At 46.2% G+C, this 230,686-nt stretch carries 200 protein-coding genes, 2 tRNA genes, 1 pseudogene and 2 riboswitches (1 of these 205 cut by a window edge); of the genes and pseudogenes, 82 read left to right on the top strand and 121 right to left on the bottom strand.

Annotated features, from left to right (window positions below):
- From pyk to tkt, 4 genes are all read right to left on the bottom strand, one after another.
- Positions 1-677: the 5' end (the start) of a pyruvate kinase gene (gene pyk / locus F8R13_RS10005; RefSeq protein WP_152834143.1), read on the bottom strand. It extends 766 nt beyond the left edge of the window; only the first 677 of its 1,443 coding nucleotides appear in the window; its start codon is at positions 675-677; its stop codon lies off the left edge, out of view.
- Between the two features lie 185 nt (positions 678-862).
- Positions 863-2,044, bottom strand: a complete 1,182-nt coding sequence (locus F8R13_RS10000) for a phosphoglycerate kinase (RefSeq protein ID WP_152834141.1) — start codon at positions 2,042-2,044, stop codon at positions 863-865.
- A 178-nt stretch (positions 2,045-2,222) separates the two neighbouring features.
- The gene (gene gap, locus F8R13_RS09995) at positions 2,223-3,224 is read right to left on the bottom strand and encodes a type I glyceraldehyde-3-phosphate dehydrogenase (protein ID WP_152834139.1); all 1,002 of its coding nucleotides are present in this window, start codon (positions 3,222-3,224) and stop codon (positions 2,223-2,225) included.
- Between the two features lie 65 nt (positions 3,225-3,289).
- The gene (gene tkt / locus F8R13_RS09990; protein ID WP_152834137.1) at positions 3,290-5,278 is read right to left on the bottom strand and encodes a transketolase; all 1,989 of its coding nucleotides are present in this window, start codon (positions 5,276-5,278) and stop codon (positions 3,290-3,292) included.
- A 356-nt stretch (positions 5,279-5,634) separates the two neighbouring features.
- On the opposite strand from tkt, the gene F8R13_RS09985 reads away from it, so the two are divergent.
- Positions 5,635-6,075 carry a rhodanese-like domain-containing protein gene (locus F8R13_RS09985; protein WP_152834135.1) on the top strand — a complete coding sequence of 147 codons (441 nt, stop codon included), beginning with the start codon at positions 5,635-5,637 and terminating at the stop codon, positions 6,073-6,075.
- 1 nt (position 6,076) lies between these two features.
- Here the strand turns inward: F8R13_RS09985 and F8R13_RS09980 are convergent, their stop codons facing one another.
- Both F8R13_RS09980 and F8R13_RS09975 read right to left on the bottom strand, forming a co-directional pair.
- On the bottom strand, positions 6,077-9,259 hold the full coding sequence (locus F8R13_RS09980) for an efflux RND transporter permease subunit (protein WP_152834134.1): 3,183 nt from the start codon (positions 9,257-9,259) through the stop codon (positions 6,077-6,079).
- A 1-nt stretch (position 9,260) separates the two neighbouring features.
- A complete protein-coding gene (locus F8R13_RS09975; protein ID WP_371414942.1) occupies positions 9,261-10,511 on the bottom strand; it encodes an efflux RND transporter periplasmic adaptor subunit in 1,251 nt (416 codons plus the stop codon).
- A gap of 250 nt (positions 10,512-10,761) precedes the next feature.
- Here F8R13_RS09975 and F8R13_RS09970 point away from each other — a divergent pair, with 250 nt between their 5' ends.
- Positions 10,762-11,340: a DUF3365 domain-containing protein gene (locus F8R13_RS09970; RefSeq protein ID WP_152834132.1), complete on the top strand. Its 579-nt coding sequence runs from the start codon at positions 10,762-10,764 to the stop codon at positions 11,338-11,340.
- A gap of 12 nt (positions 11,341-11,352) precedes the next feature.
- On the opposite strand, the gene F8R13_RS09965 is transcribed toward F8R13_RS09970, so the two are convergent.
- The 4 genes from F8R13_RS09965 to F8R13_RS09950 form a co-directional block, all read right to left on the bottom strand.
- Positions 11,353-12,339 carry a cation diffusion facilitator family transporter gene (locus F8R13_RS09965; RefSeq protein WP_152834130.1) on the bottom strand — a complete coding sequence of 329 codons (987 nt, stop codon included), beginning with the start codon at positions 12,337-12,339 and terminating at the stop codon, positions 11,353-11,355.
- A gap of 21 nt (positions 12,340-12,360) precedes the next feature.
- Positions 12,361-13,632, bottom strand: a complete 1,272-nt coding sequence (locus F8R13_RS09960; protein ID WP_152834128.1) for a multifunctional CCA addition/repair protein — start codon at positions 13,630-13,632, stop codon at positions 12,361-12,363.
- Between the two features lie 133 nt (positions 13,633-13,765).
- Entirely contained in the window at positions 13,766-13,960 is a 195-nt protein-coding gene (locus F8R13_RS09955) for a DUF2892 domain-containing protein (protein WP_152834126.1), read from the bottom strand.
- A gap of 200 nt (positions 13,961-14,160) precedes the next feature.
- Complete coding sequence (locus F8R13_RS09950) at positions 14,161-15,132, bottom strand: SDR family oxidoreductase (RefSeq protein ID WP_152834124.1); 972 nt, start codon at positions 15,130-15,132, stop codon at positions 14,161-14,163.
- Positions 15,133-15,406: 274 nt separating this feature from the next.
- Between F8R13_RS09950 and F8R13_RS09945 the strand changes: the two genes are divergently transcribed.
- Together F8R13_RS09945 and F8R13_RS09940 are read left to right on the top strand one after the other, a co-directional pair.
- Positions 15,407-15,700: a YcgL domain-containing protein gene (locus F8R13_RS09945; RefSeq protein ID WP_152834122.1), complete on the top strand. Its 294-nt coding sequence runs from the start codon at positions 15,407-15,409 to the stop codon at positions 15,698-15,700.
- Between the two features lie 174 nt (positions 15,701-15,874).
- The gene (locus tag F8R13_RS09940) at positions 15,875-16,486 is read left to right on the top strand and encodes a superoxide dismutase (protein ID WP_152834120.1); all 612 of its coding nucleotides are present in this window, start codon (positions 15,875-15,877) and stop codon (positions 16,484-16,486) included.
- Positions 16,487-16,574: 88 nt separating this feature from the next.
- Here the strand turns inward: F8R13_RS09940 and F8R13_RS09935 are convergent, their stop codons facing one another.
- Positions 16,575-17,153 carry a TetR/AcrR family transcriptional regulator gene (locus F8R13_RS09935; protein WP_152834118.1) on the bottom strand — a complete coding sequence of 193 codons (579 nt, stop codon included), beginning with the start codon at positions 17,151-17,153 and terminating at the stop codon, positions 16,575-16,577.
- Positions 17,154-17,769: 616 nt separating this feature from the next.
- Between F8R13_RS09935 and F8R13_RS09930 the strand changes: the two genes are divergently transcribed.
- The 6 genes from F8R13_RS09930 to F8R13_RS09905 all read left to right on the top strand — a co-directional run bounded on the left by F8R13_RS09930 (position 17,770) and on the right by F8R13_RS09905 (position 23,631).
- The gene (locus F8R13_RS09930; protein ID WP_152834116.1) at positions 17,770-19,542 is read left to right on the top strand and encodes a mechanosensitive ion channel family protein; all 1,773 of its coding nucleotides are present in this window, start codon (positions 17,770-17,772) and stop codon (positions 19,540-19,542) included.
- Positions 19,543-19,572: 30 nt separating this feature from the next.
- A complete protein-coding gene (locus F8R13_RS09925) occupies positions 19,573-20,130 on the top strand; it encodes a thioredoxin family protein (protein WP_152834114.1) in 558 nt (185 codons plus the stop codon).
- A gap of 24 nt (positions 20,131-20,154) precedes the next feature.
- Positions 20,155-20,724 carry an NlpC/P60 family protein gene (locus F8R13_RS09920; RefSeq protein ID WP_152834112.1) on the top strand — a complete coding sequence of 190 codons (570 nt, stop codon included), beginning with the start codon at positions 20,155-20,157 and terminating at the stop codon, positions 20,722-20,724.
- Positions 20,725-20,869: 145 nt separating this feature from the next.
- Positions 20,870-21,979: a 3'-5' exonuclease gene (locus F8R13_RS09915; protein ID WP_152834110.1), complete on the top strand. Its 1,110-nt coding sequence runs from the start codon at positions 20,870-20,872 to the stop codon at positions 21,977-21,979.
- A gap of 38 nt (positions 21,980-22,017) precedes the next feature.
- On the top strand, positions 22,018-22,461 hold the full coding sequence (gene hisI / locus F8R13_RS09910) for a phosphoribosyl-AMP cyclohydrolase (RefSeq protein WP_152834109.1): 444 nt from the start codon (positions 22,018-22,020) through the stop codon (positions 22,459-22,461).
- Between the two features lie 66 nt (positions 22,462-22,527).
- Positions 22,528-23,631 carry a GGDEF domain-containing protein gene (locus tag F8R13_RS09905; RefSeq protein ID WP_152834107.1) on the top strand — a complete coding sequence of 368 codons (1,104 nt, stop codon included), beginning with the start codon at positions 22,528-22,530 and terminating at the stop codon, positions 23,629-23,631.
- Here the strand turns inward: F8R13_RS09905 and truD are convergent.
- The 3 genes from truD to F8R13_RS09890 form a co-directional block, all read right to left on the bottom strand.
- Positions 23,617-24,657 carry a tRNA pseudouridine(13) synthase TruD gene (gene truD / locus F8R13_RS09900; RefSeq protein ID WP_253806424.1) on the bottom strand — a complete coding sequence of 347 codons (1,041 nt, stop codon included), beginning with the start codon at positions 24,655-24,657 and terminating at the stop codon, positions 23,617-23,619. The two genes, F8R13_RS09905 and truD, sit on opposite strands and share 15 nt — an antisense overlap.
- A gap of 63 nt (positions 24,658-24,720) precedes the next feature.
- Entirely contained in the window at positions 24,721-25,167 is a 447-nt protein-coding gene (locus F8R13_RS09895) for a hypothetical protein (RefSeq protein WP_152834105.1), read from the bottom strand.
- A 110-nt stretch (positions 25,168-25,277) separates the two neighbouring features.
- Entirely contained in the window at positions 25,278-26,180 is a 903-nt protein-coding gene (locus F8R13_RS09890; protein WP_253806423.1) for a Tim44 domain-containing protein, read from the bottom strand.
- A gap of 304 nt (positions 26,181-26,484) precedes the next feature.
- On the opposite strand from F8R13_RS09890, the gene F8R13_RS09885 reads away from it, so the two are divergent.
- Entirely contained in the window at positions 26,485-26,892 is a 408-nt protein-coding gene (locus tag F8R13_RS09885) for a hypothetical protein (protein WP_152834103.1), read from the top strand.
- Positions 26,893-27,188: 296 nt separating this feature from the next.
- Positions 27,189-28,145, top strand: coding sequence for a magnesium/cobalt transporter CorA (gene corA / locus F8R13_RS09880; RefSeq protein WP_152834101.1), 957 nt, complete (start codon positions 27,189-27,191; stop codon positions 28,143-28,145).
- A 4-nt stretch (positions 28,146-28,149) separates the two neighbouring features.
- Here the strand turns inward: corA and F8R13_RS09875 are convergent, their stop codons facing one another.
- Positions 28,150-28,731, bottom strand: coding sequence for a class I SAM-dependent methyltransferase (locus F8R13_RS09875; protein WP_371414941.1), 582 nt, complete (start codon positions 28,729-28,731; stop codon positions 28,150-28,152).
- A gap of 222 nt (positions 28,732-28,953) precedes the next feature.
- Here F8R13_RS09875 and rep point away from each other — a divergent pair, with 222 nt between their 5' ends.
- From rep to F8R13_RS09830, 9 genes are all read left to right on the top strand, one after another.
- A complete protein-coding gene (rep, locus tag F8R13_RS09870; protein WP_152834099.1) occupies positions 28,954-30,990 on the top strand; it encodes a DNA helicase Rep in 2,037 nt (678 codons plus the stop codon).
- A 25-nt stretch (positions 30,991-31,015) separates the two neighbouring features.
- The gene (locus F8R13_RS09865; RefSeq protein ID WP_152834097.1) at positions 31,016-32,215 is read left to right on the top strand and encodes an iron-containing alcohol dehydrogenase; all 1,200 of its coding nucleotides are present in this window, start codon (positions 31,016-31,018) and stop codon (positions 32,213-32,215) included.
- 171 nt (positions 32,216-32,386) lie between these two features.
- Positions 32,387-33,307 carry an OmpA family protein gene (locus F8R13_RS09860; RefSeq protein WP_152834095.1) on the top strand — a complete coding sequence of 307 codons (921 nt, stop codon included), beginning with the start codon at positions 32,387-32,389 and terminating at the stop codon, positions 33,305-33,307.
- A 25-nt stretch (positions 33,308-33,332) separates the two neighbouring features.
- Positions 33,333-33,998, top strand: coding sequence for a transglutaminase-like cysteine peptidase (locus F8R13_RS09855; protein WP_152834093.1), 666 nt, complete (start codon positions 33,333-33,335; stop codon positions 33,996-33,998).
- Positions 33,995-35,941 carry an EAL domain-containing protein gene (locus F8R13_RS09850; RefSeq protein ID WP_152834091.1) on the top strand — a complete coding sequence of 649 codons (1,947 nt, stop codon included), beginning with the start codon at positions 33,995-33,997 and terminating at the stop codon, positions 35,939-35,941. Before F8R13_RS09855 ends, F8R13_RS09850 begins: the two co-directional genes overlap by 4 nt.
- A gap of 29 nt (positions 35,942-35,970) precedes the next feature.
- Complete coding sequence (locus F8R13_RS09845; RefSeq protein WP_152834089.1) at positions 35,971-38,151, top strand: type I secretion system permease/ATPase; 2,181 nt, start codon at positions 35,971-35,973, stop codon at positions 38,149-38,151.
- Positions 38,148-39,488 carry an HlyD family type I secretion periplasmic adaptor subunit gene (locus tag F8R13_RS09840; RefSeq protein ID WP_253806422.1) on the top strand — a complete coding sequence of 447 codons (1,341 nt, stop codon included), beginning with the start codon at positions 38,148-38,150 and terminating at the stop codon, positions 39,486-39,488. The genes F8R13_RS09845 and F8R13_RS09840 overlap by 4 nt, the downstream gene beginning before the upstream one ends.
- 101 nt (positions 39,489-39,589) lie before the next feature.
- Positions 39,590-40,195 carry a response regulator transcription factor gene (locus tag F8R13_RS09835; RefSeq protein ID WP_152834087.1) on the top strand — a complete coding sequence of 202 codons (606 nt, stop codon included), beginning with the start codon at positions 39,590-39,592 and terminating at the stop codon, positions 40,193-40,195.
- A 9-nt stretch (positions 40,196-40,204) separates the two neighbouring features.
- Positions 40,205-41,548: a TolC family outer membrane protein gene (locus tag F8R13_RS09830; RefSeq protein WP_152834085.1), complete on the top strand. Its 1,344-nt coding sequence runs from the start codon at positions 40,205-40,207 to the stop codon at positions 41,546-41,548.
- A 111-nt stretch (positions 41,549-41,659) separates the two neighbouring features.
- Here the strand turns inward: F8R13_RS09830 and F8R13_RS09825 are convergent, their stop codons facing one another.
- The 3 genes from F8R13_RS09825 to F8R13_RS09815 are packed head-to-tail and all read right to left on the bottom strand — an operon-like array spanning position 41,660 to position 44,150.
- Positions 41,660-42,352 carry a sulfite exporter TauE/SafE family protein gene (locus tag F8R13_RS09825; protein ID WP_152834083.1) on the bottom strand — a complete coding sequence of 231 codons (693 nt, stop codon included), beginning with the start codon at positions 42,350-42,352 and terminating at the stop codon, positions 41,660-41,662.
- Between the two features lie 13 nt (positions 42,353-42,365).
- The gene (locus F8R13_RS09820; protein WP_371414940.1) at positions 42,366-43,898 is read right to left on the bottom strand and encodes a YifB family Mg chelatase-like AAA ATPase; all 1,533 of its coding nucleotides are present in this window, start codon (positions 43,896-43,898) and stop codon (positions 42,366-42,368) included.
- A 9-nt stretch (positions 43,899-43,907) separates the two neighbouring features.
- A complete protein-coding gene (locus tag F8R13_RS09815) occupies positions 43,908-44,150 on the bottom strand; it encodes an accessory factor UbiK family protein (protein WP_152834081.1) in 243 nt (80 codons plus the stop codon).
- A 210-nt stretch (positions 44,151-44,360) separates the two neighbouring features.
- Between F8R13_RS09815 and F8R13_RS09810 the strand changes: the two genes are divergently transcribed.
- Complete coding sequence (locus F8R13_RS09810) at positions 44,361-45,431, top strand: GGDEF domain-containing protein (RefSeq protein WP_152834079.1); 1,071 nt, start codon at positions 44,361-44,363, stop codon at positions 45,429-45,431.
- A gap of 45 nt (positions 45,432-45,476) precedes the next feature.
- On the opposite strand, the gene F8R13_RS09805 is transcribed toward F8R13_RS09810, so the two are convergent.
- Both F8R13_RS09805 and argS read right to left on the bottom strand, forming a co-directional pair.
- Positions 45,477-46,163, bottom strand: a complete 687-nt coding sequence (locus F8R13_RS09805; RefSeq protein WP_152834077.1) for an SPOR domain-containing protein — start codon at positions 46,161-46,163, stop codon at positions 45,477-45,479.
- A 10-nt stretch (positions 46,164-46,173) separates the two neighbouring features.
- Entirely contained in the window at positions 46,174-47,955 is a 1,782-nt protein-coding gene (gene argS / locus F8R13_RS09800) for an arginine--tRNA ligase (protein ID WP_152834075.1), read from the bottom strand.
- 258 nt (positions 47,956-48,213) lie between these two features.
- Between argS and F8R13_RS09795 the strand changes: the two genes are divergently transcribed.
- Positions 48,214-49,752: a sensor domain-containing diguanylate cyclase gene (locus tag F8R13_RS09795; protein ID WP_152834073.1), complete on the top strand. Its 1,539-nt coding sequence runs from the start codon at positions 48,214-48,216 to the stop codon at positions 49,750-49,752.
- 31 nt (positions 49,753-49,783) lie between these two features.
- Here F8R13_RS09795 and topA read toward each other — a convergent pair whose 3' ends face one another.
- Positions 49,784-52,264 carry a type I DNA topoisomerase gene (gene topA / locus F8R13_RS09790; protein ID WP_152834071.1) on the bottom strand — a complete coding sequence of 827 codons (2,481 nt, stop codon included), beginning with the start codon at positions 52,262-52,264 and terminating at the stop codon, positions 49,784-49,786.
- 212 nt (positions 52,265-52,476) lie between these two features.
- Here topA and F8R13_RS09785 point away from each other — a divergent pair, with 212 nt between their 5' ends.
- Positions 52,477-53,373 carry a response regulator gene (locus F8R13_RS09785; protein ID WP_172967753.1) on the top strand — a complete coding sequence of 299 codons (897 nt, stop codon included), beginning with the start codon at positions 52,477-52,479 and terminating at the stop codon, positions 53,371-53,373.
- A gap of 17 nt (positions 53,374-53,390) precedes the next feature.
- Here F8R13_RS09785 and dprA read toward each other — a convergent pair whose 3' ends face one another.
- The gene (gene dprA / locus F8R13_RS09780) at positions 53,391-54,509 is read right to left on the bottom strand and encodes a DNA-processing protein DprA (RefSeq protein ID WP_152834067.1); all 1,119 of its coding nucleotides are present in this window, start codon (positions 54,507-54,509) and stop codon (positions 53,391-53,393) included.
- A 109-nt stretch (positions 54,510-54,618) separates the two neighbouring features.
- Between dprA and def the strand changes: the two genes are divergently transcribed.
- The 10 genes from def (at position 54,619) to F8R13_RS09730 (ending at position 66,300) form a co-directional block, all read left to right on the top strand.
- On the top strand, positions 54,619-55,128 hold the full coding sequence (gene def, locus F8R13_RS09775; protein ID WP_152834065.1) for a peptide deformylase: 510 nt from the start codon (positions 54,619-54,621) through the stop codon (positions 55,126-55,128).
- A gap of 8 nt (positions 55,129-55,136) precedes the next feature.
- Positions 55,137-56,123 carry a methionyl-tRNA formyltransferase gene (gene fmt / locus F8R13_RS09770; RefSeq protein ID WP_152834063.1) on the top strand — a complete coding sequence of 329 codons (987 nt, stop codon included), beginning with the start codon at positions 55,137-55,139 and terminating at the stop codon, positions 56,121-56,123.
- Entirely contained in the window at positions 56,120-57,439 is a 1,320-nt protein-coding gene (gene rsmB / locus F8R13_RS09765; RefSeq protein WP_152834061.1) for a 16S rRNA (cytosine(967)-C(5))-methyltransferase RsmB, read from the top strand. Before fmt ends, rsmB begins: the two co-directional genes overlap by 4 nt.
- A 25-nt stretch (positions 57,440-57,464) precedes the next feature.
- Positions 57,465-58,130, top strand: coding sequence for a DUF4390 domain-containing protein (locus F8R13_RS09760; RefSeq protein WP_172967752.1), 666 nt, complete (start codon positions 57,465-57,467; stop codon positions 58,128-58,130).
- A gap of 2 nt (positions 58,131-58,132) precedes the next feature.
- The gene (locus tag F8R13_RS09755) at positions 58,133-60,310 is read left to right on the top strand and encodes an ATP-binding protein (RefSeq protein ID WP_152834057.1); all 2,178 of its coding nucleotides are present in this window, start codon (positions 58,133-58,135) and stop codon (positions 60,308-60,310) included.
- Between the two features lie 29 nt (positions 60,311-60,339).
- Positions 60,340-61,698 carry a sigma-54 dependent transcriptional regulator gene (locus tag F8R13_RS09750; RefSeq protein ID WP_152834055.1) on the top strand — a complete coding sequence of 453 codons (1,359 nt, stop codon included), beginning with the start codon at positions 60,340-60,342 and terminating at the stop codon, positions 61,696-61,698.
- Between the two features lie 21 nt (positions 61,699-61,719).
- Positions 61,720-63,120, top strand: a complete 1,401-nt coding sequence (gene trkA, locus F8R13_RS09745; RefSeq protein ID WP_152834053.1) for a Trk system potassium transporter TrkA — start codon at positions 61,720-61,722, stop codon at positions 63,118-63,120.
- A 61-nt stretch (positions 63,121-63,181) separates the two neighbouring features.
- Positions 63,182-64,633: a TrkH family potassium uptake protein gene (locus F8R13_RS09740; protein WP_152834051.1), complete on the top strand. Its 1,452-nt coding sequence runs from the start codon at positions 63,182-63,184 to the stop codon at positions 64,631-64,633.
- Positions 64,634-64,636: 3 nt separating this feature from the next.
- Positions 64,637-65,248, top strand: coding sequence for a bifunctional 2-polyprenyl-6-hydroxyphenol methylase/3-demethylubiquinol 3-O-methyltransferase UbiG (locus F8R13_RS09735; RefSeq protein WP_152834049.1), 612 nt, complete (start codon positions 64,637-64,639; stop codon positions 65,246-65,248).
- Between the two features lie 113 nt (positions 65,249-65,361).
- On the top strand, positions 65,362-66,300 hold the full coding sequence (locus F8R13_RS09730; protein ID WP_152834047.1) for a DMT family transporter: 939 nt from the start codon (positions 65,362-65,364) through the stop codon (positions 66,298-66,300).
- 6 nt (positions 66,301-66,306) lie between these two features.
- On the opposite strand, the gene F8R13_RS09725 is transcribed toward F8R13_RS09730, so the two are convergent.
- From F8R13_RS09725 to F8R13_RS09695, 7 genes are all read right to left on the bottom strand, one after another.
- Entirely contained in the window at positions 66,307-67,239 is a 933-nt protein-coding gene (locus tag F8R13_RS09725) for a lysophospholipid acyltransferase family protein (RefSeq protein WP_152834045.1), read from the bottom strand.
- A 2-nt stretch (positions 67,240-67,241) separates the two neighbouring features.
- The gene (locus tag F8R13_RS09720) at positions 67,242-68,126 is read right to left on the bottom strand and encodes an ATP-binding protein (RefSeq protein ID WP_152834043.1); all 885 of its coding nucleotides are present in this window, start codon (positions 68,124-68,126) and stop codon (positions 67,242-67,244) included.
- 109 nt (positions 68,127-68,235) lie between these two features.
- Positions 68,236-69,042 carry a heme ABC transporter ATP-binding protein gene (locus F8R13_RS09715; protein WP_152834040.1) on the bottom strand — a complete coding sequence of 269 codons (807 nt, stop codon included), beginning with the start codon at positions 69,040-69,042 and terminating at the stop codon, positions 68,236-68,238.
- Positions 69,043-69,054: 12 nt separating this feature from the next.
- Positions 69,055-70,086, bottom strand: coding sequence for an iron ABC transporter permease (locus F8R13_RS09710; protein WP_253806421.1), 1,032 nt, complete (start codon positions 70,084-70,086; stop codon positions 69,055-69,057).
- Entirely contained in the window at positions 70,083-70,982 is a 900-nt protein-coding gene (locus tag F8R13_RS09705) for a hemin ABC transporter substrate-binding protein (RefSeq protein ID WP_152834038.1), read from the bottom strand. The genes F8R13_RS09710 and F8R13_RS09705 overlap by 4 nt, the downstream gene beginning before the upstream one ends.
- Complete coding sequence (locus F8R13_RS09700; RefSeq protein ID WP_152834036.1) at positions 70,973-72,013, bottom strand: ChuX/HutX family heme-like substrate-binding protein; 1,041 nt, start codon at positions 72,011-72,013, stop codon at positions 70,973-70,975. The genes F8R13_RS09705 and F8R13_RS09700 overlap by 10 nt, the downstream gene beginning before the upstream one ends.
- A 93-nt stretch (positions 72,014-72,106) precedes the next feature.
- Positions 72,107-74,083, bottom strand: coding sequence for a TonB-dependent siderophore receptor (locus tag F8R13_RS09695; RefSeq protein WP_152834034.1), 1,977 nt, complete (start codon positions 74,081-74,083; stop codon positions 72,107-72,109).
- A 191-nt stretch (positions 74,084-74,274) separates the two neighbouring features.
- Here F8R13_RS09695 and F8R13_RS09690 point away from each other — a divergent pair, with 191 nt between their 5' ends.
- Together F8R13_RS09690 and F8R13_RS09685 are read left to right on the top strand one after the other, a co-directional pair.
- Positions 74,275-74,802 (top strand): HugZ family protein, encoded by a 528-nt coding sequence (locus F8R13_RS09690; RefSeq protein WP_216642625.1) that lies wholly within the window; start codon positions 74,275-74,277, stop codon positions 74,800-74,802.
- Between the two features lie 73 nt (positions 74,803-74,875).
- On the top strand, positions 74,876-75,382 hold the full coding sequence (locus F8R13_RS09685; RefSeq protein ID WP_152834032.1) for a ferritin: 507 nt from the start codon (positions 74,876-74,878) through the stop codon (positions 75,380-75,382).
- Between the two features lie 16 nt (positions 75,383-75,398).
- Here F8R13_RS09685 and F8R13_RS09680 read toward each other — a convergent pair whose 3' ends face one another.
- Positions 75,399-76,061 (bottom strand): MOSC domain-containing protein, encoded by a 663-nt coding sequence (locus tag F8R13_RS09680; protein ID WP_152834030.1) that lies wholly within the window; start codon positions 76,059-76,061, stop codon positions 75,399-75,401.
- Positions 76,062-76,189: 128 nt separating this feature from the next.
- Between F8R13_RS09680 and F8R13_RS09675 the strand changes: the two genes are divergently transcribed.
- Together F8R13_RS09675 and F8R13_RS09670 are read left to right on the top strand one after the other, a co-directional pair.
- A complete protein-coding gene (locus tag F8R13_RS09675) occupies positions 76,190-77,200 on the top strand; it encodes a DUF3616 domain-containing protein (protein WP_172967751.1) in 1,011 nt (336 codons plus the stop codon).
- 170 nt (positions 77,201-77,370) lie between these two features.
- Positions 77,371-78,018 (top strand): outer membrane beta-barrel protein, encoded by a 648-nt coding sequence (locus tag F8R13_RS09670; protein WP_152834026.1) that lies wholly within the window; start codon positions 77,371-77,373, stop codon positions 78,016-78,018.
- Between the two features lie 39 nt (positions 78,019-78,057).
- Here the strand turns inward: F8R13_RS09670 and F8R13_RS09665 are convergent, their stop codons facing one another.
- Both F8R13_RS09665 and trmA read right to left on the bottom strand, forming a co-directional pair.
- Complete coding sequence (locus tag F8R13_RS09665; RefSeq protein ID WP_152834024.1) at positions 78,058-78,825, bottom strand: sulfite exporter TauE/SafE family protein; 768 nt, start codon at positions 78,823-78,825, stop codon at positions 78,058-78,060.
- A gap of 30 nt (positions 78,826-78,855) precedes the next feature.
- The gene (gene trmA / locus F8R13_RS09660; RefSeq protein ID WP_152834023.1) at positions 78,856-79,947 is read right to left on the bottom strand and encodes a tRNA (uridine(54)-C5)-methyltransferase TrmA; all 1,092 of its coding nucleotides are present in this window, start codon (positions 79,945-79,947) and stop codon (positions 78,856-78,858) included.
- Positions 79,948-80,329: 382 nt separating this feature from the next.
- Between trmA and F8R13_RS09655 the strand changes: the two genes are divergently transcribed.
- Positions 80,330-81,475: a YqcI/YcgG family protein gene (locus F8R13_RS09655; protein ID WP_152834021.1), complete on the top strand. Its 1,146-nt coding sequence runs from the start codon at positions 80,330-80,332 to the stop codon at positions 81,473-81,475.
- 25 nt (positions 81,476-81,500) lie between these two features.
- Here the strand turns inward: F8R13_RS09655 and F8R13_RS09650 are convergent, their stop codons facing one another.
- Complete coding sequence (locus F8R13_RS09650) at positions 81,501-82,460, bottom strand: AEC family transporter (protein ID WP_152834019.1); 960 nt, start codon at positions 82,458-82,460, stop codon at positions 81,501-81,503.
- 235 nt (positions 82,461-82,695) lie between these two features.
- Here F8R13_RS09650 and metH point away from each other — a divergent pair, with 235 nt between their 5' ends.
- The 9 genes from metH (at position 82,696) to typA (ending at position 93,582) form a co-directional block, all read left to right on the top strand.
- Positions 82,696-86,406 carry a methionine synthase gene (metH, locus tag F8R13_RS09645; RefSeq protein ID WP_152834017.1) on the top strand — a complete coding sequence of 1,237 codons (3,711 nt, stop codon included), beginning with the start codon at positions 82,696-82,698 and terminating at the stop codon, positions 86,404-86,406.
- 30 nt (positions 86,407-86,436) lie between these two features.
- Positions 86,437-87,099, top strand: coding sequence for a DUF2971 domain-containing protein (locus F8R13_RS09640; RefSeq protein WP_152834015.1), 663 nt, complete (start codon positions 86,437-86,439; stop codon positions 87,097-87,099).
- Positions 87,053-87,373 carry a hypothetical protein gene (locus F8R13_RS09635; RefSeq protein ID WP_152834013.1) on the top strand — a complete coding sequence of 107 codons (321 nt, stop codon included), beginning with the start codon at positions 87,053-87,055 and terminating at the stop codon, positions 87,371-87,373. Before F8R13_RS09640 ends, F8R13_RS09635 begins: the two co-directional genes overlap by 47 nt.
- A 148-nt stretch (positions 87,374-87,521) precedes the next feature.
- Positions 87,522-88,034: a DsrE family protein gene (locus F8R13_RS09630; protein WP_152834011.1), complete on the top strand. Its 513-nt coding sequence runs from the start codon at positions 87,522-87,524 to the stop codon at positions 88,032-88,034.
- Between the two features lie 149 nt (positions 88,035-88,183).
- Entirely contained in the window at positions 88,184-89,626 is a 1,443-nt protein-coding gene (locus F8R13_RS09625; RefSeq protein ID WP_152834009.1) for a sensor domain-containing diguanylate cyclase, read from the top strand.
- 163 nt (positions 89,627-89,789) lie between these two features.
- Positions 89,790-90,371: a rhodanese-like domain-containing protein gene (locus tag F8R13_RS09620; protein ID WP_152834007.1), complete on the top strand. Its 582-nt coding sequence runs from the start codon at positions 89,790-89,792 to the stop codon at positions 90,369-90,371.
- A gap of 200 nt (positions 90,372-90,571) precedes the next feature.
- On the top strand, positions 90,572-91,060 hold the full coding sequence (locus F8R13_RS09615; RefSeq protein ID WP_152834005.1) for a YeeE/YedE family protein: 489 nt from the start codon (positions 90,572-90,574) through the stop codon (positions 91,058-91,060).
- Positions 91,061-91,069: 9 nt separating this feature from the next.
- The gene (locus F8R13_RS09610; RefSeq protein WP_152834003.1) at positions 91,070-91,624 is read left to right on the top strand and encodes a DUF6691 family protein; all 555 of its coding nucleotides are present in this window, start codon (positions 91,070-91,072) and stop codon (positions 91,622-91,624) included.
- A 134-nt stretch (positions 91,625-91,758) separates the two neighbouring features.
- Positions 91,759-93,582: a translational GTPase TypA gene (gene typA / locus F8R13_RS09605; protein WP_152834001.1), complete on the top strand. Its 1,824-nt coding sequence runs from the start codon at positions 91,759-91,761 to the stop codon at positions 93,580-93,582.
- A 58-nt stretch (positions 93,583-93,640) separates the two neighbouring features.
- Here the strand turns inward: typA and F8R13_RS09600 are convergent, their stop codons facing one another.
- The 5 genes from F8R13_RS09600 to F8R13_RS09580 all read right to left on the bottom strand — a co-directional run bounded on the left by F8R13_RS09600 (position 93,641) and on the right by F8R13_RS09580 (position 98,629).
- Positions 93,641-94,654 carry a c-type cytochrome gene (locus tag F8R13_RS09600; RefSeq protein ID WP_152833999.1) on the bottom strand — a complete coding sequence of 338 codons (1,014 nt, stop codon included), beginning with the start codon at positions 94,652-94,654 and terminating at the stop codon, positions 93,641-93,643.
- Positions 94,655-94,714: 60 nt separating this feature from the next.
- The gene (locus F8R13_RS09595) at positions 94,715-95,071 is read right to left on the bottom strand and encodes a hypothetical protein (RefSeq protein ID WP_152833997.1); all 357 of its coding nucleotides are present in this window, start codon (positions 95,069-95,071) and stop codon (positions 94,715-94,717) included.
- Positions 95,072-95,153: 82 nt separating this feature from the next.
- Positions 95,154-96,194 carry a putative zinc-binding metallopeptidase gene (locus F8R13_RS09590; protein ID WP_371414939.1) on the bottom strand — a complete coding sequence of 347 codons (1,041 nt, stop codon included), beginning with the start codon at positions 96,192-96,194 and terminating at the stop codon, positions 95,154-95,156.
- A 15-nt stretch (positions 96,195-96,209) separates the two neighbouring features.
- On the bottom strand, positions 96,210-97,178 hold the full coding sequence (locus F8R13_RS09585) for an alpha-E domain-containing protein (RefSeq protein WP_253806420.1): 969 nt from the start codon (positions 97,176-97,178) through the stop codon (positions 96,210-96,212).
- On the bottom strand, positions 97,178-98,629 hold the full coding sequence (locus F8R13_RS09580; RefSeq protein ID WP_152833993.1) for a circularly permuted type 2 ATP-grasp protein: 1,452 nt from the start codon (positions 98,627-98,629) through the stop codon (positions 97,178-97,180). Before F8R13_RS09580 ends, F8R13_RS09585 begins: the two co-directional genes overlap by 1 nt.
- A gap of 277 nt (positions 98,630-98,906) precedes the next feature.
- Here F8R13_RS09580 and F8R13_RS09575 point away from each other — a divergent pair, with 277 nt between their 5' ends.
- A complete protein-coding gene (locus F8R13_RS09575) occupies positions 98,907-99,512 on the top strand; it encodes a response regulator (RefSeq protein WP_152833991.1) in 606 nt (201 codons plus the stop codon).
- Positions 99,513-99,561: 49 nt separating this feature from the next.
- Here the strand turns inward: F8R13_RS09575 and F8R13_RS09570 are convergent.
- Both F8R13_RS09570 and F8R13_RS09565 read right to left on the bottom strand, forming a co-directional pair.
- Positions 99,562-99,645 (bottom strand) — tRNA-Leu (locus F8R13_RS09570).
- 4 nt (positions 99,646-99,649) lie between these two features.
- A tRNA-Phe gene (locus F8R13_RS09565) sits at positions 99,650-99,725 on the bottom strand.
- 394 nt (positions 99,726-100,119) lie between these two features.
- Here F8R13_RS09565 and F8R13_RS09560 point away from each other — a divergent pair.
- Together F8R13_RS09560 and F8R13_RS09555 are read left to right on the top strand one after the other, a co-directional pair.
- A complete protein-coding gene (locus tag F8R13_RS09560) occupies positions 100,120-101,964 on the top strand; it encodes a methyl-accepting chemotaxis protein (RefSeq protein WP_152833989.1) in 1,845 nt (614 codons plus the stop codon).
- Entirely contained in the window at positions 101,964-102,536 is a 573-nt protein-coding gene (locus F8R13_RS09555) for a chemotaxis protein CheW (protein WP_216642624.1), read from the top strand. Before F8R13_RS09560 ends, F8R13_RS09555 begins: the two co-directional genes overlap by 1 nt.
- A 216-nt stretch (positions 102,537-102,752) precedes the next feature.
- On the opposite strand, the gene F8R13_RS09550 is transcribed toward F8R13_RS09555, so the two are convergent.
- The 20 genes from F8R13_RS09550 to F8R13_RS09455 all read right to left on the bottom strand — a co-directional run bounded on the left by F8R13_RS09550 (position 102,753) and on the right by F8R13_RS09455 (position 120,787).
- The gene (locus F8R13_RS09550; protein WP_152833987.1) at positions 102,753-105,212 is read right to left on the bottom strand and encodes a YbcC family protein; all 2,460 of its coding nucleotides are present in this window, start codon (positions 105,210-105,212) and stop codon (positions 102,753-102,755) included.
- Positions 105,209-106,765: an NADH-quinone oxidoreductase subunit L gene (locus F8R13_RS09545; RefSeq protein WP_152833985.1), complete on the bottom strand. Its 1,557-nt coding sequence runs from the start codon at positions 106,763-106,765 to the stop codon at positions 105,209-105,211. The genes F8R13_RS09550 and F8R13_RS09545 overlap by 4 nt, the downstream gene beginning before the upstream one ends.
- Before the next feature lie 318 nt (positions 106,766-107,083).
- Positions 107,084-108,034: a LysR family transcriptional regulator gene (locus tag F8R13_RS09540; protein WP_152833984.1), complete on the bottom strand. Its 951-nt coding sequence runs from the start codon at positions 108,032-108,034 to the stop codon at positions 107,084-107,086.
- Positions 108,035-108,087: 53 nt separating this feature from the next.
- The gene (locus tag F8R13_RS09535; protein ID WP_029910933.1) at positions 108,088-108,711 is read right to left on the bottom strand and encodes a BMC domain-containing protein; all 624 of its coding nucleotides are present in this window, start codon (positions 108,709-108,711) and stop codon (positions 108,088-108,090) included.
- Positions 108,708-109,316, bottom strand: a complete 609-nt coding sequence (gene rdgB, locus F8R13_RS09530) for an RdgB/HAM1 family non-canonical purine NTP pyrophosphatase (protein WP_152833982.1) — start codon at positions 109,314-109,316, stop codon at positions 108,708-108,710. Before rdgB ends, F8R13_RS09535 begins: the two co-directional genes overlap by 4 nt.
- Before the next feature lie 4 nt (positions 109,317-109,320).
- Entirely contained in the window at positions 109,321-109,722 is a 402-nt protein-coding gene (locus F8R13_RS09525; protein WP_152833972.1) for a hypothetical protein, read from the bottom strand.
- A gap of 216 nt (positions 109,723-109,938) precedes the next feature.
- Complete coding sequence (locus tag F8R13_RS09520) at positions 109,939-110,223, bottom strand: hypothetical protein (RefSeq protein WP_152833969.1); 285 nt, start codon at positions 110,221-110,223, stop codon at positions 109,939-109,941.
- Positions 110,224-110,234: 11 nt separating this feature from the next.
- Positions 110,235-110,495: a 4a-hydroxytetrahydrobiopterin dehydratase gene (locus F8R13_RS09515; protein WP_152833967.1), complete on the bottom strand. Its 261-nt coding sequence runs from the start codon at positions 110,493-110,495 to the stop codon at positions 110,235-110,237.
- On the bottom strand, positions 110,492-111,040 hold the full coding sequence (locus F8R13_RS09510; protein WP_152833964.1) for a bacterioferritin: 549 nt from the start codon (positions 111,038-111,040) through the stop codon (positions 110,492-110,494). Before F8R13_RS09510 ends, F8R13_RS09515 begins: the two co-directional genes overlap by 4 nt.
- A 54-nt stretch (positions 111,041-111,094) precedes the next feature.
- Complete coding sequence (locus tag F8R13_RS09505) at positions 111,095-111,397, bottom strand: BMC domain-containing protein (protein ID WP_029910947.1); 303 nt, start codon at positions 111,395-111,397, stop codon at positions 111,095-111,097.
- 99 nt (positions 111,398-111,496) lie between these two features.
- Positions 111,497-111,790, bottom strand: a complete 294-nt coding sequence (locus F8R13_RS09500) for a BMC domain-containing protein (protein ID WP_029910948.1) — start codon at positions 111,788-111,790, stop codon at positions 111,497-111,499.
- Between the two features lie 30 nt (positions 111,791-111,820).
- Positions 111,821-112,108 (bottom strand): BMC domain-containing protein, encoded by a 288-nt coding sequence (locus tag F8R13_RS09495; RefSeq protein WP_152833962.1) that lies wholly within the window; start codon positions 112,106-112,108, stop codon positions 111,821-111,823.
- Positions 112,109-112,149: 41 nt separating this feature from the next.
- Positions 112,150-112,401 (bottom strand): carboxysome peptide B, encoded by a 252-nt coding sequence (locus F8R13_RS09490; RefSeq protein ID WP_152833960.1) that lies wholly within the window; start codon positions 112,399-112,401, stop codon positions 112,150-112,152.
- Complete coding sequence (locus F8R13_RS11735; protein ID WP_029910952.1) at positions 112,382-112,654, bottom strand: carboxysome peptide A; 273 nt, start codon at positions 112,652-112,654, stop codon at positions 112,382-112,384. Before F8R13_RS11735 ends, F8R13_RS09490 begins: the two co-directional genes overlap by 20 nt.
- Positions 112,655-112,668: 14 nt before the next feature.
- Positions 112,669-114,243 carry a carboxysome shell carbonic anhydrase gene (locus F8R13_RS09480; protein ID WP_152833956.1) on the bottom strand — a complete coding sequence of 525 codons (1,575 nt, stop codon included), beginning with the start codon at positions 114,241-114,243 and terminating at the stop codon, positions 112,669-112,671.
- A 19-nt stretch (positions 114,244-114,262) separates the two neighbouring features.
- Positions 114,263-116,233: a CsoS2 family carboxysome shell protein gene (locus F8R13_RS09475; RefSeq protein ID WP_152833954.1), complete on the bottom strand. Its 1,971-nt coding sequence runs from the start codon at positions 116,231-116,233 to the stop codon at positions 114,263-114,265.
- 62 nt (positions 116,234-116,295) lie between these two features.
- Positions 116,296-116,637: a ribulose bisphosphate carboxylase small subunit gene (locus F8R13_RS09470; protein ID WP_029910955.1), complete on the bottom strand. Its 342-nt coding sequence runs from the start codon at positions 116,635-116,637 to the stop codon at positions 116,296-116,298.
- Positions 116,638-116,683: 46 nt separating this feature from the next.
- A complete protein-coding gene (locus F8R13_RS09465; RefSeq protein ID WP_152833952.1) occupies positions 116,684-118,099 on the bottom strand; it encodes a form I ribulose bisphosphate carboxylase large subunit in 1,416 nt (471 codons plus the stop codon).
- Positions 118,100-118,544: 445 nt separating this feature from the next.
- The gene (rimI, locus tag F8R13_RS09460; protein WP_152833950.1) at positions 118,545-119,660 is read right to left on the bottom strand and encodes a ribosomal protein S18-alanine N-acetyltransferase; all 1,116 of its coding nucleotides are present in this window, start codon (positions 119,658-119,660) and stop codon (positions 118,545-118,547) included.
- Complete coding sequence (locus F8R13_RS09455) at positions 119,660-120,787, bottom strand: DUF2817 domain-containing protein (RefSeq protein WP_152833948.1); 1,128 nt, start codon at positions 120,785-120,787, stop codon at positions 119,660-119,662. The genes rimI and F8R13_RS09455 overlap by 1 nt, the downstream gene beginning before the upstream one ends.
- Positions 120,788-121,003: 216 nt before the next feature.
- Between F8R13_RS09455 and F8R13_RS09450 the strand changes: the two genes are divergently transcribed.
- Positions 121,004-122,470: a RimK family protein gene (locus tag F8R13_RS09450; protein ID WP_152833946.1), complete on the top strand. Its 1,467-nt coding sequence runs from the start codon at positions 121,004-121,006 to the stop codon at positions 122,468-122,470.
- Positions 122,471-122,558: 88 nt separating this feature from the next.
- On the opposite strand, the gene F8R13_RS09445 is transcribed toward F8R13_RS09450, so the two are convergent.
- Together F8R13_RS09445 and F8R13_RS09440 are read right to left on the bottom strand one after the other, a co-directional pair.
- On the bottom strand, positions 122,559-125,606 hold the full coding sequence (locus F8R13_RS09445) for an efflux RND transporter permease subunit (RefSeq protein ID WP_152833944.1): 3,048 nt from the start codon (positions 125,604-125,606) through the stop codon (positions 122,559-122,561).
- 2 nt (positions 125,607-125,608) lie between these two features.
- Positions 125,609-126,736 carry an efflux RND transporter periplasmic adaptor subunit gene (locus F8R13_RS09440; RefSeq protein WP_152833943.1) on the bottom strand — a complete coding sequence of 376 codons (1,128 nt, stop codon included), beginning with the start codon at positions 126,734-126,736 and terminating at the stop codon, positions 125,609-125,611.
- A gap of 281 nt (positions 126,737-127,017) precedes the next feature.
- On the opposite strand from F8R13_RS09440, the gene rimK reads away from it, so the two are divergent.
- Genes rimK through F8R13_RS09425 form a run of 3 tightly spaced genes read left to right on the top strand, consistent with a single transcriptional unit; the run spans position 127,018 to position 129,653 of the window.
- Complete coding sequence (gene rimK, locus F8R13_RS09435; RefSeq protein WP_152833942.1) at positions 127,018-127,923, top strand: 30S ribosomal protein S6--L-glutamate ligase; 906 nt, start codon at positions 127,018-127,020, stop codon at positions 127,921-127,923.
- Between the two features lie 37 nt (positions 127,924-127,960).
- Complete coding sequence (locus F8R13_RS09430; RefSeq protein ID WP_152833940.1) at positions 127,961-129,010, top strand: succinylglutamate desuccinylase/aspartoacylase family protein; 1,050 nt, start codon at positions 127,961-127,963, stop codon at positions 129,008-129,010.
- Between the two features lie 49 nt (positions 129,011-129,059).
- A complete protein-coding gene (locus F8R13_RS09425) occupies positions 129,060-129,653 on the top strand; it encodes a mechanosensitive ion channel domain-containing protein (protein ID WP_253806419.1) in 594 nt (197 codons plus the stop codon).
- Positions 129,654-129,697: 44 nt separating this feature from the next.
- Here the strand turns inward: F8R13_RS09425 and F8R13_RS09420 are convergent, their stop codons facing one another.
- The 11 genes from F8R13_RS09420 to ectA all read right to left on the bottom strand — a co-directional run bounded on the left by F8R13_RS09420 (position 129,698) and on the right by ectA (position 144,662).
- On the bottom strand, positions 129,698-132,337 hold the full coding sequence (locus F8R13_RS09420) for a plasma-membrane proton-efflux P-type ATPase (RefSeq protein WP_152833938.1): 2,640 nt from the start codon (positions 132,335-132,337) through the stop codon (positions 129,698-129,700).
- Positions 132,338-132,581: 244 nt separating this feature from the next.
- Complete coding sequence (locus tag F8R13_RS09415; RefSeq protein WP_172967750.1) at positions 132,582-135,134, bottom strand: methyl-accepting chemotaxis protein; 2,553 nt, start codon at positions 135,132-135,134, stop codon at positions 132,582-132,584.
- Between the two features lie 361 nt (positions 135,135-135,495).
- Positions 135,496-136,014 carry an efflux RND transporter periplasmic adaptor subunit gene (locus F8R13_RS09410; RefSeq protein ID WP_152833936.1) on the bottom strand — a complete coding sequence of 173 codons (519 nt, stop codon included), beginning with the start codon at positions 136,012-136,014 and terminating at the stop codon, positions 135,496-135,498.
- Positions 136,015-136,057: 43 nt separating this feature from the next.
- Entirely contained in the window at positions 136,058-137,458 is a 1,401-nt protein-coding gene (locus F8R13_RS09405) for a TolC family protein (RefSeq protein WP_253806418.1), read from the bottom strand.
- A 13-nt stretch (positions 137,459-137,471) separates the two neighbouring features.
- A complete protein-coding gene (locus F8R13_RS09400; RefSeq protein WP_152833934.1) occupies positions 137,472-138,014 on the bottom strand; it encodes a thioredoxin family protein in 543 nt (180 codons plus the stop codon).
- 281 nt (positions 138,015-138,295) lie between these two features.
- Positions 138,296-139,735: a sodium/proline symporter gene (locus tag F8R13_RS09395; protein WP_152833932.1), complete on the bottom strand. Its 1,440-nt coding sequence runs from the start codon at positions 139,733-139,735 to the stop codon at positions 138,296-138,298.
- A gap of 43 nt (positions 139,736-139,778) precedes the next feature.
- Complete coding sequence (locus F8R13_RS09390) at positions 139,779-140,885, bottom strand: tetratricopeptide repeat protein (RefSeq protein ID WP_253806417.1); 1,107 nt, start codon at positions 140,883-140,885, stop codon at positions 139,779-139,781.
- A complete protein-coding gene (locus tag F8R13_RS09385) occupies positions 140,873-142,351 on the bottom strand; it encodes an aspartate kinase (protein ID WP_152833930.1) in 1,479 nt (492 codons plus the stop codon). Before F8R13_RS09385 ends, F8R13_RS09390 begins: the two co-directional genes overlap by 13 nt.
- Before the next feature lie 9 nt (positions 142,352-142,360).
- Positions 142,361-142,756, bottom strand: a complete 396-nt coding sequence (locus F8R13_RS09380) for an ectoine synthase (protein ID WP_152833928.1) — start codon at positions 142,754-142,756, stop codon at positions 142,361-142,363.
- 37 nt (positions 142,757-142,793) lie between these two features.
- Positions 142,794-144,062, bottom strand: a complete 1,269-nt coding sequence (gene ectB, locus F8R13_RS09375; protein WP_152833926.1) for a diaminobutyrate--2-oxoglutarate transaminase — start codon at positions 144,060-144,062, stop codon at positions 142,794-142,796.
- A 42-nt stretch (positions 144,063-144,104) separates the two neighbouring features.
- Positions 144,105-144,662: a diaminobutyrate acetyltransferase gene (gene ectA / locus F8R13_RS09370; RefSeq protein ID WP_152833924.1), complete on the bottom strand. Its 558-nt coding sequence runs from the start codon at positions 144,660-144,662 to the stop codon at positions 144,105-144,107.
- A 786-nt stretch (positions 144,663-145,448) separates the two neighbouring features.
- Here ectA and F8R13_RS09365 point away from each other — a divergent pair.
- The 3 genes from F8R13_RS09365 to F8R13_RS09355 all read left to right on the top strand — a co-directional run bounded on the left by F8R13_RS09365 (position 145,449) and on the right by F8R13_RS09355 (position 149,035).
- Positions 145,449-146,186 carry a glutathione peroxidase gene (locus tag F8R13_RS09365; RefSeq protein WP_152833922.1) on the top strand — a complete coding sequence of 246 codons (738 nt, stop codon included), beginning with the start codon at positions 145,449-145,451 and terminating at the stop codon, positions 146,184-146,186.
- A gap of 382 nt (positions 146,187-146,568) precedes the next feature.
- Entirely contained in the window at positions 146,569-147,951 is a 1,383-nt protein-coding gene (gene gorA, locus F8R13_RS09360) for a glutathione-disulfide reductase (protein WP_152833920.1), read from the top strand.
- A 343-nt stretch (positions 147,952-148,294) separates the two neighbouring features.
- Positions 148,295-149,035 carry a hypothetical protein gene (locus tag F8R13_RS09355; protein ID WP_152833919.1) on the top strand — a complete coding sequence of 247 codons (741 nt, stop codon included), beginning with the start codon at positions 148,295-148,297 and terminating at the stop codon, positions 149,033-149,035.
- Here F8R13_RS09355 and pnuC read toward each other — a convergent pair.
- The 16 genes from pnuC to F8R13_RS09275 all read right to left on the bottom strand — a co-directional run bounded on the left by pnuC (position 149,022) and on the right by F8R13_RS09275 (position 166,963).
- Positions 149,022-149,645, bottom strand: a complete 624-nt coding sequence (gene pnuC, locus F8R13_RS09350; protein WP_152833918.1) for a nicotinamide riboside transporter PnuC — start codon at positions 149,643-149,645, stop codon at positions 149,022-149,024. The two genes, F8R13_RS09355 and pnuC, sit on opposite strands and share 14 nt — an antisense overlap.
- 6 nt (positions 149,646-149,651) lie before the next feature.
- The gene (locus F8R13_RS09345) at positions 149,652-149,924 is read right to left on the bottom strand and encodes a hypothetical protein (RefSeq protein ID WP_152833917.1); all 273 of its coding nucleotides are present in this window, start codon (positions 149,922-149,924) and stop codon (positions 149,652-149,654) included.
- Between the two features lie 13 nt (positions 149,925-149,937).
- Positions 149,938-152,043 carry a TonB-dependent receptor gene (locus tag F8R13_RS09340; protein ID WP_371414938.1) on the bottom strand — a complete coding sequence of 702 codons (2,106 nt, stop codon included), beginning with the start codon at positions 152,041-152,043 and terminating at the stop codon, positions 149,938-149,940.
- Positions 152,044-152,100: 57 nt separating this feature from the next.
- A riboswitch (TPP riboswitch) is annotated at positions 152,101-152,213 on the bottom strand.
- A 117-nt stretch (positions 152,214-152,330) separates the two neighbouring features.
- Positions 152,331-152,666 (bottom strand): hypothetical protein, encoded by a 336-nt coding sequence (locus F8R13_RS09335; protein ID WP_152833913.1) that lies wholly within the window; start codon positions 152,664-152,666, stop codon positions 152,331-152,333.
- Between the two features lie 14 nt (positions 152,667-152,680).
- Complete coding sequence (thiD, locus tag F8R13_RS09330; RefSeq protein WP_172967748.1) at positions 152,681-153,487, bottom strand: bifunctional hydroxymethylpyrimidine kinase/phosphomethylpyrimidine kinase; 807 nt, start codon at positions 153,485-153,487, stop codon at positions 152,681-152,683.
- A complete protein-coding gene (locus F8R13_RS09325) occupies positions 153,484-154,164 on the bottom strand; it encodes a thiamine phosphate synthase (protein WP_253806416.1) in 681 nt (226 codons plus the stop codon). Before F8R13_RS09325 ends, thiD begins: the two co-directional genes overlap by 4 nt.
- Positions 154,165-154,241: 77 nt before the next feature.
- Positions 154,242-155,039, bottom strand: coding sequence for a thiazole synthase (locus F8R13_RS09320; RefSeq protein WP_216642623.1), 798 nt, complete (start codon positions 155,037-155,039; stop codon positions 154,242-154,244).
- Between the two features lie 3 nt (positions 155,040-155,042).
- Positions 155,043-155,258, bottom strand: coding sequence for a sulfur carrier protein ThiS (gene thiS / locus F8R13_RS09315; RefSeq protein WP_152833909.1), 216 nt, complete (start codon positions 155,256-155,258; stop codon positions 155,043-155,045).
- Complete coding sequence (gene thiO, locus F8R13_RS09310) at positions 155,258-156,310, bottom strand: glycine oxidase ThiO (protein WP_216642622.1); 1,053 nt, start codon at positions 156,308-156,310, stop codon at positions 155,258-155,260. The genes thiS and thiO overlap by 1 nt, the downstream gene beginning before the upstream one ends.
- Before the next feature lie 150 nt (positions 156,311-156,460).
- Positions 156,461-158,362 (bottom strand): phosphomethylpyrimidine synthase ThiC, encoded by a 1,902-nt coding sequence (gene thiC / locus F8R13_RS09305; RefSeq protein ID WP_152833907.1) that lies wholly within the window; start codon positions 158,360-158,362, stop codon positions 156,461-156,463.
- A 199-nt stretch (positions 158,363-158,561) separates the two neighbouring features.
- Positions 158,562-158,681: riboswitch (TPP riboswitch) on the bottom strand.
- Positions 158,682-158,763: 82 nt separating this feature from the next.
- On the bottom strand, positions 158,764-160,968 hold the full coding sequence (locus F8R13_RS09300; protein WP_216642621.1) for an adenylate/guanylate cyclase domain-containing protein: 2,205 nt from the start codon (positions 160,966-160,968) through the stop codon (positions 158,764-158,766).
- Between the two features lie 30 nt (positions 160,969-160,998).
- Positions 160,999-162,372 (bottom strand): FecR domain-containing protein, encoded by a 1,374-nt coding sequence (locus F8R13_RS09295; protein ID WP_152833904.1) that lies wholly within the window; start codon positions 162,370-162,372, stop codon positions 160,999-161,001.
- Positions 162,373-162,381: 9 nt separating this feature from the next.
- On the bottom strand, positions 162,382-163,746 hold the full coding sequence (locus tag F8R13_RS09290) for a surface lipoprotein assembly modifier (RefSeq protein ID WP_172967747.1): 1,365 nt from the start codon (positions 163,744-163,746) through the stop codon (positions 162,382-162,384).
- Positions 163,747-163,780: 34 nt separating this feature from the next.
- Positions 163,781-165,055 carry a FecR domain-containing protein gene (locus F8R13_RS09285; RefSeq protein ID WP_152833899.1) on the bottom strand — a complete coding sequence of 425 codons (1,275 nt, stop codon included), beginning with the start codon at positions 165,053-165,055 and terminating at the stop codon, positions 163,781-163,783.
- 8 nt (positions 165,056-165,063) lie between these two features.
- Entirely contained in the window at positions 165,064-166,395 is a 1,332-nt protein-coding gene (locus F8R13_RS09280; protein ID WP_152833897.1) for a tetratricopeptide repeat protein, read from the bottom strand.
- Positions 166,396-166,582: 187 nt separating this feature from the next.
- On the bottom strand, positions 166,583-166,963 hold the full coding sequence (locus tag F8R13_RS09275; protein WP_253806415.1) for a PilZ domain-containing protein: 381 nt from the start codon (positions 166,961-166,963) through the stop codon (positions 166,583-166,585).
- A gap of 270 nt (positions 166,964-167,233) precedes the next feature.
- Here F8R13_RS09275 and F8R13_RS09270 point away from each other — a divergent pair, with 270 nt between their 5' ends.
- Both F8R13_RS09270 and F8R13_RS09265 read left to right on the top strand, forming a co-directional pair.
- Positions 167,234-167,773: a gamma carbonic anhydrase family protein gene (locus F8R13_RS09270; protein ID WP_152833895.1), complete on the top strand. Its 540-nt coding sequence runs from the start codon at positions 167,234-167,236 to the stop codon at positions 167,771-167,773.
- A gap of 47 nt (positions 167,774-167,820) precedes the next feature.
- On the top strand, positions 167,821-169,080 hold the full coding sequence (locus F8R13_RS09265; RefSeq protein ID WP_152833893.1) for a DUF4010 domain-containing protein: 1,260 nt from the start codon (positions 167,821-167,823) through the stop codon (positions 169,078-169,080).
- A gap of 82 nt (positions 169,081-169,162) precedes the next feature.
- Here F8R13_RS09265 and aroE read toward each other — a convergent pair whose 3' ends face one another.
- Both aroE and hemB read right to left on the bottom strand, forming a co-directional pair.
- On the bottom strand, positions 169,163-170,008 hold the full coding sequence (aroE, locus tag F8R13_RS09260) for a shikimate dehydrogenase (protein ID WP_152833891.1): 846 nt from the start codon (positions 170,006-170,008) through the stop codon (positions 169,163-169,165).
- Positions 170,009-170,017: 9 nt separating this feature from the next.
- Positions 170,018-171,016, bottom strand: a complete 999-nt coding sequence (gene hemB, locus F8R13_RS09255) for a porphobilinogen synthase (protein WP_152833889.1) — start codon at positions 171,014-171,016, stop codon at positions 170,018-170,020.
- A gap of 143 nt (positions 171,017-171,159) precedes the next feature.
- On the opposite strand from hemB, the gene F8R13_RS09250 reads away from it, so the two are divergent.
- From F8R13_RS09250 to moaC, 9 genes and pseudogenes are all read left to right on the top strand, one after another.
- Positions 171,160-171,606 carry a hypothetical protein gene (locus tag F8R13_RS09250; RefSeq protein ID WP_152833887.1) on the top strand — a complete coding sequence of 149 codons (447 nt, stop codon included), beginning with the start codon at positions 171,160-171,162 and terminating at the stop codon, positions 171,604-171,606.
- A 250-nt stretch (positions 171,607-171,856) separates the two neighbouring features.
- Positions 171,857-173,227, top strand: coding sequence for a sulfite dehydrogenase (gene soxC / locus F8R13_RS09245; protein ID WP_152833885.1), 1,371 nt, complete (start codon positions 171,857-171,859; stop codon positions 173,225-173,227).
- Positions 173,214-174,299, top strand: a complete 1,086-nt coding sequence (locus F8R13_RS09240) for a c-type cytochrome (protein WP_152833883.1) — start codon at positions 173,214-173,216, stop codon at positions 174,297-174,299. Before soxC ends, F8R13_RS09240 begins: the two co-directional genes overlap by 14 nt.
- A 187-nt stretch (positions 174,300-174,486) precedes the next feature.
- Entirely contained in the window at positions 174,487-175,482 is a 996-nt protein-coding gene (gene moaA, locus F8R13_RS09235; RefSeq protein WP_152833880.1) for a GTP 3',8-cyclase MoaA, read from the top strand.
- A 27-nt stretch (positions 175,483-175,509) separates the two neighbouring features.
- On the top strand, positions 175,510-175,761 hold the full coding sequence (moaD, locus tag F8R13_RS09230; protein ID WP_152833878.1) for a molybdopterin converting factor subunit 1: 252 nt from the start codon (positions 175,510-175,512) through the stop codon (positions 175,759-175,761).
- 3 nt (positions 175,762-175,764) lie between these two features.
- Complete coding sequence (gene moaE / locus F8R13_RS09225) at positions 175,765-176,256, top strand: molybdopterin synthase catalytic subunit MoaE (RefSeq protein WP_152833876.1); 492 nt, start codon at positions 175,765-175,767, stop codon at positions 176,254-176,256.
- A 65-nt stretch (positions 176,257-176,321) separates the two neighbouring features.
- On the top strand, positions 176,322-177,533 hold the full coding sequence (glp, locus tag F8R13_RS09220; RefSeq protein WP_253806414.1) for a gephyrin-like molybdotransferase Glp: 1,212 nt from the start codon (positions 176,322-176,324) through the stop codon (positions 177,531-177,533).
- Between the two features lie 553 nt (positions 177,534-178,086).
- Positions 178,087-180,156, top strand: a pseudogene (locus F8R13_RS09215) (methyl-accepting chemotaxis protein); the annotation flags it as partial.
- Between the two features lie 448 nt (positions 180,157-180,604).
- Positions 180,605-181,084 (top strand): cyclic pyranopterin monophosphate synthase MoaC, encoded by a 480-nt coding sequence (moaC, locus tag F8R13_RS09210; RefSeq protein WP_152833872.1) that lies wholly within the window; start codon positions 180,605-180,607, stop codon positions 181,082-181,084.
- Here moaC and F8R13_RS09205 read toward each other — a convergent pair.
- From F8R13_RS09205 to pip, 6 genes are all read right to left on the bottom strand, one after another.
- Positions 181,069-181,713, bottom strand: a complete 645-nt coding sequence (locus F8R13_RS09205; protein WP_152833870.1) for a hypothetical protein — start codon at positions 181,711-181,713, stop codon at positions 181,069-181,071. The two genes, moaC and F8R13_RS09205, sit on opposite strands and share 16 nt — an antisense overlap.
- Positions 181,710-182,345 carry a hypothetical protein gene (locus F8R13_RS09200; RefSeq protein ID WP_152833868.1) on the bottom strand — a complete coding sequence of 212 codons (636 nt, stop codon included), beginning with the start codon at positions 182,343-182,345 and terminating at the stop codon, positions 181,710-181,712. The genes F8R13_RS09205 and F8R13_RS09200 overlap by 4 nt, the downstream gene beginning before the upstream one ends.
- A gap of 10 nt (positions 182,346-182,355) precedes the next feature.
- Positions 182,356-182,697, bottom strand: a complete 342-nt coding sequence (locus F8R13_RS09195; protein WP_152833866.1) for an Hpt domain-containing protein — start codon at positions 182,695-182,697, stop codon at positions 182,356-182,358.
- A gap of 9 nt (positions 182,698-182,706) precedes the next feature.
- Positions 182,707-184,782, bottom strand: a complete 2,076-nt coding sequence (locus F8R13_RS09190; RefSeq protein WP_253806413.1) for an EAL domain-containing protein — start codon at positions 184,780-184,782, stop codon at positions 182,707-182,709.
- A 133-nt stretch (positions 184,783-184,915) separates the two neighbouring features.
- Positions 184,916-185,353, bottom strand: coding sequence for a D-aminoacyl-tRNA deacylase (dtd, locus tag F8R13_RS09185; RefSeq protein ID WP_371414937.1), 438 nt, complete (start codon positions 185,351-185,353; stop codon positions 184,916-184,918).
- A 16-nt stretch (positions 185,354-185,369) separates the two neighbouring features.
- Positions 185,370-186,326 carry a prolyl aminopeptidase gene (gene pip, locus F8R13_RS09180; protein WP_152833864.1) on the bottom strand — a complete coding sequence of 319 codons (957 nt, stop codon included), beginning with the start codon at positions 186,324-186,326 and terminating at the stop codon, positions 185,370-185,372.
- Between the two features lie 79 nt (positions 186,327-186,405).
- Here pip and F8R13_RS09175 point away from each other — a divergent pair, with 79 nt between their 5' ends.
- From F8R13_RS09175 to mtnN, 3 genes are read left to right on the top strand one after another with little or no spacing between them, the layout of a single operon-like run.
- Positions 186,406-187,263: a glucosaminidase domain-containing protein gene (locus F8R13_RS09175; RefSeq protein ID WP_152833862.1), complete on the top strand. Its 858-nt coding sequence runs from the start codon at positions 186,406-186,408 to the stop codon at positions 187,261-187,263.
- 12 nt (positions 187,264-187,275) lie between these two features.
- Positions 187,276-187,797 (top strand): S-ribosylhomocysteine lyase, encoded by a 522-nt coding sequence (gene luxS / locus F8R13_RS09170; RefSeq protein ID WP_152833860.1) that lies wholly within the window; start codon positions 187,276-187,278, stop codon positions 187,795-187,797.
- A gap of 24 nt (positions 187,798-187,821) precedes the next feature.
- Positions 187,822-188,517, top strand: a complete 696-nt coding sequence (gene mtnN / locus F8R13_RS09165) for a 5'-methylthioadenosine/S-adenosylhomocysteine nucleosidase (protein ID WP_152833858.1) — start codon at positions 187,822-187,824, stop codon at positions 188,515-188,517.
- Between the two features lie 48 nt (positions 188,518-188,565).
- Here mtnN and F8R13_RS09160 read toward each other — a convergent pair whose 3' ends face one another.
- From F8R13_RS09160 to F8R13_RS09145, 4 genes are all read right to left on the bottom strand, one after another.
- Positions 188,566-189,018, bottom strand: a complete 453-nt coding sequence (locus F8R13_RS09160) for a hypothetical protein (protein WP_253806412.1) — start codon at positions 189,016-189,018, stop codon at positions 188,566-188,568.
- 29 nt (positions 189,019-189,047) lie between these two features.
- Positions 189,048-190,259: an NAD(P)/FAD-dependent oxidoreductase gene (locus tag F8R13_RS09155; protein WP_371414936.1), complete on the bottom strand. Its 1,212-nt coding sequence runs from the start codon at positions 190,257-190,259 to the stop codon at positions 189,048-189,050.
- A 44-nt stretch (positions 190,260-190,303) separates the two neighbouring features.
- Positions 190,304-191,053 (bottom strand): molybdopterin-binding protein, encoded by a 750-nt coding sequence (locus tag F8R13_RS09150; protein ID WP_152833856.1) that lies wholly within the window; start codon positions 191,051-191,053, stop codon positions 190,304-190,306.
- A gap of 130 nt (positions 191,054-191,183) precedes the next feature.
- On the bottom strand, positions 191,184-191,960 hold the full coding sequence (locus F8R13_RS09145; RefSeq protein WP_152833854.1) for a 3',5'-cyclic-nucleotide phosphodiesterase: 777 nt from the start codon (positions 191,958-191,960) through the stop codon (positions 191,184-191,186).
- Between the two features lie 221 nt (positions 191,961-192,181).
- Between F8R13_RS09145 and F8R13_RS09140 the strand changes: the two genes are divergently transcribed.
- On the top strand, positions 192,182-193,753 hold the full coding sequence (locus tag F8R13_RS09140; protein ID WP_152833852.1) for an HD family phosphohydrolase: 1,572 nt from the start codon (positions 192,182-192,184) through the stop codon (positions 193,751-193,753).
- Positions 193,754-193,822: 69 nt separating this feature from the next.
- On the opposite strand, the gene F8R13_RS09135 is transcribed toward F8R13_RS09140, so the two are convergent.
- The 5 genes from F8R13_RS09135 to uvrD form a co-directional block, all read right to left on the bottom strand.
- On the bottom strand, positions 193,823-194,419 hold the full coding sequence (locus tag F8R13_RS09135; RefSeq protein WP_152833850.1) for a YfaZ family outer membrane protein: 597 nt from the start codon (positions 194,417-194,419) through the stop codon (positions 193,823-193,825).
- A complete protein-coding gene (locus tag F8R13_RS09130; protein ID WP_152833848.1) occupies positions 194,416-194,616 on the bottom strand; it encodes a hypothetical protein in 201 nt (66 codons plus the stop codon). Before F8R13_RS09130 ends, F8R13_RS09135 begins: the two co-directional genes overlap by 4 nt.
- A gap of 18 nt (positions 194,617-194,634) precedes the next feature.
- Positions 194,635-195,726, bottom strand: coding sequence for a hypothetical protein (locus tag F8R13_RS09125; RefSeq protein ID WP_216642620.1), 1,092 nt, complete (start codon positions 195,724-195,726; stop codon positions 194,635-194,637).
- Positions 195,727-195,816: 90 nt separating this feature from the next.
- On the bottom strand, positions 195,817-197,904 hold the full coding sequence (gene mnmC, locus F8R13_RS09120; RefSeq protein ID WP_152833844.1) for a bifunctional tRNA (5-methylaminomethyl-2-thiouridine)(34)-methyltransferase MnmD/FAD-dependent 5-carboxymethylaminomethyl-2-thiouridine(34) oxidoreductase MnmC: 2,088 nt from the start codon (positions 197,902-197,904) through the stop codon (positions 195,817-195,819).
- Between the two features lie 16 nt (positions 197,905-197,920).
- Complete coding sequence (gene uvrD / locus F8R13_RS09115; RefSeq protein ID WP_152833842.1) at positions 197,921-200,194, bottom strand: DNA helicase II; 2,274 nt, start codon at positions 200,192-200,194, stop codon at positions 197,921-197,923.
- Positions 200,195-200,547: 353 nt separating this feature from the next.
- Between uvrD and trxA the strand changes: the two genes are divergently transcribed.
- The 5 genes from trxA (at position 200,548) to hemE (ending at position 204,764) form a co-directional block, all read left to right on the top strand.
- Positions 200,548-200,874 (top strand): thioredoxin TrxA, encoded by a 327-nt coding sequence (gene trxA, locus F8R13_RS09110; protein WP_029911179.1) that lies wholly within the window; start codon positions 200,548-200,550, stop codon positions 200,872-200,874.
- A 92-nt stretch (positions 200,875-200,966) separates the two neighbouring features.
- A complete protein-coding gene (rho, locus tag F8R13_RS09105) occupies positions 200,967-202,226 on the top strand; it encodes a transcription termination factor Rho (RefSeq protein ID WP_029911182.1) in 1,260 nt (419 codons plus the stop codon).
- A 126-nt stretch (positions 202,227-202,352) separates the two neighbouring features.
- A complete protein-coding gene (locus F8R13_RS09100; protein ID WP_029911185.1) occupies positions 202,353-202,604 on the top strand; it encodes a type B 50S ribosomal protein L31 in 252 nt (83 codons plus the stop codon).
- A 170-nt stretch (positions 202,605-202,774) separates the two neighbouring features.
- A complete protein-coding gene (locus F8R13_RS09095; protein WP_253806411.1) occupies positions 202,775-203,608 on the top strand; it encodes a thermonuclease family protein in 834 nt (277 codons plus the stop codon).
- 91 nt (positions 203,609-203,699) lie between these two features.
- Positions 203,700-204,764 carry a uroporphyrinogen decarboxylase gene (hemE, locus tag F8R13_RS09090; RefSeq protein WP_152833840.1) on the top strand — a complete coding sequence of 355 codons (1,065 nt, stop codon included), beginning with the start codon at positions 203,700-203,702 and terminating at the stop codon, positions 204,762-204,764.
- A 65-nt stretch (positions 204,765-204,829) separates the two neighbouring features.
- On the opposite strand, the gene F8R13_RS09085 is transcribed toward hemE, so the two are convergent.
- The 3 genes from F8R13_RS09085 to mutY form a co-directional block, all read right to left on the bottom strand.
- Positions 204,830-206,035, bottom strand: coding sequence for an EAL and HDOD domain-containing protein (locus F8R13_RS09085; protein ID WP_152833838.1), 1,206 nt, complete (start codon positions 206,033-206,035; stop codon positions 204,830-204,832).
- 92 nt (positions 206,036-206,127) lie between these two features.
- Positions 206,128-206,400, bottom strand: coding sequence for an oxidative damage protection protein (locus F8R13_RS09080; RefSeq protein ID WP_152833836.1), 273 nt, complete (start codon positions 206,398-206,400; stop codon positions 206,128-206,130).
- Positions 206,366-207,460, bottom strand: a complete 1,095-nt coding sequence (gene mutY, locus F8R13_RS09075) for an A/G-specific adenine glycosylase (RefSeq protein WP_152833835.1) — start codon at positions 207,458-207,460, stop codon at positions 206,366-206,368. Before mutY ends, F8R13_RS09080 begins: the two co-directional genes overlap by 35 nt.
- A 110-nt stretch (positions 207,461-207,570) precedes the next feature.
- Here mutY and trmB point away from each other — a divergent pair, with 110 nt between their 5' ends.
- Complete coding sequence (gene trmB / locus F8R13_RS09070) at positions 207,571-208,314, top strand: tRNA (guanosine(46)-N7)-methyltransferase TrmB (protein ID WP_152833832.1); 744 nt, start codon at positions 207,571-207,573, stop codon at positions 208,312-208,314.
- A 73-nt stretch (positions 208,315-208,387) separates the two neighbouring features.
- Here trmB and F8R13_RS09065 read toward each other — a convergent pair whose 3' ends face one another.
- From F8R13_RS09065 to hemC, 8 genes are all read right to left on the bottom strand, one after another.
- Positions 208,388-210,691: an AsmA family protein gene (locus tag F8R13_RS09065; protein WP_152833830.1), complete on the bottom strand. Its 2,304-nt coding sequence runs from the start codon at positions 210,689-210,691 to the stop codon at positions 208,388-208,390.
- A gap of 55 nt (positions 210,692-210,746) precedes the next feature.
- Positions 210,747-211,898 carry a radical SAM family heme chaperone HemW gene (hemW, locus tag F8R13_RS09060; RefSeq protein ID WP_152833828.1) on the bottom strand — a complete coding sequence of 384 codons (1,152 nt, stop codon included), beginning with the start codon at positions 211,896-211,898 and terminating at the stop codon, positions 210,747-210,749.
- A gap of 166 nt (positions 211,899-212,064) precedes the next feature.
- Positions 212,065-212,274, bottom strand: coding sequence for a YjfB family protein (locus F8R13_RS09055; RefSeq protein ID WP_216642619.1), 210 nt, complete (start codon positions 212,272-212,274; stop codon positions 212,065-212,067).
- Between the two features lie 114 nt (positions 212,275-212,388).
- Positions 212,389-214,833: a fatty acid cis/trans isomerase gene (locus F8R13_RS09050; RefSeq protein ID WP_152833826.1), complete on the bottom strand. Its 2,445-nt coding sequence runs from the start codon at positions 214,831-214,833 to the stop codon at positions 212,389-212,391.
- Positions 214,823-216,004 carry a heme biosynthesis HemY N-terminal domain-containing protein gene (locus F8R13_RS09045; protein WP_152833824.1) on the bottom strand — a complete coding sequence of 394 codons (1,182 nt, stop codon included), beginning with the start codon at positions 216,002-216,004 and terminating at the stop codon, positions 214,823-214,825. The genes F8R13_RS09050 and F8R13_RS09045 overlap by 11 nt, the downstream gene beginning before the upstream one ends.
- 2 nt (positions 216,005-216,006) lie before the next feature.
- Complete coding sequence (locus F8R13_RS09040) at positions 216,007-217,344, bottom strand: hypothetical protein (protein ID WP_152833823.1); 1,338 nt, start codon at positions 217,342-217,344, stop codon at positions 216,007-216,009.
- Positions 217,345-217,471: 127 nt separating this feature from the next.
- Entirely contained in the window at positions 217,472-218,221 is a 750-nt protein-coding gene (locus F8R13_RS09035; RefSeq protein WP_152833821.1) for a uroporphyrinogen-III synthase, read from the bottom strand.
- Between the two features lie 61 nt (positions 218,222-218,282).
- Positions 218,283-219,221 (bottom strand): hydroxymethylbilane synthase, encoded by a 939-nt coding sequence (hemC, locus tag F8R13_RS09030; RefSeq protein WP_152833819.1) that lies wholly within the window; start codon positions 219,219-219,221, stop codon positions 218,283-218,285.
- A gap of 75 nt (positions 219,222-219,296) precedes the next feature.
- On the opposite strand from hemC, the gene F8R13_RS09025 reads away from it, so the two are divergent.
- Both F8R13_RS09025 and argH read left to right on the top strand, forming a co-directional pair.
- Positions 219,297-219,878 carry a thioredoxin fold domain-containing protein gene (locus tag F8R13_RS09025; RefSeq protein ID WP_253806410.1) on the top strand — a complete coding sequence of 194 codons (582 nt, stop codon included), beginning with the start codon at positions 219,297-219,299 and terminating at the stop codon, positions 219,876-219,878.
- A gap of 107 nt (positions 219,879-219,985) precedes the next feature.
- Positions 219,986-221,392: an argininosuccinate lyase gene (gene argH / locus F8R13_RS09020; RefSeq protein WP_152833817.1), complete on the top strand. Its 1,407-nt coding sequence runs from the start codon at positions 219,986-219,988 to the stop codon at positions 221,390-221,392.
- 39 nt (positions 221,393-221,431) lie between these two features.
- Here argH and F8R13_RS09015 read toward each other — a convergent pair whose 3' ends face one another.
- Positions 221,432-222,838, bottom strand: a complete 1,407-nt coding sequence (locus tag F8R13_RS09015) for a diguanylate cyclase (protein WP_152833815.1) — start codon at positions 222,836-222,838, stop codon at positions 221,432-221,434.
- A gap of 32 nt (positions 222,839-222,870) precedes the next feature.
- Entirely contained in the window at positions 222,871-223,389 is a 519-nt protein-coding gene (locus F8R13_RS09010) for an adenine phosphoribosyltransferase (protein WP_152833813.1), read from the bottom strand.
- Between the two features lie 144 nt (positions 223,390-223,533).
- On the opposite strand from F8R13_RS09010, the gene F8R13_RS09005 reads away from it, so the two are divergent.
- Entirely contained in the window at positions 223,534-223,986 is a 453-nt protein-coding gene (locus F8R13_RS09005) for a hypothetical protein (protein ID WP_152833811.1), read from the top strand.
- Here the strand turns inward: F8R13_RS09005 and F8R13_RS09000 are convergent.
- Positions 223,969-225,318, bottom strand: coding sequence for a Sel1-like repeat-containing protein kinase family protein (locus F8R13_RS09000; protein ID WP_152833809.1), 1,350 nt, complete (start codon positions 225,316-225,318; stop codon positions 223,969-223,971). The genes F8R13_RS09005 and F8R13_RS09000 overlap by 18 nt on opposite strands.
- A 57-nt stretch (positions 225,319-225,375) precedes the next feature.
- Positions 225,376-230,686, bottom strand: a 5,311-nt coding sequence (locus F8R13_RS08995; RefSeq protein WP_152833807.1) for an Ig-like domain-containing protein, incomplete at its 5' end; no start/stop codon positions are given.

Raw genomic sequence — 230,686 nt, 5'->3', positions numbered from 1 at the left:
CGCTCGATTTTTGAAACGATACTACAATGCAAACCAGCCTTTTCTGCCAAGCTTCTGCAATATTCAACATCGTCAGCAGAGCGTGGGAAAGACAACGCCAAGTAATCCGCCTGGATTTCGGCTGCCGTCAAAATATCTTCTTTGTCTTTATCTGTTAGCGCAGAAGCAGACAAACCTCCACCTAGCAAGTTAATACCTTTGTTATTGGAAAGTTTTCCACCAACAACAACAGTACAAAGCACACGCTCACCTTCAACCGCATCAACATCAAGTACAACGCGACCATCGTCTAGCAACAGGCGGTTACCTGGCTTAACATCGTAAGGCAGACTTTTATAAGTCAAACCAACTTCGTTTTTATTACCTTGATGTGGGTCTACATTATTATCCAATGCAAACTTAGCGCCCGGATCTAAAAAGATCGCGCCCTCAGCAAAACGTGCAATACGAATTTTCGGCCCTTGCAAATCGACAAGTACACCGACCTCTCTATCCAACTGAGCTGCCAACTCGCGAACTCTAGCTGCTCTTTCGACATGCTCCTGAGGGTTACCGTGTGACATGTTGATACGTACAACATCAACACCTGCTTTAATCATTTTTTCCAGTTCGCCTTCGCGATCTGTAGCAGGCCCTAAAGTTGCAACGATTTTAGTACGTCTTAATCCAGATGACATTTAATTTTTTTACCTCTTACTTTTGATCCATTTCTATTCAGAAAGCAAGATGACTCGAAAAATACACACCATCAAATCTGACCGAGGTTTATTTTCCGAGACACCCTCTCGCCTTTCTAAAATACCATGGATGCCTAAATGAATGAAAATGGCCAACCGAAAATTCAGCTGACCATACAAAAAAATTACTTCTTAGCTGCGTTTTCCAACATTTCAACAGCTGGTAGTTTTTTACCTTCCAAGAACTCAAGGAAAGCGCCACCACCAGTAGAGATGTAAGAAACTTTGTCAGCGATATCGTACTTATCAATCGCCGCCAAAGTATCCCCGCCACCAGCAATAGAGAAGGCTGAAGATTCTGCAATCGCCATAGAGATTGCTTTAGTCCCTTCACCAAACTGATCAAACTCGAATACACCTACTGGACCGTTCCAAACAACTGTTCCAGCATTTTTGATGATTGTCGCCAATTCTGCAGCAGAATCAGGACCGATGTCAAAAATCATATCATCATCAGCAACGTCCGCTACGTTCTTAGTTTCAGCAGCAGCTGACTCAGAGAATTCTTTACCACAAACAACATCAGATGCTAGAGGAATAGCCGCACCACGCGCTTCCATGATCTCGTTTAACTTTTTACAAGTAGGAATCAAGTCAGATTCTGACAAAGATTTACCAACGTTGTAACCAGCCGCTTCGATGAAAGTGTTAGCAATACCACCACCAACAACCAACTGATCTACTTTCTCAGATAGAGACTCAAGAACAGTCAATTTAGTAGAAACTTTAGAACCACCAACGATTGCAACCATTGGGCGTGCTGGGTTGTTCAATGCTTTACCAAGTGCATCCAACTCTGCCGCCAACAAAGGTCCAGCACAAGCTGTATCAGCAAATGCGCCCGCGCCATGAGTAGATGCTTGAGCACGGTGAGCTGTACCGAACGCGTCCATAACGTAAACATCGCAAAGTGCTGCATATTTTTTAGACAAAGTTTCGTCGTTTTTCTTTTCACCCACGTTGAAACGTACGTTTTCAAGTAGAACAACTTCACCTTCTGCCACATCAAAACCACCATCTAGATAGTCTTTGACCAAACGAACTTCTTTTCCCAATTTAGCTGAAAGATCCGCTGCAACCGGCGCCAAAGAGAACTCTTCAGCATATTCGCCTTCGCTAGGACGACCCAAGTGAGACATCAACATTACTTTTGCACCTGCTTCAGCAGCCATTTTAATCGTTGGTAGTGAAGCACGGATACGTGCATCAGAAGTTACTTTCCCATCCTTGACTGGCACGTTCAAATCTTCACGGATCAATACGCGCTTACCAGCTAGGTTTAGGTCAGACATCTTAATAACAGACATAGTGTGTCCTCTTTTTAATGTTTAAACATTACCTTCGGTCAAAAAGGCAATATTGGATTTTAATGATAAGTTTGAAATATTAAATTTACATTTCAGCACTCAAAAAATACTGAAATGAAAATTTAATAATAGAAAGGCGAGATAAAATTCTCGCCTTTCAGGAGTCTACAACTTTTGATTAGTTGCTTCCTACGTGCTCAACAACGCGCATCATGTTACAAGTGTAACCATACTCGTTGTCATACCAAGCAACGATTTTAACGAAAGTAGGATCTAGAGCGATACCTGCTTTTTCGTCGAAGATAGATGGGTGTGAATCACCACGGAAGTCAGTAGAAACGTTCGCTTCGTTAGTGTAACCCAATACACCAGCCAACTCGCCTTCTGAAGCTTTCTTCATTGCAGCACAGATGTCTTCGTAAGAAGCTTCTTTTTCCAACTCAACAGTCAAGTCAACAACAGAAACGTCAGAAGTCGGCACACGGAAAGCCATACCAGTTAGTTTACCGTTAAGTGCTGGCAATACTTTACCAACAGCCTTCGCAGCACCAGTTGAAGAAGGAATGATATTCTCAAGAATACCACGACCACCACGCCAGTCTTTAGAAGAAGGACCGTCAACAGTTTTTTGAGTTGCTGTCGCTGCATGAACAGTAGTCATCAAACCACGCTTGATACCGAAGTTATCGTTAAGAACTTTAGCAACTGGCGCCAAACCGTTAGTGGTACAAGAAGCGGCAGAAACGATTGCTTGACCAGCGTATTCGTTGTGGTTAACACCGTATACAAACATTGGCGTATGATCTTTAGAAGGTGCAGACTGAACAACTTTCTTCGCACCAGCGTCAAGGTGAGCTTGACAAGACTCTTCAGTCAAGAAGAAACCAGTACATTCGATAACTAAATCAGCACCAACTTCATCCCACTTAAGGTCAGCAGGGTTACGCTCAGCAGTGATACGGATAGTCTTACCATTAACAACAAGGTTACCGTCAACAACAGAAACATCACCGTCAAAACGACCGTGAACAGAATCGTACTTCAACATGTACGCCAAGTATTCTGGATCCAACAAGTCATTGATAGCAACCACTTCGATGTTTTTAAAATCTTTTGCTGCAGCACGGAAAGCCATACGACCGATACGACCAAAACCGTTAATACCTACTTTAATTGTCATTATTATTACTCCTAAATTATGCCGGCATCATCGCTGATACCGACCTGAGTTTCATTTAACTAAAATTATTTACCAAGAACCTTATTCGCAGTCGCAACAACGTTTTCAACTGTGAAGCCAAATTCTTTGAATAGATCACCAGCCGGTGCAGACTCACCGAAGCTCTTCATGCAAACGAACCCACCATCAAGGCCAACATACTTGTACCAAGAATCCGCTACACCTGCTTCGATCGCAACACGCTTAACACCAGGAATCAACACAGAATCCTTATAAGCTTGATCTTGCTCGTCGAATGCATCTGTACATGGCATTGAAACAACGCGAACGTTCGCGCTCATTGCTTCAGCCGCTTCAACCGCCAAACCAACTTCAGAACCAGTCGCAATAAAGATGATGTCTGGTGTACCTGCACAATCTTTCAGAACATAACCACCCTTCTCGATGTTCTTAACTTGCTCAGCAGTACGAGGCATTGGCGTCAAGTTTTGACGAGAGAATACCAACGCAGTTGGCGCGTTACCGCGCAACATAGCCAATTTCCAAGAAACCGCAGATTCAACTGCGTCACATCCACGCCAAGTTTGGAAATTAGGAATCACACGCATCGTTGCCAATTGCTCTACTGGCTGATGCGTAGGACCATCTTCACCCAAACCGATTGAGTCATGTGTGAAAACATAGATTGTACCGATCTTCATCAATGCAGACATACGCAACGCGTTACGCATGAACTCCATGAACATGAAGAAAGTACCACCATAAACTTTGAAACCACCATGAAGAACCATACCGTTCATCATGTGCGCCATACCGAATTCACGAACACCCCATGACAGGTAGTTACCATTCGCATTCGCATTGTTGACTTTAACCGTACCAGACCAGTTGGTTAGGTTAGAACCTGTCAAGTCAGCTGAACCACCGAACATTTCTGGTAGTAATGGACCCATTGCCTCGATTGCGTTTTGAGACGCTTTACGAGAAGCGATGTTTGGCATTTCTTCTTGAGTTTTAGCGATAAACTTATCCATCTCAACTTCAAAGTTTGCAGGCAAATCACCCGCCATACGACGTTCAAACTCAGCAGCTTCAGCTGGGTATTCAGCACGGTAAGCTTCAAACTTAGCATTCCAAGCCGCTTCATCAGCAGCACCTTGTGCTTTATGATCCCAACCCTCGTAAATCTCTTGTGGAATAACGAAAGGCTCGTATTCCCAACCAAGGTTTTCACGTGTTAGTTTGATTTCTTCGTCCCCAAGAGGCGCACCGTGACAGTCATGCGTACCACATAGATTTGGTGAACCGAAACCGATTGTTGTACGAGTACAAATCAATGTTGGCTTACCAGTTTCTGCTTTAGCCGCTTCGATTGCTGCATTAATAGCATCAGCATTGTGACCATCAACATCACGAATAACGTGCCAGTCGTAAGATTCAAAACGACCTGCAACATCACGCTCCATCCAGTCAGAAATGTGACCATCGATAGAAATATCATTGTCATCCCAGAAAGCAATCAACTTACCTAGACCAAGCGTACCTGCCATGGCAGCCGATTCGTGAGACAGACCTTCCATCAAACAGCCGTCACCCATGAATACATAAGTGTTGTGATCAACAATGGTGTGGCCTGGTTTGTTAAATTGCGCCGCCAAAGTGCGTTCTGCAATCGCCATACCTACAGCATTGGTAACCCCTTGCCCTAGAGGACCCGTTGTTGTTTCGATACCATCAGCATAACCGTACTCAGGGTGACCCGCTGTTTTAGCGTGCAACTGACGGAAGTTTTTCAAGTCTTCCATGCCCAAGTCGAAACCAGTCAAATGTAGCAATGAATAGATCAACATTGAACCATGACCGTTTGACAATACGAAACGGTCTCTATCCGCCCATTTTGCATTGGTTGGGTTAAATTTCATATGGCTATTCCACAGTACTTCGGCAATATCCGCCATACCCATTGGGGCACCAGGGTGACCTGATTTGGCTTTTTGTACTGCATCCATACTTAGTGCGCGGATAGCATTTGCAAGTTCTCTACGAGTTGGCATTGACAACTTCCCTCAAGTTAAAAAAATTCGGTATCAGCAGGTAATTGATTTGAGCCATTAAAATTTTACGTAAAATTTCGACTTATTCGTTTAATCCAAAACCGCTTTGTAAAAATTTGGACGGACATTTTCGCTCAAAACGCAAAAATCATCAAGTTTTCTTATTCATTGGTCAATCTAATTTAATTTATTGACATACCAACAAAAAACCCTGAATCCATCATTTATCAAGGCTACTTGACTCATGTCACATATATGTCACAAAAATATGAAGTTTTTTTATCATTTCCACGATTTACGACAGCCCCATTTTTTTGCTAGATTGGCGATGATTACTCACCCGACAGGAGAACACCATGAACGCATCCTTGAAATCATTTGTAGCGGAAGCGAAATCACATATCCGTGAAGCTGATTGCGAAGCGGCAAAAGACCTTATTAACCAAGGCTACAAACCCTTAGACGTCAGAGAAGCTGCTGAGTACTTGGATGGAACCATGCCAATGGCTTTGCACATTCCTCGCGGCATGCTTGAACCTATGTGCGACCCGGAATTTGCAGGACACAACCCCAAATTGGGCGATTTGAACCAGCCATGGTTGATTTTTTGCCAAAGCGGCGGAAGAGGAGCTTTAGCTGCCGACACCATGCAAAAGATGGGGTACACCGACGTAGTGAACCTTGCAGGCGGCTTTGGTGAATGGAAAGCATCCAACGGAGAAACTTTCTGCCCGCCTATTGAAAACGGCTTAATCCGATGCGACCATCCTTGGAATCCTGGCTATACCAACAACTAACCTACGCATCCTGAGGTTTTGAGCGGCTAGTTAGCCGCTCATAAACCTGCTCATACAGCGACAGCACGCTTGGAATCACCAATAAAATCAACAAAGTCGAGAACATCAAACCAAATGCAATTGCAGCCGCCATCGGTATCAAAAACTGCGCTTGCAACGAAGTTTCAAACAACAATGGGGTCAAACCGGCAATAGTCGTCAAAGAGGTCAAGAGTACCGCTCTGACACGCTGCACGGAAGCTTCTTCCAACGCTTGGTTGATTGCCATCCCTTCTTCCCGAAGCCGCTTATAGAAACTCACCAAGATAATTGAATCGTTCACCACAATTCCAGACAAACCGAAGAAACCGAACAGCGATAGGATGGTCATATCCAGCCCCATCCACCAGTGCCCCATAATTGCACCTACCAAACCAAACGGAATCGCCAACATGACCACCAACGGCCAACCATAAGAACCGAACACCCACGCCAACACAATGTAAATGGTGGTCAAGCCGATCAGCAGTCCGATTTTCATATCGCCAAGCGTTTCTTGCTGATTCGCATTCTGCCCTTCAAACGAGTAACTGAATCCATATTTCGCCGCCAGCTGGGGCATCGTATGTTGCTCCAACTGCGCCAAAATGCGGTTGGCGTTGTTACGCGTCTTATCAACTTCTCCGATCACATTGACCGCCAAGTGCCCATCGACATGACGCATCACATCAAACCCTTGTTGGCTCTTCCAATGAACTACTGACTTCAGTAGCACACGCTGACCATCCGGCGCCGTCACCATCATTGAATCCAGTGTTGCCAAACTTTTTTGCTCATCTCTTGGGTACTGAACTCTAACCTCAACCTCGTCTTCGCCTTGAGTAAAGATTTGTGACAAGCGCCCTGAGAAGGCATCTGAAAGCTGTTGCCCTAACCCAGTATAGGTAAACCCTAACGCCTTACCTTGCGGAGTCAACTCATAGACCAACTGGTCGCGACCATAAGGTAAATCATCTCGCACACCGCTCACACCAGGTATTTGATCCAATACCTGCTGAACTTCCAGCGATGCCTTTTTCAGTTGCTGCGGCGCTACGCCCCACATACGAACATCCAGATCACTACCCGGAGGCCCGGCTCTCGGTGCTTCTATCGACAAGACATCCAACCCAGGAACCGTTCCTGCATTTTTTTGCCACACCCTGATAAATTGCGCGTTTCGCGTTTTACGATGATCCGGTTCTGCCAACTCAACCGTCACACTACCAAAATTTGCCCCCTTCTCGGTGCTCGACTCGTTGTAATGAACAACAGCCACCTTAACGATCCCCGACTCTAACTCTTGCTCGGTTTTCAAAAGCGCACGGTAGACTTGATTCAAATAATTCGCCGTTACCTTGGCAGGTGTCCCTGCAACAAAACGAATATCTGCCGTTAATTTGGTCGATTCAGGAGATGGGAAAAATACAAAGGACATTCGCCCCCCAGCCAATAAACCTATGACAAAAATCATCATCGCCAGCGTGATGGAAATCGTAATCGCTCTATGACTTAACACCCAACGAATCACCATTCGGAACTGACGCTCTCGGAAATGATCAATAACCCGGTCAAGTCGATAGCGGATGCTACCCGGCTCCGCCGGCTTGACTTTCTTGAACGCGTGTTTCAAGTGCCCTGGCAAAACGGTAAAGCTTTCAAACAAAGAGGCGATAATAACCGCAATAATCACCAAAGGAATCGCAAACAGAATTTTCCCCATCTCAGCGCCAATCATCATCAACGGCACAAACGCGGCTATGGTAGTGATAGAAGATGCCGTCACAGGCGCAAGCATACGATGCGCACCGCCTTCTGCGGCTTGAAGGTCGGGCTCACCGGCTTCATGATGCGCCAATGCATCCTCACCAACCACAATGGCATCATCAACGATAATCCCCAGTGCCATAATCAGACCAAACAAGCTGACCATATTGATGCTGCCGCCAGCCAAATACATGATCATCAAAGTCGCCATGAAAGAAACCGGAATTCCCACCGCAACCCAAAATGCCACACGACCGTTCATGAATATATACAAAATCAGGATAACCAGCACCAAACCGCCGATACCATTGTTCACCAACAGCATGATCCGCTGATTAACCAACGACCAAGTTTCATCATAGACCTTGATTTTCACGCCTTTTGGCAAAGCTGGTTCAGTTTTCGCCAACCACTTTTGCATAATCTCGGAAGATTTCAAAGTGTCACCACTTTCCGAACGCATCAAACGTAATTCGATTGCCGGATGTCCGTCCACCATCAAATAAGGTGCATCTTTAACTGGACGCTTTTCTACATCCGCCAACTGCCCCAATGTGATTTTTTGCGTATCATTGGAAATCACCGTCATACGGTTAAACTGCGTTTCGGTGCGCCCCTGATGAATGGCGCGCAAATCACGAACACTGTCATCATCTCCCACCGAACCAGCCGGAATATCCTTACTCATCGAAGCAATTCGGCTACTCAGCTGATCCAACGTCAGTCCATACTGTTCCAACTTATCTTTAGAAACATTGATTGCCATTTCGTCTGTTGGCAATCCAACAAACTCGACCTTATCAATCCCCTTATCTAGCAACTGGCGTTCAAACTCTCTTGCTAGGTAACGCAACTCTTTCAAATTACTGTTATCACCAATCAGCAACAGCCTGGCGACTGGTTCATAACGAATAATGCGTTCAATAATCGGCTTTTCAGAATCCTGCGGCAGGTTTCGCAACTCGCTGACCTTTTGATTGATCTGATCGACCGCTTCGATCATATCAGTGCCTTCCTTAAACTTCAGCGTCACTACCGACACCCCTAAAGCCGAAGTTGAAGTCATCTCATCCAAATTGTCGATATTCCTCAACACCCGCTCTACCGGATCGGTAATGGAGCGTTCAACATCCTCTCCATTGGCACCTGGCCAAACCACTTTCACTTGGGCGTAATCAAGCTCGAAGTTAGGGAAAAACTGTACATTAAGCTTCAACAAAGCGACGATGCCCATCAAAATCATGATGAACATCAAAAGATTCGGCGCGACCTTGTGGCGCGCGAACATACCGATAAAACCGGTAGACTTGAACTTTTCGTGTTTAGGATGGTAGCCGGAAAAATCTTCTGGATGCTCGTCCGGCCTTTTTAGGTGCTCAAATTCCGATGATTGCGTCATGTTAATGCCCCATCACCGACACTCTGAGTCCGGTAATTGCATTCGGCAAATGAGTTATCGCAAGTTGATCGCCATTTGCAACATCGCCTTTCAGCAACACCCAAGTCTGCTGATTGACCTGAGTTTCGCCCAATACCTCAACCGTTCTACGTTCCAGCATGCCGTTTTTGACGATATAAATTCGATTCGAACCATAAAGCGCGGAGTAAGGCGCCGCAAACCCATTCGGAATCGCTTCACGTTGAAGGCTTACTTGCAACAAATCTCCGGGTCTGACACTGGCAAGACTGTCCGGCAAGGCAAAATACGCATCCAAACCGCTGGTCGAGGCCTCCCCCGCCAAGCGCTTCAAAGGCAATTTGTAGTGTTCACCATAAGCAACATACTCAGCATAGTATTGATTGCCCTGTTGCATTGCATGGTAAATCTTCTTCACTTCCGATACTGGAATTCTGGCTTTTAGCTCCAAACTATTCAGTCCATAGTAGCTGACCAGCGCCGCACCAACGCCAACTCTATCACCCGCTGACACCGACAACTTGGCAACACGGGCATCATAAGGTGCAATCACCACCCCGCGACTACGATTGATCTCCGCCTGCTTTAAATTGGCCTTCGCCTTCTCCAAGCGAGCTTTGAGCTGGGTGACTTTCAATTTATTTTCTTCTACCGACAAGTTTGCATTAACCACCGACAACTTTTGCTTCAACAAAGCTTCTTTGGTGATATCCAACGTGGATTGCGAGGCAAGATTCTTTTTAATCAATTCTTGATTACGCTGCACATCCGCTTCACGAATCGACAAAACTTTTTTCTCGTTGTCCAATTTTGCTTGATTCGACTTATAGGCGAGCGCCTGTAACTGTAGCTGCGCTTGAGTATCTTCAACGTCTGCTTTGGCGATTTGGTAAGGCAACTCGATATCAGCATCCGACAAGGCCACAAGAGTCTGACCTTTTTTCACTTCATCCCCATCTTTCACCCAAACCTGCTCGACCACACCGGCAACTGGAGAAGACGCCGTTACCAACGCATTCGACTCAACCGTTCCAAACAACGACTGAACCGGAACAACATCTCCCAAAGAAATGGTTTTGGCCTCAATCGGCCAGACTTTTTGCTTGATCTCGACAGTAGGCGGTTTGGGTTTAGTGCTAATCATGTAACCAACAATCAGAAACACAAATACCAGAATCAGAATCGCTATTATCCCGTTCTTCAAACTTGGATTTTCAATTTTCGGCAATCCCACAGCGCCTTCCTTCTTCTTCGAGTCACATTAACAAAACCACTAAAACCCGTTTTTAGCTATGCTGCATTATAACGGTTAATCCCCCAAAACCCAGAATTCAAACTTTGTTTTGGCTGAATTCCACGTTTTTCCATAGTGTTTCAAGGATTGAAAAATTAGAGTTAAACTATGCTAACTATAAATAATTTATTTTATAAATTAAATTAATTTATAGACAACTCATTTTCAGTCCCAAGCATAAGGAGTCAGCATGAAAACACAAACCTTCGTCAGTGCAACACTTATCTCTCTGAGTTTAGCAACCCCTCTTGTTGCCTACGCTCAGACAGACACGCAAAAACTTGACCAACAGAGCCGAGTACTTGCAAAAGAATTTCTCGGAAAGCTCAAGCCTGAATTGATGCACGCCATGAAAAATGGCGGCCCGGTTCACGCTTTATCTTTCTGTAAGACCAAAGCACCAGAAATTGCTGCAAACCTTTCCAAGTCTAGTGGATGGCACGTCAACCGCGTCAGCTTAAAGCCTCGTGGGGCATCAGCGACACCTGACAAATGGGAAGTGGCGGTTCTAAACGATTTTGAAGCGCAAAAAATGGCGGGCATTCCTGTCAAACAAATGGAATATAGCGAAGTCATCAAAGTGGATGGCAAACCGACCTACCGTTATATGAAACCCATTCCGACAGGAGCGGTTTGCTTAAGCTGCCACGGCACACACATTGCGCCAGCAGTTAAACAGAAACTTAATGAACTCTACCCTCATGATAAAGCCGTCGGCTTTAACAAAGGCGATATTCGCGGCGCATTCAGCTTCTCGAAAACCCTTTAATACAAACGGCAATCAGGTCTTAGTGCCTGATTGCTCTTCAGTATGCTCTTCCACTTGGCTTTCTAGTTCTGAAACAAAGTCTTCGCGATTTTCCATTTCCCACTGATGATGTTCCGGGTCGTCACGAATACTCACCGGCTCTTGGTGAATTAATACATCAGCATTTTCAAAAGCCTCAACCAATGACCGCGTGACTTCTTCGGTAATATGATGGGCATCCACCAAACTCAAGTGGTCATCCAACTCCAAATCCAATTGAATAAAAATCGTTGGTCCTGATCGGTAAGTTCTTAAGTCGTTAAACCCTTCTACATCTTCATGCGCCAGCACGATATCGCGTATTTGGTTACGAATATCTTCAGGAAGCTCGTGATCCAGCAACTGGTTGCCAGACTGTTTAGCCAGCACAAGCGCTTGCCAACCGATCCAAGCCCCAATCAATAGACCTAGTGTGGAATCAATCCAACCATAAACGGACAACAACAGACCTAACAAAACTGCCAGGTTGGCTATCCAGTCAGAAAAATAATGTAGTGCATCGGCCTCGATCGCCGTGGAATTGGTTTTACGAACCACGTACTTCTGGAACATCACCAGCAAAGTGGTCATCAATAACGACAACAACATTGCCCAAGCACCGAGCTGAGGATCCTGCACTTCGACCGGATCAATCAGGCGTTGCAAGGCATGAATCATCAAATAAAGCGCTGAACCGGCAATGAACACACTTTGCGCCAATGCCGCCAACGGTTCCGCCTTGCCATGACCAAATCGATGCTCATAATCCGCCGGCTCTTGCGCCAAACGCACTGCAAACAAAATCATCAGCGAAGCAACAATATCAACCGCCGAATCCAATAGCGATGCCAAAATCCCTACTGAGCCGGTTTCCAGCCAAGCAAATGCCTTAATCACCATCAAAAGGATAGCGACAGACACTGAAGCGTAGGTTGCAATTCTCACCAGCCTGTATTCTTTCCTCTGGTTATCCAACATCATGCCCCCCAACCTGGCAGATTTTCATACATTTGCAGCGCCGTCTGTTTTCGCCGCATAATGAGTCATGTAGGCTTCAATCAGTTCAATACGTTTTCGCTCGATGGCTTCTGCAATCTCTGCGCCCTGAACACCCGTCGCCAAAATGGCTTGATTATCGACTTGGCTACCCGCTTCAGCCAACGCCAACCAAAATGCTTTTTGCGGATAAGGCCTGTTTTCAAACCCCAAGCGTCCTCTCGCATCGGCTTCGCAAGCGGTCAAGAGTTCAGCCAACTCATCCGTTTGCTTGAATGCCTTGGTTAAGTTCAGCAATTTCAGACACGTTTGAGGCTTTAAATGTGGCTTGCCTTCAGAATCCAGCACCTTGTGGACAATGCCATGATACTCGGTGACCTTCAAGGCAAAGCTCAAGGTTTGCTTTGGCAAACGATAACGCTCCGACATCGCTTTCACCAAAGGCAGTCCCGCTTTTTCATGTCCGTGGTGTTTCGGCCAAAGTTCTTTAGGGGTGATGCCTTTCCCTAAATCATGAACTAACGCAGCGAAGCGGACATTCAAACTATCCGACAAATCCGCCGCCGCATCCAACACCATCATGGTATGAATCCACACATCGCCTTCTGGATGGTATTGAACCGGCTGCGTGACATCGTGCAACTGGTAAAGCTCAGGGAATAAAACGGCTACAGCCCCGACCTCGTTTAGAACCTCAAAGAAAATACTCGGCTTAGCGGTTTTAAGCGCTTTCGTCACTTCTTGCCACACGCGCTCTGGGGTCAGATCAGACAATTCGCCGGAATGTACCATTTCCTGCATCAATGCTCGCGTTTCTTCTGCCAATGTAAAGCCAAAAGGTGCAAGCTTGGCGGCGAAACGCGCAACTCTCAGCACACGCAAAGGGTCTTCCACAAACGCATCCGAGACATGACGCAACTTTCTGTCTTCAAGGTCTTTGACACCACCATAAGGATCAATCAACTCGCCTTCATCTGACTTGGCAATGGCATTAATCGTCAAATCCCGGCGGATCAAATCGTCCTCCAAAGTAACTGAAGGGTCGGCAAAAACCTCAAAGCCGTGATACCCTTTTCCCGCTTTGCGCTCGGTTCGAGCCAACGCATATTCTTCCTTGGTGTCCGGATGCAAAAAGACAGGAAAATCTTTTCCAACCTGCTGAAATCCTTTATCAAGCAATTCTTGCGGCGACGCACCGACTACAACCCAGTCATGCTCATGAGGTTTCAGCCCTAGCAGTTCATCTCGAACCGCGCCACCTACCAAGTAAATTTGCATTCATTACCCTTTTTGCCACAAAGCATTGTTATCTTATTAAATTATAAAGATAAAAAAACCTAGTCATGGACTAGGTTTTTATTTTTTTACCTGACAACTTAATCTCAGGTAAATAATTTTGTGCATTCCAAGCTTATTGCTTGTCTTCCGTTTTACAGGTGTTTGCGCCAAACAATAGATACGCCGGACACCATCCCATAATTCCGGTAATCAATGGAATCAAGCCGATAAGCGCCCACCAGCTGCTCATCCCCATACCGATCAACAGTATGATAATACCGACAAGAATCCGTAATTTTCTATCAAGTCCACCTACATTACATCCCATTTTAATGCTCCTTTGGCTGAGACCTTCATCTATTACTTTAATGAAAAAGTGTTCACATCAAACACGACTCACCTGTCGGTATCATATACCAAGTTTTGGAAAAGCCTCAACGAAAACCCAGCGCCGATTTATGAAGGAATCCTGAATCAGTAGATATAAAAAAAGCGCCAGCGGCGCTTTTTACTTAAAAACTTATCGACTTAAACCAAGTCATCCGTATTACGCCCGGCTTCCTTACGGAAGAAATTATAACGGTCACGAACTTTTGTCGGTAACAAATAGGCAGACAATACCTGCTCTAAGCTACGCGGAACAAACCCGAACTGGCTGGAGAAATCATTGTCCGTCACCAAATCAATCGCCAACATGTCCATAGATACCGCACTTACGGATTTAACAGGCGCCAACATACCCAGCTTCAACATAAACTTCGCATTCAGCTTGCACATTGGAAAGACCAATGCAGATTCTTTGCCCATCAACTCAGCAACCAGCTCCGCCAGCTGACGCACGGTCAGACGTTCTTCACCGGCGATTTCTACTTTTTGACCATAGGAAGCCGTGTCGTTTAATGTCACAACCAAGGCTTTTGCAAACTCATCCACAGCCAATGGCTGCACCATTGAAGACGCGTTAACGACAGGCAAAATACTGGCCAAGGTCAATTGCTTACGGAAAAACGTTGTTACCATATCCCCTTCCCCTAGCAATAGGCTGGAACGTAGAATGGTGTTTTGGGTATTGGCAATCGCCAACATAATCGCATCTGATTCGCCCAACTGCTGCAAACGCGTATTTTCTGCTCGAGTAGCGTCCGCGCCAATCTGAGAGAGTGACACCACTCTTTTTGCCTGAGACAGCTCAATGGCTTTCTTCACTTTTTGATTGGCTAACACTAGGTCTTTACTTGGAAGCGCTTCGATCCCCGCAGTCAAATCCGCCAAAAGATTCACCACAATATCGCAGTTCTCGAATGTGCCTTTCAGTAAAGCTTCGTCCTGGTAATCTTTGATGGCAAACAATTTCGTGTTCGGGAACAACGCGTAATCACGGAAACGTTCAGGGCGACGCACACCGACACGGACTTCATAGCCTTGCTTCGACAGCTCATTGACAACCGCACGCCCAACGAATCCTGCGCCACCTAATACTACGACCCTTTTCCCAAACATGTTATTTCCTTTGCTCTTAAAACTGACCTTCACTTTTTATAGAAAATCTCTACAAACACCCAGCTAAAACAGCTTATTCTTGTATTCTTTTTCGCTACAGCGGGCAAAAAGCGGCGAATAAGCATAAAAAAATCAACGGTTAAGGTCAAGAAATTATTCGCCCAAAAACGTCCACAACATTCACTTTTAGGCGCAAGACCGTTAAAATACCGCCTTTATTTTCACAGAAGCTTGCAAAAAACTAAGCTCGACCACCAATTGCTAAGGAACGTTCATGACACAAACCATCTCCGCATACAAAAGTCCGAAGAAACAGGAACTTTACCTTTATGTGCTCAAAGAAAAAGGGTTGGAGGAATTGCCACAAGAGTTTTTTGTGATGTTCGGTGAGCCTGAACACGTCATTGACTTTGAGCTCACTGCCGACCGAAAGCTGCCACGAGCGGACGCCAAAGAGGTGCTTGAACATATTGCCATTAAAGGCTATTACATGCAAATGCCGCCAAATGAGGTCGAAAAACTATCGGATATCGCGCCGCCTCCAGAGCATTTAGACAATATCTTTTAAACCCAAACTACTGACAAACTCTGCACATCGGCAAATAACCAAGGGTTTTACTCGGTTATTTGCCCTCGCGATATTTACAATCGAGATTAACTCGCTAAAATAACCAATTAGTCATTCAACTTTGTCTAAACACTTTAGGCAAGCTAAACAAACCAAACAGAAAAGGACAGACACATGGCTTTTACGCTTCCAGATCTACCTTATGATTATGATGCGCTTGAAGTTTCCATCGATGCTCGCACCATGGAAATTCACCACACCAAACACCACAACACTTACATCACCAATCTGAATAACGCGATTGCAGGTACAGAGTACGAAGATAAGTCTATTGAGGAACTTTGTGCGAACGCTGGTTCTATCTCTCCAGCTGTGCGTAACAACGGCGGTGGTCACTGGAACCATGCTTTCTTCTGGAACATCATGACTGGCGACAGCATGGGCGCGCCAAAAGGTGCGTTGGCTGATGACATCAATGCCACTTTCGGCGGCTTGGACGCTATGAAAGAAAAGTTCAACACAGCTGGTGCAACGCGCTTCGGTTCAGGTTGGGCATGGTTGACAGTTTCTGCTGACGGTAAGTTGGAAATCTCTTCAACGCCTAACCAAGACAACCCGCTAATGGACGTTGCTGAAGTCAAAGGAACACCAATCCTTGGTCTTGACGTTTGGGAACATGCTTATTACCTACGTTATCAAAATCTTCGCCCAGCTTATATGCAAGCTTGGTGGGATGTGGTTAACTGGGATAAAGTTTCTGAACTTTACACGGCTGCAAAAGCTTAATCGCTTAAGCACAAAAGCACAAACCAAAAAAACCGGCCTATGCCGGTTTTTTTATGTCTCTTGACAACCCATACTTGTCAATTGAGTGCTAAATAGCCAGATTGGCCATGGTCGTTGCAAAAATTTTCTCTGCCAAATAATCTATATTATGATGCTTTTGTTCTACTGCGGGTAAGTAATCTCTCATGCCAGCCACCTGCAAATGAAACAAAATCAACCCAAGCAAAGAAGTAATGACATAGTGATGGTCGGCATTCGGATTGATGTCAGCCAATACCGCCTCCAATTGCCGACAACTTTCCGACAAGGCTTTCTCCGCCAAGAACTTTAATTTATCGGGATCATTCTGCACCAGCTCCCTCAAAATCAAACGTCGAAACGTCATATTGTCCGCCATCCTTTTGATATTTAGGGCAATCATCTTTTTAAGTTTGTCTTCCGCCCTTTCATCTCCGCAAAGTACCGAGCAAACTTCAGAGTTGTGATGATCACAAACTGATTTTAATGTCGCCTCATACAGACTTTGTTTATCTTTAAAATGGTTATACACAGAAGACACCGTATGCAATCCTGCTGATTTGGCGATCTCTCTCATGGAGACGGCTTCATAACCTTCTTTAGAGAACAACTCTGTAGCGCACATCAGTATGCGATCATAAGAACTCATGTCATCATTACCTTAAATATTCAGTCTCTGAGGTTATTTTACTCGAAACCGCCGCTTGAATGACTTTCGTTGAATGTCTTTATAAAAGATCAATTATTCCTCAAAACTCTATCTTTCAGGCGATAGAAAACACTGAAGGCGACTGGATCATAGACACGCCTTATCACCAGAAAAAAAATTAAATTTTATTTGCTATTGCTATTTATCCCTTTAAAGGCAAGAATAGAAACGAACGTTTGTTCTTTAGCACCCAAAAGCTTATCGTGAATAAAAATATAAGTGCCTCAGCCTTTTACTTTAAGCAATCGTGTTTCACGAACAGACACTGGTTGAATGTGCAATGTTCAGTTATGAAAATCATTTCAATCCTGTGTTTTGAAATATTTTCTTTTTGCAGATCAACTCATAGCTGGTTCCCCCAGCATCACTATCATTAACCTTAACCGCTGTTTCTGTCATTTCAGCGGTTTCTTTTTGCTTTTACGCTACGCTTCAACACATTTCTAACGCTAACCTTCTGTTTTGCCTGCTAAAAACTAGACTGTGAAGCCACATTTAAGGTATATTTTGACCCAACACCTATCTTCTCGTGAACATCCTTTTGGGCTTAATACTTATGCAAAAACAGCGCTTTTTTCTTTTTTTAAAAATTTTTCTCGCTGCCCTTTGCTTAAGCGCCACTCAACAAGCCTATTCTGATACTGAAACCACCATCAAACAAGCGGTAGAGACCCAACAGCGCTCTCAAGCCTTGCTAGACAAGTCCGACAGCGGCAAACAAAAAATTCGTCCGGGTAGTACGCCCCTCTCAACCCTTTTGACCATGACGGAGTTGGTCAAACAAGGCAAGTACGATGAAGCCGCCAAATACCTTGATATGCGTTACCTACCTGCACGAGTTAAGAGTATCGGCGCCAAAGAGCTTTTAAGACGCCTTATCATCATCTGGCAACAACAAAATTTGCTTGATTTAACCGCCATCAGCAACGCTCCCGAAGGCGCTCAAAACGATGGGCTCCCCTCTTACCGAGACCTGATGGGCTACATCAATAGTTCTCAAGGAAAAGTGCCCGTCTATCTGCAAAAAATTTCAGATCCGACCGTTGGCTATATCTGGAAAATCTCCAACCAGACACTCGTGCAAATTCCGACATTATGGGCAGAGTTCGGCTATCCAGATTGGGCAACCGCTGTTTCCAGCTATCTACCGGAATTCAAAGTTTTCCACATGGAAAACTGGCAGTTCGTCAGTGTCGTTGTCATTATCATCGCTAGCTGGTATCTGATTAAGCTACTCACCAACCTGCTCAGTTTCATCTGGTCGAGACTTTACCCTGAAAAAACCGCATTCCATCATTTCCTGACAGGCGGGTTACGTTACGCCATGACTATGTGGACCATACAGTACGGTATCAGCAAACTCGGATTATCGCTTCAGGCCAAAGTCATCTTTGCCTCCGGCATTTTGGACTACCTCGCCATTATGTTCCTGATACTCGGCATCGTCGAATTAGTTGCCCAACGCTTGACCAGCAAATTGAACGAAAAATTCTCGCGTGCCTTGATTCGCCCCCTCTCCACGACGGTAAAAGTGCTGGTCGTCATCGTACTGATTCTTAGCTGGCTGAGCGATGCCGGTTATAGCTTAACCACCGTGTTAACCGGGTTAGGGATTGGGTCTTTAGCCATTGCCTTGGCAGCGCAAAAAACATTGGAAAACGTTTTCGGTGCCTTTACGCTCTATATTGCCCGCCCCATCAAGCCCGGAGATTTCTGTCAGTTTGGCGACATCACCGGAACCGTTGAAGAAATCGGCTTACGTTCTACCCGCATCCGCAAACTCAACCGTTCCATCGTGCATGTCCCTAACTCGGTTTTCGCCTCCAAAGAACTGGAGAATTTTGCGGAAATCGACCGCAGACTTTACAAACGAGAACTACGCGTACGCCTCGATACCACATCGGAACAACTCCGCCTATTGCTGATTGCGCTGAGAGAGCTGATTATCTCGCACCCCAAAACACTGGATGTCGCCGCCAGAGCAAGATTCGAAGAAATTGAGCGCGATGCTTTCCTGATCGTAGTAAATGCTTATGTCAGCACCAAATCCATGCCGGAGTTCAAAGCCATTGCAGAAGATTTAAACTTCCATATTCTCGACATATTGCACAAGCTCAATATTCGCCTTGCCACACCGGAGCAACGCATCGTCATCACCAAAGCGGAACCGGTTTCGGAAACAGTTCAAAAAGAAGCCGAAGCGAAAATACAGGCACTGATTGAACAGGAAAAACTGCCTTTCCCGAACTTTTCGGACGAAGAGAAAGCGGCGATTAAAGACACCTTGGCTTACCCTCCCGAGGGGAGCCCGAAAAAAGACCACGACTAATCCACAGTAAAACAACACAGGAGACACACAATGGTCAGTTTGACGACCCCAGTTTGCGATTTCAACCAACCCGCTATCGATTTCAGTCTGCCGGGAACAGACGGTCAGACCTGGACGTTGGAAAAGGCAAAGGGTGAAAACGGACTACTGGTGATGTTTATCTGCAACCATTGCCCTTATGTAAAAGCCATTCAAAAGCGGCTGGTGGAAGACACGCGTATTTTGCGTGACGAATACGGCATCAACAGTATCGCCATCATGAGTAATAACCCCAACGAATATGCAGAAGACTCTTTTGAGAACATGAAAGCCGTAGCCGAGCAGTGGCAGTTTCCTTTCCCCTATGTGCTTGACGAAACTCAGTCGGTCGCCAAGGCCTATGGCGCGGTTTGCACGCCTGACTTTTTCGGTTATAACGCCGAGTTAAAACTGCAATACCGTGGTCGTCTGGACGAATCTCGTAAAGAAACGTCTCCTGAAGGCGTACGCCGAGACTTGCTAGAGGCGATGAAACAAGTCGCGCAGACCGGGCAAGGCCCGTTAGAGCAGATTCCATCAATGGGTTGCTCCATCAAGTGGAAAGCTTAAATGGAAAAGACAATGGCTTAAACTATGTTGGCACGTTTACCACACTTCGGAAAACTTAGCGCCCTCCTCGCGCTGGCAGTCCTACAGCCATTCTGGCTGGTCGGCTGCGCCAGCACACCGCCCAAACAGGCAAGCTACCCGGTTCACCACACCCAAAGCTATACCAAACTCAAAACCGACTTTGCCAACACCAAAGCGGTGAGAAAAAAGCTGTTACGAGAATACTCTCAATGGAAACAAACGCCCTACCGTTACGGCGGGCGAACCAAGAAAGGCATTGATTGCTCTGCATTCGTCCAAACCACTTTCAAACAGCAGTTCGGTTTGATTCTTCCCAGAACCACCAAACAACAAGTCAAAGCCGGGCGCTACGTACCCATGTCAAAACTCAAACCAGGTGATGTGGTATTTTTCAACATCGGTCTGGGCGTTTTTGATAGCGGGCATCACAATGGCATCTACTTAGGCAATCATCACTTCATGCACGCCTCCAGCAGCGAAGGCGTCACCATATCGAGCCTGGAAAATGATTTCTGGCGACGACACTACTGGACCGCCCGACGCATAGGCACCTCGCTTGCCCAAAAGCCCTAACCCCAACCTGGCAGATTTTTACCGATTCTGATAGGCTAAAACGCCACACAAAATTTCATAAAGCTGACACAGACTAAGCATTTCTCGCCACCATCGAAACTGGTACAATACGACCTTTATCTTAAAATCTTTTAACTGAGAACCAATGAACACAGAAACGCCCGCGGCAAAAAGCGCTAGCAGCAATGCGCAACTCATTTTTATCGACAAACGCAATCAACCAATTAAAGAATATATTGTTGCGGTTGCCGCCTCCGATGGACTGGACATCAAGGGCATTCAAATCATCGCTTCGCCTGCTAAAGGTCAAAAGGCGTTATTGAGCGCGAATTTGAGAATTCCATCACTGGAAGCAATGGACTTCAAAGACACGAAGATTGTCGATTCGATTATGCAGAACCTGATCATCAATGAAGAAGTCTTGACTGTGGAAGCCTTTATCGAGCGCGCGAGTGACGATGAAGAGGTACGTAAATCCTTAACACGTTCTGTCAAAAAGCTTCGTAGCAAGCTCACAGACCTAGTCGGTGAATTTACCTCTTCAGAAGTCATCAACCTGTTGCAGGAGCGTCGTAATGACGCGCAGTTCAAGTTAAAAGAACACGACCAAGAGCTTAAGGGCAAGAAAGTTTATTGTATCGACATTGAAGCCACTGACGTTTGCACCAGCGATAACGCGGATGTGATTCAGATTTCCATTTGCGATTTGGAAGGCAAAGAAATCCTGAACCAGCTGATCAACCCAGGCTATGATATCCCGGAAAACGAAAAGCACAACATCACCACAGAGATGGTGCAGGATGCGCCTTTCCTAGCGCAAACATGGGACACCATCCATCAAACGCTGATGGATGCGGATGTGGTACTGGCTTACAGCACCGAGTCCGATTTTGCCTACCTGCAAAAGAGCGCCGAGAAAAAGCTACTGACTTTCGAGTTGGACTATAATCGGTGGTTGGATGTCGCCAAACTGGCAACGGATTTGGTCGGTGCATTACGCTGGCAGTCGGAGAAAATGTATTGGTTCTACAAAACCCCTAAGCTGACCGACGCTTATGAAAAGATTTTAGGCAAACCTTTCCCGGGAGATGCGCATGATGCTTTGGCCGATGCGCAAGCCACCGCGGAATTGTTCAACGCCATGTTGGCGATTGGCCGCAAATCACAAATTAAAGCCAAGAAACCGGAACCGGTGAAAAACACCATTTCCAACAACCTGTTCGCCGCTGCTTTCGCCCAAGCAAAACGCAAATAGGCAAAAGTAAGCAAGCGAACCGAGGAACAGGAACGACCATGACAACGACATTCAAATCACTGGAAAAAGCCCAAAAAGGCGATCAATTCGCTTGGGATGAACTTAAATCTCAGCTTAAATTTGATGATAACGGATTGATTCCCGCCATCGCCCAACAGCATGATACCGGCGAAGTCCTGATGATGGCATGGATGAACGCCGCCTCTATCGAAGAAACGCTAAAGACAGGGCGCGTCTGTTATTGGTCTCGCTCACGTCAGTCTTACTGGCGGAAAGGCGAAGAATCCGGACAAATTCAACTACTGAAATCCCTGCGTTTGGATTGTGATGGTGACACCATTTTGCTACTGGTTGACCAAACAGGCCCTGCTTGTCACACAGGCAGAAAAAGCTGTTTTTATACCGAGGTGTCGACGTCGTCTGCAACCATTTTGACAGATCCGCTAATCAGTCCGGACGAGTTATACGCCAAACCTAAATAATAAAGAGCATTACAAGACTAAGCGTTACAACGTACAATAAACATAAAATTGAAATAGGCTTCAATCATGCAAACTGAGAATATGACTCCATCGAGTTTTATCGACTTCAAGGTTGGTACGCTGAAGCTGATTCTCATTCTGGCAACCCTAATAAACTTGGGGTATTCTGCGTTTGTGTTTTTCGGCCTGCTGCCTGATGGAAATCTGATGGCTTGGACTAACTTGGCTTTCAGTGTTGAAACCCTGTGGCTGTACTACTCTCTGTGCCGACGGCCGGAAAGCTTATTTTCCATATCGACCGTTCTGGCTTTTTCCGGTTTTGCTTTCTTCTGCCTGATGGCGCTGTGGGTGCCTGAAAATAGTTTTAGATTGATCTGGTTTCTACCGCTCGTCATCTTCAGCTTTTTCTTTACCACTGCGTTGATTGGACTAACGACACTGTTGCTAACGCTGTGTTTTATTCTACTGTCACAGACCTATATTCCAGATTATCTATCGCAGGAAGCCTTATCTTCTTTGCTGCTGTGCCTGATTGCTATTGCGATTTTGGCACATCATTTCAGTAAACAGATTTATGCTTATGAAGCCGCCATCGCGGAGCAAAACCAACAACTTCAGGAGTTGGTCACGCACGATCAGATGACAGGCGTTCTAAACCGCCAAGGTATACTGGAAGCCTCTGGGCAATACTTCAACCTTGCAAGTCGACATTATATTTCGTCACTTTGCCTCGTGGTTTTCGACATCGACTTCTTCAAATCTATCAATGACAACTACGGGCATCTGACTGGAGATAAATCCATTAAGCTCATTGCCAAACTGGTAACAAAAACCCTAAGAAAGAGTGACTTGATTGCACGTATGGGCGGGGATGAGTTTGTTCTGCTATTGCCTGAAACCAATGCACACCAAGCTGAAAAGTTGATGAAGAAAATTCAAATGGTGTTGTCTGACAACCCGATGACCATCGGCTCTGAAGTCGTACACATCCGCTTCTCGGCGGGAATTGCCCAACTTAACCCGCAACATTCCTCCTTCAAAGAGCTATTCAAGTCTGCAGACGAGGCGCTCTACAAGGCAAAAGAAAAAGGGCGAAACCAGTTTTGTCTGGCACCGGAAAATGCAGAAGACCCTGAAGATGTTACCGTGCAACAGTCAGGAAGTGACTGAAACCACTTCCCTAACTACCATGGTGGCATAAGAGCCTGCTGGTAGCGTAAAACTCAACAACAAATCAGAGCCATTTTGCCACTGCCAGGATAAATCTTGTGGCAGCACACGTAACGCACGTCGTTCCTGCTTCAATCCGACCTTTTCCAATCCTTGTTGCCAATCCGCAAACGTCGCCATGATTTTTTGCTCTTGCTCTGCAACTTGACCGCTAGCCAAGCTCCGTCCACGCCCAGTCATCATGCCCGTCGGGTGAATATCCAACTCTGCAATTCGACGCTGAATATCCGCATCAACTTCGTTTACAAAGCACTTTTGCGATCCTTGTAGCTGAAAGACATCACCCTCAATAGCCTGATTCCAATTACCTTGTCGGATACGCTCGCTCAGTTCGACATTAAACATCCACGATCGTGCTGCTGACAAGTAAAGGGACTTTTGGTGGCGTTTGGGGCGTATCTCTCCAGAAAACAGTCGAGAAACCTGCATAAGATTCTGCATCTCAATACCAAAGCGTTGCTCACCAAAGTAATTAGGAATGCCTTGTGCCTGTATGGTCTTTAAGCGGGTTTCAATAGCGTCTTTATCCCCCTGCACCTCGGTTAAACGCAGCTCAAACCGATTGCCGCTCAGACCACCTGTTTGCAACTTACGATGATGCCTTATTGCTTTAAGAACCTTCACTCCCGGAATCGCTAACTTTGAAAAGTCTGGATCTGCCTTGCCGGGCAAATGACAACTCATCCATTGATAGGTCACCGCTTGACGATCTTTTTTACCCGCCGCCCCCATTTCTCGGGAAGTAACTCCTGCGAATGCCGCCAGTTGCTTCATCACCCAATCGGTGTTTTGGCCGATCTTTTCAACCCACAGCCACAGGTGCTCACCCTCACCACTCAGTTCGTAGGCAATTTGTTCTTCAACCCTAAAGTCCTCGGGAGACCACTTTAAAACAGCGGTTTCTTGAGGTTCGCCATAAGCAAAAGCGAGCATTTTCATATCAAAGCAAGGGGTATCTGTCGTCAATTTACGTTCCTTTATGACACAAAAAACCCGGCTAAGGCCGGGTTCGTTAACCAGTGTCGGCAGTTATAGGTTTTTAAACAATGCCTGAGCGATTGGTTTTCCTTTACCTTCCGGTTTATCGTCATATACTTGGATGAGTATTTGACTGATGTTACCTGGCGTCATGTAATCTTTGATCATCTGACGGGCGCCGACCGGAGAATCCTTATTAATGTAATTATACAGGTTTCTCAACATACACTTGTTATCGGGATCGGATGCCTGCGGACGCAACATATTGCCCCCTTCAAGCTTGAAGTTCTGCTGAGTGACAATAATGACTTTGTGATAGTAGTCCGACGTGAGCGGTTTATCGAAACAGATTTGGAGCATACGGTCAAAATTACCCGAACCGCGGTCGATGTTATCGACCAACTTGGCTGAAACGATCTTCACCGGGTCTTTCGAACAGGCCGTTAAGGTCAGAAACGACAAGGTGAGCAGTAGGAGCATTACCTGTTTTACTTTCATCACAAATCCCTCTTGATAATTCGGCCAAAGCCGCTTGGGTTGGCATTGCCGATGTTACCTTAACAAAAAAAACCGCTCTTTTGAATTTTTGATTTGCCTAGCGAAGCCGTTCAGCTCACCTGCTGAATACCTGCAATTTGCCAATCCCCTTCCCCCTGAAGCAGACGGCGAATATGCCAAACTTCATTGAAAGCATGGGCAAAGCCACCCTGTTCTTCAATAATGAACCCTGAAAAACGCACACTGACAATAAAGTATTCGCTTTCGGTTGCCATATCGACGATATCGGCACGTAGCTCGTCAACCTGAGTGAAATTTCCGGCCATGTCCATACCTTCCATCTCGCTTTCCAGCGCTAACGCCAACTCTGGTGAACAATATGCGCGGACTTCGCTCATATCTTGCGCATCCCAAGCCTTTTGTATTGCTACAAAGTGATGCTTGGCATTTTCTATAAAGCTGTCTTTGTCAAACCAGCTCGGCGCTTCGTCCACTGTTTGTGCATTTTCAGAAAGCGCAGAACCAATTATTGATCCTTGTTGATAAGCAGACTCAGGAGCCTGCCAATCTTGGTGAGCACTCTTTTCATAATGATTCGGCTGATGCATAGGTTCATCATGCTCTGGCTGATAGCTGCTATGCACAGGTTGCTGACGTCGGCGGAACAGACTCATCAACACCATTGCTATCAAAATGAATACCAAAATATCGAAAGGCTGGATGCCATGAAAACCGTCTCCAAAAAGCATTGCTGCCAACAGACCACCGGCGGCAATCCCAGCCAATGGACCAAGCCACTTGGATGCCCCTGTTGACGGTCTTTGACCATAAGGGGCTTGTTGAGGTTTTGTTTGCTGCGTGTTCGAAGAGCTTGGACGCTTGTTGTACTGTTGAGGAGCCATCTTTTTCGAATAACCGAAATTGCCACCAAAACCGAATCGCTTCGCTTCCGCCACTTGCGCAAAAGCCAGGAAGGAGACAAGTGTCATCATGAGTACCAACGTTTTCTTCATTTTATAATTCCTCTTAGAACATCTAGCAGCGCGCTAGCTTACCCTTTTTGCTGACAAAATCTACCAGGTTGGGTGCTTTTTCTCAAAACTGTCATATTTTCGCAAATATCACTTAAGATTTCTCTGAAAGTCGTACGCAACTTTTCATATCAAAAATCCTATAAGATTCAACAAATTAACACAAAGATACCATAAAAAATGTATGATATATAAAAGAGTTAAAAACTCAGACAGGTCACCATATAAAAATCTAAATATAACACTACGCACTTACGACTAGCGACAGTCATCTATCGAGGTGCTTATGATGGACAGTTTAGAGAAACTCAAACAGCTGCGTAAAGAACACACGGACACCATTCCCTTCAAATCTCTTGTCCAATTTGAGAAATGGGCAGATGAAGTTTACCCGCTATTGAAGTTCAACGACCCCTTGTCGCAACGCTTTAACCGCGCACGTTTAAAGGCAGCGTTGGATCTACCCTATGGACCAACACAAAGCGCCATCGAACAAATCAATATTGCCATTGATACCGTCAACGAAGCCATTGAAAAACTCGAAGCCATGCCGCATTCCTTTTTCAGCCGAGAAGGTCACTTTCGCACGAAATGGCGCACAAGATTTAATGAGCACCCCATTCGATTGTCATCCATTGTCGGTCTGATATTTTTTATATTGGGGATAGGACTCACGGCGCTATTTGCTTGCTAAAACTGACTTTGCACAGCTTAACTTCATCCACACCCTGCCTTAAATCTGTTTAAATACAGCATAACTTCAAAAATTTAAGAGAGCTTTGCACGAGTGGGGCACGAGGTAAAAATGAGATAAAATTTCTCTGAATTAGGCGAAAAACGCAGCTAATAGCTGGCTATTGACAAGTTTTTTAACAACATTCAGGGGGATTTTAGCCATTTTTAGCCGTGCATCCATCTCGTGCAAAGCTCTCTTTAAGATTTTCTCATTCCGGTTAACCGAAATATTGTGACTTTTTTAGGATTCTCGTTATGCTTCGTTTCTTTAAAATTGACCAAGGTATCATTCGCGACATCACTTTCCAACCTGACACACCCCCGGCTGAGCTGGTTGCCACCGCCAATTGGATTGATGCCCACGACCCGACGGACGAAGAACGTGAACTGATCAGCGGTTTGCTGAGAATCGACCTACCTGAAAGCGACGAAGTGAATGAAATCGAAGACTCGGCGCGTTATTTCATCGACAGCGCCGGGCTCCATGTCCACTCGCTTTACCTCAGCCCTTCGGAAGGACGCTATACCACAGAAACCGTTGCTTTCATTCTTCAAACCAACCGCCTGATTTCTATTCGCGAAGCGGATATTGTCGACTTTCGTCTTTTCCGCCTGCGTGCCCGCAAAGAGCAAATCGTGTGTGCCAATGCACAAGCGCTATTCATCACACTGTTGGAACAAAAAGTCGAAAACCACGCCGACTACCTAGAAGACATTCATTTTCAGTTGGAAAAAGTCAGTTATGCCGTGCTGGAAGAAGGCAACACAGAGTATGAAGCCTGTATCGACAAACTTGCTCGTTTGGAAGACTCCAATGGGAAAACCCGCTTGTGTCTGATGGATGCGCAGCGCGATATTTCATTCTTGATTCGTCATCTCAAAACCGAGAAGAGCCAGGACAAAACCCTGAGAGAAATCACCCGAGACATTAACACCCTGATGTCCCACTCCACCTTCCTGTTCGACAAAATCAACTTTTTGATGAACTCAACACAGGGTTTTATCAATATCCAGCAGAACCAAATCATCAAGATTTTCTCGATTGCAGCAGTGGTCTTTCTACCCCCTACATTGGTGGCAAGCATCTATGGCATGAACTTCAAGCACATGCCGGAATTGGATTGGTTGTTGGGCTACCCTTGGGCAATCGGACTAATGATTTTGGCGGGCTTTGCGCCTTACTTTTATTTCAAGCGCAAAGGTTGGTTATAAGCGGTTAAGACTTAACGCAACGGGAAATGGTGTAGTCTTTTCCTTGCTTGACCTTGTCATAATTGCCAAACACTTCCATAAAGTTGCGCTTCATGTATTGTCTCAGCCCATTAATGGTCACCACCACAAACTGACCACCCGGCGCTAACTGCTGATGCACGTCATGCAAGATAATCGACAACATTTCCTTACCGACTTTTGCCGGAATATTGGATACCACGGTGGTGAAAACCTTATCTTTCGGCACTGCGCTTAAGCCGTTCGACAAATACGCCTTGGCGTGACTCAGTCCATTTTGCTGGGCGTTCTTATTGGCATAATCCACCGCAACGAAATCTTTATCCACCATGTGCACTTCACCTTGCGGCGCACAGGCGGCAATGGTTAGACCGATAGGTCCGTAACCACAACCGATATCCAATGCCACTTCGTTCGGCTGAATATCGAGGTGTCTCAGCAACAAGTCAGTACCAGAGTCGATTTCTCGTGGTGAAAAAATGCCCCAAGTTGAGTTAAGGGTCAAGCTGTGCCCTTTAAGTTCCGCTTGAAACTGAATGTCTTTTTTAAGTTCGTCGATTGTGCTCACTCGCGTTGCCCCGATATATCCTGTTACAAATAACCATCAAATTCACGCTTAAACTTTGCGCTAGCTGATAAAATATTCACCCATAAAATTCATTACAAAAACGGTGGCTGAAAATGCCGATTTGATGCCGTTTCCCGAAGTTATCGGAAATTATACAGGATTCATCGTTCACAGCTTGATTCATCGAAATCATGATTAACGAGCTTTTTACTAGTCACAGGTATGCATTCACTCAATAAACGTCAATTGGAAGCTGTTCTTCATGTCCACACCCCTGCTTTGGTGTTGGCAGGTGCCGGCTCTGGAAAAACGCGGGTAATCACCGAGAAAATCGCGCACCTGATTCGCAAGCACGACATCAAGCCTCATAACATCTACGCCCTGACCTTCACCAACAAAGCTGCGAGGGAGATGAAGGAGCGTGTCAGCAAACTTCTGAAAGATGATCCGTCCAAAGGGCTGAACGTCTCGACTTTCCATAACCTTGGATTAAACATCATCCGTCAGGAATACAAAGCACTGGGTTATAAGTCGAACTTCTCGATTATGGACGCGACGGACACCCGTCAAATCATCAAGGACTTGCTAAAAAAACAATCTCTAGACGAAGAAGCCTTGGAAAATGCGCAATGGGATATTTCCAACTGGAAAAACGCGCATATTTCTCCGCAGCAGGCATTGGAGCAAGCTGAAGACAACCTGCAACAGGCCCGTGCAATTTTGTATGACCTCTATCAGCAGCAACTCAAAGCCTACAATGCGGTGGATTTTGATGATCTGATTGGGTTACCGGTTCGATTGTTTGACGAAAACCGCGAGATTCTCGACAAGTGGCAGAACAAAGTCCGTTATTTATTGGTCGATGAGTATCAAGACACTAATGCCGCACAGTACGCATTGGTAAAACAATTGGTCGGTATTCAGGCGCGCTTCACCGTGGTTGGGGATGATGACCAGTCCATTTACGCTTGGCGTGGTGCCCAACCGGAAAACCTGTCACTGCTGAAAGAAGACTTCCCGAATCTTGAAGTCATCAAGCTGGAACAAAACTACCGTTCGTCAAACCGTATCCTGCAATCAGCCAACGCCTTGATTGCCAACAACCCGCATGAATTCGAGAAATCGCTTTGGTCGGAAATGGGGATGGGAGATATGCTTCGCGTCATCGCCTGCAATGATGAAAACCACGAGGCGGAACGCGTTATTTCTGAAATCATCGTGCATAAGTTCAAGAACCGCACCCAGTTCAAAGACTATGCGATTCTGTATCGCGGGAATTTCCAGTCACGTTTGTTTGAGCGTGCCTTGCGTGAGCAAAACATTCCTTACAAACTGTCGGGCGGGCAATCGTTCTTCGACAAAACGGAAATCAAAGACCTGCTGTCTTACCTGAAACTGATTGTAAACCCGGATGATGACGCGGCGTTTTTACGTGTGGTCAACACCCCTCGCCGCGAGATTGGCGCCACCACTTTAACCAAGCTGGCAAGCTACGCCACACAACGCCATGTGAGTTTATTTGACGCCACGCAAGAGCTGGGTTTAAGCACAGTTCTGGATGAAAAGGCATTGAAACGCGTGAGCTATTTCGGCGACCTGATTCTTAAGTGGATCAAAGACTCGGAAACCTTGGCGGGCACCGAAGTTATCGAGTTCATTCGCAAGCTGAATGAAAACATCGAATATGACAACTGGTTGCGCGAAACCTCGAACACTCCAAGACAAGCGGAAAAGCGTATGGAGAATACGCGCGATTTGTTCCAATGGATTGAGCGCATTATCGACAAAGCCAAGAACGAAGACGACGAAGACATCATGCTCAATAAAATCGTGTCCTACATGACCTTGATGGACATGTTGGAACGTAATGAAGAGGAAGTCGAGCAAAATGAAGTCACATTGATGACCCTTCATGCCTCGAAAGGTCTTGAGTTCCCTCACGTCTTTCTCATCGGCATGGAAGAAGAGCTGCTGCCTCATAAACAGAACTTGGAATCCCCTGGCTTAGAAGAAGAACGCCGATTAGCTTACGTAGGCATTACCCGCGCGCAACGCAGCCTGACCATGACCTATGCGAAAAAGCGCCGTAAATACGGTGAGGAAATGCGCTGCGAACCGAGCCGCTTCTTACATGAGTTGCCGGAAGACTTGCTTGATTGGGAAGGCAAGCCCGGTGTTGAAATTTCCGCCGAAGAAAAACTGGAAAAAGGCAATGCCGCGCTAGATAGCCTCAAAGCCATGCTGGCCTCAAACGGCTAAACCTAACTCGACAGGAGTAGACAACATGATCGCCCCCTTTCAAATTGCACAAATTCCTGAAATACGTTTTGGCTGGGGCTGCCGACAAGACTTGGCGAAAAGCGTGTCGGAATATGCCTCTGTGGTATTAATTTCCAGCCGCACCCTAGCCCAACCTGGCAGATTTTCAGCGGATTTACTCACTCAACTTCAAGAACAAGGAACACGCGTTGCGTTGTTTCTGGTTTCCGGCGAGCCTTCACCAGAGATGGTCGACAACATTGTTGAAGGCTGTCCTAACAATGCGCAAGCAGTTATCGGCATTGGCGGCGGTAGCGTCCTAGACACCGCCAAAGCGGTCGCTGGACTGATTCCCAGCGGTAACTCGGTAATGAACTATTTGGAAGGCGTCGGCAAAGGTGAGCCTTTTGATGTGGAAACGCTACCCTTTATCGCCGTGCCGACCACCGCTGGCACCGGCAGTGAGACCACTAAAAATGCGGTACTGTCGAGACTGGGGCAATTCAAAAAATCTTTCCGAGACAACAAACTCCTCGCCAAAAGTGTTTGGCTTGACCCGGAACTTTTGATGAGCTGCCCGCAACCTGTACTCTACAGCACAGGTATGGATGCTTTTACCCAATTACTGGAATCTTACACCACACTCAAAGCCAATCCAGTCACCAACGCTTTAGCTTGGCAAGGCATGACCCTCTTCAAAGGCGCATTCGAGTTATTGGAAAGCCCTTCAGACGCTGACAAAGAAACCGGTTATGGCAACCTGATGCTGGCAGCCAGCTTGTCTGGAATAACATTGGCTAACGCCGGGCTGGGCGCAGTTCACGGTCTAGCTGGACCGATCGGTGCATTTTTTGAAGCACCACACGGCATCGTTTGCGCGAAATTACTGGCGCCGATTACTGCAGCCAATATCGAAACCTTACAAAAACAAGAGAATGCCTTTTCGCAGGCAACGCTCCACAAATATGCTCGCATCGGCCGATTGCTGACTGACGAAAAGGTTATTGAGCCATCACCAGAAACGCTTGAAAACGACTTGTCGAATTTAATCTCAAACCTGCAACTTCTGACAGAACGCTACGCACCAATTTCCTTATCGGAATACGGTATGACGCCATGCCAACTGGATCCGGTCATCGAAAACTGTCGTTCAGGAAGCATGCTCGGTAATCCGGTTGTACTTTCCGACCAACAATTACAAAATGCCTTATATCAAACACTGTAAACCAAACTTCACGAATTAAGCGTTATAATCAACGAAATCGCGTAATATGGATGTGCGAATCGATCACTCTAAGGGACTTTCATTTGGCACGTTGTGCAAAATACTGGATAGCGTTCGTATTTTTCAGTAGAATTGTGGACGATATGTCTTTTATTTAGGTATAAAAAAATTATGTTACGCACACTTTCTCTCATCACCCTTTGCGGGTTACCTTTCTTGGCTTATGCCCAAGATACCACCAACGATTTTGCCAATTCCCCAGCAATGCAGACCCTCATGGATGACGGTGAGCATACTAAAAGGGATGTTGAGGAATATAAGGATTTAGACCAAGACGGGGTTCCCGACAAAGACGATTTTTGCGCCAACACAGCCAAAGGCACGAAAGTAGACAAGCATGGTTGTGAACTCGACAGTGACGGCGACGGCATCTACGATAAAACCGATCAATGCCCGAACACTCCACCGGGTGTCTCAGTCAATTTCTTGGGCTGTGAGGGTGATGAAGATAAAGACGGCGTTGTCGACAGTCAGGATAAATGTCCAGGCACGCCTCTGGGCACCAAAGTCAATAAATATGGGTGTGCATTAAACAACGACAAAGATGGTGATGGCGTCATTGACTCGTTAGATCAGTGTCCAAACACGCCTAAAGGCTATATCGTCAACAAATACGGCTGTCCACCACAAACGAAAGTAACTATCCAAATCACCTTCCCGGTAGGTTCTTGGAATATTCCAACGGACCAAAAAGAGTTGTTGGAAAAACAAGCCAGTAAGCTAAAAGAACTGCAACCGGATGAAGTGGTATTGATTTCCGGCTTCACCGACAATAGCGGTAAAGCGGACACGAACATGAGGCTCTCTTGGGAAAGAGCGAGCAGCGTTAAAGATTATATCCTGACCAACTTCAGCTATCCGAAAGATAAGTTTTATATTATTGGGATGGGGGATCAAAATCCGATTGCTTCAAACGCCACCAAGGCCGGTAGAGAGCATAACCGACGCATTGAATTCCAGGTTCTAAAAGTGGATAAACTGTCGCCGCTGGCTCGTCATGACATTCCTGCCGAGATGCGTTTGAAGAAGTAACCAATATCGAGGAAAGGCTAGCGGGATGCAACGGTTAATTTTTTGGGTGGGATTGATAGCACTAAGCTTGTACCACATCAAGTTAGCCGATGCATCTGGAGCGCCAACAGTTGTCAGTAACGCCGAGATTCAAAAGGTTAATCAAAAATATGGCATGCTGGCGGCTAACCGCTTAAGGGCTTGGCAAAGCTTGGTTAATGATGCTTATGGCAAACCGGAAAGGCTGCAACTGAGCATGGTGAATAACTTTTTCAACGGCGCCAAATATATGTCCGATGAAAAAAACTGGGGCAAGCAGGACTACTGGGCGACGCCAATAGAAATGCTCATCAAAGACGCCGGAGATTGTGAAGACTATGTTATCGGCAAATACTTCACACTCAGGGCACTTGGCATTCCAGATCAAAAGCTTTATCTGACTTATGTTAAAGCCATACGCTTCAAACAAGCGCACATGGTATTAACCTACTTCAAAACGCCAAAATCCATCCCTTTGGTTTTAGACAATATCAATCCGCAAATCCGCAAAGCAACCCAACGCCCTGACCTGCTCCCTATCTACAGTTTTAACGGTAGCGGACTCTGGCTCGCAAAACAACGCGGCAGAGGACAAGCAGTGGAAGGCGGAAATAAACAACTCGAACAATGGCAAGCACTGCTCAAAAAATTAGATAAGAGGAGTTCATCATGAGCTTAAGTAAGCAAATGATTTTATTCATCTCAGGTATGTTGATGATACTGTTGGTAGGAACATTTATCCTAAACTTCAACAACACCAAGACCTTCTTGGAACATCAACTGGTCTCCCACTCACAGGACACCGCCACCTCACTTGGCTTATCCCTGAGTTCCGTTGCCAACGGTGAAGACACCTCATCCATGGAAACCATGATCAATGCCGTTTTCGACCGCGGTTACTACTCCATGATTGCCCTCTATGATGTCGATGGTAAAGTGATTTATAAACGGACCAACTCCGATAGCATCCAAGGCATCCCTAACTGGTTCATCCACCTTATCCGCATTAAGGCTCCCATGGCAGAGTCTTTGGTACAAACCGGGTGGATTCCTGTCGGAAAACTAAAAGTTGAAAGTCATCCCGGCTATGCCTATATCGAACTTTGGAAAACCACTATTAGTTTAACGATATGGTTCGTCATCGCCGCCGTACTTGCCATTGCTCTGGCGATTTATGCACTGAAAGTCATGCTCAACCCGCTCAAAAAGCTGGAACAACAAGCTGAAGCCATCGTTAAAAAAGAATATTTACTGCAAGAAGATCTGCCGAATACCACTGAATTCAAGCAGGTGGTCTCAGCGATGAATACCATGGTTCACAAGATGAAAGATGTTTTTGATCGTGATGCAAAAATGTCAGAAAAGCTGCAAAAAATTGCTTACCAAGACAATGTAACCGGTTTGTCGAACCGTTTGCACTTTGAGATGAATATTGACAGCTTGATTGATCCTAAAAGTGAAGCACTGCCCGGCGTTATGGCTTTGGTTCGCATTCAAAACTTGAAAGACATTAATGACCAATTTGGCTACCCAATCGGGGACAAGTTCGTGAAATTACTGTCCGCCAAATTAATCCAACACCTTAATTTCAAACAAATGCTCAATGCACGTTTGAACGGTACCGAGCTGATATCCGTTATCCCTAACAGTCGCACTGACATTGTCATCAAACAAACGGAAAACTTCTTAGCAACTGCAAAAGACATTTTAGCTGAACTGAATATGGCGGAAGAGTACCTCAACGTCAACATCGGCATCATTCACTACGAGCCTGGACAAACCCGTGGGGCGCTACTGACAAACCTTGACATAGCAGTAACCGAAGCAGCACAAAAGGGTCAAAACACCTACTGCTATACCGCAAACGATGAAGAAAAAACCGATGAACAGATTTGGCATGACATCATTGAGCGTGCAATAAAAGATAGCCGTTTCGTATTGTTCCAACAAGGCGCTTACTCCGCAGAGCGCCAAGTTCACTCGAACGAGCTTCTCATTCGAATGAAAGACGATAATGGCGAATTGCAATCTGCTGGATTCTTTATGCCCACGGTTATTCGCTTACACAGAGAGAGTGAAATTGACCAACTGGTCGCGCAGCTGGCAGCAAACTTCATTACAACTTCTCCACAAAATGTCACTTCAAGGCTGTCCATCAACTTGAGCGGTGCAACATTGGAATCGGTATCAGAAAGACTGCGTCTGCTTGAGCTAATCGACAAACATGGCCACAAACATTTCGCGTTTGAAGTGGCGGAAAACCTAATTACAAATAGCGATAATCAAACCAGAGATTTCCTAAAGAGCTTGAGCAAACAAGGTTATGAGTTTGGTATTGATAACTTCGGTTCACAATTCACGAAGCTGGCATTCCTTCAAGACTTGCGCCCTGACTTCATCAAACTGGATATGTCATTCACCAATGTTATTGAAAATGACGAACAAACCCGCTCTTATGTCTCCAGTGTGGTTGATATGTGTACCAGCTTGGATATCCTAGTTATTGCCATGGGGATTGAAAATGATGCGCAACGACAAGCATTTGAATCGCTTGGGGTCACCACTTTCCAAGGATATCTATACGGCGCACCCAAACCTCTATTCTCCCCACAATAAAAAGAGTATACTTTAGGGCAATCTATACTATGTCGCACACCGGATCAAACGCATTGAAAACGGAACAAACCGAAAGCCAGGATCTAGATTTTCGTGATCCACTGCTTGATTGCTTAGTTCTTTATTGCAAAACGCAGGGACAAAACCTTTCCAGCCATGCTCTCGTAGCAGGTTTACCTATCAGTGACGGCGAGCGACTAACGCCTGAATTATTCATTCGAGCTGCAGAACGCGCGCAAATCCATGCAAAATTCGTTCAGCGCGAGCTTGCCGACATTCCAAGCCTTGTCATGCCTTGCATTATTAATCTTAAAGACAATCAGGCATGTATCTTGGACTCTATATCCGGCAGTCAAGCCAATATCATCATGCCGGACATGGGTGGAAGCCTCAAAACAGTTTCGTTAAAAGAGCTGGAAAAAGACTACTTGGGCTACGCCATTTATCTTGGCAAAAAAGTCAGCCAGGCGAACAAAAAAGACCGTTTGGTCAAAAAAGATGACGGGCATTGGTTCTGGCACACCTTCTGGGACAATAGAACCATTTACCGCGACGTCATTATCGCATCTGTCGTCATCAATATTTTCATACTCGCCAACCCGCTGTTCGTCATGAACGTCTATGACCGCATTGTGCCAAACAATGCCGTTGAGTCGCTTTGGGTATTGGCACTTGGCATCAGTGTCGTATATATGTTCGACTTGTTGCTCAAGTCACTGCGCTCTTATTTCCTAGAAATCGCCGGAAAGAAAAGCGATGTGATCATGTCGGCAAAACTCTTTGAGCATACGCTTGATTTAACGATGGAGAACCGCCAAGGTTCCATCGGTGCATTTGCCAACAACCTAAAAGAGTTCGACAGCATCCGCAACTTTTTCACCTCAGGCACCATCGCCTCAATTGTCGATTTACCGTTTGTCATCATCTTCTTATTGGTAATCACCTACATCGCTGGGGCAATCGTCTTGGTCCCCATGCTGATTATCATGGTTATCCTGCTCTATAGTTTGATTATGAAAGACCGCATCATGAGCAGCATTGAAGCAACTTACGAAGCTTCTGCACAGAAAAACGCCGTACTCATAGAAACCCTTACCGCCATTGAAACCATTAAAGCCCTTGGCGTTGAAGCGCGCTCGCAATGGAAGTGGGAACAGGCTGTTGGTGAGATCGCCAAAGCCAGCATCAAATCCAAGATGATGCAAAGCTCAATCGGCAGAATGACGGGGTTCATGCAACAAATGAGTACCGTTTTCATCGTATTGGCCGGGGTGTACTTAATCAAGAACGGTGACTTGACGATGGGGGGCTTGATTGCAACCGTTATGCTGAGTCAGCGCGCTATCGGGCCGATGGGACAGTTTGCAAATCTCACAGCCTCCTATCAGCAAACGCGCACCGCACTGAACTCCCTAAACGACTTAATGAAAAAAGAAACCGAGCGCCCGGTTGGTAAGCGCTTCATTCAGCACCCTGTTTTTAATGGAAAAATCGAATTCAGCAACGTCACATTCACCTACCCAGGCGACTCAAAGGAGGCATTGCATGACGTGTCCTTCAAAATCGAAGCTGGAGATAAAGTCGGAGTCATTGGTCGCGTTGGTTCGGGAAAAACAACCATCGAAAAACTGATTCTCGGCTTTTACAAACCGGACAGTGGTTCAATTCTAATTGACGGCATTGATATCACCCAGCTTGATCCGGCAGCGTTGAGACACAATATCAATTACGTGCCACAAGAAGTGACACTATTCAGCGGCGATGTCAGAGAAAATATCGCCTACAAAGCACCTTATATTGAAGATGATTTGATTCTACGAGCTGCCAAACTCGCGGGCGTGGATGACTTTATCAAAACGCATCCGTCCGGATATGGCTTAATGATTAACGAAGGCGGAACCTCACTCTCTGGAGGTCAAAGACAAAGTATCGGCGTTGCGCGCGCTCTGCTATTGCCAGCACCGATTTACTTGTTCGATGAACCAACCAATGCGATGGATTCCAGCACCGAAATGACGCTGATCCAACGCCTAAAAGAAAATACCATCCAGAACACGATGATTGTCGTTACCCATAAGATGAGTATTTTACAATTGGTGGATCGTCTCATTGTTTTAGACAACGGCAGACTGATTGCCGACGGCCCAAAAGACACGGTTCTAGAAGCCTTGAAGTCGGGACAATTGAATAAACAGCGGGTGGATGCATGAAAATTACAAAGCGCCCTGACGTATCTGAATCTGATTTGGAGTTCATGTCCAGTTTGAGCCAAGCTGCTCTGGAAAAACCCACCATCAAATCTCAAGTTTTGGTGTGGTTGATTTTTTTGGTCATCGTCTTTTTGATTGTTTGGGCAAGCCTAACGACACTAGACAAAATTGTAAGAGGTGAAGGTAAAGTTGTACCTTCTAGCCAGATTCAGGTTGTACAGAATTTAGAAGGCGGTATTGTCTCTAATATTTTTGTCAAAACCGGTGATAAGGTTCGTAAAGGCGAAACGCTGATTAAACTCGACAACACCCAATTTGCCAGTAGTTTTGGTGAAGCGGAAACACAAAAATATGACTTACAGGCTCAATCCGAACGTTTGAAGGCTGAGGCATTTGACCGTCCCTTTATCGAAAAATATCCGTCCAATGATCCTAACGTCATCAGAATGTTTGACCGCGAGAAAACGCTATACCAAAACCAGTTAAATCAACTTCAAACCAATATACACATTCTTGAACAACAGATTGTTCAGCACCGTTCAGAGTTGGAAGAAGCGCAAAACCAAGCCACGCAACTCAAAAAATCCTACGAACTGCTACAAAAGGAAATCCATATCATGGAACCTTTGGTTCGAGAAGGCATCGCTTCACAAGTGGATTTATTAAAAACCAGACGTGATGCCAACGACGCCTACACCAAACTGCAATCGACTCGAATTTCCATTCCAAAACTACAATCGGCGGTAAAAGAAGCCGAATCGAAACAAAAAGAAGCGAAACAGGATTTCCAAAACAAAGCGCAGGAAAAGTTAAATGAAGTTCTGGCTAAACTTGAACAAATTCAAAACTCACAAACCGCCATTGAAGATAAGGTCCGTCGTACCAATATCCGCTCGCCGGTTAACGGTGTTATCAATCAGTTAATGGTGTCGACCATCGGTGAGGTGGTAAAACCGGGTAGTGACATTATCAAGATTGTGCCAAATGATGCTTCATTGGTGTTGGAAACCAAAATTCTGCCATCCGATATCGGGTTTGTTTACCCTGGTTTGAAAGCAAAAATTAAATTCACCGCTTACGACTTTGCGATTTATGGCGGCTTGGAAGGGACTGTTGAGAATATTTCTGCGGATACCATCGTTGATGATAAGGGCAACAGCTTTTACATCGCCCGCATTAAAACCAACAAAAACCACTTGGGAACAGACAAGAATCCGCTTTATTTATTACCAGGGATGCAAGCAACAGTTGATGTTGTGGTTGGAAAACAAACCATCATGGACTACTTGATTAAACCGATCATTAAAGCCAAGGACCTAGCTTTACGTGAATCCTAAGTTTTTTTAATAAATAGATAAAAAAATCGGTACAATAGTCGCATCTAGTTAAACAATAGTAAAAATACTTAACCCATAGATTAGAGTCAAAGTAACAGAACATGACGCACTTACTGCTATATACGACTGACGAAAATATCGTCAACAACGCATCCATTGCAGCAAGCCGTGACTGTGAGGTTATCTTTGATTTAGAAGAAACGTTAAGTTATTTGCCAAGCGAAGTCATGTTACTTGTGGCGTTGAATGAAAATATTCAACAGGAACAAATAGAACAGCTGATTACTCAAGAGTATCCGGTGATCTTACTTTCCAGCCTGCCGTCTTCAGAAGAAGCTTTGGCATGGTTCGCGCTAGGGGTTAGGGGTTATCTTAATCTTTATGCCAATGAAGAGAGAATCCGTCAAGCAATTGACGCTGTTCAATCAGGTAGTATCTGGTTAGGGCAAAATGTGATGCAAGCACTCATCTCACAAGCCGCCAACCAACCAAAACGTTCGGAAAGTTGGAAAAACCAAGTGACGGAACGTGAAGAAGAAACATTGAAATTAGTCATGCAAGGCTTAAGCAATATGGAAATTGCAGAGTCAATGCATATTAGTGAACGCACTGTCAAAGCACATATCAGCCATTTATTGGAAAAGTTTTCCGTCAAGGATCGATTGGCACTGGTACTGTGTATACAAAACTGGCAGGATGAAGATTAGAAGCAGTCCATGAAATTTCAAAACACACTTATCTATGTACATCTTGGCTTGTTATCAGTTGGGCTGCTCGCGAGCCCAGCTGCGCATGCACTGACATTAAAAGAAGCCATTGAAGACGCCATCGTCCACAACCCAGAGTTCCGAAAGGAAGTCAAAGCCTTCCGCGCGACCCAAGCACAGGTTCGTTCCGCTGAAGGCGGCTACTACCCTAGCATTGACCTCAGCGCGGGCATAGGTTACGAAGAAGTCAAGCAAGGTTATCCAGGTGGTGTTGACAACCAAGGCAACGGGCTCGAACGTCAGGAAGGCTCCATCAAATTGACGCAAAACCTGTTTCAAGGCTTTGCGACTCAAGAAGAAGTCAGACGTCAAAAATACCGTCAGGACTCCGCCGCCTACAAAGCCCAAGCCGCCGCAAGCACAATCGCATTGGATATGGCAACCGCTTACGTCAACCTGCTGAAAGAAAAAGAACTGTTAAAGTTGGCGAAAGACAGTTTGGACACTCACCTTAAGATTCACGATCAAATCCTGAAGCGTAACCAAGCTGGGATTGGTAACCAAGTTGAAGTTGACCAGGCAGAAGCACGTCTTGCCTTGGCGCAATCCAATCTTGGATCAGAACAAAACAACTACTATGATGCTTTGGCAAAGTTTCAGCGTATCCTAGGGCGTCAGCCGGATAACTCGCTGATCAAGCCAAAATTCAAATACAGCCTACCCCAGTCGTTGGATGCTGCAACCAAAATCGCCATGCAAAACCATCCAACTCTAGAGTCTGCCAATGCGGATGTTGCTGCGGCCAGAGCACAATATGATGCCAGTGGTAAAAACTACTACCCGACCGTCAACCTTGAAGTGGAAAAGACTTTCAACAACAACCTCTCCGGTATTAAGGGAGAAAACGACTACATGCAAGCAATGTTGCGTTTGAAATATAACCTATACAACGGTGGTCGTGACTCGTCAGAAGTTAAGAGAGCTTCATCGGAATACATGCAAGCAACGGAAGTACGTAACAACAGTCGTCGTCAGGTGATTGAAAATCTGAGATATGCTTGGAATGCTTACCAATATATCGGGGATCAAATCCCTTATATCAACAAGCACATCAAACTGACACATGAAACCTTGGTCGGTTATCGCAAGCAATTCAACCTGGGACGCAGATCGCTACTGGATTTGTTGAACACCGAGAACGAATATACCAGTGCGCTGCGTACTTTGATCAACAATGAAGCGGATGAATTGATTGCCAAATACCGCATTTTGGCAGCAACCGGTGAATTACTGAACGCACTATCCATTCAATACAGCTTTGTTGATGCTGAAAAGCAATACAACGGCGAATAAACCTCAGCCCCCAACCTGGCAGATTTTCTCGCCTTACCCCTTTGGGCGGCGAGCGCTTCATTTGATAAAAATCTACCAGGTTGGGGTCTTTAAAATGCTACGCCATTCCGGTTATGAAACGTGTACAGACACCGCCAACCAGATTTGCCATGCCCCCATCAGCATAATCAAAAAGCCCGCAACACGTCTGACACGCTGGTTGCGCGATAAGCGCGTGAAGAAAAACGCAAACGACCCCATCAATAGCAAATTCGGCATAGTGCCCAACCCAAATGCAATCATGACGGCCGCACCTTGCAGTGCGCCTCCGGCTGAAATCGCCATAATCACCATGCTATAAACCAAACCGCATGGCAACCATCCCCAAACCATGCCATACAGCCAAGCTTGAGGAATCGTTCTCACCGAAGTCATTTTGGAAACCACTGGCTGAAGACGTTTCCAAATGAAACTCCCTAGCCTTTCGACCACCACCACGCCATTCCAGACGCCTGCAACATAAAGCCCCAAAGCGAGCATGAATGCACCCGCAAAAATCTGCAATGCTTGCTGTGCCGGTAAGAAAGTCGCCAAAGAGGTTACTGTATGCCCCAACCAACCGAACAAGGCCCCAATGAGAGCATAACTGGTCACCCGTCCTAAGTTATAGGCAAGCTGATAGGGAAACATTCGCCACAGACTTAGTTGCACCTCGGGACGGAGATTAAACGACAAAGTGCCGACCACACCACTGCACATCCCCAGGCAATGCACGCCACCCAAAAAGCCGACCATCAATGCGGTGAACAGCAAGGATTCATTCATCAGCTATTCCCCTTCATGACAATTTATCCAGTTTACGGTACGACAAGGCTTCCGCAATATGCTTGATGCTGACAACATCATCCTTTGCCATATCGGCTAACGACAACGCCACACGCAACACTTTATGGTAACTTCTGGCTGACATACCCAATTGATTCACCGATTTCTCCAGCAACGCTAAAGACGCATCATCGGGTTGAACCAGTTCATTCAGCTCCTGAGGGGTCAGTTTTGCATTGAGCTTACCCTGACGATTCCATTGCCTTTGCTGACAATCTATAACACGCTCCTTAACTTCTACGGAGGTTTCCCCAGATGCTTTCGCTGTTTGGCTTAAATGCTGAAACTCGACTGGTGAGACTTCCAAGTGGCAGTCAATTCGATCTAACAACGGCCCGGAAATCTTTTTCAGGTATCGATTGATTTGCTCAGGGGTATCCGTGCATCGCCCTAGTGGGTCGTCACTAAAAAATCCTGATGGGCTAGGGTTGGTCGCACACACGAGCTGGACATCCGCAGGATAGGACACCTGTTGGTTAACTCGCGAGATTTCAACGCGCTTGGTTTCCAGCGGTTCTCTCAAAGCTTCAAGTACATTACGGTTAAACTCCGTCAACTCATCTAAAAACAACACTGAGTGGTGTGCCAAAGACAAGGCGCCCGGTTTTGCCGTCGCCCCCGAACCACCCCCCACCATAGCTGGTGCCGTAGCCGTATGGTGAGGATGAACCAACATGCGCTTGAAGAAATCTTGACCATTCACCGGCTTTCCGGCAAGAGAACGTATCACCGCGACTTCTATCGCCTGTTGTTGCGTCAAATCCGGCAGGAGTGTAATCAATCGGGACGCCAGCATACTTTTACCAGAACCCGGCGGCCCAACCATCAGTAGCGAATGTCCACCCGCCGCGCACAACTCCAGCACGCGCTTGGCTTGAAACTGCCCTTGAATATCCGCGATATCCTCTTGATAGTGCCAACCCTTGTCATCAATGGAAGTCATCTCTTGTGGCGAATGGAGCTCGCCAGATGCGGTCAAAAACGCACTGACTTCCAATAAATGACTGGCCGCCAAAATCTCAGCACCGTCAATGACTGCCGCTTCCGCAAGGTTATCCTGAGGGATGATAAGGGTTTTACCGGCCTGCTTTGCCTGAAGTACCGCGGACAAAATGCCATCGACACGACGCACTTCACCATTCAGCCCCAGCTCTCCGATAAATTCTAATTTGGTTAAATCCAGTTGGGTATTGAGTTGGCCTGATGCCAATAGAATACCGAGTGCAATCGGCAAGTCATAACGGCTTCCCTGCTTGGGGACGTCGGCAGGCGCCAGGTTGACGGTAATACGTTTAGGGGGGAGTTGGAAACCACTGCTTAACAGTGCCGAGCGGACACGATCTTTACTTTCCTTAACGGCAGCTTCGGGAAGACCGACCAAAGACAACTGAGGCAAACCATTGGTAACATGCACCTCAACCTGCACGACAGGCGCTTCCATACCGGAAAGTGCGCGGGTTTCCAGCGTGGCATACTGTGTTAACACAACGCGCGTTTACTCTTTATTTTCGAGTGCGTCGACCTTTGCTTCCAAAGCTTCCAGCTTTTGTCGGGTCTTGGCTAACACGGCCGTTTGGACATCAAACTCTTCTCTTGAGACCAAATCCATTTTTTCAAAAGCACGGCTCAAACTGGCTTTGAAATTTTTCTGAGCCTGTTCCGGCAATTCACCAAATCCTTGTGGCAACACTTTTGAGACGGTTTCCACCAAAGATGCAATTTGTTTCGAATCCAGCATAGTGTCTCCAAATTGGGGATGACGCCGTGAGTAAGATCACGACATAGAAACTAAGCTAGAAACTATACTCGAATTTTTCCTCTAATACCATTAGAATCACCCAACACTCCCGTCAGTCATCCCTTACGCAAAAGCACTCAAATCTGTTTCTATACAAAACGTTTTGTGTAAAATAGAAACATAAATATTATTCGTAATCTAAGGCACATCATGTTACTTGATATTAACGACGCACCTGAAAAATCGATTCGTATCTTTGGGCAGTTAATCGATATTTTTGAAGAACAGTCGATTAACCCAACGCCGTTAAATTATTTTATCTGGTACGAATATTACAAAGGGGACAATCCAAAATTCCGTCAGGAAATGGACAAGATCCTCAACGATCCTTTTGGTTATAACGACCGACTAGGGCGTCGCCTTTATGACGAATATTTCGCGGATGACGACTCTGCCGATAATGAGTTCGATAAAGCTCTCAAACGCTTAATCGGCCTTGTCATCAAGAAAATGAACATCTGGAGCGACAAGCTCGCCCAGCAATCGAAAGAACTTGATAAATTCGCCACCTCCCTCAACGATCCGAATATTGATGCAGCGACCCTGAAAGAGCTGACCCATACGGTTCAAAGCACCGTCACCTCAATGCAGGAATCCAGTGCGGATTTACAAAAAGAACTCATGTCCAGCAATGAGGAAATCACACGCTTACGCAAACAACTGATTGAAGCACGTGCGCAAGTCATGCTGGATGAGTTGACTGAGGTGGGGAATAGAAAAGCTTTCAACATTGCCATGGCGGAAATGATGGATTCCGCTCAAGCAAGCGGCAACCCAGAAAGTCTGGTGTTGATCATGACTGACATCGATCATTTCAAACGCTTCAATGACAACTTTGGCCACCTGGTCGGCGACAGCGTGTTGCGTTACTTCGCCAACCTGATGAAGAAAAGCAAACTGGAAAATGAAACCATCTGTCGCTACGGCGGGGAAGAGTTCGCCGTGATCCTATCGGATTCAGATATGGAATCGGCAATGGAACGCGCCGAGTCGATTCGTCACAACATCGAAACCGCTAAGTTGAAACGCAAAGACTCCACCAAAGAGCTGGGATTAATCACCGCCTCTTTTGGGATCGCAACTTATAAAGGTTTGGAAGAAACTGTCGACGAGTTCATCAAACGTGCGGATGATGCGCTCTACCTTGCCAAAGAACAAGGTCGTAATCAGGTGAAAACCGAACTGGATTTAGAAGCGCAACAAACGGCTTCGGCTGAATAGATGTTACTGACTTTCAGAGGCCTCAGCCTCTGATTGGGGTTTTGTCTACTTAGCGTCTTTATCCGTTTGAGGGTCACTGGTTTTCTTAGCGCGAATCAACAAAGTATCCACCCCAAGTTTTCTTAGCTCATTTCGCTTACGGTTCATCACCAATCGATCGGTAAAAGGCCCCAGACGTAAACGGTAATAGGTTTTGCCTCTGGACTGAATACTGGTCACTTGAAGTACCTGATCATACCCTGCCAAACGTTTCTGCTCTTTTAGCGCCGCATCTTGTTCGGTAAAAGTACCCGCTTGAATGTAGTAAGGTGACGGCAATTCAATTGAGATAGGTTCAGCATTCACCACCACTTCGGTTTTCGCCAATCCCTGATAAAAACTATAGTGAATCTTAGGCTCATTATCTGCCGGCTTTTCAACCACCGTCGCTTCAAAGACTTTTTTCTCAGCAGGTTTTGCAACAGGTTCCTTTTTGACGTCTTCAGCTTTTTCACTCGCTGCTAACGCGGCATTAGCAGCGCCTTGCTTAGTTTCGTTCGACTTCACGCCTTTATCGGCGAAATGCTGCACGACAAAAAAACCACCCAGCAAGCCTATCGTCACAACCAATGCCATCAACCACACCCACTTCATGGGAGAAGAAACAGGCTCCTCAGTACGCGCTGTCATCTGAGAACGACGCTGATAAGGCTGCTTAGCGTTGTAATGTTTTTGCTTGTAGTCTCTTGCCATGGAAAGCGAATTACATACTTTGCGGCGCGGATACGCCCAACAGTTTCAAACCGTTTCTCAATACCTGCCTAACGGCTGCGATCAGCACAAAACGAGATTGACGCAATGCATCGTCTTCCACCACGAACTGACAGGCGTTATAGTAAGAGTGAAGACCATTTGCCAAGTCCTTCAAATAATACGCGACTTGATGCGGCTCATAAGCCTGCGCTGCACGTGCGATCACTTCTGGGTACTTCGCCAACTGCGTTGCCAAATCCGTTTCATGCTCTGATGTTAACAATGAAAAATCTGCCAGGTTGGGGTCAATCACCACCGAATAGCCTTTTTCCTCAGCCTGCTCAAATACACGGCAAATACGCGCATGAGCATATTGAATGTAGTAAACCGGGTTGTCGTTGGATTGGGATTTCGCCAAATCCAAATCGAAGTCCATGTGCTGCTCCGACTTGCGCTGTACGTAGAAGAAACGCGCTGCATCCGAACCCACTTCTTCTCTCAACTCGCGCAAGGTCACAAACTGACCGGAACGCGTGGACATCGCTAACTTTTCGCCACCACGATATAAAATCGCGAATTGAACCAACAAGACTTCCAAGGCATCTGGATTGGTATCCATCGCCTGCATCGCCGCTTTGACACGCGGCACATAACCATGGTGATCGGAACCCCAAATATCAATCAGCACATCAAACCCACGTTCAAGCTTGTTAAAGTGGTAAGCGATGTCCGAAGCAAAGTAGGTTTTCAAACCGTTGTCACGCACGACAACGCGGTCTTTCTCGTCACCATACTCGGTTGATTTAAACCACAAAGCGCCATTCTGTTCGTAGACTTTACCTGCGGCCTGCAATTTTTCCAATGCCGCATCGATTACCCCAGAATCCATCAGCGAACGCTCGGAGAACCAGTTGTCGAACTCGACACCGAACTCGCCCAAGTCCTCACGAATGTCAGACAAAATAACCGTCAAAGCTTGTTGGAAGACGATTTCATATTTGTCAGCACCCAATAGGTTTTTCGCTTTCATGATTAAATCATCGATATGTTCTTCTTTGTCACCCGAGACAACATTGCCTTCCGCATCCTTGACTTCATCAGCTGCTACGCCATCGAACACCTCGCTTGCTGCCACCTTAAAGGCTTCCCCATGCTGATGCACCAACTCCTGCGCAATCTCAATAATATAGTCGCCCTGATAACCGTTGCTTGGAAACTTCAAAGTCTCCCCAACCTGTTGCAAATAACGCAACCAAGTTGATGCCGCCAGAATGTCCATTTGACGTCCAGCATCATTCACATAGTATTCTCTCGAAACGTTATAACCAGCTTCCGACAATACATTGGCGACACTCGCGCCATAAGCCGCGCCACGACCATGCCCAACATGCAAAGGCCCAGTTGGGTTGGCGGAAACATACTCCAGCAATACCGAACGCCCGTTACCGACATCACATTTACCGAAGTCATCCCCTTTTGCCAAAACGTCTGCCACGACATCGAATTTTGCCGCTTCCTTAACGAAAAAGTTAATGAAACCAGGTCCGGCGATTTCCACTTTTTCCACCACATCGGATGCCGGTAACGCGTCGATAATCAGGTTAGCGACGTCTCTAGGCGGTTTACCGACAAGCTTGGTCATCATCATCGCCAAGTTAGTGGCGAAATCACCATGCGATTTATCTTTGGTATTTTCCAAGTGAATATTCGGGTGTGCGTCTTCCGGAAGGACGCCTGTTTGCTTTAAAGTATCAACGACTTGAATCAGTAACTCGATTACCTGTTGCTTCATGGGACAACTCTATAAAATCTCTATCAAAAATTAGTCGATATTTTACTCAAAATAGCCGATTGAAATGCGGCTAAATTCATTCTTACCGCAAGAATCTGGCACCTTTCATCCGAAAAGAGGCTTAGAAAACGACTCATTAATATCAATAATTTTTATAGTAGTTTCATTAAGTTAAATTATATTCCTTCATAAAAAATCGCTATACTTTGCTCCGAAAAGGAAGGAGTTTGTCTTTTTCCAGAACGGAATCTGAGTGCAATGCAGCAAACGACCAAGACACAAAATAAGTTCGTCCTGACACTGATCGTCCTATCTATTTTGATTGCTGCACTGTCGTGGCTGCCCGAAAAGGTTTTTGGCATCGAAAATCCTTTTAGCTCTTTTACCCAATATTCCAACCTGATTTTACTTGTGGCTTTTGCCCTGAGCTATCGTGCCTACCAAGTCACCTCAAAAAAACTCATTCAGCAAAATGAAGCAAATCAGCTTGAGTTGAAAAAAATGCGCAAGGCACACAAAAAAGAAAAAGACCGCTTAACCATCATCCTCGACAGCAGTCGAATCGCCTATTGGGAGTGGAACATCAAGAAAAACGCGGCCTTTTTTTCCGACTTGTGGCAGGAAATGATTGGCTTCCACAACCACGATTTCCCGCAGGACTTACATGCTTGGCAAGCCCGAATTCATCCATCAGACCAAACATCCGTTCAGAAAAAAATGCTCAAACTGCTCAGCAACCGATCAACGGCTTATGAGGATGTTCATCGATTAATGAATAGTGAAGGCGAATACATCTGGGTGTATGATCGAGGGCAAACCATTTTCTCGCCACAAGGCGAAATCGAACGATTGATCTGCGTGCGCTTGGATGTCACCCAACAAAAGCAAACTGAAGAAGAGCTGACACTGGATAGAACATTGCTCGATTCAACCAGTGAATCCATCGCCATTACCGATGCGAAATTGAATTTTATCCGTACCAATCCAGCTTTCCACAACTCGTTTGGGTTTTCCGAAGACGAACTGAAACAACTAAACTTGAGAATCCTGCTGGACAACCTTCAGGATGCCCCAGCCATCGACATTATCGGTAAACTTGAAGAAAGCAATGAATGGCGTGGGGAACTCCTCCTGCACCATACCGATGGCCGTCTGGCAGGAGCCAGCCTAGTCGATATCCATAGGGTTCACCATCAAACAACCGATAATATTCACTACACCATGGTCTATACCGACATCACCCAATTGAAGGCGACCCAGATGGAACTGGATCATCTTGCGCATACCGACATGGTAACAGGGCTGCCCAATCGCAACTTTTTCTACAACGCTTTGGAAAAACTGCTCGATGAAGTGAAACACAAAAACGAAAAATTCACTGTCATGTTTTTGGATTTGGACAATTTCAAAACGATTAACGATACCCTAGGACACAGTGTGGGAGATTCTTTATTACGCTCTGTGAGTGAGTTGATTTCCGATCAAATCGCTCAAGATACGATTCTGGCACGGGTAGGCGGTGATGAATTTGTCATCCTCTGTCGAGCGCACACCAGTAAAGAACAACTGGAGCAGGTTGGACAACATCTGAACAAACTGTTAGAAAAACCATTCAACTTGGGTGGACACCAAGTCAATATCGGCTCTAGCATCGGGATGGCGATTTACCCTGATCATGGCGCAACACAAACGGAGCTGCTACAGAACGCCGACCTTGCCATGTATGAAGCGAAAAAATCCGGTAAAGGCCAGCACCGCATCTTTGATCCGGATGACATCAGTCAAACGCTACAATAGCTTGTTACAGCTACCCAGCGCTTGAACAACCTCAGGATTTTTTAGCAGGCGCTTTTTTGGTCGCCGCTTTTTTGGCAGGTGCCTTTTTAGCTGGCGCTTTTTTCGCCGGTGCCTTTTTAGCTGGTGCTTTTTTCGCCGGGGCTTTCTTGGCAGCGGCACGTCCACGTTTTTTCGGCTCTGGCGCTTCGTCCAAACGTTTTTGACACTCTTCCAGCGTCAGTTTCTGAGGATCTTCGGTCTTGGCAATCTTCGCGTTTTTCTTCGTAGTCACATCCGTGATATAAGGCCCCCAACGACCTTTAAGAATGACCACATCCGTGCCTTCAAACACGCGTACAATTTTTTCCGCTTCCGCTACGATTTTAGCTTCAATCAACGCCATAGATTCTTCCAGCGTAATCGACAGTGGATCAAACCCTTTGATTGGCGCATATTTCTTTGGACCATATTCCAAATAAGGGCCAAAAGGACCTTGCTTGGCGATAATTTCCTGTCCCTTCTCCACCGAGAAAAGCGTACCATCAATCGCAGAGGCACTAAACCCTTCCGGCGCCTCGCCAACCACACGAGGTAGTTTGAACAATTCCAACGCTTCTTCAAGCTTAATGGTGTCCATTTTTTGCCCGGTTACCAAGCTCGCAAAGGTAGGCTTCTCATCATTCTCACCATCCCCCAACTGCACGTAAGGGCCAAATCGACCAATTTTGACAAACATCGGCTTGCCTGTCGCCGGGTCGTTCCCCAACGCGCGTGACTGCCCTGCTTCTTCACGAGACACGTCTTCAGCGGCTTCAACTCTTGGGTGGAACTGCTGATAGAAATTCTGCAACATCTGCTGCCAAGACTCTTTACCCTGCGCAATGACATCGAATTCATCTTCAACATGGGCGGTAAATTGATAATCCAACACATCCCCGAAATGCTTCACTAGGAAATCGGTCACAATACCAGCAATATCCGTAGGGAACAGTTTGTTCTTTTCGCTACCTGCCATCTCGGTCAAGGTCTCGGCATGAATACCGTCTGCCGTCAGTTCAAGTTGACGATAATTTCTTGGCTGACCTTCACGATCTTCTTTCACGACATAGCCACGCGCCTGAATGGTATCAATGGTCGGTGCGTAGGTAGACGGACGCCCAATCCCCATTTCTTCAAGGGTACGAACCAAGCTGGCTTCGTTATAACGAGCCGGTGCTCTAGAGTAACTCTGACGCACCACCAGAGACCCCAAGCTCAAAGCTTGTCCAATAGTCATTGGCGGCAACATACCTTCTTCATTGTCAGCGTCCAACTGATAAACTTTTAGGAAGCCTTCAAACTCGATGACCTCGCCTTTGGCTACCAGCTTTTCCGCCGGCATATTGGAGATAGCGATTTCAACCGTGGTGCGTTTCAGTCTGGCATCCGCCATTTGCGAAGCAATGGCACGGCGCCAGATCAATTGGTAAAGTCGTTGTTCATTTCTTTCTCCCGACACTTCCGAAACGGAGAAATCGGTCGGACGAATGGCCTCATGGGCTTCTTGCGCATCGGCCTTTTTGGTTTTATAGCGGCGGGTATGGACAAAAGCATCACCATACCGGCCGGCAATCACTTTCGATGCGCTTACCAATGCTTCTTCCGACAAATTCAACGAGTCGGTACGCATATAGGTGATTTTTCCAGACTCATATAAACGCTGAGCAACCGACATGGTTTGCTTAACGGAAAAACCCAGTTTAGAGGCAGCTTCCTGCTGTAGCGTCGACGTGGTAAAAGGTGGTTTTGGAGATTTTTTCGCCGGTTTTTCTTCCAAGCTAGCAACGCTCAACTGACCTTGTGACAACATTTTCAAGAAGCTTTCCGCTTCTTCTTCCGTGTCGAATGCGGCATTACGCTTCATATCCACTTCACCGACGATGTTCTGTTGAGCGTCCAGCAGGCTTAACTTACCTTGCAGGCGGAAAACATACTCAGATTCAAACGCATCAATTTCTCTTTCACGTTCAACAATCAAGCGCACGGCAACCGACTGCACACGCCCCGCGGACAGGCCGGTACGAATTTTCTTCCACAAGACCGGCGACAACTCAAACCCGACGATTCTGTCTAGAATGCGTCGTGCTTGCTGCGCATCTACCAAGTCCATATCAACGGTACGAGGTTCGGCAATGGCTTTTTGAATCGCGGTCTGCGTAATTTCATGAAAAACGATACGTTTGGTCTCAGCAACATTCAGGTTCAAGGCTTCCGCTAGGTGCCATGCAATGGCTTCCCCTTCGCGGTCCTCATCCGTCGCCAGCCAAACCGTTTCGGCAGTCTTGGCCAATTTTTTCAGTTCGGAAACCGTTTTCTTTTTGTCTGGAGAAATCTCGTATTGCGGCGCAAATCCATTAGGGATGTCTATCCCCATTCCTTTTTTCTGGATGTCACGAATATGCCCGTAGCTTGAGCGTACGGTAAACCCTTTGCCCAGATACTTTTCAATGGTCTTGGCTTTGGCGGGTGACTCCACAATCACAAGATTTGTCATATTTTAATGTCTCGAAATGATGTCTTTTTATTAGAGTGCAAAAAATAAATTTGAAATGCAATATCTAAATTCGTGCGTTAAAAAATTAGCGTATTCTAATATCTTTTATTCATAATTATTTGATTTTTTTATCAATTTATTTTGCTCTCGTAGAATTCTATGGGATTCTATATAATCAAAGTAACGCACACTATTAATAAAGCATGGTTTCGATGGAATTAAAAAACCTACTGCTGGTTGAAGATGAACTCACCAGCCTCAAACTGCTCGAATTCTTCCTGAAGGATGACCCCTTCGCCCTGACAATTGCCCGCAACGGCAAACAGGCAAGTGACATTCTTGCCAACTACCCGCCGGATCACTTCCAGTGCATCATCTCCGATATCAACATGCCGGAGATGAGTGGCCTTAACCTACTTAAACAACTTAAGCAAGACCCGGATCGTAAACATATTCCCGTTATCCTGCAAACTGCGGTGTCCGGTGAGGAAGACATCCAACAAGGGTTAGAGCTTGGCGCGTTTTATTATTTATTAAAACCCATCACCAAACAAACCCTGGTTTCGCTCATTACCGCCGCACTACAGGATTATGAAAACTATCGTGAGGCCGCTCGCTCTTTACATGAAATCAAAGAACCGTCACCACTGCTTAAAAGCGGTCAGTTCACTTTCAAAACCATTAAAGAAGCCAAAAATCTTGCTCAATTCCTCGCATTGATGACCAGTGATCCGGAAACCATCGCCATGGGATTATTGGAACTGATGATCAACGCCATTGAACATGGCAATCTCGGCATCACTTATGATGAAAAAACCCAACTGGTCGCCACAGGGAAATTGAGGGACGAAATCTCCCGCCGCCTCACTTCTCGCGAACATCGAGACAAGTTCGTCACCGTCGACTTGAACAGAGATGATGGCAAACTCACCATCAGCGTTAAAGACATGGGCAAAGGGTTCGATTTTGAAAAATATATGGATTTCTCGCTCGAACGGGCAATGGATAACCATGGGCGTGGCATCATGATGGCAAACAAGCTCAGTTTCGACGACTTATGCTATACCGACAACGGCAGTACCGCGGTATGCGTCACCAGCAAGCTCTGACGACTCAGACACAAAGTTTATTTTAACCGTCGCCAACGCCCTGCCGACAAGGCTTCGATGCGCCCTGTCACTTCCAAAATCAATAACTGACTTTGGATTTCCGACACCGGCCACTTACTCAGCACCGACAATTCATCCAGACTGATGGGTTCGTACTCTATCCACTTCAACAGTCCGTCTTCAGAAAGCTTTTCCGCCGTTTTGTCCTGATTCAGGGGAGATGACTGCGAAGTAAACTCATCCGATAACGACAACTCAATCAAACCGGACAAATCTTCCAGCACATCCTGTCCGGATTCTGCCAACTTCGCACCTTGGCGAATCAATTGATGGCAGCCTTTGGAATGAGGGCTATTGATGGAACCCGGCACCGCAAACACTTCCCGCCCCTGCTCCATCGCCAAACGTGCAGTGATGAGCGAGCCGCTTTTCAGCGCCGCTTCTACCACCAGTACCCCAAGGCTTAACCCGGAAATGATGCGATTCCGCTCCGGAAATTGGTGCGCCAAAGGCTTGGTCCCCAAAGGATACTCGGACACCAACACCCCAACCTGGCAGATTTTATGTGCCAATTCACGGTTGGATGCCGGATAGACACGGTCCAACCCCGTTGCCACCACCGCAATCGTCGTGCCGGGAAATTGCTCGGAGTGCAATGCACCTTCATGCGCAGCTTGGTCAATACCACTGGCCAACCCGCTCGTCACCGTCATCCCAACTTTGGTAAAGTATTCTGCAAAATCCTTGGCAATGCTGATGCCATATTTGGTCGCATTGCGGCTACCAACAATCCCGATTTGCGGGTCGCTCAGCAGTTCAACCTTGCCCATTGCATAAAGCAAAATAGGCGGATCGGCTATTTCTGCCAGCATCGACGGATAAACCTCATCTTCTAAGCATAGAATGTGATGATTTTCTTGCTGCGCCCAGGTTTCGGCCTGTTGGATGCGCTCGGGCAATTCATCTTCAAACAGGCGCTCCAACTGACGTGGCGTGAGTATTCCGGACTTTTCCCATGCTGCCTGAGAAGCTTCAACCGCTTTATCCAGCGAGCCGAAACGGCTGCGAATCGCTTCCAATTGCGAGGCCTTCACTCTGGCAAAATGCAGTTTTAGATAAGTACCCGTTCGATTCATCTTTACCGAAACTCAATTCCACAAGGTCGAAAGCGACTCAAAATAACGCTAAATTTATGAATAGGCTATAATAGTCGCCAATTGCAAAAAGAAGCTAGTATAACGAATTATGACACCGCTCGACATTGTACTTTACCCTGATGAAGGTCTTCGCGAAGTCTGCGCCCCCATCGCGGAGATGAATGATGATCTCGACAAACTCATCGACGAAATGTTTTACACCATGTACGATGCCCCCGGCATCGGTTTGGCTGCACCGCAAGTTGCGGTACAACAGCGTTTAATCGTGGTCGATGTTTCTGAAACCAAAGACGAACCGCTTGCCTTGATGAACCCGGAAATCATTCAATCCGCCGGTAAGATTACCTGGGAAGAAGGCTGTTTGTCCATTCCCGGCATTTACGGCAAGGTGGACCGCCCTTCGGAAATCCTCGTTCGCGGCATGAATCGTGACGGCAAAATCATTGAAGTCGAAGCAAGAGATTTGCTGGCGGTATGTATCCAGCATGAAATCGATCACTTGAACGGCAAGCTGTTTATCGATCACCTTTCCGGTTTGAAGCGCACACGCGCCATGCAAAAATACAAAAAAGAAATGGCGGAACGAGACAGCGAGTGAACCAGCCAATGACACAACCTCTTCGTATCGTTTTTGCCGGCACACCGGATTTTTCCGTGGCACCGCTTAAGCGTTTAATGGCATCTGAACATGACGTCATCGCCGTCTACACGCAGCCGGATCGTCCGGCAGGTCGTGGGCAAAAGCTCACCGCCAGCCCGGTCAAACAAGCCGCGATTGAATTCGACATACCGGTTTATCAACCACAAACCCTGCGCGCAGAAGACGCACAAGCCGAATTGGCGGCACTCAATGCCGATGTGATGATTGTGGTGGCTTATGGCCTGATCTTACCCAAAGCCGTTTTGGACATGCCTCGTTTCGGGTGTTTGAACATTCATGCCTCGCTATTACCGCGCTGGCGTGGCGCTGCGCCCATTCAACGCGCCATTGAAAGTGGCGATGCCGAAAGCGGCGTCACCATCATGCAAATGGATGTCGGCTTGGATACCGGCGATATGCTCACCACTCTGACCACGCCGATCACGGCTGAAGATACCGCGCAAACCCTTCACGACCGTTTGAGCGAATTGGGGTGTGATGCTTTAATGCAAACCCTGATAGACATCCAAAACAATGCATTGAATCCTATCAAGCAAGATGAAACGCTGGTCACCTACGCGGAAAAGCTCAACAAGGCAGAAGCGGAAATCGACTGGCAACAAGATGCCGAACTCATTCAGCGCAAAGTTCAGGCGTTCAACCCGTGGCCGGTGGCTTTCACCCAATATCAAGGGCAACCCTTACGCATTTGGCAAGCCAATACAGCCAATGCGCTTAGCGAAGATGACATGAAAAATCTGCCAGGTTGGGGTAAAACCTTCACGCCGGGAGAAGTGGTGCAAGTAGCCAAAACCGGCGTTGATGTTGCCGCAGGGTCTGGCGTATTGCGCATCACGCAACTCCAACCTTCCGGCAAAAAAGCGATGGCCGCTTATGACTTTGCCCAAGCCAGAAACCTGGTAGGCGAAATCTTCGGAGCTACTGCTGAATGAGCGATAACCAACCCAATAGCCGCTATGTCGCACTGAAAATGTGTCTAAATGTCATTGAACATGGTCGTTCACTCAGCCAGACATTAGGGGAAGGGTTGGCGCAATTCTCCGACCGCCGCGAGCGTGCCTTTACCCAAAACCTGGTGTTGGGAACACTGCGCTGGCAAGAACGCCTCGCCGCCATCCGCGCACATTTACTGAAAAAACCACTGAAAGCCAAAGATGAAGACGTCAACCAATTGATCTTAATTGGTCTCTATCAAATTCTCTATATGGATACGCCTGAGCATGCTGCCGTATCGGAAACCGTCACTCTCACGCAAAAGTTGAAAAAGCCTTGGGCAAAGGCGTTGGTCAATGGTGTGCTGCGCAACTTTCTACGCGATGCGGAGACCATCCAAGCCGAAGTCGATTTGAAGCCAGCTTATAAGTTCAGTCATCCGCAATGGTTCACCAAAACCATGCGCAAAGCCTACCCGGATGATTGGCAAGCTATCCTGACCGCCAATAACGAACCGGCACCCTTGAGCCTCAGAGTGAACACCCATTTCCAAACATTGGAAACCTTTAAAGCGACATTGGAAGCCGAAAGCATCGCCTGCCAAACACACCCTTATTCGCCTGCCGCACTGGTATTGGAACAGGCATTGGATATTACACAACTGCCAACTTATGAAGACGGCGGATTCAGCGTGCAGGACATCGCAGCGCAGCAAGCGGCCTATCTGCTTGACCCTCAACCGAATGAACACGTTTTGGATGCCTGTGCTGCACCCGGCGGCAAAACTACGCACCTGCTTGAACTGGCGGGCAATCAACTGGATTTGCTGGCGCTGGAAAAAGAACCGGAGCGTATTGAACGGCTCTCGGAAAACCTGCATCGTTTACAACTCGATGCCGAAGTTGACGTTGGCGACGCCTCTCAACCAGATGACTGGTGGAACGGCACACCTTTCGATAAAATTCTACTGGATGCCCCTTGCTCTGCCACCGGCATTATCCGCCGCCACCCTGATATCAAATGGCACCGCACTATGGAAGATATCGAAACCTTGGTGGAGACACAGTCCGCTATTTTGCATGCGCTCTGGCAGACCTTAAAACCCGGTGGGCGCTTACTCTACTCGACTTGTTCAGTAATGCCTCAGGAAAACGGACAACAAATGGCCGCGTTTCTGTCGGAAACCCCAGATGCGAAGGAAGTCCCTATTGAAAAAGAATGGGGATTTAAACAAGATTTACCCGGGAAGCAAATCCTACCCGGATCAGAAGGCATGGATGGTTTTTACTACTGCCTTTTGGAAAAGTCCGAGTAGTCGGACGAGAAAACGGCGGAAGACTATGATGTTACTCGATTCCATCTTAAAGCAACCCTTTCTTTGCCGTCGTACGATCTCTCGTGCCATGGGACGTTTTTTGTGGCTGGGTTGCCTCGCCTGCCTACCGATTTCCGCACAATGCCAATCCGAGATGACCGAGCAGCCTTCTACCAAAGGCATGATCCATATCGACCAACTCAGCGATTATCATGAAAACCAACAACTCAAGGTCGATGCACAAGTCAATATCGTTTTGTCCCAGCGCATGAAAGATGCGTTGCAACACGAGATTCCGCTGACTTTTGAGACGGAACTGCAACTCAATGAACGTTTCAACTTTCTCGGTCTAAACCTGACGCGTAACCGTGTACACATCCTCTATAAAACCAAGCTTTACTATTTCACTTACAACGGTCTCTATTTCATTACCAATTTACGCAACGGCCAAACCCAGTCATTTGAAAGCCTGAAAGAGGCGCTCAACACGCTCGGCACCATCGACAACTTCATGTTGACTGATCTTGCTGAATTGCACCCCAACACGCGTTATACGCTGAAGTTACGCTTAAAATTCGACCCATGGGATTTGCCCTCCCCCCTGTTGATAGAGACTTTGGTTTCTCAAAACTGGCACTTGTCTAGTGGCTGGCATGACGTTACTATTCAATCACCGAGCAGCTGGTATTAGTCATGGCAAATCGTAAAAAATCCCTATTCATCAAACAGTACGGCTGGCTAGCGGTCATCAGCAGTTTGTTGCTTATTTCCTTAACGGTGATGAGCCAAATCCTGCAAAACGCCTCTCAGTTTGCACAGGTTTATACCTCTTTGCTGTTTGCCAGTTTTGTCGGGATTGCCGTCCTGTTCACCATGCTCGTAAAAACATTACGACGATTAAAGCGTAATTATCGTCATCAGGTTCCCGGCTCAAAAATGACCAGTCGCTTGACCTTTCTGGTCAGTTTGATTATCGGGGTTCCGCTGCTAATCACTTACTTCTTCTCGATTACTTTCGTCAACAAAGGTATCGACCAATGGTTCGATATCAAAACCGATGTCGCACTGACCAATGCAGTGAAATTGGTAAAAATCACTTTGGATGACCAGACGCGGAACCATCTGAAATCGACATTACAGGCGGCTGACCAATACCAAAATGCATTGTCGATCACGCCCGTTTTGACCATCAACAAACTGCGTAAACAATTCAACATACGAGAAGCCGCGCTCTATACATTGAACGGTGAATTGATTGCCTACAGCAGTCAAACCAATGATACCGACCTGCCCAAAACCCCCTCTGCGGGAATCTTCCAGCAGATCCGAAACGACCGCACCTATGCAGCGATCGAAACCCTGGCGAGCGTCAATCATAGTTATCAAATCATTCGTATCATGGTGCCGGTCTACGACATTTTCACCAACAAAAAATATGCGTTGCAGGCGGTTTACCCCATTCCCGATCAGCTCAGTAGTTTGGCAGATACGGTAAGGCTGTCCGCCAGCCAGTACAAAGAGCGTTCTTACCTTAAAACGCCTCTAAAAACCAGTTTCACCGTTGTTTTGACCTTATTACTACTACTGACTTTGGTGAGCGCGATTCTGTTTACCATCCAAATGTTCGAAAACATGGTGCGCCCGCTACAAACCTTGGCGAAAGGCACCAAGGCGGTTGCCGAAGGGGACTACTCGATTGCCATGCCGGTAGAGCAGAACGACGAAATGGGACAACTGGTTGAATCATTCAACGACATGATTCAACAAATCGCACGGGCTCGAAACGAAATCAAGTTCGGTCACCAGCAGGCCGAAGTACAAAAGCTTTATCTGCAAGCCATCATCAAAAACCTAAAAAGTGGGGTGTTGACGCTGGATAAAAACATGCGATTGAAAACCATCAATGATGCGTCCAACCATATTTTGAATGCCGACCTCTACAAACACCTTGGCAAGCCGCTAAGCGAAATTCTGCAACGAGATGATTCGGCACACCTGAGTCACTTTTTTGATGAAATCATCCCTTACTTCAACAAAGACACCAAAGCCTGGAGCGAACAGTTCACCTTCAATTGTAAAGAAGGCGAAAAAATTCTGTTGGTACACGGCTCAACCCTGCCCAGCCTAGATCAGAAGCTAGGCGGCTATGTCATTGTGATAGAAGACATCACCGCATTGGTACAGGCGCAATTGCATGCTGCTTGGCGAGATGTCGCAAAACGCTTGGCGCATGAAATCAAAAACCCGCTGACACCGATCCAACTCTCGGCAGAGCGCCTCCATTACAAGCTGGAAGCTAAGCTTGATAGCGAGGATCAGAAACTGCTGGGTCGCATGACCGACACCATTATCGAACAGGTCAATGCCATGCAAAACATGGTTCAGGCTTTTACGGAATATGCCGACACACCGGATTTGGAAATCAGTCCTTTCGACATCAATGCCTTGATAAAAGACATCACCAGCATGTATCAAGATCCGAAATCGAACTGGCAGGTCCGTTACGACATTGATCCGAACTGCCACATCATCCATGCTGATGCCTACAAATTAAGACAACTGCTGCACAACCTTATCAAAAACGGTATTGAGGCGACTGAACACACCGAAAAACCATTGATTCTTGTCACCACACAATGCTTGGAAACCAGGGTGCTTATCAGCGTTAGCGACAATGGCCCTGGGATTCCTGAAAAAACCCGAAATTGGATTTTTGAGCCCTATGCAACCGATAAACCAAAAGGCACTGGGCTTGGACTTGCCATCGTTAAGAAAATTGTTGATGAACATCAGGGACAAATTCAGGTAGAATCTGAATCAGAGCAAGGTACAAAGTTCATCATTACTTTGCCTTTAAATCTAACGTTTTAAGCTATAAACGCAGTAGGCCACGAAAACGCATGAAACCTGGCAAAATCCTGATCATAGACGACGAAAAAGATATTCGTAACCTGATGGAAGAAATCTTTACCGAAGAAGGCTATCAGGTAACAACCGCAGCCAATGGTCAACAAGCGCAAAAAGCTTGGCGTGAGCAATCGGCTGACTTGGTTTTTCTCGATATCTGGATGCCGGACATCGACGGTATTACCCTACTAAAACAAATGATTGACGAACAGGTACTGGAAAACAGCTGTGTCGTCATGATGTCCGGGCATGGCACCATTGAAACTGCCATCGAGGCAACCCGCCTCGGTGCCTACGACTTTCTGGAAAAACCGCTATCGCTTGCCAAACTGTTGATTACCGCCGAGCGGGCAACGGAACACATCCAGCTTCATCAAGAAAACCGCCACCTGAAACAAAAAATTCCAGACCAAATTCTGCCAATCGGTAAAAGCAAAGTCATCGCCGAGTTGCGCAACACCATCAAACGTTTGGCAAAGTACACTATGCCGGTGCTGGTGATCGGGGAATCCGGTACAGGGAAACATCGCCTCGCAGAGGCCATCCACAAACTCAGTGACCGTAAAGACCACAAGATCGTCGAAATCAACGGCGTAGACTTCGATGACCAAGAACGTTTGCTGGTCGGTGAAGAAAGCGAAGGACAGATTTTCCGCGGGGAGTTCGACCGTGCGGACGGCGGCACGCTAATTGTCTCCAACTTTGAATCCTTGAGCCCTCGCGGGCAAGACTGCCTGTCACAACTTATTTATGACAGTAGCTACTCTCGCTTGGGATCGGATCGAAAAATCCAACTCAATGTCCGAGTCATCGTCTTGACCGAAGTTGACCCTGAAGAGCTAACAAAATCACGCAGCATCCGCGAAGACCTGATTAATAGACTGAACGTCATGCCGGTGTATGTGCCCTCTTTGAGACAACATACAGAAGATATTCCAGAGTTAATTGATTACTTTGTCGATTTCTTTTTGACAACGGAAGGCTTAAACTATCGAGAATTCGACTTGTCGGCGAAGAATGTCCTGAGACAGTATAGCTGGCCGGGTAACTTCAAAGAGTTGAAAAACTGTATCCAGCGTTTGCTGATTCTCGGTGATGGTGAAGTCACGGACGCAGAAGTGAAAAAGTTGTTGGAAAGCAATAAACAAGATAACAGCTTGTCTTTGGCGACGGTGGACACCTCCATTAACTTAAAGCAAGCTAAAGAACGTTTTGAAGCCGCCTATTTGAGCCAGATGCTACGCGAAACGGGTGGTAATGTTACTGAAACCGCCAGACTTTCCGGTGTAGAACGCACGAACCTATATCGCAAGCTGAAAACACTGAATATCGACCCGAAAAACCCGAAATAGAATGAACGAATTCCAGAGATTATGAATATTATCATCTTAGGCGCCGGACAGGTCGGCACATCACTTGCAGAGCTTCTCTCCGATGAAAATAACGATGTCACCGTCGTCGATTTGGATCAAGGTCGTCTACGACAACTTCAAGATCGGTTAGATATTCGCACCATCACCGGACACGCATCCGACCCGGACATCTTATTGCAAGCGGACATTGAAGAAGCGGACATGCTGATCGCCACCACCCAAAACGACGACACCAATATCGTCGCCTGCCAGTTGGCGCATGTCATGCACAAGACACCTACCAAAATCGCAAGGGTGCGAAGCCCTAGCTTCCTGAATCATCCTGAGTTGTTCGACCGCAATCAAAACACCGACGCCATTCCGATTAACGTGCTCATCAGCCCGGAAAGTCTGGTGAAAGACTATATCCTACAGTTAATTGCCTATCCCGGTTCTTTGCAGGTTGTCGACTTTGCCGATTCAAAAGTACGAATCCTTGCACTGCGCGTACGTGCCGGCAGCCTGCTGATCAACAAAGAAATCCGTGATATCAAAAACCACTTGCCTGCCGGTGTGGAAACCCGCATTGTCGCCATCTACCGTAAAGGGGAGGTGGTAATGCCTACGGGAAGTGTGCGCCTTAGAGAAGACGATGAGGTCTTTTTCATGGCGGTGCCTAACGCGATTCCGACCATCATCAAAAGCTTGCGTCAAAGCAAATTGCGCCCAACGCGTAATATCATGATCGCCGGTGGCGGAAACATCGGCTACAACCTTGCCAAAGAGCTGGAAAGACAAAAACACAAAGTCAAAATCATTGACCACAACATTGAACGCGCGCGTGTCATTGCCGAAACGCTTGACGAGACTATTATCATCCATGGTGACGTATCGGATAAGTCCTTGTTGATTGAAGAGAACATTGATGAAATCGATCTTTTCCTAGCGGTCACCAACTCGGACGAGGCGAATATCATTTCAGGTATGTTGGCGAAAAAGCTGGGCGTTAAACGCGTTATTGCACTGGTCAACAATCAGTCTTACATTGACTTGATTCACCTGAACAGTATTGATGTTGCGATTTCTGCCGACCAGATTACCACCAGCCATTTACTCCACTATATGCGCCAAGGGGATACGGTTAAGGCCTTTACTCTGAGACGCGGCGCAGCGGAAGCCATGGAGGTTATCGTTCACGGCAGTGAAAACACCTCTAAAATCATCGGCAAGCGCATCGGTGAAATTGATTGGCCGACGGATATTACCATTGGTTGCGTTATCCGCGAAGACCACGTGATGATCGCCCATCGCGACATTACCATCGAAGCCGAAGACCATGTGGTGCTTTTCCTGACCGACCGATCCCGTGCCAAGGATGTTGCGGAACTCTTCATTCCAAAAGAAAAGGCCGGTTGGTTATAAGATGACTGCATTTACAATGAACCGTACAATGACTCGCGCTATAACCGCCTAAGAATCGACAATGCATAAAAGACTCATTATAAAAATTCTCGGTCTGCTGTTGATGGTCTTCAGTTTGACACTGATCCCTCCTATCTTGATCGCACTCATCTATCAGGATGGCGGATTGGAAGACTTTGTCAAATCCATGATTGGACTGTTTCTACTCGGCGTCGCCATGTGGTATCCGACGCGGCACAACCGCCATGAACTCAAGATACGCGACGGCTTTCTGATTGTTGTCATGTTCTGGACCGCACTGGGCTTTGCCGGTGCCATTCCGATGTATTTCGCATCCAATACCTTTATGCCACCGACCGATGCGATTTTTGAATCCTTCTCAGCGCTAACAACTACCGGGGCGACTGTCTTAACGTCTTTGGACACGCTACCACACTCCATTCTCTGGTATCGCCAACAACTACAATGGATGGGCGGTATGGGGATTATCGTCTTAGCAGTCGCCATTCTACCGATGCTGGGCATCGGAGGCATGCAGCTCTATCGTGCAGAAATGCCGGGACCACTGAAAGACTCCAAACTTGCGCCACGGATCTCCGAGACGGCAAAAGCCTTATGGCTCATCTATCTCGGATTGACGCTTGCCTGCGCCATTGCCTACTGGCTTGCTGGCATGAACTGGTTCGATGCTTTTGCCCACAGCTTCTCCACGGTAGCAATTGGAGGCTTCTCAACGCATGACGCCAGTATCGGTTTCTACCATAACGTTAATATCGAAATTGTTTCGATGGTGTTCATGTATTTGGCGGGGATCAACTTCGCACTGCATTTCACCGCTTTCAGAAGTTTATCGAACAAACCTTATCTACTGGATCCTGAGTTTAAAGTTTACACCCTTATACTCATCGTCGGGATTGCCGTAACCACCCTGTACTTGCACTACAAAGGGTTTTACCACGATTGGCTTGAAGCCTTGCGATATGGCGCTTTCCAAACAATTTCCATCGCCACCACCACCGGGTTTACCAGCGCCGAGTTTGCTGTATGGCCGGCATTCCTGCCTGTCATGTTGATATTCTTGAGCTTTATCGGCGGCTCGGCAGGCTCAACCGCGGGTGGGATGAAAGTCATTCGTTTCTTGCTATTGGCAAAACAGGGGAGCCGCGAAATCAAACGCCTGCTTCACCCTAACGCCTTGATGCCGGTTAAACTCAACGGCAGAGCGGTACCAGACCGGGTTATCACTTCTGTCTGGGGGTTCTTCTCACTCTATGTCGTCTCTTTTATTGGGCTGATGATGATACTGATGATGCTTGGAATGGATCAGGTCACCGCCTTCTCAGCCGTCGCGGCAACCATCAACAACCTGGGACCGGGATTAGGTGATGTGTCGACCAACTACCAATCACTCACTTCTCCGATGAAGTGGGTGCTGACCTTTGCCATGCTACTGGGTCGTCTGGAGATTTTCACTCTATTGGTACTCTTTACCTCTGCCTTCTGGAGATCATAATCCATGACCAGTGCAGCACAGAAGTGGGACGCAAAATACCAACAACGCGACGCTAAGCAATCTGTTTCCCCAGCTTGGGTTCTGCAACAACATCCCGAATTGCTTCCATTAAAAGGAAAAGGGCTCGACTTGGCTTGCGGCCTTGGCGGCAATGCCCGCTTTATGACGCAGTGCGGCTTATCTGTGGAAGCTTGGGATATTTCCGACGTCGCCTTAACCGAGCTCAACAATTGGGCCGCAGTAAACCGCCTGCCGATACAACCAACTCTGTGCGACTTGACGCAAATGCTACTGCCTTACCAACGCTTTGACGTCATTACTGTTAGCCTCTATCTAGATAGACAACTCTTCCCGCAAATCGAGCAAGCGTTAAAACCGGGCGGCAAACTGTTTTACCAAACCTATCTTGCGCCTGTGCAAGCGAATGCACCGAGCAATCCTGACTTCTACCTCAAATCGTCAGAGTTCAGTAAAGCGTTCCCTTCCCTCACCACCGAAATCTACGGTGAAGGATTTTTGCCTTCTGCACCAACAGAAGAACACTCTCCCAATCGCGACAAAATCTCCAATACCACCCGTCAGGCATGGTATATTGGAAGCAAACCGTTAAATTAATCCCTCGTCTCACGCGCTGCACCCAGACACTCGCCTAAGCACATTAAAATCTGCCAGGTTGGGGTTATCGGTTATTTCTCTATACTCACTCTTCAACTTACGGAAGCACCAACATGCAATTACAATCGCCACAGATATTGGTCGGTTTTTTTCTAGCGATTGCCGGCACCGCCTTATTTTCGCTTAAGTCTATTTTTATCAAACTGGCTTATGCACAAGGTCTGGATACCGATAGCGTGCTGATGCTCCGCATGGCGATTTCCCTGCCGATTTACCTTGCCATCATGGTCTGGCTGGCTCGCTACCAACCCTTGGAACGCACGGTTTTGAAAAACCGTTTCGTCAGTATCCTGTTGCTTGGCTTTATGGGCTACTTCCTATCGTCATGGCTTGACTTGAAAGGGTTGGAATACATCACCGCCCAACTGGAACGGTTGACCCTGTTCACCTACCCAATTATCACCGCCATTCTGGGCGCTTTGTTTTTCAAGACGCCGCTGACCCGAAAAGTGATTTTGTCCTTCATCATCACCTACAGCGGTCTGTGGGTGGTCTTCGCAGAGGAGTTAAAAGTCTTTGGCGATGAAACCATCTGGGGAACCCTGTTCGTCTTCTTGGCGGCAGTGAGTTTTGCCATCTATGTGTCGTTTGGGAAACAGGCAATTACCGCTATCGGTAGTCTATGGTTCACCAGTTTGGCGATGACCGTGTCGAGTGTATTCGTATTGATTTACTATTTCGCGTTTTTCGACTTTTCGGCATTGGTTATCACGCGCGAAGCTTGGCTATGGCTGTTTTTACTGGCGATTTTCAGCACCGTGATTCCCAGCTTTATGATTGCCGAAGCAATTCACCGTATCGGTCCAGCACAAACCGGCATTATCGGTACACTTGGCCCCATTATGACGATCTTTCTGGCTATCTGGATTTTGCACGAACCCTTCACCGTCTATCATGCCATCGGTATGATTTTGGTCACGCTCGGGGTGACTTTGCTGACATTTAAAAAGTCGGAGAAAAACGCCGTCAAAACGGACGAGAAAGCGGCTTAAAAACCGCTACGGCTTTTTATAAAGGTCTTTGACATCCTTTGGCGGATGGCGGAAACGCTTGTAAGTCCAGAGATATTGCGCGGGATTGATGGCAATGACTTTCTCAACGCCACGGTTTAACGCAGTCGCCGCAGTCAACTCATCTGTGGAAGCAATGTCGCTGTCCGCCGGAAAAATATGCAGATCGAAACCTTCACCATTCGGCAAGCGCTCCGCGACGATGAATAATACATCGCACTGCGCCTTGGCAGCCAGCTTGGAAACCAATGTCATGGTGCGCGCCGGATAACCGAAAAACGGCGCATGAATACCGCCCGATTCACCGGGGTCCTGGTCCGGCAGAATACCGACCATTTTATTGTCCTTCAACCTCTGAAACATCAAACGCACGCCCTTGATATTGGTCGGTGCAGGGGTTGAGGTTTTTACTCTAGAACGTGCTTTGACAATATAGTTTTCAATAGTCGGCAACGACTGCGGCTGATAAAGAAAGGTAAAGTCATAGGTATTGCTGAGATATACCGCCGTAGCTTCCCAGCAACCAAAATGCGGGGACAACATAATGACACCTTTTTGCTTTGAAAATGCTTGATCCAGCAATTCATACCCATGTACTTCGCGAATATAAGGCAAAAGACGCTCAATCGGCCACTCCCAAACGGCGCCCAGCTCAGCAAAGCCCTTGGCGTTTTCTTGAAGGACTTTCAATTCCAACTGCTTACGTTCGGCATCCGTCAAATCTGGATACGCCTGCTTCAGGTTGGCTCGCACCACATTGCGGTTATAGTTAGGAAACCAAGAAAGAAAGCGACCCAATGCCGATCCTACCCGTTGCTGGTTTTTCAAAGAAAAGTGCGATAACAAACGGATTAAACCAATAACCAGCTTTCCAAAAAGGGGCTTATCTTTCGTGGCGTGCGCGTTAGAAGATTGACTCATTTCTAGTTGTTTTCCGCTTGGTTTTGCTCAGACAACCCAGATAATCCCTCATGATTATCATCGGCAATCAGAGGTTGCATTGCCGTCCACAAATTCGCATAGAGATGTTTGTTGTGTTTTTCTTCCGCCAACAGCAACTCTTTCATGCGCTGACGTTCTTGCGGCTTGGCATAACAAGCCGGGCAGTTGTCCGGAATCACCGGCAACTCGGCTGAACGGGCAAAATCTCTGGTTTGATTTTCGCGCACACGAACAAACGGACGAATAATACGGATGTCTTTTTCATTGTTCAGGTAATGCGCTTTCATGGTGCGCAATTCACCGGCATTGAATGCCGACATAATGAAACTCTCCGCCAAGTCATCCAAGTGCTGCGCCAACGCCAACACATTGTAACCCTCACGACGACAGACGGTATACAGCTTGCCGCGCTTCTGGCGCGCGCAGAAACTACAGAAAGAATCCCCTTTCATATGCGCATTGGCAAGTGCCACCAAGTCTTCCGCTTCATAGAAATAAGGAATGTCCATCTTCTCGGCAACCCATTGCTTCAATGGCGAAGGGTCGAATCCTGGAATCTCCGGGTCAATGGTGCAAGCCGCCAACTCGAACTTCACCGGCGAGTGGCGTTGCATATGTTTCAACACCGCCAGCAGCGCGAGAGAATCCTTACCGCCAGATAAGCCTAATAGGATTCTATCCCCTTCTTGAATCATCTTATACTGCGCAATCGCGCGCCCAACTGGCTTTAGAATCGCTTTCGGTGGAATAATCCAGTCTTTGGTGCGTTCTTTTTTAGACAGTTTCGGTTCAAGCACTTCCGCAGCGACTTCGGACAAGGCTTCAACAGACAATTCTTCGGCTTCGTTTACTGTGGTTTCTGACATGATCGACTCGTTTCATTCAATCCGCGTATTTTACCGCAAACGATGCTGAAAATCTGCCAGGTTGGGGTGGAAGACTTTGACAAGAGTTTGAGACGCCTTTAAGTCACCTTTAATGACTCAAAGGCAACACCAACGGCCAATCATTCACCCCCTCTTGCGGAGGTAAAACCTTCACCGGAAAGTCATAGATTTCCTGCACTACCGCTTCGGTCAGCACTTCTATCGGAGAACCTTGATAACGGATTTCACCCTGCTTCATCAGCACCAGTTGGTCGGCATACTGGGACGCAAGATTCAGGTCATGCAAAATCATCAGTACCCCCATCCCATGATGATCCGCAAGCTGTCTCGCCACTTTAAACACCAAATGCTGATGGGACAAATCCAAACTGGACGTACATTCATCCAATAAAAGATACCCCGGCACGACCTGCTTGAACTCCATGGCAGCCAAAAGCTGCCCCACCACACGGGCAAGCTGCACACGTTGCTGCTCTCCACCGGATAATGTCAAATAATCGCGCGCTTTCAAGTGTTGTACGTCAAACATACCCAGTGCTTTATCGACTATCTGTTGTAGCTCGATGGTCGATAAGGCATGGCGCTGTCCCATTTCCACAACTTCCGTCACCGAAAAAGGAAAATCCAGCTGCACCGACTGAGGCATCACCGCACGGCGTAATGCAAGGTCTTCTGGCGCTAATAAATGCAGAGGTACCGCATCCATCATCGCACTGCCCGCTGTCGGTTTCATTTCACCGGACAAACATTTCAATAAGGTAGATTTCCCCGCTCCGTTGGGGCCAAGCACCACCATCAATTCGCCTGCGGACACATTCAAAGAAACCTTGTTCAGAATGGTTTTACTGCCTTGTTTGGACTCCAAGGCCAGTTGTAAATCAATCGTTGATAACATATTGTCTATCTCCTACAGCCTGATACGTGAACGATGTTGCATCAGCAACCATAAGAAGAAAGGCCCACCGATGGCGGACATCAGAATACCGATGGGTAATTCTGCGGGCGACAATAGCGTTCTTGCCAGAATATCTGACACCAACACCAACATCCCGCCCATCAAAGCACTGCCGGGAATCACCCAACGATGATCCGGCCCGAGAATCAACCTGACCAAATGAGGGGCAACCAAACCGACAAACCCAATCAAACCACTCACCGACACCGCGGCACCAACGGCTAAAGCCGTCAAAGCGATGGTGACCCGTTTAAGCTGTTTGACATTGAATCCACTTTGGTAGGAAACCGACTCCCCCATCAAAAAACTGTTTAAAGCGCGTGCAAAAAACGGCAAGATCGCCAACGCCAACAAGGTGGGCACGGTCACAATCGCAACATCCTGCCAAGTGGCACTTGCCAGCGACCCCATACTCCAAAAAGTCAGCGATCTCAGCGCTTCGTCACTGGCGACATAAGTCAACAATCCGGTTGCAGAGCCGGCAATCGCGTTGATGGCGATACCGCTCAACAACATCAAACCGACATCGGTTCGTCCGTTACGGGTCGAAAACTTGAAAATAACGATGGTGACCAAAATGCCACCTAAAAAAGCCGCCAGCGGAATCGCCAGCGACTCCAACCAACCCGTCCAAGACTGTAACCAGGTACCGCCCAGCACAATCACCGTCACCGCCGCCAACGCCGCCCCACTGGATACACCGACCAAAGCGGGGTCAGCCAACGGATTGCGGAACAGTCCCTGCATCACCGCACCGGAAATCGCCAGTGCCGCGCCGACCATAACGCCAAGTAGCACTCTTGGGAGGCGAATATCCATTACCACCAAATCTGTTTGTTGATCGACTGCACGCCCGAAAACACTGCCCAACACGTCACTGACGCTTAAATTCATGGCACCAACACTCAAGGAGATCGCGCAAAACACGATCAAGCCGATGCCAAGTAGACCTAGTGCCAGTTTAGGGTTTATGGATGTTCTCAATCTTCTGTCCTATTCGTCTCTGTTTGCCCGTAAACCTTATCGGAAAGCTTGCGAATCACTTCAGGTAAACGTGGGCCAAAACTCAGGTCATCGCCACCCAACACCATGAAATGCTTTTCTTTGGCTGCTGAAGTCATTTTCAACGCCGGTTGCTCCAACATCGATTCCAAGCGCTGCTCCGTCATTTGGGTTTGCAGAGCAATGATATAGTTGGGATTATACTGAATTGCACCTTCCGCCGTGAGAGGCTTGTAGCCCTGCATGTCTTTTGCCGCCGGATTTTGGATGGCTGCCAACCGCAAAATCTCATCCGCACGGGTTTGGGTACCCGCGACCAAGAGTTGATTGCCTCGCGCATTCAATAAGAACAATGCCTTGCGTTCACCTTGTTGGGCGGCACGTTCTTTAGCTAACGCAATGGCGCTATCGGCCTTCTGCTGAAACTGATTTGCCAGTTTTTCACCTGCCGGTTCATCATTCAATGCTCGCGCCACGGTCAGAATTTTCTGCTTAACACCTTCAATGGAGTAGGCATTCGGTACGATTTGAATATGCACCCCCGCATCTTTAAGACGCTTCAACACACTTTGCGGCTTGGCATCCGATGTTGCAAGTACCAGTGTCGGTTTCAAAGACAAAATTCCTTCTGCCGACAGGCTACGCATATAGCCCACACTAGGGAGTTTTTCAGCATCTTTTGGATACAAGCTGGTGACATCCCTTCCTACCAAACTCTGCTCTTTGCCCAAGGCATAAATAATCTCGGTAATCGACCCATCGATAGCAACCACCCTGTTTGAGTTCGCCATAGCATGATTAGAGACCAAGATTAAAAACATCAATAGAAAGGTCACGACCCCCGTTTTCAGAATGTTTTTCATCGACATTACTTGCATGACTCGGCCTCCCACTTATCTAGAAATGCATTCCAGGAGGCTTCTTGTAGTGTGTTCGCCATTTCAGGGGCGAAATACACCATCATCACACTTTGCTGGTTGGCATCAAATAACTGCACGGAACGAGAATTGACTCGCCCATCGAGATACTTGCTCACCGACCAAACTTGCGTCACCAAAGTCGCATTCAGATGAAGGTTAAACTTGGGATCCAGCACATTCAACCAAGGTCCCATTTCAACAATTTTAGAGACGGGGCCACTGTGTATCTGTGTCGCCACGCCATTTGGCGCAAACATATTCAGTCGCCATTGCTGCTCGGAAGCCGTTTCAAGCAGGGTCTTCAACCCGTCTTTATCAAGTTGTTTGGCATCATCTCCCAATCGTTCATAGACTTGCGGACGTGTTAACCCATAGGCCTTTAACAGTGCGTTGACATGATGCGAATCTTCAATGGAACGCCAATCCTTTCTCAACGCCTGAACATCCACTTCGGGAAGGGGCGTTGCTGTTTCGGCAGGCATTTTGAGGCGTTTGATTTCGTCAAAGCAATCCGGTGCCTCAAACTCGGCAATCAACCCCAAATAGGCTTCAAAATCACTGTATTCCGTCATGTAGATTTTGTGTGCGGCACGGCCATATTGGTCGAAGAACTGCAAACTGTGCCTGCCGTTTTCATCGACTGCAAAGCCGAACTGCCAAGCATTGATTCGTAACCGGAGGTCAATCAAAGAGTCGGGCGACGAAAAGACCAACAACCCTTTGCGCATTGCCGCACCTGTATATTTACCGTGATGCTCCATAACAGCGGCATCATTTCTTGTTAATGCCATGACTTCGCCAATCAACGGCACCCCAAGCAAGATTTCGGTAATGCGCGTCATATTGAGCGCCTGTACGCCTTCGCCGCAATCCAGAGCAACATATTCAGCCTCGGAAATACCGAGGGTTTTTGCTGCTTCTCGAGCGCGAGGCGGTCTTTCAGACTGAGCAAGTTCGAGCTTTTTCTGTTTTAACGTTTCTCGATCCATTCTTTACTCCCTGTTAATGTGGATTGGCGTTTTCTCTTGTGTGTTAACGTGTTTTCTTTATCTTTGCTGCACAAGCGGACTTGTGCAGAGGGTTTATGGATTCACTAATTGCCACTTGGCACCGACATAAACATAGCGCCCTTCTTCCGGTCTAAAGTCATTGGTATCGCTAAAGGTACGTTGCTCGTCAAACGCATTGTTCACTCCTGCGTAAACCGACCAGTCTCGGTTCACCTCATGATTCAGACGGAAATCCCAAGTCGCATAGCCCGGGCTTTTTGTGGTATTGCTACTGTTGTTATAGTGATCCGACTGATAATTCATTTGCGTCGAGAACACGGTGTTTTTCATCAGGTTAACATCCACGCCCATTTTGGCTTGATGTTCTGGACGATCTGTCAGCTTCTTGTGGGTTCTCAAATCAACCGCATCCAAATAGGTATAGCTCAAATTGACATTCACCGCAGACGTCAGATGTTTGCGGAATACAGTTTCAACCCCTTGCGTTCTGGTACGTTCGATATTTTTATATTGATAGGTTGTCGATGAACCGACCTGAACGGTATCAATCAAATTATCAATATCATTATGATATAAATTGACTTCAAGACTACCATCCTGAGGGAAAATCCACTCCGCTCCCAACTGATAGTTAGTGGAACTTTCCGGTTTCAGGTCTTCATTACCAATGACTTTATAGAAAGTCTGGTCAAAATAATAGTAAAGCTCTTTAAGGCTTGGCGTTCTATAGCCGTTACCGACACTCGCCCGGAAGTTCAATCTTCCCGGCAGCCAATCCGTTCTACTGTAAAGCGTGTTGATAGAAGGCGAAACATGGTCGCCAAACTTAGAGTCTTTTTCTGCACGCACCCCGGGAATCACTTCAAAGTTCGGAGTCACAAACCAACTGTCCTGAGCAAAAACCTCTTGGGAGTCTTTGGACTTGTTATCGACTTCCTTGGTTTTCTTGGTCAGATTGTTTCTGTCCATTTTTTCATAATTCGCCTTCAACCCCATGGTCAGCAAATGACTTGAATGGATTTCCCAGTCATATTGAAAGCCTAGCTCACCATGGTTCGTTTTCGTTTCACGTTTTACGGTTGTCGTTGAGTCATTGTGAAAGTCCTCCCACATTCCCTGTAGTTTCCACCCCTTGCCATCCTTCATAGGCTGTTCCAAAATCGAGTTCAGGGTCTTGGTATCCGTCAGTGAGTGATAGGTATAGTATTTTCCCATCGACTTTTGCACATTTTTTGCATCTTCATCATAAAACCTCGGCATCAAGGAGAGTTTCAACCCACTGTCGAAGTCATAGGTGTACTTACCGGAAAAGTTGTTTTTGTGTCCGTCATAGCCATAGGTAATCGGACTGGAGGCATCCGGTCTAAAACTGGAAGATTGGTTCAAGTCAGCAATCACCTGACCTGACCATTTTCCCTGTTTGGTCGATAATTCAATATTCGCATTCTTATGGGCCACAGGGTTATCCGGCTTACTTTCATTGCCCCAGTTCCCACCGGAAACATCCACTTTTGCTTTAAATTTATGGGTCGGGTTTTTGGTGATGACGTTGATTACACCGCCCATGGCAGACGTACCATATAAGGCTGACGTCGCCCCCTTCACCACTTCGACACGTTCGATATCGCCCACGGCAATTTGCGTCAAATCAACTGTCGTTCCAGAACTTGGCGTTACAGGACTGCCATCAATCAGAATCAAGACTCTATCAGAATCGAACCCCTGCATTTGAACCCCCTTACCGCCTGTATAGTTTCCTATAGGCGAGGTTAAGCGCAAGCCGGGGACATCTTTCAAAACATCCGCCAAATTTTGTGCATGCTTGGCTTCAATCTCCTGCTTTGACACCACCAATGTTCTCACTGGGGTTTGTGCCAAAGGCACGGGCGTTTTTGTCCCGGTCACCACCTGAATCTCTTCGAGTTTATTCGATACCTTCTGAGTCTCTTTTGCCTCATCTGCATAGGCATTCATACTATTCAATCCATATAGGCTACCGATTAAAAAGGGGAGTAGCTTCATGCCATTTCTTTTCATGGTCGTGTTCATAAGAGAAGTTTCCTGTGTGTTTTTGTGTGTGTAAATTTGATAACTCTAATTTAATTGATAATGATTATCATTGGTGCTATTATTTACAACAAATGATTTATGTCAAGGGTCTTTTAAGGAAATTGGCATTTTTTTAACCTAGACAATCAACGATTGTTGACTACAATGAAACCCATAAAGGAAACAACTACATGACTGCAAACTCTGAAAGAAAACCCCTTCAGTCCATCTATAAAGAATGCATGACATTCATTGATGGTTTCCAATCCGCCGTGCTGGCGACGCTCAACAAAAATGGCGAGCCGGACAGCAGTTATGCTCCTGTCCTTCAAGAAAACCAACGTTTCTACATTTATATTTCCGAATTGGCGAGCCACACCTTCAATCTCTTGGAAAACCCAAGAGCGAGTGTGCTGTTTATCGAGCCGGAAGAAAAAGCAGACCACCTATTTGCCAGACAACGCGCCACCATAAGAGTGAACGCTGCGACGGTTGATAGAGACTCCGAGCAATGGACAGATATCTTGAATAAGATGGAAGGTAAATTCGGAGAAATCATTCAAATGCTCAAACCTTTGGAAGATTTCCATCTGTTTGAACTCACCCCTGAATCCATCAACTATGTTCGTGGATTTGCACAAGCCTACACACTTACTGGTGACGACCTAGATGAAGTAACGCATCTTAGAGATCGTGGTCACGGTAAAAAACTCGCTTAAACCTTGCAACGGCAGTGAAACTGTCTTGTTTTTCATGTCTCTAGGAGACAAAACAAGCCAAAAGGAGAAGAACATGCTTAAACCGGAAATAGCTAAGTTATTGAACAAGCAGGTCAACGCGGAGTTTTATGCCTCCAACGTTTATCTACAATTAAGTGCCTGGGCGGAAGATGCCGGATTGGAAGGTTCCGCCAAATTCTTCCGAGGACATAGTTTGGAAGAACGCACGCACATGGATAAAATTTTTGACTATATGTGCGAATGCAATCTGTCAGTCACCATCGAACAAATCGATGCTCCGCCAAACAACTACGCAAATTTGATGGATGCCATCAATGCCGCCTACCAGCATGAAGTGAAAGTCACAGCAATGATTAACCATATTGCAAAAACGGCTTTCGAACTGCAGGACTACACCACTTTTAACTTTATCGAGTGGTTTATCGCCGAACAGCATGAAGAAGAAGTGCTATTTGGAAAAATTCTAAACAAAGCGGAAATGCTCGGGTTCACCGGGCAAACAGGTCAACAGCTACACATCATGGACACTTACCTGAAATTTATCGATTCAGGTAAATAATCCTCGTAGAGTCTGTTTAAGACGGCTGTCTTTCCAGCAGTTTCGTCAACTCTTGCCGCCAAGCACTCGACAACGCCGGGTGCTGCACGGCAAGTGCCAACAACGCCAAATCACCACTTTGTGCCTTGCGCGTTTGTACACGATGTTTTGCTAAAAACAATGACTGAATCGAAATCGCCGGATGCTCACTGTCAGCGTCCAAGTGACGTAACGATACCTGTTCGTTTCGCTCCAAAGTTCCTGGCTCCAACACCCGGCAATAAAACCCTACCCGACCGCTATCGGAATAACGTTTTAAAAACTGCGGGTCCTGAGTAATTTCATTCAGCTTCCAACACGGCGAGCGAGGTTGTGAGACTTCCAATACCACATCCCCTGCTTGAAGCTGGTCACCAAGCTGAATTTGAGTTTCATCCACATCGGACAGCGTTAAGTTTTCGCCCAAAAACCCAAATCCCTGATGAACCTCAAACAACGCATAATTACTCTGAGGAATGCAAAGCACAGCCTTGTCTGCCCCGCCATGCGCTTTCAAGTCTGCCTGCTCATCCCCTTCCAGTCCTAGAGAGTGGACAGCAACACCATTGCCATCAACAGGGCTTTTTAAAATAGCGGATTCCGTTCCGTTACGCCAAGGATAAGGACGTACTTGCCCAATGTTTACGGATAATATTTTCATGTCTAGCGCAATTCCAAAGTCTTACAAAAAACGAACGGCAGATTTTCAATGACGAATTCGGCTTCTCTGTTATTATGCTTATAATACAAAAACCCCATCTGGTTGTAAGCTTTTTCAGGAAGTTTGTCATGTTCAACCCTATTAGATTCATCTTTCGCGCAATACTCCTGCTCGTCGCTCTGCTGGCATTGACAGTTCAAGCGCAAGCGGCTTCGCAATATCCTGCCTTGTCGATTATCGGCAAACTTGGCATCAATGCCGTCAATATCAGCGGCATGGTCAAAACCGATCAGTTTCTGGCGCTCGCCACCGATGAAGGAACACAAATACAAATTCTTCCCAAGTCCGCTAACGGCTATGTTGCTGACAGTAGCGGCGTTATCGACCTTAATCAAACCCAACAAGCCATCAAGGAGTTTGATCTGGAAGCCATGGCTTGGCAAAAGCCCTATCTCTATGTCCTTGGCTCTCACTCCAAGAAACGCAAGAAACTCAAACCCAATTCAAGTGTTAAAAAGAACATGGAACGTATCACCCCCGTGATTGATGAACCCTATCGCAGGGTTTTATTCCGTGTTGAGCTGAGCAAGCAACTCAAACCGCTGCACATCGACAAAATTAGTTTGCTGAATGAAATCCAAAACAACCCGATTCTCTCACCGTTTTTAGCGATTCCCAGTAAGGAAAACGGTATTGATATCGAAGGGCTCGCCGTCCGTCAACACCATGGAAAAACCCAACTGTTCGTCGGCTTTCGAGGGCCGGTGTTACGCGGAAATTTAACCCCGATTCTCAAGCTAACATTAAGCACCAAGCGGTTTGAGGTGAAAAAGTCGAAACTATTATTGGTGAACCTTGGTGGTTTTGGCATTAGAGATATGCAGGCAACAGAGCGCGGTTTTTTGCTACTCTCCGGCCCGGTCAACACTGTGCCGAACCGTTTTAGCCTTTATGATTGGGACGGTAAAACTCAACTCTCACCAATGCCTCAAAAGCAGGTGCTACCCAACCAGAAAAACGATGGCAATCCAGAAGCCATTGCCACTGAAAATCTGCCAGGTTGGGGTCCAGGCATCTGGGTAGGGAAAGATGGTGCCGAAAACGGCGACATCCGTTTTTACCCATTCACCACAAAATAAGACCATAAATACCCCATTTAAAATAGGTTATTTATCCCTAAGCCATTCAATTTGTTGTGATTTCGCAACAGTTTGTATTTTCTGTTGTTTATTATCAACATTTCATTGAATTCTCAAGCAAGAATTCTAAAATAAAACTCCCCAATCTGGCTTATTCTGGAACCACTGAAATGTCTGAACCGCTTTACTCCAAGCAAAGCAAACGCTCGACAAAACTGTCGAAATTGCTTATTACGCTATCGCTTGGCGTAGCCACAACTTCGGTTTGGGCAAGCGATATGGATCGTTTAAATTTTTCGATTCCGTCGCCGGCCAAAGCCGTTCAAAACAAAAAAGACACAGACAACTCGCCAAATTACTTCTATCAGCAGCAAACCCGTCAAGAAATCACCACCTTTTCCAACTACGAACTGAACAACTGGTTTGATTTAGAGCTGGACATGAAAGCGTTGAAAACCCACAACGACCCAACACAGACGCTGTTAAACCCTAAGTCTTATTCGGCATTTGCCAACTTTGGGCACTCCATTGATGTGTCAAGCGAGCGCTTCCGCCCATTCGCCAAGGTCGGACTAGGGTATGATGAAAACCCTGCGACCTCTTTCAACCCTAACTACATTGAAAGTGATCGGGTCAACAAAACCCAATTGCAATTTGGCGTAGGGGTTCGTTATTCGCGTCAAAATTGGAAGAGCTTCGGGGTGAGCTTCAGTTACCAATCCAACTCGCCACTCATGGATCAACAACCGACTTCTTCTACCCCTAATGGATTTGAGAAAAAAGATTCAATTGATTTGAAATTCGACTTCGGTTTCTAACTTAACTTTCTAACCGAAGCCTACATTTCTAAAAAAGATTTAAAAAAGACCGGGAAGGTTTTTATACAGAATAAAAGCGCCAATCAACACTAAAAATACCGCAAAGATTTTTTTCAACTTCGCCTGATCGATACGCTGACTGGCGAATTTTCCAAGCCAACTTCCCGCAATACCGATTAAGGTAAATACCAAAATCACATGCCAATCCAATGCCAGATGACGCGCATCCAACACGCGTAAGTGCTCGGCGAAACCGACAAAAGAGTTCAAGGCAATAATCGCCAAGCTCGTTCCCACAGCCAACCGCATCGGCAAACCACCCAGCAACACCAATGCCGGGATAATCAGAAAGCCACCACCGACCCCGACCAGCCCTGTCACCATCCCCACCAACAACCCGTCGGAGGCGATTTTGTAAAGCGCACGCTCAGAGTGGGGTTTATCGGCATCTTCCATTTTGACCGGCTTGAACATCAGGTAAGACGCGGCCAACAGCAGCACCGAAAACACCAACATCTGGAACACGCTGGAAACGAAATGCCCAGCCCAGGCACCAATGAACGCACCCAGCATCCCCGGCACACCAAACAACATGACTGTACGCCATTGAATCAGACTGTGGCGAGCATAGCCCAGTACCGATACGACACTGATAATTCCGACAATCAGCAGTGACCCAGCCATCGCCACTTTCGGGTCTTGCCCGACCAGATAAACCAAAACAGGCACCGTCAAAATCGAACCACCTGACCCCAACAGTCCCAAGCTCACTCCAATAAACAGTGCACCTATCCATGCCAACGTCATTACGTCATCCTTTTAATTGATTTATCAGTCTTATTTTCTTTTCAAAAACACACCACTTTCGATGTGGTGGGTATAAGGAAACTGGTCGAACAATGCAGATTCGACAATCTCATGTGTTTTTTCGATTTCTACCAAATCCCGCGCCAAGGTTTCCGGGTTGCAGGAAATGTACAAAATATTGTCGAACTCAGCCACCATGCTACGCGTCAGATCATCCAACCCCGCACGCGGTGGGTCAACAAAAATGGTTTTAAAATCATAGCCAGCCAAATCGACATCCGCCAGACGATTGAAACTTTGCCCTTGCAAGGCTTGTGAAATTTCTTCCGCCGCCATCTTCACCACCACCAAGTTTTCAACCTGATTGGCTTCAATATTGAACTGCGCCGAATGCACCGATGTCTTGGAAATTTCCGTTGCCAACACGCGATTAAAGTGTTCCGACAAGGCGATGGAAAAATTCCCGTTACCGCAATACAACTCAATCAAATCCGTCTGAGGCTCCACATAGGTTTTCGCCATCAAGCGCGCCCAATGCAACATTTTCTGTGCAACACCCGCATTCGGCTGAGTAAAGCTGTTTTCCACTTGTTGATAGACAAAGGTTTTGTCGTCCACTGCTAGGCGTTCAACCACATAATCCTGATCCAGCAAAATCTTCTGCTTACGTGCCCGACCGATAATTGAGGTGATGCCCAAGTCGTTTTTCAATGCCTGTGCCGCATCATGCCAAGCATCATCTTCAGCAATAGATTTGCGGTAAATCAACGTCACCAGCATCTCACCACTCAAGGTCGCCAGAAAATCTACCTGAAACAATTTTTCACGCAACACCGGCATGGCGATAATCGCCTGCATCAATCTCGGCATCAAATCATCAATAGCCGCAACCGCCATCGGGCAACGGTCAATGCGAACCTTTTCCTTGGTTTCCGAATCGAACATGATGTAAAAGGTTTCATCCCCCTCATGCCAAACGCGAAATTCGGCACGAGCGCGATAGTGCTCTGGAGTGGAGTCAAAAACCGACAGTTCTTTTAAATGGGGAATCAGCGCCTGCAACCGATTTTTCTTTTCGGTTAATTGTGCCTGATAATTTTCGGGAAAAACCTGACAAAGCATTGAAGATAACTTGAAATTCTTTATAAAGCGCGAATTATACCAGATTGATCCCCGCATTGAGTTTGGTGGTGGTTGCAATCTCGACCAAAAACCTTGAGAATCTAAAAGCATAGCTAAACGATTCAAAAGCCAACGGTGGTGATTTTCGAGTCTCGACTCTTTCGTTTTATGCAATTCATCCGCTGAAAAAGCCGAGAAACTTGCTAACCAAAACGCAATTTCGTTATCATCCCCGCCCAAAGCAATAAACTACTTCATCAGGCACGGGAACACGGATGCACCACAGCCTTAGTAGAGACGACTTAATAAAGCCATCTTATAACGCCATCTTAAGCCCAGAACCCAGTTCTAAATTAAGTGAGTCAAGTTAAGACAAGGACATGTGGAAGTGATCAACCTACTCAAACAATTCGTGATAGCGCAACGCCGCGCCGAGGCTTTCGCCACTGAACAACATCTGCAACTCAATAACCAAACCACGATTGAACTGATCGACTATCTGATTGAACAACTTGAGCAATACAGCAACTGGAAAGACTCATCCGTCAAATCGCTTCTCAGCTTTGTGATTTTGCAAACCGCTTACCGCCATTACGTCTTTGCCGACCGTCTTCTCAACCAATGCCAAAAACCCGAACACGCGGAAACCTATGCCGAAGAAAACCTACTCCCAACCCTCAAACAATTGGCTGAAACCCTGCGTTTTTATGAATCGGTACACATCCAAAACCCGATTCCCGAAAACCCTCTACAGAGCGTTCAAGACCTGACCAATCAGTTGTTTGCCATGTTGGCGGTCAACTTCCCTTCCCAGTTAAAAGACTTCGAAGCACATTGGGCTGGCAGCATGAATACCCTCCAAAAGTTTGCCCGTGATGAATCTCAGTACGAACCGGTCTTTTCGCCAACCCATCGTGAATTTTTAGGCGCCGTCGACAAAACCCAATGCATCTTCGCGCAAACAGGCAAATATTGGGGTGCCGATGAATGGCATGACAACCTGACTTTTGAGCAGAATGTGCAACGTTTCGCCGAAGGGTTTTTCCGCTTCATGGCGGTTGGCAAGAAAGAGAAACTCAAAGGCTATGCTTTGAGAATGCCCGCTTATTACAGTGACACGGTCGACAATCTGGCTCAAACAGTCGCGCGTTTTTTCACGGCCTTAAATCAGATTGACCCGGCACACTCGGATTGTTTACAACAAAACATCGAAGCCGACGGCTGGAAAATGTCTTGGGCGGGAGAGCCTTTCTTCTTGACGGCTTTCGGTACTTGCTATCCGCTAAAACATCCCAGAAACCCCTATGGATTCGATTACACCTATTTCTTTTTCCAACCGGATTTCGTGTTGCGTCATCATCCCGGCTTGACCGATGGCAAAGAGCAACAGTCACGCGAGCGTATCTTGCAAAATTTCACCCGCAATGAAATGGCCTATAGCAACAAAGGCAAGAAAAAAGAAGTGGAGCGATTCATCCGCCCCATGCATGCCGAAGAGCCAGCGGTACGCTGGTGGCGTCACTTATAAATGGCTTATTAAGCGGCTTAAGTGGCTATTTGATAAACGCCAGCAGCACGGATAAAGTCAGCAAAGAAACCGCGGTGGAAAACAGCACCGTTTGCGCCGTCACCACCGCTTCACGTCGGTAATATTCTGCCAACATGAAAGGCCCAGTGCCTGTCGGCAGCGCCGCCAGTAGAATCGCCATCATTGCCAGTTGGTGATTCATATCAAACACATAGAGCGCCAGCCAAGCCACCAATAGCGGTTGGATAATCAGCTTAATAAACGTTAGCGTCCAAGCCGTTTTGCTTGAAGAACTGCCGCCACCATTTTTGGCCGCCGCTTGAGCCGCCATAGAATCCGCCAAGAACAACCCTAAACTCACCAGCGCAGCAGGGCTCGCCGCGCTGCCCAAAAGCTTCAAAAAAGTTTCCACACCTTGCGGCAAATGAATAGACATAGCCGCCACTGCCACCCCGGCGATTGGTGACAAAATCAACGGATTGAGAAACACAGCTTTAAGCACGTTTTTCACTTTGAGATGCAAGGCGACTTCTGCTTGAAGGCCTACCTCAATCAAAATAATCGCCATCGCAAAAACCACACTGACAACAATGATGCTGGCGATGGTCGTCGGCACTTGACCGGATGCGCCGAACACCAGAAACAACAGCGGAAAACCGACATACGCTGTATTGGAATAGGCCGCCGAAACACTATCAATGCTCGCATCCGCCAAAGGACGCCCTTGCTTAAATCGCCATAAAAGTACCAGTAAAAACGTCATTACCGAGCCGATCAGGTAAACACTGATAAAATTCGGCAAATACAGCTCAGACCAATGGCTATTCGCCATAATGTCAAACAACAATGCCGGCAGTGCCAGCCAAACAACAAAACGGTTCAGTTCACTGGCGGCGGTCGCCCCCAAAACCTTGGTTTTACGACTAACGAATCCGGCAACAATCAAACCGAAAATAGGTAATAAAATAGAAAACGTGCCAAGCATGAGAATAGATTTACATTCAGAAAAAGATTAGAGAGAAATAAGTTAGCACGCAAAGCAAAATCACGCAATGCAACGCGCGACAGCAAAGACCAACCTTCCGGTTAAGCCAACCCCAACCTGGCAGATTTTATCAATTATCTTGTACAACCAACTAAACAAGTAAGCAGGATTAGGAACTCATCCGCTATTCGGGTAAAATACGCGGTTTATCGATGACTGAACTGAATAACCGGCAATGACTACAAGAACAAACAGACTTAACCTCCTCAAAACGTTACTTAACGAACGCGTCGTGGTGCTTGATGGCGCAATGGGAACCATGATCCAAGGCCTGGAGCTGACCGAAGAGGAGTTTCGCGGAACGCGCTTTGCCGACTACCACATGGATATCAAAGGCAACAACGACATCCTTGTAATGACCCAACCGGAAGTTATTCGCGATATTCATCTACAGTTTTTGCGTAACGGCGTCGACATCATCGAGACCAACTCTTTCAACGGCACCACCATCGCGCAGGCCGACTACGACATGCAAGATTATGTCTCCGAGCTGAACCTGGCTGCCGCCAGAGTGGCACGAGAAGCCTGTGACATCGCCGAGCAGGAAGATGGCAAACCCCGTTTTGTTGCCGGTGTTTTGGGGCCGACAAACCGAACCGCATCCATTTCTCCAGACGTCAATGACCCGGGCTTCCGCAACACCTCTTTTGATGAGCTGGTCGTCGCTTACAAACAAGCAACCCATGCGTTACTGGAAGGCGGTGTCGATACCATCCTCATCGAGACTATTTTTGATACGCTCAACGCCAAAGCCGCAATTTTTGCCGTCAAAGAAGTGGAAGACGAAATCGGCTATGAAATTCCTATTCAACTCAGCGGTACCATTACCGATGCGTCAGGCCGTACTTTGTCGGGGCAAACCACCGAAGCTTTCTATAACGCGGTTGCACATGCCGAACCGCTGTCGGTCGGCTTGAACTGCGCGCTTGGACCGGAAGAGTTGCGACCTTATGTCGAAGAGTTGAGTCGTGTCTGCGAAACCTATGTTTCCATCCACCCGAATGCCGGTCTACCGAACGAGTTCGGAGAATATGACGAAACGCCTGAGCAAATGGCGGCTGAAATCGCCGTTTGGGCGGAAAAAGGCTGGATCAATATTATCGGTGGTTGCTGTGGCACCACGCCGGAGCATGTCGCAGCCATGGCGGAAGCAGCACACAAGCACCCGCGTCGCCAATTACCTTCCGTCAGACCTACTTGTCGTTTATCCGGTTTAGAGCCATTGAATATCGACGAAAATTCTTTATTTGTGAATGTCGGTGAGCGTAACAACGTCACCGGTTCGGCAAAATTCAAGCGCCTGATTATTGAAGACAACTACGACGAAGCAATTGAAATTGCCGTCAAACAAGTTGAGGACGGGGCGCAAATCATCGACGTCAACATGGACGAAGGCATGCTGGACGCCAAAGCCTGCATGACTCGCTTCTTGAACCTGCTAGCCTCCGAGCCGGAAGCGTCACGCGTACCGATTATGATTGACTCCTCTAAATGGGAAGTTATCGAAGCAGGCTTGAAATGCATTCAAGGTAAAGGTATCGTCAACTCCATTTCGTTGAAAGAAGGCGAAGAGAAGTTCATCGAGCAAGCCAGATTGGTGAAAAAATACGGCGCGGCCGCCATCGTCATGGCATTCGACGAAGTTGGTCAAGCGGACACGCTTGAACGCAAAATCGAAATCTGTTCCCGCTCCTACAAAGTCTTGACCGAACAAGTCGGCTTCCTGCCGCAGGACATTATTTTCGACCCGAATATTTTCGCCGTTGCCACCGGGATTGAAGAACACAACAACTACGGCCTGGATTTCATCAACGCCGTGACCTGGATAAAAGCCAACCTTCCTTATGCCAAAATCTCTGGCGGGGTATCCAATGTCTCCTTCTCCTTCCGTGGTAACAACCCGGTGCGTGAAGCGATTCACTCGGTCTTCCTCTACTACGCCATCAAAGAAGGCATGGACATGGGGATTGTGAATGCCGGACAAATGGCGATTTATGACGACCTACCGGAAAAACTGCGTTTGGCAGTGGAAGACGTCATCCTCAACAAAGACCCGGAAGCCGGTGAACGCCTGCTGGAAGTGGCCGAAGAATTCCGCGGCGATGGTTCAGCCGCCAGCAAAGTCGCCGATTTATCCTGGCGTGAAAACCCTATCGAAAAACGCTTGGAATACTCGCTGGTCAAAGGTATTACCGACTTTATCGAAGACGACACCGAAGAAGCCCGCCAAAAACTCGGCGCACCGATCAATGTCATTGAAGGCCCATTGATGGACGGCATGAACGTGGTCGGCGACCTGTTCGGTTCCGGTAAAATGTTCCTACCGCAGGTGGTGAAATCCGCACGCGTCATGAAACGTGCCGTGGCCTATCTTGACCCCTTCCTCGAAGCCGAGAAATCCGAAGGACAGGTACAAGGTAAAATCGTCATGGCGACCGTTAAGGGTGACGTGCATGACATCGGCAAGAACATCGTCGGCGTGGTTCTGCAATGTAATAACTTCGAGGTCATTGACCTTGGGGTCATGGTGCCTGCGGAAAAGATTCTCGACACCGCCATTGAACAAGGCGCGAATGTTATCGGGCTGTCCGGTTTGATTACCCCTTCTTTGGAAGAGATGGTCAATGTCGCCAAGCTGATGAAAGAACGCGGCATGAATCTACCACTATTGATTGGTGGCGCAACCACGTCTAAAGCCCATACGGCGGTGAAAATCGAACCGCAATACGACCATCCGGTGGTTTACGTCAAAGACGCCTCTCGTGCCGTCGGTGTTGCGCAAAGCTTGATTTCACCCGATTTGAAAGCCGACTTCGCAACAAAAATCCGCGCCGAATACGAGCAAGTGCGTGAAGAACGTAAAGCCCGTGCCAAGCAGGTCAAACGTATCCCAATCAATAAGGCGCGCGAAAACCCCTCGCTGACTGCAAATGCATGGCAAGACTACACACCAATCCAACCGAAGTTCCTCGGCACCAAAGTGTTGGAAGATTATCCTTTGGAAAAACTGGTCGAACGTTTCGACTGGTCGCCTTTCTTCCAATCTTGGGAGTTGCATGGTTTGTATCCTCGTATTCTTGAGGACAAGTTGGTGGGCGAAGAAGCGAAAAAACTCTTTGCCGATGCACAGGCCATGTTGCAACAAATCCTAGATGAAAAATGGCTGACAGCCAAAGCCGTCTATGGCTTCTTCCCTGCCAACCGCGTGGGGGACGACATTGAAATCTATACCGACGAAACCCGTAGTGAAGTGGCGCATAAACTGCACCACCTTCGTCAACAGGCAGAGAAAAAGCGTGGCGGTGCCAATGGTTGTCTATCCGACTTTATTGCGCCTAAAGAAAGTGGCGTAGCTGACTATGTCGGGTTGTTTGCCGTAACAGCGGGCATCGGTATCGACGCCCATGTTGAGCGTTTTGAAAAAGCGCATGATGACTATAACGCCATTATGCTCAAAGCCTTGGCTGACCGTTTTGCCGAAGCCTTTGCAGAGAAACTCCACGAAATCGTCCGTAAGGAAGACTGGGGTTACGCCTCGGATGAAAATCTGGATAACGAAGATTTGATTAAAGAACGTTACCAAGGTATTCGTCCGGCAGCCGGCTACCCTGCTTGCCCAGACCATACCGAAAAAGGCACCATTTGGGAAATCCTGCAACCCGATAGCAAAATCGGTCTGGAGATTACCGAAAGCTTTGCTATGACACCAACAGCAGCCGTTTCAGGAACCTACTTTGCGCACCCTGAATCCAGCTATTTCGGGGTTGGCTCGCTGGGTCGCGATCAAGTCGAAGACTATGCACAGCGTAAAGGCTGGAGCATTGAAAAGGCTGAAATCTGGCTGGCACCAAACTTGGGTTACGATCCGGAAGATTTTGCGAACTAAAACAGCAATTCCATAAAGTTGAGGGCTTAAATGAATAAAATACCTGAAATGTTTTATAAGTATAGAGCCTTCAACACCTTCACCTTAGAGTCTCTCTACAATGACGAAATCTATTACTCAAATCCAAGAGACTTTAATGACCCATTTGACTGCAACCCCATAATTGAACGCGATTCTTCAAAAGAAGAATTAAAAAATCTTTTAGCACTTCTAATAAAAAGCCGAGTAGCGAACGAATCTAAAGCTCTATTACGAAAATTGCGATTAAATGATGAATCTGCAGAACGTCATGCTAACAAAGTGGCCGACCTAGAATCTAGAGATGCTCTTGATGATATTAAATATAACGCAACTAACCCTGATTACAAAATCTCTAAAGAGCAAGCTGAGCTTGCACTATTAACCGAAAGCATTTCAAGAGAAATTAAAAAACACTACTCAAAAGGAATTTTTAGCCTAGCTTCTGATTGTGAAGACCCCCTCATGTGGAGCCATTATGCCGATAAACACAAGGGGATATGCGTAGGTTACAGCTTGGAAAGAGCATCTCCGCCAAAACCTCAAAAAGCTGTATATGAAGGATCAAGGGTTATAAAAACATCCACTATCCATAATGCACTGCTAAATGGTTCTAAAAAAGCTTTAAATGAACTTGAAAAAGCCATACTTTTGCGCAAAGGAATGGAAATATGAGAAAGAATGGCGTCTTATCGGAAACCAAGGCGTTCAAAGCTCACCACTGTTTCTTAAAGAAATCATTTTTGGCCTTCGATGCGACTTATCAGTCATTCACACCATAATCAATGGACTGAAAGGTAGAAACTCTCCTGTTAAGTTTTTTCGAATGCACTATTCAGGAAATGAATATAATTTAAAAAAAGAAGAAATTGACCTTGATGAACTGTCACGAACCCTGCCTAGGGAAGCTCAAATTATTGACATGTTAGATGACATAGAAATAAATTAGCTCCCCCAACCTGGCAGATTTTTCAATTTGTATTCGTTTTGAGAATACTGTTTTACCATTTTCGCATAAATTATTTCCGACACCTTGTGCTAGAGTTAAAAGGCATAACAATAAAAAAAAACACCAACGTGGGTAAAGGAGATCATTCATGCGTATCAGCAAAAGTTATTCATCACTTTTCAGCGGTTTATTATTAGGATTGGTGACACTTATGCCGCTTTCCGCGCAAGCTGAGGAACTCAACAATAAAGAAGCGCTCAAAGGCATCACTGAAATCCACGCTCTCTATGACGTTAGAAAATCTAACCCCAACGTCATGTTGGCTTACCTGAAAGGTATTGAATCCAATCATAAAAATTTACTGAAAGAAGGGGTGAAACCGCACTTGCGTGTGGTGTTTATTTCCAGTGCCGTGCAATTCATCACTTCAAAACCTTCGGAAGAGGTTGAGCACCTACACGGTGATACTTTGCCAAAAATCAAGGCGCAAATCGCCCGCCTGTCAGATTTGGGGGTAAAAATGGAAGCCTGCTCTACGGCGACAGCCTATTTCAAGGTGGATAATGACACGCTTTATCCAGGTATTAAACCTGTTCGTTCTGGGTTTCTATCCGTCATGGGATGGCAAGCGCAAGGCTACTCACTGGTCCCTGTTTACTAAACCCCTTTCTATTGTTTAACAGACTGATCTTCTGATTTGGAAAACATCATCCAAATCAGAAGAGGTGGTTAATCATCAAAATAACCTTACATTTTTCGCTATAATTCACTGCAATATAAAAACCCATCTGGTAAGTTAGTCTGAGCAGTATGAAAGCCGATTCCAATATTAAAATTGTTGCTGCAATCTCGCTATTGCTGATATTTTTATCGATTTCGATTTCTCTGATTAATTTCTCCGTTTCGCTCAATGCCAAACAAAAAGAACTGAAAACGCGTTCATTGCCCCTCTCTGTCGATAACATTTCAACCGAAATCCAACGCAACATCGTTCAGCCAAATCTGATTTCATCCATTATGGCGCACGACACCTTTGTGCAGCATTGGCTACTGCATGACGAAGACGATACCACCAAAATCAAAAACTACTTGGAAACCATTCAAAAGAAATATGGCATGTTCCTAACGTTTTTGGTTTCTGAAGACACACTTCGCTATTACTCGCAAAAGGGTTTCGTTGAGAAGTTGAACCCTGACAAACCTGACAACAAGTGGTATTTCCGATTTAAAAACGAAAAAGCCAATCATGAGATTAATCTGGACGACAACGACAAGTTCGGCAACAGCATGATCATGTTTATCAACCACAAGATTACCGGCGCAGATGGTCGACTATTGGGTGCCACAGGTATTGGCATGAGAGTGTCTTATATTGACGACATCCTAAAACGCTTCCGTACCCAATATCAGTTCTCCGTATTTTTCATCAATAAAACCGGAAAGGTGATTTTGCGGGAACGTGGAATCAACAAGCTGAAGGATATTGCTGACATTCCAAACTTAGAGCACATCAAAAACCAGATATTCTCCAAGTCCAAAAAAGTTCTTGAGTACTCCAGCAAGGGCCAACGCTTTTTACTGAACACCCAGTATATTCCTGAGCTAGATGCTTACTTGATCGTCCAAGCCAAGCTGGATGATTTCACCAAACAGGTACGCCGTACTTTCTATTTGAACTTATCCATTTCTTTGGTCATCACGCTGATTGTTACCTTATTTGTGCTTGCCATCATACGGCGCTACAACAGTAAGTTGGAGTTTTTCGCTCACAATGATCCGGTGACGAAATTGAAAAACCGCCGTTCTTTCAATCAATACTTTGACAGCCTGCTACCGCAGTACCAAAAACACAATCATCATGCACTTAGCCTGATATTTTTTGATGTCGATGATTTCAAGAAAATCAATGATGAACTTGGGCACCAAGTGGGTGATAACGTGCTGGCTAGAATCGGGCAGATTCTGCTTTCCGATTTTGGGGATAGCAACCTGATTGCACGCTGGGGTGGTGAAGAGTTTATCGTCGCGCTAAACGACACGCCTTTGAATGAAGCTAACGCCATAGCGGAGAAACTACGATCCAAAATCGAACTTGATTCTATCCTCAATGAGCTTGGTGGCAACCCGATTACCGTCAGTATCGGTGTCACTACCTGCAAAAAAAGCGATACGCAAGACACTATTTTCCACCGTCTTGATGATGCGATGTATGCCGCCAAAAAAGGCGGCAAGAATAAAGTTGTCTCAGACTAACCCTGTCGCGAACTAGCAAACCCTAATTCCCACCACAACTATCAAACGCTTTTATATGTGTAAAAAAAAATTTCTTAGCGCTTCATTTTAAGAGTTGCTACTATGCTTATGTTCTCGGACATTCGAGTAATGAACTTTACTATAAAAATAGTTATCTAAGGATATGATAATGAAAAAACTATTACTTACCTTCGCAGCAGTCACTTTCGCTTTATCTTCTGTTTCTGCTTTTGCGGCGCCAACGCCATCAAGCAAGAAAAAACAAACAACTCTAGGCCTATATGCATCTCCACATGAAGCATATGAAATGAAAAAGAAAGGTGGTGAAAAGGTTCTTTTCATCGACGTTAGAACACCTGCAGAATTAGAATTCGTTGGTGTGCCAACTGATATCGACAAAAACATCCCTCTTGTTTATCGCGACTTCTCAAAATATGACGCTAAGAAAAAGCGTTTTGCGACAGTTAAAAATAAAAACTTTGTAAAAGATGTTGAAGCTTTGGCTAAAAAACACGGTATTGGTAAAGATGGAACAATCATCTTCATGTGCCGTTCTGGTGACCGTTCTGCCGTTGCTGTCAACATGATGGCTAAAGCGGGTTACACTCACGCTTATACACTAGTTGGTGGTTTCCAAGGTGGTCCAAACAAAGCTGACCACGGTAAACGTAACAAAGTGGGCTGGATGAACGACAACCTACCATTCACGCAAAAACTAAACAAAAACATTCTTGACCTGCAATAATTCAAGATCACTGCGTTTAAAAAAGGGAGCCTATGGCTCCTTTTTTTATGCTTAAGAATCTACTAATACTCTAATACGAATAAACAATAATTTTATTCCATTAAATTTTCTTATAGTGAAGCAAAAAACCTCGTTTTGCAGATGGATTTGGCTCGCCATAGAATAGCAGCACTTAGTTGATTTCTTTAAGGTAAAAACGCATGGAAATTGAGGTTTGGAACCCTTGGATTGCTGGGTTGGCAATCGGGTTATTTGTAATCTTCCATTTTTGGCTCATGGGAAAACCCGCCGGCTGCTCAACGGGCTATGGTAACTTCCTAGGTTTACTTTTCAAGAGTGTTGAATATTTTCGCGTTGGAGAATATTCGCACTTAAACAATTCCAGACTGTGGTTTTTGATCGGTATTCCGTTCGGTGGTCTGTTAAGCGCCCTCTCTTCACCTGATCCTTGGCACTTTACATTCGACATGGGGATGTATGACACCATTTTTCCTCAAACCGATGCCGGTAGAGCGATTTGGCTAATATTAGGCGGCGCGTTGTTAGGCTTCGGGGCACGCTTGGCAGGTGCATGTACCACGGGTCACGCCCTTGTCGGTGGTGCGATGCTGAACCCACCAAGCCTGTTGGCCGGTGCAATCTTCTTTGTCAGCGCCTTTATTACCACACGTTTGTTATTCGGAACCTAGGAGAATACGATGCACGAATTACCCGCAAAAGATGGCATCCGTAACTATGTGGTTTCGTTTGTATTTGTTTATCGAAACAACTTTTTCGGCCTGCTGACAGGGATTCTTTTTGGGTTTCTGATGAGTCATGCCGGCGCGACCACCTATGACTTCCATGCCAAAATGTTTTTGTTTGAAAACTTCCAGTTGATGATTGTTATCGGTACTGCGGTGACGGTTGCAATGGTCGGCGTACTGATATTGAAGCGCTTCAGAGTGCGCGCGGTTGCTACAGGAAATGAAGTGGATTTCGTCAAAAAGCCTTACCAAAAAGGTCTGATGGTCGGTGCGCTTCTCTTCGGTATCGGCTGGGGAATGAGCGCGTCCTGCCCAGGGACAATCCCCGCGATGATTGGCGAAGGCAAAATCGGTGCAATTTTCGCTTTGATCGGTTTGCTCATCGGCACCATGGCGTATGGCCTGTTGCAAACCTACTTGATGATGGCTCGTCGGCATAAAGCCTTGAATTTAGACGATGAGAACAAAGCCAAGCTACATTGCCCTGACAACAGTTGCGACGCCTAGAAGCGGCTTTTCGTAAAAAGGCGACGTTTTTGTCGCCTTTTTTATTTAAAAGACCAATTATTTCAATCAATTAAAAAAAACGGTTCTGCTTTTCAGTATAATACGCTCTTTTAAATTTCCAGAGAGCGTTCTTCATGAAAGCAGATCATATCCGCAATATTGCGATTATCGCCCACGTTGACCATGGTAAGACAACCCTTGTCGACCAATTACTTAAGCAGTCAGGTACTTTTGACGATGTTCGAAAAGACTTGGGTGAGCGTGTCATGGACTCGAATGATCTGGAAAAAGAACGTGGTATCACCATTCTTTCAAAGAACACTGCAATCAACTGGAACGACTACCGCATCAACATCGTAGACACTCCGGGCCATGCCGACTTCGGTGGTGAAGTTGAGCGTATCTTGTCGATGGTTGACTCTGTATTGCTATTGGTTGATGCGGTTGAAGGGCCAATGCCTCAAACGCGTTTCGTAACCGAAAAAGCACTACAACAAGGACTTAACCCGATTGTAGTCATCAACAAAATCGACCGCCCAGGTGCGCGCCCTGACTGGGTACTGGATCAAACTTTCGATTTATTTGACCGCCTAGGTGCAACCGATGAACAGATGGATTTCGATGTTATCTATGCTTCTGGATTGAACGGTTTTGCAGGACATGATGAATCTGTTCGCGAAGGCGATATGACGCCTATTTTTGAAACGATTGTTGAAAAAGTAAGCCCGCCTGATGTCGATTTCGATGGCCCTTTCCAAATGCAATGTATCTCTCTGGACTACGACACCTATAAAGGTATTATCGGTACTGGACGTATCAAACGTGGCTCAGTCAAAGCCGGCATGAGCATCTCGATTATCGATAAAAACGGTGCAAAACGTAATGGAAAAGTCGGCGAAATATTTGGTTACCTAGGTCTTGAGCGTATCAATGTAGATGAGGCTCACGCTGGTGACATCATCGCATTCTCTGGTTTAGATCCTTTGAACATTTCAGACACACTGTGTGATCCTACTGCCGTTGAAGCATTGCCGCCATTAACGGTTGACGAACCGACTGTTAGCATGACGTTCCAAGTCAACAACTCTCCGTTCGTAGGACAAGAAGGTAAGTTACTGACTTCTCGCCAAATCCGCGAGCGTCTGGACAAAGAACTGCTAACCAACGTTGCATTGCGCGTTGAAGACACTGAAGATGCGAATAAATTCCGTGTTTCAGGTCGTGGTGAACTTCACTTGTCCGTACTGATCGAAACCATGCGTCGTGAAGGATTTGAAATGGGGATTTCACGCCCTGAAGTTATCTTCAAAGAAGTAAACGGTGAAATACAAGAACCTTATGAAAACCTAACCGTTGATGTCCCTGAAGACGCGCAAGGCACCATCATGGAAAAACTAGGGCAACGTAAAGCCGAAATGCAAGACATGGTGCCAGACGGACATGGTCGCGTGCGTATCGACTTCATCATCCCTTCACGTGGTTTGATTGGTTTCCGTACCGAGTTCATGACAGCCACCCAAGGGAACGGTTTGATCTTCTCAAGCTTCTCTCATTACGGTCCTAAGTTTGCAGGCACTTTGGGTGAGCGTACCAATGGGGTGTTGATTTCTATCGGCCAAGGTAAAGCACTAACCTTTGCCCTATTCAACCTACAGGATCGTGGTCGTCTGTATATCGGCCATGGTGAAGAGGTTTATGAAGGCATGATCATTGGTCTGCACAGTCGCGCAAACGACCTAACGGTAAACCCTCTAAAAGGGAAGCAGCTAACCAACATGCGTGCATCAGGTACAGACGAAGCACAAGTTCTAACACCGCCAATTCGCTTTTCTCTTGAACAAGCACTTGAGTTTATCGATGATGACGAGTTGGTTGAAGTCACACCGGAAAGCATTCGTATTCGTAAAAAGCTATTGACCGAAAACGAACGTAAAAAAGCAGGTCGTTCTAAAGAATAAGACTACCCACCCAAAAAGAAGCCCGCATAAAGCGGGCTTTTTTGTTTCTGGATTTCCCTTATTTGTCGTAAGGACCATATTTCGCTTTTTCGAGCGCTGCTTTATTCCCTTTGAAATAAGCCGGAACCGGATAATCGTCTGGACGGAATTTCGGATTTGGGAAGTCATGCTCTCTGCCAGCCTTGTTGGGTCTTGGCAAAGACTCGACATAAGCCGCAATGTCATAAGCCTGACTGACCGTCAACACAGGTTGATCAGCATGGGTTCCCAACGGCATATTGCCATAAATAAAGCGCGTAGCTGTCTTCAAACGACTCATGCCCGCACCATCATTAAAGGAATCCTTACCAGCCAGTGGCGGAAAAGTATAAGTGCCGTCCTTAGCATAGGTAGGAGATTTCATCCCCAAGCCTCCCGCAGCATGACAACTCATACAGAACTGACCGTAAAGGGTTTGGCCAACTTTTGGGTCAGCTTTTCTGTCTGGAAACTTCACATTAATCAAACCAGTACCTTTCATGGCTTGACCCGGTTTAGTATCCTTCGCCAACCAAGTGAAGTAAGCAATAATCGCTTTCATCTGCTTCGAGTCATTCGGGAAGGGATGCCCCGCACCTTGGCTTCTTGTCATACAGCCATTCACCCGATCCTTTGGTGAACCAATCGACATGCTTCTTGATCGAAAACTGGGGTAGTCATTCATAACATTTACCAGAGGAATACCATAAGGAACAGTACCCGGCAAACCATCCTTATTTGCTAAGTGACAGCTGGTACAATTCAACGAGTTTCCGGAATAACGCATATTGGCATCAGCGACTTTTGGCCCAATCAGTTTCGCCGTATTGGACAGCAACGCTATACCATAACGAATCTCGTCGGCATTGGGTTCATGTTCATAACTGCCTTTAGGCAATACCCAGTCTTGCTTCGGGCGACTTTTCGCCTTCTCGATTAAAGCCTTCGCCTGCTTTGTATCAAGCTTCTGCCCCACATGATAGGGAGATACATCCATAGCATTGGCGGCAGTAGCCACCCCCAAAAGACCAAACAAAAGATACAGTGACTTCATAGACTTCCCCTTGAGCGGAAACACCACAGTGCAAAGACAAAATGTTACTGAGTCATTGTGTTAATTGGATGGAAAGTAAACATTCAGAACAAAGATCAGGGCAATGAGAACAACAACCGCCAAAATAGACATCGCCATACGCATCTTGTTTAAGACAGGTACACGTTTTCTAAGCTTTTTAGGGAAAGGCAACTCCCCTTTATAGATTTTGACTGCCTTGATGAATTCTTGAGATACAGGTGGCTGCAAAGCTTCAGCAATTCGTTCCGCTTGCCAGTTTGGATAATCCGCAAATGCTTTTGCCAGAGAGTGTAAGTCGCAGTGCTTCAACTCCATGCGACGGCGCTCCAGCGGCATTTTAGCTAGAATGTCAATCCACTCTCTATCCAAATCCGTATCGAAACGTTTTTTAGCCATAGTCGTTTTCCGAAAGTTCACTTTTTAAGTGTACAGAATTCACACTAATTTATCGGCAAAAAATCGATAACTCAATCTTGATTCAAGTATTTTTCTTTTCGGAAAAACTGTCCACAACCTTGTCAATAAACTTCAATTTACTTTTGACGATATCCGTCAGCACAAAAGGGTAAGCATCCACATGCCCCATACTGCGATTTAAAGCATTCATCACCTGTGCGACTCTCGCCCACTCAGAATACCAACTGTTGAAATCATTTACTTTCGGCTTATAAACACTTAAACCGTAACTGACCGCCGTTTCCAAGGTATCGACAATATGCATATAGTGCGCCCAGGTTTCCGCCCAGTCTTCAAATGGATGGCTACTGGCGTACATGGATATGTATTGATGGCTTTTGAACTCAGGCGCACCGTTTTCGTAATAACGCTGAAGCGCCTTGTCATAATCTTTACGCTCATCACCAAACAGTTCTCGAAAAGCCTCCAAGCGTTCTGGCGTGTCAATGAGCTTATCCCAATAATAATGTCCGATTTCATGACGAAAATGCCCCAATACCGTACGGTAAGGCTCCCCCATCTCTTCTTTCATCGTATGTAGAAACCCTTCGTCGGCTTCAGCGGCATTGAGCGTAATTTGCCCCAGAGCATGGCCGGTCAAAACATGCTCTAAATCGACATTTGGATTACTTCGTTTGTCTTCCAAAAAATCAAAGACCAGTCCATGCTCAATCTGCCGATAATTTCGTATCGGCAAGTTCAGCAACAACAATGTGGTAAAAAGATGTCTTTTCGAGCGCTCAAGAATACGCCACCTTTGCGGGTTTTTGGGAGCCGATAAATCAGGAATGGTTCTCGTGGTACGGCAGGAAAGACACTGACATTCGTTTTCGTCTATCACTAACCAATTGCAATTGACTGGGTAGCTTCGATTCTCACAAGTCTTCATAGGTGTTTGAACGCCATTGCCGTCCTGAGAATGCGGCAAAAACCCATTATCCGTCAGCTCACCACTCCACATGGTTTGAATCGACGGATCATAGGCCAAATCACGGCCACAGCTTTCGCAAAACAAATTGTTTAAAAAAACCTCTTGCCCACATCGGCAAAAAAAACGCTTCACCGCGATGACACTCCCTTATTGAACGCTTTGCATTCCTGAAACTGCTTCTACCTCTGGGTAAAACCATGTACGGTAACAAGCATTGTGAATAGCGGAAATTTCCAACTGCAACGCATCAAGATAATCATGAAGCGAAGTCGACCCGGCTTCCATTTCCGGCGTCTGGTCTATCAAATCCTGCAATTGCCTAATGACTTTCAAAACTTCCCTTGAGTTCGGCAAAATGTTCGCCAACTCATGCATTTTGTCTGCACAATACTTGATAGAACGGAATTGTTTGTCATCATACACCAAAAATTCAATGACCGAATTTCCATTGATTTCTATCTGCACCGCCTGACGGTACATAAAATAAATACCAATGGATTTCAAAATATTTGCCCACAGAATACTGCCATATTGCTCAACTTCTTCCGGGTTGTATTCTTGCGCAGCGAAGTAACCCCCAACATCCAAAATGCGGGACGTCATATCGGCTCGTTCAATCAACTGCCCCATCATCAAAAATCGAAACGCTGCATTATCACTCATGGTTCCCATCAGCATACCGGATATTGCCTGACAGGCTCGAATCACTTTTTCCAATAACGCATTACGTCGACTTCTGACTTGAAGGTCATCAAGATTATCTTTCACATAAAGGTAGATTTCATTGATATAAACCCAGGCTTCCCTCGGTAAAGAATCGCGAGTGGTACGAATATTTTCACGCGCCCACCATAATGAGGAAATCAAAGACGCTGAGTTGTTTCTATCACCCAGCAACATCCACATACAGTTCTTTTCGGTACGTGCATCATAATGCTCGTCGAAATAATCTTCATTGCTGGTAATTTCCACCAAGGTATACCAATTCAATTTGACGGATTTTGGCAAGTCGAACATCAACTGCGAGTGAATTTTCGACAACCTTGCTGTATTTTCGACACGCTCAATATACCTTGCCAACCAATAAAGGCGCTCTGCAACTCTAGACAACAACATTATGCGCCCTCCTTTTTCACAATCCAGGTATCTTTACTACCACCACCTTGCGAAGAGTTCACCACGAGAGACCCTCTTACCAAGGCAACACGCGTCAAACCTCCCGCCGTTACATAAGACTTACTCCCTTGCAAAATAAAGGGGCGCAAATCGACATGTCTTGGCTCAACCCCTTCATCACACAAAGTCGGCACGGTCGACAGGCACAGTGTCGGCTGGGCAACATAATTTCTTGGGTTATCTTTAATCAGTTGGCGGAACTGTTCGATTTCTTCCTGTGAGGCTTTGGGGCCGATCAAAAGCCCATAACCACCTGACTCATTCGCCGGCTTGACAACCAGTTCTTCCAGATGAGCCAAAACATATTCCCGATCTTCTTCACGACTGCATAAATAAGTCGGTACATTTGGCAAAAGCGGCTCTTCATTCAGATAAAAGCGAATAATGTCTGGAACATAGGCATAAAGCACCTTATCGTCCGCAACACCACAACCAGGCGCATTGGCGATACCGACATTGCCAGCTTTCCATGCGCGAATCAACCCTGGAATACCCAGCACCGAATCTGGATTAAAGGCATCAGGATCAATAAAGGCATCATCGATTCTACGGTAAATGACATCGACTTTCTGCAAACCATCGATATTTCGCATATAAACGCAATCATCATCTCCCACAACCAAATCACCGCCTTCGACCAACTCCACCCCCATTTCATGCGCCAAGAAAGCATGCTCGTAATAAGCGGAATTAAAAATACCTGGTGTCAGCACCACGACTTCCGGTTGAGGCGTGTCTGTTGGACAAATAGACCGTAACATTGACAAAAGTTCATAAGGGTACTGATTCATTGGCAAGATAGAAATATCTCTAAACGCATCGGGCATCACACTCTTCATGACCGCTCGATTCTCCAACATATAGGAAACGCCGGAAGGCACTCGAAGATTGTCTTCCAGCACATAGAAGTTGCCGGAACCATCCCGCACCAAATCCGTTCCACAAATACACGCCCATGAGTGATGCTTAAGTTTCATCCCCGCGCATTCAGGGCGATAATCTTTTGAAGACAAAATGATTTCTGAAGGAACAATGCCGGCTTTTAGAATCTCTTGGTCGTTGTAGATATCCTCAATAAACAGATTGAGTGCTTTCAGTCTCTGCTTCAGCCCTTCGGATACCTGCTTCCACTCTTCCTCATCTATTACCCTCGGCAATAGGTCAAACGGCCACAAGCGATCAATATTCCCTTCATCACTGTAAACCGTGAAAGATATCCCTAACTGCGCAATCGTTGCTTCGGCATTCTTTTGTAATTCCTTTACCTCTGACAGTGATAGGGTATTAAGATGACTCACCAGCTCTGAAGCTGCTGCCGTCGGCTGACCGGAATTACTAAGAACCTCGTCATATCCAGTACCGACTTTGTACTCGTTGAGTGCCGTACGCATTGCCTTTACTCCTCATTGAACAACTCATTAAATAAAAGCAACTTTCAGGCTAATCAATAGAAAACCTAATTTAACAATCAGTTAAATCAAAATAATAAGAATTACTAACTAATATTTCTTAAATTTGCACCAAATTAGAAGCCATTGAGTCAAGAACTTATTTGCGTAAATACTCCGCTATACGCCCAATGAAAGCAACAATATTAAATTATTTGCACAATACGAACAAAATGAATAAAATACCCCTACGTACTCATAAACAAAAAAGACAATAAATATGCAGCCTAACGAATACATAACCACGACCGAAGCCTGTGAGATCATAGGCGTTTCAAAAACAGTCGTTAAACGCCTTGCAGACGAAGGCATCCTAAAAACCTGGAAAACGCCCGGAGGTCATCGAAGATTGCTTCGCTCGTCTATTAACGACTATATACAAGAGTTTAATAAACCATCAAGTAATGAAGCCGAGGTCTCTTCTCAAAGCCACCCTAATAAACGCTTTAAAGTAATGATTGTTGATGATGACCCACTTACCCAACAACTGATTAGCAGCATCATACAAAGGTTGAATTTGGACATATTTATCCATGTCGCAAAAGACGGCTACGAAGGACTGATGATGATTGGCAAAATACAGCCTCAGATTATCTTTGCCGACCTCATGATGCCAAACATGGATGGATACGATATGCTCAAGGCACTACGTAGTAACGAAGAGACAGCGAACACCACTATTATCGTGGTCACTGCAGTTCCTCAGAATGAGATAGATCGAACGCGTCTTCCCGAAGATGTCGTGGTCATCCATAAACCGATTCAAGCCGATATTATTCGTAGCTTCATCAGCTACGAATACAACCTGAAATCGAATAATGCCTGAACGACAGGCATAAAAAAGCCCAAGTAGAAAACTACTCGGGCTTCGAATGTGGTGCGAGCGGAGAGACTCGAACTCTCACACCAAAGGCACCAGAACCTAAATCTGGCGTGTCTACCAATTCCACCACGCTCGCAATGTGGTGGCCACACCTGGAATCGAACCAGGGACACAAGGATTTTCAATCCTTTGCTCTACCGACTGAGCTATGTGGCCGTTTTTTGAATTTGCGTATTATAGAGATGGCCTTAAAGACTGTCAAATACAATTTCAAAATTATTCAAAATATCTTTTAGAAACCAAATTCGTTTATTCTCGAATAGGTTCAGTCTTGCATGAAAATCGCTTTTTATCACCCTCAACCAAGCCAAATACCCTCCTAATTATGCAGGCTTTTTTATTCAAACTAACTTCGCTAACACCTCCCACTTTAATAAACTTTATCTGTTTTTCGTACCCAAATTAAATAAAAACGAATTATTTGAACAAAAAGGTTTTATTTGAACTTTTTGCATGATAGAATTCTCCTCAAGAAATGCATAAAAAACTTAAATATAGGTTTTTAAAGCTATTTATTCATAGAGGCAAGCTAAACCGAGAGGTATAAATCATGTTCTGCCAAAAATACAAAGATCAAATAAGCGATGCAAAATCAACCATATTTGAACAAAACTCATTAATTGATGCCATTAACCGTTCTCAAGCCATGATTGAGTTTGATATTGATGGCAACATCCTGAAAGCGAATGAAAATTTCTTGCAGGCTATGGGGTACCAAGCGGCAGATTTAGTTGGCCGACATCACCGTATGTTTGTGAGTGCAGAAGAAAGCAATCACCCGGACTACCAAAAATTCTGGCGCACCCTTAAAGAAGGTCGATTTGTTTCCGGCAGATTTAAACGTTTGGATAAAAACGGCAAAGAAATCTGGCTTGAAGCGTCTTATACGCCTTTATTTGATGAACAAGGCAAAGCCTATAAAGTTGTAAAAGTCGCTTCGGATGTGACGGATAAAGTACAACAGGAAATCAGCAACCAGGGTCAAATTGATGCCATCAACAGAGTGATGGCGGTGATTGAGTTTGATTTGGACGGAAACATCATTAATGCCAACGATAACCTTATGTCTGCAATGGGCTATCAATTGAATGAAATCCAAGGAAAACATCACAGACTGTTCGTTAAACCGGATTATGCTGAAAGTAATGAATATAGAAAATTTTGGCAAGATCTTAAAGCTGGACAGTATAAATCAGGAACGTTTCAGCGTATTACCAGACAGGGCGACGATATTTGGTTAGAAGCGAGTTACAACCCGATTTTTGATAATAACGACAAGCCAGTCAGAGTCATCAAATACGCGGTAGACGTAAGCAAAAACGAAAACACGCTATTACTTAAGAACGTTATTGATGATGCCGGAAATGTATTGAAAAACTTTGCTGAAGGTGATTTAACCGCTCGTATGAAGCAACATCTTGATGACAGACAAGTCAGCATGTTTAGACCGCAGATTGAATCTCTGACTTCTAGCATTCAAGACATGTCCGAAAAACTTCAGGATGTAATTGTACGTGCGATCAGCTCTTCACAGTTTGTTTCTGATGCTTCGGATGAAGTTAAACAAGGTGCGCTTGATTTGAGTGAGCGTGTACAGCAACAAGCGGCAGCACTTGAGGAAACCAGTGCCACCATGGATCAAATGAACTCTGCGGTGCAAGCAAACACCGAAAATGCGCAAAATGCCTCCAAAGTGTCTTCTGAAGCTCAGAAAAAAGCGAACGAAGGTACTGAAGTCATGAGCATGACCATTGATGCCATGAATGCCATTGAAGAATCGAGCCATAAGATTGCTGAAATCGTCACCTTGATTGACGGTATCGCTTTCCAAACCAACCTATTGGCACTTAACGCAGCTGTTGAAGCGGCTAGAGCTGGCGAGCATGGTCGCGGGTTTGCGGTGGTAGCCGGCGAAGTTCGCTCATTGGCACAAAAGTCTGCTGAGGCCGCTAAGGACATCAAAAAATTGATTGATGAAACCTCGGACAGAGTGAAACAAGGTTCAACTCTAGCAAGCGAATCAGGTGAGATGTTGGGCAACATCAATGCTGCCATTGAATCCATCACACAAATGGTCGGGCACATTGCACAGGCATCTTCCGAGCAGGCAACCGGTATCAGCCAAGTACACCAGGCGATTTCTCAAATCGACGAAGTGACTCAGCAAAATGCCGCTTTGGTAGAAGAAACTTCTGCCGCAGCAGAAAGTATGAGTGATCAGGCCAACCAATTGAGTCATGATATGTCGTTTTTCAGAACCGGTGTCGAAATTGAGCATGCGCCCCGTTTGCCAAAAAAAGCAGACGCAAAACCAGCAGCTCCGGTCAAAGCGATTGCTAAGCAAGCACCTTCGGCCAGCGCACCAACCAACAGTGATGAATGGGGAGAATTCTAATGGACACAATGCATAACTTAGACAACCAAATCACTGAAGAGAACTCACCCTCTCATATCCAGTTCTTAACCTTCATTCTCGGTAATGAACTCTATGGATTGGACATTCTCAGGGTGCAGGAAATCCGAGGCTGGGAAAAAACCACCCTATTGCCGGAGATGCCTAATTTCATCAAGGGCGTCATCAACATTCGTGGCGCCATCGTACCGATAATTGACCTGCGGAACCGTTTTCAGATAGGCAAGGCCACCTATGATGAAACGACCGTCGTCATTATCACCAGAATGTCGATGGAACAGGATGAAGCGGGAAACTACAAAACCGTTGGCTTGGTGGTAGATGGTGTCAGTGATGTGGAAAACATCAATATGACAACCTTGCAGCGCGTGCCTTCTTTTCAAGGATCGGAAGGCATCAATGAGCTATATATACAGGGCGTCGCCAACCTGCACAAACAGGATCATGAAGACCTGATGGTCATCGTCCTGAATGTCGACGCGCTTTTAGGACAAGGGATTTTTAACTATTTAGAGGCGTTCACCGAGGAAACGCCAAACCTTGCACAAGCATAACCACCCCAACCTGGTAGATTTTTCATTGCATCTCCAAAATCTGCCAGGTTGGGTTGCTTGTGTTACCTGCTGGTATTACTGGCTTGTTTTAGCCCTATGATTCACAATGAATGAATTCCATAAAATGATGTGCAGCGCAAAACGCTGACAACTGATCGTTTTAAGAATAGAAAAGAAAACTAGAAGAGCAGGCGCCCTTCTAGTCATAGACCAGCCTTAAGCTTTCGAGCTTAAGAACCTTTCGACAGAACCGTCACGATCCCAACAGAAGCAGTAAAGCCATTCGTTATCGATCAGTTGACGGACCACCTCATTGTTTGCTGCCACCTCGGCAATCGCTTCCAATGGTGCATCAATATAAACGCTCAAACGCAGAGGTTCGTGCATCCAAGTGTTTCCGTTGTGCAAGGATTGAAGCGGCAAACCGATTCTCAAGTCGCCACCATTTCCTTCGAAAACACCAATACAGCCATCCACAACGTTGTGCAATACCTTATTACCGCTACCATAAACCAAGTTATCGCAAACCGAAGCGTAGTACTGAAGGTTGATCCAGTTCGCTACCACCATAGGTGCGGTCATGATTTGTGTCAGCAAAGACAAATCCTTATCCTGCTGCCAGTCATAATCATGCAAAAAGCTTCGCCCTTCAAAGTTCACATGTCGGGTACGATGTCTTGGGGCAACGATAAAGGCGGCGTTATTGGAAAGACCCCATTCCGGTCTCACTTGAGACCAGTCTTTGGCACGTCGTTTGATGCGCGCATGGACTTCGTTTTGCTCAAGATGCGACAACCCCAAACGAATCGCGCGCTCCTGCCTTGCCAACACCGTCGCTTGAGACAACCATTTCTTAACGGTTTCACTCACTTTTTCCGAACCGAATGACGTGAATTCATCCGTTGTGGTGTTATGCATCGCAGCAATGAAGCGCGTGTTGTCAGGAATCACAATCCCTTTTTTCTTCAAGGTCTCACGTACCGCACTGTCATTAAGCAGGAAAGCCAATACGCGAACATTGATTTCGCCAGTCTGACCACCACAAGCACCGCAATCAAGCCCAGCAGCATGAGGGTTGTTGCAACTGCTACTGCCATGACCGACCAAAAGCACCGTTTCGGCAAAATGACGATCCAAGCCCATTGCGGTCAAAATGCCTGCCGCCAAATCAGCTTTTTGCTCATTTGAAAGCTCAGCTTCATCTTGGGTCAACTCAAAACTGTCAGACGTCGGTAAATGGTTGACCGGATGCTCGTAGTCATGCGGGAACAAACTATTTCGCAACAGTTTGAAGGCATACATCAAGCCGGTTGCCTCAACCATACTGAAAGTTGCCGGCGCAGCATTGCCCCATTCAATCCAACGCGCTTTTTTGTTAAGCTTGGCGCTGGCGTCTTGTTTGGTCAGCTCAGGCAGCAATGGTGAAACCTTGATGCCGGACTTCAACAATCCTGGTAATTGTGGACGAGACACATCCGTCCCAACCGGGTGGTACTCAATCGGCAAGCCGAAGAACCCTGCCACCCCGATGGTTTCAATGCGGGCATCCTGGCTCTCCAACGCTCTACGGATAACTTCCGAACGCACATCAATACAGAACGCCGCCTGTAAAACCGTTTGAGCTTCTGAAGGTGTTTCAGACTCCGCTCTATCCGACGAATGTTTCAGCTGTTGGCTGACATTGGTCTGATAGGCAATTTCACTGGCGCGTTGCCAAACCCACAACTTCTCCTGAGCCACTTCATGCATTCTGATCAACTCTGGAAGAATGTTCATCTGGTGTAGCCACATGACTTTCAATTCATTGAAAACACTGCGATCCCTATCACGTTGATGGCGCCACAAGACCAGCTCCCAAGCAACGCGAATCGCCAGGAACTCAATCATCAACTGGTTGTCATAACCGCTGAGACGGTCTTGCCAGCGCAAATAGGCAACCCAAGACGCCCAACCGTTTACATCCATCAACAAGGCTTGCATATAGTCGGTGACGACGTCATCCGACACGCGCAACTCAACCAAAGCCGTTGCCAATAGTGTTTCTGGTTCTTCCGGCAAATCTAAAAAGTGCTGGGTCAAACCATCTTCCGCCATAAGGATTTCTATTCCCATGTCTTGACGGGTAGTCCCCAACCACTCTGAATACAGCCCGCTATAGGTTCTACCATAGCAGCCTTCATTCTCTTTGAAACGGAAAAAGTCGGCACAGAACTGACTGACCTGATGCGTAATTTCATCACGCCAAGCCATTTTGTATTTTCTGTCACGGCCACTGTCAACCAAGTCACTGATATTGTGCCAGTGCGAACGTTCGTCATCTTCGATCAAATAACGCTCTAGGGTTTCAACCGAAAAGTCTTTGCCTAAATCCTGTGCCGCCTGTTCTAAATGATCCGGCAACAAAGTTTCCATCCAAACTTCCTGAAAATAGGACTTAGGCATCAAGCATTGCGCTTTTCTCAACGCACTGACCTTTGCCGATACCTTGGTAAAGGGCATGTCGCGCATTTCCCACCAAGGGTTAACGGCAATCAACTCATCCAGCGGCCATGTCGGCGCGATCAGCTCGCAAGCCTTCATCACCGCTTGTTTTTGATTGTCAGACAAATGAGACTCAACGGGTTGTGCCAAAATCGTCTTCGCATCCGCTTTCGATTTTCGTATTGAACGCATCATTGATATAACTCCTCTTTCGGAATTTGCAGCTTCTTAGGCTGGACTCTCATCGGCAAACGAGTCGGGTAAAGTCTTAAGTTCATTCGAGTCACCCACTCGTCAAGATAGAACCCGGCATAAAGCGCACGTCTAAACTTAATGACCGAAGGGCTATCGGCTTGATAGCGAACCAGTAGATAACCTGATACGAAAAAAACAATCAGCAGACTGATCCACAGGTCTCCTACCCAACCAAGACTGGCTTCCATCGGCGGTAAAATGAATCCAACGCCAGATTTTTGAATGAAGTAAATAAATAGCAGTGCCGCTGCCAGCGAGAACATATCGAGAAAAGAAACGATTTTGTGCTTCCCGTTACGCTCAGCAATCAACAAGGTCAAGGCAACCCCCAACAATAACCATGGGCTGTAAGGACCTGACAAGCCAGCCAAGGCGACAAAACCATAGACCAATACAAAAGATGCCAATGCTGCACCAATCCACTCTTTTAGGCTTGGTGTTTCAGACAAAGACAATCTGCGTTTTAGGCTGGAATCCACTTCCGAACCGGAATTCAAGAAAGCGTAGGCCTTGTAGCATGAGTGGGCAATCAAATGCAGTAACGCCAACTCAAATAAGCCTAGACCACACTCAACCAGCATCAGTCCCATTTGCGACATGGTCGACCAGGCCAATCTAACCTTGATCGAAGCACGCGTCATCATGATTAATGCCGCCAATACCGTGGTAATCCCACCGACAATCAGCAACAACCACTGTGCGGCATCCGAAGCCATAATCAGCGGTGCGAAGATAATCAACAGGTAACCACCCAGGTTAATAATCCCGGCATGCAGCAACGCGGAAACTGGTGTTGGTGCTTCAACCACTTGAATCAACCAACCATGCAATGGCAATTGCGCACACTTAACCAATGCCGCCGCAGCCAACATGAATGCCGCCACCTTATCGGCTTGGCTCAGCGCAGGGTTGTGCAGCCACTGTTCGCGGATATCGCTGATAAACCAGGTACCGTGCTGATAGTAAAGAATCAAAATAGCTGCTAATAAAAAGGCTTCCGCCACTCTGGCAAAGATAAACTTCTTGTGTGCAGCCAATGCCGCTCTTTGGCGATTTGGAAAAAACACCAATAATCTATGCAGACTGAAGCTGATGGCGATCCAAGCGGCAACCAAAACCAACATATGGTTGGTGATAACCACCGTCAATACACTGCCAAGTGTCACCAACAGCCATCTCAAATAGCGTTTTTCCTCTTCGGTGTTTCCCGACATATAAACACGGGAATAACCGACATTGATAAAGCCGATAAAACTTACCAGCCCCAAAACAAGCAAACTGGCAGGCGACGTAATGGTCCAGCGTTCGCTACCGTCTAATGAAATCCAACCGAAAAACAGCGAGATTCCTAAGAAAACTGCCACGACCAATCCCATTAGGCTGACACCGCGTGCCAATTGCCAACGCGCTTTTCTTTCGTTCATCATGGCAACCGCGAATAAGCTTAATGGTATAAACCAGGTCAACAAGGTTCCGATCCATTGCAAGCTCATAAAAACTCCTTTCATCTAAAACGTGGTTTTTGACAACACGTCACAAAACCATTTGATGGTCAGAAAAACTGACTTAAAAATTCAATTTAAATATTATGGGAAGTTGTTATGAATGAAAAATTGGGAAATCGTATGCTATCCATAGACTATTTGAAATGGTTGCCAGAAGCGGCTTCCAGCAAAAAAATATCAGGCAGGAAAGCATCTTCACTGGTCTGAAAACAGGCAAATGAAAATAAGGGAAAAGCAAACAATGATGAGAGCGTTCAAACACTCAATCAGAGCAAGTCCGACGCGTTTGAACGCTGTTGATTAGGGTTATAACCCTTCAAGTTGAATGTAGTTGGTTCCTTCTTCTTTCAAAAAGTCGAGGAAAGCCGCCGCCAGCAATGAACGCTCTTTACCCGCCGGGTAAACGATGTTCCACTGCTTTTCTATCGGAAACCCTTCTACATCAAGTTCCACGATAGGCCCTTCACGCTTTTCAAGATAAAGCGCATGTTTGGAAACACATGCGACTCCAAGCTCACCCACAACGCAATGCTTGATGTCTTCATTGCTGTTCATCGTCAAGCGTTCGTTGATCTTCAGCCCTTTTTCCGCGAACATGTTCTCGATAGTCATTCTGATACCGGAACCTTCTTCTCGCATAATAAAGGGCTCTTTGGACAAGCGCTTCAAGCTGACTTTTTTACCTACCAAAGGGTGATTCTTATTGGCAATGATAATCAACGGATTCGGTGCAAACGGATGCACTTCCAAATCCATATTGCTTGGCGGAATCTGCCCTAAGATATATAAATCATCCAGGTTTTGGTTGATTCGCTTAATCAAAGCCTCTCTGTTGGCGATGGTCATTTTCAAATCAATATCAGGATACTTCTTACAGAACTTTCCTAATGCGATCGGCATGAAGTACTTCGCCGTGGTCATAACCGACACACTCAAGCGACCTCTTTTCATACCACGAAAATCGTCCAACATGATTTCAAGGTTAGAGAAGTGGTTCAAAACCTCTCTACAGCTACAAGCCACCTGGTTACCGACTTCGGTTAAGTAAATATTTCGACCGATTTGTTCATACAAAGGCATACCAATCGCCTCGACCAGACTTTTCACCTGTGCCGATACGGTGGGTTGCGTTAGGTATAGCTCTTCTGCCGCTCGGGTAAAGCTCAAGTTGCGTGCGACCGACTCAAATACTTGGATTTGCCTTAAAGTCGCATGCCTGATTAAAAAGTTATTTTGTGGTGGTAAAACATCACTCATAACATCACCCTATTTTGACTCCGATAACCTGGAGATACCTTATTAAAAATTCTTTATGCTTCGCCGCGGCAAGTCAGTCGCTCTAAGGCTTCTGTTGCCGCTCTTGCAGCTTCATTGATGTCGGATTCTTTTCCACACATCAGCAAACGTCCATAAGCACCGACCGCTCTCGCTTCTACAAGCGTGACGTTGGCGGCTTTCTCCGCTTCGTTCGCTGCCAGAATGATGTACCCTGCCGGTTCCGTTTCCATGATAAACATGCTTTGGCCCGGCAAAATCATCGATCCCTTACGGTTATCGCGGTTGATAAGGGTTGCATGGTCAGCTGTCACGCCGCGGATAATCTCATTCCACATGATCACGCATTTCTGACGGTCGAATTCTCGTGTATTGAGGTGGTTCAAAATCTTTTGACCCGCTTCCAACACATCGCTTTGGTCACGGTGATGGACAACCATCGAACCGTAAGCACGCTCGACAATCTGCTGACCTAGGCGGACATTCGATGCTTTCAAAGCAATATCCGACATGCGGTGAACCGCCATCCCAGGGGCAACCTCTATCCACAGCGAAGAATCGCCCGGTACCGGCAAGAAGCCCAAAGAAGCCGTTGCCATGTAAGATGCTAGTTGTGGCTGTAGCGAATCCAAAAATACATAAGTACGCAACTCGATCATGCTGGCTGCCCCTTTTGTTTTAATTGATTCAATACCGACTGGACAGCTTGCGCCCTATGACTGATTCGGTTTTTGATTTCCAAAGGAACCTCCGATACAGCCTTTACCAAATTCGGTATCCACATCACATCATCGTAACCAATACCCTGGCCACTTCTTCGCTGCATTAAAATCTCTCCATACCAATGCCCGATACCGACTAACGGCATCGCATCTTCTGCATGCTCTACATAAATTACCGCACAGCTATAACGTGCTTTTCGCTGTGCATAAGGTAGCCCTGTCATTTGTTGCAATAACTTCTCGACGTTTTCTTCATCAGAAGCTTCACCGGCCGTGCCCGCTGCATAACGCGCGGAAAAAATGCCAGGTTGGCCTCTTAGGGCTTCAACTTCCAAACCGGAATCATCGGCGATTGCCGGCAATCCAGTTTGCGCACTCGCATATCTCGCTTTCTTTAAAGCATTTTCCATAAAGCTCATACCGTCTTCTTCGACGCTACCATGGAAAAAAGACTGCTGTGGTCGGCAATCAAACCCTTCCGAGAAAATCATCGGAGAAATTTCAGCCACCTTGTGCGGGTTATTTGTCGCCAAAACCATCATTTGGTTAATCCTCCAAACGAATTTGGAACAAGGCTTCCGAGCATGAAATATTTTCCTGTTCTGCTTTAGTCAAAGACTGGTTCAGGTCTGCCTTAAGCTTCGAGTAGGCTTCTGCCTTGACCGCGACCATGAAAACCAATCTATTTTCAAATTCTTCGTCCTGCAGTTGCATATTAGCCATAGGAACTTCTTCATCGTGAACGATATAGTTCTCTAAGCCATTGCTCTGCAACACGCAAATAATCTTTTCCTGTAGGTCATTTGTCGCCAAAATCTGGATCATCTTTTCATCACCATCAAGCGACAACACCGATTGATCGGCTACATTCGGTTCTATCTGCTGTTTTTCTGTCTTGAAGTGCCACTTTTCTTCGCGGCCATCTTCTTTTTCAATCCAACCAATCACTTCAACCGACCTTCCAAGAATTTATATTTGTTTAAATAATAGGGAAACCAATCATTTAGAACAAATTGAATTACAAATACCTGTCATAGACATATGTCTATGATTGAGTGCTTGAATCCCCAGCCTTCAATGTTTCACCCTGTTAAAAAGAGGTAAAAAAAAGGCAGACCACAGTCTGCCTAACTATGACAAAGACCTAATGCCATAAGAGGTGAATTAATCCGGCCAAACTCGTCTACGAGAAAAGCTTTTAATCTGGTCTGCAATATGTGCCGATGCCGACTGTTCCGCTTTGGGTGCAGGAGAAGATACCTTTTTTTCTACTGTCGCGGTTTCGGTAGCGGACTTTGCAGTTTCAACCTTGGCTGTCTGAGCGTTTGCTTGAACGCTAGACTTGGCTTCTGGTTTAGCCGCACTGCTTTTGGCGGTGCTCGCTGTGGACTTGCTTTGCGCTGCAGGACGTTTTGCAGCAGCTGGCTTGTTCGTATTCTGTGCGGTCATATACAACCTCCTTAAGAATTGTTTGAAAAACGCTGGTAAGCTTCATCCATGCCTTTCGCCAAGGAGTAATCTACTTCTTGGAGTTCATCAGCTTGCGAATAGATAATCACTGAGACGTGCTCTCTTCCGAAACTGATGTTTGGATGATGCTCCAGCTGATCGGCTTGTTCGGCCAAATCATCTAAGAAACTTCTCAAGTTCTCAAAATTATCAAACTCAAACCGAGCTTCTAGGCTGGCTGGTTTGCTTTTCATTTTCCAGCGTTCATTCATACAAAGCTCCTATGTGGCTGTTGCTGCATGGTTAAAGATCGATAATACTCATCCAACCAGGTTTGCACTCTCATCAACTGAGATTGCTCTTCCTCAAGCAGTCGATTGAATAACATCAAATCTTCATGCGCACCAAAATTAGCGCAGTATTGTGAAGCTTCAGAGTAAAGTTGAATCAACGCAACTTCTCTCTCTTCGCAACTTCTAAGCGCTTCAACCATATTGGTTGCCGGTCCAGCTGGACGAAGAACGCTTCCCGCAGGAAGGGCGCCTTGTGCCACCATACGATCGGTAATCAAATTAGCGTGTTGAAATTCTTCATTTGCCAAAGTGATAAAATTTTCGGCATATGCAATTTCTTGACGAAATTTCGCCAGAGAAGCCTGTGCGAGGTAATGCTGACCGGCCGAAAACTCCAGGCTCAGTGCTCTACCCAAGTACCCAAGAATCTGGCTGTTTGCAGCAACCGTCTGAGCTTGAGGAACTTGTGGGTATGCGCCTGCTCCTGGCATCACCGAACCGGGCATTCTTGGTGAATAACGCATGTTTCCCTCCTAACTTCAACATCGAGGGTTAACGAATTAACCCTCACATTCCAATTAGCTACGGGTTGCACCGTTACCAATTGTCAAAACTGGTTCAACTTCTTTGTGTGGGCGAGCGATGATGTGCGCTGCTACCAAACCGTCACCAACACGTTCACAAGCATCTGCTCCTGCACGTACTGCTGCGTTTACCGCACCGGTTTCGCCACGTACCATGACTGTTACGTAACCACCACCAACGAACTCACGACTAACCAAACGTACTTCCGCTGCTTTTGTCATCGCATCTGCTGCTTCGATAGCTGGAACCAAACCACGGGTTTCGATCATACCCAATGCAATACCGTATTCACTCATAACATTTCTCCTTAATGAGGTATAAGTTTTTGACCGCTCTTAGTTCTGAAAACACAACGTTTCGGGGCGTTGCATTTTCAGAGGTTTAGAGCGTTCGAATTATTTGCTTTCAATTGTTAAAACTGGCTCAACTTCTTTGTGTGGACGAGCGATGATGTGCGCTGCTACCAAACCGTCTCCAACACGTTCACAAGCATCTGCTCCTGCACGTACTGCTGCGTTGACCGCACCGGTTTCGCCACGTACCATGACTGTTACGTAACCACCACCAACGAACTCACGACTTACCAAACGTACTTCCGCTGCCTTTGTCATCGCATCAGCCGCTTCAATCGCAGGTACCAAACCACGGGTTTCGATCATGCCTAAAGCAATACCATATTCCGTACTCATAGCCTTTCTCCTTCTAAATAAAGAACTAACTTATTTCTCAATTGTTAAAACTGGTTCAACTTCTTTGTGTGGGCGAGCGATGATGTGCGCCGCTACCAAACCGTCTCCAACACGTTCACAAGCATCTGCTCCTGCACGTACTGCTGCGTTGACCGCACCGGTTTCACCACGTACCATAACTGTTACGTAACCACCACCAACGAACTCACGGCTTACCAAGCGAACTTCTGCTGCTTTAGTCATTGCATCCGCTGCTTCAATTGCAGGCACCAAACCGCGGGTTTCGATCATGCCTAACGCAATACCGTAATCACTCATAACTTTCTCCTTTGAGTTGCTGACTTTTTTAAAACTTACTTCTATTCTGGCTGCCAGTCATCGATGATGCCGCCAACCGTTAAATCCGTTAATAATCGTTTGTCTCCCGCTGCATCTCTTGCGGCGGAGTTGGCGATGGTAAAAACCCAATCACCTGGCTTAACGTCTATCGGGTCCATTGCCACTAAGATGGCGCCGGTAGATACACTTTTTAAAACCTTAATTGGTAAATGCCCCAAGTCTTCCAAACGACTGGTCAATACCAATGCTTGTTTAACTTGATGAATTTCCATCTTCCGGCATCTCCCACTTATCAATAATCCCGACAATCGTCAGATCACTGGGATAACCTTTAATCCCTACTGCATCACGTGCAGCGGAACTCCCGACACATAAGACCCAGTCTCCAGGCTTGCAACCGATCGGATCGACTGCAACCTGAGGGGTACCACCATCTTTCTCACGGACCACCAGTAGAGGTTTGTGCTCCATCATTGAGATGCGGCTGGTGGAAACCAATGTCTTGTCGACTTTAAAAATTTTCACCCTTAACCTCCTTTCTAAGCGGTTCTTTGCGAGGCAGAAGAATCTGCCAGGTTGGGTAGTTTTTCTGCCGGCTGACAACCGGTAAAATCTCTTAGGGTCGGCATGGTTTGTAACAAGCCTGATACCGACAACTCCTGATAACGGTTATGTAAAGCTTTCTCTATGCGTATGGCTTTTGCTTCCGCTCTATCTTTAGAGCCTGGAACACGTCCGTCATAATCACAGCGAACGATGATTGGAATCGGTAAGCCTTTTTTGACATTCAGACCTTTAAAGATCTTGATACCGACATCCACGTCATTCACACCTTCTTCAACCGTATCAAGGAAGCTGTAATAGCTCAGATTGCGAAGTTGCACTTCATCAAAGCCATTACCCACCCCAATAAACCTTTCTGCATGGCCAATATCGCTGTAACAACCGTTTTCATAGCGATTGACGTATGCAATCTGCGAAAAGTTATTCGCAATCAACCAAGCAATCAGCGCATTCACGCCAGGCTGCGGTGCGGTTGAGCTTTGGTTGAGATTACAATCATCGATTACTTTCTCAATCGCCTGCTTTGCCTGTTCTGCCGACAAACCAGCCGCTTGCTGATATAACTTGTCGGTTTCAACAAAGCGGTTCAAACACACCTTGCCTTGTTCGTTCGGAATATGGATCTTCAAACTGTCATCATCGGTATTCATACCAATCAACAAGGTTTGAACGGTTGACCCACAACCGAAACGGTTTTCAATTGCCTGTCTAAAATCTTTGAGTTTTGTTAATGCAGCCTCCGCTGCTTTTTGGTCATCACTCCCGTGTGCTGCACAACCCTGATGTGTTGGGTCGGCTTTCGAAAAGTGATACACCGCAATCTTTAAGTAACGCGTCGGTTCTTCAGCCGAATTTGGCTTACCTTCTCTGAACCGCGTGTGTTCTATAAACACCCAGTTTCTAACACTTTCGCTGATGTCGAACAAAGCACCCGCATGGGCCTTTCTTCTGACCGCATCGTAAGGCAGTCTGAGTACATAACTAATCAAATGTGCAAGACGCCCATCCGCACAAGGTGCAACACCTACTGCGTGGAATCCCGCTTGTCTAAAAATGCGTTCGGCTTCTTGAGTTCTCTGACCCGCAAGAGGATCATTGATATAGAAGTCTTCCGACATTCTTAAAAATTGTGCAAAGAGGGTTTTGGCATACAGCGTCTGAAACGCTTTCTGTGATTGCATATTCAATCCAGATAACCATTCTTCTTCTGTCAGCGTTACACCCAACTTTGCAAATAGTTGTTGGTTAGCCCAACCCGCAAAATCCGTTTTGCCTTGTTGCGCCAAAATCTCTTTCAGAACACCTTCGATATCATCGAAACGTGCTTTGATGTCAACTTCGTAGCGACGCAACAATTCGTTTTGTGCTTCGTTAACCAAAGCATGGGTGCCCGCCAATGTCATCGAAGCTTGAACTCTATCCTCAGCTACAATCTCAGTCGCACCATGAGCAGTTTGTGGTTGCGCCTGTTTTTGTAGCCATTGAGGGTTTGGAGCAATCGGCTTCCAAAACAATGACCTTTGACGATGTGTTTGTTTCAACTTGTTCATCAATACACCCAATTTCTAGTTAAGCTCTTGCACCACCGGACAAGGTAACTTTTGCACCCGTTTCCGTGTTACCAGATGAACCGGTAATCGGACTCATAGGTACTTCACCCATCACGCCAGCGTTGAACTGTGCTGCACCCATCGGTGACTGTCTCGTAGAGCCTTTGATTGACGCGTTACGCTGCGCCGCCCAAGGACCATCTGTTCCTGTCACTTTTGAGCCTCTGTCCCAGCCGTCACCGGTAATTTTCGTACCTTGTTCAGCCGGATCTTCAACCATTGGTTCTGCTGCCGCTTGTGCCATTGTCATCGGAAAATCCGACTCCCCTGGCTGAGCTGCGCTTGAAGGACCACACAACATAGCTGTCTGATCAGTTCCTTGGTAATAGGTTCCTGTTACCAATTCACATGCACCCTTCTGCGCACCGGTTAGACCTACTGGCCCTGGCTGTACACCTGAGATAGAAGGATTCATCCCTCTTGGTTGGCGTACCTTCATCTCATTTTGCTGATCTACCGAGCAAAATTGAGATTGTTCCGAACCGGTATATGGCGTTCCTGTAATCGCTTGACAGTCACCTGCTTCCGCACCAGTCATACCGTAGTATGCACCGCTGCGATCACCAGTTACTTTCTGTCCACCGCGAGTTCCAGAAGCCGTTACCTTTGTTGCTGTATCGACTGCAGGCATCTTGCATAGCGTTTCTGCCTCTTCCACACTTTGGTAACCAGTTCCAGTGACTGATTTACAGGCGCCTTTGTCGCCCCCAGTTACTGTTTCCAATCGACCAACTTGTGTTCCAGTCGTGGTATTGCCTTTTGCAGTTTGCGAAAACATTACCTTTTGTGGTGCTTTCGCTGGTGTTGTCGGTTTAATCGTTGTCGATTGAGACTTACGACTATCGCCACCAGTGATTTTTCCACCGCTTTTCTGTGCTGGCTGAGACATTACCGAGAAACCGGCTGCCTTAGCTTTTACAGGGGCTGTGCCACAAAACGCTTGGCCTTGATCCGCTGGTAAATACTCTGTACCCGTTACTGCTGAACAAGTGCCAGGTTCATTACCTGTCATTTTTTCAGCTCGACCTACGCCTGTTGAACCGCTAACAATCTGCCCACGAGTGGTTTGTGTTTGCGTCACTTTGGCAGGTTTGGCCGCTGGCTGAGAACTACAGTTATTGTTGAACTCTTCAGCACCCAAGTACTCTGTACCGCTTACCAATTGACATGCACCGGTTTCTGCACCTGTCATTTTTTTCTTGCCTTGACCCACTTGTGTACCAGAAACGGTTTGACCACTTAGGGTTTCAGACTCGCCAACTTTTTGTGGCAACTCTGCGTTTCTTGGTGGACGAGTTGGTCTCGAAGCGCCTGTTGAACAGACTTTGCCTCGCGAACATTGCTCAGCACGAATTTGCTTCGCAATTTCGCGTGAAGAAGCGTCCGGGTTGGCTAGCTTCGCTTTGGCTCCTGACTGACTACCGCCCTTAGATTTGAACGCAGCTTGGCCAACCTTACCTTTCACTTGTGCCTGACGGTATGCCTTCGATTGAAGACGACCGCTGGATTGCACTGTAGCTTCCGGTTTTACTGCCGTACGACGCTCTTGTCGCTTGGCTGGTTGTTCCGATCTAGTCTGACGAGGTTCGACAATCGGCTCTTCAGACTGTTGCTTTGCTCTAGTCTTAGGGTGAGGCGTCGGCTTTGCTGCTTGTGTTGCGCTTTTCCCACTCTTCTGCTGCTGTCTCTTCTGCTTCGCTGCTTCGCGTCCCGCTGCTGATGCCGGAGCAGATGCAGCTGAAGACACTTCACGACGAGGACGAGACGGCTGCGAAGGCGTAGGTGCTGTCGCAATCACAATCGGTTCTGGCGCAGGTGCTGTTTCACGCGTCGCTACCGGAGTAGCCGATGCTTGAACACCCTTTCCTTTTACCTGTGCTTTGCGGCGCGCAATGGCTGCAGCTCGACCGCTTTGAGCATTGTTACTCATGCTAAAGCCTCCTATTTCGTCTTTATGACTCGTTTAATCACTCGTTATTCGTTCCGTGCGAATTACATTCCGCGAGGGCGGTAAACTACAAAGTTATGCCCTTGGCACTGAGTGTAGTTGTCATAACCGATCAAACGAATCATGTGATTTGGGTAAGCTGCACGACATTGGTCGATTTCAGCCAGTACCGCATTTGGATCACGTGTACCAAACATTGGAAGTTTCCACATACCCCAGTAGTGAGAAGAAGCAGCTTCAGGCGCTTCATGCTCAAGAGCAGGCGTCCAACCTTGGTTGATGATGTAAACGATTTGGTCGTAGATTTCATCAGCCGTGAACTCTGGAAGGAACGAGAACGTTTCCAGTGTGTACTTTGTACGGTAATCATCTGTTTGAATTGACATCTTAATCTCCTTGTATTTTTTAGGATCAATCTAGCTCTGAACGCTCTTATTGAACGTCCAATTTGTCAACGGTATCGAACTCGAACTTGATCTCTTTCCAAGTTTCTAGAGCTACTGCCAGTTCTTTACTCGTACGAGCAGCTTCTCTCAAGATGTCTCCACCTTCTCTTTCTAGATCACGACCTTCGTTACGTGCCTTAACACAAGCTTCCAACGCAACACGGTTAGCAGCCGCACCAGCAGCGTTACCGCCTGGGTGACCTTGTGTACCACCACCAAACTGAAGAACTGAGTCATCACCAAAGATGTTAACCAATGCTGGCATGTGCCATACGTGGATACCACCTGAAGCAACCGCCATAACACCTGGCATTGAACCCCAATCTTGGTCGAAGAAAACACCACGTGAGCGATCTTCTGGAACGAAAGATTCACGAAGTTGGTCAACGAAACCTAGCGTAGAAGCGCGGTCACCTTCCAACTTACCAACAACCGTACCTGTATGTAGGTGGTCACCACCTGACAAACGTAGACACTTAGCCAATACACGGAAGTGAATACCGTGAAGAGGGTTACGGTCGATTACGGCGTGCATTGCACGGTGAATGTGAAGCAACATACCGTTCTCACGACACCAGTTAGCCAAAGTCGTGTTCGCAGTGAAACCAGCAGTCAAGAAGTCATGCATGATGATTGGTTGACCTAGTTCTTTAGCGAACTCAGCACGTTTCATCATTTCTTCAACAGTCCCTGCAGTAACGTTCAAGTAGTGACCTTTACGCTCACCCGTTTCCGCTGTTGCTTTGTCTACTGCTTCTGCTACGAATTCAAAACGATCTCTCCAACGTTGGAATGGTTGAGAGTTGATGTTTTCATCATCTTTGGTCAAATCTAGACCACCACGAAGACACTCATAAACCGCACGACCATAGTTCTTAGCTGAAAGACCTAGTTTTGGCTTGATAGTACAACCCAACATAGGACGACCGTATTTGTTCAACTTATCACGCTCAACTTGGATCCCTGATGGTGGTCCACCACAAGTTTTGATAAATGCCATTGGGAAACGCAAATCTTCAAGACGAAGAGAACGAACCGCTTTAAATCCGAATACGTTACCAACCAATGAAGTCAATACGTTAACCACAGACCCTTCTTCAAATAGGTCTAGTGGGTAAGCGATGAATGCATAGAATGCGTTCTTATCACCAGGTACGTCTTCGATTCTGTACGCACGACCTTTGTAGAACTCCATGTCTGTCAACAAGTCAGTCCAAACTGTCGTCCAAGTACCAGTTGATGATTCTGCCGCTACAGCCGCTGCTGCTTCTTCACGCGGTACACCTTCTTGTGGGACAACTTTGAAACACGCCAATAGATCTGTATCTAGAGGAGTGTAGTCTGGTGTCCAATAAGTCAGCTGGTAATCTTGTACACCAGCGTCAAACGTTTTACTTGCCATAAAATGCTCTCCTTGTTTTTGGAGTTGAAATAAATTCAAGTGCAATGTTATGAACAAGCCAACCTATTGACTAATTGAAAGAAACGATAGAAAAGATTGAGCGACCTCTATATATATACGAAGCCGAATAAAGATAACCTATTGATTTGGAAAGAGAATCAATCCATAGATTCAAAAGGATAATTACGTCAAAAGTGCGTGATTTTTTGTGATTTTTTTTTGCGGTTTTTAAATTTTTTTTGAAAAAAAGTCTCTATCGACGACAATTTTTATTGTCGCTTGCATGACAATTTCACAACTTAACAGTGCAAAAATCTGCCTAAAAAAACATCAAATTGCACGACTGGAATCACATCACGTTAAGAAAATTTTTTACCAAATGATGAATAAAAACAAATAGAAAATCCCAGTAACAGGCGTTCCATGCATTAGAAAACGCTATAGATCATACTTCGTCTGATGACAAAACCAAGATTGCCCGAAGCTTTTGCTGACCGAATCGTGCCATTTCCATAAACATCTTGCGAGTAATGGGAATCTGCTGAAAGTCCGTCTGGCTAAGGTGCGGCTGGTCATTGTGATCCGGATCATTGATATAGACAAACCCTTCATCCGCCGCGGTGACATAAACCCAGTGCGGTGCTTTGTTGCGATTCAACCGCCAAGTACTGATCAACGCCAGCACCGACAAACCCTGCCCCAAAATATCCATCAAGTCCTGCGCTTCAAGTTGTTTGACGCTCAAGGCGATATCGGTTTCGGCAATCTGTCGAATAAAGTCGTTATGCACCAACTCAATGACCGCTTTCTTATGCTCGTCCCGCACGCCATCCACAAAAGGCACGCCTTCTCTATTGGTATAGAGATGCACTTTCAAACCACGCCGCCAAGCGCTCAGCGCCAAACCATGCGGCGAGCAACCGCCATGACCCGAAGTCATGAAAATGGTGGTGGCTTCGCGCCATATCTGCAACTCTTCGGCGCGAGACATTTCATAGTCAGGTTTTAAAGTCTTGAGCGCCATCATCAAAGATGACGGGCCACAAGTGAAGTCGGTGGTTTGCTCGTAATAGGGTTTCGGTGGCATGGTTTTCAGGGCTTTCGCCACCAACCGTTTTTCCATGCGGAACGCATCTTCACCATCTTCATAATACTGGGGGATACGATTCAGGTGTTTGTAACCCCGCTGTTCATAGAGTTTCAACGCCGCCTGATTGGTGACTTTGACCTCCAACCTCAGGTAAACACATTGACGCTCTTCAGCCTCGTTTTCGGCACTTTCCAACAACAGTTTGGCAAAGCCTTTTCCTTGCTGTTGCGGATGCACGGCAATCGAATACAGTCTCGCCAACTGGGTTCCCGTGCGATAAAGCATCAGGACATAACCTAAGAGTTCTCCTGCTTGCTCCAGCACCAAACAACTATGCGGCCCGGGCTTGAGCAAGTTGACAAAACTACGGCGTGATAAACGGTCTTCGGTGAAACATACCTGCTCTAACCGCAGCAACGCATCTAAATCCTTCGGAATCGCAGGCCGGATTAACGTTTGATTGTCAGACATTATTGCCCACTCCCCAACACACCTAGCAACGCCATATTCACCACTTGTCTACCACGAAACAACACCTGCTGCTGCCAACTGGCTTCTCTTGGGTAAAAGAACGCCTGCATCAGCCTGACCGGCTCTGCCTTGATATTTCTCTCCACCCCTTCGGGGAGCGTGTTTTGATAAATCTGTTCTCTCAATAGCTCACTAATCAATTTATCCACCGAGTAGGTGCCAAACTCCAAGGTGACAAAACACCCTCGGCCGCCAATCACTTTTTGCCAATGGTAGTCAATCAGCCCGGATTTTGGTGCCGAGCAGGATTCTCCCAACAACGCCGCGCAGGCATTCGCACCATACAGACGGTTCACCCAGTCAAACCCGGCAGTATTCGGAAAATGGTCATTGATGACTTCCCCATAACCATAAGGCCCTAACCCCGTGTGGCAGTCGATGACATTGATGTTGTGCGCAGATTCAAAAACCGCATGGCGGGTGATGGTTTCCAGCACCTGCCGCGACCAGCTAGGCGCACTACCGCCGTAAAACAACCCGGTTGGATCTTGATACTGCCCACGCGTAATCTGCTCGATGAAATCGGCAAATGGCACCCCTTGCCACAAATCACTGAAATCAGACACTTCCAACCAACGCGCTTCATGCAACTGACTCTGGTATTGCGCATAGTCGTCATTCATCGGTACCGGCTGGTCGAAGTCAATGAAATTTCGGTTCAAGTCTATCCCTTGGTGATCGCCACGGCGCACCCACGCAAATCCCCATGGATTCATCGCATGAATCAGCATCACCCCCAACCTGGCAGATTTTTGCAACACGTCCACCAGCAAAGGCAAGATGTCCGCCTGTATCGCCGAACCGGTTGTGCCTTCTACACCATGGGTACCGGAAATCACCACCAAAATCGTTTCCGGTTGCTCGCTCTGGCTGAGTAGTGCGGTTTCACAAGCCAGCTCTTCACCTGCGGGTCCAGTCAATGGATGCACGAAACCTTCCGCCTGCTGAATTAAAGCTTGCGGAATATCAGCCAGTGTCTGCTGAAAGCATTCGCGGGCATCCAAATAACCATTTTTGAAAACCGACAACACCATCGGCGCTTGTAAATCGAGTAACGGATGAGACATGAAAACCTCAAAGAAAAAGGGATAAAAACCGAACGGAAAATATTGGAAAAAAACGCCTCAAAACTTTTAGCGTTTACCTTGCAATTATCTATTTTATTTTGCAAAAAAGCGCGTAAAATTTTGCACATCTAACAACTCTTTTTTAGTGCGATTTTCTTCGCTACAACCAAACAACCCAATCCATTTACGCGTTTTTCTTCAGGAGAAGATTAGCCCATGAGTCATTTCTACGTTGTCGTCGAAAACCTTAAAGACTGGCAGCCCTACTATCCTACACCCGACGTCATCACGTTTGACGACTACTTGCAGCGCGTCAAGGAATCCTCCAAAAAGCGCATCCGAGTCATCAACCTGTGTCGTGATTACCGTTACCTGAAAACAGGATACTATTGCTCGTTGCTAGCGGAAGCCCGCAACCACCATGTATTACCGTCAGTAACAACCATCAACAACCTTGGCAACAAGTCACTCTCCAAGCTGCTACTCGACAACACGCAGAAAGCGATGTCGTCCTTGCCAAAAGGAGAGGAAGGCGAAACCATGACCTTTCGTTGCTGGTTTGGTAAAACCGGCGAGAAAAGCACGGCGAAATTGGCGCAACTCATTTTCGAGAAACTGCCTTCGCCTTTGCTGGAAATCACGCTGACTTTCAAACACCAATGGCAAATCAAACAGATCAAACCCTTGGCATTGAAATCCCTGACCGATCCTGCCGAGCAGGAAGCTTTCGCGCAAGCATTCGAACAGTTCAGCTTGCAACTTTGGCGTAAACCCAAGGCTCGTAAGCAATACCGTTATGACATGGCGATTTTGACCAACCCGGACGACCCTTTACCGCCAAGCGACCCGCAAGCGCTTGCGCAGTTTGTGAAGGCAGCGAACAGTTTAGGCATCAGCACCGAGTTTATCACCAAGAAAGACTATGTCCGCCTTGCTGAGTTCGACGCCTTGTTTATCCGAGAAACCACCTCGGTCGATCACCACACTTATAAGTTCGCCAAGAAAGCAGAGGCGGAAGGACTGGTGGTGATTGACGACCCGACGTCTATTTTGCGCTGTACCAACAAGGTGTATCTGGCAGATTTATTGAGCAATCACAAAGTGCCGACACCGAAAACGCTGATTCTCAGCCAAGCGACCGAAAGCAACTTAAAGGAATTGGCAACGGAAATCGGCTTTCCGATGGTGTTGAAAATTCCGGATGGTTCCTTTTCCCGTGGCGTCATCAAAGTCAAGGACGAACAGGAGCTTGAAGTTGAAGCCAAACGTTTGTTGGCAGAGTCTTCACTGCTGCTCGCACAGGAATATATGTACACCGAGTACGATTGGCGCATCGGCGTGTTCAACAACAAGCCGTTGTACGCCAGCCGCTACTACATGGTTCAAGGACATTGGCAGATTTACAACCACGGCGAAGGGGAAACCGAGTCGGGCAACTTCGACACCTTGCCAACCTATGAAGCGCCGAAAAAAGTGATTGATGTCGCGCTGAAAGCCACCAAATTGATTGGCGATGGTTTCTATGGCGTGGACTTGAAGCAGAGCGGCGACAGAGTGGTGGTGATTGAAGTCAATGACAACCCGAGCATTGATTCCGGGGTGGAAGACCTGTTTCTTGGCGAACAGCTTTATCTGGAAATCATGAAAGAAATCCTTCGACGCTTGGAAGAACAAGGCAAGTAGTCGACATTGAATAACCCCGACCAAACGCGTCCCCCCAACCTGGTAGTTTTTTGCTTAAAATCTGCTAGGTTGGGGTAAACATCGAAGCTTAAACCTTAACGCGATACCACAGCGCGTACAGTGCCGGGATAAACAACAGCGTCAATAAGGTTCCGACACCAATCCCGCCAATCAACACGAATGCCAAGGGTCCCCAGAAGGTATTGGTGGTGAGCGGAATAAACGCCAATATCGCCGCCAAGGCGGTCAACAGCACGGGGCGAGAACGTCGTAACGTGGCATCAATCAAGGCATCTTTCGCTTCCATCCCCTGTTTCTGGTTTTCATTGATTTGCCCGACCAGAATCAGGGTATTGCGCATCAGAATCCCCGCCAGACCAATCATCCCCAAGTTGGCGACAAAACCGAACGGTTGGGAGAAAATCAGCATGGCGGCCACCGCACCAATCAAACCAAGTGGCGCGGTAATCAGCACCATGAAAGTTCCAAGGAAGCTTTGCATATTGAGCATAATCAACGTCACCATCAAGAAAACCATCACCGGCATCATTTTTTGGATAGAGGCTTGAGCCTTACCAGACTCCTCAACCGAACCACCGATTTCTATACGATAACCTGCTGGTAGCGATTTAATCATCGGCTGCAATTCTTTCCAGATCGCCATGGTGACATCCGGCGGTTGTGCGCCTTCCACTTCGGCATTGACGTTGATGAACGGCGTACGATTACGGCGTTTTAACACAGGGTCTTCAAAACCGATTTTGACAGTGGCGACCTGCTCCAAAGGCAGTTTTTTGCCTTGAGCGGTTTCCACGGTAACGCTCTTCAAATGAGACAGCAATGCCTGGCGCGCTTGTGTGGAATAACTCGTCAAGTTGATACGACGAGTCCCTTCAAACGCATCGGCTTGAATCTCGCCTTGTAAAGCGCCTTGTAGCTGTTGTGACAAGCTGACCGGTGTCAATCCTAACTTCGCCATACGATCCAAGTTGTATTGCAAATCAAGCACTGGCGTTTTATTGCCCCACTCCAGATTCGCGGTACGAATGTTCGGGTTCTTCGCCATGATTTGACGCACCTGCTCACCCAGTTTGCGCAATTCATCAACATTGTCTCCCATCACTCTGAAGGTGACCGGCCAAATAACCGGCGGCCCGTAAAGCAATGCATGCACCCTCACACGTGCCGCGCTGAAGTGACCTTGCTCCACGTAAGCTTCCAGTCTATGTCGTAGCTTTTTGCGCTCTTCGGCATTTTTCGTCACCACGATGATCTTGGCAAAGGCCGGATCCGGCAGTTCAGGATTCAACGCCATGAAGAAGCGCGGCGCGCCCTGCCCGATGTAACTTGATAGCGTTTTGACTTCCGGCTGTTGCTTAACATAGCTTTCAACCTTCAAAGCCATGGCATTGGTGACTTGCTGGCTGGTGCCTTCTGGCAGGTTAATGTCGATCAAAAGTTCAGGGCGATCAGAGGTCGGGAAGAACTGTTTTTCCACCTTAGTCGCCATACCGACCACCGACAAAATGAAAAGCGCGACGGTAATCAACACCACCTTTTTGCGGTTCCCCACGCACCACACCACCATCGATGATAAACGGCGACTGAACACATTGTGCGGCGGTGAGTGTTCAGCATGCAGTTTTTTCGGGTCTGGCAATAGCTTATAACCAAGGTAAGGCGTAAACGTCACCGCCACCAGCCAAGACAGCAGCAAAGAAAATGCAAGTATCCAGAAAATATTCTCGGTGTACTCCCCAACATTTGATTGCGCAAAGCCAATAGGCACAAACCCCATGATGGTCACCAAGGTACCGAACAACATGGGCGATGCGGTCACTGTCCAGGCAAAAGCCGCTGCTTTAATGCGCGCCATGCCTTCTTCCATCTTCACCAGCATCATTTCAATGGAGATAATGGCATCATCCACCAGCAGCCCCAACGCCAAAATCAGCGCCCCCAAGGTGATACGGTCAAGGTTCTTACCGGTCAACTGCATCAGGAAAAAGGTCAGTGCCAAGGTTAGCGGAATCGCCAAGGCAACCACCACCCCGGCGCGCATCCCCAACGTCAGGAAACTCACTGCCATAACAACCAGTACGGCAATCAGGAACTTCAACTGGAAGGTATTGACCGCGAGTGAAATAGCATCGCCTTGGTTGGTCACTTTTTCCAGTTTCACGCCTTTCGGCAGATGGTGTTCCCATTGCTGTGAAAAGCGACTCAGGCTGTCCGACAATGCCTGCCCATTGCCGCCGGGTTTCATTACCACGCCGAGCATCAATGTTTGTTTGCCTTCATTGCGGATAATATAGGGACTTGGCGAAACAAACCCTTGGGTAATCTTGGCGAGGTCGCCTAGGTGAATGACTTGTCCTTGCACGGCGATTGGCAGCTTTTTAAGCTGATCGACTGATTGAGCCATCGCACTACTACGCACATAAACCCTTGGGCCTTGTGTTTCAATAAACCCGGAAGCCACCACCGTTTGGTACTGAGGCAATACCGATAAAATCTGTGATTGCGTCAAGCCGAGTTTGGCGAGTTTTTGGGTATCAAACGCAATCGAAATCTGTTGTTGTTGCTCTCCGAGCAGGCGCACTTTCTCGACACCCGGCACTTTCAACAACGCATTGCGCGTCGATTCAGCGGTTTTCACCCAGTCGGAATAAGAAAGATTGCCTTGTGTCAGCGCATATAAAGTGAAATAGACATCGGCGAAATCATCGTTGACGAAAGGGCCTTGCACCCCTTTAGGAAATTGCCCGTTCAGGTCAAGCATGCGCTTTCGCACCTGATAGAAAAGGTCATCGACCTTTGAAGGCGGCGTATAGTCCTTAAACATCACCAGCATATTGACCTCGCCGGGTCTTGCCGTGGTTTCCACCTTGTCGAAATAATCTATCTGCTGGAGCTTACGTTCAATCAAGTCCGCGACCTGATTCTGCATCTGTTCAGGGGTCGCTCCCGGCCATTTGGCAGACACCACCGCCATTTTCAGCGTAAAGCTCGGGTCTTCCGCTCGCCCAAGTTTGAAAAAAGCCAGCGTGCCGATAATCAGGGAAACGATAATGAAATACAGCGTCAGTGTTTTGTGCCTAACGGCTAACTCCGATAGATTCCATTTCTGCATCATTATTACATTGCCTCAACCAATCCAGAATCGACGTTTTCAGCATGGTCTGCAACAATCTTAACGGCAGAACCTTCTGTCAACAGATGAACGCCGTCCGCCACGACCTGAGATCCCAAAGGCAATTCCTGCGGCTGCAAGGCTTGAATCACTGCAAACTCAGCACCCATTGAGACCACTTTGACCGCAACGCCATGCACCTTGCCATCTTTAATCAACCACACTCTCGGTTGGTTGCCGCTATCAATCAACGCACTCACCGGCACTTGCAACAAATCGTTTAACTGCTGTTTTACGTTCAACTCAACCACCGCACCTAAAGGCAAGGTCTGTGTACAGTCTTTCAGCGTGAAATAGGCTTTGTACTGCAAAGTCTCGTTATCGTTTACAGGGGTTTTCGCTCGCAATGCTGCTTTACAGGTTCCGGCTTGATCGACCCCTTCCACGTCCACCGAAGACAAGTCGGCATGCAAGCGGTTCGCAGGCAGGTAAACCACCGCTTCATGTGCGCCCGTCGCCAAGGTAAACAACGCTTGCCCTGCCGAGACCACTTGACCGGCTTCGACATTCACGTTCGTCAGCACGCCATCATCCGGCGCTTTAAGTTGACTGTAATTCAGTTGACGTTGTGCCAGCTCCAGTGCCGCTTGCATCGCCAACACGGATTGCTTGGCAGCTATCTCCGTCGTTTCGGCGCGTTGCAAATCCTGTTCACTCACCAGTTTATTCACATACATCTTGGTCAAACGTTTGCGCTCGCGCTGGGCGTTATCGTAGTCTGCTTTTGCTTTGCTTAAATTGGCTTGCGCCTGTTGAAAAGTCAGTTTCAAATCCGCCTTATCCAAGCTGGCAAGCACTTGACCCTTTGTCACCTTTTCACCGACTTCCACCGTTTTCGACTCGACCTGACCGCCGACACGGAAACTTAAGGGAATGGCGTAGCGACTCTCGACCTGACCGGTTAACTGCCAGCTCTGCGGAGATGCCGGCGTAACCTTAACCGCGGCAACGGCTTGGACATGCTCGGTATTGCTGGCATAAACGGTATTCGACAATAAAAAAGAAAAGGCGACAATCGCCACGGATGCGCTGAGTGCGTGATGAACTGCGAAGTTCTTGAGTAATCGTTTCATAGTGGCCACTTTGTTTTATGATGTTAAGTAATCACAGATACGTAAAAATTTTGGTTTTCTCATTCTAGCATAGGGTTTTAAAGGGACGCTCCCAATATAAGAATTTTCTTATCGCAACCTCTTATATTCTCTTTATTTTTAGCTGTATAATTCGTCGCCTTTTGCCGGAGTCTGAAGATATTCTGGTTCTTCATTATTCCCAAACAGATACAATTGACTTTGACCGCTCGTCTGTCGTATGTTTTTCACATCGACGACCATCCAGTTTTGAGGGATTTCCCATGAAGATTGCCATTTTATCTCGCGAACCCGAGCTTTACTCCACACAGCGACTTGTCAAAGCCGCAGAAGAACGTGGACATGAAGTGGAGGTCATCGACGCCCTTCGTTGTTACATGAACATCACCTCCAACAATCCGCATATCCACTACCAAGGACGCGTGTTGGACGATTTTGATGCGGTGATTCCACGTATCGGCGCTTCCATCACTTTCTATGGGACAGCAATACTGCGCCAGTTTGAAATGATGGGGGTTTATCCCTTGAACGAATCCGTTGCCATCGCCCGTTCCCGCGATAAGCTACGCAGTCTGCAATTGCTTTCCAGAAAAGGCATCGGCTTGCCAGTCACCGGCTTTGCCCACTCACCGGATGATGTTGATGACCTGTTGCAGGAAGTCGGCGGCGCACCAGTGGTGGTGAAGCTGTTAGAAGGTACGCAAGGGGTCGGCGTGGTGCTGGCGGAAACCCATTCTGCAGCGCAAAGTGTTATTCAGGCATTCCATGGTTTGAAAGCCAACATTCTGGTACAGGAATTCATCTCTGAAGCCAAGGGCGCGGACATCCGTTGTTTCGTAGTCGGCGGAAAAGTCATTGCCGCCATGAAGCGCCAAGGAAAAGAGGGCGAATTCCGCTCCAACCTTCACCAAGGCGGTTCGGCGACGCTGGTTCGCATCACGCCGGAAGAAAGAGCCACAGCCATTCGCGCCGCAAAAGTCATGGGCTTGAATGTCTGTGGTGTGGACTTGCTTCGCTCCAATCATGGCCCATTGGTAATGGAAGTCAATTCTTCTCCGGGGTTGGAAGGTATCGAAACCTCTTCCGGAAAAGATGTCGCCAGTATTATCATTCAATTTATTGAAAAGAACGCCAAGCCTCACAACACTCGAACCAAAGGCAAGGGTTAATCGTAACGATAGCATCGTAAGAGGTTTAACGACCGTCATGCAAAAGAACAACCCGATTACGCTGGGCGGCATCACCGTCCAGCCAGGCGAGCGCAAAACCATCGACTTGGTGGTCGGAAAACTTTATACCCACAGTGAGCTCACTATGCCGGTGCAAGTGCTCTGCGGACGACAGTCCGGACCGGTACTATTTATCAGTGCCGCAATTCATGGCGACGAACTGAATGGCGTGGAAATCATCCGGCGCCTGCTTAAGGTCAAATCGCTCAATCGCCTCAAAGGCACGCTGATTGCCGTGCCAATCGTCAATTTGCACGGCTTCATCCATCACAGTCGCTATTTGCCCGACAGACGGGATTTAAACCGTAGTTTTCCCGGCTCGGAAAAAGGCTCGGTGGCTTCGCGGATGGCACACTTGTTTTTAAAAGAAGTGGTGGCACAATCGACCCATGGCATTGACCTGCACACCGGTGCCATCAACCGCACAAACCTACCTCAAATTCGCGCCACACTGGATGATGAGGAAACTTATGCGCTGGCACAAGCCTTTGGTGCCCCCTTGATGATCAACAGCGATCTGCGCAAAGGGTCGTTGCGCGCCGCCGCGGTGAAAAACAATATTCCTCTACTGCTGTATGAAGCAGGAGAAGCATTGCGATTCGATGAGGTTTCGATTCGTGCCGGTGTACGCGGCATCATCAATGTGATGCGCGAACTCAACATGATTGCCAAATCACGAAAACCACCTTCGACCCGTAGTGCAGTGGTAGCACGTTCCAGCTTCTGGATGCGCGCGCCACACAGCGGCATCTTCCGTTCGGTGGTAGCGGATGGCAAGCGCGTCATCGCCAACCAAACACTAATGGGCGTGATTTCCGATCCCTTCGGCGAATCGGAAATTGAAATTTACGCACCGAACAACGGCATCGTCATCGGACAAATGCGACTCCCGCTGGTGAATGAGGGAGAAGCCTTGTACCATATTGCTAAGTTTGCGCGCAGTGATATTGCTGCCGAGATCGTCGATGAATTTACCGAAGAAATCGCCGACGAACAACCCTATGCCGACGATTTTCCGGTGATTTAACCCAAAAAGAACAACAAGAAAAACAACCAGAAAGAGCAGGACAAGAACCATGACACTGACAATGACGCTTTCCGATCTTCCCTATACCAAAATCCTGTTAAGTGCCTTTGTGATCATTGGCTTGGCAGTCACTAACTGGACAATAGGAAAAATCCTGTTCACTCTCGGTAAAAGTAAAAAAGTGCCGAATCTTCGCGTGGCGCATGTGCGCAAATATTTTCGTATTATTGCGGCGTTTGTTGCCATATTGTTGCTGCTCACCATCTGGGGTGTGGATTACCGCGGGCTGTGGGTTTTCGCCTCGTCGATCTTGGCGGTTCTGGGGGTGGCATTGGTAGCGCAATGGTCGATTTTGTCGAACATCACCGCAGGAGTCATTCTGTTTTTCGCTTTACCGGTTCGTATCGGCGATGAAGTGGAAATCATTGATGGTGCCAACAGTCTGAAAGGCGTCATCATCGAAATCAATATCTTCCAAGTCCTGCTGAGAGACAGTGACGGCAATTTGTTGACTTACCCGAACAGCCTGATTTTACAGCGCCCGATCCGCAAAATCGCTTCAGAACCTCTCGCGGAAAAAGGCGCTCTCAGAACCTCTATGGCGAAAATCCAAAACCGCCTGCAACAACGCAAAGACCGATAGTCACCTACCCAACCTGGCAGATTTTTACCCTCTGCTAGGTGTAGCTAAAGCACTTCTTCGCCGTAATATTTACGGTAATAACGAATGACGAACATTTTGACAAAGTCGTTGAACACAAACCAAACCGCAGCATAAGCCCAAACTGCCAACGCCCATTCCCAACCGATAGGCGCCATCAGATCAAACCCATAAACCGCCAGCACCGTACCGAACACCGCACTGGCAAAACTCGCCAAGAAAAGTTGTTTGGAAGGTCTGGGTTGTTTGTAGAACCAGTCGTCAAGACGCGTGTTGAAAATCGTGCCATGCCCCGCGACCACTAGCTTTAAGAAGAACAGCGTCTGTATAAATTCCAGCGTCAAATGCATTTGCGTCATGGTAATCCAGAGCAGCATGAACGATGACAACACCCCTGCCATCCCCATCCAGAAAGAAAGTACCAACACCTCTTTCATATCCCAGCGCACCGGCTGCGTCCGTACCTTGGTGTTGTCGTAGGCAATGGTCAGGATCGGAATATCGTTGAGCAACGCCAGCATGATAATCATCAAGGCGGTAATCGGGTAGAACTGGAACACCACAATCGCCAACGTCATGAAAATGATGACACGAATGGTTTCGGCGATACGGTAGATGGTATAGCTCTTCATTCGCTCGAAAGTAACGCGTGCCTGCATAATGGCATCGTTAATAACGCCAATCCCCGGTGCGGTAAGGATAATGTCTGCTGCCGCTCGCGCCGCATCGGTGGCATTCGGAACGGCAATCCCACAGTCGGCTTTTTTCAAGGCGGGGGCATCGTTAACGCCATCGCCGGTCATACCGACAATATGATTGGCTTTCTGCAAGGTGTCGACGATTTTGTACTTATCTTCAGGAATGACTTCGGCAAAGATGTCCACCCGCTCAATCATTTCCAAAATGCTGGATTCATGCGTGTGAAGTAGTTCTTTATCCAGTTGCGAGGTATCGAACTCCTGCTGCAAATCTGCCATAACCTGCTCGGCAAACGCTTCGGATGCCTGCTTGTCCGCCAAAGGCGTCAAACGATGATAAATGGCTTCGGTCAGGGTCGTCAGCAAGTTTCTCAGCGTATCTTCGGTCGCACCCGTCAACTGCCTGGCACGAATCGACTGTTTGGGAAAGCCTAGAATGGCACCTGTTTCGCGCGCAATGGCAAGATTGTCGCCAGTCACCATTTTAGGGTGAACACCATGCGCCCGCATGCTTTGCAAGACCTCTTCCGAGTCGTCTCGCGGTGGATCATATAGCGGAATCAACCCAAGAAATTGCCAGCCTTCGTCCTGCTTTAAGGTTTCCATGTCCGTATGAATGGCGGTTTTGGCAACCGCCAGTGTGCGATAACCTTTCATCGCCAGCTCATCAATTGTCTGGTTGATTTTCGCTTGATCGGCGTCATCCAAACCACACATTTCCAATAGAATCTGTGCCGCGCCCTTGGAGACTTTTTGATAACCGTCTCCCGTGCGAACCATGGCTTCCGTACGTTTACGAACCGGATCGAATGGGATGAAATTCACCTGCTCGAATTGCGCCAAATCGACTTGAGAAAACTCTGACGAGAGATAGTCGAATATCGGCACTTCGATAGCATCATTATTTTCCCTTTTCGACGCCAAGGCCGCGGTTAAAAACAATGACTCTTCGGGGATTTCCTTGTAAGTGATGGGTTGTACCACCGACATTTTGTTTTGGGTCAGAGTGCCCGTCTTATCGAGACAGAAAACATCGACCCCTGCCAACTCTTCTATTGCGACCAACCGACTGACGATTGCTTGCTTACGCGCCAGATTCATCGCCCCAACCGCCAAGGTCACAGACAACACTGCCGGCAAGGCAACCGGAATCGCCGCCACCGTGAGCACCAGTGCGAAGCGCACCACTTCGAGCATGTTTTCGTGATTTAAAAAGGCGGAAACCAAGATGATGATAATCATCAAAACGGTAATGCCGATTAGGAAGTTGCCGACTTTGATAACCATTTTCTGGAAGTGGCTGACCTCATGCATTTGCGCATTGGCAACCAGAGCAACCACATTATAGAAATTGGTGTGATTCGCCGTGTTCACCACAACGGCAAGCATTTCGCCCTGTTTAACAACCGTATTGGAATAGGCGATTTCTCCGACCTTTTTCGCAACAGGTAGCGACTCTCCGGTAAGCGTCGACTGATCGACAGAAATGAAATCCCCATCGATGAGTTGTACATCCGCTGGCACCACATCACCGATTTTCAGCTTGATGATGTCGCCCGGCACCAGCTCCTTGAACAATATCTGTTTGAACTGACCATCGCGTCGGGTCATGATTTTGTTTTCAAGGCGTTGCTTGAGCGCACTGATGGCGTTCATCGCTCGATATTCCTGGAAGAAATCAATCATGGCGTTGACGAACAGCAGAATGGTGATGATGGTGAAATCTTCCCACTTCTGGACGATGGCGGACATCAATGCCGCGGCTTCAATCATCCAGGGAATCGGCCCCCAAAAACGCTTTAGAAAGCGTTTATAGGCACTCTCGGTTTTTTCTTGAATGGCATTGTAGCCGTAGGTTTGCAACCGCTTGGCGGCTTCCTCTTCAGACAAGCCTGTTTTCAGCGAGGTCTCTAATTCTTGGAGGGTTTGAACAAAATCTTGTGACTCGTAATCATTGGTCGATTTCATGATATGCCGCCTTTACTGAAAACTATCATCCAGATACGCCTAGGGAAACTCTGATTGAATGAGAAGCTCCTTAGCCAACCGCGTCAGACTAATACTACCGCAAAACTTGTAAGGAAATGAAGGGGAAAAGTGAATAGAAAGTGGAACTTACTTTTGACTGCCCCGGTTCAATTCGAGGCAGAAAGAGCGGCAAGCCAGCATGATGACAAGCTTGCCGTATGGGTTATCCGTCGTGGATTATGGGTTAAAAATCATCCCACTCGTCATCTGCAGATTTCGTCGGTTTGGACGGCAAAACTGGCTCGGAAGTTTTCGCCGGCGCGGCAAGTGTCGCTACCTTGGCTGGTGCAGCTGGCGGTGCTGACGCATGAACCTGCTTAACTGCCGAGCCGGAAGCTTTCGCAACACTCCCGGTTTTGAAATAAGACATATCCTTGGTCAGCACCTCTGCTTGATCGCTCATGCTTTCTGCCGCAGCAGTGGTTTCTTCCACCAATGCCGCATTTTGCTGAGTCACCTGGTCAATCTGACTGATGGCTTGATGCACCTGACTAACCCCATTTGCCTGCTCTTCAGACGCCTTGGCTATCTGCTCAACCATTTTGGCAACCGAATCAATCGACTCGTTAATCACATTCAAGACTTCACCAGACTGAGAAGCCAGCTCGGTACCTTGGTTGATACGCTCAACGCTCTCTTCAATCAAATTTTTAATATCTTTTGCCGCTTCCGCCGACTTTTGCGCCAAAGAACGGACTTCACCGGCAACTACGGCAAAGCCACGGCCATGCTCGCCGGCTCTGGCCGCTTCAACGGCAGCATTGAGCGCCAAGAGGTTAGTTTGGAAGGCAATTCCGTCAATCAAGGCCACAATATCTGCAATTTTATGACTCGATTCCTGAATCATTTGCATGGCATCGATGGTTTGATGCATGACTTCCGTTCCGTGGGACGATTTCTCTTGCACCTCATTCGCCAACTTAGCCGCTTCTTGTGCATTTTCGGTATTCGCTTGCACCGCTGAATTCATCTCATCCATCGTCGCGGAAGTTTCTTCCAAAGCGGCCGCCTGCTCCTGCACTCGCTGACTCAGATCTGTTGCCCCTTGAGACACTTCAGATGCTGCGGTACTGACAATACCCGCTACTTGCACAGCTTGCCCGACAATACCACTCAATTTCGCTACTGACTGATTCATGGCGTTCGATAGGGTTTTCAAATCCCCTCTGAAATCGCCCTGACAATTCTGCGTCAAGTCACCTTCGGCCTGTGCAAGTACCACTTTGGCGATAATATCCATTGCTTGCTTCAGACGCGTCATCGAGTCATTAATGACATTTTTCATCTGCAACAACTCGCCTCTGGCTTCTACTTCAACTTGATGATTAAATTGCCCTTCATTCATCGCCGACATCACTCGGCTGATATCAGAAATAACTGAGTTGATTGCATTCATCGACTTGTCAACCATTTCACGGAAGGCGGCCTCCACTCTGTTATCCATGCGTACGGAGAAGTCTCCTTCATACAGGCCTTCCATTACATTCTTCAACTCAGACATGGTGAAAGCAACACTTTCTGCACTGGCGTTTACCCCCTCTTTCAGCACCGCCAAATCGCCTTTGAAATCGGCCTGCACCCTTTGTGCGAAATCACCTTTCGCGATCGCTTGCACCACATGATTGGCTTCGGAGATGGCGGTCTGCGTGTTCGCCAGCATGTCATTGACAGAGTGCGCCATTTGACCGATTTCATCTTGGCGGCTTTCATCGGCACGAATTGAGAAATCTCCCGTTTTGGTGATTTCCGTCAAGCGCGATTCAATAGAATGTAAGCCTCTTGATACTGAACGCGGAATTAATGTCGCAATAATAATAGAAATCAGCGCAATCAAACCGGAAACCAATAGCGTCATGGTAATCAGACTTTCATTCAGGTCTTGGATATAAGGCCCAGTTGTATCTTGCTCTTTTTTGATCTCCAACTTGATGTTCTCGGAAACCTCTGAGATATGCGCGCCAATTTTGTTGAGCTGATTATTTGAAATGTCATTTCTTTTTTCTACAATTTCAAATAACTGATGAATCCCCTGCTGATATTCTGTCGCTAACTGATGGAGTTGTTCAATATCCTGGCGGGTTTTCTGTGTTTTAAGATAAGGAATGAAATCATCCAAGTGATTGCCCATTTTTTTAAATTCGGCTTCCGCTTGATCTACATTTTCTTTTTTGTTGTGTTGAATGACTTTGACGGTCGCCAAACGTGCCGCTAATAGGTTCGAAAGTGTTCTTGTCCCCACAGCAACGGCTTCAGGTCCTTGGTCTTTAACCCCATTCACTACTTCCTTGATTAAGCGGGTCATGATGGGCCCATTTTTATCTAAGTTGGATTCTATAATTTCGCGACGCTGCCCCATCAGACTTTTGATTTCATCAACACCGGATTTGTACTTGGAAAGTTCATCATCAATAACATCAACTTCTTTCGCTCGGTGTGGTTTGACAATCTGCTTCTGCGCTAACTGGACATACTCACGGGTTTTTGAATAGCGCTTTTCAAATTCCTGCATCGCCTCATCGGATTCACTATCAAGATATTTCAGCACGCCAATACGCATTTCCAGCATATTGGCTTGAATGCGTGCGGCTAAAACAGAGTTTTTGGCGATAGCACGATACTCTTTAAAGCCATCGGTTGATTCACCAACCTTACTGACGTTAAACAATGAAAGTGCGATAATCAAAATAGTTAATAAACTGAAACTTCCAATCAACCTGCCTTTTATCGTTTTAAACATCTGTTTCTCCGTTTTTTATACTCAATTAATTTCCTGCAATCCTTTTGCAACCCCTCTGTTAGGTCAATTAAACATCCTGTCTAACTGAATCAGTATAAAAGACTACTTAGTAAAATTCATTAGATTTAAGCCAAAAAGAATTTATACGCTATCAACGTTTGCTTGAAAAATTAACCCTATGATTAGCAGTTGCGATCAATAACCTGAGTAAAAACAGGGGATTACTCGGGATTTAAGCCAACTTTTACATAGAGTCCGGTCAATATTAATGAATAGATTGTGACTTAATAATGATGAAAGAATGGCGGCCTGCCGTGCTAAACAGAACACGACAAACCCTTAGGTATGTAGAGAGAAGGTTTTAACGTTCGATTTGGATAAGAGGCGTGTTTTCTTTGTAAACTGTCGTGCCTGTGGGGGCGTCGATTTTCTTGATGCGGCCACTTACTGGCGCCTTGATAACGAAGTATCTAGCCCAAGCTTGATAATATGCCAAATCGGCTTTGGCTTTCTCAAAGGTTTGATTGGCTAAGTCATAGGCTAACTGAGCAGCATCACGCTCACGCGTTGCCGTTACCGTACGGTCATACAAATCCAACGCCTGATCCAAATTGATTTTCTGGTCCGCCAGCTTCAATTTTGCCATTTGCAGAGAAGCTTCCATTGAACGTAATTTTGCCTGATAGCGCGTGTCGTCTATCTTCATCAGCAGCTGCCCTTTTTTGACATGCTGACCTTCCTTGACATGAACCTCAATCACCTGCCCGGCGACCAAAGCACCGATTTTAACGGTCTGAGCCTGTGCCGAAAACGTAAACCCTGCCCAAATAAAGGCGGACCAGGTCAAGATTTTCAATAATGGATGGTTAAACACTTTCATAGAAAGATCCTTTGTTCATTTGCCCATTTGAGCTGTCTGATTCTTAACGGTATTTGTCGAGGTCTACAGGTTTCCCTGTCAGATAATCCAGTTTCGCCCAGTCCAACGTATATTGGAAAGTCGTCATAATGTTTTGATAACTGGCTTCCGACAAACGTACCATGGAGTCACCCAAGTCGGTCTTGGCTTCGTTTTCGTAAAGCCCTCGGCTATAGTCCAAATACAAATCTGCATAATTTGAGAATGCCGCATTCTGTTTGCGCTGTGCTTTATTGAGTTGCAGTTTGAAGTAGACTTCCGCCACTTGGTCACGCAAGGACTGCTCCATCGCCTTCAACTCGGCTTGTGCCTGCTGAACTTTGGCTCTGGCCTCACTCATTTTGGCTGACTGGCTACCACTATCGTACAAAGGATAGTCCATGCTCAAATCAAAACGCCAGCGCCCCTCTCTTTTATATTCATAGGTCGACAATTTCCCGCCCCAAGCATCAACTCGGAAACTGGGTTTGTCATCGGCATCCTGACTTTCCAACTGGTAATTCGCCGCCTTCAGTTTAAGCTGCATACTTTTTAGCTGAAGATTGTTTTCCAACGCTTCTTTTTGGTATTCCTCAAGTGGCTTCAAAGAACGTTTCAACAAGCCTTTCAAGTCAGGAAACGTCAATTTATCCGGCAGGTTTTGAGGTTGCCCGACCAGGTTGGCGAGACTGGTACGCGTTTGTCTTTGGTCAAACTCGGCTTTCATACGTTTGACATAAGACTTTTCATAGTTTGCTTCAAGGCGGCTGAATTCAACATCAGAAATTTGCCCCAACTCATGGCGGTCACGCGCTTTGTCCATGGTGACATAAACCGTCGCCATATCCTCATTATCAACGCGATACTGATAGTCCGCCAGAATGACATTGAAAAAGCTTTGCATCAATCGCAGTTGGAATTGAATGCTTTGATCTTGAAGCAACTCGGATTCGGCATCAGATAAATTGAGTTGAGAAGCCTGCGCAGCCTCTGTTTTACCGAAATCATAGAGTTGTTTACCAACATGCAACGCCAAAAGATGGTTGTCTTCGGTATGGTCTGCATACTCGCGCCAACCAAGTCTACCCATTAAATCCAGCTCGACGCCATCATCTGCTTTTTGTTGTTGGTATTTGGCAAAGGCTTCCTGCTGCTTAGCCTTGCTTAACAATACTTGAGGACTGACGCTATGCGGGAGTTCAACGACACTTTCCAATGTCAGCGGTTCCGGCAAGGTAGTTTGAGATTGCACCGAGACTGGCTTGGCATCCGCCTGCTGAGATGATGCAGCAGGCGCTTGCGGAGGTGGCGTAGTAGCCTCTGCCGCCATGACGCTTGTCGTCATGCCGACAGACATTGCCAAACAAAACAGAGATGGCTTTAACTTTAGATAATCGGCCGCAAGAATGTTTTGATAGAAACCCATAATTATCCCCAAATTAAGGTGCAATAGGCTTCATATGCTCTCTTTTATAACGGGTGAATTTCGTGGTTTTGTAAGCGCCATCGACAATGAATTTCCCCATCAACATAAACTCTTGTTTGGTACGGGTTGGCCCTGTGTATCGCAAAATTCGTTTCCCTTTAAGGTCAACGAACATCAACACAGGCGTTGCTCTGACACGGTATTTTTTCTCGGAAAGTTCTTGCGCCGTCCCAGTGGTACCATCAAAGTCGGTCATTTCGTTTGACCCTTCGATATCAATAGAGAAGTTCAGGAAATGTTTTTTATAGTAGGCAATGACGTCTGGTTGGTTCAGGATGGTATTTTCCATGCGGTGACAAAACGGACAATCATTCATTTGGAAAAATAAGAAGATACCCTGTTTACCGGATTCTTTGGCGTTATCCAACTCTTCTTGCAGGTTACCGAAAGTCTCGTCGAAAAAATCGGCGGCTTGGACGTAAGTCGGAGATAAAACCAACAATAAACCACTGAGTACAAACAGCTTACGTACGGAAACTTTTAACCACTTTGTCATATCTCCACCTTTGTCAATTATGTGCCAACGTAACGTAGTCTACGTTACGTTTTATAGGAATATGCTCAAACAGCAAACTCCATAAAACCTTGTTTTCATGGACGAAGCGGTGATTCAAACGACTCCCTTCATTCAACACCTAGGTGGCAAGTTTACAACGAGACGACCCTTTTTTTCAAACTCTTTTCTAACGCTTGTTAGTTATTTTCACACTAGCAAGCATTCTTTAGCCAAGTAACCAGCGCCGCCGTCTAAACACAAACAGGGTTGTTAAAAATTTTTTAGCGGCTTGCTTGCTTTTGAAGGCTTAGAGCCGCAGAACTCAGCCATGCCGCAACCAGACCTGCGAGCATCCCAAATGCAACCGGATAGACTTCTGACATCCAATCAAAATAAGAAAACAGAACAAATACGGTAATGCCGGACAAAATCATCAATATTGCCTGATTCTGCGTTACCCGCTTATCAAGTGACAGCCAGATAATCAATGGACCGAAGGCTGAACCGAGTAGTCCCCAAGCATCCAACACCATTTTGAACACGGTTTGATTGTTGGAAATGGCAATCAAAACCGCCACTGTCAGGATAGTAAAGGTCGCAAACTTAGTGAAATACAAACTTTGCGTGGGCTTCCGGGTCAAGTCACGTGTTAAGGCTGCCGAGCAGGAAAGCACCAATGAATCGACGGTAGACATGGTTGCGGCAAACAACGCCGCCAGTATCAACCCGGCAAAAACCTTAGGCATCAACTCGGTAGCCAACGTCGGCAAAGCGGTTTCTGCATCAAAGCCTGCGGTCACGGGAATCAGTAGGCGGCTTAGCAGCCCAACCAGAACCGTTAAACTGTAAAAAGTGACGAACCAGGCATAGTAGTATGCCTGCATCTCACCCGGTGTGCGTTCCGGGTGTAACGTCATAAACCTTATGACGATTTGCGGTTGTCCGATCACCCCCATACCGCCGAAAATCCAGCCGATGACAAACAAAATGGCTGCCGTGGATGTCATATCCGATGGCAGCCAGTTCATATAATGAGGCGCGGCATTGACCAGTTGTTGCCACACGCTTTGCTCAGAAGACATCAGCGCCAGGATACCGAATACCGCCAAGGAGGCCATGCCGAACAGCATCACGATTGACTGAGCGACATCTGTCCATATCGATGCCCGCAATCCGCCCATCAAACTGTAGACGAAAATAATCATCGCCGCGAGATAGATACCGGTTTCAGGAGACCAGCCGAGCAGTACCTGAGTGGCTTTCGTGCCGGCTTTTAATTGCGCGGCGGCATACACCACCAGAAATACCAACGTCAGAATACCGATTAATTGACGAAGCCGAAAAGCCTGCGCCAATGAGGTTTTACCCGCAGACTCCCTTACCAACCAGTGTACGATGAGGCCACCAAAAGAATGTACACTATCTGCCTGAGCGTGACGCTGAATCTGTTTCACTGCCAGTTTCTGGGCGATGAAATCCCCAAAAATCCAACCGACCATCAACCACATGGATGACAAGCCCATGGTATAGGTTGCACCGATCATTCCGATAAACATGAACCCGCTATTGTTGGTGGCGATAGCCGATAGCCCGACCAAAGCGGGAGAAACACTTTTACCCGCCACCAAATAATCCGAGGTGGTTTTATGGGAGAAAAAATAGCTGGAAACCCCTATCAGGAAAAACAGCAACAGAAAGCCAAGAAAAGTCATCAGAATCATTTAATGAACCATCCGATTAGGTGTTTTCCCTGTAGATATTTCATCAAACGACCCCTTTTCGTTTCAACAACTCTTGGAATTCAGGGTTTTCCGCCAGACCTTCGAAAACAGGATCTTTCAACACTTGATCGACCATGCCTTCCGTGTCTTTTAAAGACAGCTCCAAATTGACGATGGCATCATGCGGTTGGTTCAGCAACGCATAAGCCCCTGCCAATTGATAAAACGCATGAGAGTTGTCTGGATCGATTTCCAATGCTTGCTGGCAGAGGTTGATTGCCCATTGCGGTTCATTCATCTCCAGCACCACATCGGCTTTGTAGGTCAAGGCTTCGGCATTGTCGCGATCTAAGCGTAGAATCTGATCATACAAATCCAGACGTCTGGTCGGTACTTGCTCCTGTGCCGCTTTCAACCAGAGACTGTGAATATCTTCATAACGCGTGAGACGTTTCTGGGCGCTCTGAATACCAACGGATTTATGATTCAATTCTTCTTCAAGTTTTGCCAACCGTTGCTCATATTCGGAAATCACTTTATTCACCTTGGTGTCGGCAAAATTATGAACACGCTCTTTAACATCCTTCAGGGAGGTCCACCCCACCAATAACAACACGGAACTGATTCCGGCAATCAGGTAAAAGAAGTAGGTAACGGTATCGGTGGCATAGGACACGGCACGATTGGTCGCGGTCAACTCCCGATCGGTCACTTGCTTGGTCATACTGACCTGCAAGTGATTCATATCTATACGCAACTGCTTGAGATCATCCAAGACATAGCGTTCGATAAACGGCGTATATAAAGGCGCCTTGAGCTTATCGACGGCTTGCTTCATCTTGGCTTCCTGAGACGCCTCTGGCTTAGCGGCGGTATCCGCGGCAAACACGGGTTGAGCCATCAGCAACAAAGCGAGTACCCCCCCAACCTGGCAGATTTTCTTTAGGGTACTTCGAATAACCCCCGATGAGATTCTGCGGGGCTTAAAGGTGACTTCTTCTAGGCGTGCGTCGCCGACCTTAGTCATTCTAAGGTCAAGGCGCACAACACCGAAGAAGTGGCGTTTAAGCACCCCCCGTAGGGGCTTAGTCAAATTTGGCATTGCCAGAATCCATCGTGGGTTATTAGAGGTACCCTTTAGTGTTCCCATATCGCTTTTCCATGGTTATGAACTTCGATTAGGCTGGCGTGCAGGCGTTTAACCGCGCGTTCGTAATCTTGTTCCTTGACGAAAAACTGCATTTCCACCTGTCTGAGGTTTTGATGCAACGCTTGAATATTGATACCCGCCTCAAATAGCGTCTGTACTGCTTGCGCCAACAGTCCCTTGATGCGCATATCACTCCCCATTGCCGACACCAATGAGACTTTGCTGGTGGAAATCTTGGCGGTCGGTAAACGTGCTTCCAATTGCCCGGCAAGTCGTTTGGCTTTGCGCAAAGATGCTTGCAGATACAGGGTGATGGTGTTGGCGTTGAAATCTTTGGTCAGCACCTGGCACCTGAGGCGTTTGGTGATTTCCCAAATGGCTTGCTCATAGTCGGTCTGCTGCCCCATCATTTCGGCGTCAAAGACCTCTACCGCAATCAGGTTCTGCCTACCGGCGATAATCTCAACCTGTGGGAACTTGCTCACGTAGTCTTCGCGAATAATGGTGCCGTGGTGCTCCGGCTCGAAGGTGTTTTTAATCAACAAAGGAATCTGCGCTTGTCGCAACCCTTTTGCCGCTTTGGGGTGAATCGCTTCCATGCCGAGGTTCGCCAACTGGTCGGCGATGTCATAGTTGGTTTTGCCGATTGGAACCGCTTGCTCTTCTCCCACCAAACGCGGGTCGGCACTACTCAAGTGATATTCCTTATGAATGACCGCTTGCGTCGCCTGACACAACACCGCAATGCGACTAAACGTCATTTCGCTGTAGCCGCGGTCAAAGGTGTTCATCAAATCCTCTTCGCAGTGGGCATAGCCCGTCACAATCGGCAGCACTTCGTCATAATTAAGGTGGCACAGCTTGTTGTGAATCACTTCATCCAATGGCAGTTTTTCATCGTCCTGCCAACCGGTTAAATCAATCCACACCGCATTGACACCTTCCGCTTTCAAAAGCTGTGTCAGATTCCACGCACTGTGCGCTTCACCGATACTTGCCAAGAGTTCACGTACCGTCAGCAAATGGTCTTCCAACGAGAAATGCCCATGGTGACAAAGGTTCTGCAAGTGCATCAACAACTTCTCGGTGTGATCGATACGCTCGGAGATAAAGCAGTTTGCTGCCGCTTTCATGTCGTCCGTGGTAAACAGCTCTTCGTTGAACTGTTGCATCTTTGCCGATAGGTCTCGCAAAGCTTCGCGCCAGGAGTGCTCTGAACCATCATCACTCTCGTCATTGTGCGCAAACAACCCGTAAACACCCGGTTGCCCGGTTTTCTTGTGCTCCAACAAATCGTTGGTCATGCCGCCATAGGCGGACACGACCAGAATACGTCGATACGGGCTTTGCGGATAGAAAACGATATTGTCCCTAACCGCTTGATAGTCGCTCATGGAGGTTCCGCCGATTTTCTCGACGCTCAATGTTCTATCAACAGGTTTTCCCTGCTCATTCTTATGCTGCATGGCGATAACTTATTCCTTCACCAAAGTATAAGAACCATCTTCGTCGTGGGTTTCACGCCCTGTGACCGGCGGGTTAAATGCACACACCAAACGCAGCTCGGTGCCTTTGTTGGCGCTAAGGATATGACGATCATGCTCGTTCAATGCATAGATGGTTCCTTCACGAATCGGGTGGGTGATACCGGTCGCCTTGTCGTAGATTTCGCCTTCACCAGCAATGCAATACACCGCTTCAAGGTGGTTTTTGTACCAAAAATGGCAAACCTCACCTTCTTTGATGATGGTGTCATGGAAAGAGAATCCCATTCCATCTTTGCCCAGCAACAAGCGGCGGCTGACCCATTGTCCGCCATCTACATCCGCTTCGGTTCCGATAATATCGTCGTATAAATTTCTTACAATCATGATTTACTCCTGTCTAAAGAGGGTTACTAAAAAGGGATTATTGTTTGGCGAGCACTTTCTTCGCGGCTGACTCCAAAATGTCGAAGCCTTCATCAATCAATTCTTTGGAAATAATCAACGGCCCGAGGAACTTGATGACCTCGCCTTCTGCACCGGCGGTTTCCACCACCAAACCTTCGTTGAACGACTGCTCACAGATTTGCGAAGCGATTTCAGGGTCTCTGAACTCCGCCCCCCAGATCATGCCGTGACCACGGATTTCGCGAATCGCTTTCGGGAACTTCAACGCCAGTTGCTCCATGCGTTGCTGCACCCAATTTGATTTTTGTTTGATTTCCGCTTGGAAGTCTTTGCCAGACCAATATTTGTCAATCGCTGCTTTGGCCGCGACAAATGCCAAATTAAACCCACGGAAAGTCCCCGAATGCTCACCTGGACTCCACTTGTCCAACTCCGGTTTCATCAAGACAATCGACATCGGGTGTCCACCACCAATGGATTTCGATAAAGTGACAATATCGGGTACGATGCCCGCACGTTCGAAGCTGAAGAAGTCACTTGAACGCCCGTTACCTGCTTGAATGTCATCGACGATCAGCAGGATGTCAAACTGGTCACAAATCTCTCTGAGCGCTTTTAGCCAAGGTGCACCGGCAACGTTGATGCCCCCTTCCGCCTGAATGGTTTCCAGAACGATGGCGGCAGGTAGCTCGGTTCCACTAGACGCGTCTTCCAGAATTTTGTGTAGGTAGGCGATGGTATCAACCTTATCGCCCAGATAGTTATGGAAAGGCACCTGAGTGGTATAACCCGGTACACCATAGCTCTCGTCGTGGTAATAGCTGTTACCGGTAATACTCAAAGATCCCATCGACATACCGTGGAAACCGTTGGTGAAAGACATCACTTGTTTACGGCCTTTGACCTTTCTGGCAATTTTCAACGCGGTTTCGATGGCATTGGTACCCGTTGGCCCTACAAATTGCAGTTTGTAGTCCAAGTTTCTCGGTTTGAGAATATTGTTGACGAACGACTCGATAAAATCGCGCTTCGCGACAGTCGCCATATCCAGCGCATGGCCAATACCGTCTTCCTGTAAATACTTGATGACCGCATCGTTGATCACCGGGTTGTTATGCCCGTAGTTCAGGGCGCCGGCACCGGCAAAGAAATCGACATAACGTTTACCGTCATCGTCCCAGATTTCTGCCATTTTCGATTTGGCAAATAGCGTTGGAAAAGAGCGGATATAACCTCTCACTTCCGATTCGTATTGATTAAATACACTTAATTTTTCTGTTGTCATGTTAGCTTTCCTTAGATTTTTATAGATTTTTAATAGTTTTTGTTATCGCCAGTAGGCAAACAGGTTCTGATGCTTTGGTGCTGCCAGGCGATAAAGTTCTTCAGCCTCGTGTCCAAGACTGGAAAAGTGCGCTTCGGTTAAAAAGGGTTCAACAACTACCTTCAAGCCTTCGTCATTGGCAAAGCCGTTGAACAATGCTTGAGAGGCCTTGTTGGATGGACTGATGGTGCAGAGAATTTCGGTGACATAGCTTTTGCTCTGGTTCGCCAGTAATTGGCGCAGCAAGCGTTTCGCCAGACCTTGGCCTCGTGCTCTTTCGTCTACGGCGATTTGCCAGACAAACAACGAACGCGGCTCTTCAGGTAAGTAATAAGCGGATACGAAGCCCACCAGACCACCATCCATTTCTGCGACCACACAGGTATCGGCAAAATGCGACGCCTGAAGAAAATAGAGATAACTTGAGTTCAAATCCAACGGTGGGCAGCGCTCAATCAAGCGATAGATGGCTTCACCATCCGCCAGCGTCGGTTTTCTGAACTGAATATCAGGTTTGGGTTTGGTTTGATTAGAATTAAAGGTTTCGGTATGACTCTCCATGATGAGTGACCTTTGTTGTTGAGTTGCTGATAGGATTAGCAACCAATCGCAGCAATGGCGGGGCTATGAAAAGCGTCTCCATTGACTTAAAGACTATGGCAATCAAGCGATAATAAACCTCACGACCGAGCGTGCTTAAATCAGCATGAATCGTTGCATGTGCAGCGGAAACAGCAAAATCTAACGAACAGGGGGATGGCTTATGGCTTGACCATACGATTGATTCCTCCGGACTTGTCCTTTGGATTAGACTCGACCCTGTGGGATGTAAATGAACATCTTGAGGATGAACATCTTGAGGGTCTGAAGAAAAGCGCCTAGAAAACTTCCACAGGATTTTATTTTGGAATTTCTTACCTGTAAATGTTCGTTCACTTACAAGCAGTGCTTTCAAAAAAAAGATAATTTAACCTTTTGGGTTTTTAAATTGCCATTATCTTAACAAGAATTGCTCAATATCTCAAGTTTTAGGGAAAATTTCATATTTTTGTCATCTAAAATTGAAAAAACGATCATTGCCAATCGTTTTTATCCCCATATAAATCCCATAAATTAGGGACAACATATTCAGTGCTATTTAGCTGAAGTTAAAATAAAGGGACACAAGCTCAGGATTCAGTCAGTCATTCATAATAAGCTTGTTATTAATAGCTTTTAGCTATCACTATATTAAAAACATTTAATTTTACTTAAACAGCTTATCCTCCTAGAATGAGTTCCGAAGCAACGAATTTTTCATCAAAACCACTAAAACTTAATTTCAAAAAACTTAACGAGGAGTTATTTATGCCTTTTGAAAATCGCGAAGGACAAAAAGTACCAAGTGTTGTATGGCCGACACGCCAAGGCGGAAACTGGGTTAACGTCAACAGTGACGACATATTCAAAGGTCGTACCGTTATCGTTTTCTCTTTGCCTGGTGCATTTACCCCAACTTGTTCGTCAACGCATTTGCCACGTTTTAACGAACTGGCGCCTGTTTTCTTTGAGAACGGTGTCGACGAAATCGTTTGTATGTCTGTGAACGACACATTCGTAATGAACGAGTGGGCAAAAGACCAAGAGTCTACCAACGTGACTTTGATTCCAGACGGCAACGGCGAGTTCACTGCCGGTATGGGTATGTTGGTTGATAAGGCAGACCTAGGTTTCGGCAAACGTTCATGGCGTTACTCTATGTTGGTTAAGGACGGTGTCGTTGACAAAATGTTCATCGAACCGGAAGTCCCAGGCGACCCATTTGAAGTGTCTGACGCAGACACTATGTTGAACTACATCAACCCGAATGCACAAGCATCTAAGGTTGCGACCATCTTCACTAAGCCTGGCTGCCCTTTCTGTGCCAAAGCGAAAGCAGCGCTTGAAGATGCAGGTATCGCTTATGAAGAAATCACCATTGCCAATGCAGGTGTGACTTCTCGCACACTTCGCGCCGTGGCAAATGCTGATACGGTTCCACAAGTGTTCATCGAAGGAAATCACATCGGTGGTTCAGACGACCTTGAAGCTTACCTAGCCAAGTAATCGGCGAATGACTTTCTTGGCGATTGCTTGCAATCGCCGCCTAAAATCTACTAGGTTGGGGTAGCTATTCATTACCCCAACCTGGCAGTTTTTCACGATTCATTTCAGACGTTTTATTTCGAAGAAAAGCTGCTGACATTCAGTTACCCGCTTATCTCCGTGATAGAATTTCATTCTTTAGGAGAGCTTTGCACGAGTGAGGCGCGAGCTAAAAATGAAGAAAAATTTGACTGAATAAGGCAGACAACGCAGCTAATAGCTAGCTATTAACAAGTTTTCTAACGCAAGTCAGGCGAATTTTAACCATTTTTTAGCCGTGAATTCACTCGTGCAAAGCTCTCTTTAGATTTAACGATACAACCAACTTTGCAGGAGAAGACGCATGCAAAACAAGACGCAATACGACTATGACTTGATTGCCATCGGTGCAGGCAGCGGCGGTTTGTCCGTTGTGGAACGCGCGGCGGAATACGGTAAGAAATGTGCCGTGGTCGAGGCGAAAAAACTCGGCGGTACTTGCGTCAATATCGGTTGTGTTCCGAAAAAAGTCATGTGGTTCGGTGCGCACATTGCCGAAGCGGTTCGCGACGCGAAGGACTATGGTTTCGACATCGAGAAAAAAGGCTTTGACTGGGCGGATTTGGTGAAACGCCGCGAGCAGTACATCAGCAACATCACCACCTGGTACGGCGGTTATATGAAAGATAAAAACGTCGATGTATTGGAAGGTTGGGGCAGTTTTGTCGACGAGCACACTGTTTCGGTTGACGGCAAGCACTACACGGCGGAAACCATTGTGATCGCGCCGGGCGGTAGACCCTTTATCCCGAACGAAACGGAAAACGCCGATTTAGGGATTACCTCGGACGGCTTCTTCGCCTTGACCGAACAGCCTAAAAAAGTTGCGGTCATCGGTAGCGGCTATATCGCGGTGGAAATCGCTGGTGTATTACAGGCTTTGGGCACTGAAACCAGTTTATTAAGCCGCAAGGACTTGGTATTGCGTGGTTTCGACGACATGGTTCGTGAAACCTTGACGGACGCCATGATCGAAAGCGGTATTCACAAGGAATACCACTTCAAAGTGAAAAAATTGAACCGTGAAGCCGACGGAACCATCAGCATCGACTCTGAAGACGGACAAAGCTTAATGGGCTATGACCAAGTCATCTGGGCAGTAGGTCGCGAAACCTTGACCGAACCTTTGGTATTGGAAAATGTCGGCTTGGCAGTGAATGGCAAAGGGTTTATCGATGTTAACGACAAGCACCAAACAGCCGTGCCGAACATCTATGCTATCGGCGATGTCACCGGACAAGCACAGTTAACCCCAGTTGCGATTCGTGCCGGACGCTACTTGGCGGAACGTTTGTACAACAACAAGCCGGACATCAAGATGGATTTGAGCAAAGTACCAACCGTGGTCTTCTCTCACCCGCCTATCGGCACCATTGGGTTGGCTGAACATGATGCGCGCAGCCAATACGGTCATGACAATGTTCAGGTTTACACGTCGGTCTTCACGCCAATGCGTTACGCCTTTACCGAACACCAGATCAAAACGGCGTTGAAGTTGGTGTGCGTGGGTGAAGAGCAGCGCGTGGTCGGGATTCATATCGTCGGTGACGGTGCAGACGAAATGTTGCAAGGCTTTGCGGTAGCGGTGCAGATGAATGCCACCAAAGCTGATTTGGATGCCACCATTGCCATCCACCCAAGCTCTTCGGAAGAGCTGGTGACCATGCGCCCGATGATCTTGAAATAACAAGCCGGCAAACGATTCATCCGATGGTTTCGACTCGTTTGCCATAGGATAAGTTGAATCCTATCACGCAATCCCTGTAGAATTGGGTCATCTATAACTCAATTCTACAGTCTCTATGCCTACTCGAACGCACAAGCAAGACACCCACCCAAGACTCACGGAAAAGCAACTTGCCAAACGCCTTGAGTTTCCGAAAGGAGCTGACATTCATCACTTGGAAAACCATTTTGAGGACAGCAGCCACGACATTTATGTCATCCAGGAACCGGAAGTAACCTCCCCCTCCTGCGTGGTCAAGGTACTGCGAACCAATGCGCTGAAAAACAATCTCTTCTGGCAGCTGATGAACGACTGTTTCAATGCCGGTTTGATCGCACAGACCGCGTGCTTTTATGCCATCTATCCTTTGATTAAGGAAATCAGCCCGCTCACCATACCCACGCTTAAACAACAGATTATCGAACCTGCCGACCCGGACAAACCGAAACAACCGGCACTCTATATCACACAGGTCTACTTCCTCGAAGGCCAGGTCTCTACAGAAATCACGCATGAAATGGTACAGGATCTCGCCAAGCACATCGCTTGCATGCACTTGAGTACCTCTGACCACTTCGGTTCTATCGATGAACCTATCGCACCCAGCTTGCACGACTGGCCTAGCCACCTCAAGCGCATCCTAGCCAAGTACATGGATAAATTCCCGGAGATTCCTCCTTTCACCAGACAACGATTATTGGATCAGATTGAAGACTTCTTTGAAGTAGATGAGTTTTGCCTCATTATGCCGGACTTGCGCTGGGATCAGTTTCTGACCAAAAAAGAGCGCCTTTTCGCGCTGACCGATTTGGATGCCATTGTCTATGGCCCAAGAGAGATGGAATGGGTACTGCTGGAATACTTGCTGACGCCGTCTCAGGCCGAGGTTTTCCTGAAGGAATACACGCAGTTCCTGCCGGTGCCGGATCTGACGGAAGTGCGCGATGTCTATCGCACACTGCTCTATATGATGAATGTGCTTGGTTCGACCGACTATGAAGCCTGGATGAAACAGCCGAAACTGTTCAATATCACGGGGTATTGAGGCTCGCCGCAGGCACTTGTCGGTAGATTTGTCGCCACTCGAAAAAGCCGATAATCACCATCACTATATAGACTGCCATCAGCACCGTCGTGAAATAAAAGCCGGTTTGCGCATAGAGAAAAATGGCCGCACCATCGACCGCTATCCAGTAAAGCCAGTTTTCCAGCACCTTGCGAGCCATCAATATGGTGGTCAATACCGAGAACACCATCACCCCCGCGTCCAAATAAGGCATCTTGGAAGAATGCGCCGCCTGCAGATAATCGGCAAGCAAAATGCTAATCACCAGCCCCGAACCAATCAACACCAAGTGCCAACGGAAACTCAAACGGTGAATGGCAACGCTGTATTCCTCGGATTTCGGACGACGCCACAGCCAAAAACCATACACCGCCATCGCAAGATAGTAAGCATTCAGCACCGATTGCAACGGCAACTGACCTTCCCAAAAAATCACGGTATAGATCAATGTACTGACAAAGGCACACGGCCACGCCCAAATGGATTCCTTAATCGCCAGATACAAATAAGCCAAGCCCAACAAAGTTGCAACGGCCTCCCAACCGGACATGGCTTGAGCCGACTGGATAACCTGGTCTATGAATGACATCTTGGGTTATTCGCTACAGGCATCGATACGCGCCTTGGAGCGGTCGGTACCGATTAATTTCAGCACAAATACCGTTTTCGGTTGCGTTGCCAACACCGTCTCAACCTCTTCGGTCATCATCGACATCAGAGTACGGAACTCACCGAACACCTGTGTGCTCATCGCATTACGCGCTATGCGCACTTCACTGTGGGTTTCCAGACGGTCGATGAAGTCGATAATCGGCTGGCAGTAATCTTCCTGCAAGGGATACATGGAGATTTCAATAGATGCTTGCATGGTGTTTCCTCAATTAGAAATAAACATGGGTGGTAATGCCAAAGCTTCTTGGATCACCCAAACGAATGTATTTTTTGTTTGTCCAAGTCGGATCGTTTCCGAAGAAAAATCCTCTGGTCGCATAACGCTCATCTGTCAGGTTTTTCACCCACAGGGTCGCATCCCAATTTTTCGCCTCATAGCCAACGCGCGCATTCACCAGCTGATAAGGCTTGGATTTTGCATTATTGGAGTTACTGAAATAAAACGCATCCATTCCAGTATATTCCAAACGCGCGACATAGCCATGGCTTCGATATTGCCCACCCAATAGGAACTGATAATTCGGCGCATGCGGTTGCTGACGACCGTCAATGGTGAAAGCACCGGATGAAGAACTGCCTTTCACCGTGGTGTTCAACAAGCCCAGGTTAACAAAAGTTTTCCACTGGTCATTCACCTGCCAATCCAGCTGACCTTCCAAACCGTAGTTGGTGGCTTTATCGAAGTTTTCAGTATAGAACACGTAGTTGGAACCGATGTAGGTATAACCATCGAATTGCGGATTTTGTCTGTCCATATAGAACACATCCACTTGGGTTTTCAGGCGATTGTTTGCCAAATTCATACGGTGACCGATTTCATAGTTCATCGCCGTCTCGGTTTTATAGTAGGTCAAATACTTCTTGTCATTAGGCAGACCGGGGTTGAACCCTCCTGCCTTGTAACCTCTTGCCACCGAAACATACGCCGACTGATGCTGTGTCAGGGTTTGCGTCAAACTGATGTTGGCACCGACCAGGTTTTCATCCGGCTTGAAGTTGTCGCCGTCAGTACTGTTGAACTTGGACTCGTGATGCTCCAAACGCACCCCCGTCGTCAGCACGGTCTTCGATGAAAAATGCGTGTCCAACTGCCCAAATCCCGCGAATTTGTTCACCTCGTACTTAGAAGTGACATGCCAAGGGTACTGGGTTCCGTTATCGTTGAAATCACTGTCGATTTTGTTTTTCTCTTCCAAGCGCGAAGCGAAAACACCGAACAACCAATCGGTGGATCGATTGAAGATTCTGGCATTCGGTTGTGATACCCAACGTAGTTCTTGCGAAAAACTGCTGCGGTTTTTGGCGTCTTTAAACGTTCCGGTAAACGGTGTCGAGTAATAGCCTTTGTACGTCCAGTCCTGATCGTAACTGTAAACCATGTCGGAGTTCGCCGCGGTTGTGGTGCTCGTTAAGGTCGCTACTCGCCCGAAATACTGATACTTGATCGCCCCGGCGTGCGTTCTTTGAGTATCTTTACCTGGCTGATCCGACAGAGTCGTTAAGGTGTTGTTCAATGACCAAGCGTCATAACCATCGTTGTAATCGGCGTGCAACAGCGTCAAATCCAACTGCGATTTATCGGATGGGAAAAAACGCAATTTACCGCGCACATTCAACTCGTCATGCTTGTTGGTATCGTCGCGATGCAAATAGGCATTGTCATGAAAACCGTTGTCATAGTGCTTTTGGATGGCGACGCGATACTGCGGACTGTCTTTTTTGTCTGAGAACGGACCACTGGTCATCAAGCCCACTTCGGTCAGACTACCGTTACCGATTGAGGTTTCGATCATACTTTCCTGATAAGGCGTTGGATCATTGGTTTGAATATTGATCAAACCGGCAATGGCGGTATCGCCATAACGCGTGCTTTGCGGCCCGCGCAATACTTCCACCTGCTTGACATCAAACAGGTTGGAGATCATGCCGATCCCACTGAAATCAATGCCGTCAATCGCCAAGCCTACACTTGGATTCGGTGCGCCAGTGTAGTCGTCACGCTCACCCATACCGCGAATCTGAATGTGCTTGGCACGCGCATCCTGTCCGGCGAAGTTGACGTTTGGCGTTTGCAACAACACATCTTCCAACTGGTTCGCGCCTCTGTCCTGCAAGTTCGCCGCATCCATCACCGTGGTGCTCACTGGCAGTTTGCTCTCTTCCGCGCCGCGTAAATCGGCTTGTACCGTCACAGGCGCCAGTTTGGTGTCAGTGGAATGGGTTTTCTCTTTTGCCTGCGCGGTATTCGCCAAAACGGACAGCGACAATAGCGGGAGTAGATGTTTGATAAACGATTTTGTGTTGCAGAGTTTCACCAAAGCTTCCTTAGTTTTTATGAACAGGAAGCGGCAAAGGCACGCATTCACGCGTGTTTTGGATGTGCTGCCCGTTCCTACGCCAGTATTACCTGGATCAGGTTCAAGGGTTTCCACAACGGATCTCAGGTACATCCCATCATTCGGGAAGACCGCCCCTCGGCATTCAAATTTGTGTATTTATTGGATTAATTGAAATATCAATAAGTTGGCGCATTATAGAGTGCTTTCCCCCCAAATGCAAAAAACCTGACAAAATCTGCCAGGTTGGGGGAAAGCCTAAAAGCTTAGTCCGAATCTTTGATACGCGTCATCTTGCCCAAAGGCGATTCGGCGGTATCTTTATCAAGCAAAAGGTAGGTTTGGGTCAACCCTTTCGCCATGCCGCTCTGGTAGGTAACCATGACCTTACTGCCTTCGACCTTGTAGCTGCATTTCTCAACGATCTTATTGGTTTCGGTTTCGCCCTTACGGAAAATCATTACCGTATCGACAATCCCGCTGACTTGCCACTTGCCTTTCAGCGGCCCCGGATCACTCTCAGTGGAAGAACAGGCGGCTAAAGAACCCAGCATCAGCAAAACAATAAACGTCAATACGAATTTCATTGCAGGTGTTTTCATTCTCTTTCCCAGTTTTATAAAATCGGTTCCCGTCTATTATCGCTAAGCTGATGATAAGAAAGTTTAAGAGAGTCTGACGCCTTCAATGTGGCCGTGAGAAATGCTTTGGCTATGTAAGTGCTATCACTCAGCCTATTACCTTTCGCCAAAGCAGTGGCAAGGGCTGAAGACAACACACAACCTGTGCCGTGGGTATGGGTGGTTTGCACCCTAGCGGCAAATAAGGCTTCCGGCTTGCTAGCGGGTTGTAGCACATAGTCGGTACAACTGTCGGTTGAGGAATGCCCACCTTTGATGACTGCCGCTTTGACATTCATGCGCCAGAGTTGCTCGCCGATTTCATCCATTTCCTCGGCAAGCCCTTGATAATCGGTATTCAACAATCGATTCAATTCCGGCAGATTAGGCGTAATGACATCGGCGCGAGGAAAAAGCTCAGCTTTCAATACCTCCAAGGCATCTGTCGCCAGCAAATCCTTGCCGCTGGAACTCACCAGAACCGTATCCAACACCACGTTTCTCAAGGCATAACGGTCAATCAGTTTCGCCACGGACACGACTATCTCCGCATTCACCAGCATGCCGATTTTGACGGCATCCACCTGCATATCATCCAATAAAGCGCAAAGCTGATTTTCCAGCACAGCCACCGGCGGTGCAAACACCTCGAGCACCCCTTGCGAGTTTTGCGAGGTCAAGGCCGTTGGCACGCTTAACGCATAACCGCCCAGCGCATGGATGGTTTTAGCATCCACCTGAATGCCCGCACCGCCATAAGGGTCGGAGCCAGCAATCGTCAACACAACAGGCGTTTTGGTCACTTGTTCTCCTCCCAGGCGGCTTGAAACAGTTCTTTCAACTGCCGCACTTTATCAATATCAATACTCGAATCCGTGTTGGAAACTTTTACAGCGCCAATCATCGCCACGCCCTGCACGCCAGCCTTTACGACTTGGCTGACATTGCTTTCATCAATGCCGCCAATCGCAACCACAGGAACCTTCTCACCTTGTTCACCCAAACCTGACACCCATTCCGATAAACGGGATAATCCCGTTGTTTCATACTCAAGGTGTTTGCTTTGGGTTGCAAAAACCGGCCCAATTGCCATATAAGAAGGTTTGACCGACAAGGCAAATGTCATTTCATTTTGCGTATGGGTGCTGATGCCCAACCGCAAGCCTGACGCCCGTAATGTGCGCCAATCCGATTCCTCTAGAGCTTCGCAATCTTCCTGCCCCAAGTGTACACCATACGCTTGGCAGGCAATCGCCTCCCGCCACGCATCGTTGATGAACAATCGAGCATGGTATATACGAGCAAGGGCAACCGCTTGGCGCACTTCATCACGCAAAGCTGCACCGACCAAATCCTTGATGCGCAGTTGCGCTGTGGTCATACCGTTTTCAAATAATGGGCGCAATTTTGCCGCTCTATCCACCAAGGGATAAATACCCAGCGGCATCGCACCACAACTTGGAAAAGATTTTAAAGTCATCAATCAACATCCAAAAATCTGCCAGGTTGGGGTAGCGTTAAACCCCCAACCTGGCAGATTTTAATCCTCATATCCAACTACTTCTCAGCTTGGTGCCAAAACGGTGTCCCGATCACTGGCGTGGAAGGTGAGGCAAAATCCCGCTCCGGCATCGCGCCCGCTTCATAACCGACACGCCCAGCTTCGACCGCCGAGCGAAATGCCGATGCCATTTTTACCGGCAGTTGCGCTAAGGCAACTGCCGAGTTCAGTAACACGCCGTCATAACCCAGTTCCATTGCCTGAACCGCATCCGATGGTTTACCAATGCCGGCATCGACAATCAACTGCAAGTCTGGAAAGCGCTCACGAATCGCTTTCAGGTTGTAAGGGTTCATCAGCCCCTTTCCTGACCCGATGGGCGAGCCCCAAGGCATCAGAATACGACAGCCCGCTTCCACCAAACGCTTGGCAAGCACCAAGTCGTCGGTGGTGTAGGGAAAGACCTCAAAACCGTCTTGAATAAGTGCTTCCGCTGCCTTCACCAACTCAAAAGGATCGGGTTGCAGATTGTATTCATCGCCAATCACTTCCAGCTTGATCCAGTTGGTCTGAAAAACCTCCCGTGCCATTTGCGCGGTCGTTATCGCCTCTTTCGCCGAGTGGCAGCCTGCGGTATTCGGCAAAATAGCCAAATCCAATTCGCGAATCAGTTGCCAGAAGGTTTGCCCTGCGGCATCACCCGCAGCCTGACGACGCAAAGAGACGGTCACAATTCCCGCCCCCGACGCACGAATCGACTCCTGCATAACCTGCGGTGAAGGGTAAAGTGCCGAACCAATCAATAAACGGCTGTTCAGCGTTTTACCGCCTATGTGCCAAGGTGTCATCTCCATTACTTACCCTCCCTGCATAGGGACGACAACTTCAATCGTATCGCCCGGTTGTAACTGTCTGTTGTCATAATCGCTGCGTGGCACAAATGTTTCATTAATGGCGGTTGCGAAATCATCCGCCGGATACCCCAAGCGCTCTAAAAATGCCGCAAGACTCTCACCTTCTTTACAGGCCATGGCATCACCATTCAATACCACTTCGATCAATTGTTTTCCCATTAACTCTTTTCTCCAAAACTTTGGTTAATTGCCTGCTCTGCCATCGCTGGCGATAGCAAATAACCATGCCGGTACAAACCATTCACCCGCGTGAGTCCTTTTTCAACCTCAACACGAGGCAAGTTGTCCTTTAATGCCGGACGACAGTTAGTCAGCTGTTTGACGATACGCGCCTCGCCAAACCCACTGTTCACACTATAAACTGCGGACAACAGCTCCAAGCTGGAACGCACGGACATCGGGCTTTTGTCTTCACTTTCGATTTCCGTCGCCCCAACAACATAGCGATTATTGGGTCTTGGCACGATATAAATACGATAGCGAGGATGCATCAAACGCACCGGACGCGAGAGGTTCACCCCCGGCGCATCCAGCCAGAAGACTTCTCCTCGCACGCCGCGTAAATCCTTCACATCCGTTTTGGCCCCTAGCCCCCGACTGTCAAATACCCAGTCAAAGTTTTCCGAACCGGCTTTTGTGGCAATGGTTCCATGTGAAACAGACGTCACTTCGGTTTGTTGTTGCCAGACCACGTCGGGATGCGCCAACAGATGCTCGGCGGACGCCGCCATAAATGCCTGGGCATTCACCTGACCTTCTGCCGGCAAAAAGAAACCTTTTTTGTGGTGACTCAAGTCCGGTTCCAACTCGGCGATTTGCTGTTGATTCAAGGTTTGGATATCTGCCGCCGCAGGCACCTTAGCGCGCAGTTGGCGAATAAAGGTTTCCAGCTCCGCTTCATCCGCAGGATGCGCGGTAATAATCGACCCCTTACGCTGAAACTCGCCACTATTTTCATCTAAGCCCACTTGCTCTAACAGTTCAGGCCAAAGTTCAATAGAGCGTTGACCGGATTCGAAAATCACCGATTCCGCAGTCTCCAACTCCGCAAACGGGGCGAGCATACCTGCCGCCGTCAAACCCGCCGCACTTTCGCCTTCAGCCGTATCCAGATCAAACAGGGTGACTTGATGCCCTTTTTTCAAAAGCATCAACGCCAGCACACGCCCGACCAGTCCGGCGCCTGCAATGCCTATATTCATTTTTTTCATAAATTAACCATTCTTTGAGATTGAAAGAGGAGATTTTTTGCTTCAGCTAGGCCGGCGAGAAGCCAGCGCGGAGTTGACATTACGTCAATGAGCACTGGAAGTCGCTGCCAACAACGCTGAGGCGAAAAAGCTACCTTTCAAGGCAAAGAATCACGCCTGCTTAGTGATATCTTCTACGTTAACGTAAACTTCACTGCCTTGCGCTTTGAACTCTTCGGACTTGGCTTGCATGCCTTGTTGCAAGGCTTCATCTTCAGACATGCCTTGTGCTGCGGCGTAATCACGTACATCCTGCGAGATTTTCATCGAACAGAATTTCGGCCCGCACATGGAGCAGAAATGCGCGACTTTCGCGGAATCTCTCGGCAAAGTCTCGTCATGGAAAGCGCGTGCTTTTTCAGGATCTAAACCAAGGTTGAACTGGTCTTCCCAACGGAATTCAAAACGTGCTTGAGACAAGGCATCGTCACGCGAACGTGCACCCGGATGCCCTTTGGCAATGTCCGCCGCGTGTGCCGCAAGTTTGTAAGTAATCAGCCCTTCTTTGACGTCATCACGATTCGGCAAGCCCAAATGTTCTTTTGGCGTCACATAACACAGCATGGCGGTACCGAACCAACCAATCATCGCCGCACCAATCCCTGAAGTGATGTGGTCATAACCTGGTGCGATGTCGGTGGTCAAAGGTCCAAGCGTATAGAAAGGCGCTTCATGACAGTATTCCAACTGCTTTTCCATGTTTTCTTTGATCAAGTGCATCGGCACATGACCTGGGCCTTCGATAATGGTTTGTACATCGTGTTTCCAAGCGATCTGTGTTAACTCACCCAAGGTTTTCAACTCAGACAATTGTGCTTCGTCATTGGCATCCGCCACCGAACCGGGACGCAGCCCATCACCCAAAGAGAAAGATACGTCATAGGCTTTCATGATTTCGCAGGTGTCTTCAAAATGGGTGTAAAGGAAGTTTTCCTTGTGATGTGCGATACACCACTTCGCCATAATCGAGCCACCACGAGAGACGATTCCGGTCACGCGCTTGGCAGTCATTGGCACATAACGCAACAACACACCGGCATGGATGGTGAAGTAATCCACACCCTGCTCGGCTTGCTCAATCAACGTATCGCGGAAGACTTCCCAAGTCAGGTCTTCGGCAATGCCGTTGACCTTTTCCAAGGCTTGGTAAATCGGTACGGTACCGATTGGCACTGGCGAGTTACGCAAAATCCAATCACGCGTCGTGTGAATGTTTTTACCGGTGGATAAGTCCATCACCGTATCCGCACCCCAACGAGTCGCCCACACCATTTTCTCGACTTCTTCAGCAATGGATGACGTGGTGGCGGAGTTACCGATATTGGCATTGACCTTCACTAGGAAATTACGCCCAATAATCATCGGCTCGCTTTCCGGGTGGTTGATATTACAAGGAATCACCGCACGACCTTCTGCCACTTCTTGTCGGACAAATTCAGGGGTGATATCTTCCAACAGATTCGCGCCGAAATTTTCACCGCGTAAACGCTGTTCACGCTCAGGGTCATTCAAGTAACGACGTGTCATTTCGCGATTTTGGTTTTCACGGATGGCGATAAACTCCATCTCTGGCGTAATAATCCCTTTGCGCGCGTAGTGCATTTGTGTGACATTTTTGCCCGCTTTCGCTCTTAAGGGTGTGCGCACCAAGCTTGATGCACCGGCAATGGCGGTCTCCATCTGAGTGCGGTTCTTATAGCCATTGTCTTTAGGGTCGATCACGCGCCCTTGGTAGGCTTCGACATCACCGCGCCCTTCAATCCAACTTTTGCGGATAGCCGGCAGGCCTTGTGCAACATCAATGTCCACGGACAGGTCGGTATAAGCACCGGAAGTATCATAAACACTGACGGTTTCGCCGTTGGTCAAGGCAATTTCACGCATCGGTACGCGAATCTCAGGGTGCATTTCACCCGGGATATAGATTTTTGATGAAGCCGGAAGCGGCGTTCGGGTCAGGATTTCGTTTGATGCCGGTAATGCATCTTTAAAAGGTGTATTTTGTGTTGTCATTGCGTTTTTCTCACTTAGTTAAAAAAGTGTTGGAAAAACCGCGTAATGAGAGTGAATAAAAACCAATAAGCCTATAGCAACAAGGCAAAATCAGAAGGTGAATAAACAAATGTGGGAACACGTTGATGCTTATTCATCTCTTCTTGATTGAAGGTTCTTAAGTCATCAAAGTGTGGTAGCCATCATGATAATGAGGCTATTGACTTGGAGTTCTCTTCCCTACGCTGGTCTTAACCAGTTCAAGTTCAACGGGTTTAGCTTGCGCAGTCTCAGCTCTGTTCTTTTTGAAAAAAAGAACTTCGCACCCCGAGAGATGTGACATCATCTTAGCATAGATTTTGATGGAATTGAAAGCACCCCAACCTGGCAGATTTTGAACATCCACTCGATTAAGATCTGGATTAACCTTTGGTTTTATGGACAAACACACCGTTAAAGTCTTCCGGTGGTTCTTCAATGTAATGCTCACAACGCTCGATATACATTTTGTAAACATTCTGATTGGTTTTATCCGACCAGGCTTCAACTTCTTTGAAAATTGTCAGCGCCTGATCGAATTTGGCATCTTTATACAGTGCAATGGCTTGGTGGTATTTATCGAGCTCTTCTTTTAAACGACCTTCTGCCTGACCGAAGTCTTGTACCTGCCAGACTTCTACAGGTTCGGTTTTACCTTTCACCGTCACCAAATCCAGAAAACGGAAAATATAGTCTTGCTTCAATAGATCCTTGGTGAAATTGGAAATGGTCACTTTAGAGTTATAGAATTTACACAAAGATTCCAAGCGCGCACCCAAGTTAATAGGGTCTCCGATAACGGTATAGTCGCTTCGTCCGGCGGAGCCCATCTCACCTACCACGGCTTCCCCCGTATTGAGCCCGATACCGATATCAATGGGCGGTACCCCAGCATCATCGGCCATTTTGACAACTGCTTCAAATCGTGGGTCTTGGCGCACTTTTTCGTTGATTTCAGCCAAGCCTTTTATCTGTTGCAAACTGGCTGTCACCGCTTTGTCAGCATGGTCTTCAACATCAATCGGCGCATTCCAATAGGCCATGATGGCATCACCGATAAACTTATCGACCGTACCTTGCGCTTTGACGATGATATCGGTCATGGGTTCCATGTAATCATTCAAAAAAGTAATAAGCGTTTTTGCGTTCGGCATAGCTTCGGAAATGTTGGTGAAGTTACGCACATCGGAGAAGAACACGGTGACTTCCCGTGTATCGCCTTCCATAATATTATTGGCTTCGTTCTTGAGGATTTCTTCCATAACCGCCGGGCTCACCTTACTTGAAAGCTTGCCACGTAACATCATTTTTTGACGGGTTTCGAAGAAATACGCCACGACCAAAGAGAAGACAAACGCCATCCCCAAGGCAAAAACACCAAAGAGAATGTTAAAGACAATCCCTTCTTTGAAGAGGGTTTCAAAATAGAAGAAATAGAGAGCAACCACTTCCGTCAAAAAGGCAACAAACGCCCAAAATGCAGACAACCGAACAAAAATCAAATAACTGAAGGCAAACACCACCGCAATAATGAGCATATTGGCGGAAATCACCCAACTTGGTCGCGTGAGGAAGTCCCCTTTCAGAATATTGTCGATAACGTTGGCATGTGCCTCCACCCCTGGGTAAACGTTGTCAAACGGCATGGACCGCAAGTCCAATAGTCCGGCAGCAGATGTCCCGATTAAGACAAACTTGCCTTCCAACTCTTTAGGATCAACTTTGTTTTCCAAGACTCGTGCGGCGCTGATGTAGTGAAAAGTATGGCCAGGGCCACGGTAGTTTACAAACAGTCGTCCACCGGGGTCTGTCGGGATAAGCATCTTGCCCAACTGAATCGATTCAACACCTAGGTCAGAATAGTTAACAAACACTTTGCTTTCTTGCGTTGCGATACGAATCATCTCCAACGCCAGAGAAGGGTATATGACATCGTCATATTTCATCACCAAAGGCACGCTACGCACCATCCCTGATTCATCAGGAACATTGTTAAAAAAGCCACTGCTGTAGGCTGCATTTTGCAATACCGGGATATTGAGCAACACCCCCTTTGGCTGAAGAATGTCGGTGTTTGCCGAAAATCCGCGTTCAATAAAGATCGCAGGAATGTTAGGGGTATCTGCTTTAGGCGTTGGCGTGCTCATTTGAAAGACATAACCGAGAATAGTCGGGGTCTGAGCTAGAGTCTTGGCCATTACTTGGTCAAAATCAGGTAAGTTCTTGTCTGGGAAATGATAGCGTTTGGCGAGCTTTGCCGGCGAGGTTCTGTCTGCTTCGGAAAACACAATATCGAGCCCAACAATCCCTGCACCGTCATTAGCCAACTTTTGTAGCAGCTCAGCAAATAAATCACGACTCCAGGGCCATTGACCGTATTCCTCAAGACTGGCATCATCCAAATCGACAATCACCACCTGACCCGTTGTAGGGATAGGGCCACGAGCAAGAAAGAGGAAATCTCTCAAACGGTTATCAAGGGATAGGAAAGTTTGCGGAATATATAAGTACCCGCCAATCAATACCGTCAAACCGATGACAATAACACTAAAATGGCTGAAAAGTTTCCACTTTCCAAGTTTAGTCACAGATCCGCTCCCAGCCCGCCATCGCTACTACTATGGCCCACCGCCATGTGCGACATAGGAACCGGAAGCACTGGTACTGCCACCAGAAGCCGCTGTCCCATTCAAATTGAAGGTACCTGCGACGCCCTGTGCATTATTACCATAAAGCTTACCGTTTAAATTACCGGTAATGCCGCTGACATTACCGTTTGAACTGAAGTTGGATACGCTAATTGCGCCCGAACTTGAAACCGTACCATTGGTAAAAATGTTATCCCACTTGTTTCCAGCCAAAGTTAAGTCCGTCATAGAACCGCTGACCTTGTTTGTGCCGAAGTTTACCTGCATCAAGAGCGTTCCCGTTGCTTGATTACTACCCGAAATGGCTACAAGATTACCCGAATAAGCGGCACTACCTGTAAATCCACTAATAGTAGATGCAGGCGTTTCAGCAATGCCAGGCAAGGGGTTGGTGAATGGTGTCGACAGCTGTGCGGAGTTTTTATCTGCCCAGTAACCATACTCGTTATAGCTGTCTTTTCCGGCAACCACCTGGTATGGAATCTCGATAGTGGTTTGATTCAGTTGCCCATCCGTCTCTGTCGGCAAATTACTATCAGCAACCATTGTGGAAACAAAGTCATCGCCACCTGCCGGCTGGGTATTCGTCATCCCTTCCAGATAAACATCATTTGGGTTATCCTTATTTTTGGTACGGGCGGTCATATAACCGTCACCAGCATTGAAGCCTAATGGGTTCGAGTCGTTTCCGTTCCCCACATCATCAGTCTGAGCCTCAATCGCATCCGATAGCTGATCCTTCTCTGACTGAGGTGGATCTGTTTGGATCATGACCGTTTTGATTGTTAGGTCTTTCACACTGACACTACCGCTTTTGGCATCATAATCCAACGACTTGCCGGCAGGCACATCATATACCGCGCCATTTGAATTCAGTTGCATATAAGTCGCCCCATCCAAGGTGGAAAGCTGTGTTTTATCCCCTTGCACTCGAACAATATAGATGGTTCCACGAATCCCAATGGTTGCCGTTGCCGTTTTAATTTTGAAGCGTTGCTTCGCAATTTCGCCGATCTTCCCAGTCATTGACTTGAATACACCCTTAGACAACTTAAACTCAACCTTTGAAGTCTTGGCATCACCGTAAACGTATTCAGGCACGGAAAACAGCGTGTTTTTTCCGATGGTGACAATGGTTCGGTCTTTAAAAATGATTTGAACCTTCGTTTCATTACTGGTCTTGATTTGATCCTTCTCCTCAATCGCATCGCCGAGATGGATTGGCAGTTTTTGATCTCCTCTCAAGATAACCGCATCGCCTTTAATGGCGGAAACGTTGGCAATAGAAGCGAATGTCGGTGTCGATAACACCAGCAGAACCATCAATAAAATACGAGTCAACATTGGCTTCTCCTAAAAACGTTTAATCAGATTGAGTGTCACTACATCTTTCCGATATTCGTAAATCTTAATCGTAGAATTGTTTTGCACCAATGACAACTTCAACTGCGCCGACAGCGTCTTTTGTATGTCTTTGGTAACCGTAGCAGTCACAGTCAACTTGGTATCTGTTTGACGCTTATCAGCGCCGCTTAAACTTTTCAACCAAAAGTCATCCTGTAAATATTGTTTCTGTTGATACTCTCCCAAAACGCCGGCACTATAACCTTTCGGAAAGAGGTAGTTCATCCCCAATCTAGCTGTCAACGACTGGTAGTCAACATTCACAGAGTTTGAACTACGCTGCTTTTGCTCACTCTCTACCATGCCTTGGCCATACCATGTCCAGAGCGCGCCCATTCGTTTCTGATACAACATTGCCAATTGCATATATTGTGCATCACGGTCGCGATAGACATTGGATTGATAATCCTTTTTAAGCAGTTTGAACTGTGTGGTAACAAACTGGGTCAAATCCGGCATATAGCTAACAGTCGGCGCAATACCATAAGACATTAAATACGGATTTTTCCCGTAAGTCATGTCATCGACATACAGCGCCGCATCCGTTGTCCAGCCTTTTTTATGCCACGACAACGCCGGAGTATAGCTGCCGAATAAAATATTGTAATCCGTCTGATTCGGTAACCAACGGTTATAAAGCGTCATATCGTTTTTAAACGCAAAACCGTACTTTTTAGGATTGTCATAACGATGATTGACCGTCAACATCTGCTCTGAACCCCACGCGCCAATATCCGAAGGGAAATTAAGCGTCCCACTCGGCAATTGAAAGTTATCCGACTGCGGTGAGTAATTCAGGTTGGAATCGTAAAACACCGACCCAAGTAATGTTGCTCTGACCGAATTATGCGGTTTATTGTCAATGGCGCTCATTTTAGCCAGATAAACACGAATATTGTTCTTCACCGTTTCAGGCGCGTTTGAGTCCAACACCTCCATCAAATAACGTTTTGATTGAACAAAGTCACCAAGTTCATAGTACATACGCCCGAGTTCCAACTTTGCGCGCTGGTTATAAGGATAACCGATTAAAATACGCTCATAAGCGCCAATGGCTTCATGGTAATCTTTGATAAAAAAGGCCGAACGTCCTAAGTAGTAGTTGTAATTAACATTTCCATAGTCTGTAGCAACCAACTGTAAAAATGCCTGATACGATGCCTGATACTTCTTTTTCTTATACAGATCTAACGCTTGTGGGTAACTCATTACTTTTTTCTCAACAGGCGTTGGTTGTTCTTGTGCCTGTATTGAGGTTGAAATAATTGAGCAAAATATCGCCGTTAAAATGGTCAGTGCTTTCCTAGAATTCATATTGATTATCATATTCTCATTCGTTACTAGCACCCTATTTCACGGCGCTAAAAGATCCTTTAGCATTGCTCGTTGTACCACCATTTGGCGTCCTGTTTACATCAAATACGCCACCAGCGCCTTCAGCATTTGGCCCATAAAAACGTCCTTTTACGGTTCCTGAATAAGTATCGGGATAATCGCTGCCAGAGACGCCATCTGTGAGTGAAGTCGCACTAAAAGAATAACCTGTATCTGTGTTTTGATTGGTATTAATGGTCACGTTAGAAAAAGAAAAATTCCATGCATCACCGTTCATCGTAAATTGAAGATTTCCGTTAGAAATCTCACCGTTAGCGACATCTAAAGTCACATTTCCTGACACACTGGTCGTGCCTGAAACGGCAACCAAATTACCGCTATAGGTTAACGAGCTTTGCCCTCCAACTATGCCCTGCAAGGCTATTGGCGCTGTCGCAGAATACCCTGATTTCGCCTGGGTATAAGGGTCAGTTTTTTCTTGTGTCGACTTGTTCAGCCAATAACCGTAAGAGCTGTAAGTATCAGAACCTGCAATCACTTTTACTTTCGCATCTTCTGTCTCAACATTCTGTGACGTTGTCTGGGTTGTAGAAGTGTTCGTATCGACTGCATTCTGAGCTTCGTCGGTTGTGCCTTCAGCATCTGATCCTGAACCGCCATCACTATCATTATCGGCAGTTGCTGTTTTATTATCGCCTGTAGTGCTGGTATTTACCGAAACCGAAGTAGAGGATACATCTTGAAGGGTGACTTTCCCAGTATCAATGTTATAAACCAATTCTTTTCCGGCAGGCACGTCATAGGTTTTACCGCTATTCAGCTCCATATAAGTCGCACCGTTCAAAGTCGCCAAACTGGTTTTCGAACCTATGACCCGCACAATATAGGTTGTTCCTCTTATCCCAATGGTAGAAGTGGCCGTCTTGATCTTAAAGCGCTGAGGCGCTAGCTTACCGATTCTGCCGGAAATCGATTTAAAGACGCCCTTGGCGAGGTTGAATTGGGCTTTGGAGGTGTTGGCATCACCGTAAACATACTGGGGGATTGAAAAATCCGTGTTCTTTCCAATCGTCACAATGGTTCTGTCATTGAACACGACCTGAACCTGAGTATTCTTTCCGGTTTTAATCCGGTCTTTTTCTTCCACCATATCACCAACATTAATCGCGATTTCCTGAGCACCACGAAGGAAGTGCGCCTCACCGCGAACCGCAGAAATCTTTCCGATGGCAGCCAGCACTTGAAAGCTAAACAATAGTGTCAAAACTAGCACTGTAATTCTTAACATGCCGCCTCCTAAAATCGCTTCATCACATTGAAGGTATAAAGGTTTTTCTGATAAGCATAAACAGAAAGATTTGAGTCATTCTGAATCCGACTGGCGCGTAATTGGGTGGTAACACTTCTGGCGAAATCTTTTGACAAGGTCACTTCACCGTAATAGCGTTTATCATGTTGGTTAACATCCCCGCCCCCAAAATTCTTTGTTAAGCGGTCAGCATTTTCAAACAACTTATCCTGATACCCAAATGTGCTAGACAACGTAAAATTTCGAGGAAACAGGTAGGCAACGCCCGCTTTCAAGCCGAGTTGATGGTAGTCAACATTTAAAAGCTTTGTCGGTGCGGCATCAGCAGTTTCTCTTTCAAGGACAGCCTGTCCATACCAAGAAAACAGCGGGCCGACTCGTTTTTGATACAGGGTACTGATTTGTGCAAACTTAGAATCTTTAGGTTTCGTACTATTGGTTTGATAGTCACGTTTCAAAAACCTGAACTGGGTGGTGAAGTACTCCGTCAAATTCGGCATATAGGTCGCTTTCGGCGAAATACCATAGGACACCATATAAGGGTCTTTGCCATAATTCATGCCATCAATCGTTAACCCTGCATCCAATGTCCAACGATCCTGCTGAAACGACAACGCCGGAGAGTAGCTTCCATAAAGAATATTGTAATCACTATTGCCAGGGGAAGCTTTGTTATAGAGAACAAAATCGTTCAACCAAGCATAGCTTTGTTTATTCGGGTTTTCGTAACGATGATTGAGCACCAACATCTGTTCCGAACCCCATGCGCCAATATCCGCTGCGGATTTCAAGCTCCCGGATGGAAGAATCATTTCATCCGATTCAGGAGAATAATTTAAATTCGAATCATAAAAAACTGACCCTAACAGCGTTGCCCTGACCGTATTCAACGCGAGTCTTTCACCATCCTGATCCATTCCGGCGAGGTAATATCGAATATTATTCTTGACCGCCTGGGGCGCGTCGGTCTTCAACACCTCATTCAAATATTTTCGCGCTTCGGTATAACGATGCATTTCATAATAAAGGCGACCCAGCTCCAATTTAGAGCGCGCATTGTTCGGGTATTGAATCAAAATACGTTCATAAGCGGAGATGGCTTCGTTGTATTCTTTAACGAAAAAGGCGGAACGAGCTAGATAGTAGTTATAGTCGACATTGGTGTAATCGGAATCAGCCAGTATCAAAAAGGCTTCATACGCTTTCTCATACTGTTTGTCTTTATATAGCTGAAGGGCTGACTGAAAATTAACACTAGCCATTGCCTTGAATGACGGCAACAAAAACGCAAAAAAAAGGAAAACGGAAATTCTTTTCATGAAAAACTCTTAAAATCCACCTCAAACGTACCGGTTTTGCTTATTTTTTATGCAAATTAATGCCTGCAAATTCGGATAACGTCTTAAGTTTAAGAGTATATACGAAGAAATAAGGATAAAAAACCTTTACACAAAGATTTTATATCGCTAATTACATGAAAAAATTGGATTTTTAGAGTTTTTTTATTCAGGTCGCAACAATTTTATCGAACAATTGGCTATATTCATTTTCTTCGATGTTGAGCCGAACGCCAATGTGACTTTTATCAAACAAATCAATGCAATGCTTCACCTGAGCACTAAACAAGAAGCTCTTGAAGCCGTTTTTAAAGGGAATATCAAAGTGCACTTCAACGGTCTCATTGGGATCAATTTGATACATGGCGATAAAACCCAACCCATGCTTTGAAAAATCTGTCATGGTTGCGAAGATGGTTGAGTCATTGACTTTCATCACCACCGGTCGGTTAGAAGCAACCCTAACAGTTTGTCGCTTGTCTAAATTCTCAAGTGAAGTTTTTTCATCTGAATAGAAGCTTCTACTCTTTACCGAAATCATTGAATCCATTTTCGTCACCACTTGAAATCCCCAACTTTTTCCTAAATGCAGCTTTATCTTAATCGCCAAGATGCAAGCACAACAATTCAAAAATTCCTAGCTTTGATAAATAAACATTATTTCATAATTTAATAATACTTTAATCCACACGAAAAGTCCTGAAATTTCAAACAATAACACGCCCACCTGCTTCCTTATCCATCATTTACAAAACCGAAGGATTTCAAACCCGTATAATAAATCGCACCAAAAATGTTATAAAAAAACCAAGGAATAACCATGGCTTTAAGAACTTACAACTCTATCTCTCCCATCATTGGCAAAGAAAGCTGGGTCGATGATTCTGCTGTTGTAATCGGAAAGTGCGAACTGGGTGAAAACGTCAGCATTTGGCCAAATGCAACATTACGTGGCGATGTCAACGATATCAAAATTGGCGACCGTACCAATATTCAAGACGGTGCTGTCGTACACACCACGCACGAATCCCCTTTGACCAAAGGATCAAAATGCATCGTAGGCAAAGACGTTACGATAGGTCATAACGCCGTACTGCACGGGTGCATCATAGAAGATGAGAGCTTGATTGGCATGGGCGCTGTTGTTTTGGATAACGCAGTAGTTCAAAAACACGTTTTGGTGGGTGCTAACAGCTTGGTACCCCCTGGAAAAGTGCTGGAAAGTGGCTACCTTTATGTTGGCTCTCCGGTGAAGCAAGCGCGCCCTTTGACAGAGGAAGAAAAAGCGTTTTTCAAGTATTCGGCGGAGCATTACGTCAAGTTGAAAAATGAGTTCCAGACCCAAGTTAAACCGCTTTAACTAATCCACCGGATTCTCAATATGGTTAAGACAAGAGAGGCCCATCAATGATTGTGTTGCAGCATGCACTTTGGGGACAGTTGATTTTAGTATTGCTTTTCAGCTTCTTGACCGGGCTGGAAATGAGAGACTACCACCAACAATACCACCCTGATGACAAACAGCACTCCTTCGGCACCATCCGTACCTATGCGTTCACCGGACTGCTCGGATTTGTCTTTTACCTTATCGATCCCAATCTGTTTTTAGCGGGATTCCTCGCGTTAACCGCCATCTATCTGTTGCTCTACTGGCGCAAGCTCGAGGCACAAAGAAGCGGCGTTTTGAGTTATCTCGTGTGGGCACTTACCTATAGCTATGCGCCGCTTGTCATGACACAACCTCTTTGGGTACTCGCCAGTATTTTTGTTATCAGCGTATTACTTCTCGGCTCCAAAGCGGCTATTAATGAAGCGGTTTCTAAGCTTGATACCAGTGAAATCACCACGCTTGCAAAGTTGATTTTACTCAGCATTGTCATTTTGCCTTTGCTGCCTCAGAATGCTATCAGCCACTGGATTCCGGTCTCGCCATTCAAAGTCTGGCTCGCGGTTGTGGTTGTATCCTCCATTTCCTACCTCGGGTATGTGTCACAGCGCTACTTTTTCCCCAACCAAGGTGTGCTCCTCACCGGGATATTTGGTGGTATCTATTCTTCCACCGCCACCACCGTCGCCCTCAGTAAAAAATCTATGCTGCACCCAAGATTCAGCTACAAAATGACTGGCGCCATTTTAATCGCCACAGGATTGATGTACTTAAGACTGCTTGGAATTGCCGGCGTGTTCAATTGGCAAGTGGCATTAGCACTGTGGAAGCCAATGGTGGGCTTGGCGGTACTCGTGTTTGTGGCAACTATCGTTTACGACCGTTTGGAAGACCGTCATGGTACACAACAGCAGGTGGACAAAAACGCTCACAACAACCCACTTGAGCTAAAAATCGCTTTTGTATTTGCCGGACTGTTTGTGATGATGGCCGTCATCACACAAGCGGTGACGCAGCATTTTGGAGAAGACGGTCTGCGCTATTTGTCTTTGGTGGTCGGGTTTACCGATATTGATCCATTTGTGCTGTCGTTGCTAAACGGTCATTACCATGCGACAAGCAGTATGATTGCCAGTGCGGTTCTGATTGCCGCAGGCTCCAACAACTTGCTGAAAGCCGTGTATGCTTATGCTATCGCCGAGCCGAAAGTGGGCAAACATAGCGCCACTTGGCTAGCCGTTTTTGGATTAATTACCATTGCATTGGGTTGGTTTTATTGAGTTGAATTGGGCCGCTGGTTTTTTGTCTAACCCCAACCTGGTAGATTTTATACGTTGAGGCGATAGTAAACTGCCAGGCTTGTTAAGCCGAAATGCCGTCTCTAATCTGCTGAATAACGCTGGCCGTTTCAGGGCGAACGCCTCGCCATAAGAAAAAGGCTTCTGCCGCCTGACCGACGAGCATTCCCAGACCATCCATCACCTGGCAGCTCGGCTGATGTTGTTTTGCCCAATCCATAAACACGGTCGGCTCAGCGCCATACATCATGTCATACACCAAGCTATCGGATTTTAAGCAGGCTGGAGAAATAGGCGGCACTTTCTTTTCGAGGCTGGCGGATGTACCGTTGATCACGATATCAAAACCCTGCTCACAAGGAATATCTTCCCAGCCGCTTGCGGTCACCACAAGACCATCATTAAAACGCCCCGCAAGTTCCTGCGCTTTTTCAGCAGTGCGGTTCGCTATATGAACACTGGCGGGAACCTTTTCCAATAACGGCTGCAAAACGCCTTGAACCGCGCCACCGGCACCGAGAATCAAAACACGCTTGTCCTTGAACGGACTGTTGCCGTTGATTTCAATATCACTGACCAGCCCAATACCATCGGTGTTGTCACCCAGTATCGAACCGTCTTCACTAAATTTTAAAGTATTAACGGCTTGTGCCGTTTTTGCCCTTGCCGTCAGTTCCGTTGCAAACTGGTAGGCATCCAATTTAAACGGTACGGTAACGTTTAACCCTTTATAGCCTTTTGTCATCAATTGGCGTACGGCATACTCGAAAGGGGTTTGTTCAGAATCGATACGAATCGCTTCATACACAAGCGCTTGATCTGTCTGCTCAGCAAACAAACGATGAATTTGTGGAGATTTTGAGTGGGCAATCGGATTGCCCACTACTGCATAACAATCAATGGACGGCATTTGCAAATCTTACTCAGCAAGCCATTGCACAGCATCCTTGGCATAATAGGTCAAAATGCCATCAGCGCCTGCTCGCTTGCAACTCAGCAGCGTTTCAAGCACCACTGCACGCTCATCAATCCAACCGTTAAGCGCCGCCGCTTTCAGCAAGGCGTACTCACCACTTACATGGTAAACAAAAGTTGGTGCTTTAAACTCATCCTTCACACGACGAACAATGTCTAAATATGGCACACCAGGTTTCACCATAACCATGTCAGCACCTTCGTTTAAGTCCAGCGCCACTTCATGAAGAGCTTCGTTGCTATTGCCAGGGTCCATTTGATAGGTTTTCTTATCCGCTTTACCCAAGTTACCCGATGAACCGACCGCGTCACGGAAAGGTCCATAGTAAGCAGACGCATATTTTGCTGAATACGCCATGATACGGGTATTGATATATCCGTTGTCTTCCAATAATTCGCGAATTTCGATAATACGGCCATCCATCATGTCCGAAGGTGCCACCACATCGGCACCGGCTACGGCATGAGACAACGCCTGCTTCATCAACACATCAATGGTATCGTCATTCAAAACATAGCCTTCTTCATCAATAATCCCGTCCTGCCCATGAGTGGTATAAGGATCAAGCGCCACGTCTGTCATGACGCCCATATCCGGCACGGCTTCTTTGACCGCGCGAATGGCTCTTTGTAACAATCCGTCCGGGTTATAGGCTTCCGCAGCCTCCAAAGTTTTGGTATCCGCGTGCGGTACAGGGAAAAGTGCAATCATCGGAATACCCAACTCAAATAGTTCTTGAGCTTCCGCGACTAAAAGGTCTATACTCAGCCTCTCAATGTTTGGCATCGAGGCAATCGGTTCTCTTGTGTTAACCCCCTCAATAACAAACATCGGATAGATTAAATCTCCCGCAGTTAGGACGTTTTCTCTCATCAAACGACGCGAAAATTCGTCTTTTCTCATACGTCTCATGCGGGTAATTGGAAATTGGCGTTCAATCATGGACTGTCCTTTTTAATCTCTGTGCGTGTTGAATTGGGTGCGGTAGATGATACTCCCTTCTTCTGCCAAAATAAACCCGGCAAATCATGGATAGATAATGGATTCAGCGCGAAGATAACTTAACAAAACTAAGGTCCGATATTATGTTAGAAAATTTTGAATACACCTTTTTCGACCAGCCTATCGCAGAAAAATTCGCTGCCTTTGCCAAGACACACAATCTGGATGCCGATATTCGAGAAGAAACCTCCCCTTACGGTGAAACCTCATTTGAGGTTTCCATCAAAGGTAGTCTAGATGATGAACAAGCCGATGTACTCGAAGAATACTATTCAGACTTATTGTTTGGCGAGCAAGCGGCACAATTTGAAGGCAATGGAGAAGAGGGCGCATTGGCAGATGCTTGTGGTGTTCAAGTAAAACTTGAAAGTGGCGAATATACAACCGTTGCTATCAAGCCGGAAATCATGAATAAAATTCTTTCCGTACTGACAATCGACGAACTGCAATCATTTTTGGCTCAGGTTGCTGAAGACATTGAAAATCCTAAGGCAGGCCCCATCTGTAGCCGAAAAGACCTACCTAAATAGTCAGGTTATATCCCCTACAAATAGAAAAAAATCACTATGGCATAAAAAATTTATATCAGGATTTGCTAATTTTTAGGGGTTTAATGCTTGAACTTAAGCACCTTTAAACTTAATATAATCGTCCAGCAATTCCGTGTCTTTTTTGTCTGAGCAAAATGGTCACGGCTTTACAATAAGCTATATTTAAATAGTAAACTCTTGAATCTGGGACATTTTTGTTTTAGCAGGAATGTCAATCAAGGAGCATTAAATGACAGATAAAATCGTTGAAAAGGTTGCGATCCAAACTGAGGAATCTCGCAATCAAAGCCGTCGTGCTTTCCTAAAAGGAAGTGCGGCTGTAGCGGGTGGTGTACTGTTCACCAAATCCGCTCTAGCTGACTCGGTTGATGGAGTCAACAAGTTCGACCCTGTTAAAGCGGTCGCACCTTACAAAGGCGAAAAAGAAATTACAACCGTCCTACCTGATCAGATAGAACGTAAATCTCTTGGTTTCGGTGTTCGTAAGTACCCTTACGGCATGCCTTCTCCATATGAGAAAGAAGTTCAACGTCGTACTCTTGAGTGGCTAACACCTGACTCAATGGCGTCGATCACTATGACACCTATCCAAAGCCTAAACGGTATTATCACACCAAACGGTCTTCACTTTGAACGTTACCACGGTGGTGTACCAACTATCGATCCTGCTAAGCATCGTCTAGTTATTCACGGTTTGGTTGAGCGTCCATTGATTTTCACTATGGATGACCTAAAACGTTTCCCATCAATTTCTCGTATTCACTTCATCGAATGTCCAGCTAACGGCGCGATGGAATGGAAAGGTGTTCAGTTGAACTCAGTTCAATGGACTCACGGGATGATGTCTTGTGTTGAATACACTGGTGTTCGTCTATCTGACCTTCTAAAAGAAGCTGGTATCAAACCAGAAGGTAAGTGGATTATTCCTGAAGGTTCTGATGCATCTGGTATGTCTCGTTCTGTTCCTGTTGATATGGCAATGGATGACTGCTATGTTGCTTACGCACAAAACGGTGAAGCACTACGTCGTGAACAAGGTTACCCAATTCGTTTGGTAGTACCTGGTTGTGAAGCTAACATGTGGGTTAAATACCTACGTCGTATCTACGTACACGATGTTCCTCTACAACACCGTGAAGAAACTTCTAAGTACACTGAGCTTATGCCTGATGGTACTGCACAACGTTTCTCATGGTACATGGAAGCTAACTCTGTAATCACTTACCCATCTCCAGACTTCAAAATGCAAGGTCCTGGTAAATACTACGTTCGTGGTCTAGCATGGTCTGGTCGTGGTAAAGTTGCTCACGTTGATGTTTCATTCGACGGCGGTAAAAACTGGAAAGAAGCACACTTTACTTCACCTGTTCTTGATAAAGCTTGGACTCGTTTCGAAATCGAATGGGATTGGGATGGTTCTGAAGCATTCTTGATGAGCCGTACTACAGACGAAACCGGGTATGTACAACCTACAATGCCACAAATGCGTGCAATTGAAGGAACGAACAACGTTTACCACCGTACTGCGATGGTAACTTGGAGAGTACATCCTTGGGATAACGGTGCAAACGGAGGCTTGATTCAAAATGTTCAGTACTAAGAAAACTCTACTAGCAGCAGGTATTGCTACATTTGCTTTCGCAGGTTCTGCGTTCGCAATGTCTGGCAACTCTGGCAGCAACTCTGGTGATGCTGCAAAAATGGACGGCAAATATGCTTCCAACTACAAAGAAATCATCGAAGCGAATGGTGGTAAGTATCTAGATTCTAAAGTTATTGCTCAGATCCTAGGTAAAGACGCTATGAACGGTCGTGAAGGTCTAATTGGTAAGTTGGATCCTAACAACCCTTACTCTTTCGAAGTTGATGATGCTATCGACGGTGGTGACCACGGAAATGGTCAATGTAAGGTTCCTGCCGCTTTCCTAGATGTTCATAATGCTGCTAAAAAGCACTATTATGATGATTCGACTTTCGTTGCAAACGGTTTTGGTACGCCAATCGCTGAATCTGCAATGAAAATCTGGAACATCTCTGTAGATGGTGACGGTAACGGCCTTCCTGATCCTAAAGTCGGTATGACTGTAGAAAAAGGTGGTGAAGTTTACGTTAAGTTCTGTGGTATGTGTCACGGTGAATTCGGTGAAGGTGCTAAAGGTTACCTACCTCTAGCGGTAGACCAAAGCCTAGTTGCAACTGACCCAAGTGCACCAGCACCAATGAAAACTGTTGGTAACTACTGGCCATATGCGACGACTTTGTTTGACTACATCCGTCGTGCAATGCCTTTCTGGACACCTAATGCACCATTCATCGGTGATGCAGGTTACATGGGTATGGTTGGTTACATCATGCAATCTAACTACATTCCAAAAGGTTTCGACAAAGACGGCAACCCAGTACAGTTGGATGATGATGATTTCTACAACTCTGTTATGCTAATGAAGCAAAACAAGTTCATGAAAAACCAAGGCAACTTCTTCTGTGACCACCGTCCAGTTGTTCACAACCCACGTTGCATGAAAGACTGTCCTGACTACATGGTTGGTGACGGTAAAGGTAACATCCATCACTTTACAGAAGCGCGTAAACTACCTGACGGTAGCTTCCAGTACAACGTTCCACAACGTTTACATGAAGCCCCTCCAGGTGTTGGTCACGCTGGTATGTAATCTAAACTTAGTTTAGATGTGAGAAAGCCCGCTTTACGCGGGCTTTTTTGTTTTCTATTCCTAATTTTCTCCTCATCTCTACCGTCTTTTCAAACTCTGTATAAACCCTGACTTTTGCAGAATAAAGTCTTGAAAAATCAAGATAATCACGTAGAATACGCCGTTATTCCCAAATGAATATAACGAAATGGCTTTAATTGATCCTTTTAACCGAAAAATAGAATACTTGCGAGTCTCCGTTACGGACAAGTGTAACTACCGTTGCGGCTACTGTATGCCTGAACAAGGCGCACATCCTGAAGGTCGTCATACCGAATACCTTGATTTCGACGAACTCAGCAGAATCATCAAAGCATTTGTCGAACTTGGTGTTACCAAGGTACGCATCACCGGCGGTGAGCCTCTGGTACGTAAAGGACTTTCTGACTTTGTTTCAACCATCAGTCCGCTCGATGGACTCAAAGAAATCGCTCTTTCTACCAATGGACACTTTCTGGACAAACACGCTGTCGCATTAAAGGAAGCGGGCATAACCCGCGCCAATATTTCCATCGACTCGTTAAAACCGGAACTATTCAACAAAATCACCCGTGGCGGCGACCTGAAAAAGGTGCTTGCCGGTGTTGATGCCGCTTTGGAAGCTGGGCTAAATCCCATCAAGTTCAACATGGTTGTCATGAAAGGCACCAATGATGGTGAAATTGAACGCATGGTCGACTACGGTCTTGAAAAAAGCGTTGAAGTACGCTTTATCGAAACCATGCCGATTGGTGAAGCCGGCATCAGTTTGATGGATCAGCACTACCCTATGGACGCCATCATGAAGCGTATTAAGGCTCATGTTGGGACAGATTTGATTCCATCAGCAGGTAAGTCACACGATGGACCATCAAAGAATTTCATTATTAAAGGCACCGACACACGCATTGGCGTCATTTCCGCAGTGTCACAACACTTTTGTGAAAGCTGTAACCGCGTAAGACTCACTGCAAGAGGCGTGTTGGCTCTTTGCTTGGGTCAGGAAGACTCCGTTGACCTAAGAACGCCAATTCGCGAAGGCATCAGCGACGAAGACCTCAAACAAATGATTGTCGATGCCATGTTGAAAAAGCCAGAACGTCATTTTTTCAACGAAAACGTACACAATATCGAATTTCGCCAAATGGTCAGCCTAGGTGGCTGATCAGGTAACTAACTAAGGAACGCAAATATGCTGGAAATTTTATACTTTGCAAACTTTAGAGAAGTCTTAGGACAAAGCCAAGAGACTTTGCCGTCAGATAACTTCAAAACCGTCGGCTGCGTATTGAACGCACTGGCAGAACGTGGTGAACAATGGAAAATGGCCCTAGCGGAGAATAACAACCTGCAAATCGCCGTTAACCACGATGTTGCTGATCGCGCAACGGCATTAAAGGCCGGGGATGAAATCGCTTTCTTCCCACCGGTGACTGGAGGCTGAAGCTTGTCTGAGTTTCCTTTTGTCAAAGTTCAAAAAGAAGACTTTGATTTAACCACTGAAATCAACGCTCTACGCAAAGGTCACAAAGACATTGGCGCCGTGGTTTCCTTTGTAGGAACGGTGCGCGATATCAACGAAGGTGACGATATTTCCGTGCTGAAGCTTGAGCACTACCCAGGCATGACCGAAAAGGCACTGGAAACCATTCGTTTACAGGCACATGAACGCTGGTCGCTACAAAGCAGCATGATTATCCATCGCATTGGTGAAATGATGCCTTGTGATCAAATCGTACTGGTCGCTGTCAGCTCTCGTCACAGAGAAGCTGCATTTGAAGCTGCTCACTTCATTATGGATTACTTAAAAACTAACGCGCCTTTTTGGAAAAAAGAAACCTTTCCGAATGGCGAAACGCGATGGGTCGATGCACGCATTTCAGACAAAGAAGCGGAAGCTCGCTGGCATCAACCTCTAAACAAAGAAAAACCCGCATAGACAACCCTTATGCAACGAACAATCTGTCATTTCCCCGCAAACGCGGGGATTTTTTTGGAAGACCGATGATGAAAACATTTGATGAAGCTTTAGACTACCTCATTCAACAAGCCAAGCCGACAAACCAAACCCTTTCCGTATCTGTCGGTCAGGCGTGCGGCTATATCTTGGCAGAAGACATTGTCTCCAGTGTCAATGTTCCTTCTTTCGACAACAGCCAAATGGACGGCTACGCCATTCGCTGCCAAGACTTGAATGCCTGTGATACCTTTTCTGTCAGTCAACGTATTCCGGCCGGCTCATTGGCTTCTGCTCTAGCGCCTAATACCATTGCCCGTATATTCACTGGTGCACCCATGCCTGAAGGAGCCGACACCGTAGTCATGCAAGAAGACACGGAATCTCTGGAAAACGGTGAGATCAAAATCCTATTAAAATCTGCCAGGTTGGGGGATAACGTCCGCGTGATTGGCGAAGACATCGCCATCGGTCAAACCCTGTTTTCAGCGGGTCATCGCCTGACGGCGCAAGACTTAGGATTGATTGCCTCTATCGGCATCGCAGAAGTCAGCGTTTACCGTCCATTGAGAATTGCTACTTTTACCACCGGCGATGAGTTATTGGAGCCTGGCGACACCCCCCAACCTGGCAAAATTTTCAATGCCAATCGATATACTTTATCAGGTGCCATCCCTCAACTGGGCTTTGAATTGATTGATCTTGGCAAGGTAGAAGACTCGCTAGAGGCAACGATTGACGCTATGAAGATCGCAGCATCTCAAGCAGATGTGGTGATGACCACAGGCGGTGTCTCTGTTGGTGAAGAAGACCATATCAAACCGGCTGTCGACTCACTCGGTGCATTAGACATGTGGAAGGTTAAAATGAAACCTGGTAAGCCTTTAGCTTATGGAAATATTCTGGGCGCACCTTTTATCGGTTTACCGGGCAACCCTGTTTCTGCTTTTGCAACCTTCTACCTTTTCGCTAGACCTTTCTTGCTAACCATGCAAGGTGCTAAAAATGTTATCCCTACTCCTTTATGGTTAAAGGCTGATTTTGATTGGACCAAACCTAATTTCCGTCGCGATTTCGCCCGCGGTAGATTGGTAAATGATGAGAAAACTCAAGAAACAAAGGTTGAGGTTTTTCCAAAACAGGGTTCTAATGTTTTGACCTCAACCGCCTGGGCAGACGGTTTTGTCGTTATTCCAGAAGATACAACTATCGCAAAAGGCGATAAAGTAGCTTTTTTTCCTTTTAACAGCCTGAGCTAGTGTGTCTGCACAATTCATTAAAAGACGTCAGGAATGCACATCCAAATAGTTTTCTACAAGTGTGTTCTTGCATTATGGTTAAAGTTAGCTGCCACAATCAATAGTTTCTGTGTTTTTTTGAAAAGCTAGCTTTAATCACTTACTAATCAAAATTTAACTTTAAAAATTCTATCACTACCCAACCTTACGTTTGTAATACAACCTTCTCGTTGAGCTGAGTTTTCTTTAAATGTAAATATGCAAATCGCGCCATAAAGAAATCCTATTGCTTGAGTAAAGACTAACCGACCAGAAATAGTGTAATATGTTGTTATCTTTTTGTTATCTTTTTGTTATCTTTAAAACTGGATGCAGGATTAATCCTCTATGCAACCCGTTTTTTACCCTATCCGACATAAAATAAACGGAGTTTAGGGTAGAAATATAACTTTTTTGGGAAACGCTAGAGCAACTAAATAGAAAACCCAAAAGGCAACGTAAACAACAAAAATGGAAATGTGCAAAGTTACTGGCCACAGTTTTAGCCAAGCAACAACGCAATAAGGAAATATAAATGTTAAACACTATCCGAGTCAAAGCCTCAATTCCTATATTAGTCTTAGCAGCCTCAATTATTGCGTTACTGTTCATTTTCTCTGAAATGCTGGACATGCAAAAACGTTCAATCGAACTACAAGCCGACAAGTTTGTTAAAGCCATTTCATTAACCCTAAATGCCGATCGCGACCTTTATCAAGCAAAGTTAGCAGAACTAAATTTAGTGACTCACCTTGGTTCTGCAGAGAAAGCTAATGCGTCACGCAATGAAAATGCTCAGCAGGTTTCTGACCGTTATGCAGAATATCGTTCAAGAATGCAAGATTATCCTGATGTGCTCGCCAAGTCGTCGACCTTTAAATCTGATTTTAAAGCCTGGAAACAACAATCTGATAAGTTAGTCACGGCCATTGATAAAGTTGGCGAAGCCGAAATCATGGAACTACACAAAAATGCCGATCTTAGGTTTTCTGCGCTTCGAGATAACCTCGATAAAGCCGGCGAAGCAGCTTTATCAAAATCCGCCGAAATCCGGAAACAACTGGCAAACCAGGTCAATCAGTTCAAAAATATTGCCTTTTCAGTGCTCGCCATAATTTTGCTTGGTGCACTGTGGATTGGTTATTCCATTCCTAAAAACATTTCTAAGCAACTAAAAAACGCTGTTAATACCGCAAATGCGATCGCAGAAGGGAATTTATCCAGCACTATAGAGGTTAGTACCTCTGATGAAACAGGGTTATTATTAAGCGCAATGAAACGCTTACAAGAAACAGTCCAATTGCTTTTGCATGATATGGACCAAATGTATCAAAAGCACCACGCAGGAGATATTGACATACACATTAATGAAGAAAAATTCTTGGGTGACTTCCGCAAAATGGCTCGTGGCGTGAACACTATGGTTGATGACCATATCTCCGTAAACAAAAAAGCTATGGCTGTATTCAAGTCTTTTGGTGAAGGGAATTTCAATGCCGATATGGAAAAATTACCTGGCAAAAAAGCCTTTATCAACGAAGCCATTGAAACTGTTCGAACCAACCTCAAAGCCATCTCTGCAGACACCAACATCCTCATACAAGCCGCAGTTGATGGCGAGCTTGATAAACGTGCCGATGCCAGCCAATTTCAGGGAGATTGGAAGCAAATGATCTCTGGAGTCAACCAGATACTTGATGGAATCGTGCTACCGGTTAATGAAGCGGTTAATGTCCTGATGGAAGTTGAACATGGCAACTTGACCAAAACCGTCAGTGGTAATTACAAAGGTCAACTACATGAGTTCAAACAAACGGTCAACAATACGATCAGCAACTTGGCTGAGGTCATCAGGCAAGCTAATCAGGCTGCGCACACAGTTTCACAGGGTGCTCAGGAAGTTACACAAGGTGCTATGGATTTGAGCCAACGTGTTCAACAGCAGGCAGCCGCAATTGAAGAAACCTCGGCCACGATGGAAGAAATGACTTCAACCGTTAGGAATAATTCACAACTTACAAAGGATGTTTCTGAAGTGGCGAATGCCGTACAAAAGCAATCCAGCAATGGTTCTACCGTAATGAAACAAACAATCGAAGCCATGGGTGCTATTCAAGATTCCAGCCATAAAATCTCTGATATTGTTTCCTTGATAGACGGCATTGCCTTCCAAACAAACTTGTTGGCTCTAAATGCTGCTGTCGAAGCTGCACGTGCTGGTGAACATGGACGAGGTTTTGCCGTAGTCGCAGGAGAAGTACGTTCTCTGGCACAAAAATCAGCTGATGCCGCGAAGGAAATCAATACTTTAATCTCCGAGAGTGTCACCCGTATAGACCAAGGAACCTCACTCGCATCCGAGTCCGGTGAAGTGCTATCTGGAATCGATCAATCCATTGATGAAGTCACGCAAATGATAGAGCAAATTGCCCAAGCCTCCAATCAGCAGATGGAAGGTATAGAGCAAGTGCATAAAGCCATCAGTCAAATTGACGAAGTGACACAACAAAATGCTGCTTTGGCCGAGGAAACTGCAGCAGCCGCAGACAGTATGAGTGAACAGGCTAATAATCTAGAAAATGATATGGCATTTTTCAACACTGGTGAAGAATCAAAATTGATCCATAAACATGAGACCCCACCCTCAGAAAATAACGTGGCAAAAATTGAGCATAAAAAGACTGTTGCAACATTAAATGGATCTAAAAAAGTCGAAAACAAGTCAGAAACAACGAGTAAAGAAACTAATGCCTCTGGCGATAAATGGGCTGAATTCTAGTCTTTTTTATCAATTCAAATCACGCCGAAGACGATGTCTTCGGTCGGCATACGTGATAGCTTTTTTGCAATCCACAAGCAACCAAAAATAAATACTTAATCCCAGCCATAAGAATTAGCATTACTTCCAAGTGTAAGCAACTTTCAGGAATGTAGAAAGTAAGTAATCCCATGCAATAATCATAGTGATTGTTTAAAATAGCCCATTATTTTGTATGTGAAGCCCTTCGGGAACACTCTTGACAAAATTCGAAACTTCAAACAGTGGGAAAATCATGACAGAACCAACACTTACTCATATTGATGAAAAAGGCCAAGCCAGAATGGTAGATGTGAGCGAAAAGGCTCATACAGAGCGTGAGGCTCGTGCCATGGCTGTAATCCACATGCTACCAAACACGCTCAAGATGATTATGGATGGCACGCACAAAAAAGGCGACGTCATGGCTACCGCACGTATTGCCGGCATCATGGCGGCAAAACGTACGCCAGACCTCATTCCGATGTGCCACCCTCTGATGTTAACCTCGGTTAAGGTTGAGCTTGAACCTAATGTTGATAATAACTGTGTTGAGATCATCGCAATATGCAAACTGGTTGGTCAAACAGGCGTGGAAATGGAAGCTTTAACCGCTGCTACAACAGCTGCTCTTACGCTTTATGACATGTGTAAAGCAGTCGATAAAGGCATGGTTATCGACCAGGTACAGCTATTGGAAAAGAAAGGCGGTAAAAGCGGTCACTGGACGCGATAGTACTGCAAAGCATCTGGGCCATCGGGGTTCAGAATAATTTCCACGCCTTTGTTTACATAAACCCAACGGGTCGAGCCGTCATGATTCTTAGTCACTCGATCCGGCTCACCAAAACGTAACTTAATCCCTCTTTCGGTCAACTGTTTTTTCGGAACCAGCGTCAAATTTTTGATTTTGTACTCAAGTAAAGCTTTGGCATCACTACTCACCGGCGTGACCTGACGATTCCCCAAGGAATTCACCGTGGTTTTCACCCCTCGGGAATACATGACGTTCAACGTCTCTTCAGGCACATCCAATGTCGCGGTTAAAGAACCGGTAATCGCTGCAATGGAAATAAATGGGAAGTAAATCTCTGCCGTTTTATTACTCTCATCTTTCTTAGAGAATATCTGCACTTCAATGTCTTTACCGAACAACTTCTCGGCATCGGCCACCGTTGAAGCTTCCAGCGTCAGACCCAAGGCTTGAAGGTGGTTATCCTTCGTGTATTGGCTATTCCATGGCAGCAGCTCAGGACTCACTTCTTCTTGGCTTGGCACCAACAGCAACAAAAGTGCCGTCAGACCAATCGCTGCCAACAGCACCCAAATATAAATAGGCAAAACCGGTTTGGATGTTCCGCTCATGCTTTTTCTCCGGTTTTCTCATCTACTTCAGCGGTAGTGCTTTTCATTTGTTTTTGACCGGCATGTGCGACTTCATCATCGCCTTCACCAAGCTCTTCATTCGAGTTTTCATCCCTTGGCAGATACTTCTCGATTTTAGGGTCAATGATTCCTCTACCTGCGTCATAAACCGAAATACCTGTTTGCAAAAAATTGATCAACACGGTCACAAAGACAATCAAGGCACCAAAATACAAACCGACTTTTCCGACAATCGAACTGGACGATCCATCATCCGAAAAGTCATTCATCATCAAGCCGCCAGACAACTTTCCAATCAAACCAAACAATAGGATAACGGCTAGGGCTGCGCCATAGGCGATTAATAGGTTTCGACTACGTCGCCAAGCCAACTTCCAATGGGCGGCAACAAACCAGCTACTGGTCTTGGCAACGGTCTTTCCGTGGAAATATAAATAAGCAATCACGATAGAAGAAAGAAACGGCACCAAAATAAAGTAGTATGGATTGCCATGCCCTAACTCCAGCGAAACCTGAGAAACGGCAAGATGCGTAATAATCACATTAAGGTTAAAGATATGGTGCGGGGTCTTGGCCGCATAAGTTTCTTCTGGGGTCACCAAATAATGCATAGTTTTTCTCTTATATTTTGTTTATATAGTCTTGTAGTGCCTGCAAAACTGCCGGCAAGCTCTCTTCCAATTGCTGAATATCTTCACTAACAGAAGATAAGTCATTTGCCTTTGCAGCATCTTCTACCTTCTTGGCCTGCAAGGACAGTTCGGTTGCCCCGACATTCGCAGCACTGCCTTTGAGCGTATGTGAATGCAAGCGCAATCCGACTTCATCCTGTTGGGAAAATGCCTGCTGCATTGCCGCCAACTCGGCCGGTGCCGTCTGTAAAAACACGTCTAAAATTTCTTTTAAGTCTTCGCCGATAACGTCTTTCAGCATATCGAGATGACTGTTGTCGAGAATGCTCACCTTAACGTCCTATTGTTTTGAGTGTAACAATTTCAAAAAAGCTGCGGCATTCATCGGCTTACCAAACTTGAAGCCCTGGAAGGTTTGGCAGTGTTTCCCTTGTAAAAACTCCACCTGAAAATCCTCTTCAACCCCTTCCACCACAACACTGAGTTGCAATGATTCGGCCATCGCCAAAATCGTCTTAACAATCGCTTGGCCTTCTACCGTTGCCAAGTTCAAAATAAAGGAACGGTCAACCTTGATGGTGTCGATCGGGAAACTTTGCAGGTAAGCCAATGAAGAATACCCTGTCCCAAAGTCATCAATCGACAACGACACGCCCATGGCTTTCAGCCCTTTCAAAATCGAGATATTCTGGTCTGCATTGCTCATCGCCAAGCTTTCGGTAATCTCAAGATCAATACAACCAGCCGGCAAAGTGGTTTCCTGAAGCACTGCTTGAATGTCTTTCATCAAATCACTGTGCGTGAATTGACGTCCAGACAAGTTGACGCCGACATGAACACAGTCAAATCCGGCACCTTGCCAAGTTTCTGCATCTTTCACCGCTGTCTTGAGCACATGACGACCAATTTCGACAATCAGCCCGGTGCTCTCCGCCAGCGGGATAAAGATACCGGGAGACACATAACCTTCTGTTGGGTGCCTCCATCTCGCCAAGGCTTCAGCACCGGTAATTTCCAGAGTCTCTGCATCAACCTGTGGCTGGTAGTAAACTTCGATTTCGCCTTTTTCCAAGGCCTTTCTCAAGTCGGTCTCCAGCATCAACTGCGTTCTAGCCTCGGCGTTCATGTCCGACTGATAGAAAATCGCTTGGTTTCCGCCAGAGGACTTGGCCTCGGTTCGAGCGACGTTGGCATTGGCAATCAATTCGTTTGCGGATTCTGCGCCTTGCTCAACAACACACACCCCAACCGAAAAGGTAATAAAATGCTCGCGACCGTTAATGACAAATACTTTCGATAAGTCTTGGAAAATACGGTTTACGGACAAATGCAATTCAGCGACATCTTTCGCATAACGAATCAAAATAGCGAACTCGTCGCTTCCCAAACGGGCGATATCATCTTCTTCTCGGGTGACGCGCTTCAGTCGCAAAGCGACGTTTCGTAACAAGGCATCCCCATTTTCTTGCCCAAGGGTGTCATTAATCTTCTTGAAGCGGTCGATATCCAAAATCACCACAGCACTCATCGCTTGGTAATTATTGGATTCAAGGAAATGGGTAATGCGACGATTGAAGAACGAACGATTCGGCAAGTCGGTCAATACATCATGGTTTGACTGGTAATCAATCAGGGTTTCGGCTTTGTGCAAGCGCGAAATATCCTGAACGGAACCTGTCAACTTAACCAACTCATCTTCTTCGTAAATGGCTTCAGCCAAACAATCAATATGCGTCAAGGACTGGTCATGATGCATGATCCTGAAACTGACTTGAATGTCATGATACCCTTGGCTGGCATCGGCAATAGCTTGCTGAATAAGCGGAATGTCTTTAGGAGCGACATTCGCAATAAATTGATCCAACGTGACGTCGGCTTGATTTGGAATTCCGAAAATTTCGAATGCTGAAGAAGAGGCGGCGATTCGATCTTCCTTTACATCCCACTCCCAATAGCCCAACTTGGCAAGCTTTTGCGCATAGAGCAATTGCGCTTGTGTCTTTCTTAACTGGTCTTCCGTCAGAGACGATTTAAGCGCATAACGGACGCGCTGCCCCAATAGCGTCCAATTAATCGGCTTAATTAAGAAGTCGGTCGCTCCGGCATTAAAAGCCTGTTCAATGGATTCAATATCATCCTGAGAGGTTAGCATCAGAATCGGAACGGCTTGACTAGGAGTATAACTTCGGATGGCGGTAGTCGCTGCATAACCATCCATCACCGGCATCATCACATCCATGATGATTAAGTTTGGTTTTTCTTCCATATAAATGGAGATGGCCTCGCGCCCATTGGATGCGGTGAGAACTTGATACCCGGATTTCTCAAGAACTTTCTGAGTTGTTATCAGCGTTGTTGGATCATCATCCACGACCAGGACAACTGCTGTAGACATATCTTGATGTGCTAATACCAACCTAGGCTCCAAATGCAGGAAAATTAAGCATACAGTTTAACGGGTTTTACGACAAAATAAAACGCTCACAGCCCTAGGTATCGGTAAGAAAAACTTATATCCATTGATAAGTTTTGTATTGAGCCGTTTTATCCTAAGTCGTTAGCTGGAAAGTGACCGGGCCATCGTTGATCAGACTCACCTTCATATCCGCACCGAAAACCCCTGTCTGGCAGTCTTGATAAACCGCATTCATCAATGCGACAAACTCCTCAAAAAGCTGTTTTGCGGTATCCGGTGGTGCGCTGGTGTGAAAACTTGGACGATTGCCCTTAGCGGTATCGGCCGCTAAAGTGAACTGAGGTACCAACAGAAATTGGCCATTGATTTGCTGAATATTCAAATTCATCTTGTCTTCATCGTCAGAAAACACCCGAAACTTAAGGAGTTTATTTGCCATTTTCTCCAGAGATTGTGAGTCATCTTCTGGTTGAAAACCGCACAACACCATCAGTCCTTGTCCGATTTTTCCCACGATTTCCCCTTCCACCTTCACGCTAGCTTCCGACACTCTTTGTAAAATGCAAATCACGTGCTCAACCTCCTCATCAAACCTGATTCAGCATATCGTCTGTCGCCTGCACCAAGTGTTGCGCAATTTCCAGCTCCATTGCTGAATGCCCCGAATGATGACAAATTTTCAGTGTTGCCTTCGGCAGTTTGGAAGCTAACGCATAAGCCTGATTGACTGGGCAAACCATGTCGTAATGACCATGAATAATGGTTGTCGGAATCTGCTCAATATAGTGCGCATTGTCCAAAATTTGATTGGGTTCGATAAAGGAATGGTTTTTGAAATAATGACACTCGATGCGTGCCATTGCCAACGCGTGATAAGGACTACCAAAGTGCGCAACCAAGTCTTCATCCGGTTGCAAGGTGGAGGTCCTTCCTTCCCAGACAGACCAAGCTTCAGCCGCCCGCATACGAGCTACTTCATCTCCACTGGTCAGCAAATCATAATAAGCGGAAACCATGTCATGGCGATCTTCTTCCGCCACCGGTGCGATAAAATCCTGCCAATAATCCGGAAAAAAGCGATCCGCGCCCTGCTGGTAAAACCACTGGACATCCTCATTGCGACACAAAAAAATCCCTCGTAAAACCATCCCCAAAACCCGCTCGGGATAAGCCTGAGCGTAAAGCAAACTAAGTGTTGCCCCCCAAGATCCCCCAAAAAGCACCCATTGCTCGATATTCAAATGACGCCGAATTTTTTCAATGTCTTCAATCAAGTGCGCAGTCGTGTTGTTGGTCAAACAAGCGTGTGGACGTGACTTCCCGCAGCCTCGTTGATCGAACAACACAATACGATAACCTTCCGAGTTAAAAAAACGTCGATGGGTTGGACTATAGCCACCCCCGGGTCCCCCATGCACAAACAACACTGGAATGCCCTCGGGATTGCCGCATTCTTCCACATACAAAGTATGGGTTTGATCTACTTGAAGACTATGTTGTACATAAGGTTCGATATGGGGATACAAAATCGTTTCCAGCGACATGCATAACTCCTGTGCGAATGAGTTGCCTACTTAGTTGGTCTTAAATGACTTATATCTTAAGTTAATCTATAATAGAAAGATGAAATTTATTAAGTTTTTAGGTCTTATCGTCGCTTTCTCGAGCTTGTTTAGTTGCTCACAAACCGAGCCGACATCCAATGACGAACAAACAGCCAATCCTATTCCTCAGCTACCGCCATTGAAATCGTTTGACAAAAAGTCGATTGCATCTGAAATTCTCGCACCCGCGCCTGATTTCACCAAGATTCCAGCAGGTGCAAAGCGCAAACAAGCTTTCTTCAACTTCATGACACCGCTGATTTATTATGCCAACCAACAAATATTGGAAGATAGAAAGCATCTGCTCTCTCTGCTTAACAAGACCAGTTCACTGACAACAGCAGAACAGCAGTGGTTGGAAAAGCTGGCGGAACGTTACAAACTGACCGACTTTGACCCTAGCAAACCCAAAGATCGCCTAACGCTGGAAAAACGTGTGGATATGGTACCCATCGCTCTTGCCCTGGCGCAAGCGGCCAATGAAACCGCTTGGGGAACTTCACGCTTTGCTAAAGCGGGCAATAATTATTTCGGGCAGTGGTGCTATCAAGCAGGGTGCGGCATTATTCCTCGCCAAAGGGATGAAGACGCCAGCCATGAAGTCAAAAAATTCAATCACCCGTTTTTCTCTATTCAGGATTACCTGAGAAACCTCAACACCCATGCCAGCTACCAACAGCTTCGTCAAATTCGTTACCAAGCAAGAAACAGCGGTCATATTCCATCTGCCATAGAGATGGCTGAAGGGCTGGTTAATTATTCCGCCCGAAAAGAAGTTTATGTCAAAGCATTGCAACACATGATTCGTTACAATAAACTCACCAGATTTAACCAATACACGATTGCGGAAGATACCGCCTCTAATACTACACCCTAAATAGGAGTCCATATGCCATTACTTGACAGTTTTACCGTAGACCATAAAATCATGAACGCCCCTGCCGTACGCGTTGCAAAAACCATGAAAACACCTGGTGGAGATACCATTACTGTGTTTGACTTGAGATTCAACAAGCCAAATGAATCCATGATGGGCGAAAAAGGTATTCATACCCTTGAGCATTTGTTTGCAGGTTTTATCCGTGCCCACTTGAATGGCGATGGCGTTGAAATCATCGACGTCTCTCCTATGGGATGCCGCACAGGTTTTTACATGAGCTTGATTGGCACGCCATCGGAAGATCGTGTTGCCAAGGCTTGGCTGGAAGCCATGAAAGATGTTTTGAAAGTTGAGCGCATGGAAGACATCCCTGAATTGAATGAATACCAATGCGGTACTTACATGATGCATTCATTGGAAGAAGCGAAAGAAATCGCGCAGATGGTGATTGACCACGGTATTGGCGTCAACAAAAACGAAGACATCGCCTTAAGTGAAGAAGTCCTTAAATCGCTGGGCAACGAACTTTAAATTGACGCAAAACGGAATATTGGTATGAAAATCGCAATCATTGGTGCCATGGAGCAAGAAGTGAGCTTGCTTCGCTCTAAAATCCAAAACCTGACCACGGAGTCTCATGGTGGGTTCGAGTACTCGCTTGGTCAAATTGACAGCAAAGAAGTTATTCTTTTGAAATCCGGTATCGGAAAAGTCAATGCCGCTATTGGCACAGCTCTGCTCATCAAGCTCTATGAGCCCAATTACGTTATCAACACCGGATCAGCCGGCGGGTTTCATGCCGATTTGAACGTGGGCGATATCGTTATCAGTCAGGCGGTGTGCCACCATGATGTTGATGTCACCCCTTTTGGTTACGAACTTGGGCAAGTTCCCGGTTCTCCGGCTTGCTTCTTACCTGCACCCAACCTGGTAGAAATTGCGAAAAACAGCATTGAAACCCTTGGAGAGGTCTCACATATGCATGGTCTGATTGCTACAGGGGATCGCTTCATGCATCACCCTGAAGACGTCGAAAAGACACGCGCTGCATTTCCAGACATGATTGCATGCGAGATGGAAGCGGCAGCCATTGCGCAAACCTGCCATGCATTTGAGGTACCTTTTGTGATTATCCGCTCACTATCAGACATTGCCGGTAAAGAAAATGCGGTGACCTTTGAACAATATCTGGACAAAGCCGCGACGCATTCCGCCAAACTGATTCTCGAAATGCTAAAGGAAATTCACTAAAAATCTACCAGGTTGGGGGGCATCATCTCACCCCCAACCTGGTAGATTTTATTGCAATTGCGCGCCTTGAAGTTCTCGCATAAAGGTTTCAAGATTCCCCACCTCTTGCGCATAGCGCATAATCACCCCTAGCAACGCTTGATCTTCTTGTTTGGAAGCAATGCGCGCAGCCAGCTGAATATCTTTGTCCGTGACGCCCCCTTGGAAAGCATTCATTTCCAATAATGCGGCAACCATACCGAGATTCTGCAACAAGCAAGCAGCCTGCAAAGGCTTGACGGGCTCACCTTCTGCATCTCTGGCAACTTCTTGCTGGGGCGACACAAAGTGCTCCTGCACCAGCACCTTAGTCATCCAATAATTCATTTCCGGTGCTTCTTGGCTTTCCAGCACATTCATGAAAATTTCATTCGGATCCAGCCGATGCTTTTGAATCAACGTCTGAACAATTTTGGCAAAAGGCTCTCTGCTTTGAATATCAAGATTTAAAAGATTCATCATCTATCTCTTCTTTCATTGGTTTCACACCATTATACCGTCTGCGCGGCGGCAAATCCTGATGACCATGCCCATTGGAAGTTATAGCCCCCCAATTGCCCGGTCACATCCAAGACTTCCCCGATAAAATACAACCCGGGCTGATGCTTAACTTGGCAATCTTTAGAATGAATGCCATCAACGTTTACGCCACCCAGCGTCACTTCAGCCTTATCGTAGCCGGCAGTGTCGGCAGGATACAACGCCCAGTGCGTTAAAAGATGGGCATAATTCTTCAAGGTTTCATGTGAAACTTCAGCCAAACGTTCAGGCATAGGAAAGTGGCTCAACCAAGCTTGAGTGAATTTTTTCGGCCAAAACCGATTGAGCCATTTATGAAAATGCAGGTTTTGTTCTTTCAAAGCGACCAATTCATCAAATACATTCAGCTTTGGCAGAAGGTTGATTTCAATGCCCTGACCGGGCTGCCAATAGTTGGAAATCTGCAAAATACCCGGACCGCTTAACCCTTGATGCGTAAAAAGTACCGCCTCTTCAAAGCTCGGTGCTTTACTTTTGTTGTCCGCAGACAACACACTCACTCGAACATCCAGTGCCACCCCACTTAACTGCTGACAAAAAGTTAGCCACTTATTATCGAAAACCAGTGGAACCAGCCCGGGACGAGTATCATTGATGGTCAAGCCGAATTGCTTCGCCAACTTATACCCCAAATCAGTGGCTTTTAGCTTTGGGAACGACAAGGCTCCCGTCGCCACCACCAAAGATTGGCACTGAATCACGCCACTAGATGTTAAAACCAAATACCCTTGTTGATCAGACAGTGCCGAGATTTGTTGAACCTGAACACCGAGCTCAAGCTCTACACCTGCCCAATCACACTCCGTTCGCAAAATCTGAATCAAGTCTCCAGCACGATGCAAACAAAACAATTTGCCCAATTCACGAGCTTCATACTCAAGGCCATGGCGATCGACTAAATCAATAAAATCTTGTGGTTTATAGCGTGCCAATGCACTTTTAACAAAGTGCGGGTTTTCACAAATATAGTTGTTTGGTGAGGCGTTGATATTGGTGAAATTGCACTTGCCACCACCAGAAATACGCACCTTCGCAGCCGCCTTGGGTGCATGGTCAAGCACCAACACAGAACGACCACGGTAACCTGCTTGTGCTGCGCACATTAAGCCTGAAGCGCCGGCGCCAATAATGACGACATCAAATTGTCTGGTAGTGTTTGTCACAAAATATATATCGAAAGGGGTAAGTTCATACTGCCATCAACTATCTATACGATGACTTCAAACGGATGTTTCCGAAGTTCAGCTTCCTTTTTCAGCACTTCAAGACCTTCTACCGCCAGTGCCTTAACGCCTTCAACCCCCATTTCAATACTACGATTGCCATTCTCGGAAATCGTCGGCAGACTGAACAACCTTAGATCGGGAAAACGCGCTTCAAAAGATTCCATAAACTCAACCCATTCCGACTCCTGACCGTCAATCAGGCGAATTGAAAGCTCAATTCTCGGCTCGTGCTGCCAATCGGTATAGTAGGTGTTCAATACCCAACTCATCATGGGTTGAGCCATCATCGGAAAACCGGGCATAAAATAATGTTCGTTAATGGAAAATCCAGGAACGCGGTTAAAGAAATTGGGAATGATGGCGGAACCCTTTGGGTACTCGCCCATGTGAATGCGTTGAGGGTAGGCATCGGCACCAAACTGTGCTTCAATTTCGGCGACGGCCTCTGGGTGGCGCTCTAAAGGCAAGCCTAATGCCGCCGCCGCACTTTGCCGCGTACGGTCATCTGGCGTTGCACCAATACCACCGAAGCAAAAGACAACATCTCCCGTGGCAAAACTCTCTTTTAAGGTTTGCACCAAAAAGTCAGCATGATCGCCAACTATCTTCACCCAACTAATCGCCAGACCTCTCGGCTTCAACAACTCATTGGCTTGTTTAAGATGCTTATCTTGTCTTTTGCCGGATAGGATTTCATCACCGATAATGATTAACCCAATCTTTTTCGACATACCCATCACCCAGTTCTTCAAAATGCAATCAAAATGGCTTGGCATAAATGCCACAACCCTCTTTATTCTAAACATTTTTTATGATGAAAATGAGAAAAGCGAAAAAACTTCTAACGTCAATTAGAGCAACCTAAGACTGCAACGGAAACTCAAGCACCATGCCTTCTGTCAGCGCTTTAGGCTGCCAGTCGGACAAAATCGCTTCTGCTTCTGACATCACTTTCTCTTTTTTGAATGGCGGCAAGTGTGTGAGATAGAGTCTTGGCTGACCATTAAGCTTTGCCAGATCTTCAGACAGGGATTGCGGATAATAGTGTTTGGCAGCTTCACTGATGACACTTTCACAGGCCAAATACTGATCGTCGACAATCAGTAAATCGACTGGAGAATACTGGTTTAACGCTTGCCAAAACAAATCATTTCGTGCACAGTCCCCGGTGAAAGCAAAACTTCCTGACTGATCAGAAACTCTAAACCCAACCGTCGGTACGGTATGCTCTGCGGGCAAAACCTGAATATCCAAGCCATCAAGTTTTAACGCATCTCCAACCTCAATGGTTTTAAATCTGAGCGCAGGTTTTTCTTTTGACGGAATCTTAGAAAAGTCCGGCCAAATGACACCGTTAAAAATATGATTTTTTAGGGCATCAATTGTGTGCTGAAGCGCAAACACTTCTACGGTATGCTTCATCTCACCAATGATCGTGTTCAGCAAGAAGGGTAGATTACAAATATGATCCAAATGGCTATGAGTTAACAATACATAGCGGATATTGTGCATCTGCTGATGGGTTAAACGGCTGGAACCCGTTCCCGCGTCTATCAGAATAGATTCTCCCAGCAAAAACGATGTCGTACCACTCTCCGGGGAAATACCTCCGCTAGCGCCTAGTATTGTTAATTTCATTTTTATAATTATCCACTATTTAGTGCGTTATGGAAAAATCACCACATAAATGATAGTGATTATCACGTATAATTTATCGTCTTTTTGGTATAAATACAACACCTTCCTCACAGGCAAATCCTGACTTTTCATTTTACAAAGTCAACCAAATGTGACAAACTTATTTTCAGCTATTTCTTGCTATTAGAAATATTAATCGGTGCACCAAATAGAGCTTCAACATGGACACGTCACTTTTAGACAAGATCAGCCAATTAAACCGTATCGGGATGGCTTTGTCCGCTCAAACCGACATTGCGGCGCTGTTATCTGAAATTTTAACCAGCGCACAGCAACTTACCGGCGCCGACGGCGGAACTTTCTATCGTGTTATTAACGGCTCGCAACTGTCGTTCGACGTCGTGCAAAATACTAGCCTAAACATTGCCATGGGCGGCTCTCATCCAACGCCGGTCCCCTTTCCCGCAATACCGCTCAAGCTAAGCGACGGCAAAGAAAACCTCTCGGCCATTGCATCCTATGTTGCGAATAAAGGAGAAACCGTCAACATCGAAGATATTTACTTTGCTGACGAGTTCGATTTTTCCGGTGCTTTGAAGTTCGACCAAACCGTCAACTACAGAACAAAATCCATGCTGACCGTTCCTTTGAAGAATGCCGACCAAGAAGTCATCGGCGTGCTACAACTAATCAATTCAACGGATGAAAATGGCGACTCTATCGCTTTTTCCAGCGAATCAGAAAGCCTCGCCAAGTCACTAGCCTCACAAGCTTCCGTTGCCTTGATTAACCGTCAACTTATTGAAGAACATAAACAACTATTTGAATCTTTTACAAAACTGGTCGCGGACGCCATCGATAAAAAATCCCCTTACACGGGTAAACATTGTCAAAGAGTTCCCGTCATTACAATGATGCTTGCCGAAGCGGCAAACAAGACCAACCACGGTCCATTCAAGAATTTTTACATGAATGATTCGGAACAGTTTGAGCTGGAAACCGCTGCTTGGCTCCATGACTGCGGCAAACTCACGACGCCAGATTACATCATGGACAAGTCAACCAAGCTTGAAACCAAATATGACCGAATCGAGCTGATTAGAACCCGACTTAACCTTAAGGCTCATCAGAACCTTCTTTTGATGGAGGATACCTCTCCTGAAGCGTTGAGCTACCAAAGACAAGCCTATCAAGCGATTTTCAAACAACTCGCACGAATTAATTCGATGGAATTCTTAACGGAGGAAGACAAATTATTCCTTGAGAATTTATCCAAAGAAACCTATGTCTCATTGGAAGGTGAGGTCTTACCTCTGATTTCGGAAGATGAATTCATTAATTTGACGATTCCGAAAGGCACTCTGACCGACGTCGAACGAGAAAAAATGCAAGACCATGCCGCCATGTCGATTTCCATGCTGAGTGTTCTGCCATTCCCGAAAGAGCTGAAAAATGTCCCCGAATACGCAGGCGGTCACCATGAACGAATGGATGGTAAAGGCTACCCGAACCAACTGACAAAAGAACAACTCTCCATTCCTGCTCGCATGATGGGTATAGCCGATATTTTCGAAGCCTTATCCGCGGGTGATCGCCCATATAAAAAGGCAAAAAAACTTTCAGAAAGCTTAAAAATTCTTGGCTTCCTGAAACTGGAAGGGCACATTGACCCCGACCTGTTTGATCTCTTTGTGGAGCAAGAGGTGTATATGGATTATGCTAAAAAGTATCTACACCCTGAACAAATTGATGAAGTCATCAAATCAAACATTCCGGGGTACGAAGGGCAATAAACCGAATGTTTCAGCAATAAAAAAAGGCGCTTAAAAAAGCGCCTTTTTTATTAACCCAATCTAAATGGTTTATTGGAATGCAATATTCACACCGACGTTAACATTGCTGTCCATATGTTGAGTATGCTTGTCAAACTCGACACTCAAGTTTCTATACCCAACATAAGCCACCGCACTTGGTAAAATGCGCGCTTCTAAACGTACATCAGCCTGAGTTGCATTTTTTACCTTACCAAATGAAGTTATCGGCGGCGCATACAGCCAGTCAGCACCGACTGCCATCGGCAATTCCGTCGGCAACCAATAACGGCCATTAACACCTAGCATAACGCCGTATCCACTATTATTTGAAGAATGGTCATCTGCATAGAAAACTTTACCTGCAACGCCCAGTTCAAGATTTTCGTTATTCGCCATTCCCTTACGACTAATGCTACCAAAAATATCGGCAAACTTGTCGCCATCACGATTGAAGAAATAATTTACACCCAGGTTTGTTAGCTCCTGTGCGGATTCTCTTAAAGAATATACACCAACATTTGCCGTATCATTCGATAGCGACAAATCCATACCCAAATGCCCATCGTAATCCTGAGCATGAGCTTGCAATGACAACACACCTAAAGAAGCAGCAATTAATGTTCTCTTGATTGAGATTAAATTCATTTTTCTACAGCCTTTTTCACATCCTGTATCTGGTCAACAACGCCTGACATTTTATCACCAGTCTGTTGAATGGTTTCATTTGTCTCCTGCGCTTTATTCAATAACTTGTTGACGGTATCACGGCTATCAAACCAGTTAAATGCAATCGACAAAACGCCAAATATGACCAAAATTATCAATAAAAATAGTTTGTTCATGATTCTACCCTCTTCCCTCTACTGAGACGCTTGAGAATTATTGACTTTATCTATGTATTGAAGCGTCGCGTTTATGATAGCTTTTGCAATGTCTGCTGTAAATGCATTCATTGCCTGTTTTCTTGCATCAGAGACAGATTTTTCCATCGCAGGGTATTCTTTACTCACACTGGCAAAAGTTGAACCTTTGTCATCGACCATTTCGGCATCAGCAACTAAAGATATTTTTTGTTTACCTTGTTCAACGCCACCATCGTCAAACTCTAGAAAATATTTGATAATCATGTCCGGTTTACGCACTGAAACCGGCACACCTTGCTCAATCAAAGTTTTTTGTAAATAAGGCTCAAACGGTTTAGAGTCTGTAGTGGTTGCTTGCATATTGACCATCAATGAATCGAATTTGCGCGTTATATACGTGTTCATTAAATTTGCGAGCTCATCAGAATCCAGCTTCACAGGCTTCTTCAAAAAGCCACTCAGCGCATCTCGAAGCCTCTGACGTTTTTCCAACGTTGGCAGTGCTGGAAGGACTGATAGTAACTGCGTCAAATCAGAACCTCTTTCGCTCACATGAATAAAATCCTTCAGCCTTTTGTCTGTTGCCAGTAATTCATCGCCCAAGGAAGTCGCAATCTCTTTTTTAGTCAACTGAGCCCAAACGCTGATTTCCTTCGAGGTCTTATTTTCATAAGTCGCGACCGCTTTGGGTTTAGCAAAATTCAACATCCCCATACGATTACGGATTTCTGTTCGAATTTTGCGTTCCAACTCACCATAACTCTGCTCATCCGATGACATTTTTTTCAAGTAACGCGATTCAATATCTGCGCTCACTTGCTGACGGATTTTATTGGATGCTAAAGACAAGGCTAAGGCTTTTGCCTGCTGAATATCGCCATTAATCGAAACCGTCACAACTTTATCGTAGCTAGCATCGGAATGTGGCGCCTTCGTCACCCAATCTGGAATGGCGGTAGCAGAAACTTTTTCTTGTCCTTCTGAAGCCTTCACTGCTGGCATTTGAGAGCATCCTGCAAGGTTTAATACAAGCAAAGCACCGGAAAACAGAAGTACGTAATGGAGGAATCTAGTCTGATGTGCGTTCATGGCAAACTTACCTTCAAATGATTAATGGAGCCTATAATAGGTATAATTTGTTCTATATCATAACGGATAAATACGTAAAGTTGCCCGTTTTTATCCTTGTTTTTTGGAATGACGCTTCGCGCTACGCCAAAATCGCACCCTAAACCGTTCAGGATGACAGGCATCGGCTAAAAACATCGGTAAAACCTGAGTACTTCCCAGTATATCGGCAGCAATCATTTCCGCCGCCAAAAACACTGACATCAAGCCTCTTGCACCATGACCATTCGAGACAAACAACCCTGTTTGATATTTCTGAGAAGGATAACGAAACACCGCATGGGTATGGGATTGGCTATAGTAAGCTTCTTTCACCCAAGCTGAATCCGCCATGGCGCCGACGATGGGCAAATGATCCGGCGTTGTTGGCCGAAACCCGATTTTACCTTGCATCAGGTCCAAGTGCTCTATGGGGGCAACCTGTAGGGCATCTGTCAATTGCGTGATATTTTCTTCATGGGATGCGTCTGACATATCAAAAGATCGATCCGGCGCTTCAAACGTTGCACCCGTCACCCCGGCAATCCATTTTCCCGTCAATTTATCCTGCTGTAAACGGCATGGACAAGTATATCCTTTATGGGTGACCGCCATTTTCGGCAACTCAACCTGATCTTCCACACTGAAATGCGACACCTGTCCTTTCACTGGACGAATCGGCAACCCAAACTGGTCATTTAAGTCATCGCTGAGCGCGCCGGTGCAGAGTACAACCACATCCGCTTTGAGTGCCTGTTTATCCGTCAAAATCTGCCAGGTTGGGGGTAATGATGACGATGCTTCATCCTGAATCAATTGTTCCACGGAATGCTGCCAATGAACGGTAATATTTTCGTGCGACAGACACTTCTTCACCACTGATTGAGGCTCTATCCACCCGCCCTTTGGAAAGAAAGCGCCGGCATAGTCCGTTTTCATTCCCAGCATTTCACTCGCCTGCTCGGCATCACACCAAACCGCAAAATCTTCCGGCAAGCCTACCCGCCTGAAAGCATCCTGCAAGCGCTGCAACTGAGTTTGATCCACCGCCAACTGCATCAACCCATCCAAGCTCCCTTGAACTTCTCCGGCTTCAAGCCAGGGCTGAAGCCATTTCAGGGTGGTTTCAAAGCCTTTTAGATAAAATTCGCTGCGTAGGTTCCAGTCCGCTGTTACCAATGGGTGCACTGCACCAGCCAGGTTAGCCGAAGCCTGCTCGGCGTTATGGGAAGGGTGCTCCCAATCAGGTTCTGGTTGCGCGTCCAGCACCGTAACGCGCATCCCCATGTTCGCCAATTGATAGGCCACAGGGGCACCTGATAATCCTGCCCCGACCACACAGACATTTAAATTGGAAGCATTTTGCAATGGCGGTACTCGACTAAACCACGGCCATTTTGGAGAATATGACCGTTCATGCAACAGCTTGCCAAAGCACAATTCTCTTTTTTGACCGAACCCAACGTCTTTCTTGACGTCAAAACCGGCTGCTTCCAGCCCTCTTCTAACATGACCGGCCGCAGTAAAAGTGGCAAAAGTGGTTTCGAGATGGCTCAGACGAGCCATTTGTTTGTAGAGTTCCGGCTGCCACATGTCCGGGTTACGGGATGGCGTGAAACCATCCAAATACCAAGCATCGACTTTCAGGTTAAACTCCGGCATGCCTTTCAGCACATCGCCAAACCAAAGCGTCAAACGTACTTGACCTTCAAAGAGCCAGACATCATGCCAGCCCGGTAAACGTAATGGGTAGCGCTCAATCAGCAGATCAGATAATTCCGACAACACGGGAAAAGCCGCATGTGCCTGACGCAAGTCTTCAGCTGAAAGCGGATATTTTTCAAAAGAAATGAAATGTAGATTCGGCGCAGACTGAACTTGAGCCATTTGCAGCCAATGCAATAAGGTCGTGAGAAAGTTCAGCCCAGTACCAAAGCCGGTTTCCGCAATACAAAACGACCCCAACCTGGCAGATTTTTGTGCGGATGAAGCCATTGCTGAAAGACGTTCGGCAATAAGGTTGTGCTGAAGAAAAATATAGTCGGCTTCCGCCAACCCGCTGTCAGTGGAATAATAAAAATCATCAAACTGCGCTGAATAGGGCGTTTGGTTTTCACCCCATTCAATCTGTGCTTGCGGATTGATTGCTTCAGCGGCCATTTATTTTTTCGACAGTTTAAAGTTTTTCTAGCTTGGCAAAAGCCGTCACCAGCCACTTCAAACCCGCATGCTTGAAGTTGACCTGAACGCGTGCATGATCGCCAGCACCTTCGGTATCAATCACCATACCCTCACCGAATTTCTGGTGAAACACGCGTGAACCAACCGCATAACCCGTTTCTTCAATCTTAGCAGCAAACGGCGTAGCGCCATAACGACCAAAACTTTCACCAGAAACGCCATGATTTGAATTGGTGAGACGAACCGCCTCCAAACATTCTGGCGGAATCTCTTTAATAAAACGCGATGGTTGCGGATAAAACTCGTTGCCATGCATGCGGCGGCGGCTTGCATAAGTAATCACCAACTGCTGTTCCGCACGGGTGATACCCACATAGGCCAAGCGACGCTCTTCTTCCATACGCAATGCATCTTCCTGAGATTGTTGCGATGGAAACAGCCCTTCTTCCAAGCCAATCATAAATACCAGCGGAAACTCCAATCCCTTGGCAGAATGCAGCGTCATAAGCTGAACTGAAGACTCCCAGTGATCTGCCTGTTGCTCACCGGCTTCTAACGCGGCTTCGGCGAGAAACTCTGCCAGCGCGGATTCAAATGCCGGCATTTCTATTCCCTCAGCCCTCGCCAGTTCTTCCGCCTCACTCTCGATCCAAGGCGCCGATTGTGGCGTGTCATCATTGATGTCTTCATTCGCCTGCAATACATTTCTGGGCTTGAACTGGCTGACCGCGTTAATCAACTCATCAATGTTCTCGAGTCGGCTTTGCCCCTGTTCGGACTTATCTTTTTCAAAAAACAACTGCAAACCGGAACGCGAAACCACTTTGATGACGATATCTTTTAAGTCCTGCCCTTCGCAGGCTTCTGTCAGATCATCAATCAAGTTAAGAAACCCTGAAACCGCTGTTTTGGCGCGCGCCGTAAACACACTATCACTCAACTCTGCCGCCGCTTGCCATAATGAAACCTGTTGCAACTTTGCTGTTTCTCGAATCTGATCAGCCGTCTTGTTGCCGATGCCTCGTGGAGGATGGTTATAAACCCGTTCAAATGCCGCATCATCATCTCGATTGACAATCAAACGCAGGTAAGCCAATACATCTTTGATTTCCGCGCGATCATAGAAGCGCAACCCGCCATAAACGCGATAAGGAATCTTCGCTTGTAACAACGCCTGTTCAATTACGCGGGATTGTGCGTTGGATCGGTACAACACGGCCACATCGCCGCGACTACCGCCTTGCTGTTCCCAAGCTTCTATTTGGTTGCACAGATAGCGCGCCTCATCCAACTCATTGAACGCTTCATAAAGCTTGATCGGCTGCCCTTCATCACCCGCGCTCCACAGGTTTTTACCCATACGCTCCAGGTTATGGGAAATCAGATGATTCGCCGCCTTGAGGATGGTACCTGTCGAACGATAGTTCTGTTCCAATCGCACCGTTTTCACATCGGAAAAATCGGCATCAAACTGACGAATATTCTCGATTTTCGCGCCACGCCAGCCGTAAATCGACTGATCGTCATCCCCAACGATAAAGAGCTTGCCTCGCGCGCCGGCAAGCACACGCAGCCAGGCATATTGCAAGGTATTGGTATCCTGAAACTCATCAACCAATATATGTTGATAACGTGCCTGATAATGTGCCAGCACTTCCGGGTTCTTTAACCAGAGTTCATGTGCACGCAGCAACAGTTCGGCAAAATCCACCAGACCGGCTCTTTGGCACTGTTCTTCATAGGCTCGGTAAATCTGAACCATCTTGGCGACAAAGGGGTTATGCCCGGCATCAATATGGTGTGGGCGGCGACCTTCTTCTTTTTCGCTATTGATAAAAGCTTGAACTTGCTTGTGCGGCCACTGAGCTTCATCCAGCTCCATCGCTTTCAACAAGCGCTTGATGACACGTTTTTGATCGTCCGAATCCAAAATCTGAAAAGATTGCGGTAAGCCGACTTCACGATAATGGGTTCTCAATAAACGATAGGCGATACCATGAAAAGTCCCCATCGTCAGCCCTTGGGCCTGCGTTCCTATCAAAGCTTCAACCCTTGAGCGCATTTCACTGGCAGCCTTGTTGGTAAAGGTCACCGCAAGAATATTATAGGGCGATAGCTTCATGACTTCCGTCAGCCACGCAATACGGTGCACAAGAACTCGGGTTTTACCACTTCCTGCACCGGCAAGAATCAGGGCATGTTGATTGTCGACGGTAACAGCTTCGCGTTGCGCATCGTTGAGGTCTTCGATAATGTAAGCAATATCCATTGTTTTCAGAGCGGGCTTTATTTGAGGAATTCGTATTAAAAGTCGAGATTTTCGCAACATTATAACAATACCAACTTTAAAGCGCGGTTAAATCCAGGCAAACTCAAACTAGGGTTTCGGAAAAACTCTTACAAAATTGTCACAATTTTTTACTTGCACTTTTTAAATAAACAATGTAATAATGGCAAAAATTTCGTATACCGCGCCTACTTTTAAGGTGCATCCACAAGCTAATTTCTTGTCGGCACTGACACCTCTTCATAGGTTTTAAACCCCTTTTCGATGAATGAAAAATGAATGTTAACTGTCAGGCCGTACAAATAAATTTATAAACATTTAGGAGTTCAAAAAGTATGAGCGATCATATTATTGCAACTAGCGACGCAAACTTTGAAAGCGAAGTTCTTCAATCAGATGTTCCAGTTCTTGTTGATTTCTGGGCTGAGTGGTGTGGACCATGTAAAATGATTGCACCGATCCTTGACGAAGTAGCTGCTGAATATGCAGGTAAAGTCAAAATCGCTAAACTAAACATCGATGAGAATCCATCTACACCACCAAAATACGGTGTACGTGGAATCCCAACACTTGTTTTGTTCAAAAACGGTGAAGTTGATGCGACTCAAGTCGGCGCATTGTCTAAATCTCAACTAAGTGCATTTTTAGACGACAACCTATAATCCATTTCGTGCGCTCTGACCTTACAGAGCGCACAATACCTCTTCACCTCAACCCCTATACAACTTATCTTCACTAAAACACTAGAACAACTATGAATTTAACTGATTTAAAAAAAATGTCCGTCTCCGCGTTATTGGATCTTGCCTCTGAAAAAGGCTTGGAAAACTTAGCGCGTTTAAAGAAACAAGATATTATCTTTGCTATTTTGAAATCTCATTCCAAAAGTGGTGAAGATATTTATGGCGAAGGGGTATTAGAAATCCTACCTGATGGTTTTGGTTTCTTACGTACCGCCGATGGTTCTTACCTAGCAGGTCCTGATGATCTTTATGTTTCGCCTAGCCAAATCCGTCGTTTCGGTTTGCGCAAAGGGGACACCATCCAAGGTAAAATCCGCCCACCGAAAGAAGGTGAGCGCTATTTTGCTTTGTTGAAAGTTGAAAAAATCAACTTTGAAGACCCTGACGTAGCACGTAAGAAGATTGCCTTCGAAAACTTGACCCCACTTCATGCGCAAGAGCGTTTGAAAATGGAAATGGGTAATGGCTCAACCGAAGATATTACAACTCGTATTATTGATATCGCAGCGCCTTTCGGTAAAGGGCAGCGTGGTTTGATTGTTGCACCGCCAAAATCTGGTAAGACCGTGATTTTGCAGCAAATCGCGCAATCCATTGCTGAAAACCATCCAGAATGTTACCTCATCGTTCTACTGATTGATGAACGTCCTGAAGAGGTTACCGAGATGGAAAGAACCGTTAAAGGTGAAGTTATCTCTTCAACCTTTGACGAACCAGCAACTCGCCACGTGCAAGTAGCAGAAATGGTTATCGAAAAAGCCAAGCGATTGGTTGAGCATAAAACCGACGTGGTGATTCTTTTGGATTCCATCACGCGTTTGGCTCGTGCCTACAACACGGTGACACCGGCTTCCGGGAAAATCCTATCTGGTGGTGTTGATGCGAATGCCTTGCATCGTCCAAAACGTTTCTTCGGTGCGGCTCGTAATATCGAAGAAGGTGGTTCTCTGACGATTATCGCGACAGCGTTGGTCGATACTGGTTCTAAGATGGATGAAGTAATCTTTGAAGAATTCAAAGGTACCGGTAACATGGAACTACATCTATCGAGAAACATCGCAGAGAAGCGTACCTTCCCAGCGATCAACATCGAGAAATCCGGTACGCGTAAAGAAGAACTGCTGACCACACCGGAAGAGTATCAAAATATTTGGGTACTTCGTCGTTTCTTACATGGCTTGAACAACGAAATCGAAGCTATCGAAACTTTGATCGATCAGATGAAAGTAACAAAAACCAACGAAGAGCTCTTTATGGCAATGAAGCGATAGGACAATTGTCCTCTGCAAGCGGGTTTTAAAAACTTTTACAGTTTGAGTGAAATTCGCTTGCATTTTATGGATTTATCTCTATAATTTCGCTTTCTTTTTTTAAATATTAACGAATGGACCGTCATCATGAAAGCAGGCATTCATCCAGATTACAACGAAGTCGTTTTCCAAGACATCTCTACTGGAGAAACATTTTTGACTCGTTCTACGATTCAGAAGACTTCTGGCGAGACCATTACTCTAGACGGTAAAGAATACCCACTAGTTCGTGTTGAAGTATCTAGTGCTTCTCACCCTTTCTACACAGGTAAACAAACACTTGTGGATACTGAAGGGCGTGTTGAAAAATTCCGTCAAAAGTACGGTATGCGCAAATAAGCGATTTTCGAATCGACTTCTCAAAAAAGCCGCTTAAACGCGGCTTTTTTATTTTCTAGCCTTTCTCATTCATGCTCTTTTCAAGTTTTGTTTCTTTTTTTGGTTTATGCTTTGCTTATTAAAACCTCAACCAAGTAACCCTAATCAGAATATAACGATTTGGAAACGGAATGATGCTTAAAAATTTCTTCACCCCCATTGTAATTGGTTTCGGCAGCCTACTGCTCAGCACCCAAACTTTCGCAGCGGATGATTTCATTTCCGATTGCACCCCCGCCAAAATAGATGTTTGGACCAAAGCCACCTATGCACTCAGCGGAGATTCATTAAATATTGATAACCGCGTCTTCAAACTGATCGGCATCAAAGCACCACAAATCGAAAAAAAACAAAAGTTTTATATGAGAGGTCAGCCGCTGGCAAAAGAAGCTCAAGACAAGCTTAACCGTATCCTTGCCAATCATGATATGGAAGTCGGTATTGAATACGATCAGAAAAAAATTGATGGTTTTAATCGTGGCCTAGCTCACCTTTATGTAAAAGAAAATGGTAAACCCGTGAGCGTTGAACGCTTAATGCTGGAATCCGGCTATGTACTCGCCAACTCAGAAACACCGAATTTTTTACACCAGAAGTGCTACTACGCTGCTGAAAACCGTGCCAGAGCGCAAGGCGTGGCTTTATGGAAAATGGCAAAGGACTATCCAGACCTTCACTACCCTATTGCCATATCGAGTCAAATCAACACCCAGGACGAAGGGTTTCATATCTACAAGGGCAAAATCATTCTGGTCGAAAAAAGCTCAAAGCACTATATTCTAAATATGGATACCACAGGTATTCGTGTACGTAAGGACAACTGGAAGAACTTTGATTATGACCGACTCAAGTCCTTGGAAGGACAAACCATCGAAGTGCGCGGTAGCGGGTTCTTATATAAAGGCGCGATGTTCGTGGTGATCAGTTCACCGAATGCGATCAACAAGCTAAATCCTGCAAATTAAATCTCTCGCGGATTACGTAGATTTTTCACTTAGGCAAGGTCTCACAAAATCCGTTAAAATATGCCTTTTTATTTGAAAGGGACACTCAACCATGGCGGAATTGCAAAATGATCGCTTTTTACGCGCGCTTTTGAAACAACCTGTCGACCGCACGCCTGTTTGGATGATGCGCCAAGCAGGGCGTTATTTGCCAGAATACCGCGAAACCCGTAAACAAGCAGGCTCTTTTATGGACTTGTGCCGTAATAAAGAGCTTGCGTGCGAGGTGACATTGCAGCCGCTGGAGCGTTATCCTTTGGATGCCGCTATCCTGTTCTCCGACATCTTGACTATCCCTGATGCAATGGGCTTAGGCTTGCGTTTTGAAACTGGGGAAGGTCCTATTTTCGACAAGCCTGTCAGAACCATGTCTGATGCGAAAAAACTTTTTGTCCCGGACATGGCATCGGACTTGGGTTACGTTATGGATGCGGTCAGCACCATCCGTGCTGCACTGAATGGTCGCGTGCCGCTAATTGGGTTCTCTGGTAGCCCATGGACTTTGGCAACTTACATGGTTGAAGGCGGCTCCAGCAAAACCTATTCAAAAATCAAAGCCATGATGTATGACGAACCCAAAACACTACATCATATCCTTGATGTGCTTGCGGACTCGGTCATCGCTTATTTGAATGCACAAATCGAATCCGGTGCTCAGGCCGTTCAAATATTTGATACTTGGGGCGGTGTTTTAACACCTAGAGACTATAAAGAATTTTCTCTACGTTACATGGCAAAAATCGTAGATGGCCTGAAGCGTGAAAACGAAGGCAAAAAAGTGCCGGTCATTCTATTTACCAAGGGCGGCGGACAATGGCTTGAAGCCATGGCAGAAACAGGCTGTGATGCGCTTGGATTGGATTGGACAACTGATATTGACGATGCGCGCGCGCGCGTTGGCGACAAGGTTGCACTACAAGGTAATATGGACCCAAGCATCCTTTATGCATCACCTGAGCGCATCCGCCAGGAAGTGGCGACCATTTTGGAAAAATACGGCCAGGGTTCTGGACATGTGTTCAACTTGGGTCACGGTATTCACCCTGAAGTCGATCCTGCTCATGCAGGCGCCTTTATTCAGGCTGTTACCGAGTTAAGTCCACAGTACCATAAGTAATCGCGGATTCTCAGCGATAAAAAAGCCCGATTTAATCGGGCTTTTTTGTTTGGTTCGAAAACAGATTACTCAACCAGTTTCAGGCTTTCGGTGAACTGCATCGCCTCCAAGTACATTTGAGAGATTTCACTCGGCGTCAGACCATCCGGCAATTCAAAGTCCATTTTACTGGCCTCCATCGCCTTCACGGCTTTTAATGCACGTCCCAAAGAACCCGTTCCCTTTATCAAAGCCTCTTTGATTTTGGCGTCAAAGTTAAGTTCAGACAACAACTCAGCCAAAGGTTGATCCATCAGTGCATCTAAAGTCGAAAACAACCCAACGGTGAAATAACTATCTTTATTGAAATCGCCGACTTTGTCTCCGACCAACTCGCAAAACTTTGCACGGATAAGCGACATCACAAACAGCTCAGACGGCTTATCATCAATATTAGACAAGACCAGCACACTCGCCCAACTTTGCAAACGCTTCAAGCCAAATCTCAGCACCGCGTCATGAATAGAAGAAATCTGATGGTTGCCACCTGACATAGACGCCATTTTCAGTAATTTCTGGCTCATCGACAAATCTTGGCTGATGATTTCACTCAGCTTACTCATATCGATATCAGGATCATAAACGCTCGACAGCAACCTCAACACCGGTACCTTATTCGCAGGCAAACTTTTGCCTTCAATGATTTTTGGTCGTGAGAAAAAATAACCTTGGAAATAATCAAAACCAAGCTTTTTGCAGAAATCGAACTGTTCACGCGTCTCTACTTTTTCCGCTAACAGTTTCACGCCCTTTTCTTTCATCTTCGGCAAGTTTTCAACCAGTTTTTTAGGACCGGCTTCAAGGATGTCTACCTTGACAATATCAGCATAATCCTCAAAAGCTTCCGCACTCGGTTGGAAGATATAATCGTCCAAGGCAATGGTAAAACCTTCTTCCCTCAACTTTTTGATTGCAGCCAGAACTTCAGGGGTAGGTTCTATATTCTCCAACACCTCGATAACGACTTGCTTTCTGGGAAAAAAAGGTCTGTTTTCTCTTAACAAAAGCCCTTCGGTAAAGTTGATAAACGCCTTACGTTCACCAACGACATTGGACAACCCCATGTCACCAAAAAGGTTCATAATTACCTGAGCCGTCGCACTGTCTCCACCGATAACTTTGGCTCTGTTCTCTTCTGCACAGGCTCTGAATAGCAATTCATATGCATAAACCCGCATATTGGCGTCGAATATAGGTTGCCGCCCAATGTAGATGTTATTCAATTTATCCATGTACGCCTTATTCCTTACATTACCATTTCATCATAATCCCATTTCCAGAGAAATGGTATAGACGCCATGATAATTCTTAGAGACTTAAAACATTATTTCACAGCGTTGAATTCTTCCGGCATATCGACATCTTCACCGGTAAATAAGAACTTTTGCATCTCCTCTTTTAGGAAACTTTGCGCCTTAGGATCCAAGCTTGAAAGGCGATATTCATTAATCAAAATCGTTTGGTGTGCCAACCATTGCTTCCATGCTTCTTTTGAAACATTTTCAAAAATCTTGTTACCCAGCTCTCCCGGAAAAGGCGGAAAATCCAATCCTTCCAGCTCTTCACCCATTTTTACGCAGTTGACGATTCTTGACATGTTTGCTCTCCGTTTTTTCTATTAGTTTTCGAATTGGCGCGGGCAATCCCATCGCCAACGCCTGTGGTAAATTCATCCATTGACCCGCCAGCCCCCACACCTTGGCATCCACCTCAATCTTTCTAGGTTGAATGATGAGATGGTAGTGAGTAAAGCTATGCTTGAATTCAGGCAACGCCTCCAGCGAACCGACTTGCTCACCTGCTTGAGGCAAAATAGCGTTTAGCTGCGCGTCATTATCAAACTGGGGCAGGCTCCACAAGCCTCCCCAAATACCGGTTTGAGGACGTTTCTGCAAAAAAATCCGTTCTCCATCCAGTGCCATCAGCATCACGACTTGCCGTGTTGGCTTTTGTGTTTTCGGTTTTGAAACAGGGTAAGCAGTGACCTTATCGGCTTTCAGCGCTTGGCAGTCGGCCTTTACCGGACATTCACGACACAAAGGTCGAGTCCGACGGCAAATCGTCGCCCCCAAATCCATAATCGCCTGTGTATAGTCATCCGCTCGTTCAGTTTGCATCAAGTCTTCTGCTCTATGCCACAGCTTCGTCTCTGTTTGCTTTTCCCCCGGCCATTGGTCAATCGCATCATAACGACTCAGCACACGTTTGACATTGCCATCCAGAATCGCATATTTCTGTTTAAAGGCAATAGAGAGAATCGCAGCGGCCGTTGAGCGCCCGATTCCCGGCAAAGCGACAATCTCATCAAAACAATTGGGAAACTCGCCGCCATGCTCAGTTACGATAATTCGTGCCGCTTTATGTAGGTTTCGCCCTCGCGCGTAATAACCTAAGCCTGACCAATGCGACAGCACATCATCCTGCGAAGCTGCCGCCAAATCCTGTACTGTTGGAAATGCCGACATAAAGCGTTCAAAGTATGGAATCACCGTTTGCACTTGCGTTTGTTGCAACATGATTTCGGAAACCCAAACCCGATAAGGCGACTTAGGATGTTGCCAAGGCAAATCATGACGACCGGAAACATCAAACCACGCCAATAGGAGATCGGCAAAACGGCTGGACTGACTCTGCGATTGTGCGTTGTTGACTTGCATGAACTGACCTTCCACCAATTTCAATACCCGGCATTCGACAGGGTTTTTATCTAAGGGTTTTTGATATAATGGCGCTACTTAATTTTTACTGACTATTGTAACTGACAAAGATGAATGAAGACAGCCTAAGCCCGACCGATTCGGAAGCAACAGCAGCAAACGAACAAGATACCCCACATAAGCGCAGAATCAAAAGTTTTGTATTGCGACAAGGTCGCTTGTCTCAGGCACAACAGAATGCCATTGATGCTTACTGGCCAGAATTCGGACTAGAACTTAAGCCAGAGCTGCTTGATTTGACGGCACTGTTTGGTCGTGAAGCAGACACGATTATCGAAATCGGTTTCGGCATGGGCAACAGCCTTGCCGCCATGGCAGAAGCCAACCCCGACAAAAACTATATTGGGATAGAAGTGCACCGTCCAGGCGTTGGCGCATTGCTAAAGTTGGTGGGTGAAAAAGGATTAACCAATGTACGTGTCTTCAATGACGACGCCATTGAAGTGCTTGCCCAACGCATTCCCAAAAACAGCTTGTCAGGCGTTTATCTGTTCTTCCCAGACCCATGGCACAAGACCAAACACAAAAAGCGACGTATCCTACAGGAAGCTTTTGCCAAAACCATCGCTTCACATCTGAAAGTTGGCGGACATTTCCACATGGCAACGGATTGGGAAGATTACGCTGAACAGATGATGCAAGTTATGTCACAAGCAGAAGATTACCGCAACATTTCTGGTGAAGGACAATTCACGCCTCGCCCGGACTACCGCCCTCTGACCAAGTTTGAGCAACGTGGTCATCGTCTAGGTCACGGTGTTTGGGATCTGATCTTTGAAAAGCTAGATCTCTAATCTCAACTCAAAGCGAGTTTGACCCCCAACCTGGTAGATTTTGCTTAAAATCTGCCAGGTTGGGGGTATTAGATTACTTCGCAAACAACTGCTGCAAGCCGTTCAACAACTTCTGCTGATTCGCAGGCGAGTTCAGTAAACGTTTCATATCCACCGACCATTGAATCTGATTCAACGGGCCTTTGAGCACCACAGGCACTTCTATGCCCTTCAGGCTGCTTAAGTTTCCAGGTGGTTTTTGATAGGTTGTGAAAAGCTTGGCACCAATTTGACCCTTGGGTAAATTGAGCTGCCCGACACAAATACTGCTGAAACGCTCACTATTGAGATTACATTTTCTGAAATCCAACGTGCCTTTCTTGATCTCACCTTCAAACGTCAGTTTATCGAATTGCGTTTTATCTGCCGGTTTTGACCCTTCACCGGCCAATAGTTTATTCAAGTCAAACCCTGTCACACTACCGGAAGTCACTCGCGTCTCCAGATGACCGTTCATATTCTGCCTTAGCAAATAAGCATTCACCCCCTGAGTTTGGAAATCAAACCAGGTATTAAAATCGCCACTCAAGTCTGAATAATGCCAACCGTCTGTCAGGAAAGGTTTCAGCGCAATCTGCTCCATTTTGCCCGACCATTCATAGCTCGGCGTTTTACTATCAACATTGATCATCAGTTTTGACGACAAATGTCCTTGATACATATCCGCATCCAAAGGTGCAATATCAATGCGCCCCTTGTCCGCCAACAGGGTCAGATTACCCTGGTCGAATTTGAGTCCCCAGGACTGGAAGTTCTTAAAGGTCAACTGCCCCTCTGCATGGAGTTTTTTCAAGGTCTTCACCGGAAGACCAATCGGCAAGAAAGTCTCTTTTTCTGGCGATTGTGTTGATTGTTCCGAGACGCTTGATGCTGCTTTATCGGCAGGCGCATCCGTGGTTTTCTTTTCCACGGCCTTGCTGGTTTTGTCTTTATAAGCACGATAGGCTTCAAGGTTGAGGTCATTCACCGCCAAGTCAAAGTGTAGCTCAGGGACATCATTGCCCGCTTGCGCCCGTGTAAAGAGCTTACCTTTGATTTGCGAGCCATCCAAATTCATGTCTAGGTTATCAACCATTAACTGTTCTGGGGTTTGTTCCCAATCCAAGCTTAAAGACAATTTGGTCAAAGCATTCTTATCGACAAAATCCGGTAATGCAATTCCTGCATGACGAAGCCATTTCTTAAGTTGGATATTCTTCGACGTCAGCTGCCCCTTCATATAAGGGGAAGCGCCATAATTGCCCGTCATGCTCAGTTTTACAAAACTTTCCAATGACGACAAGGTGGCATCCTGAACACTCAATTGTTTGGTCGCTTGGTTCCAAGCCAGTAGCTTACCGCTGGTTTCCATTTGCACCAAAGGCACTTTCATATCCCTTGGCAATCTCATCACCGCATTGCCCTGCCAGTCTGAAAATTGCCAATCACTCAAGTCTGCGCTTATCTTGAGTTTTTGAGTAAGTTTCACATGGAACTTGGCCGGTGATTGCCCGCTGGCATAGTCAAATTCGGTAATCACGTTAATCAAATGATCCGGCCGCACATCAAATGCCATCACATCGAAATCTCTCAAACGATAGCTTTTATTGGCTCGCTCATTAATCCAGTTGATTTTCGCATTTTGCGAAATCAAGGTTTTCAACTGCCAGCGATGGCTCGTTTTCTGAACACTTGGCGCATCCACAACATGCAACAGCTTCGCATTGGCTTCAGGGATATAGGCAACATTTCGATAACCTTGGCGAATGGACTTCATTTCCAATCCGGCAATCTTCTGGAAGTAATGCCAGTTGGTTTTGCCTTGTGCATTGGTGATCAGGTTGATGACTGGTCGCTCGACCTCCAACCCTTTGATCGACAAGTGGCGATGGATAAATAAGTCCCACAGCGACAACTCCATTTCCACTGCTTGGATTTGCGCCAAATCGTCTTTGGCAGCAAACCCTTCTGGGTTTTTGATATTTAATTCGTGAATAGACAGTACAAAAGGAATCACTGAAACTTTTACATCACCCGAAATTTCGAGTTTTTGTCCGGTTCTATCGAAGAATTCCTTTTCTATTGCGGGCTTGTACTGGTTAAAGTCTACAAAGTGCATCGCCCCCCAAAAGCCCAAAAAAATCAGCAATGGAAGTATCAAAAACACCATAAACAGGCGTCTGAACCATTTGAAGAATGGGTGCTTATCGGCGTAACGTTGATTCAGATATCCTTTGACGCAGGCAATCTTATCGCCCGCTTCACAAGCTTCAGCATCGCTTATCTCAGTCGCTTCCATCTTTGCCAATTTTTTTTCGTTTTCGCTTTCTTGCGCCATGTTTGCCTCAAATCTTTGCATTGAACACCTCTCATCAACCTAGAGAGGTGTTCTCGTGACCGCTAATCTATTAGAACTAATCTAACAAAAAAGCCTGTAATACATCGTTTAGAAATCGTTGACCTTCTGCGGTCAGTTTCAAAGTATCTTCGCTTGGTGCTAACCATTGCTTTTCCGTCAACTTTTCCAGTTGCGCCGAAATCTTTTGCTGTGATAGACCGGTTCTTAATGAAAAATATTCCAATGGAACGCCATCCTGTAAACGTAGAGCGTTCAACATAAATTCAAAAACCGCATCTTCATCACTGACTTCCGTTGTTTTACCCATCTTTCCATCGGTGATCATCTGAATATAACCACCCGGAGACGCTGGCATCTGTGTGCGCCAGATCTTGCCCTGAGGGGCGTCCGTAATTTTGCCATGAGCGCCCGCACCTAAACCGATGTAATCACCAAACTGCCAGTAGTTCAAATTGTGACTACACTGATGTCTTGGTTGTGCATAGGCGGAAACTTCATAATGATGATACCCTGCATTTCTTAAAGTTTTCTGACAGGCCAACTGCATTTCCCAAGCTAGGTCTTCTTCCGGCAAAACCGGCGGATTTTTATAGAAGGGCGTATTAGGCTCAAGCGTCAGTTGGTAATGCGATAGATGCGGCGGTGCCAGCGAAATCGCTGTTTCAACATCTGCCATCGCCTCCCCAAGCGTTTGGTTGGGAAGTGCAAACATCAAGTCGAGATTGAAGTTTTCAAAGCCCGCAGCTTTAGCCGCCTCTACGGCTCGGTAAGCTTCATCAGAGGAATGAATCCTACCTAGGGTGTTCAGTTTTTCGTCATCGAAGCTTTGTATGCCCATTGACAATCGATTGACCCCAACCTGGCGGAATCCTGCAAATTTCTCGAAATCCACAGTGCCGGGATTGGCCTCCAACGTGATTTCAATCTCTGGGGAAAACCCCAATAACGCTCTTAGCTGTGAAAGAAAGCTGTCCAGTCCAGCTTCGGAAATCAAACTGGGCGTGCCACCCCCGAAAAAGATCGATTGAATCGGACGTCCCCATATACTGGGCAAAGTCTGCTCCAGTTGGCGAATCATTGCCGCAAGATAAGCCTGTTCCTGGTTTTTTCCGAGCGTATGCGAGTTGAAATCACAATAAGGACACTTCTGGATACACCAAGGGTAATGCACATACAGGCTGAGTGGCAAAGGTTGGGTAAAGTTCAAACGACACCTCTAATCTGAACAAAATTTAGAGGCTAATTTTAACGGATTTACTGCGAATGAATGCTTGAGAATGAGCGCAGGTCGGTTAAGAATCTGAAAATAACTGGGCGCCATTGCGCCCGGTTAGCATGGTAACAAGATCTGGCTCTGCAATCTTTAAATCTAGTTATGCCGTGGTATTGATGTTATTACCAAGATTTGGCGGCAACCCTTGGGTAGAAGGGGTTGCGGAAGGCAAAGATTCAATCAACGCCAATGCGCCTTGCGATTGCATATCCATCGACTTTTTCAACATCGAAATCTGTGCTGCTTGCTGCGCCTGACCTTGCTGCATGGTCATTGCCATGGAGACCGCTTGGTTAGGTGAAATATCCATAATTCTCTCCTTCGAGACCAAAGTCAAAACATTAAAAACAGACCTTAGCAAATATAATATCGGCAGACTTGATTGAGACTTTAGAAAAGTTTTTCTTTTTTTGAAGGAAAGATTTCAATCGTTACGATAACGGTTCAAATCGAACAGCCCGAATTGGATAGGATTTTCTTGCTTGGCTTCACGATGCAAATCATCCAAAAACGGCCAGAATTTGGTCGATGTTCTTCTAATACCGAACATTTCCACCCAACGTGAAAGACCATGTTGGTTGGAAACAGCTTTCGCCAATATCAGGAAATTTTTCAGATCCGATTCGTTCACATCAAAAAACATATTCGGATAACTCCCTTTCAAACCGGACAACACCGTGACCGCATCTTCATCTTTTACTCTATTTTGTTCATCAAAAAGCAGAGAAGTGACATTGTAGAAACCTTTATCCAGTACCAGTGTGAAATAGGCCTTGGTGCCGTCTTTCTTATTAATGCGCAAGAAAGAGACATCCGGCCATGCCGAAACGCCTTCGCCATGGTAACTCGCCAGAATCTTCATTTTTTTCAACACAGAGTCTTCAGGATTGGCATCCTCAACTTCCTGAAATGGTGACTGCGTTTTATCGAGTTGTCGGTTGATAGGGTCTTCATTCAATACCGACGAGTGCCCGAACTTTTCAAATAGCTGCTGGAAGAAATCCTGCATCAAAAGATGCACCTGCACCTTTGTAGCGTCTTTCTGAACGGATAGTTTATATTTAGCCAGCAACTTACCCTGAGCTTCAGGCAAAACACTGGCAATCGCTTCTATGCCCAAATTTGCATGGTAGGTAATGTCCGTCTTGGTCTCTTGCAGTTTATCTCTAAACAACTCTTCCGGTGTATTGCGATACCAAAAGTTGCGCATTAACTCACGTTTGTCATTCGGCATGAAACTCAGGAAATTGTTTTCGCCTTCCATACGCAGAAAGTCCATATATAAACGGGTATTGAGCTGATGACCGATATTACCGAAGACGTCATAACCCGAGACCAACAGGTACTGAATACGCTCCAGCAATGGATAATCCAGTACCCAGGCCGTTTTAGGTACCGAACCATAGAAGCCTTTTATTACTGTTGCCGAATCCTGATTGCGCATGATTGTCAAAATCGCATTGGCATTATGACCATCGCCCTTCCAAATCAGGCCAAAATCATGTTTCTGTCGAGACTTGGTTCGCAATAATTCTTTTTTCTTGGCTTCCAGATAGAGTTTCTGGCGGTTTTGATATTTAGTATAGGTTGCCAGCATGCGGAAGGTTTCCGTACCCTCTTCGCTCGGCAGTCTCAGATTGTTTGCTTGTCTGGCAAGAAACCGCGTGTCATGACTGATGACATCATGCTTGGGATCGAAAAACATCACCCAAAAGCGGTCTTCTATGACATTCAGCGCCACTTGCCCTCGGCACACTGGACCCTTAATAAAACCACCAATAATAAATTGCGCTTGATCCAGCAGGAAACGATAGCGCCCCATTGCTGGCACCTTGGCGTAAATCTTAAACGGATTGGTTGAGTTTACAGGGTCATAACCCGGCAAGCGATTGAGCTTATATAGCGGGTCAATAAACCATGCACGATACTTACTCTCAGTTTTATTATCCACATAGTAAACAAGGTGATCTTTTTGCACGATGGCCCAGGTCACTGGACGCAGTCGATAATAGACGCGCTTAACGTGCGGGTTATCATAGGGTCGCACGGATGGAATCAACTCTATCGGCATTCCCGGTGGCGTTTTTGAACGAACCAGTTGATAGAAAGTCCGGTCACCCGTATCGGAAAAATGTAAATGCCCTAGAAATAAGTGCTCATAGACATAACGACCCATCAACTGATATTTTAAGGGGTCCTGATTTAAGAAGGCTTCATAATGAATTGCCAGCGGCGATAACACTGGATTGTTCAGTTTATCCAGCTCTCCGGGTGCCCCCAACTTTGCCCAAGCTAAAAGCTGTTCATACTCCTTTTTTGGCAAATTTGGCATGGCATAAGGCATCCCCCAATTCGGGTGTTTACTGGAAAAGTCATCAAATTCCGACGATTTGGGGCAGTAGTCTTTGCGGCCAAGTCCTAACTCATCATCATTTGGCAAACGGCCGGATGTCGGCTGAGGATGTTTTTGTTTAAGTTTAAGTATACGGTAGAGCACCGAATCTTCAGGGCGCTTGGCAGACAATACCGAATAAAACCCTTTTTGACGCCACTCTTCGGTGGTTTGAGCATCAATAAAGAGCCGTGTCGGCGCTACATTGGTAATACGTTCGCCATCGTAGACTTTTTGTTTACTCGCCCCGCGAGCAACCCCTGTGTAAGAAGACAGCTTTAATTGGCAAGGGGCGTCATAGCAACCATGGCAGACAATACAACGCTTTTCAAGAATGGCACGAATCTGCCCATAATCAATCTTGTCGACCATATTGGATTCGGCAAAAATCGGCAAACTAATCGAAAATAATCCTATCGCCAACAAACCTGTTTTGATTAGCCCTTTTAATCGATTACTAACGCGACTAACTCTCATTCTTTTTTTCCAGCTGAAGGATGGCTTCTTTGTAAGTCAAAGCGGCTTCTGACTCCAATCCTTCCGCCTCATAGCACTTGGCTAACACATGAAAGGTCTCGATTTCAGGCTGCAAGGCCAAACTACGTTTCAAATAAGCGTGTGCCGCACCCCAAAATTGACTCATACATGCCAATCGTCCCAATGTGAGCAGTAAAACCGGATTTTCTTCACGCCCTTTTAACCAGTTTTCTGCCGTTTTGAAACGGTCAAATGCGGGACCGAACTGAATGCGTCCATACTGATAGACTAGACGATCACTCCATTGCTGCTTCAAGCTTTTGGCAATGCGCTCGGCAAGCCCCTGCTCCATTCCCCAGCCCATGCGTTGCTCAACAAACTCCGCCAGAATATCGGACTGTAATTGTTGCTTCGCAGAGAGAGAAGACCACAAAGACTCCAGTGCCGCTTCATTTTCAGCGGTGGCCACCTTGCCGGCGATCAGGCGAGTTTCCAACCGCTGTAATTCGGACTTTTCGATGGCAGACAGTTTTCTTAATTGAGGCAAAATATCACCCAGCATCTGCCAATCCTCAAGCTTTTCCAAAAGCTGGGCATACTCAGCTAGCGCCACTTTATTTTTTGGCTGCTGGCGTACAAGCGTCTTCAAAATCGCTTGTGCTTTATGAGGTTCGCTATCACCAAGCAATCGAGCCTCCACCAAGCCAATGGTGTCGTAATCTTCTGGATAATGGGCTCTGGCTTGAGAAAGGTAGTCATCACGGCGATCAGGTGCATTCTGGTTATGCGCCATCTTCGCAGCACTGAGATAATTGACCAAGCCGGTTGGAGAATCTTTGGCACTTTTAATCAATTGCTTTTCGGCCATTTTCCAATCGCCATATTCCAAAGCAATCATCCCTTTGGTCAAGGTTTTTCCGGCTTTGCTTTGGCGTTTAAGCGCACGCCTTTCTCGCCAATGCTTAGGTAGGTGAACAAAAAATGCCCACAGCCTGATCAGGAAATAAAACACCAATATGACAATAATCGCTAAAACGATTGCGAAAGACAGACTGGTTTCGATAACCCAGTCGTGCCAGACCATCGATAAACGACCATTATCTTGCAGTGCCAAAGAAGTCAGCACCGTTGCAATGACAAGAAAGACAACCCATTTAAGGAGTTTGCCCATGCTCAGCCTCCCACCACTTTCAACGGTTGACGTGCATGAAATTGCAAACTGGCAACAGGCTGAAACAAGCTATCAAACGCTGCTTTATTTTCAGAAAGCTGGCTTTCAACAAAATGCGTCATCGCATCACGGCTGGATTGGAGCTGATATTGCGAATGCGACACCATTGCCCAGTCCAAGCGATCCAGTAACAACTCAAAACGTTGCTTAATCACTTCCTGCTGAGCTATCTTCTCGACTTGGGTCAATGCTTCGTCGCCGTCACGCTTACGTACCGAGAATAGAGACAACAGCTTTTGTTGTAGCTTCTGCCAAACCGTTTGCTGCGCGCCCGTTTCATGTGAAACGCCATCTGGCAGGCTTGTCGTGGTCACTAACGATGTTTTCTCCACCAGCTTCCACTGCTTAATCCATGCTCTAAGTTTGACAATAGCCCGTGATGCCGCTTCGGTAGAGGGTACATTAAGTTGGTTTTGTAATGATTGTTGATCCAACGCAATCTGCGTGAGTAAAGACGATTTTTCGGTCAAATCCGACTGTTCAACGGCTTTTTGCAGCACTCCCAATGCATTCAAGGTTTTGTATTGATCCCCTGTCAGCATCCAATCAGTATTGATCTGCATTGCCCAATGTTGAAGCTGGTTTGCGGATAAAGTGCTCGGGCTTTCTGCCAGTTGATTTTTTAGCAGTGTATTTTCAGAAACCAAGCGTGCTTGACCGTTGTTGAGCTTTGCCAACTGGCGTTTCATTTCTTGAACATCAAGCGACAATTGCGTCAACTCTGCTTTTGCCTCTGCATTTTCGGTCGCAGCAGTAGCTGGTGCACTCTCTTTTGGTGTTGTTTGAGTCGCTGCTTGACCTGAAAGCGACTTTGATTGGGCTTCATTGACCTGTTGCTGCAAGGTATCCAGTTTTGATTCAAGCAAGGCGATAGACTCAATTTGTGTTTGCTGTTCTTGCGTCAGCCCTTTTTTTGCATCAACCGACTGACTTAACTCAACTTGCTGTTGCTTAAGTGACTTCAAATCGGACTTAAGCTGACCCACTTGCGCTTGCAGCGTGTTGATATGTTCGATCTGCCAGTCATTTTGGTTGTTTGCCCAAGAAAGGTATCCCAACAGTCCGACAACTGAAATCAAAAACACCCAGCCCAGTTTTTGAAAAAAACGCGTCAACCCGGAAGACAGGCGGACGAAAAAGGAGGATTTGGTCTTGAAAGGTTCATCCGACTGCTTAGCGTCATCCGAAGCTTTGAAATGTGAATTGGGGCGGCGAGTCGGCTCGGCATCAATGACCCGATGATTCGCTTTTGGCGTAATAGGTTCGTTGTCCTGACTCATGTGTTTCCTATCCCTCAATCGTTCTTTATGCACCCCTGTTTGCCAATGGCTCATTGTTTACCCTTATGGCAAATCAACTACAGAGTGTGATGTTATTCTAATATTTAATCAGTTTAGCCGAGACGCTTTAAACTCTCAATAAGCTTTCCAGCCCTTTCACAATACCGTCATTACTTTGCGGATTGATGACTTTCAGCTTGCCTTGCCAGCCTTCATCGTTGATGCTCTGCGCTATACGTTCACTAAATGCCAGCAAGTCCTGTGCAAACAACCATTGCTTTTCGCTTGGTGGAATCACTTCCACTAAGCTTTTCCAAGCATCCAGACTGCTGGCAAGCACGACAGGATAATCCGCCTGCTTAAATGCTCGCCACGACTCACGGCAGAATCCGGCAGCGACCCGACGGTAGCCGATCCATTCTTCCACATTCGCTCCTCTTTGCTTGAGCGTCTCGGCCAGGTCCGGTAGCCCACCTTCTCCCTTAACGATTAGGCATTGAGTTTGCTGAAAGCTTTCATCAGATAAATCCGACATTAAACTTTCGGTATCGAACTTGTCTCGTGGCGTTTTGGCATCAATGCCCAAAGCCTGTAAAGACTTTGCCGTTGCCTTGCCTATGGCAAAACAAGTCAGGGATTCAGGTAAAGACAAAGGCTTGCCAAACGCTGCCTGCCAACTTGCCGCAAGCTGTTTAACCGCATTGGCGCTGACGAAAAATACGGCTTGAAAATCTGCCAGGTTGGGGGGGAGCGTATCCAGCGATTCGATGCGAATACTTGGACAAAACAGGTTTGCAAACCCATTTTGTTCCAGTAGTTCTGCCAAAGCAACAGCTTGAGCTTCGGGACGCGTATTCAGTAACGTTGCTTTTGGCATGTTGCTACCTGTTTTTATTTAAACGGGCTAAACGAATGTATTCGAGTCGAATAGCGACGCATTAAGCGTGAGGATTGTCCTGATAAACCGCTTGTAAAATTTTATCCGCGCCTTGTGCCAGTAACTGCTCTGCAACTTCAATACCCAAGGTTTCAGGAGAAGTAATATCGCCTGTGGCTTGCGCCGTCAAAACTTTGGAACCATCCAGTTCGGCAACCAAACCTTTCAAGTGGATTTTGTCACCATCCAATTCAGCAAATACGCCGATTGGCACTTGGCAGCCGCCTTCCAAACGGTGATTCATGGCTCTTTCAGCACGCGTACGGATCTCGGTATCGGAATGGTTGAGGACTTGAATCAATTCCAAGACTTCTGCATCTTTTTCAAAATATTCAATCCCCAGAGTACCTTGAGTCACCGCTGGCAAGCAAACTTCTGGAGAAAACTCGTGGCGGATACGATCATCCAACTCCAAACGTTGCAAGCCGGATGTTGCCAAAACGATTGCATCGAATTCGCCAGCGTCAAGCTTGCCTAAACGTGTGCCGACATTTCCGCGTAAATCCTTGACGGTTAAGTCAGGACGTTTCGCCATCAACTGTGCTTTACGTCGAAGACTGGATGTTCCGAGAATAGCACCCTGCGGCAACTCATCAAAGCTGGCGTAGTTGTTGGAGACAAAAGCATCGGTCGGCGCATGGCGCTCAAGAATTGCGCCCAACGCAAAGCCTTCCGGCAGCTCCATTGGGACATCTTTCATCGAATGAACAGCGATATCGGCATCACCATCCATCATGCGGTCTTCAAGCTCTTTGGTAAAAAGCCCTTTGCCGCCGATTTTCGCAAGCGGAACATCCAAAATCTTGTCGCCCTTGGTCGACATCGGAAGCAGTATCACTTCAAGGTGAGGATGAGCTTTTTCCAACTCGGCTTTAACGAATTCTGCTTGCCACATAGCAAGCGGGCTTTTTCGGGTTGCGATGGTGAGCGTTTTTTTCATCTATCTACCTGTGTGTTTTGAGTGTTGCCATTTTACTGAATTCACGCACTTTTTTCGATAAAATAGTCTTTTCTAATGATGTCTACAACAATCAGAAGCGGGTTTGAACCTTTTATGCGTACATTGATTTTCAGTTTTGTTTTTATCCTGAGCGCTACTTACTGGCTGACAGGCTGTGCCAACGAGTCTGCTGCCTCTGCTTCTCAAAAGCTTAAAATCATCCCTGAGTTGCAAAATTTGCAGACACTTGGCGAGCAAGCAAGACAGAAGAATCTACCCATTCTATTGGCTTTCGGTGCGGAGTGGTGCGCATTCTGCCACCAGCTACGCGATGAAGTTCTCAACCCGATGATGCTAAGTGGTCGCTACGAAGGCAAGTACATGTATATGCGCTATGTTAGCTTGGATGACCGTAATCCCATTCCAGGATTTGATGGCAAACCTATCCGTAAAGATCAATGGGGAGAAAGCTATGGTGTCGATTTGACGCCGACCGTATTGTTTATTGACGGCAATGGCAATGAAGTTGCTCCACGCCTTGTCGGTATAGCCAATATCGAACTGTATGCCGCCATGATCCATAAAGCGCTAAACACTGCCTACAGCAAAATGGGGAACCCTTTGCGCATCCCAGCAATGCCGGAAGACTTGAATTAACCTTGTCACAGGCCATCAAATTCGGCAACTCGGAAAACCCTTCGCCTTCCGGTATAATAGCGCTATTTAGAATTTAGACCACATTTAGACTTATAAGAAGACGTTTCATGAATCAGGACAATCAAGTCAATACTGCCAAACTTTCCAGCGCCCGTTTTACGGAAGCCACTGATGCGTTCGTTGAAGAATTTACTGCATCTATCCAGTTCGACAACCGTATGTATCGACAAGACATTCAAGGCTCTATCGCGCATGCGAAAATGATAACGGAAGCCGGTATTTTGACGCAGGATGAATTGAGCGACATTCTCCGCGGCTTGGCGCAAATTCAGCAGGAAATCGACAACGGCGAGTTCCAGTGGTCTATTCAGCAAGAAGATATTCACATGAATATCGAAGCCAGATTGACGAACCTAATTGGTATCACCGGTAAAAAACTTCATACAGGCCGTTCTCGTAACGACCAGGTTGCCACTGACATCCGTCTGTACTTGCGGGATGAGATTGATGCGATTTTGCCAGAACTGAAACGCCTACAACAAGGGATTCTGAGCTTGGCAGCAAAAGAAGCCGACACCATCATGCCTGGCTTTACTCACTTGCAGACTGCTCAACCGGTGACGTTTGGGCACCACATGATGGCTTGGTTCGAGATGATTAAGCGCGATGTAGAGCGTCTTCAAGACTGCCGCAAGCGCGTTAACACCATGCCGCTTGGTTCAGCTGCTCTAGCAGGAACCACTTACCCGATTAACCGTGAATTAACAGCGGAACTACTTGGTTTCGACCGCATCTCGGAAAATTCATTGGACGGTGTTTCAGACAGAGACTTCGCCATTGAGTTCACAGCCTTTGCATCAACCTTCTTGATGCACTTGTCACGCTTCTCGGAAGAGTTGGTTTTATGGTCTTCTGCACAATTTCAGTTTATCGATTTACCGGACCGTTTCTGCACAGGCTCTTCAATCATGCCACAGAAGAAAAACCCTGACGTGCCTGAACTTGTTCGCGGCAAAACAGGACGTGTCTACGGTCACTTAATCAGCCTACTGACTTTGATGAAGTCTCAACCTTTGGCTTACAACAAAGACAATCAAGAAGACAAAGAACCCTTGTTCGATACCGTTGACACTGTTAGAGGCAGTTTGAGAGCGTTTGCGGATATGGTGCCAGCCATTATCGTTAATCGAGACATGACTTACGCTGCTGCGAAAAATGGCTTCTCGACAGCCACTGACTTGGCAGATTACTTGGTGAAAAAAGGATTACCGTTCCGTGATGCACACGAAGTGGTTGGCTTGGCCGTGGCACATGGTGTGAAAAACAAATTGGATTTATCAGAGATGTCTTTGGAAACCTTACAGAGCTTCCATGCGGATATCACTGAAGATGTATTCGAAGTGCTAACGCTTGAGGGGTCTGTCTCAGCACGCGACCACTTGGGCGGCACGGCACCGAGACAGGTTAAAGCAGCTATTCAAAGAGCAAAAGCGTTTTTGAATGAAGCTGACTAAAGCTTTCTCTATTTAAGCTTTGGGCGCACTGCCTAAAGCTTAAACCAATACCTCTGACTTCTCTTCTGCTTCATTCGGCAAAACACCAAACTTAACGACTTGGTCTCTACCACCTTCTTTTGACTGATAAAGCGCTTGGTCTGCTTTATGAATAAGCTCCATTTCATCGCCAGCCGGTTGCTCTGGATAAGCTGCTAACCCAACACTAACAGTGACCTGAATGACCTGATTATTTTCTTGGAATAGCGTATCTTTCACCTGATGGCGAATACGTTCGCAAATATTAAACGCATTTTGACAGGAAGCGCCGTGGAGAATCATCAAAAATTCTTCTCCACCATAACGTACCACGATATCTCCTTCACGCACGGTGTTCTTGATAATCGAGGCAATCATCTTAATGACACGATCTCCCACTAAATGGCCATAAGTGTCGTTGATAGATTTAAAATGATCAATATCAACCATTGCCAGTGTCATATTGGTCTGCTCGCGAATGGCCCTTGAAAAGTCTTCTTTTAGACGCTCCATCCCAAAGCGGCGGTTGTAGACCCCAGTCAATCCATCTACCGCAGCTAATTTCTGGAATTTAGAGTGAATCATGGCGTTGTTGATTGCCAAACCAATGCTTCTGCTGAACAGTTGCGCTAATTGTTCGGTATGATCATCCGCCGCATAAGCGCCTGTTGCCGCAACCAATACGCCAAGAACCGTTCCCTTGAACTCAATCGGTTCGATAAAAATCTCCGAAGGTCGGAAGTGCGTCAAAACACCATCCAGCTCAATATTGTCCGGCAAAGAAATACGTTTGGTTTTAATTTCTTTCAGACATTTTTCAATGACATCATGATTGGGAAGACTTTCTGGGTCGAGAATACCTTGCGAGGCAATTACATTCAGTGTTCCCTGCCTAATCACCAGGAATGCACCTGCTTCAAAATTGGTGGTTTGTATCAGCAGGCTCAAGGTTTCATCCGCCAATTTCGATAAATCGAGATTTTCCGACATGATTTTGGAAAAACGTCCAAAAACACGCTCAACTTCATGCGACTTGATTAGTGCATCAAGCAATTGGTTATAAGCCCGAGCACTCACGCCAATCTCATCATTGGACGACACTTCAATCTGACACATGCCTTCTTCACAGTTCAAAGTATGATCGTCAAAAGACTTGCTCTGCAATCCATTGGCAATATCCTGCATTTTGTGCGACAAAAGCTTCAAATGTGGACGAATAACCATTGAAATCAACAGAAAACTGATCAAACCGACAATTTGCCCAGCTACCTGAGAAACAATATAAAAATCAATTGTCAAAACTTCTTCTGCATGAAAGCCATACCAAACCAGGAAATGGGGAAACGCCAAACCGATGAAAACACCGATAAGCTGCATGAAAAGGAATTGATCGAGAAAAATACTGTTTGTCAGTCGAGGCAGTTGCATGAAATATCTCTTTTATTCAGAAACCAGTCTAACTAGTCGTCGAATTGAATCACGGAACGGACACCCATTCCTTTAAAATTAAAATTGTTTAGGGAGGTTAAATCAATCAGGCAAGCTAAACCAACGACGTCATAACCGACTTCTTCGCATAAGTGCGCCGCTGCTTCCATTGAGCCACCTGTCGCAATCAAGTCATCAAGAATCACCACTTTTTGCCCTTGACCCGCCTGCATTTCAAGGCTGTCTGTTCCGTACTCCAAGCCATATGATTTCTTCGCTTTCACATTGGGCAGTTTTCCTGGTTTTCTGACTTTAATAAACCCTTTGTTGTGCTTATAAGCCAATGCGGAGGCAAAAATAAAGCCGCGGGACTCAATACCAACCAAGCAATCAATCTCTTGCCACTCATCATGAGAGAACAACGCAGAAATCGCATCAATCGTCTCAGTAAAATGCGATTTCAATAAAGGTGAAATATCTTGAAACAGAATCCCAGGCTTAGGAAAGTCTGGAACAGCATCTAAATACTTTGCAAGATAATGGTTGGACATGGCTTCAAACCTCTTTATAAGATAAAATATGAATAAATATATTCTATAAGATAATTCTGAAATAAACTCTGGTTTCGTAAACAGAAACTTTTATTTACTGTTCAGTAAAACTTATTTTCAACCTCATCAATACGGCACTTGGTTATGGAATTGTTGGAAAACGATTATGAGCAGACATTACTGCAGGCATTACCGCCTAATGCCCGGGATTTGGCTTTGGAACTGCTGTCGACTTATTCTTTAGGTCAAATTCTAGCGCTTAGAGAAAAAACCGAGCCGGATAAAGAACTGCTGGCAACCAAACATGTTTCAGATCGCTATTGGCTACCATTGATCAATGCAGCTATCTTAGCCAAAAGTACCTATTTCTTGCCAAATCCGAAATTTTCTCAGGATGAGATTTTTTATCTGATCAAAGCCGCATGTAGCAGCATCAACTACCCAATCAAGCAGGCGACGTTAAAAGAGCTGATGGAGTTCACACAAGCCAAAGAAATGCATGTGTTATCAAAGTGGTTGCAAGACTTCTCGGAACTGCTGTTACAACAGAACAGAGAAAAATCTTTTAAAGTCGGTATGTCAAAGGCTAGCCGTTAATAGCTTCTTGATACTGTTTTCTGACTCTAAACAACCATATCTGGCTGCTAATCCAAACCAAAAACGTGCTTGAATTAAATTCTTAGGAATGCCTTGCCCTTCCGCATAGAAAGAGCCTATCTTATGCTGTGCAGGACGATGACCTCTGAGTGCAGAAAACTGGAAAAGTTTAAATGCCTTCTTCAAGTCAACACTGGTTCCCAAACCTTTTTCAAACATACGCCCAAGATTGTATGCAGCATAAGGGTTTCCTTTTTGATAAGCCATATGATAGTAATTCATAGCTTTAAAGTAGTCCTGCTTGATAGGTGCACCTTTTTCGTACATAAGGCCTAAATTGTTCTCTGCACGAGAATACTCTCGGAATGCACCATTTTCATAGAGGTTAAATGCAGAATCAAGGTTACCTTCAGCTTCATATTCATTCGCCCGTTTAAATTGTGCAAACAAATAATGTTGATTGGCCAAATCTTCTAACGGTGTTTCAGATGATTTTCGATTATGTCCAATGACTTCATCACGAATAAACTTAGGCACAACCTGATCGACCAACCATTGCTTTAAATCTGCCAGGTTGGGTCTCTTCTCTGGCTGTTTCTGCGTCATCCAAATAACCAGTTGTCGCCAAAAATATGGCAAGCTATTTTCTTTGGACATAGAGTGAAATGCATGAGCATAAAGCTGCTGGTAGCGGTCTTGATTCGCCCTTAAGCGGTAAATATGCTTTCCTGACAATGCGTAATACAGCATACAGCCCAATGCGTAAACATCGCTAGCCTCTGAAGCTTGGCCATTCATACGTTCTGGTGCGGTATAGCGTTGATCACCTACTAGCAATTCGGACTCATAGCTGGTCAGCATCGGAATCGCATGATCCATCGAAAAAAGGTAATAGTGATCTTTCCCGACAAGAATCGACTCTGGTCGAATATTGTTATGAACAAAACCCACACCATGCAGTTTTTCTAGACCGGATAGAATATTTTCAAGAAGGTGACGAGCTTGTTTTTCAGACAGAGCCCCTGTTTTCTTGACTTTCTCCTGCAGTGTTCGCTTACCTACAAAATCGAAAAATTGCAGATAATTGAATTGGACCTTGCGAATTTCATCAAAACGAACAAAGTCGTCTTTGAACTGATTCAAATAAATCAGCAGGTCTTTTTCTCGCTTAATTGCATAATGATTGCTGATGTCATGCAGAACTCGAACCCATCGAGACACACTGTCATCTTCAATCATTTGCTTAACCTTATAGGATGAAACCAAGCTATCGTCTTGTAATAGCTTGGATTTTGTAATATCTACCTGATTTTCAAATGGATTACTGGACATTTCATGCCTTTTAAGCGTCAATCATTACCCCATCCATGGGGAAGTACGAACGGAGACTTAGTCGTTGTAGTCTACCTTATTATCATCAATCTGAATTTGAAGATTATTTGAATCGTTCAAACCTTCAAGCATGATGTTGGCAACTTCTCCTCCGGCAACATCTTTTCCGTTCGAATCAACTGTCACTTCCGTACCTTTATCGGTTTGCGTAACCGTCAAATACTGCGATAAGGTATCTTGAGTCACAACTTGATCATCTGCAATGACATCACTCAAGTCAAGAACGTCATTTTGTACATCAAAGTTTTGAACGGTAGTTGAGCCATCGCCATCAACTTTGAAGGTATCAGGATGATTGGTTCCCACAAACAAATCATCTCCGGTATCGGCATACAGGAAGTTATCTCCAGAAGCATCCACCTCTGTGGTTGCTGTATCACCGCCATTGCTCTCTGTTGAAGTGACCGCTGCATGAACATCGTTCAATTCATCAGAAGTCAGCTCTCTTGAAGAAGAAAGCTTGACGTCATCAGCCATTGTCCCGTTATCCTGCAACTTGACGCTATAGGTACCATCACCGTTGTCAGTAACCCCTGTACCAATAACGCTGGTTGAACCATCGCCAGGCAAACCAGAAATCTTCACATCGGAAAGTTTTTCTGAACCATCAGTATCCGTAAGGGCTGCTGAAGCATCCAAATCATACTGATAGTTGAATTGGTTACCAGAGTCACTAGGCGATGTACCAATGGTTACTGATGAATTGTTGAACTGGATGTTTTCAACATCATCAACCGTTACTTTGAAGTGGTTCAAAGACCACCACTTTGATGGGTCGATGTAGTTGTTCCCCATTTTCTCGATCGTATAAGTACCATCCGTGTTTGCTGTAATATCATAACGATAACCACTAGGAGATAGCAATGTTGGGGCAACCTGTTGAGCGTCGTCAATAAATAATGTATCTGAACCAGAACCACCGTTAATGACGCTACCCGTACCATAGTTGTTCCAGCCAACTGGCATATTAATGGTGTCGTCCCCGCTACCGGCAAGCACAGTTTTATTATCACCTGAACCAACATTGATAATATCATTACCGCTTGTACCAGTAATGGTTTCATCTTTCAGCCAATAATTATGGGCGCTGTTAATCACTGTTTCTGGTGTTACCTGTGCAGAAACACCTGTAATCGTAAAGTCACCCCATGAATCTGATTGTATTTTGATGCTGTCAAATTCATGTGAGCTTGTCACACCGAATGAATAGGCTGTATTTGACGCACCAGTGGTTAAAGCATCCAATTCAAACTGGTCAACGACTTGACCGTTGCGATAAAGAATCACTTTTCCTTCATCGTGAGAGTCCTTGTAATCATCAATACCAATTGTCGCTGAATTCGTGGTTCCACCAAGGTTGTAAACCTCTGTTTCAGAGCAGTAGTTAAAGTTATACGTATGCGTATTGTCATACGTTTGCGTCACGGCAACTTGCTCCACACTGCCTATTGATAGCGTTAATGTCGGTGCTGAAGCTGTGTCATCGACATTTACATCAATCGTCACTTTGACGTTTGCGGTATCTCCGTCTGCATCTGCAGCAGTGACTGTAAAAGACGGTGTAGCATCTTGAGTAAACTCATTAGACGCTGCTGAGTAGGTGTAATTACCCGTTGAAAAATCAAATGTCAAAGTTCCTTTTCCTGCAATGGATACACCATCACTAGGGAAGTTAGTTGATGTATAAGTCGTACCGTCAACTTGGATACCCTGAATAGAAATGTGGCCATCGCCGCCCGTAACATTATCGGACACCGTTCCAGAAACAGACAAGGTCACATTACTTGTCATGACATCTGCCAGTTGTGTTTCATCGGTAACGATAACGGCGTCTTTGCCATCCTGAACCTGTACCACATCCAAATAATCATCGGAAACATTATTTCCAACACCAATAACATTCAATTCATCAACATTTGAATCGACAAAAGATTTCCAGTCTTTAATGGTTTGATCACTGTCATCATTAACAGAATATTTATTATCTGTTGGCTCACCGTCAGACAGGAAGAACGCCACAGTCTTATCGGCTGAATGACCGTCAAAGGAAATTGCCCTTGTCGCGTCTAACGCATCTTTGTAATCTGTTGAATTTGATATATTCAACGCTGTATTTCCGGCAAAAATACCATTATTCGTTAGGCTTAAAGATTCAATATAGTCAATAGCGTCGCTCGAAGACATCCACCCGATATTTTGAGCATTGCCACCGAACAAAGTCAGATTGACCTCCGTCGTACCCTGCGCTTCATACGCTTGAATGGTTTTAACCAGAGAATCCTGTGCAATTTCAAAACGTGTTTCATTTGAATTACATGCACTTTCCGCCATTGAACCCGAAACATCCAATGTAATCACCAGATTGGAGGTTGACTGATTCTGCGCATTCGATGCTTCAAAATCCATGGTTTGAGTTTCATCTGTTGCAACTGGCTTACTGTCCACAGGAAGAACGTTGACAGAAACTGTTGCTGTATCCGTACCACCATGTCCATCGGAAATGGTGTAATCAAACGTTGCAACCCCTACATAACCACTTTCTGGCGTAAACGTAACTGTTCCATCATTGCCCAAGGTGACTTGACCATGAGCGGCATTACTTACCGAAGTGACAGATAAGCTATCTTGATCTGCATCGGTATCATTCGCCAATAGGCTACTGGTCGCAATTTCAACTTCATTACCCGATTGAGTAGCATAAACACCACTCATATCTGTTTCTGGCAATAAAGTTCCATTATCCAATGGACTATAGGTTTGACCGCCGTCTGAACTGATTTCAGGTTGGAATACATAATCACCACCCTGATCCCACCAAACAATATCAATGCTATGGTAACCGGAATCTGCAACCGTAAAGCTATCATGTGTTGTTGATGTTGAGGTTTGGTTGCCATCAACTTCAGCAACAGGTTTACCGTCAATCAAAATTTGATAGCCATCATCAGCGTAAACTTTAAAGTTATAGTCGTCCGCAGCTAAGTAAATAGAGCCATACAAATGGATACCTCCATCTGAAGTATCGCCTGGATCATTACTTAAACTCGCTGCATCACTACCTAAGAAGTTCTGAAGGTGTGTTCCTCGTGAAACATCGCCAGACCCTTTTTGATAATCAATGTTTTGCGCCTTGAATGTTGCATCCGCAGTATTTGAATCTACTATAGTCCTAAACTGCTCAACACTGGATAGTTGTGTATTGACACCATAGTATTCACCTTGCAACCCTAAGAACAAGTTATTACCCAACACATTTCCATCATCATGTGCTTCTGGCGTAGCGTCTACACTATAAGAGTGTGTTGCTGTACTTGTTACAGTGTTTCCAGCATCGTCGGTTGAAGCAACACTGACAGTGAAACTCTTATCAGTATCGGCAGATAGGTCTGAGCCATTGACATTTACGCTCCAAGACCCATCACTTGCAACTGCTGTGGTGTATTTATGGCCATTAATAGTCATGGTTACAGGATCATCTTGACTGATATCTCCGCCTGAAGCAGTTCCTGTCACAGCGATAGTTTGAGCACCTTCTGCAGTATTAACGATGTTGTCACCCGTAATGCTATCAACAGTGACGGTTCCCGCCTGAGCATGGGTATCTTTCTCAATAGTTGTGCTATTGGTGCCAACATTACCCAATTTATCACTGGCTTCAACACTCACAGTCAACGTACCGTCATTCAGAGAAGAAACATCAGCATTAACCGTATAATTACCATTTGAGTAAACCGTAATTTGGTTTGCAGGAATCGTCAGAGTATTCGTTCCATCAGAAATGGTTATCGAATTTACCTGACCGCCAACTTCCACATTTCCAGAAACAACAGTAGAGGTGGCTTCTGATGCAGATATCACATTATCACTATCTGATGGATTTCCATCGGTAACATTGATAGATACCGTTGCGACAAAATCTTTCATATAAACTTCAGTAGTCTCTGCACTGAAAGTGTTGCCTGCAACATCCGAACCGGTAACAGTTGCTTTTAATTCAGGAATAACACCTGAACCATCCGCTAAATCGCTACCAAGAACATCGACGCTAAATGTGTATGCTCCGTTTGAATTAACATCTGAAGAAACTTTTCCTGTTCCAATGACTTTGCCATCCAAGATAATGGAAATTGCATCTCCTGGTTGCGCATCCCCTTGAACATAGCCTGTAACAGGCACCTTCACTCCTGAAGAAGCCTCAGCGGCAGTCAAGTAACCATCACCAGTGATTTTATCAACATCAATATTAGCACCAGCCTGGGTGTCAAGAGTGAAACTAACATTCGAACTTTCAGAAGTGTGCCCTTCTGCGTCAACTTGACGAACTGAAATATTGTTAGTACCTTCTTGAGGATTATATTGTGAGGTCCAGGTTTGACCGCCATCAACACTATATTCAAGTGTGGCACCATCAACCACCCCAGTCACCTTTAAAGTACTGTCATTCGTGATTCTATCTGAAGAGCTGGTACCGGTATCATGCTCAATATCTACATTAATGCCATTTAACGTAAATACGCCCGTCGAAACATCATAAGTTCCATCATTAAATTTAACTTTTTCAATGTTTCTAAGCTCATCAACATCGCCAACGCCATTTCCATCGGAGTCCGTACTAGCGCCTTCTGTAACCATCAAACTACCAGTTGAGCTAGTTGATAATGCATAATCAGAGAACTTGCCACTGAATACAGCCGTATCTGTTCCATTACCTCCATCAACAACAAACTTGTCGTTAGAATCATTGCTAATGATATTGATAGTATCGTTACCTCCGCCCATCATGACATAATCATCTTGAGTTTCAGTATTTACAGTCGACCAATCACCATGCCAGTAGTGGACAGAATCAGAATCTGCACTGACATTCCCTGCGGCGTCTGTTTGAGTCGCCTTAAAGAATTCGTTGTCATTAATTGGAGTATTTGTATAACTACTCGGCAAGGCTGACATATCAAACGACCAGTTCCCATCAGCATCAACGGTAATAGTACCCGTAGGCATTTGTACAAAATTTCCATCACCATTTGCATCTGTAGATGAACTGCCATCTCGGCTATACAAACTTATCGTTGCTCCTGGCTCACCCGTACCATGAATAATCACTTGAGAATAATCACCGTTAGTATCTGTGATATTTGTTATCACTGGTTTGTCTATGCTGGTGTCTACGACGATGTCTTGGCTCGCATTGGCTGTGTTGCCTGCTACATCTGTCACCGTGGCTGTCGCTGTATAGGTGCCGTCAGTCAAGCTGGTGCCGGTCGCATCTAGCGTCCATACGCCGTTGCCGTCGATTGTTAGCTTGCCA

The organism is Hydrogenovibrio sp. JE_KL2 (assembly GCF_009296185.1).
Classification (GTDB): domain Bacteria; phylum Pseudomonadota; class Gammaproteobacteria; order Thiomicrospirales; family Thiomicrospiraceae; genus Hydrogenovibrio.
This window is presented reverse-complemented; position numbering and strand designations above follow the sequence as displayed.

What these genes read in the sequence shown, in the direction of transcription:
- F8R13_RS10000 (WP_152834141.1), bottom strand. Translation starts at nt 2,044, where the DNA reads ATGTCTGTTATTAAGATGTCTGACCTAAACCTAGCTGGTAAGCGCGTA.
- gap (WP_152834139.1), bottom strand. Translation starts at nt 3,224, where the DNA reads ATGACAATTAAAGTAGGTATTAACGGTTTTGGTCGTATCGGTCGTATG.
- tkt (WP_152834137.1), bottom strand. Translation starts at nt 5,278, where the DNA reads ATGCCAACTCGTAGAGAACTTGCAAATGCTATCCGCGCACTAAGTATG.
- F8R13_RS09985 (WP_152834135.1), top strand. Translation starts at nt 5,635, where the DNA reads ATGAACGCATCCTTGAAATCATTTGTAGCGGAAGCGAAATCACATATC.
- F8R13_RS09980 (WP_152834134.1), bottom strand. Translation starts at nt 9,259, where the DNA reads ATGACGCAATCATCGGAATTTGAGCACCTAAAAAGGCCGGACGAGCAT.
- F8R13_RS09970 (WP_152834132.1), top strand. Translation starts at nt 10,762, where the DNA reads ATGAAAACACAAACCTTCGTCAGTGCAACACTTATCTCTCTGAGTTTA.
- F8R13_RS09965 (WP_152834130.1), bottom strand. Translation starts at nt 12,339, where the DNA reads ATGATGTTGGATAACCAGAGGAAAGAATACAGGCTGGTGAGAATTGCA.
- F8R13_RS09960 (WP_152834128.1), bottom strand. Translation starts at nt 13,632, where the DNA reads ATGCAAATTTACTTGGTAGGTGGCGCGGTTCGAGATGAACTGCTAGGG.
- F8R13_RS09955 (WP_152834126.1), bottom strand. Translation starts at nt 13,960, where the DNA reads ATGGGATGTAATGTAGGTGGACTTGATAGAAAATTACGGATTCTTGTC.
- F8R13_RS09950 (WP_152834124.1), bottom strand. Translation starts at nt 15,132, where the DNA reads ATGTTTGGGAAAAGGGTCGTAGTATTAGGTGGCGCAGGATTCGTTGGG.
- F8R13_RS09945 (WP_152834122.1), top strand. Translation starts at nt 15,407, where the DNA reads ATGACACAAACCATCTCCGCATACAAAAGTCCGAAGAAACAGGAACTT.
- F8R13_RS09940 (WP_152834120.1), top strand. Translation starts at nt 15,875, where the DNA reads ATGGCTTTTACGCTTCCAGATCTACCTTATGATTATGATGCGCTTGAA.
- F8R13_RS09935 (WP_152834118.1), bottom strand. Translation starts at nt 17,153, where the DNA reads ATGAGTTCTTATGATCGCATACTGATGTGCGCTACAGAGTTGTTCTCT.
- F8R13_RS09930 (WP_152834116.1), top strand. Translation starts at nt 17,770, where the DNA reads ATGCAAAAACAGCGCTTTTTTCTTTTTTTAAAAATTTTTCTCGCTGCC.
- F8R13_RS09925 (WP_152834114.1), top strand. Translation starts at nt 19,573, where the DNA reads ATGGTCAGTTTGACGACCCCAGTTTGCGATTTCAACCAACCCGCTATC.
- F8R13_RS09920 (WP_152834112.1), top strand. Translation starts at nt 20,155, where the DNA reads ATGTTGGCACGTTTACCACACTTCGGAAAACTTAGCGCCCTCCTCGCG.
- F8R13_RS09915 (WP_152834110.1), top strand. Translation starts at nt 20,870, where the DNA reads ATGAACACAGAAACGCCCGCGGCAAAAAGCGCTAGCAGCAATGCGCAA.
- hisI (WP_152834109.1), top strand. Translation starts at nt 22,018, where the DNA reads ATGACAACGACATTCAAATCACTGGAAAAAGCCCAAAAAGGCGATCAA.
- F8R13_RS09905 (WP_152834107.1), top strand. Translation starts at nt 22,528, where the DNA reads ATGCAAACTGAGAATATGACTCCATCGAGTTTTATCGACTTCAAGGTT.
- F8R13_RS09895 (WP_152834105.1), bottom strand. Translation starts at nt 25,167, where the DNA reads ATGAAAGTAAAACAGGTAATGCTCCTACTGCTCACCTTGTCGTTTCTG.
- F8R13_RS09890 (WP_253806423.1), bottom strand. Translation starts at nt 26,180, where the DNA reads ATGAAGAAAACGTTGGTACTCATGATGACACTTGTCTCCTTCCTGGCT.
- F8R13_RS09885 (WP_152834103.1), top strand. Translation starts at nt 26,485, where the DNA reads ATGATGGACAGTTTAGAGAAACTCAAACAGCTGCGTAAAGAACACACG.
- corA (WP_152834101.1), top strand. Translation starts at nt 27,189, where the DNA reads ATGCTTCGTTTCTTTAAAATTGACCAAGGTATCATTCGCGACATCACT.
- rep (WP_152834099.1), top strand. Translation starts at nt 28,954, where the DNA reads ATGCATTCACTCAATAAACGTCAATTGGAAGCTGTTCTTCATGTCCAC.
- F8R13_RS09865 (WP_152834097.1), top strand. Translation starts at nt 31,016, where the DNA reads ATGATCGCCCCCTTTCAAATTGCACAAATTCCTGAAATACGTTTTGGC.
- F8R13_RS09860 (WP_152834095.1), top strand. Translation starts at nt 32,387, where the DNA reads ATGTTACGCACACTTTCTCTCATCACCCTTTGCGGGTTACCTTTCTTG.
- F8R13_RS09855 (WP_152834093.1), top strand. Translation starts at nt 33,333, where the DNA reads ATGCAACGGTTAATTTTTTGGGTGGGATTGATAGCACTAAGCTTGTAC.
- F8R13_RS09850 (WP_152834091.1), top strand. Translation starts at nt 33,995, where the DNA reads ATGAGCTTAAGTAAGCAAATGATTTTATTCATCTCAGGTATGTTGATG.
- F8R13_RS09845 (WP_152834089.1), top strand. Translation starts at nt 35,971, where the DNA reads ATGTCGCACACCGGATCAAACGCATTGAAAACGGAACAAACCGAAAGC.
- F8R13_RS09840 (WP_253806422.1), top strand. Translation starts at nt 38,148, where the DNA reads ATGAAAATTACAAAGCGCCCTGACGTATCTGAATCTGATTTGGAGTTC.
- F8R13_RS09835 (WP_152834087.1), top strand. Translation starts at nt 39,590, where the DNA reads ATGACGCACTTACTGCTATATACGACTGACGAAAATATCGTCAACAAC.
- F8R13_RS09830 (WP_152834085.1), top strand. Translation starts at nt 40,205, where the DNA reads ATGAAATTTCAAAACACACTTATCTATGTACATCTTGGCTTGTTATCA.
- F8R13_RS09825 (WP_152834083.1), bottom strand. Translation starts at nt 42,352, where the DNA reads ATGAATGAATCCTTGCTGTTCACCGCATTGATGGTCGGCTTTTTGGGT.
- F8R13_RS09815 (WP_152834081.1), bottom strand. Translation starts at nt 44,150, where the DNA reads ATGCTGGATTCGAAACAAATTGCATCTTTGGTGGAAACCGTCTCAAAA.
- F8R13_RS09810 (WP_152834079.1), top strand. Translation starts at nt 44,361, where the DNA reads ATGTTACTTGATATTAACGACGCACCTGAAAAATCGATTCGTATCTTT.
- F8R13_RS09805 (WP_152834077.1), bottom strand. Translation starts at nt 46,163, where the DNA reads ATGGCAAGAGACTACAAGCAAAAACATTACAACGCTAAGCAGCCTTAT.
- argS (WP_152834075.1), bottom strand. Translation starts at nt 47,955, where the DNA reads ATGAAGCAACAGGTAATCGAGTTACTGATTCAAGTCGTTGATACTTTA.
- F8R13_RS09795 (WP_152834073.1), top strand. Translation starts at nt 48,214, where the DNA reads ATGCAGCAAACGACCAAGACACAAAATAAGTTCGTCCTGACACTGATC.
- topA (WP_152834071.1), bottom strand. Translation starts at nt 52,264, where the DNA reads ATGACAAATCTTGTGATTGTGGAGTCACCCGCCAAAGCCAAGACCATT.
- F8R13_RS09785 (WP_172967753.1), top strand. Translation starts at nt 52,477, where the DNA reads ATGGAATTAAAAAACCTACTGCTGGTTGAAGATGAACTCACCAGCCTC.
- dprA (WP_152834067.1), bottom strand. Translation starts at nt 54,509, where the DNA reads ATGAATCGAACGGGTACTTATCTAAAACTGCATTTTGCCAGAGTGAAG.
- def (WP_152834065.1), top strand. Translation starts at nt 54,619, where the DNA reads ATGACACCGCTCGACATTGTACTTTACCCTGATGAAGGTCTTCGCGAA.
- fmt (WP_152834063.1), top strand. Translation starts at nt 55,137, where the DNA reads ATGACACAACCTCTTCGTATCGTTTTTGCCGGCACACCGGATTTTTCC.
- rsmB (WP_152834061.1), top strand. Translation starts at nt 56,120, where the DNA reads ATGAGCGATAACCAACCCAATAGCCGCTATGTCGCACTGAAAATGTGT.
- F8R13_RS09760 (WP_172967752.1), top strand. Translation starts at nt 57,465, where the DNA reads ATGATGTTACTCGATTCCATCTTAAAGCAACCCTTTCTTTGCCGTCGT.
- F8R13_RS09755 (WP_152834057.1), top strand. Translation starts at nt 58,133, where the DNA reads ATGGCAAATCGTAAAAAATCCCTATTCATCAAACAGTACGGCTGGCTA.
- F8R13_RS09750 (WP_152834055.1), top strand. Translation starts at nt 60,340, where the DNA reads ATGAAACCTGGCAAAATCCTGATCATAGACGACGAAAAAGATATTCGT.
- trkA (WP_152834053.1), top strand. Translation starts at nt 61,720, where the DNA reads ATGAATATTATCATCTTAGGCGCCGGACAGGTCGGCACATCACTTGCA.
- F8R13_RS09740 (WP_152834051.1), top strand. Translation starts at nt 63,182, where the DNA reads ATGCATAAAAGACTCATTATAAAAATTCTCGGTCTGCTGTTGATGGTC.
- F8R13_RS09735 (WP_152834049.1), top strand. Translation starts at nt 64,637, where the DNA reads ATGACCAGTGCAGCACAGAAGTGGGACGCAAAATACCAACAACGCGAC.
- F8R13_RS09730 (WP_152834047.1), top strand. Translation starts at nt 65,362, where the DNA reads ATGCAATTACAATCGCCACAGATATTGGTCGGTTTTTTTCTAGCGATT.
- F8R13_RS09725 (WP_152834045.1), bottom strand. Translation starts at nt 67,239, where the DNA reads ATGAGTCAATCTTCTAACGCGCACGCCACGAAAGATAAGCCCCTTTTT.
- F8R13_RS09720 (WP_152834043.1), bottom strand. Translation starts at nt 68,126, where the DNA reads ATGTCAGAAACCACAGTAAACGAAGCCGAAGAATTGTCTGTTGAAGCC.
- F8R13_RS09715 (WP_152834040.1), bottom strand. Translation starts at nt 69,042, where the DNA reads ATGTTATCAACGATTGATTTACAACTGGCCTTGGAGTCCAAACAAGGC.
- F8R13_RS09705 (WP_152834038.1), bottom strand. Translation starts at nt 70,982, where the DNA reads ATGCAAGTAATGTCGATGAAAAACATTCTGAAAACGGGGGTCGTGACC.
- F8R13_RS09700 (WP_152834036.1), bottom strand. Translation starts at nt 72,013, where the DNA reads ATGGATCGAGAAACGTTAAAACAGAAAAAGCTCGAACTTGCTCAGTCT.
- F8R13_RS09695 (WP_152834034.1), bottom strand. Translation starts at nt 74,083, where the DNA reads ATGAACACGACCATGAAAAGAAATGGCATGAAGCTACTCCCCTTTTTA.
- F8R13_RS09690 (WP_216642625.1), top strand. Translation starts at nt 74,275, where the DNA reads ATGACTGCAAACTCTGAAAGAAAACCCCTTCAGTCCATCTATAAAGAA.
- F8R13_RS09685 (WP_152834032.1), top strand. Translation starts at nt 74,876, where the DNA reads ATGCTTAAACCGGAAATAGCTAAGTTATTGAACAAGCAGGTCAACGCG.
- F8R13_RS09680 (WP_152834030.1), bottom strand. Translation starts at nt 76,061, where the DNA reads ATGAAAATATTATCCGTAAACATTGGGCAAGTACGTCCTTATCCTTGG.
- F8R13_RS09675 (WP_172967751.1), top strand. Translation starts at nt 76,190, where the DNA reads ATGTTCAACCCTATTAGATTCATCTTTCGCGCAATACTCCTGCTCGTC.
- F8R13_RS09670 (WP_152834026.1), top strand. Translation starts at nt 77,371, where the DNA reads ATGTCTGAACCGCTTTACTCCAAGCAAAGCAAACGCTCGACAAAACTG.
- F8R13_RS09665 (WP_152834024.1), bottom strand. Translation starts at nt 78,825, where the DNA reads ATGACGTTGGCATGGATAGGTGCACTGTTTATTGGAGTGAGCTTGGGA.
- trmA (WP_152834023.1), bottom strand. Translation starts at nt 79,947, where the DNA reads ATGCTTTGTCAGGTTTTTCCCGAAAATTATCAGGCACAATTAACCGAA.
- F8R13_RS09650 (WP_152834019.1), bottom strand. Translation starts at nt 82,460, where the DNA reads ATGCTTGGCACGTTTTCTATTTTATTACCTATTTTCGGTTTGATTGTT.
- metH (WP_152834017.1), top strand. Translation starts at nt 82,696, where the DNA reads ATGACTACAAGAACAAACAGACTTAACCTCCTCAAAACGTTACTTAAC.
- F8R13_RS09640 (WP_152834015.1), top strand. Translation starts at nt 86,437, where the DNA reads ATGAATAAAATACCTGAAATGTTTTATAAGTATAGAGCCTTCAACACC.
- F8R13_RS09635 (WP_152834013.1), top strand. Translation starts at nt 87,053, where the DNA reads ATGAACTTGAAAAAGCCATACTTTTGCGCAAAGGAATGGAAATATGAG.
- F8R13_RS09630 (WP_152834011.1), top strand. Translation starts at nt 87,522, where the DNA reads ATGCGTATCAGCAAAAGTTATTCATCACTTTTCAGCGGTTTATTATTA.
- F8R13_RS09625 (WP_152834009.1), top strand. Translation starts at nt 88,184, where the DNA reads ATGAAAGCCGATTCCAATATTAAAATTGTTGCTGCAATCTCGCTATTG.
- F8R13_RS09620 (WP_152834007.1), top strand. Translation starts at nt 89,790, where the DNA reads ATGATAATGAAAAAACTATTACTTACCTTCGCAGCAGTCACTTTCGCT.
- F8R13_RS09615 (WP_152834005.1), top strand. Translation starts at nt 90,572, where the DNA reads ATGGAAATTGAGGTTTGGAACCCTTGGATTGCTGGGTTGGCAATCGGG.
- F8R13_RS09610 (WP_152834003.1), top strand. Translation starts at nt 91,070, where the DNA reads ATGCACGAATTACCCGCAAAAGATGGCATCCGTAACTATGTGGTTTCG.
- typA (WP_152834001.1), top strand. Translation starts at nt 91,759, where the DNA reads ATGAAAGCAGATCATATCCGCAATATTGCGATTATCGCCCACGTTGAC.
- F8R13_RS09600 (WP_152833999.1), bottom strand. Translation starts at nt 94,654, where the DNA reads ATGAAGTCACTGTATCTTTTGTTTGGTCTTTTGGGGGTGGCTACTGCC.
- F8R13_RS09595 (WP_152833997.1), bottom strand. Translation starts at nt 95,071, where the DNA reads ATGGCTAAAAAACGTTTCGATACGGATTTGGATAGAGAGTGGATTGAC.
- F8R13_RS09585 (WP_253806420.1), bottom strand. Translation starts at nt 97,178, where the DNA reads ATGTTGTTGTCTAGAGTTGCAGAGCGCCTTTATTGGTTGGCAAGGTAT.
- F8R13_RS09580 (WP_152833993.1), bottom strand. Translation starts at nt 98,629, where the DNA reads ATGCGTACGGCACTCAACGAGTACAAAGTCGGTACTGGATATGACGAG.
- F8R13_RS09575 (WP_152833991.1), top strand. Translation starts at nt 98,907, where the DNA reads ATGCAGCCTAACGAATACATAACCACGACCGAAGCCTGTGAGATCATA.
- F8R13_RS09560 (WP_152833989.1), top strand. Translation starts at nt 100,120, where the DNA reads ATGTTCTGCCAAAAATACAAAGATCAAATAAGCGATGCAAAATCAACC.
- F8R13_RS09555 (WP_216642624.1), top strand. Translation starts at nt 101,964, where the DNA reads ATGGACACAATGCATAACTTAGACAACCAAATCACTGAAGAGAACTCA.
- F8R13_RS09550 (WP_152833987.1), bottom strand. Translation starts at nt 105,212, where the DNA reads ATGATGCGTTCAATACGAAAATCGAAAGCGGATGCGAAGACGATTTTG.
- F8R13_RS09545 (WP_152833985.1), bottom strand. Translation starts at nt 106,765, where the DNA reads ATGAGCTTGCAATGGATCGGAACCTTGTTGACCTGGTTTATACCATTA.
- F8R13_RS09540 (WP_152833984.1), bottom strand. Translation starts at nt 108,034, where the DNA reads ATGAGTGATGTTTTACCACCACAAAATAACTTTTTAATCAGGCATGCG.
- F8R13_RS09535 (WP_029910933.1), bottom strand. Translation starts at nt 108,711, where the DNA reads ATGATCGAGTTGCGTACTTATGTATTTTTGGATTCGCTACAGCCACAA.
- rdgB (WP_152833982.1), bottom strand. Translation starts at nt 109,316, where the DNA reads ATGATGGTTTTGGCGACAAATAACCCGCACAAGGTGGCTGAAATTTCT.
- F8R13_RS09520 (WP_152833969.1), bottom strand. Translation starts at nt 110,223, where the DNA reads ATGACCGCACAGAATACGAACAAGCCAGCTGCTGCAAAACGTCCTGCA.
- F8R13_RS09515 (WP_152833967.1), bottom strand. Translation starts at nt 110,495, where the DNA reads ATGAATGAACGCTGGAAAATGAAAAGCAAACCAGCCAGCCTAGAAGCT.
- F8R13_RS09510 (WP_152833964.1), bottom strand. Translation starts at nt 111,040, where the DNA reads ATGCGTTATTCACCAAGAATGCCCGGTTCGGTGATGCCAGGAGCAGGC.
- F8R13_RS09505 (WP_029910947.1), bottom strand. Translation starts at nt 111,397, where the DNA reads ATGAGTGAATACGGTATTGCATTGGGTATGATCGAAACCCGTGGTTTG.
- F8R13_RS09500 (WP_029910948.1), bottom strand. Translation starts at nt 111,790, where the DNA reads ATGAGTACGGAATATGGTATTGCTTTAGGCATGATCGAAACCCGTGGT.
- F8R13_RS09495 (WP_152833962.1), bottom strand. Translation starts at nt 112,108, where the DNA reads ATGAGTGATTACGGTATTGCGTTAGGCATGATCGAAACCCGCGGTTTG.
- F8R13_RS09490 (WP_152833960.1), bottom strand. Translation starts at nt 112,401, where the DNA reads ATGGAAATTCATCAAGTTAAACAAGCATTGGTATTGACCAGTCGTTTG.
- F8R13_RS09480 (WP_152833956.1), bottom strand. Translation starts at nt 114,243, where the DNA reads ATGAACAAGTTGAAACAAACACATCGTCAAAGGTCATTGTTTTGGAAG.
- F8R13_RS09475 (WP_152833954.1), bottom strand. Translation starts at nt 116,233, where the DNA reads ATGAGTAACAATGCTCAAAGCGGTCGAGCTGCAGCCATTGCGCGCCGC.
- F8R13_RS09470 (WP_029910955.1), bottom strand. Translation starts at nt 116,637, where the DNA reads ATGTCAATTCAAACAGATGATTACCGTACAAAGTACACACTGGAAACG.
- F8R13_RS09465 (WP_152833952.1), bottom strand. Translation starts at nt 118,099, where the DNA reads ATGGCAAGTAAAACGTTTGACGCTGGTGTACAAGATTACCAGCTGACT.
- rimI (WP_152833950.1), bottom strand. Translation starts at nt 119,660, where the DNA reads ATGTCTGACAATCAAACGTTAATCCGGCCTGCGATTCCGAAGGATTTA.
- F8R13_RS09455 (WP_152833948.1), bottom strand. Translation starts at nt 120,787, where the DNA reads ATGTCTCATCCGTTACTCGATTTACAAGCGCCGATGGTGTTGTCGGTT.
- F8R13_RS09450 (WP_152833946.1), top strand. Translation starts at nt 121,004, where the DNA reads ATGAGTCATTTCTACGTTGTCGTCGAAAACCTTAAAGACTGGCAGCCC.
- F8R13_RS09445 (WP_152833944.1), bottom strand. Translation starts at nt 125,606, where the DNA reads ATGATGCAGAAATGGAATCTATCGGAGTTAGCCGTTAGGCACAAAACA.
- F8R13_RS09440 (WP_152833943.1), bottom strand. Translation starts at nt 126,736, where the DNA reads ATGAAACGATTACTCAAGAACTTCGCAGTTCATCACGCACTCAGCGCA.
- rimK (WP_152833942.1), top strand. Translation starts at nt 127,018, where the DNA reads ATGAAGATTGCCATTTTATCTCGCGAACCCGAGCTTTACTCCACACAG.
- F8R13_RS09430 (WP_152833940.1), top strand. Translation starts at nt 127,961, where the DNA reads ATGCAAAAGAACAACCCGATTACGCTGGGCGGCATCACCGTCCAGCCA.
- F8R13_RS09425 (WP_253806419.1), top strand. Translation starts at nt 129,060, where the DNA reads ATGACACTGACAATGACGCTTTCCGATCTTCCCTATACCAAAATCCTG.
- F8R13_RS09420 (WP_152833938.1), bottom strand. Translation starts at nt 132,337, where the DNA reads ATGAAATCGACCAATGATTACGAGTCACAAGATTTTGTTCAAACCCTC.
- F8R13_RS09415 (WP_172967750.1), bottom strand. Translation starts at nt 135,134, where the DNA reads ATGTTTAAAACGATAAAAGGCAGGTTGATTGGAAGTTTCAGTTTATTA.
- F8R13_RS09410 (WP_152833936.1), bottom strand. Translation starts at nt 136,014, where the DNA reads ATGAAAGTGTTTAACCATCCATTATTGAAAATCTTGACCTGGTCCGCC.
- F8R13_RS09405 (WP_253806418.1), bottom strand. Translation starts at nt 137,458, where the DNA reads ATGGGTTTCTATCAAAACATTCTTGCGGCCGATTATCTAAAGTTAAAG.
- F8R13_RS09400 (WP_152833934.1), bottom strand. Translation starts at nt 138,014, where the DNA reads ATGACAAAGTGGTTAAAAGTTTCCGTACGTAAGCTGTTTGTACTCAGT.
- F8R13_RS09395 (WP_152833932.1), bottom strand. Translation starts at nt 139,735, where the DNA reads ATGATTCTGATGACTTTTCTTGGCTTTCTGTTGCTGTTTTTCCTGATA.
- F8R13_RS09390 (WP_253806417.1), bottom strand. Translation starts at nt 140,885, where the DNA reads ATGGGAACACTAAAGGGTACCTCTAATAACCCACGATGGATTCTGGCA.
- F8R13_RS09385 (WP_152833930.1), bottom strand. Translation starts at nt 142,351, where the DNA reads ATGCAGCATAAGAATGAGCAGGGAAAACCTGTTGATAGAACATTGAGC.
- F8R13_RS09380 (WP_152833928.1), bottom strand. Translation starts at nt 142,756, where the DNA reads ATGATTGTAAGAAATTTATACGACGATATTATCGGAACCGAAGCGGAT.
- ectB (WP_152833926.1), bottom strand. Translation starts at nt 144,062, where the DNA reads ATGACAACAGAAAAATTAAGTGTATTTAATCAATACGAATCGGAAGTG.
- ectA (WP_152833924.1), bottom strand. Translation starts at nt 144,662, where the DNA reads ATGGAGAGTCATACCGAAACCTTTAATTCTAATCAAACCAAACCCAAA.
- F8R13_RS09365 (WP_152833922.1), top strand. Translation starts at nt 145,449, where the DNA reads ATGCCTTTTGAAAATCGCGAAGGACAAAAAGTACCAAGTGTTGTATGG.
- gorA (WP_152833920.1), top strand. Translation starts at nt 146,569, where the DNA reads ATGCAAAACAAGACGCAATACGACTATGACTTGATTGCCATCGGTGCA.
- F8R13_RS09355 (WP_152833919.1), top strand. Translation starts at nt 148,295, where the DNA reads ATGAACGACTGTTTCAATGCCGGTTTGATCGCACAGACCGCGTGCTTT.
- pnuC (WP_152833918.1), bottom strand. Translation starts at nt 149,645, where the DNA reads ATGTCATTCATAGACCAGGTTATCCAGTCGGCTCAAGCCATGTCCGGT.
- F8R13_RS09345 (WP_152833917.1), bottom strand. Translation starts at nt 149,924, where the DNA reads ATGCAAGCATCTATTGAAATCTCCATGTATCCCTTGCAGGAAGATTAC.
- F8R13_RS09335 (WP_152833913.1), bottom strand. Translation starts at nt 152,666, where the DNA reads ATGAAAACACCTGCAATGAAATTCGTATTGACGTTTATTGTTTTGCTG.
- F8R13_RS09325 (WP_253806416.1), bottom strand. Translation starts at nt 154,164, where the DNA reads ATGACTTTAAAATCTTTTCCAAGTTGTGGTGCGATGCCGCTGGGTATT.
- F8R13_RS09320 (WP_216642623.1), bottom strand. Translation starts at nt 155,039, where the DNA reads ATGGAGATGACACCTTGGCACATAGGCGGTAAAACGCTGAACAGCCGT.
- thiS (WP_152833909.1), bottom strand. Translation starts at nt 155,258, where the DNA reads ATGGGAAAACAATTGATCGAAGTGGTATTGAATGGTGATGCCATGGCC.
- thiO (WP_216642622.1), bottom strand. Translation starts at nt 156,310, where the DNA reads ATGAAAAAAATGAATATAGGCATTGCAGGCGCCGGACTGGTCGGGCGT.
- thiC (WP_152833907.1), bottom strand. Translation starts at nt 158,362, where the DNA reads ATGACAACACAAAATACACCTTTTAAAGATGCATTACCGGCATCAAAC.
- F8R13_RS09295 (WP_152833904.1), bottom strand. Translation starts at nt 162,372, where the DNA reads ATGTTGACTCGTATTTTATTGATGGTTCTGCTGGTGTTATCGACACCG.
- F8R13_RS09290 (WP_172967747.1), bottom strand. Translation starts at nt 163,746, where the DNA reads ATGAATTCTAGGAAAGCACTGACCATTTTAACGGCGATATTTTGCTCA.
- F8R13_RS09285 (WP_152833899.1), bottom strand. Translation starts at nt 165,055, where the DNA reads ATGTTAAGAATTACAGTGCTAGTTTTGACACTATTGTTTAGCTTTCAA.
- F8R13_RS09280 (WP_152833897.1), bottom strand. Translation starts at nt 166,395, where the DNA reads ATGAAAAGAATTTCCGTTTTCCTTTTTTTTGCGTTTTTGTTGCCGTCA.
- F8R13_RS09275 (WP_253806415.1), bottom strand. Translation starts at nt 166,963, where the DNA reads ATGGATTCAATGATTTCGGTAAAGAGTAGAAGCTTCTATTCAGATGAA.
- F8R13_RS09270 (WP_152833895.1), top strand. Translation starts at nt 167,234, where the DNA reads ATGGCTTTAAGAACTTACAACTCTATCTCTCCCATCATTGGCAAAGAA.
- F8R13_RS09265 (WP_152833893.1), top strand. Translation starts at nt 167,821, where the DNA reads ATGATTGTGTTGCAGCATGCACTTTGGGGACAGTTGATTTTAGTATTG.
- aroE (WP_152833891.1), bottom strand. Translation starts at nt 170,008, where the DNA reads ATGCCGTCCATTGATTGTTATGCAGTAGTGGGCAATCCGATTGCCCAC.
- hemB (WP_152833889.1), bottom strand. Translation starts at nt 171,016, where the DNA reads ATGATTGAACGCCAATTTCCAATTACCCGCATGAGACGTATGAGAAAA.
- F8R13_RS09250 (WP_152833887.1), top strand. Translation starts at nt 171,160, where the DNA reads ATGTTAGAAAATTTTGAATACACCTTTTTCGACCAGCCTATCGCAGAA.
- soxC (WP_152833885.1), top strand. Translation starts at nt 171,857, where the DNA reads ATGACAGATAAAATCGTTGAAAAGGTTGCGATCCAAACTGAGGAATCT.
- F8R13_RS09240 (WP_152833883.1), top strand. Translation starts at nt 173,214, where the DNA reads ATGTTCAGTACTAAGAAAACTCTACTAGCAGCAGGTATTGCTACATTT.
- moaA (WP_152833880.1), top strand. Translation starts at nt 174,487, where the DNA reads ATGGCTTTAATTGATCCTTTTAACCGAAAAATAGAATACTTGCGAGTC.
- moaD (WP_152833878.1), top strand. Translation starts at nt 175,510, where the DNA reads ATGCTGGAAATTTTATACTTTGCAAACTTTAGAGAAGTCTTAGGACAA.
- glp (WP_253806414.1), top strand. Translation starts at nt 176,322, where the DNA reads ATGATGAAAACATTTGATGAAGCTTTAGACTACCTCATTCAACAAGCC.
- moaC (WP_152833872.1), top strand. Translation starts at nt 180,605, where the DNA reads ATGACAGAACCAACACTTACTCATATTGATGAAAAAGGCCAAGCCAGA.
- F8R13_RS09205 (WP_152833870.1), bottom strand. Translation starts at nt 181,713, where the DNA reads ATGAGCGGAACATCCAAACCGGTTTTGCCTATTTATATTTGGGTGCTG.
- F8R13_RS09200 (WP_152833868.1), bottom strand. Translation starts at nt 182,345, where the DNA reads ATGCATTATTTGGTGACCCCAGAAGAAACTTATGCGGCCAAGACCCCG.
- pip (WP_152833864.1), bottom strand. Translation starts at nt 186,326, where the DNA reads ATGTCGCTGGAAACGATTTTGTATCCCCATATCGAACCTTATGTACAA.
- F8R13_RS09175 (WP_152833862.1), top strand. Translation starts at nt 186,406, where the DNA reads ATGAAATTTATTAAGTTTTTAGGTCTTATCGTCGCTTTCTCGAGCTTG.
- luxS (WP_152833860.1), top strand. Translation starts at nt 187,276, where the DNA reads ATGCCATTACTTGACAGTTTTACCGTAGACCATAAAATCATGAACGCC.
- mtnN (WP_152833858.1), top strand. Translation starts at nt 187,822, where the DNA reads ATGAAAATCGCAATCATTGGTGCCATGGAGCAAGAAGTGAGCTTGCTT.
- F8R13_RS09160 (WP_253806412.1), bottom strand. Translation starts at nt 189,018, where the DNA reads ATGATGAATCTTTTAAATCTTGATATTCAAAGCAGAGAGCCTTTTGCC.
- F8R13_RS09150 (WP_152833856.1), bottom strand. Translation starts at nt 191,053, where the DNA reads ATGTCGAAAAAGATTGGGTTAATCATTATCGGTGATGAAATCCTATCC.
- F8R13_RS09145 (WP_152833854.1), bottom strand. Translation starts at nt 191,960, where the DNA reads ATGAAATTAACAATACTAGGCGCTAGCGGAGGTATTTCCCCGGAGAGT.
- F8R13_RS09140 (WP_152833852.1), top strand. Translation starts at nt 192,182, where the DNA reads ATGGACACGTCACTTTTAGACAAGATCAGCCAATTAAACCGTATCGGG.
- F8R13_RS09135 (WP_152833850.1), bottom strand. Translation starts at nt 194,419, where the DNA reads ATGAATTTAATCTCAATCAAGAGAACATTAATTGCTGCTTCTTTAGGT.
- F8R13_RS09130 (WP_152833848.1), bottom strand. Translation starts at nt 194,616, where the DNA reads ATGAACAAACTATTTTTATTGATAATTTTGGTCATATTTGGCGTTTTG.
- F8R13_RS09125 (WP_216642620.1), bottom strand. Translation starts at nt 195,726, where the DNA reads ATGAACGCACATCAGACTAGATTCCTCCATTACGTACTTCTGTTTTCC.
- mnmC (WP_152833844.1), bottom strand. Translation starts at nt 197,904, where the DNA reads ATGGCCGCTGAAGCAATCAATCCGCAAGCACAGATTGAATGGGGTGAA.
- uvrD (WP_152833842.1), bottom strand. Translation starts at nt 200,194, where the DNA reads ATGGATATTGCTTACATTATCGAAGACCTCAACGATGCGCAACGCGAA.
- trxA (WP_029911179.1), top strand. Translation starts at nt 200,548, where the DNA reads ATGAGCGATCATATTATTGCAACTAGCGACGCAAACTTTGAAAGCGAA.
- rho (WP_029911182.1), top strand. Translation starts at nt 200,967, where the DNA reads ATGAATTTAACTGATTTAAAAAAAATGTCCGTCTCCGCGTTATTGGAT.
- F8R13_RS09100 (WP_029911185.1), top strand. Translation starts at nt 202,353, where the DNA reads ATGAAAGCAGGCATTCATCCAGATTACAACGAAGTCGTTTTCCAAGAC.
- F8R13_RS09095 (WP_253806411.1), top strand. Translation starts at nt 202,775, where the DNA reads ATGATGCTTAAAAATTTCTTCACCCCCATTGTAATTGGTTTCGGCAGC.
- hemE (WP_152833840.1), top strand. Translation starts at nt 203,700, where the DNA reads ATGGCGGAATTGCAAAATGATCGCTTTTTACGCGCGCTTTTGAAACAA.
- F8R13_RS09085 (WP_152833838.1), bottom strand. Translation starts at nt 206,035, where the DNA reads ATGGATAAATTGAATAACATCTACATTGGGCGGCAACCTATATTCGAC.
- F8R13_RS09080 (WP_152833836.1), bottom strand. Translation starts at nt 206,400, where the DNA reads ATGTCAAGAATCGTCAACTGCGTAAAAATGGGTGAAGAGCTGGAAGGA.
- mutY (WP_152833835.1), bottom strand. Translation starts at nt 207,460, where the DNA reads ATGCAAGTCAACAACGCACAATCGCAGAGTCAGTCCAGCCGTTTTGCC.
- trmB (WP_152833832.1), top strand. Translation starts at nt 207,571, where the DNA reads ATGAATGAAGACAGCCTAAGCCCGACCGATTCGGAAGCAACAGCAGCA.
- F8R13_RS09065 (WP_152833830.1), bottom strand. Translation starts at nt 210,691, where the DNA reads ATGCAAAGATTTGAGGCAAACATGGCGCAAGAAAGCGAAAACGAAAAA.
- F8R13_RS09055 (WP_216642619.1), bottom strand. Translation starts at nt 212,274, where the DNA reads ATGGATATTTCACCTAACCAAGCGGTCTCCATGGCAATGACCATGCAG.
- F8R13_RS09050 (WP_152833826.1), bottom strand. Translation starts at nt 214,833, where the DNA reads ATGAGAGTTAGTCGCGTTAGTAATCGATTAAAAGGGCTAATCAAAACA.
- F8R13_RS09045 (WP_152833824.1), bottom strand. Translation starts at nt 216,004, where the DNA reads ATGGGCAAACTCCTTAAATGGGTTGTCTTTCTTGTCATTGCAACGGTG.
- F8R13_RS09040 (WP_152833823.1), bottom strand. Translation starts at nt 217,344, where the DNA reads ATGAGTCAGGACAACGAACCTATTACGCCAAAAGCGAATCATCGGGTC.
- F8R13_RS09035 (WP_152833821.1), bottom strand. Translation starts at nt 218,221, where the DNA reads ATGCCAAAAGCAACGTTACTGAATACGCGTCCCGAAGCTCAAGCTGTT.
- hemC (WP_152833819.1), bottom strand. Translation starts at nt 219,221, where the DNA reads ATGAAAAAAACGCTCACCATCGCAACCCGAAAAAGCCCGCTTGCTATG.
- F8R13_RS09025 (WP_253806410.1), top strand. Translation starts at nt 219,297, where the DNA reads ATGATGTCTACAACAATCAGAAGCGGGTTTGAACCTTTTATGCGTACA.
- argH (WP_152833817.1), top strand. Translation starts at nt 219,986, where the DNA reads ATGAATCAGGACAATCAAGTCAATACTGCCAAACTTTCCAGCGCCCGT.
- F8R13_RS09015 (WP_152833815.1), bottom strand. Translation starts at nt 222,838, where the DNA reads ATGCAACTGCCTCGACTGACAAACAGTATTTTTCTCGATCAATTCCTT.
- F8R13_RS09010 (WP_152833813.1), bottom strand. Translation starts at nt 223,389, where the DNA reads ATGTCCAACCATTATCTTGCAAAGTATTTAGATGCTGTTCCAGACTTT.
- F8R13_RS09005 (WP_152833811.1), top strand. Translation starts at nt 223,534, where the DNA reads ATGGAATTGTTGGAAAACGATTATGAGCAGACATTACTGCAGGCATTA.
- F8R13_RS09000 (WP_152833809.1), bottom strand. Translation starts at nt 225,318, where the DNA reads ATGTCCAGTAATCCATTTGAAAATCAGGTAGATATTACAAAATCCAAG.